Here is a 229,508-nt window from a genome sequence, read left to right as displayed (position 1 = left end):
GTTGGTCGATCTCGTAGACCGCGGTGCCTGCCGGCCAGTTCAGCCGGTAGGCGCGGGTGTCCAGCCCGGACGCCAGGATCACCGCCTGGCGGATTCCGGCTTCGGTTGCGCCCGTGAAGAAGTCGTCGAAGAACCGGGTGCGCACGGCGATCTGCTCGCACATGCGCTGCAGGTCCAGCATCTGATCGCCCTCGACGCAGAGCTCGCCGTCGGCCAATCGGATGCAGTGCTCCAGCCCCACTGCCTTGACCAGCGGATCGGCATACGGGTCGTTGATCAGCGGGTCGGGCTGCTTGGTGGCCAGTGCGCGGGACGCGGCGACACCCGTCGCCGTCGATCCGACGCTGGTTGCCAGGTCCCAGGTGTCACCGTCGGTGCGTGCCATCGTTGTTCCTTACTGCCGTGTCGCCACGACTGCCAATGAATTGCGTTGTGGTTCAGCGTCTTCCGATTCCGGGAAGGTGCGCCCGTATTCGGCGAAGACCTCGGGGCGCCGGCGGGCCGTCACCGACCAGCCGTCTGCGGTGAGATAGTCGACCACCGAGTTGCGGTCACCGACGTACCAGAGCTCGGACAGGTCGACGTCGAATCCGTGTTCGCGCCAGCGCTCGGCCATGGCCTGGCTGCGGTTGCGCACGGCCGCCGCGATGTCCGGGTGGTACTCGGTGGCCAGCCGGCTGCCCGGGGCGCTCAGCGCGGTGATGTTGTCGAACAGTCGGTCCTGAGCCTCGGGCGGCAGGTAGACCAGCAGACCCTCCGCGCTCCACGCCGTCGGGAGGCCGGGGTCGAACCCGGCGGCGCGCAATGCCGCCGGCCAGTCGTCACGCAGGTCGACGGCGACGGCCCGGCGCTGCGCGGTAGGGGTGGCGCCGATCTGCTCCATCGCCGCGGTCTTGGCACCGATCACGTCCGGTTGGTCGATCTCGTAGACCACGGTCTGATCCGGCCAGGGGAGCCGGTAGGCGCGCGAGTCCAGCCCGGAGGCCAGGATCACCGCCTGCCGGATGCCCGCGGCGCCTGCATCTGTGAAGAAGTCGTCGAAGAACTTCGTCCGCACCGCCATCACCGACGTCATCAGCTCGGCCGCCGAGGAGTCCTCGCCGTCGAGCACGAGGTCACCGTCGACGAGCTTGGTGAAGAAGTCCACCCCCACCGCGCGCACCAGCGCCGCGGCGTACGGATCGTTGATCAGAGGCTCGGGTTCGGCGCTGGCGATCGCGCGGGCCGCGGCCACCATGGTGGCCGTCGCGCCGACGCTGGACGCGAGGTCCCAGCTGTCCGCATCAGTACGTGCCATGTCTCTACCGCTGCGCGCTGATGTAGAGGACCGATGCGGCGTGGGCCTCATCCTCGACCGGCGGCAGACCCGTCTGGATCAGCAGATCGTTGGAGCTGATGCCGGTGGTCTGCCAGGCGTGGCCCTCCAGATAGGTGGTCACGTCGGCGCGGTCCCCGAGGAAGATCAACTCGTTGAGGTCGATGTCCAGGCCGTGTGCCCGCCAGCGGTCGGTGAAGTCCTTCATCTTGGCGCGGATCGACTCTTCATCGTTGGTCTCGGTCGCCGGAACACCCTCGACGCCGAGCCTGCTGCCCGGCGCGCTGAGAGCCGTGATCTGGTCGAGCAGGCGGTCCTGGGCGTCGGGCGGCAGGTAGCCCAGCAAACCCTCGGCGATCCATGCCGTCGGCTTGGTGGCGTCGAAACCGGCCTCGGTCAGCGCGGTGGGCCAGTCGAACCGAAGGTCGATGGACACCGGGCGCAGGTCCGTGGTCGGCGTGGCGCCCAGGCCGGCGAGAGTCTTCGCCTTGAACTCGACCACCTGAGGCTGGTCGATCTCGAACACCACGGTGCCGGCCGGCCAGGGCAGCCGGTAGGCCCGGGAATCCAGGCCTGCGGCGAGGATCACCGCCTGGCGGATACCCGAGCGGGCCGCGGATAGGAAGAAGTCGTCGAAGAACCGCGTTCGGGCGGCCATGCCGTTGGCGAAGCGATGCAGTCCCGTCGCGGCCTCCTCGTCGAGGCCGTCGGTGGTGAAGTCCTCATCGACCAGTTTGGTGAAGAAGTCCATGCCGACGGCCCGAACCAGGGGTGCGGCGAACGGGTCGTCGATCACAGGGTCCTCGGCGTTGGTCGCCATCGCCCTGGCCGCCGCGACCATCGTCGCGGTGGCACCCACGCTGGACGCCAGATCCCAGGTGTCGTTGTCCGTGCGCGCCATGAACTTCCCTTCAATGCCTGTTAGTTAGGTGATGTAACGAGCCGTCGCCGACTGTACGCTCTGAAGCTGAATACGGGCTTGGCCTGCGGGTGAAGCTGATCGATGCGGGGCCGCCCGGGTGCAACTGTTACTCTCGTAGACTGTTTGACGCTTGAGTTCGCAGGCCCGGCGCCTGCCGGGCCGGCATGTATACGACTTGACCATGACGCTGGACCCACCAGCCCCATTTGGCACGCCGCGCTGAGAAGTCGGCTGCGCAGGAGGAAGAGTGCTTTCGGCTTTCATCTCATCGCTGCGGACGGCCGACCTCAGACGCAAGATCCTGTTCACGCTGGGCCTGGTGATCCTGTACCGCGTCGGTGCGTCGATCCCATCCCCCGGGGTGAACTACCCGAACGTCCAGAAATGCATCGAGCAGGTCAGTGGCGGTGATTCGGCGCAGATCTACTCGCTGATCAACCTGTTCTCCGGCGGCGCGCTGTTGCAGTTGACCGTGTTCGCGGTCGGCGTGATGCCCTACATCACCGCCAGCATCATCGTGCAGCTGCTGGTCGTGGTCATCCCGCGGTTCGAGCAGCTGCAGAAGGAAGGCCAGGCCGGCCAGGCCAAGATGACGCAGTACACGCGTTATCTGTCGATCGCACTGGCCATCCTGCAGGCCACCAGCATCGTGGCGCTGGCCGCCAACGGCGGACTGCTGCAGGGCTGCTCGCTGAACATCATCCAGGACAGCTCGATCTTCGGCTTGATCGTCATCGTGCTGGTCATGACCGCGGGTGCCGCCCTGGTCATGTGGATGGGTGAGCTGGTCACCGAGCGCGGCATCGGCAACGGTATGTCCCTGCTGATCTTCGCCGGTATCGCCGCCCGTATCCCGTCCGAGGGCAAGACCATCCTGGACAGCCGCGGCGGCCTGGTCTTCACCGCCGTCTGCGCGGCCGCGCTGGCCATCATCATCGGCGTGGTCTTCGTCGAGCAGGGGCAGCGCCGTATTCCGGTGCAGTACGCCAAGCGCATGGTCGGCCGCAAGATGTACGGCGGGACGTCCACCTACCTGCCGCTGAAGGTCAACCAGGCCGGCGTCATCCCGGTCATCTTCGCGTCCTCGCTGATCTACATTCCGCATCTGATCACGCAGCTGATCCGCAGCGGGAACCCCAATGGCGGCAGCGGCTGGTGGGACAAGTTCGTCGCCAACTATCTGACGAATCCCGCCGACCCTGTCTACATCGCGATCTACTTCGGCCTGATCATCTTCTTCACGTACTTCTACGTGTCGATCACGTTCAACCCGGACGAGCGCGCCGACGAGATGAAGAAGTTCGGTGGCTTCATCCCCGGCATTCGGCCGGGTAAGCCGACCGCGGACTACCTGCGTTATGTGCTGAGCCGGATCACCCTGCCAGGCTCGATCTACCTCGGTGTGATCGCAGTTCTGCCGAACCTGTTCCTGGAGATCGGCAACACCGGGACGGTACAGAATCTCCCGTTCGGTGGAACTGCAGTTCTCATCATGATCGGCGTCGGGTTGGATACCGTCAAACAGATCGAGAGCCAGCTCATGCAACGCAACTACGAAGGGTTCCTGAAGTGAGAGTCGTTCTACTCGGACCGCCCGGTGCGGGCAAAGGCACACAGGCCGAGAAGCTGTCCGAGAAGCTCGGCATCCCGCAAATCTCCACCGGGGACCTCTTCCGCAAGAACATCGGCGACGGCACACCCCTGGGTGTCGAGGCCAAGCGTTACCTCGATGCGGGCGATCTGGTTCCCGCCGAACTGACGAACCGCCTGGTAGAGGACCGGATCGACCAACCCGACGCGGCCGGCGGGTTCATCCTCGACGGCTACCCGCGCTCCGTCGAACAGGCCCGCGCACTGCACGACATGCTCGAGGCCCGGAACACCAAGATCGACGCGGTGCTGGAGTTCGCGGTCTCCGAGGACGAGCTGCTCGCCCGGCTCAAGGGCCGCGGCCGCGCCGACGACACCGAAGAGGTCATCCACAACCGGATGAAGGTCTACCGCGACGAGACCGAGCCGTTGCTGGAGTACTACGGCGACGAGGTCAAGACCGTCGCAGCGGTGGGCGCCCTCGACGAAGTGTTCGCTCGCGCCCTGAGCGCGCTCGGTCGGTGATCTCCCTGCCGGGGCTGCGCAGCCGTAAGGTCGTCGCGCAGCGCAGCGCAGGAGAACTCGACGCCATGGAAGTCGCGGGCGCACTCGTCGCGTCCGCGCTGCGCGCGGTTCAAGCCGCGGCCGCGCCGGGCGTCAGCACACTTGAGCTCGACCGCATTGCCGAATCCGTCATCCGCGACGGTGGCGGCACGCCATCGTTCCTCGGCTATCACGGCTTTCCGGCCAGCATCTGCGCGTCGGTCAACGACCGTGTGGTGCATGGCATCCCGTCGGCCGGCGAGGTGCTCGCCACCGGCGATCTGGTCTCGATCGACTGCGGCGCGATCGTCGACGGCTGGCACGGCGACTCAGCCGTCACCTTCGGCGTCGGGCCGCTGATCGACGCCGACGAGGCCTTGTCCGAGGCAACCAAAGCGGCCATGGAGGCGGGGATCGCCGCGATGCTTCCCGGAAACCGGCTCACCGATGTCTCGCACGCCATCGAGGTCGAGACCCACGCCGCGGAAGCCCGACACGACCGCAAATACGGAATCGTCGCCGGCTACGGCGGGCACGCCATCGGCAGGCAGATGCACATGGACCCGTTCCTGCCCAACGAGGGTTCGCCGGGGCGCGGCCCGTATCTGGCCGTGGGCTCGGTGCTGGCCATCGAACCCATGCTGACCCTCGGCACCACCAAGACCGTGGTGTTGGAAGACGAGTGGACCGTCATCACCGCCGACGGAACACGCGCCGCGCACTGGGAGCACACCGTGGCCGTGACCGAGGACGGGCCCCGGATCCTCACCCGCTGATTTCCCCGTCAGCAATCGCCCGGCGTGATGTTGCCCGAACCGTCACGCACCTGCGGGCGCAAAGGTCTAATGAACTGGATCACCACCAACGTCGTATCTAAGACGGAGGTTGGTTAATGGACGATCCGGAGGCCGCCATGATGCGGGGGCTCTACGATGAGCATGCCGCGGCCTTGTGGCGATACGCGCTGCGTCTCACCGGCGACCAGGCGCGCGCCGAAGACGTGGTGCAGGAGACGCTGCTGCGCGCCTGGCGCCATCCCGACGTCACCGCGGACACCGACCGGTCGGCGAGGGCTTGGCTGTTCACGGTGGCGCGGAACATGATTATTGATGAACGCCGAAGCGCCCGGTTCCGCAACGAGACGGGTGTTCCGGACCCCGAACTGGTGGCCGATCACGCCGCCCCCGACCAGGTGGACACCGCATTGGACCGGTTGTTGCTGAGCACCGCACTCAGTCAACTGTCCGAGGAGCATCGGGCCGTGGTGCGTCGCGCCTATTACCAGGGCTGGACCACCACGCAGATCGCGGCCGACCTCCAGATACCGGAGGGCACGGTGAAGTCGCGGCTGCACTACGCCGTTCGCGCATTACGACTCAATCTGCAAGAAATGGGGGTGACACGATGACGCAGTACGGTGCACCCCGCATTGATCCCGTGGACGGCGACCGCTACCTCACCTGGGACGCGGCCTATGTCCTCGGCTCATTGACGAGCACCGAGCGCCGCGAGTACGAAGGCCATCTGGCGGGATGTGAGCGCTGCCGTGCAGCTGTGGCTGAGCTGAGCGGCATGCCGGCCCTGCTCGCCCTGCTCGACTTCGACGATGTGCGTGCGCTCGATGAGGAGCAACCCGATCCACCCCTTCGACCCGAAGTGCTGGAGTCGGTGCTCGCCAAGGTCAGCTGGCGGCGGCGCCGGTCCCGGTGGGTGACCTCGGCCGCGGTCGGGTTGGCCGCTGCCGTGCTGGCAGTCGGACTCGTCGTCGCGATCCGCCCCGAAACGTTCGGTCTGCACACCGGGACCGAGCAGCAGCAGACCGCTCAGATGCTCCAGATGTCCAAGGTGTCCGAGACCCCGATCAACGCCAGCATTGCGCTGAGCAGCTACACGTGGGGCACCCGGATCGACATGGCATGCACCTACGGGGACTGGGGCAACAAGGATGCGCCGCCGCAGAACCTCGGCATGGTGGTGGTCGGCCGTGACGGTACTCACACTGAGGTCGCGACATGGCTCGGATTGTCCGGCGCGACGGCCCTGCCCAGCGGAAACACGACGTTGCCGATCAACGAAATCGCTGCGGTGCAAATGGTTTCGTCGCCCGACGGAAAAGTACTACTTGAGAAAACCCTGTAAATCCGGCCGCCGGTGAACCGCGCCCCCTCCCGGGCCGTGTCACTAGGCAGAACCGGAAGGCAGGTGGAATATGGCCAGCAGGCACCGAGTGGTCGACCACATCGTCGGCCACCTGGCGGCGAGCGGGGTCTCCCACATCTTCGGCGTCGACGGCGCCAATATCGAAGATCTCTACGATGCGACGCACTTTCGCGACGACATCACCGCGGTACTGGCCAAACACGAATTCTCCGCGGCCGCAATGGCTGACGGCTACAGCCGCAGCGGGGCAGGGATCGGTGTGGTCGCCGCCACATCGGGCGGCGGTTGCCTGAACACCGTGCCCGGCCTGGGAGAGTCACTGGCCAGCCGAGTTCCCGTGCTGGCGTTGATCGGTCAGGCCCCGACGGCGCTGGACGGACGCGGGGCCTTCCAGGACACCAGCGGGCGCAACGGTGCCCTGGATGCCCACGCCCTGTTCTCGGCGGTTTCGGTGTACTGCCGCCGAGTGGTCAGTGCCCGAGACATTCTCACGGCCCTGCCCGAGGCGCTGGCCGCGGCCCGCACCGGCGGACCGGCGGTGCTGCTGCTGCCCAAGGACATCCAACAGGCCGACCTGGGCGAACCTACCAACGGCAAGGTCAACGGAATACCTGTGGGCGCACAGCTTTCCGATCCCGGTCCGCTCGCCGCGGCCTTGCGGGAGGCGGCCGGACCGATCACCATCATCGCCGGGGAGCAGGTGGCCAGGGACGACGCGCGAGCCGAGCTCGAGCGGCTGCGCGCCACGCTGCGCGCGCGCATCGCCACGGTGCCCGACGCCAAGGACGTCGCGGGCACCCCTGGCCTCGGATCGTCTTCTGCGCTGGGGGTATCCGGTGTGATGGGCCATCCCGGCGTCGCCACCGCGGTGGCGCGCAGCGCGCTGTGCCTGCTGGTCGGCACCCGCATGACCGTCACCGCGAGGGCTGGTCTCGACGACGCGTTGAGCACGGTGCCGACCTACTCGATCGGTTCGGCCGCACCGTACCTGCCGTGTACCCACGTGCACGCCGACGATCTGCGGGGGTCGCTGGCCCTGCTGACGCAGGCACTGTCAGGACACGGCAGGCCCGCACATGTCCGGGTCCCGGATACGGTGCTGCGCAGTGAATTACGGCCGCCACCGCACAACGGTCCCGGAGTCCGGTACCGCGATGCGATGGCAGTGCTCGACGATGTGCTGCCCGCAGGAACCGACATTGTCGTCGATGCAGGCAACATCGGGGCGTCGGCCATCCATTACCTGGGGGCCCGGCGCGACGGCCGTTTCGTCGTCGCACTCGGCATGGGTGGGATGGGATACAGCTTCGGTGCCGGGATCGGCATGACCTTCGCCAGGGGCGGGCGTACGGTGGTCATCGCCGGCGACGGCTCATTCTTCATGCACGGCATGGAGATTCACACGGCGTTGCAGTATCGTTTGCCGATCACCTTCCTGCTGTTCGACAACCACGCGCACGCCATGTGCGTGACCCGCGAGCAGACGTTTTACGGGGACCGCTACAGCTACAACCGGTTCGGACCCAGTCATCTGGGACCCGGCCTGGCCGCGATGTTCCCGGGCCTCCCCTCACTCGGCGTCGACGACATCGGGCAGTTGCCCGCAGCGCTGCAGCTGGCGCTGGACGACGACGGCCCGTCGGTCATCAGCATCGAATGCTCTGCCGATGAAATACCTCCGTTCGCAGCCTTTCTCAACAGATCCGCCACACCGCACACCGAGGAGAACAGAACCCATGTCGCTGCCCGCGCTTGATGACATCACCGCCCATCGGGGTACACCCGAAGCCATGGACGGGCTCGTCCGCATCGAAACCTCACCGAAAGAGCAGGCCACCCCGATCATCCTGGAGATGATGCGGTCGGTGTACCCGCACGACGAGGTGTTCGGCGAGTACTGCACCGTCAACGACTACATCGATTGCCCCCCAGAAGAACTGTTCGACTATCTGTCGGACACCCGCAGCCTGGAGGAGTGGACCTACAGCCTGCGCGGATTCACCACCACCGACGAACCGGGGTTGTGGCTGGCGTATGACCGGCTCGGTGCCGGACCGACCGGGCCGGGAAGCGAGATCTACACCCGCACCGTGGCCAACCGCGAGGCGCTCACCGTCGACTATCACTGTGCGTGGGACCAGGGCAAGCACCTGTGGATGATCTACCTGATGCGCATCGTCGACGCCCAGGTGGTGTTAGACAAACCGGGATCTGTTGTGCTGTGGACGAATTGCCATCACCCGTTCTACGACAACAACCCGTACCCGGAGACCGCACCGCCCGGACGCCCGGTGTGGGTGGGCGACTTCTGGGACATGTTCGGCGCCGGTCATCTGCTCGAACTGCACAACCTCAAAGCAATCGCCGAGTACCGGCACCGCAACGGCCTGCCGGTCACCCCAGCCTGGATGAAATGAGCACGACGATGAGCGCAGCCACCAAAACCGTCTCCCTGCTCGACGTGTCGACCTACCTGCCCGGAGAGCCGATCGGCGCCGAATACTACGCACAGTTCGCCGAATCCGACGAGCTGCGGGACAATCTCATGTTCCGGGCGCCCCGGTTTCGGCACCACGTGGCGCCCGATGAGACCGCCATCGACATGGTCGAACGCGCCGCCGCAGGGTTGATCGACCGGCACGGCCAGGATGCGGTGAGCAATGCCGACATCCTCATCACGCACACCCAGATGCCCGACATGCCGTTCTACGGCGGGGGCGGCGGCATGGCGCATCGCCTTGGCATGAAACCGAACTGGGTGATCGATCTGCACAACGGCGGCTGCGCGGCGTTCGTGCTCGGACTCAAGCTGGCACGCAACCTGCTCGCCTCCGGGGAAGGGCGTACCGCGCTGATCGCCGTCGCGCAGAACGCCGCGGGCCAGATCTTCGACCAGGAGAGCATCCGGCGCAAAGCCCAGTCCGCGGTACCCGGCGACGGTGCCGCGGTGGGTCTGGTGGCGCTCTCCGACGCTTCGCCCATCTTGGATGTGGAGTGCCGCACCTACGGCGAGTTCGCCGGTGACATGACCATCGCTGTCGATCCGCCGCGCAAGTGGTGGGAGGCGGGTCCGGGGGAGGGGTGCATCGGGTTCACCGAGAGCAAGATCACCAAGGTGCTGGCCCGCGGTAACCGCCAGGTGCCCGAGGTTTCCTACGCGGTGTGTGACCGAATCGGGGTGCCGCCCAAGGACATCGACCTGCTGGTGACCAACCAGCCCAACCGGGCGTTCCTGCGGAACTGGCGTGAGGCACTCGAGCTGCCTCAGGAGCGGCATGTCGATACTTTCGACGAGTGTGGAAACCTCTTCGCCGCAGGCATTCCGGTGAACTTCGACCGCGCGGTGAGCACCGGGCGGATCGCGGCGGGGGACACTGTGCTGATGGCGGCGTTCGCGCACGCCGGTGACTTCGCCGGAGCGGCCGCCGTGTACTGGGGCGGACGTAACTGATGGCCACCCCACCCGCTGCGCTGCTCGGCGTGGTCGGTTCGATACCCGACGCGGTCAACCCGCTGGCGTTGTCGCTCAACGAATATCCCTTTCCGCCATTGCCTGCCGTGCGGTCGGCGATGGCTGCGTCCATCGATACGGCCAACCGGTATCCGGAGTTCCTGCCGCAGCGGCTGCGGTCGTTGATCGCCGGGCACGTCGGCGTGCGAGAGTCCCAGGTGGTCATCGGATCCGGCGCGACCGGCGTCACGATGCAGGTGCTGCACGCGGTCAGCAGTCCGGGAGACACGATGGTGATGGCGGCGCCGACCTTCGACGGATTTCCGATCTTCGCGCAGATGGCCCGGTTGCGGTCGGTGACGGTGCCGCTCGACCAGCACGGCCACCACGACCTCGACGCCATGGCCGAGGCCGCCGAGAACGCCAGGGTGGTCGTTGTATGCCGACCACACAACCCCACCGGAACCGTCGAACCGGCAGATGACATCGAACGGTTCCTCGCGCGCGTACCCCGGGACACCGTCGTACTGCTCGACGAGGCCTACGTCGAGTTCCTGCCCGGTGAACACCGCATCGATGCGCCCAGCCTCGTCCGCAGGTTCGGCAATGTGGTGGTGGTACGGACCTTTTCGAAGGCCTACGGACTGGCCGGGCTGCGGGTCGGATACGGTTTCTGCGCTCCGGATCTCGGTCGCACGTTGTGGTCCATGCAACTTCCGTTCGGCACCCCGCTGAGCGGCCTCGTGGCGGTGGCCGCCTCCTACGACGCGGAAAGCCAACTCCGGCAGCGGATTCGGATGATCGCCGCGGAGCGCAGGTACCTGCAGTTGCGGTTGCGGTCGATGGGTCTCTACACCACCGAAGGGCAGGCCAACTTCGTCTACCTACCCGCCTGCGGGCGGCGCTGGCAGGCCGTGTTCGACGGCGCCGGCCTGCAGGTCCGGCACTACCCCGACGGTGGTGTGCGAATCACGGTGGGATCGCGGGAGTCGACGCGGGCAGTGCTGCGCGCGGTGCGCACGGCGATGCGCTGAATTCGCCGCGCTGTTCGCACCGCGGGCAACGGTGATGCGGTATGAAGAAGCGTGCCCTCACCACCCGACAAGCGTGATCCCATCGCATTGGCCCGCGCCAACTGGGAGGCAGCGGGCTGGGGTGACGTTGCCGACGGGATGGTCGCGGTGACGTCGGTGATGCGTGCACACCAGATCCTGCTGGCCCGGGTCGAGACCGCGCTGCGGCCCTACGACCTGAGCTTCTCGCGCTTCGAATTGTTGCGGCTGCTGGCCTTCAGCAGGGCCGGTGCGCTGCCCATCACCAAGGCGTCGGACCGGCTGCAGGTGCACGTCACGAGCGTCACGCACGCCATCCGCCGGCTCGAGGCCAACGGGCTGGTGGAGCGCATACCGCATCCGACCGACGGCCGCACCACCCTGGTGCAGATCACCGAGTTGGGGCGTTCCACGGTCGAAGAAGCCACCGTGACCCTCAACGATCAGGTGTTCGGGGATGTCGGGATGTCCGCGGAACAGTCCCGCGCGTTGGTGGCGTCGATCGAGACGCTGCGGCGCAACTCCGGCGACTTCTGACCCTCGCGTGCGGGCCTAGTCGAGCACGGCGGGGAGCGGAATACTCGCGGTGACAGCGGTCCCTGCACCCGGCCTGGACCGGATGTTGAGCCGGCCACCGACGATCTCGGCGCGCTCGGCCATCGACAGCAACCCGTAGCCGCCCATCTCGTCGCTGCCCAGCGGATGTTCGAACGTGTCGAAACCCTTTCCGTCGTCGACGATTTCGAGCCTGGCCACGTTGTCCTCCAAGGTGAACGTGAGCCGGGCCCGGCTCGCGTCGGCGTGCTTGACGACGTTCTGCAGGCATTCCTGGGCGATCCGGTAGAGGGCCAGCTCGATGTGGTCGGGCACCCGGGTCTCGGCGAGCTCCACCTCGAGATCGATTCCGGGGATGGAACGCGCCAGGCTCGCCAAGCCGCCGGCCAGGCCGAGGTCGTCGAGTACCGGTGGCCGCAACCCGCTGATCGCGGCGCGGGCCTCCTGCAGGGTCAAGTCGACCAGTTCCCGTGCCTTGTCGAGTTGTTCGGCCAGCGCGCGAGCGTCGTCGACGGCGCGGGCCGCGGCATCGAGCCGGTAGGACAGCGTCACCAGCCGCTGCGAGATGCCGTCGTGGATGTCGCCCGCCAGCCGGCGCCGCTCGATCTCCTGCGCTTCGATGACCTGCTCGACGAAATTCTCGTGGGCGCGTTCGCGGGCCACCAGCTGCCGGTGCAGCCGGGCCTGGTGCAGTGCCCCGGCGATGAGTCGGCCGATCACCACCAGCAGCTCGACGTCACGTTCCCCGAACTCCCGGCGGTTGACGGTGTGCACGTTGAGGACGCCCACCAGACCACCCGGATCGGTCTCCATCGGCACCGACACCATCGACGTGAAATCGCGTCCGCGCAGCGTTTCGAACGGCAGGTAGCGCGGGTCGGCCTCTTTGTCGTGGCTGATCACCACGGGCTCGCGGTGGCTGGCCACCCAACCCGAGATGCCCTGGCCGAGTGGCAGCCGGATCTTGCCGACCTCGGCGTCGAACGGCGGGGTCGCGCCGGCCAGCGTCAGGGCCCGGTCGGAGTCGTCGAGCACGTGCACGAAACACACGTCGGTCGCGGTGGCCGCAGTGATCATCCGGGCCGCCGCGGCCGCGAGGTGCTCCACGCCGGGGCCGCTGGAGGTGGCCTGGATGAGCTCTCGCAGCAGCGCGAGCTCGCGGTCGGCGGTGAGCACCATGGGGCCGAATTCACTGGTCATTGGTAGATGCCTTCGCGTAGGGCGGTGGCGACGGCGCCGGCGCGGTCACTGACGCCCAGCTTGCGGTAGATGGATCGCAGGTGGGTCTTGACGGTCTCTTCGCCGATCACCAACTTGGTGGCGATGCCGCGGTTGGACAGTCCCGCCACCACGAACGAGAGGATCTCGCTCTCCCGCTGGGTAAGGCCCTGCCGCACACCCGGCCAGAACTCGTCGCGTTGCAGTCGCGCGGCCGTGTCGGCGGCGCGGGCGGCCATGCCGGGATCGATCGCGGTGGCGCCACCGTGGGCGAATTCGATCTGGCGGACCAACTCGTCGCTGCTGATGCTCTTGAGCAGGTAACCCGATGCGCCGACCCGCAACGCCTGGAACAGGTACTGCTCGTCGTCGTACACGCTCAGCATCACCACTTTGCGGTCCGGGTCGCGTTCCCGCAGGTCGCGGCACAGATCCAGGCCGCTGGAGCCCTGCATCCGGACGTCGCACAACACGATGTCGGGGTCCAGCTCGGCGACAACGCTGAGCGCTCGCTCAGCGCCGACTGCGTGGCCGACCACCAGAACCCGGTCTTCGAACGCGGCGAGCATGGCCTTGAGACCCTCGATGACCATTTCGTGGTCATCGACCAGCACAAGGCGCACTGGGGAGGGCGCCATGGCATCACCCTATGTGGCCGCGGACGCGAGGAGCAGACACATCCAGCGGGCGAAGTTCGCATGCCCAATCACCCCTAGGGGGGAGGCGCGGCTGCTGTGATGTGGGCCACTCTCATGTGGTGTCCTCACCTCAGGAGAAAACATGGCGTGCCGGGCGGTTCTGGTGGGACTGTCCTGAGCCGACTGATGCAGGAGCGTTCCCGCTGCGTGCGGTGATCTTCGATCTCGACGCGCTGTCAGACCTGGATGTCGACGGTCATCGGGTCGTGTTCAACGCGGCATTCGCCGCGCACGGCCTATCCCTGGAATGGAGCGTGGCCCGCTATCGGCAGCTGTTGGCGCTGCACGACGAGCGTCAGCGGGTTGCTGCGGAACTGCGCAAACGCTGCGTGGGGCCGGAATGCGACGTGCTCACCGAGGTGCTCGCCGACGAGATCTGCGCCACCAAGGACATGATGTTCGACGAGATGATCCTCGACGCCGGCCTGGCTCCGCGGGCCGGTCTGCTCGACCTCGTCATGGACGCCTTTGCCGCCGAGGTACCCGTGGGTGTGGTGTCCAGCGGCCGGCGCCGGTGGGTCGAGCCGCTGGTGCGTCAGCTGGTGGGCGAGGGCCTGGTGGAAACCGTCGTCACCGGTGACGACGTCACCTCGTCGATGCACGGCGCCGCCCATCAGCACGCTCTGGCCGAGCTCGGGGTGTCCGCGCACGACGCGTTGGGCGTCGCCGGGTCGAGCACCGGACTGCGGGCTGCGAACGCCGCGGGGTTGGCCAGCGTGCTCGTCGGTGCCGACCTGGGCACCGCTCTGCCCGCAGTCGCGGTACGCCCCGACTACACCGGCATGGACGACGCGCTGCGATTGGCGACCTGCCGACGCCTGCACGCCTCGTGGTGGGCGCAACACAGCCCGACGGCCGCCTAGGCGCTCAACCGCGCAGCGTCTCGATCACCGCGCTGAAGTCCAAGTCGGCATGGTCGACGGCGAACTTCGCGTAGATCTCCGCGGCATGGGTGCCCAGCGGCGCCGACGAACCCGTCGACTCCACCGCCGCCATTGCCAGGCCGAGATCCTTGTTCATCAACGCCGTGGCGAACCCCGGCTTGAAATCGTTGTTGGCCGGGGACGTCGGAACAGGCCCGGGCACCGGGCAATTGGTGTGCACGGCCCAGCAGTTGCCGGTGGCACCGGTAATCACGTCGAACAACGACTGCTTGTCCAACCCCAGCTTCTCGGCTAGGACGAACGCCTCACCGACGGCGATCTGCTGCACCGCGAGCACCATGTTGTTGCACACCTTGGCGGCCTGACCCGCACCTGCGGCACCGCAGTGAATGATCTTGCCGGCCATGGGTTCCAGCACCGGTCGGGCCGCGGCGACGGCGTCGTCGGGACCCCCGACCATGAACGCCAACGTGCCTGCCACCGCACCCTTGACGCCACCGGACACCGGGGCGTCGAGCTGGCCGAAACCGTGCTCGCCGGCCAGCTCGTGTACCTCACGGGCATCGTCGACGGAGATGGTCGAGCTGTCGATGAACAGTGCGCCTGACGTCGCGGCGGGCAGCACCGCGGCGTAGCAGCTCTTCACCTGTGTGCCGTTGGCCAACATGGTGATCACCACGTCGGAACCCGCCACTGCCTCGGGCCCACTGCCGAAGATGGTGACGCCGTTGGCCTTTGCGGCCTCCTGCGCCGCCGGGACAGGGTCGAACCCGCGCACGGTGTGTCCGGCGGCCACCAGATTGGCAGCCATCGGGCCGCCCATGTGTCCGAGACCCAGGAAAGCGATTGTGCTCACGTGCAACTCCTATCCCACGCGGGCTCTGCCCGCTTCTGCTGAATTGCGGGCTCTGCCCGCGGTCGCGCGCCCGATCACCACGCGCATGATTTCGTTGGTTCCCTCAAGGATGCGGTGCACCCGTAGATCGCGGACGATTTTCTCCAACCCGTACTCCCGCAGGTAGCCGTAGCCACCATGCAGCTGCAGGGCCTGATCGGCCACCTCGAAGCAGGTGTCGGTGACGTAGCGCTTGGCCATCGCGCACAGCGTCACCTTGTCGGGGTGGTTGCCGTCCAACGCGGAGGCCGCCCGCCACAACATGTTTCGCGACGTCTCCAGTCCGGTGGCCATGTCGGCCAGCGTGAACCGGATGGTGGGCTCGTCGAGCAGGGCTCCGCCGAACGCCTGCCGGTCGGCCAGGTAGGCGACCGCCTTGTCGTGCGCGGCCTGTGCCCCGCCGAGCGAACAGGCGGCGATGTTGATGCGCCCCCCGTTGAGCCCGTTCATCGCGATGCCGAACCCGGTGCCCTCGGTGCCGCCGAGCAGCGCATCGGCGGGTATCCGAACGCCGTCGAAGATCACCTGCGCCGTGGGCTGCGCGTTCCAGCCCATCTTCTGCTCCTGCGCGCCGAAAGTCAGCCCGGGCGTGTCCTTTTCGACAAGGAACGCAGAGATGCCCCGCGGCCCCTCCGCGCCGGTACGGGCCATCACCACGTAGATGTCCGAGCTGCCCGCACCTGAGATGAACTGCTTGTCACCGTCGAGCACCCAGTCGTCGCCGTCACGGACCGCCCTGGTGCGCAGGGCCGCGGCATCCGATCCGGCACCCGGTTCGGTCAGGCAGTAGCTGGCGATGGCATCCATCGACGCCAGCCGCGGCACCCAGGTCTTGCGCTGTTCCTCGGTGCCGAAGCTGTCCACCATCCACGCACACATGTTGTGGATGGACAGGAACGCCGCGATGGCCGGGTCGGCGGCCGCGAGCTGCTCGAAGATGCGCACGGCATCCAGTCGTCGCAGCCCGCTGCCGCCCGCGTCCTCCTGGCAGTAGATCGCCGCCATGCCGAGTTCGGCCGCCTCGCGCAGTACGTCGACGGGGAAGTGGTGCGTTTCGTCCCACTCCAACGCATATGGCGCGATGCGCTTTTCGGCGAACGCGGCCGCCGTCTCGGCGATCACACGTTCGTCGTCATCCAATTCGTAAAGATCCACGGTGGGTCTACTTCATGGTGGGGATGACGAACTCGGCGCCGTCCTTGATGCCCGATGGCCACCGCTCGGTCACGGTCTTGACCTTGGTGTAGAACTGGATCGACGCGGGACCGTGCTGGTTGAGATCGCCGAAACCGGACCGCTTCCAGCCGCCGAAGGTGTGATACGCCACCGGAACTGGGATCGGCACGTTGACGCCGACCATGCCGACCTGGACCCGGGACACGAAGTCACGGGCGGCGTCGCCGTCCCGGGTGAAGATCGCCACGCCGTTGCCGTACTCATGCTCGGTCGGCAGCCGCAAGGCCTCTTCGTAGTCGTGGGCCCGCACGATGCACAGCACCGGACCAAAGATCTCGTCGGTGTAGATCGACATGTCGGCAGTGACGTGGTCGAACAGGGTGGGGCCGATGAAGTAGCCGCCCGCAAGGCTCACGTCGCCGAAAGTCAGCTCGTCGCTGGCCCGTTCGCGGCCGTCGACCACCAGCTCTGCGCCCGCGTCCACACCCTGGCCGATGTAGTCCTTGACCCGGGCGAGTGCGGCCTCGGTCACCAGTGGTCCGTAGTCCGCCTTGGGGTCGAGGCTGTGGCCCACCCGCAGTTGGTTGACCCGCTCGACCAGGCGCGCGCGCAGCCGATTCGCGGTCTCCTCACCGACCGGGACGGCGACACTGATGGCCATGCAGCGTTCGCCGGCACTTCCGTAGCCCGCACCGATCAAGGCGTCGACGGCCTGGTCGAGGTCGGCATCGGGCATGACGATCATGTGGTTCTTGGCGCCGCCGAAGCACTGCGCGCGCTTGGCGTGTGCGGTCGCGGTGGAGTAGATGTACTGCGCGATGTCGGAGCTGCCGACGAAGCCGACGGCCTGGATGTCCGGGTGCGTCAGGATCGCGTCGACGGCTTCCTTGTCGCCCTGGATCACCTGGAACACGCCCGCGGGCAGACCGGCTTCGATGAACAACTCGGCCAGGCGCAGCGGAACCGAGGGATCACGCTCAGAAGGCTTGAGGATGAACGCGTTTCCGCATGCCAGCGCGGGGCCGGCCTTCCACAGCGGGATCATCGCGGGGAAGTTGAAGGGCGTGATCCCGGCGACCACCCCGAGCGGCTGCCGAATCGAGTACACGTCGATGCCGGTGCCCGCCCCCTCGGTGAACTCGCCCTTGAGCAGGTGCGGGATACCCACCGAGAACTCGATCACTTCGATGCCGCGCTGGATGTCGCCCAGCGAGTCGGCGACAGTCTTGCCGTGCTCGAGGGACAGTAGCTCGGCCAGTTCGTCGGCGTTCTGGTTGACCAGGTCGATGAAGCGCATCAGGACGCGAGCCCGGCGCTGCGGGTTGTAGGCGGCCCACGTCTTCTGGGCCTCGACCGCCACGGCGACGGCGGCGTCCACATCGGCCGCGGAAGCCATCAGGACCTGGGCCTGGACCTCGCCGGTGCTGGGATTGAGCACATCGGCGCTACGGGTCGACCCCGCCGCGGACCGCTCACCGTTGATGAAGTGGGGAATCTGTGTAGTCATGACGTCCGTCCAAGGATTGTGCGCAATGGTGGCTACTCGGGCCACACCCGAGATACTTGCATATCCTAGTAATTGGTCATGTGGTTTGGCAAGGGTCGGTACCGCAAGGGTTCTGGTGCTTCAGTGGCTGCACGCGCTGGAGAGCGTCGTCAGCCGGAGACCATCCACGGGCTGACGCCGTGCTCGTCGAACCAAGCCTGTTCGGCCGGGCGGACGGCCGCCAGCAGCCGGGAGTGCAGGGCCGTGCCGCGCTTGCTGAGGTTGACGCGGACCTTGCGACGGTCGTCGGCGTCGACCTCCCGGAACACCGCGGCACGGGCGACGAGCCGGTCCACCACGCGGGTCAGGGTCGGGGCGGCCGTCAGGGTCTGCGCGCGCAGCTCGGCCATCGTGAGCCCAGGTGAGGCGCCCAGTGCTTCGAGCACCAGCCAGTCGTCGAGGGTCAAGTCCTCGCCGGCGAGTTCACGCTCGATGACCGCGCTGATCATGCGGGCTACCCGCACGACGTCGCTGCCGGACGGTGTGACCGGGCCGCCAGGTGGGAGCATGTCTGTCACGGTCGACCGACCCTCCCAACTGACGATTGCCTCGCGCCGCCGACGCGAGGATACTTCCAAGTGGAATGATTCTAGCTGATCGCCTCGCCTGCCGGTCTATCTGCTCCTCGCGTGCGCACCCGGCTATCTGCTCCTCGCGTGCGCACCCGGCACCGCCGAAGGGAACGCGCGGGTGAGCGCAGGCGTGCGCACGCGTGGCCGCGACGCCGAATGGCGTTTGGGAATGGTGGTGCCGCTCCAAGGGCCTGCGGGTCTGTTCGGCCCGTCCTGCGAAGCCGTCGGCGAGCTGGTGGCGCACGATCTGAACGCCGCGGGCGGTGTGCTCGGCCGCCAGGTGTGCATCGAAGTGGTCGACGGTGGGGCGCATCCGGCCGTTGTTGCCGCGGACGTCAAACGGCTGATCGACGAGGGCAGCATCGACGCGGTCAGCGGCTGGCACATCTCGTCGGTGCGCAATGCGCTCGCGCCCGTCGTCGTCGACCGGGTGCCCTACTCGTATCCCGCGCTCTACGAGGGCGGTGAGCGTCGACGCGGAATCTTTTGCTGCGGTGAGACTCCCGACCAGCAGATCGCCCCCGCGCTGCGATGGATGCGCGACAACCTCGGAATCCGCAAGTGGTTCGTCGTCGGGGACGACTATGTGTGGCCGCGCAGTTCGCTGGCCGAGGTGCGCAGGTATGTCCGGGAACTGTCACTGGATCTGGTCGGGGGATCGTTCGTGGCGCTCGGGCACGGCGACATCGACCGCCTCGTCGACAAGGTCGCGCAGTCGCGGTGTGAGGCCGTGCTCATGCTGCTGGTCGGGCAGGACGCCGTCGAGTTCAACCGGACCTTCGCGCGCCGCGGGCTGCAGGACGAAAAGCTTCGCTTCAGTCCGCTCATGGACGAGAACATGCTCATCGCCAGCGGTCACGACGCCACTCACGGGCTGTTCGTAGCCGCCTCGTACTTCCGCTCGATGGTCGGCCGCAATTCGATGGAACTGCTGGACCGCTACCTCGAGGTCAACGGGCCGAGTGCGCCCGCGCTGGGGAGTGCGGCCGAATCATGTTACGAGGGAGCCTATTTCCTGGCCGAGATGATCCGTCGGGCCGGGGATCCGCTCGCGATCGACGCCGTAGCGGACGGCGTCGCGTATGAGAGTCCGCGCGGCACGGTGGAATTCCTGGAACACCGCACCAGCCAGCCGGTGCACCTCGCCGTGGCGGCCGGTGTCGACTTCGAGATCGTCACGACGCTTCCGGGCAGTCTGATCGGCTGACCGCCCCGCGTCTGTTGACACTGTGGCGCCCGTCACTTACTTTCAAATAGATCTATTTCATTTGGAAGTAATCGGAGGTGTCCGGTGGGCAGCGTCGGTCTCCTTTACGTCGGGGCAGTGCTTTTCGTCAACGGGCTGATGTTGTTGGACATCGTCCCGGCACGCTCGGCCGCCGTGTTGAACCTGTTCGTCGGAGCCATGCAATGCGTGCTGCCGACCATCATGCTCGTGTTGGCTCACGGCGACGACGCGGCCATCCTGGCCGCGTCGGGCCTCTACCTCTTCGGGTTCACCTACCTCTACGTCGGGATCGTCAACCTCGCCGGCCTGGAACCCGAAGGCATCGGCTGGTTCTCGCTGTTCGTCGCGGGTGGCGCCGTGGTCTACGCGGTGCTGTCGTTCACCGTGGTGCGCGACCCGGTGTTCGGCGTGATCTGGCTGAGTTGGTCGGTGCTGTGGCTGCTGTTCTTCTTGGTGCTCGGCCTGCATCGCGATCAACTGACGCGATTCACCGGATGGTCGGTTGTGTTGTTGAGCCAGCCGACCTGCACGCTGCCCGCCTTCCTGATGCTCAGCGGCACGTACCGGACCTCGCCGGGCATCGCGGCGATCTGGGCATTGGGATTCGTCGTCCTGTTCATCGCGGCCAAGGCGCTCAGTACCCGCCGTTCACACCGATCACACACCGCCGCAACAGAACCCGTCTACAGCTGATCGAACAACCAATGACAAGGAGAAAACCATGAGGCACGGAGACATCTCGTCGAGCAACGACACCGTCGGCGTCGCGGTCGTCAACTACAAGATGCCGCGGCTGCACACCCGGGCCGACGTCCTCGACAACTGCCGCAGGATCGCCGACATGCTCATCGGTATGAAGTCGGGGCTGCCGGGCATGGATCTTGTTGTGTTCCCGGAGTATTCGACTCAGGGGATCATGTACGACGAGCGGGAGATGTACGATACCGCCGCGACCATCCCCGGCGAGGAGACCGCGATCTTCTCGGCGGCCTGCCGGGAGGCGGGCACGTGGGGCGTCTTCTCGATCACGGGTGAGCGCCACGAGGACCATCCGAACAAGCCGCCCTACAACACCCTCGTGCTGATCGACGACAAGGGTGACATCGTGCAGAAGTACCGCAAGATCCTGCCGTGGTGCCCGATCGAAGGCTGGTATCCCGGCGATACCACGTATGTCACCGACGGGCCGAAGGGCCTCAAGATCTCGCTGATCATCTGCGATGACGGCAACTACCCGGAGATCTGGCGGGACTGTGCGATGAAGGGCGCCGAGCTGATCGTGCGGTGCCAGGGCTACATGTACCCCGCCAAGGACCAACAGGTGATGATGGCAAAGGCCATGGCGTGGGCCAACAATTGCTATGTGGCCGTTGCCAATGCGGCCGGCTTCGACGGCGTCTACTCCTACTTCGGCCATTCGGCCATCATCGGTTTCGACGGGCGCACCCTCGGCGAGACCGGAGAGGAGGAGTACGGCATCCAATACGCGCAGCTGTCGCTGTCGGCGATTCGCGACGCCCGGGAGAACGACCAGTCGCAGAACCATCTGTTCAAACTGCTGCACCGCGGCTACTCCGGGGTGCATGCCGCAGGCGATGGCGACAAGGGCGTCGCCGACTGCCCGTTCGAGTTCTACAAGCTGTGGGTGACCGACGCGCAGAAAGCGCAGGAGCGGGTGGAGTCGATCACCCGGACCACGGTCGGCGTGGCGGACTGCCGGGTCGGATCGCTTCCCGTCGAGCAGACCGCCGAAGCCTGAGAGACGACGCATTGCCGTTCCTCACCGATATGTATCACGAGCAGAACCGCAATTCTGCCCGGGTGGCCGATGAGCCTGCCAGTGTCGAAACCGTGGATGGCTTTGACCCCAAAGCGCTTTCGCGACGGCTCAACACCGCGATCCTGGGCCAGGCGCACGCCGTCGACGCGGTGGTGCGCGCGGTGTCCATCGCTCATGTCGGCGTGGCCGATCCCGGTCGTCCCCTGTCCAGCGTGCTGCTGGTGGGTCCGACCGGGGTCGGCAAGACCGAACTCGTCCGCCAGGTCGCCGCGGCCTTGCGGACGGGACCCGACGATCTGTGCCGCATCGACATGAGCGCACTGGCACAGGAGCATTACGCCGCGTCGCTGTCGGGTGCGCCGCCCGGCTACGCGGGCAGCAAGGAATCCTTCACGCTCTTCGACAAGGCCAAGATCGAGGGCGGGCCGTATATGCCCGGCATCGTGCTGTTCGACGAGGTCGAGAAGGCCGACGCCAGTGTGCTGCGGGCCCTGCTACACGTACTGGACACCGGTGAGCTGCGGTTGGCCAACGGGCAGCAGAAGATCTCGTTCCGCAACAGCTACATCTTCCTGACCTCCAACCTGGGTTCGTTGGAAGTCGCTGTGCGGCAACGGGCGCGGCGCAAGCGGCGGTGGTGGTGGCCGCAGCGCGGCGCGGCGTCGCACCAGAGCGTCGTGCGCGAGGCGGTCGAGGAGTTCTTCGACCCCGAGTTCTTCAACCGCATCGACGAAACCGTGGTGTTCGACGCGTTCGACGACACCACAGCCGAACGCGTGACGCGCAAGGAGATCGGCGACCTGGTGCGGCGGCTCAAAGCCCGCGACGTCGACCTCGAGGTCGACGACAGCGTGGTGGACTTCGTGCAGCGCAGGGGATTCGACCCGGTCTACGGTGCCCGCGGTCTGCGCCGGACCATCCGCACCGAGCTCACCGAGCCGGTCGCGTGGGCGGTTCTCACGGCGTCGCAAAAACCCGTCACACTCAAGGCGCAGGTGCGCGACGGCGAGCTGACCGTCACCTGATCCCCACGAGCAGTCACCGCGGTACCCGAAAACCGGCGTGTCGCGGACTTACGTGTCTGCTCGCGGTGGAAAAGGTGACCTAGCCGAGCGGTTCGGCAGGTCCGGCGTGCGCTGTGCGGACCGCGCCGACGCTCGCGACGGTCACCAGCACGACCCCCACATACCCGAGCACGCCGATCTGCTGGCCCAGCACCACGAGCCCGGCCAGCGCGGCGGTGACCGGTGACAGACAGGTGAGCACGGCGAACGCGGCGGGGGACAACCGGCGCAGGGATATCAGCTCCAACGAGTACGGGATCACCGACGACATCACGCCGACGGCAAGGCCCACGCCGAGCACATGCCAGTGCAGTGCGTCGGACAGATTCACGGCGACGATCGCAAAGGGCGCGACGGCGATTGCGCCCATGGCTGTGGCGAGGGCCAGCCCGTCGACGCGGCGGAACTCGGCCGCAGTGCGTGCCGAAGCCAGGATGTAGCCCGCCCAGGCGACGCCTGCGGCCGCGGCGAAGACGAATCCCATCGGGTTGTAATGGCCACCGCCGCCGTGCGGAAGACCCAGCAGTGCGACGCCGGCAAAGGCCAGGACGGCCCACAACCACGCGATGCGCCGCGTGCTCGTCACGACCGAAAGGATCAGTGGCCCAAGCGCTTCGACGGTCACCGCGACACCGAGCGGGATCCGGTCGATCGCCAGGTAGAAGCAGAAGTTCATCACGGCCAGCGTCGTCGCCAACGCGGCCGCCGAACTCCAGGCGCGTCGCGTCAAGCCGCGGATCGACGGGCGCACCACCGTGCACAAGATGACGCCTGCCACCGCGAACCGGGCGAACAACGCGCCGACGACGCCCAGCGCGGCGAACAGGCCGACGGCGAACGCGGCGCCGACCTCCTGGCTGACCGCGGCGATCACCACCAACGACGCAGCGCCCAGCGGTGCTCGCGAGTTGGTGCTCACACCGTGACCGGAAGCTGGGCCCCGGTGGCCAGCTCGGCGTATCCGCGCATGAGCCGCAGCGCCGTCGAACGCGTGATCTCCGGGTCACGCGCCACGATGCGGTAGCCGAGATAGTCCTCCATCGCCATCAGGGTCATGGCGGCATCGCGCGCGGGGGAACCCAGCCGGAACACTCCCGAACCGGCGCCGGCCTCGAGGACGCGGGTGTAGAGGTCTACCTGTCGGTGATAGATGTGCTGAACGTCGCGGCGCTGGTCGAGTTCGAAGCCTGCAGCCAGCACGGCCCGCCAGATCGCCCGCCACTCCGCGTCCTCCGGGCCGGTCGGCAGGCCGGCGGCGATGGTCAGCGCGAGTTGCTCACGCACGTCGTCGGTGTTGTCGACGACGGCCAGCCGGTCGTCGTAGAACCGGGAATCGGAGCGTTGGGCCAGTTCGGAGAGCAGCTGGTCCATCTCCTTGAAGTAGTAGCGCACCGCGTTGGCGGTCAGCCCGAGCTCAGCGGCGACGTCGGCGATCCGCAGGGTGGCCAGGTCGTGGCGTTCGATCAGCGCGATGGCGGCGTCGAGGATCTCCTCGCGTCGTTCTGCTTGTCGATTCGGCCGTGCCACAGGTTCATCCTTACCTGATTTCGCGGTTTCTCTTGCGCAAGCCGCCGCGGAAGCACATTATTTTCCAAACGTGAAAAGAACTACGGGCCTCCGGAGGTTGAATGTCTGATCACCCCACCCATCCACGGGTCCGAGACCTCGGGGTCGTCATCGGCGACCACCCCACCGGCCCGCACAACGCCATCACCGATGTCCCTGGCGTGCGCGTCGGGCACACCACCATTCAGCCATCGCCCGAGGTCAACACCGGTGTGACAGTCGTCGTCCCGCATGCCGGCATCTGGCACGAGCCCGTGTTCGCCGGTACCCACCGGCTCAACGGCAGCGGCGAACTCACCGGACTGGAATGGGTGCGCGAATCCGGGGAGCTCACCTCCGCCGTCGCCCTCACCAACACCCACAGCGTCGGCGTGGTGCGCGACGCGCTGGTCGACGCGCAGGTACAGGCCCGCGGCGACGGCCTGTACTGGTCGCTGCCCGTGGTCGGCGAGACCTACGACGGGCTGCTCAACGACATCAACGGCCATCACGTGCGGGCCGAACATGTGCACGCCGCGCTGGCCTCGGCGTCCGACGGACCGGTTGCCGAGGGCAACGTCGGCGGCGGCACCGGCATGATCTGCCACGGTTTCAAGGGCGGCATCGGCACCGCATCGCGCATCACCGACACCGCTGCCGGCCGCTACACCGTGGGCGTGCTGGTCCAGGCCAACCACGGCCGTCGAGAACGACTGCGGGTCAACGGCGTTGCGGTGGGAGAGGTGATCGGCCCCGATTGCGTGCCGCTGCCCGAGATGCCGCTGGCCTACGCCCCCGGATCGGGTTCGATCATCGTCATCGTCGCGACCGACGCACCTCTGCTGCCGCACCAGTGCACGCGGCTGGCCCAGCGCTCCTCGCTCGCGGTCGGCAGGCTCGGTGGCACCGGGGAGCAGTACAGCGGCGACCTGATGCTGGCCTTCGCCACCGGCAACCGCGGCATCCCGCCGTATGCCTGGGACGAGGATCCCGATACCGACCACCCTGAAATCGGGCTGCGCATGGTGGCCCCACAACTGATGACCCGGCTTTTCGACCTGGTGATCGAGGCCACCGAAGAAGCCATCCTGAACTGTCTCGTCGCTGCGGACACCCTGACGGGGCGCGGCGGCCGTACCGCACATGCATTGGACCACAAGATGTTTCGCCACGCACTTCTCCTGGAGGGGCAATGAGTACCAACACTGAAACGACTGCCGACCACCGGCTGCACGGGAAGCTCGGTCCGGTCGGAGTGGTGTTCATGGTGGTCGCGGCCGCAGCCCCGCTGACCGTCATCGGCGGCAACATGCCGCTGGCGATGGGACTCGGCAACGGTGCGGGCGCACCGGTCGGATTCCTCATCGCCGCAGCGGTTCTGCTGGTGTTCAGCGTCGGCTTCGTGGCGATGACGCCGTATGTGCCCGAGGCCGGAGCCTTCTTCTCCTACGTGACGCTGGGACTGGGTAACCGGCCGGGCAGTGGCATCGCCGCAGTCGCGCTGATCGCCTACACCGCGATCCAGGTGGGCATCTACGGCTACATCGGCTGGGCCATCGGCGATACCGTGCGGTTCTACGGAGGACCGCAAATACCTTGGCCTGCCTACTCGTTCGTGATACTCGCGATCGTGGCGCTGCTCGGGTACCGGCATATCGACCTCAGTGCCAAGGTACTCGGGGTGGCGCTGGTGCTGGAGATCAGCGTGGTTGTGGTGCTCGATCTGGTGATCGTCGCGAAGCCGGGGCCTGCCGGCGTGACGTTCGCATCGTTCACCCCGGGTATCTTCACCCACGGCGCGCTGGGCATCGCGGTGCTGTTCGCGCTGACGGGCTTCATCGGTTTCGAGGCAACGGCGGTGTTCCGCGACGAGGCCCGCAATCCTGAACGCACCATTCCCCGCGCCACCTATGCGGCGGTGCTACTCATCGGCGGCTTCTACGCGATCACGTGCTGGGCGTTCGTCGTCGCGATCGGCCCCGACCAGGTCACCGAAACCGCCCAGCGCACCCTGGCCGGTGACGCCAACATGCTGTTGGACACCACCGACGCCAACCTCGGCAGGATCGGCCGTGACGTCGTCAACGTGTTGCTGCTGACCAGTCTCTTCGCCTGCGTGCTGTCCTTTCACAACGTGATCGCCCGCTACCAGTTCGCGCTGGCCCGAAAAGGGTTGCTGCCCAACAGATTGGCGACCGTGCATTCGTCGCACGGCTCGCCCGCGGTGTCCTCGGTGGTGCAGACCGTCACGGCCGCCGTCATCGTCGGCATCCTCGCCGCGCTCGGGGTCGACCCCTTGGTCGGAGTGTTCGGGTCGATGGCCGGTGTGGCGACGGTCGGAATGGTGCTGCTGATGCTCACCACCTCGGTGGCGGTACTGGTCTACTTCGCCCGCCACCGCTCCGACGCCGCCGGACGCACCTGGCAGACCCGCATCGCGCCGGCCCTGGCGTGTGCCGGCCTGCTGGGCAGCCTGTGGCTGGTCCTGACGAACTTCACCCTCGTCACCGGCGGCAGTGCGATGCTCAGCGCCATCCTCGCGGCGATCCCGTTCGTCGGTCTCGTGGGTGGTGCGCTGCTGCGACGCAGTTAGGCCTCGCTGCGCAACTCCTCGACGAAGGCGCGGGTGTCCTCCCAGGTCGGCAGGAGGCCCGCGGCGCGCACCTCGTCGAGGGTCGGCGCGGCGGCGTCGCGGTCGGAGATCACCAGCTCGTGGCCCTCCGGCCAGTCGATGCCCAGATCGGTGGCCAGGATGGTGTGCTCCCGCTCCGGCGAATACGGTGCGGAGCACAGATACATGACGGTCGAATCATCTTCCAGCGCAAGGAAAGCGTGGCCCAGGCCTTCGGACAGATAGATCGACCGGCGGTCGCGGTCGTCGAGCAGCACGGAATCCCACTGCCCGTAGGTGGGGGAGCCGACGCGAATGTCGACCACCACGTCGAACACCGAACCGCGCACGCACGTCACGTATTTGGCCTGACTCGGCGGCAGTTCCGCGAAATGCACACCGCGCAGCACCCCCGCCGCCGACACCGAGCAGTTGGCCTGGCGCAGATCGAACCTGTGCCCGGTGAAACCGGTGAAACCCGAGTCGGTGAACCACTCGAAGAACATCCCGCGGGAATCGCCGTGCAGTTTGGGGGTGAGCTCCCACGCCCCGGGGACCTTGAGTTCCCGTGCGGTCACTGGCCGCGCTCCTGGTAGTTCGCCTCGACCTGTTCTTTGAGTGGGCCCCACCAAGATTCGTTGGCGCGGTACCAGTCGATGGTGTTGCGCAGACCGTCTTCGAAGTCGGTGTGCACCGGTTTCCAGCCCAGCTCGTCGGTGAGCGTCGACGGGTCGATGGCATACCGCAGGTCGTGCCCAGCGCGGTCGGTGACGTGGTCGAAATCGTCGGGGTCACGGCCCATCAACCGCAGCAGCGTGCGCATCACGGTCAGGTTGTTCTGCTCGCACTGCGCGCCGATCAGGTAGGTCTGGCCCGCCTTACCGTCGGCCAGGATCCGGCGCACCGCAGCGTTGTGGTCATCGACGTGGATCCAGTCGCGGACATTGGCGCCGGCGCCGTACAGCTTGGGCCTGCGGCCGGTGAGCACGTTGGTGATCTGGCGCGGGATGAACTTCTCCACGTGCTGGTACGGGCCGTAGTTGTTGGAGCAGTTCGACAGCGTCGCGTGTACGCCGTAGGACCGCACCCAGGCCCGCACCAGCAGGTCGGCGGCGGCCTTGGTCGACGAGTAGGGGCTCGACGGGTTGTACGGCGTGTTCTCGGTGAACCGCGCCGGATCGTCGAGGGGCAGGTCGCCGTACACCTCGTCGGTGGAGATGTGATGCAGCCGCACCCCGTGCCGGCGCACCGCCTCCAGCACCGTGAAGGTGCCGACGACGTTGGACTGTACGAACGGCGCCGGATCGGCCAGCGCGTTGTCCACATGGGTTTCGGCCGCGAAGTGCACCACGGCGTCGGCGTCGGCCGTCAGGCTCGACACCAACGCCGCGTCGCACACATCGCCCTCGACCAAGCGGATCCGGTCGGCCACCGGCGCCAGTGACTCCCGGCTGCCGGCATAGGTGAGAGCGTCGAGCACCGTTACTGACGCGCCGTCGCGGACGGCGTCCTGCACGAAATTCGCCCCGATGAACCCGGCACCCCCGGTGACCAGCAACCGCATGGGTCAACTCTAACGGGCTGTCCGATCAGCCTTTCAGGCCCAGCGGGCCTGCCAGCTCCGTCAGTGTTCCGAGCAGCTTGTCCCATCCGCCGAGCACCTGGATCGCCACATGGTCGGCGCCCGCGTCGAGGTGTTGCCGCAAACGCGCCGCTACGTCATCGGGCGTGCCGTGAGCGACGACAGCATCGATCAGACGGTTGCTGCCGGGCTTGGCGATGTCGTCCTCGCTGAATCCCAACCGTCGCCAGTTGTTCAGGTAATTGCTCAGATTCAGATAGAAGTCGACGGTCTCGCGGCCGACCGCCCGCGCCGCCTCGCCCTGTTGCTCGGACCCGTCGGTCAGCACCACCTTGTGCTCGGGGGCGAGAAACACGCCAGGGCCGATGAGCTCGCGGGCCTGCGCGGTGTGCTCGGGCGTCGTCAGGTACGGATGCGCGCCCGCACTACGGTCGGCGGCCAGCTTCAGCACCTTGGGTCCCAGCGCGGCTACCACTCGCCGTTCCTTCGGCACACCCTGCTCGTCGAGCGCGTCGAGGTACTCGACCAGCACGTCGTAGGGCTTGCGGTACTCCTGGGTGTGCTCGGGATGGCCGATGCCGATGCCGAGGATGAACCGGCCGGGGTGTGCCGCCTCGATGCGGTGATAGGACTCAGCCACCTGCGCCGCGGGGGCAGTCCACACATTGACGATGCCGGTGGCCACCTGCAGCGTGTCGGTCGCCGCCAGGATCGGTTCGACGAACGCCAGGTCGGCGGTGGGCGAACCGCCCGGCCAGATGGCGCCGTAGCCCAGCTTCTCGATCTCGGCGGCCTGCTCGGGCGTCGGCGCACCGAACGTCCACACCCCAAAGCGGCCCAGGTTCAAGCTCATTCGCGTCCCTTTCGATTACTTGAGGCCCAGCGGCCCGGCAAGTTCGGCAAGTGCCGGTACCAGTTTGTCGGGCGAGGTGAGAACCTGCACGGGCACGTGGTCCGCGCCGGCCTCGCGGTGCTCTTTGAGTCGCGCCGCCACCTCGTCGACGGTGCCGTGCGCGACCACGGCGTCGATGAACGCATCGCTGCCCGGCTTGGCCAGATCGGCATCGGTGAAGCCCAGTCGCTTGAAGTTGTTGAGGTAGTTGGTCAGGCCGAGGTAGAGGTCGAGGGCCTTGCGGCCGACCGCGCGGGCCTTTTCGTTATCGGTGGTCAGCACCACCTTGTGCTCCGGGGCGAGAAACGCGTCCGGCCCGATGATCTCGCGGGCCTGTGCGGTGTGCTCGGGGGTGGTCAGGTACGGGTGGGCACCGGCCGCGCGTTCCGCCGACAACTGCAGCACCTTGGGGCCGAGCGCAGCGACCACGCGGCGGTGCTCGGGAACGCCGTGCTCGTCGAGCTTGTCCAGATAGTCGGTGAGGGCGTCGAGCGGTTTGCGGTACTCGCCGATGGCCTCGCGGTGGCCGACACCGATACCCAGCAGGAAACGGCCCGGGTACGCGGCGTCGATGCGATGGAAGGACTCCGCGACCGCCCCGGCGTCGGCCGTCCAGATGTTGACGATGCCCGTCGCGACCTGCAGGTTGGTGGTCTTCTCCAGAATCGGCTCGACCCAGTCCAGCTCGGCAGGCGGCGAGCCACCCGCCCAGATCGCCCCGTAGCCGAGGGCTTCGATCTCCTGCAACTGTTCTGCCGACAGCGGCTGGAACTGCGAATAATGCCCGAAAACGCCGAAACTACCGAGGTCAGGCTTGGCGCGCGTGATGTCAGTCATGGTCGGGTCAACCTGCCATCGCCCGAGCGCTATTCCGAAAAACTCGCCGTGATTCTCACCGGTGGCCGACGGGGGGGTTGAAACTGCTGCATTTCTGTGGGGTTGCTGTGTGCCAGGATCGAGGTGATTCGTTGTTGCTCGAGGGGGAGATGTGTTAGTTAACCCAGAACTGTTGCGGGCCCTTGCCGGACAGGTGGATTCTGCAGCCTCAGTGATCGGTCGCGCCGACGTGGGGTCGAAGGTGTCGACATCAGCTGATGGCTTGGCGAGCTCGACCACTCAATGGGCGGCTCATACCGTGGGCGAACATTTCACTGGTGTCGCAAACCAACTCGCACAGAACGTCACCAAGATCGGAACGGCGGTCCGCGGGGCCGGCGACCGCTTCGAAGTTGCCGACAACACGCTGGCCGGCCAGTTCGACGGGTTCTTCTAGCTGATGTTGCCGAACCGCACCACACTGCAAGGTTGGAACCCGGATTCTCTGACGGCGTCGGCAGGCGCGATCACTGCGAGCGCTGCATCGGTCGCAGATGCCGTAACTGGCGTGGACGATGCTTGCCAGCGAATGCCCGAGGCCAGAGGTTGGTCTGGCCGCTCTCACGAAGCGGCAGAGGCAATGTTCGGACGGGCTCGCCGCCAGACGTTGAAGTTCTCCGCGTACGCGAATGGTATTGCTGCAGCACTGAAGAACGGCAGCGGAACTATCGTTCCAGCACGCAATGCCCTGCTCAACAAGGCCGCGGAGGTCGATCAAGGACCATTGAATGTCACCGACCAATGGGTCGTGCTTGTCGACCCCGTCGTCTTGTCGGAAGAGGAACTCGCCAAGCTTCAAGCTTTGGCACGTGAGGAACAGACCACCATCAACGGACTGCTGACGGCTGTTGGCGACGCCGACGACAGCACGGCCAACGCGGTCGTCGCCGCAGGCCGAGATCACGGGTTCGTCGAAGCGGGACCCTCGTCATCGCCCTTCGACATACCGGCGCCTCAGCGACCGCGGGATCAAGTCCCGAATCCGAAGGACCCAATGGGGATTATCGGTCAAGAAGCGATACGTGCTGGTGATGAGGCAACCGCGGTCCGTGAAACTATCGAGTCGGTCAACGACCATGGCGAAGAGGTGACCACAGTAATTCACCAGGATGGAAGTAAGCAGGTCGGAACCAAGCACAAGTTCATGGACACGCCGAGCCGGACGAACTACGTTACCGTCGAGGAGTTCGACAAGCGCGGAAATAGCACGTCACGGACCAGTTCGTGGCATGATCTTGGCAGCAATTGTGACTTCACATCTACTACTTTCCCGGACGGTTCGAATTTCACGATGTCTATGGACCCGGAGGGGCGGGTCAATGCGGGATTCACAACCGCGACCGGTAGGCACTCGGCAGTGCCGGTTGAGTTGATCGACCGGATCTCCACTTATGCCGGTGGGGGTCTGTCCGGTTTCGAGAAGCATGTCAGTCATGGCGGGCGTCTGCCGATGTTGACTGCGGAGTCTCTGGAGAGCTTCGGCAAGGCTGCCCGTGTGGGTGGTCCTTCCCTGGTCATTGCCACTGCGGTTTTCGATATGGCTATGGCAGATACAGGCCGGGATCGCTGTATTGCCGCGGTCGTCGCTGCAGCGGGCGGCGGAGGAGGATGGGGCGGTGCCGAGCTAGGTGCTTTGGCTGGCGCTGCCACCGGTCCTTTTGCGCCGGTGGGCGTCCCGGTGCTCACCACGGCGGGCGCAGTGTTCGGAGCTTTCGGGGGCGCCGACGTGGGAAAGTTTGTCGGGAACATATTGTGTCCGTACTAGAGCTCCCTACGCCTCCTGGTTGGCGCAATGATAGTGCGTCTCTTGGGTGGGTAAGCGCCGGATTCCTCATTGCGCTTTCGGTGCCGTTCTGGTGGGGTCTGTCCGCGGCAAGTCGGGGTGACTATCTGACTGGAACGGTGATGATCGGCATCACCATCTCGCCGCTGCTGATTGTGGCGTCGCTCCTGGTACCGCTGTTCGGAGGGTCGACCGTGCGTACGACCTTTGACGGTTCTGGGACTACCCTGCGTCCGGGTCGATGGTTCTGCATTTTCTGCTACGTCGGGATGGTGTCGTTCATAGTTAGTGGATTGCTATTCGTCCGCTTTGCGCCAACGGGTGCTCTCGATATTCCCATATCGCGCGGAATGCGAATTTTCTCGCCAATGTTGATCGCGCCAGCAGTCGTCATATCGATTCTGGGTGTGGTTAATGCTTGGCGTCGCGGGGGTATTGGCTATGTCAAGCTGACTCCGGCCGGTATCGATGTCGCGAATATCGTGGCGACGAAATACGTCGAGTGGGCAGACATTGTTGAAATCGACGACAGCACGGAGACGAAACGAACCCGCAAAGCGATCGTTCTACGCTTGTGCGACGACGCCGAAGAAATCATCGACGGTGCCGACATTTATGTGCCTCGGGGAACGGCCCTGTACTGGATGGTCCGGCACTATTGGCGCCATCCGTCTGATCGGGGCGAGCTCACCGATTCCCGTGCAGTCGACCGCCTGCGTTCCGAGGACTTCGACGTCGAAGTCCGGTGATTCTCACCGCTTGCGGGATTACGCCGGTGCGGGCAGGTCTTCGGGGGCGGGTGCCTCCAATGGCAGCAGCACGATGAATCGGGTGTTACCCGGCTCGGACTGCACCCGCAGGTCGCCGCTGTGCTTCTCGACGACGATCCGCCATGCGAGATCCAGACCGAGGCCGGTTCCCTCACCGAACGCTTTCGTGGTGAAGAACGGCGTGAAGATCCGCTCGATGATGTCGGCGGGAATGCCTGGGCCGTCGTCGCAGATCTCGACGCGGACCAGGTCCCCGTCGCGCCCGGTTCGCACCGTGAGCGTGCCTTCACCGTTCATCGCCTGGATCGCGTTGTCGATGATGTTGGTCCACACCTGGTTGAGGTCCCCCGGATAGCAGGCGAGCTCGGGCAGCGACTTGTCCCAGTCCTTGACCAGTCGAACGCCCTTGCCTTCCTTGCCGATCCGATCCCCGAACATCATCAGCGTGCTGTGCAGCAGCTCGTGGATGTCGGCGCTCTGGTATGGCGCGCGGTCCATCTGCGAATACTGCTTGGCGCCCGCGAGCAGTGCCGAGATGCGCTTGCTCGCCTCGGCGATCTGATTCATCAGCAATTCGGTCTCGATGGTGTAGCGCAGCCAGCCGATCGCGCTCATGAACGACGCGGTGGCATCGACGTCGTCGAGTGAGGCCGCGACGCCCTCGAACCAGTCGATGTCCAGTCCGGCGTCGACGAACGTCGGCGCGTAATCCCAGGCGCTGGTGATTCCGCGCTCCTCGAGCCACTCGCCGATCTGCTCCTCACGGTCGGAGGCCTCCAGCGCGGTCAGATCCTGTGCCTTGTGCTTGGCGATCTGCTCGGCCACCCGGTCCTGGATGCTGACCAACTCACGCAGTGCCGCGGGCGGGACGTGCCCGTCGCCGAGCATCGCGAGCTTGTGGCGCATCTTGCTGACCCGGTCGCGCAGGTCGGCGACCGCACGCGCGGTCGCCGCGGCGGGATTGTTGAGCTGGTGGGTCAGGCCGGCCGAAAGTTGGCCCAGGGCAAGCAGTTTCTCCCGCTGGCCGATGATCTGGCGGCGCCGGAGACCACCGACCTTGTGGCCCTCCAAGAGGTGTACCGCCATCGGGAATTCGGTGCGCATGAAATCGGCGTAGGCCTTGGCGTCCAGGACGAAAAACCGGGACGGCTTGGTCACCCGAACAGATGCCTCGTACACCGGCTGCTCACCCGGAATGTAGGCCGACCACGCACCGCAGTAGACCCCGCGCATCGAGGTGCGGTTGGTCTCGATGTCGATGCCGCCCGACTTCATCGTCATCACGAGCTCGCCCTCGATCATCACGTAGAAGCACGTGGCGGGCTCACCCTCGGTGCAGACCGGGCCTGGCTCGAACGTCGCGATATGACCGTTGGCACACAGGATGTCGAGTTGTTCGTCGCTCAGCGATTCGAACAGAAACAGGGTTCGCAGTTCTTCGCGCACGCAGCCTTCGCCCATCGTTGTCATTCCTCAGGCCTCCGCCAGATAACGGTGCACCAACATGACCGCCATCGACCCTTCGCCGACGGCAGCCGCCACCCGTTTGGCGGACTCGGCACGCACATCACCTGCAACAAACACACCGGGCACACTTGTTTCCAGATGGTGTGGAGGACGTTCCAATGTCCAGCCGCAGACGTCGCGCAGGTCGGGGCCGGCCAGGATGAAGCCGTGGTCGTCGCGGGCCACCACGCCGTCGAGCCATTCGGTGCGGGGAGTGGCGCCGATGAAGCAGCACATCCGCGTCGAGCTCACCTTCTCCCGCTCGCCGGTGCGTTTGTCCTCCAGCACCAGCCCGACGAGGTGATCGTCCTCGCCGATCGCCTCGACCACCTGGGTACACGTGCGGACGTGGATGTTGGGGGTCTGTTCGATCTGCTGGATCAGGTAGTAGGACATCGACGCCTCCAGCGACGGCCCACGGACCAGCAGTGTCACCGACTTGGCCTCGCGCGACATGAACATCGCCGCCTGCCCGGCCGAGTTGGCGCCGCCGACGATGTAGACGTCCTCGCCCTGGCATTCCGAGGCCTGCGAGACCGAGGCGCCGTAGTACACGCCGCGGCCGACGTAGTTGAGCGGGTTCACCGGATCATCCCAACAGCCCGGCACCGGCAGCTGTCGGTACTCGACGCCGGTGGCCAGGATCACTGCCCGGGCGCCGATGGTGTCGCCGTCGGCGAAGGTGATGGTGCGCGCGGCCCCGGCGACGTCGAGCGCAGTGGCCTCGCGGGTCGTGATGACCTCGGCGCCGAAGCGCTCGGCCTGCCTGCGGGCCGACGTGGCCAGCTCGGCGCCCGAGACTCCGGTGGGGAAGCCCAGGTAGTTCTCGATGCGGGAGCTGCGTCCGGCCTGGCCACCGGTCGTGGTGCCCTCGATCAGGACCGTGTTGAGTCCCTCCGACGCGCCGTAGACCGCGGCGGCCAGCCCGGCCGGGCCGCCGCCGATGACCGCCAGGTCGTACATCGTCAGCGACGGGCTGGTGGACAGCCCCAGCATGTCGGCCAGTTCACCGTCGGAAGGCTCGACCAGGGTCTGGCCACCCTCGGTGATGACCACGGGGAGCTGTCGACCGTCCAGGCCCGCGGCCTCGAGCAGTTGCCTGCCCTTGGGCTCGTCGGAGGTGAACGCCCGATACGTGTGCTGGTTGCGGGCCAGGAATTGGCGGACCTCCCAGGAGCGGGCGCTCCACTGGTGGCCGATCACCTTGGTGTGCGGGATGGCCCGGTCACCGACCGCGTGCCAGGCCTCCAGCAGCCCATCGATGACGGGGTAGAGCTTCTCCTCCGGCGGATCCCACGGCTTGAGCAGGTAATGGTCCAGGTCGACGACGTTGATGGCGTCGATCGCCGCGGTGGTGTCGGCATAAGCCGTCAGCAATACGCGGCGGGCCATCGGATAGAGATCCATGGCCGATTCCAGGAACTCGATACCGCTCATCTGCGGCATCCGGTAGTCCGCCACGAACACTGCGACGGTGTCACCGCGCAGCTTCAGCTCATGCAGGGTCTCCAGGGCATCCAGACCAGACTCGGCACGCATGATCCGGTACCGCTCGCCGTAGTGGCGGCGCAGATCGCGCGCGACAGCACGGGAGACGGCGGGATCGTCGTCGACGGTGAGGATCACTGGCTTACGGGGCGCGGGCGCGGGTCCAGTCATATCGCTCCAATTATGCGCCCCGCTGCCAGCGATTTTCTCGGCTAGGTCGGCGGCTACTCCGTGCGTGACGCGGCAGCCTCACCGTCGGATGACGGCGCGGGCCGTGCCGCCCCGTCGATGCGGCCCGCGGCGGGCTGGTCACCCTCGATCCGGTTCAGCATGGATGCCAGGTCGATGCCCGAGGATTTGAGCGACTCGACGATCTTGGCCACCGCCAGCGGGCTGATTCCGAGGATGCCGCCGATGGCGTCCTGAGTGTCGCCCGCGCCGCCGATGATCGACAGCCGGTCGATGTCGCCGAGCGGCCTGGCCGCGGCCTCGGTGGCCTTGACCATCGAGGCCAGGATGTCGGGCAACATCAGCATGCGGGCGGCCTCAGCGTTGTAGCTGTTCAGGGCGGCCGCGATCTCCTTCTTACCGGTCGCCTCGGCGACCAGCTTGGCCTCGATACCGGCCGCCTCGGCCTGCTGTTCGACGCGCATCGCGTCAGCCAGTTCCTTCTTGCCTGCGGCTTCGGCGACCAGTTTGGCCTGCATGCTGTCTGCCTCGGCCTGCTGTTCGACCCGCAGCGCGTCGGCCGCGGCCTTACGGGCATCGGCTTGGGCCTGCCCGGCTCGTCGCTGCGCCTCGGCGCTGGCTTCCGCGGCGAGGATCGCCGCCTGGCGCTGGCCTTCGGCGCGCGCCACATCGGCCCGTTTCTGCGCCTCGGCCGGGGCGATGACGTCTGCCTGCAACGCGGCCTGCGCCTGCTCGCTGCGCCGCTGCTCGACCTCGATGCGGGCCTGTACGCGGGCTGCCTCGGCCTGCTCGACCGCGATGCCCACGTCCTTCTCGGCGCGGGCGTGGGCCAGCGGGCCGGCCTGGTCGGCCTGGGCGTTCTCGGCTTCGGTCTGCGCCCGCAGCCGGGCCAGCTCGACGTCACGTTTCTGGTTGGCGGACGCGATCGCGGTGTCGGCCTCGGCCTGCGCCACCGCACCGGCTTGCCGTGCCTTGGCCGACTGGATCTGCGCGTCCCGCTCGGCTTCGGCGGTGCCCACCGCGGCGTCGCGCTTGACCTCGGCGATGCGGCGCTGACCCAGCGACTCGAGGTAGCCGTTCTTGTCGGAGATGCCGGCGATCTTGAGCACATCGACCTCCATGCCGATGCGCGCCAGGTCACCGCCGGCCTCCTCGACCACGCTGCGGGCCAGCGTGTCGCGGTTGGAGTTGAGGTCTTCGACGGTCATCGTGGCGGTGATGCCGCGCAGGCTACCGGCCAGGATGTCGTTGATCTGACGCTGCAGACCGTCCAGGTCGGAGGTCAGGAAGCGCTGCACCGCGGTTTGGACGGCTTCGTCGGCCGAGCCGATCCGGACCAGCCCGACAGCTTCCACGTTGACCGGGACGCCGTTGTTGGACAGGGCGTTCTGCAGGTTGATGCTGACGTTGAACGGCTCCAGGCTCATGATGTCGACGCGTTCGATGCCGGGCATCCGGAACCGGGCGCCGCCGCGCACCACCTTCGGTGTCCCGCGGCCGGTGAACACTGCCACTTCGTTGGGCGGCACCTTGATGTAGTTCTTGACGTACACCATCGGCAGCACCACCAGGATGAGGATCGCGGCGATGGCGGCGACGATGACGATGACCAGCAGGGACACTGTGTTGGCCTTTCTTGCGGTTCAGTGCTCGGGTACTGCTCAGGGTTGTGGAACAGCGACCACGTGGACGTAGTCGGGGTCGATGTCCGCGATGTAGACACGGGTCGATTTGGGGAGTGCGGCGGACTCGTCGCTCTTGGCCCGGGAGAACACGCGGTTGCCGTCGGCGTCGACGAAGGACACCTCGCCCCAGCCGCCTGCCGGGACTTCGAGCGTGACGGTGCCCAGCAGGCCGATGTAGGACGCCCGGCCCTTGTGGGAATTGGACTGCTGACGGCGCATGTAGGGCAGTAGCAGGCCGTTGAACACGAACACCAGCACCACAGCGAACGCCGCGGCGGTCACGGCCGTGCCGAAGGTGCCCAGATGCGTCCAGGAGCCGATCAGCCCGCCGGTGCCCGCGCCGAGCAGGGCGACCGACAGCGCGGTCAGGTTGATGAATGGCATGCCGTCGCCGTGACCGATATCGGCTAGCAGCAGTGCGGCCAGGAGCGCGACACCGCCGACGATGAACGCCGCCAGGTACACAGCCGTCATGTGGGCGTCTCCGAAGGCACGGGGTCAGCACCACGGGCGGTGCGGATCACTGGGACTATTGTCGCCTGTGGCGTGGCACTACCATGCACAATTTTTCGGCGGGCGGTCGCTGGCCAGCTGTGATTTTGGCGCAGCCCCGAGAGCGGGTAGTGTGGACCAACGGTGCGGCTTCCGCGCCGACTCTCTGCGTGCCCTGTCCTGGAACTTTTAGGAGTTCTTTCGATCCAGCTCACGTTTTCAGTCGGTCGTGTGGCGGTGCCACGGGCGCACGATACGAAACGAAAGCAAGGATCGCTAGACAGTATGGCCAAGAAAGACGGTGCCATCGAGGTCGAGGGTCGCGTGGTCGAACCCCTGCCCAATGCGATGTTCCGCATTGAGCTGGAGAACGGACACAAGGTCCTGGCCCACATCAGCGGCAAGATGCGGCAGCACTACATCCGCATCCTGCCCGAGGACCGCGTCGTGGTGGAGCTATCTCCCTATGACCTGTCCCGGGGTCGCATTGTGTACCGGTACAAGTAACCGCCCCCAATAAGTTCCACCAGACAAGAACGAGAGACAGGATCGCGAAGCCGTGAAGGTGAACCCGAGCGTCAAGCCGATCTGCGACAAGTGCAGGGTGATCCGCCGGCACGGGCGGGTCATGGTGATCTGCTCCGACCCGCGGCACAAGCAGCGGCAGGGCTAGAGCGCCCGAGCAGTACCCACAACTGAATGCAGACCTCCCAGTACCACTGAACGGCTGGAATCTTTAGAGATTGGGCCGTTCATCCACGTCCGGCACGGAGGCCGGACCCCGAATAGACGGGGAACGGACTGGGAACAGACCTCCGCCAGAAGAAGGAATACCGCCACATGGCACGCCTCGTGGGCGTCGATCTTCCGCGCGACAAGCGCATGGAGATCGCGCTGACCTACATCTACGGCATCGGCCGTACCCGCTCCCAGGAAATCCTGGACGCGACCGGAATCGACCGGAACATGCGCACCAAGGACCTCACCGACGATCAGGTGACCGTGCTGCGCGACTACATCGAAGGCAACCTCAAGGTTGAGGGTGACCTGCGCCGCGAGGTGCAGGCCGACATTCGTCGCAAGATCGAGATCGGCTGCTACCAGGGCCTGCGGCACCGCCGCGGTCTGCCGGTGCGTGGCCAGCGGACCAAGACCAATGCGCGTACCCGCAAGGGCCCCAAGCGCACCATCGCCGGCAAGAAGAAGGCCAGGTAACCCATGCCACCGAAGAAGGCAGGCGCTCCCAAGAAGGGCGTGAAGACCCGTCGCAGGGAAAAGAAGAACGTCCCGCACGGCGCCGCTCACATCAAGAGCACGTTCAACAACACCATCGTGTCGATCACCGATCCGCAGGGCAACGTCATCGCCTGGGCATCGTCGGGTCACGTCGGCTTCAAGGGGTCGCGTAAGTCGACGCCGTTCGCCGCACAGCTGGCCGCCGAGAACGCCGCCCGCAAGGCGCAGGAGCACGGCGTGAAGAAGGTCGACGTGTTCGTCAAGGGCCCGGGCTCGGGCCGCGAGACCGCCATCCGCTCGCTGCAGGCCGCCGGCCTGGAGGTGGGCGCCATTTCCGACGTCACCCCGCAGCCCCACAACGGCTGCCGCCCGCCCAAGCGGCGCCGGGTCTAGGTCTAGGGAGGAAACAGACTCATGGCTCGTTACACCGGACCCGCGACCCGCAAGTCGCGCCGCCTCGGCGTCGACCTGGTCGGCGGCGATCAGTCGTTCGAGAAGCGCCCCTACCCGCCCGGCCAGCACGGCCGTGCGCGGATCAAGGAGAGCGAATACCGCACGCAGCTGCAGGAGAAGCAGAAGGCTCGCTTCACCTACGGCGTGCTGGAGAAGCAGTTCCGCAAGTACTACGAAGAGGCCAACCGCAAGTCGGGTAAGACCGGCGAGAACCTGCTCCAGATCCTGGAGAGCCGGTTGGACAACGTCGTGTACCGCGCCGGCTTGGCCCGGACCCGCCGGATGGCGCGTCAGCTGGTCAGCCACGGCCACTTCACCGTCAACGGTGTCAAGGTGAACATCCCGAGCTACCGGGTGTCGCAGTACGACATCATCGACGTGCGGGACAAGTCGCTGAACACCGACCCGTTCATCATCTCTCGCGAGACCGCCGGCGAGCGGCCGATCCCGTCCTGGCTGCAGGTCGTCGGCGAGCGCCAGCGCATCCTGGTCCACCAGCTCCCGGAGCGGGCGCAGATCCAGGTGCCGCTCGCGGAGCAGCTCATCGTCGAGTTCTACTCGAAGTAATAAACGTCGCTCAGCCATCCGGCTGAGGGACACCCAGACGGCATCAAATAGCGGGTGCCGAGAAGGAGATAGAAACAATGCTGATTTCTCAGCGGCCAACCCTGTCCGAAGAGACCGTCGCCGAGAACCGGTCCAAGTTCGTCATCGAACCGCTGGAGCCCGGTTTCGGTTACACCTTGGGCAACTCGCTGCGGCGCACGCTGCTGTCGTCCATTCCGGGCGCAGCGGTCACCAGCATCCGCATCGACGGTGTGCTGCATGAGTTCACCACCGTCCCCGGGGTGAAGGAAGACGTCACCGACATCATCCTGAACCTCAAGGGCCTGGTCGTGTCCTCTGAGGAAGACGAGCCGGTCACCATGTACCTGCGCAAGCAGGGGCCGGGTGCGGTCACCGCCGGTGACATCGTGCCGCCGGCCGGTGTGACGGTGCACAACCCCGACATGCACATCGCGACCCTCAACGACAAGGGCAAGCTGGAGGTCGAACTCGTCGTCGAGCGTGGCCGCGGCTACGTCCCGGCCGTGCAGAACAAGGCCTCGGGTGCCGAGATCGGCCGTATCCCGGTCGACTCCATCTACAGCCCCGTGCTGAAGGTGACCTACAAGGTGGAGGCCACCCGTGTCGAGCAGCGCACCGACTTCGACAAGCTGATCCTCGACGTCGAGACCAAGAACTCGATCAGCCCGCGTGACGCCCTGGCGTCGGCAGGCAAGACCCTGGTCGAATTGTTCGGTCTGGCACGCGAACTCAACGTCGAGGCGGAAGGCATCGAGATCGGGCCGTCGCCCGCCGAGGCCGACCACATCGCGTCGTTCGCCCTGCCGATCGACGATCTGGATCTGACCGTCCGGTCGTACAACTGCCTCAAGCGCGAGGGTGTGCACACCGTGGGTGAGCTGGTGGCCCGCACGGAGTCCGATCTGCTGGACATCCGCAACTTCGGCCAGAAGTCCATCGACGAGGTGAAGATCAAGCTGCACCAGCTGGGTCTCTCGCTCAAGGACAGCCCGGCCACCTTCGATCCGTCCGAGGTCGCCGGTTACGACGCCGCAACCGGAACCTGGACCAGCGATGCCGGCTACGACCTGGACACCGACCAGGACTTCGCCGAAACCGAACAGCTCTAACAACAGATCCGTCCCGGTCCTACCTGATACGGGGGCCGGCCCCATTTAGGAGATAGTCGCAATGCCCAAGCCCACCAAGGGTGCCCGCCTCGGCGGGTCGTCCTCTCACCAGAAGGCGATCCTGGCCAACCTGGCCACGTCGCTGTTCGAGCACGGTCGGATCAAGACGACCGAGCCCAAGGCGCGGGCGTTGCGGCCCTACGCGGAGAAGCTCATCACCCACGCCAAGAAGGGCAACCTGCACAACCGGCGTGAGGTCATGAAGAAGATCCGTGACAAGGACGTCGTGCACGTCCTGTTCGCCGAGATCGCTCCCTTCTTCGCCGACCGCAACGGCGGCTACACCCGCATCATCAAGGTCGAGAACCGCAAGGGCGACAACGCGCCCATGGCGGTCATCGAGCTGGTGCGGGAGAAGACCGTGACCTCCGAGGCCGACCGCGCCCGCCGTGCCGCCGCGTCGCAGGCCAAGGCTGCTGACGCCGAGGCCGAGGTCGTCGAGGCCGATGAGGCTGCACTGGCCGAGGAGTCCCCGGCCAATGAGGCCGAGGCCGCTGACGAGGCGATCGCCGACGCACAGACGGCTGAGGCCGCCGATGAGGCCGACGACGCCAAGTAACGAGGCTACAACGAACGTGCCCGCCATCGAATCCGATGGCGGGCATGTTTCTTTGGTCCGCCTACGCCTCGACATTGCCTACGACGGCACCGAATTCGCCGGGTGGGCACCGCAGGCCGGGCAGCGCACCGTCGCAGGCGTGCTCGAGGAGACGCTGTCGACGGTGTTCCGCGAGCCGGTTCGGTTGGTGACCGCCGGGCGCACCGACACCGGCGTACACGCCACGGGCCAAGTTGCGCACGTCGACGTACCCAGTCGCGCACTGAGTTTCGCGTACCCGCGGACGCCACGTCCCGGCGATCCCGAGTTTCTGCCGCTGGTACGACGACTCGCTCGGTTCCTCCCGACGGACGTGCGGGTGCGCCGAATAGTCCGTGCTCCCGCCGGTTTCGACGCCCGTTTCTCGGCGTTGCGCCGACACTACGAATACCGGCTGTCTTTGGCGCCGTGGGGCGTGGACCCACAGCAGGCCCGGTTCGTCACCCCGTGGTCGCGGCCACTGGATCTGGATGCCATGACCGCCGCGTCTCAGGAGTTGTTGGGGCTGCAGGACTTCGCCGCGTTCTGCCGGTTCCGCGAGGGTGCGACGACGATCCGCGATCTGCAGCGCTTGTCCTGGGAGCGCCACGGTGATCTGGTGACCGCCCACGTCACTGCTGACGCGTTCTGTTGGAACATGGTCCGCTCGCTGGTGGGCGCGCTGTTGGCGGTGGGGGAGCGCCGTCGCGAACCTGCCTGGATTGCCGGGCTTTTGGGTGTTGACCGCAGGTCCAGCGAGTTTGCCGCCGCGCCGGCGCGGGGACTGACTCTGGTGGGCGTCGACTATCCGCCCGACGATCAGCTGGCCGCCCGGATCGCCGTCACACGGGACCTGCGCACGCTCTGAGCCCTCACGCCGCTCGCGGCTGCGCGGTACATACGTCGACCTGGAACACTGTGACGAGCGTGCAGGCTGCCGCGGCGAGTTCGCGGTTTCGCCGCGGAAAGCTGCACGTTCGCCACAGGCGCTGAACCGGTACACGTTCTGGCGGCAGTTGAAGCATGCCCACTCAGCTCGCTCGGGCGCGGTGCGCGGCCAGCAACTTTTGCCGTACCCGCTCCACAATGTTGTTGGAGCCGAAGGCCATTCGCGCAGTGACCCACAGTGCAGACCAGCCGCGTGATTCGAGTTCGGCGATTTGGGAGTGTACCCACGGTCGATACCACGCATCATCCCTTTCCTCGTCGCACTCGACCGCCACTTTCCATCGAGGCCAGCCCATCGCCACTCGGGTGGACACCAAACCCCATTGGTCATATAACGGGATCCGGGTTCGCAGTCCTGGTATGCCCGTCCAGCGCAGCAGCAGCCGCGTTTGGGTCTGGAGCGGTGATTCGGCCCCGCCATCGGACTGCGCCAGTGCCGTCCGCAGGCGATCGACACCTCGGATCCCGGGATTCGCCTCGATCAATGACCACACCTTCCGCGGATCGAGTTCGGTCTTGTTCATCAACGCATCCAAGATCGGCACAGCTTGGCCGTGCGGCAACAGCCGACCAAGGTCGAACGCAGTCCGTGCCACGGTCGTGACACGCATCCCATCGACGATGCGGACATCCTGTGGCGCAAGGGCGTAAGAATGCACGCTGAGCCCCTCCGGTGCGTGACGATTGGTTCGAACAATCTCCGCCGGTGCGTTGACGTCCAGCCACTTGGTGCCATAAGCCGCCGCGGCCGATACCCCGCACAACACCGCGTCGGGACCGGCGAACAGCCACGCGGCCTGGGCCCGCAGTTCCGGCGTCAGGGCGACGTCATTGGCCAGATACACATTGCGGTACACGGCGCGATAGTTCGTCCGCAGTTCGTGGTCGGTGAGCAACCCGGCACGTATCGCCGCGCTTCCCAAGAAGGGGCTGGGCCGTCGGCCGGGGAAGGCGCCAATGAACTCGTTCACGTGGCTCAGGATCGGAGGGGCTACCGACAAGTCTGGCGAATGTGCAGATTTCGGTGCCAAGTTCGCGGATCTGACGTCGAGAATCTGCACGTTGGCCACAGCTGCCCTGACCAAGTAACGAGGCCGGAGAGCGCGATATCAAGGACGGAGAGCGCCGCTGCGGCGCGGGTCAGAGGCGCGCGGAGACGAATCTGGCAGCCTGGGCCACCATGCCCGACCGGATGTAGCCGGGCGCCAGGTGGTCCTGCCATTCGGACCGCCACTTGTACGGGCTGCTCGGATTGCAGACCGGATCGTCGGAGTGGCACAGGTCGATGGTGCGGTTCCGGTAGGCCGGGCTCAACGCCGTGATCGGCACCGCCCAGTTGGACCCGTTGCCGAAGAGCGCCACGGCCGCGACGTGCCGGTCGGTGCCTGCGGGTAGCGGACTGTTGAAGGTGAACGCCGAAATAGGCACGGCGAGAACCAGATCGGTTGCCGCAGCGCCCAGCGAGTAGCCACCCAGCACAAGCCGGGTGTTCGGGCAGTTACGTGTCATCCACTGGATGTGACGGCTCATGTCGTTGGCGCCCATGTCGACCTGGGTGTCGGCCGGGTAATTCACCGGGTACAGGCTGATATTCGGGCCACGCAGGGCACGCAGTGCGTTGACGAACGCAGCGCCGACCTGCCCGGGCCCTGGGGGCTCCATGCGGCCGCGGGCAAACACCACCTCGGCCGGCGGGCACGTGGCGGCTTTCGCGGCGCCAACCATGCTCGGCGCCACCGTCATTGGCACCACGACGGCGGTCAGGGCGGTGATCAGCGCGGCCAACATCCGACGGCCAATCACGCGTTCGATGGTATTGACGATCCCGTCGAGAATAGGTGCCGGTCCGGCAACGATCCGGCGACGAAGTCGTCGACCTCAGAGACGACCCGCCACGAAGTCGGCTGCCTGGTTGACCATTCCGCCGTCGATATACGCCCCAGCGAGGTGGTCGGGCCAGTTGTTCTTCCAGGTGTCGGGGTCGGCGGGGTTGCAGATCGGGTCTGCGCCATGGCACAACTCGATCGTGCGGTCCCGATAAGCCGGGTTGAAGTTGGTGATCGGGCCGACCCAGCCTGCGCCGTTGCCGAACAAGGCCACGGCGGCGATATGACCGTCGGCGTCGGCCGGAAGCGGGCTCTTGAACCCGAACGCGGTGAACGGCACGGCCAGAACGACATCGGTGACGGCGGCGCCCAGTGAGTAACCACCGAGGACCAGTCGCGTGTTCGGACAGTTGCCGATCATGTACTGGACGTGACCGCTCATGTCATTGGCGCCGATGTCCACCTCGGTGTCCGCGGGGTAGCGGACGGCATAGACGCCGATGTTCTTGTTGACCCGCGAGCGCAGGGCATTGACGAACGCATTGCCGAGGGTGCCGACGCCGGCCGGTTCGGTACGCCCGCGAGCGAAGACCACTTCGACCTCTGGGCACGGCGCGGCCGAGGCGACCGCAAGCACGTCGACGCCCGGAGCTGCTGACGTGACGATCGGTAGCGCCGGCGCGGCCAGCACCACCGCTGCCACACCCAACCATCGCCTGACCCGCCGACCGATGGAAAGTTTGACCACCTAAGCGATGCTAGCCGAGCGAATTGACGGCTGCGGAGGTTATGTGGCGAGGACTACACCAGGCCGGCCACGAAGCTCGCAGCCTGATTGGCGGGCCCCCCGTCGTAGGCCCGGTGCGCATCGACGCTGTTGCCGTCGGTGCACACCGGATCGTTCGGATTGCACAGGTCGATGGCGCGCGATCCGTACACCGGGCTGGCGGTCATCGGCAGGCCGAGCTTGGCGGACGGATTGCCGAACACTGCGACGGCCGCGATGTGGTCGGGAGCGTTGGGCGGCAGCGGCGCATTGAAGCCGACCGCCGGGAAAGGAACCGCGGCGATGACGTCGATGACCGCCGCGCCCTGCGAGTAGCCGCCGAGCACCAGACGGGTATTGGGACAGTTGTCCATCATCCACTGCACGTGGCCGCTGGCGTCGTTGGCGCCGCCAGCGGCAGCGAGGAAGTCGTAGCTGGCGGGATAGTTCACCGCATAGGTGCCCACCGAACGCCCGCCCACCTTGCCGCGCAGTGAGCTGACGAACGCGTTGCCGATCCGGCCGAGGCCGGGACTGTCATTGGTGCCGCGCGCGAACACCACCTGGATGTCGGGGCAGTCGTCGGCCGAGGCGACAGCGAGATTGTCGGCCGGAACCGGCGTCACGATTGCGGCGGCGGCGGTCAGTGCAGCGGCGGCAACGAGCGGAGCGTAACGACGAACAAGATCAATAGCCACACCAAATCCTAGCGTCCGGGCGTCGCTAGACGAGGCGAGCGACGAAGTTCGCGGCCTGATCCGTCAGGCCTGCCGTCACGTAGTCGCTGTGCGCGAACGGGTTCCGGCCGCGCGAGCAGATCGGATCCCCGTCCTTGCAGAGATCGATGGCTTTGCCGCCGAAGACTGATGAGGTGAGCGGGTTGCCGAACTTGGCGGCCGGGTTTCCGAAGGCCACCACGGCCGCGATCTGCGGTACCAGGCTGCTGGGCAGCGGAGGTGCCGAACCGATCTCGCCGACCTTGTTGCCCAGCGGCGGTATGCCGGCGAGCATGTCGACCACGGCTGCGCCCTGCGAGTAACCGCCGAGCACGATCTTGGTGGACGGGCAGGACGCCGCCAGCGACGTGATGCGGTTGGCGGCGTCGTTGGCCCCGTCGGCTGCGGTCAGGAAGTCGTAGCTGGCGGGGTAGTTCACCCCGTACGTGGAGACCGTGCGACCCCCGACCTGGGCGCGCAGCGCGTCCGCGAAAGCCTGTCCTGGGCGGCCGAGGTCGGGTGCATCGTTGGTGCCTCGGGCGAAGATGACCTCGATGTCGGAGCACGGTTCAGCCGCGGCGGGCGCGGCGAAGGTGAGCGGCAATGCCGCGCTGACCAGCGTTGAGACGATCGCGGCCACCCGGGCCGACTTCCGAAGAAGACTCACGGACGACATCGTCACACAAAATGGTTAGCCGCGGCTAATCGTTTGCCGGTTCCGTTGTCTCCCGGAGCGGCATGTCGGGCCAGCTCGCGAGTTCGACCTGGCCGACGGACTCGGGATGCGCCTGCTCGCTGCGGTCTCCCTGGCGCGCCAGGGCCAGACCGAGCAGAACGACGGTGCCACCGATGGCCTGGCTGACCGTCATGGCCTCACCCAGCAGGATCCAGGCCGACAGCACCGCGAACATCACCTCGGACAGACCCACCAGCGATGCGAACCGCGGCTTGAGGCGGGCGACACCGAAGATGCCGAGGGTGTACGCGAGAGCGGTCGGAATCAGGCCCAGTGTGATCACGGGCACCAGCCAGGACGTGGTGAAGCCCGCGATGACGACGGAGTTCGCCGTGAATGTCAGCGGCATCACCCCGGTGACACCGAGCAGCGCGACGGCCGCAGTGCCGACGATCAGGCCGCCCGCGGCCAGGCTGATGGGGTTCAGACCCTCGCCCTCGGTGCTGACGTGGTTGGACATCATGAAGTAGCACGCCGCACACACCGCGGCAGCCAGCCCCCAGCTGACCCCGATCATGTTGATGTGAGCACCGCTGAAGACGTTGAGCACGAGCATGATCCCGGCGACCGCCAGACCCACGCCGGCGAACGTCATCGAGCTGGGGCGCCGACGAGTGGTCGCCCACACCCACCCGACCACGAGGATCGGAGCGGTGTACTCGAGCAGGAGTGCCACGCCGACCGAGAGGTGCGCAACGGCGTTGTAGTAGCAGAGTTGCGCACCGGCGATCGGCACCAGGCCGTAGGCCACGACAGTCTTGGCATGCCGGATGGACTCGCGGACCCAGCCGGGCCGCACGAAGCTGGCGAAGATGGCCATCGCCAGTGCTCCGCCCGCGAGCCGCGCCGTGACGGCGCCGGTCGGGCTCCAGCCGGCTTCGATCAGCGCTTTCGCGAACGGACCGGAGGACCCGAAGGCCAGTGCTGATGCGAGTGCGAACAGCAGACCGAGCCGAAAATGGTTGTCGGTGCTCGGGCGGTCGAGTGCTGCCGTGGCCATGGGTACACCTCCTGGGCGCGTGTCATGAGTAAACTGACTTTTGGTAGTGACGGTACGGCGGAAAGGAGTCACGAGTCAAATGCTTTTCACTTATGACACGGAACTCACACTCCGGGCTGCCGCGGTGCTGGTCAACAGCGATCGGGTGGACGGCGAGCAGCTGGGCGACCTCGCCGCTCTGGATCAATATCTGAACGACTTCGGCTGGACAGGGCGGCGTGACCGCGACGACGTCGAACTGCGCGCGGTGCACGAACTGCGGACCCGGATCGGGGATATCTGGGACGTTGCCGACGATGAGGAAGCGACGGTGGACAGGGTCAACGCACTGCTGGGCGAGACCAAAGCGTCGCCATGGCTGACCCGCCACGTGGAGAATCCCGATTGGCACCTACATCTGGGCGCCGCCGACGACCCGCTGTGGCAGCGCATGGGCGCCGAGATCGCGATGGCGCTCGCCGACCTGATCCGCGGCGGTGAGCTCAGGCGATTGAAGATCTGCGCGGCCCCGGACTGCACGGCGGTGCTGACCGACCTGTCACGCAACCGTTCGCGCATCTTCTGCGACACCGGCAACTGCGGCAACCGCCAGCACGTCGCGGCCTACCGGCAGCGGCAGCGCGAGGAAGAGTAGGGGCGCTGGTTCGCACGTGCCCTCAGCCGCCGCGGCAGGAGATGTCCACGTATACGGTGTCGGACTCGGTCGGATCGATCCGATTGCCGTTGGGCTGTGAATTGGAATTGCGCAGCCCCTCGATCCCGGTGACCCGGCAGGAGCTCAACGGGTACACCGCGGCCCCGTTGAGTTGCACGTCGTAGCCCTGCGCGCGCAGTGCATTGACGGTGTCCTGGGCATTGCCGTAACCGTTGTTGAACGCCGACGGATCTGCTGACGCCGTATGTGCCGCTGCGGCGAGCAGGACAGCCGCCATCGCAGCGGCACTGAGCCAAGTCCTCACCACGAATCCCTTTCGTCGGCCGGGCAGCGTGGCGATTGCCAAGTGCTGCAGGCGGTTCCGAAAGGAGTTAGGGGGCGGGGTTACACCGCGGGCTCAGTCGTCGCGATGTCCGTTGCGACTCTGGTGCTCCCGCAAGGCGGTGAGCGCTTTGCGTTCGGAGGCGTGGGTGGCTTCGGTGAGGGCGTCTTGCTCGACGGCCGGGTCGGCGTAGAGGAAGCTGCCGGTGCCGGGTGCGCCGCCGGAGCCGAGTTTGTTCATCCGCTTGGGTAGGGCGGCGCCCTGGTATTCGAGCGGGATGGGGTGGCCGTGGTCGTCGACGGGGCCCAGTGGTTGGTGCAGTTCGACGTAGGCGCCGTGGGGTAGGCGTTTGATGATGCCGGTCTCGATGCCGTGTTCGAGGACGGCGCGGTCGCTGCGTTGTAGGGAGACGGCCCAGCGGTAGGCGATGTAGTAGACGATGCCGGGCAGGACGACCATGCCGATGCGGCCGATCCAGGTGGTGGCGTTCAGGGAGATGTGGAATTTGAGTGCGATGATGTCGTTCATCGCGGCCAGGGTGAGCACCATGTAGAACGCGATGGCCATGGAGCCGATGGCGGTGCGCACCGGTACATCTCGCGGACGCTGCAGCAGGTTGTGATGCGCGTCGTCCCCGGAGACCTTCTTCTCGATGAACGGGTAGGCGATCAGCAAGATGAAGACGATGCCCATGATGAGTGCGACACCCACCGCCGCGGGGATGGTGTGACCGAACGGGTAGAACTCCCAGGCCGGCCAGATACGGGCCAGGCCCTCGGTCCACATCATGTAGAAGTCCGGCTGTGAACCGGCCGAGACTTGAGATGGCTTGTAGGGGCCGAGGTTCCAGATCGGGTTGATGGTCAGCAGACCGCCCATCAGGCCGAGCACGCCGGTGATCATCGCGAAGAACGCACCGGACTTGACCGCGAACACCGGCATGACGCGCACGCCGACAACGTTCTTCTCCGTACGTCCAGGGCCGGGGAACTGCGTGTGCTTGCCAAACCAGAGCAGGGTGAGGTGCGTCGCCACGAGTGCCAATATGACGGCGGGGATGAGCAGGATGTGCAGGGCGTAGAGGCGCGGGATCAGCACGGTGCCGGGGAAGTCGCCGCCGAACAGCGCCCAGTGCAGCCAGGTGCCGACGACAGGCAGGCCCAGGGTGATCGAGGACAGCGCGGCGCGCAGACCGATGCCGGACAGCAGGTCGTCGGGCAGCGAGTAACCGAAGTAACCCTCGAACATGGCCAGGATCAACAGGATTGCGCCGGTGACCCAGCTGGCCTCACGCGGACGCCGGAACGCACCCGTGAAGAAGACGCGGGCGAGATGGACCATGATCGATGCCGCGAACATCAGCGCTGCCCAATGGTGGACCTGACGGACGAACAGGCCGCCGCGGATCTCGAAGCTGATCTCCAGCGCCGACTCATACGCGCGCGACATCTGCACGCCCCGAAGTGGTTGGTACACACCGTTGTAGGTCACCTCTGCCATCGACGGATCGAAGAACAGGGTCAGCCACACACCGGTGATCAGCAGCACGACGAAGCTGTACATCGCGATCTCGCCGAGCAGAAATGACCAGTGCATCGGGAACACCTTGTTCAGCTGACGGCGCACCGAAGCGGACGGGTGATACCGCGAATCGATCGCGTCGGCAGTGGAGCCGGCGTCCGGTCGCGACCAACTGGCGGACATAGCAGCCACGCTAGCCCGCCGGTGGGACATGGCTGGGCTCCATTTTGGCGCCGATTTCGGGTACCACTTTTCCTGCGTGGTAGGCCGTCGGGACCGGGTTAGAGTGATCGCCGGGGGACACATGGCACGACGACCGGCGACCCGGCTGCAACTGGGCGGGCACCGCTTCCTGATCCGGCGCACGCAACACGCCCTGGTGCGCGGCGACGCCCGGATGATCGATGATCCGCTACGCACACAAGCGATTTCGCTGACCATCGGCGCCGTGCTCGCGGTCGTGGCCTTCGCGGTGTGCGCGGCGACGGCAATGCTGCGTCCCGGTGGCGATCTCGATGCGACGCCGATAGTCATGGCCCGCGACACCGGGGCGCTGTACGTGCGGATCGCCGACACCATGCACCCGGTGCTCAACCTGGCGTCGGCCCGGTTGTTGGCCGCAACACCCGCCAACCCACGGCCGGTCAATGCCCACGCACTCGCCGCGGCCAACCGCGGTCCGCTGGTGGGTATCCCGGGTGCACCTATGCAGATCGATCCGCCATTGAACATCGACGAGTCCGGTTGGACGCTGTGTGACGTGGCCGATCCGCCACAAACAGTGCTGATCGTGGGCCGCATGACCTCGGATACCGGTCGGCTGCCGGGCGGGCAGGCGTTACTGGTGGCTCCGCGGGGTGAGGGCCCCGCCGCCACGTACCTGGTCTTCGACGGTTGGCGCGCAGCAGTCGATCTGCGGGATATCTCGGTGGTGCGCGCGTTGCATCTGGAAGGCGTTGCACCGCTGATGGTCTCGCGTTCACTTCTCGACAGCGTGCCGGAGGCGCCGGCGATCCAGGCACCTCAGATCGCGGACGCCGGCGCGCCCGGGACGCCCGCGCTGGGTGGTCTCGGCGTCGGCACCGTGGTGCGGGTGGAACGGGCGGCCGGCCACGAGTTCTACGTCGTGCTGTCCGACGGCGTGCAGCGCGTCGACACCGTGGTTGCCGACCTGATCCGGTTCACCGTCGCCCAGCCGGGCGGGCAACCTCCGGTGATCGCAGCCGACGTGATCGCGACCGTGCCGTTCGTCGAGACGTTACCGGTGCGCCGGTTTCCCGATCGGGTCGCGGCGGGCACGGGTGACACCGTGTGCGCCGGTTGGGATCCGAGGCACCAGAGTTCGGAAACGAATACGACGGTGGCCGTGAGCAGTTCGCTGCCCGTGCCCGGAAGCGGGGGAGTGACGCTCGCCCAGTCCGACGCCGAGGGGCCGAACATCGACCGGGTCGTCATCCCTGCCGGCCGCGGTGCGTTGGTGCGGTCCACGGCAGTCGTCGGAACCGGTGGGACCGCCGGATCGCTCTTTTACCTCAACGATCGTGGGGTGCTGTTCGGTGTACACGACGAGCGGGCCGCCGAGCATCTCGGTCTGCCCGGGCCCGCGGTGGCTGCCCCGTGGTCGATGTTGGCGGTCCTGCCTCGTGGCCCGGAACTGAGCCGCGACGCCGCGTCAGTCGTCCGTGACGGGCTGAATGTCGCCCGTGCGATCCCGTGATCTCCTGGCGGACAGGATGATTGCCAGGGTCACGACGATGCACGCGGCAGCGCCGCCGAAGGCGACCCGGCGTGGCCGTGCATCGCCGACCGCTGCCGACGGCGGTGGCAGCAAAGGTGGGGTGACCGGTGCCGCGGCTGCGGGTGCGCCACCGCTGACCGCCGCCAAAGCATCGACCACACCACTGCCTACGAATGGGTCCCACCCCGCCGGCGGGCGGTGCGCTGTCGCCTCGATGCGGCGCATGACGTCGCGCGCACTGAGTTGCGGAAACCGCGACCGGACCAGTGCTGCGATTCCTGCGACGACGGGCGCCGCGTAACTGGTGCCCGAGATCGGCTTCCCTGCTGCGAGAAGGTCGATCAGTCCAGCTGCGTCGGGATGCAGCGAGACCACTTCCTCACCCGGCGCCGCGACGTCGACCCAAGGCCCGGCCAAGGTGAAATCCGACGCGGCGCCGTCGCGGCCGACCGACCCGACCGACAGGACCAGATCGTCGTACCAGGCCGGGCTCGCGACCGAGCGCACCGTGTCCCAGTCCGGTCCGCCGGTCGGCCCCGGTGGCGGGTTCTGTTCGGGGCACTGGCCGGCGCCGCCGACGTTGCCTGCCGCCGTCACCACGACGACGTTCTTCACGTCGACGGCGTAGGTGAGCGCGGCGCCCAGGGGCCGGTCGTCGAGACGGTCGGCGGCGGCCACGCAGGCCACCGACGAGATGTTGATGACGGTGGCACCCAGGTCGGCGGCGGTCCGCACGGCCCGGGCCAGGCTGTCGACGTCACCGACACCGGGCGCCTGCCCCTCGACGGCGAACTTGGTGCTCGACTGACGAATACTGAGAATCGTTGCCTCCGGCGCAATTCCGCTGAAGCCGAGACCATCGGGAGCTCCTCCGATCAGCCCGGCGACGATGGTCCCGTGCCCGTCGCAATCACTCGTCCCGTCGCCACGCGCCACGTAGTCGCCGCCGCCGACGAGGTGGGGCAGCAGGCGATGTCGCGCCACCCCGGTGTCGATCACCGCGACGGTCTGGCCCCGGCCCTTGGTGAGCCGCCACACGGCGTCGAGTTCCATCGGATTGTGGGCGCCGTCGGCCGCACGCGTTGTCGGTGCGAAGCATTGCCCGCGCAGGCGCGTCGGTCCCGGAGGCACCGGCGCGGACGCCTGCGGCAGCAACGCACTGTCGACCGGCGGCGGCTCCACCACCGGAAGCGGTCGCGGTCCCAGCGCAGCGGCAGCCGGTGCCGCGGCGAGCGCAAGAACCGCGGCCGCTGCGATCACCCGGACGGGCCCGCTCATGGCAGGTTCAGACCTCGAGCCAGGTCGAAGAGCCCGGCGAGCCAGCATGCCAGCGGTACCACCGACGCCAGCGCCAGATACTCCGTGGCGTCGAGGATGCGCGAGGCGCGGTGACCGGCGGCCACAGTGGCTGCACCCGGCGCGAGTGCCGCGAGCCCCGCGCTGACGACAATGCCTGCCGCCCAGTGTGCCGATGTCGGCGACCACACCACCACGAGAACGAATGTCGCTGTGGTGGCGGCGAATCCGGCTCCGGCGAGCGCGAGCCTGCAGAGGCCCGAAGCGTGCGAACGGGCGCGCAACGCCAGTGCCACCCCGACCGCGCAGGTGAATGCCACGGCCGCCGGCGTCACCGCATGCCTGGCGCCGGCGACGACAATGATCGTTCCCAATGCCGCGGCGGCGGAGAAGCCGGTGACGAGCCCCGTCAGCGTTCGGTGCCCGCGCAGTACGCGGCCGGCGATGTCGCCGTCAGGTCCCTCGTCGCCCGGGAGCGGCGGAGTGAGACGGGCCAGCGCGATCGACAATCGTGCAGCCGCCGTGAGCCCGCCCAGCGCTGCCGTCGCCAACACAGCTCCGAGCGCCACTGTGGACAGCGGCCACATCACCGCCGTCCCGCTGACCACCCCGACAGTCGCGGTCATCGTCACCACGGCGGTCAAAATGACTGTGCTGCCGCCCGATAGCCGAAGCAGCACCGCGGCGACCGAAGCCGATGCCACCGCGGCCAGAAAGGCATTCGCCGGTGCGGGGCCGCCCGGCACGACCAGGAATCCGAGCACTGCGGCCTGCAGCACCGCGCAGAGGTCCACGGCGGCCACCGAGTCGGGCCCACAGCGGACCCGGCGCGCAGCCATCGCGGCGCCGGTCACGGCGACGGCCAGGGCGGCAGCGGTGACGACCCGCCCCGTACCGCCTGCTGCGGCACCCGCCAGTGTCAGTGCGCCGACGAGCACGGTGCCCAGGCAACCGACCGGGCGTAACCCGGAGTGTGGATTGTCCGGGATTGCCGCGGCGAGTGCACCGATCAAGGACGGGTCGCGGGGCCGTGGCCTCGGCACTGCAGCGGCCGACAACAACAGCAGATCGCCGTCCCGAATGTCGTGCTGGCTCAAGGACATCGATTCGTCCAGCGACGGCCCGCCGACCCGGGACAACCGCCAGCGACGCGGTCCGGTGCCTGCGCCGACGGCGTCGGCGATGGCGGGCAGCAGTTGCCCCACGGTCAGCGACGACGGCAGGCGCAGATCGACCGTCGCCGGTTGGTCGGCGCCGGGCAGCTCACAGTGAATCGCCACTCGGCACAATGCATTCGGCACGTCATCACCCCCCGGTTGACGCCAGTGAACACACCGTAGCCGAGCGCGGTCGCAGCGGATTGCAGCAATTTCGGGTGGAACGGATCTGCTCCGGTGCGCGTCTTAACGTCGATGGAGCTCACTGCACAACACCGGTCGAGCTCGCCGGCGCCGTCCGGCGAGCTGGTCATCGACGCGCCGCCGCCGGTGCCGACGAGTGCTCCGGCGAATCTCATGGCCCGCCTGCTGCCGGTGGTACTAGTGCTGGCCGTGGTCGGCATGATGGTCGTCTACTTCGGATCCGGCGCCGCAGCCTCGCGGGGACCGATGGTCACGCTGTTCCCCGTGATGATGGTGATGTCGGCGCTCGGCACGCTGGCCTACAGCATGCGTGGTACCGGGCGGACCGCAGAACTCGACCGGGACCGGCGAAACTACCTGAACTATCTTGATGGCATCGACGAGGCGGTCTTGGGAACGGCTACCGCACAGCGGGATTCACTGTACGAGCGTTATCCGGACCCGGATGTGCTCTGGACATTGATCGGCACTGAGCACATGTGGCGGCGTGGTCCTGCCGATCCCCACTTCGGTGTGGTCCGCATCGGCATCGGTGAGGTCTGGCTGACCACCAAGCTGGTGGCGCCCGAATCCGCTCCGGGCGCCGAGCAGGACCCGGTGACAGCAGTCGCGTTGCAGCGCCTGATCGAGCGACGGGCCATGGTGCCCGAGGTACCCGTCACACTGGAACTGCGGAATACCCAGAGCCTTGCGATCACGGGAGAGCGCTCTCGCGCCCGGGCGTTGATCCGCGCGGCCGTCTGCGGACTGGCGGTAACGCACGGACCACACGACGTGCGGGTGGCCGCGGTGCTCGATGATGCGGCCGCGTCCCGGTGGGACTGGCTGAAATGGCTGCCGCACCATCGACATCCGCACAACGACGAGCACCATCTCCGCTACCGCACGTCGGCAGAGGCATGCAGCAGTGTGGTGGTCCCGCACCTGGTGATCATCGTCGATCACCCGGACGCGCAACTGCCGCCACCGGCCACCGGCATCACCGTGATCGTCGTCGGCGAGGAGGCCGGAAGCACAGATCTGCGGCTTGATGTCGACACTGGCGACATCTGTTGGGACAGCATGACCATCGACGACGCGCTGACATGTGCGCGACGGCTCGCGCCGCATCAGGCACCCGTGTCGGCGCGCGCAGCCGCGGATTGGCCGGCGCTGGTCGGGTTGGGTGACCTCACGGAGCTGGATCCCGCGCTCACCTGGCGTCAGTCCGGGTCGCTGCTACGCGTACCGATCGGCGTCGACGACAACGGCGTACCGGTGCATCTGGACCTCAAGGAAGCCGCCCAGAACGGTATGGGCCCGCACGGGTTGTGCGTCGGTGCCACCGGGTCGGGAAAATCCGAGTTCCTGCGGACCCTGACCCTGGGCTTGGTCACCACCCACCCACCAGAGGTGCTCAATCTGATCCTCGTCGACTTCAAGGGCGGCGCAACGTTTCTCGGTCTCCAGTCGGCGCCGCACGTGAGCGCCTTGATCACCAACCTCGCCGACGAGGCCGCGCTGGTGGCACGCATGGGTGATGCGTTGAGCGGGGAGATCACCCGCCGGCAGGGAATCCTGCGCACGGCGGGCAATCTCGCGAACATCACTGAATACCAGCGGCAACGGCCGGACCTGCCGCCGCTGCCCGCTCTCTTGATCATCGTCGACGAATTCTCAGAGCTGCTCTACCAGCACCCGGATTTCGCCGAACTCTTCGTCGCCATCGGGCGGTTGGGCCGGTCCTTGGGTATGCACCTGCTGCTGGCCAGCCAGCGGCTCGACGAGGGCAGGCTGCGGGGGCTGGAAACCCATCTCTCCTACCGGGTGTGTCTGAAGGCCTTCTCGGCAAGCGAATCCCGTGCCGTCTTGGGGATCGCCGACGCCCATCAACTACCCAGCACACCCGGCGCGGCGTATCTCAAGACGCCTGCCGGTGAACTGGTGCGGTTCCAGACCGCGTTCGTCTCCACGCCGATGCCCGCGCCGCCGCCGATCCGGGCGACCGCCGTCCGCCGGTTCACCGCGCAATGGCCGCCGGCAGGTGTGGTGGCACACCGCGAGACCGGCCCCACCCTGATCGACACGGTGCTCGCGCGCATCGCCGGGCACGGCAGGCCCGCGCACCAAGTCTGGCTTCCACCACTACCGGAGGTCGTGCCGCTGAGCGACGTGTTGCTATCGGCCTGCACACCGTTGACCGCGTCGATCGGGTTGATCGACAGCCCTTTCGAGCAGCGGCGTGACCGGCTCACCGTCATCCTCGACGGTGCTGCGGGCAACGTGGCGATCGTCGGTGGTCCACAGTCGGGTAAGTCGATCACCGCCAGGACCCTGGTGATGGCCCTGGCTGCCACGCACCATCCCCGGGATGTCCAGATCTATTGCCTCGACTTCGGCGGTGGAGGCCTGGCGTCCCTGCTGACGCTGCCCCATGTCGGCGCGGTGGCAGGTCGCCATGACCCGGACCTGGTGCGCCGCACAGTGGCCCAGCTGGAGGACGTGGTACGGAGCCGGGAGGCCCTGTTCGGCGAACTGGGCCTCGACTCGATGACCGCATACCGGCGTCATCGCGCATCCGACCCCACGGCCGCGGACGAATTCGGCGATGTGTTCCTGGTCGTCGACGGCTGGTCGGTGCTGAGGCAAGAGCTCGACGCGGTCGAGGGCGCAATCACCACACTTGCCGCACAAGGCCTTTCGTACGGCGTGCATGTGGTGCTGACCGCGTCGCGGTGGGCAGAATTCCGGCCCGCCGTCAAGGATCAGCTCGGCACCCGGATCGAACTGCGGCTCGGGGATCCTGCCGAATCGGAGATGGACCGCAAGCGTGCCCGCACCCTGGCCGACCGCCGCCCCGGGCGGGGACTGACCCGAGACGGCCGTGAGTTGCTGATCGGATTACCCCGCCTCGACGGTGTGCCGAGCACCACGGGACTGGTCGCCGCCGCCGCACGCGTTGGCGAGACGCTGTGCGCTCAATACCCCGACACGTGTGCCCCGCCGATTCGGCTTCTTCCGGCATCAGTCGATCATCGGGCTCTGGCGCCGGCCGTCACAACCCGGTCGGCCACCCAGGTGCTGATCGGAATCGGCGAGCACGAACTACGGCCGGTGCTCATGGATTTCACCGAGCAGAGCAATCTGCTCGTGCTCGGTGACACGGGCTGCGGTAAGACCACGGCGTTGCGGACAATGTGCGCCGACCTCGTCGCCACCAACAGCTCCCGCGATGTGCGTCTGCTCATCATCGACTTCCGACGCACTCTGCTCGGCGTGGTCGAGTCCGACCATCTGGCCGGTTACGCCATTTCACCGGTGGCCGTGGCGACACACCTGCCGGCTGTGCTGGAGCTGCTGCGAACCAGGATGCCCGGACCCGACGTGACCCAGCAGCAGTTGCGCAGCCGCTCCTGGTGGTCCGGGCCGGAGTTCTACCTCGTGATCGACGACTACGACCTGGTCGCCGGCGACAACGGCAACCCGCTGAGCCCACTACTCGAATACCTGCCGCACGCCAGGGATGTCGGACTGCACGTCGTGGTCGCCCGCCGGTCGGGGGGAGCGGCGCGGGCCATGTTCGACCCGGTGCTGGCCCGGATGCGAGACCTCGGCTGCATGGGTCTTGTGATGAGCGCGGGCGCCGAGGACGGCGTGCTGTTCGGCGGTGTGCGACCACGGCAGTTGCCGCCTGGCCGTGGCGTATTCGTCACCCGCACCGGCAGCGAGCAGCTGATCCAGGTGGCGGTCATACCAGAGCAGGGCTTGCCGTGACGGCAGTGATCGAGGCAGGCCCGGTACTGGTGCGCGGCCCCGGCACGGTTGATGCCGAATCCGCGCGGATCGCCGTGGAGTGCATCGACGACGCCGTGGCGCTCGTCGACGACGAACCTGTACCGGTCGACGAACTGTGGGCGCAGACCATCTGCGCGGCCGCGGGAGCACGCACCGAGGCGCCGATCGTGGTGTGCCCCACGTGGTGGACCACCGACCAGACGGAGCGGATCCGGACGGTGGCCGCCGAGCTCGACGGTGTTGTGCTGCACCGGGCTCAGGCTCTCGCCGCGACGCTGGATGCCCCGTCATGGGCGGTGGTGGAGATCGCCGACGAGCTGATCATGGTGTCGTGCGAGGACGGCGACGCGGTGCGTCTGGTCCGACGGGGTGCGCCCTCCGTATTGGCCGGCGAGGTGGCCGGTGCGACCCGAGGAGCCGCCCAGGTCATCGTCGACGCGCCGGGTGAGGTCGGCGGTGCCGCTGTCCTGGCCGGGGCGGTCGGTGATGCCGTACGTGCCTGCGGCACCACGGTATCGATGGCCGGGCCGCGGATGCTGGCCAACGGCGCGCGGGCAGCCGTGCCACGGGAGGAGGTCCGCCCGTTGCCGGTGATCAGGCGCCGCCGTGGCAACCGCCATCTCATCGGGATCGCCGTAGCCGTGGCGATCACCTGCGCGGGCTTGGCCGCTCGCCCCGATGCAGCGCAGCCACAGACGGCATTGGTGGAGGGCCGGGTCGGGATGCAGATCCCGGCCGACTGGACCGTGCGCCGGGTGACATCCGGCCCGGGATCGGCTCGGGTGGAGGTGGTTTCGGCAGCCGATCCGAATACCGTCATCTATCTGACCCAGTCGCCGACCGACACGGCCGACCCGCAGACGGTGGCCGCGACGCTGCGTCGCGCACTCGACGAACAACCGGCGGGAGTGTTCACCGACTTCAACCCGGCCGACCGCATCGCCGATCGTGCGGTGGTCAGCTACCGCGAGATTCGTGGCGGGCGGGAGGTCGGCTGGGCGGTGTTCGCGGACAAGACGGTCCGCATCGCCGTCGGCTGCCAGGGCCCGGTGGACCGGCGAAAGGCACCGTGTGAGACGGCGATCCGCTCTGCGCACGCGGTGCTGTGAAATCGGGCGGAACCAAATCGGCACCGCGTGCGTCGAATTGATATACCCCGCAAGACAAACCGGAAGGTGCGAGATGGCTTCAACTTCGGGATCCCTTGGTACCGACTTCGACGTGATGACCACTGCGGCCGGCCGGATCGATGTCGTCAACGATGACATTCGCGCCATGCTGCAGACCTTCATCGGACGGATGAGCAGTGTGCCGCCGTCAGTCTGGGGTGGGGCGGCGGCGCTGCGGTTCCGCGATGTGGTCGACCGCTGGAACAGCGAATCGCTCAAGCTGCACACCGCGCTGCAGCGTATCGCCGAAACCATCCGTTACAACGAACGCACGCTGCGCGAAGCTGCCGAGGGACATTCGCAGCAGCTCGGTGCCGTCGCGGACACCCTGTGATCGATCGGAGCAACGCATGAGCCAGGTATTGTCCTACAACTTCGGCGAGATCGAATACACGGTGCGCCAAGAGATTCACACCACCTCGGCCCGGTTGAACGCGGCCTTGGAGGACCTGCGCACGCAGCTGGCCCCGCTGCAGCGGGTCTGGACTCGCGAAGCCGCCGAGGCGTATCAGCTGGAACAGACCCGGTGGAACCAGGCCGCGGCGTCCCTCAACGAGATCTTGTTCAACCTGGGTAATGCGGTTCGTGACGGCGCCGACGATGTGGCCGCCACCGACCGCAGTGCCGCCAACGCGTGGGGCTAGTGATCCCCACCGACGAAGCTTGTGCGGTCCCGCTCGGAATGGAGAGGCCAGCGGGGCCGCACATTTCGCTGCGCGCGCAGCCATGACAGCTGCCCGGCCATTCGGCTGCGTTCGTCGCGATAGTGGGTCGCCAACCACGCCGCCCGGTACACGTCGCCGGCCCGCTCGGCTTTGGCGATCCGATCGTGCTCACGCGTGTCGAGCCACGACAGCCGCGCCGCGAACACCGGCCCGGTCAATGTCTGCATGGCACGGTCATATCCGCTGCTGAGCACTGAAAATGATTGGGCAGCAACATTCTCTGCCTGAGCCCTGGCTGTCTCGGCGTGCCCGCGGTAATCGGTGGTGCTGAGCTGCCGGCGGATGCGGCCCACCAGAGCACGCCAATCTACCGAGGTGTGGTAAGAGCCCAGCGCGGCGTTCACAGCATCCAGCGAGCTGAGCGTCCCGCCGTGCTCGCGGTCTCGGATCTCGGCGGCCCGCTCGAACACCGCGGCCATGGTCGGAGTCGGGCTCCTAGTGATCAGTTCAGTGGTAGGCCGGATCAATTCGGTTGGGGCGCCGAAGTATTCGAACACCGCGCGGGTCAGCCCGTCATTGCGGATAAAATTGCCGACGGCCCGGTGCAGCCAAGCCGCCATCACGAGCACCGGGATCGCGAACAACACCTGGTAGACCCACCAGGCGTCGACCCACAGCAATCCGTAGTAGACGACCAGTGCGGTCAGCAACCCCAGACCGACCAGTGCCAGCCGGGTGATCTCCGCGCCGCGCTGCGGATACTGCACTCGGTAGGCCACCGCGAGGGTGGCCCGGTCGATGTCGGCGGCGATCTGGGCGCTACCGGGCGTTGTGGCAGGCAGTTTCTCGGCGAGCAACAGCGAGCGGTACAGCCCGCGTTGCAGTTGCCCCTTCGCGGTGAAGTCGGTGTGGCCGGTGGCCACGCCGATCACCGCGGGGGCGACCGCGACCAGTGGCACGCAGGCCATCACGACGTCGAACAGCATCGCTGCAGAGTCTAAGCGGCCCGCGCGGCCGTTTTAGTGTTTGCCGTTACCCGCGGCCGTTACCCGCGGCGTCGTTGGGCCGACTCGGCCGGCGGCGCCGGCCATTGCGGGCCGCGGGGCTTCCGGACCGGGAGCCGGTAACCCCGGCAGGGTGCCCCGCGTTGCGTGGCTTGCTGCGCCGCGGCTGCGCGGGCTGAGGCCGGGCCGGTTTCGGCTCGGGACGCTTGGGCTCACCGAAAACCCGCTCGCCGGGAGCGATCTGCTGCAGCACCGGATGATCGGTGTCGTTGATGCGGGTGATCGTCGGCTTGACGCCGGCCTTGCGGGTCAGGTTCCGCACGTCCGACACCTGCGCGTCGTGCATGAGGGTCACCACGGTGCCCTCGTTGCCGGCCCGGGCGGTACGGCCGGAGCGGTGCAGATACGCCTTGTGCTCGACCGGCGGGTCCGCGTGCACCACCAGGTTCACATCGTCGACGTGAATGCCGCGGGCCGCGATGTCGGTGGCCACCAGCACCGTGGCGGAGCCGTCGGAGAACGCGGTGAGATTACGGGTACGCGCGTTCTGAGACAGATTCCCGTGCAGTTCGACCGCCGAGATTCCTCGCGAATTGAGCTGGCGGGTCAGGTTTTTCGCGCCGTGCTTGGTGCGCGCGAACACGATGGTGCGGCCCGGTGCAGCGGCCAGGTCGGCTACCACGTTGACGCGGGCCGCGTTGTCCACGTGCAGCACGTGGTGCACCATCGCGGTGACGGGCGACTGCGCCGAATCGACGCTGTGCACCACCGGATCATGCAGGTAGCGCTTGACCAGCACGTCGACACCGGCATCGAGGGTGGCCGAGAAGAGCAGCCGCTGACCGTCTTTCGGGGTCTTGTCCAGCAGGCGCTTGACGCCGGGCAGGAAGCCGAGGTCGGCCATGTGGTCGGCTTCGTCGAGCACGGTGATCTCGACGGCCGACAGGTCGGCATGACCGGATCGCATGTGGTCTTCCAGCCGGCCCGGGCACGCGATCACGACGTCGACACCCTGCTGCAGAGCCGAAATCTGCGGGCCGGCACCGACACCGCCGAACACGTTCAGCGACTTCAGGCCGGTCGCGGCGGCCAGCGGGGCCAGCGAGGCCTCGATCTGGGTGACGAGCTCGCGGGTCGGCGCAAGAATCAGGGCGCGCGGTCGGCGTGACATCCGGCGGCTGTCGCTGCGGGCCAGCCGCGCGACCAACGGCAGCAGGAACGCGTAGGTCTTGCCGGACCCGGTGCGGCCGCGGCCGAGCACGTCGCGTCCCTTCAGCGAGTCGGGCAGGGTGGCGGCCTGGATCGGGAACGGCGCGGTCACGCCGTTGGCGGCCAGGGTGGTGACGATCTCGGCGGGAAGGCCCAGCTCGGCGAACGTGGGCACAGTGCTGCCACTGTGGTTTGGCGCAGACAAAATGAAACTCCGAAAAGTAGAGGGCGGTCGTCCTGCCCGGCGCGGGTGACATCCCGCGGCGCTCGGTGTGACGATCGAGGAGGCGGCACTGGCAGAACAGATGTGCCGATCGGCGATGAGTCTACCGGTACGACACCGCGGATTTCGTCTCGGCGGGGTGTGACCTGCGCGACTGAGGTGCCTTCCCCAGACGTGACGCGCGCCTGATATTTCTCCCTGCGAGCCCGGTCAACTATCCTGGCGAACACGCGGTGGCCTGCGGAAATGGCCTGCCGCGAGGAGCGTGATCGAGGTGGGCATACCGAGGACCTCCGGCGGCCGGGTGCCGTCGGCGCAGCTGCGTGCGGTCCGCGAGCTCTTCGTCGCCGGCGAGGTCGACGCTGCCTACCTCGACTCGACCCACGTCCGGCGCGTCGTCGCCGAGAGCTGGCAGCGCAGCCTGGCCACCGGGGTGGACCCTGACCGCGGGGCACAGGCCGCGGCGGCCGCTGCCCGGCTCGGTGCGCTGCGGGAGGCCAATCCGTTGTCGAGCGCCCTTCCGGTGATCCGCCGGCTGCTGGTCGACGACGCCGCCGACTCCGGTGTGGTCGTCGCGATCACCGGCCCCGACGGCACCCTGCTGTGGGTAGAGGGTGACCTCGCCGCGTGCCGCAAGGTCGAGGCGATGAATTTCGTCCCGGGGGCCGATTGGAGCGAGCGCAGCGCAGGCACCAACGCGCCGGGCACGGCGCTGGCACTCGACTCCGAGGTGCAGATCCGCGGTTCCGAACATTTCTCCCGCGTCGTGCAGCCGTGGAACTGTACGGCCGTGCCGGTCCACGATCCGGTCACCGGTGCGCTGCTGGGCACCATCGACCTCACGGGTGGCTCAGCCATCGTGACACCGCAGACCTTGGGGCTCGTCCGGGCCACCGCCGTGGCGGTGGAAAACCATCTGGCGCTGTTGCGGCTGACCCGGCCGGCGAGCCAGCCGCCGCCCACCGAGGCACGTCTCACCGTGCTCGGGGCCGATCGCCCGCAGTGGCAGGACACCGACGCCGACGGCGTGGTGCGTTCCGCGACGCTGACCGGCCGGCATGCCGACATCCTGGTGTTGCTCCTGCGCCATCCGGAAGGGCTCAGCGCCGATCACCTCGCCGTGCTGCTCGACGAGAAAGACCTCGACGTGGTGACCATCCGAGCCGAGATGTCCCGGTTGCGCCGGGTCATCGGCGAGGCCTACCTCGCGTCGCGGCCATACCGGCTGGTCAAACCCATTGCCAGCGACATGGGCGAGGTGTTCGATGCGCTGGGCGCCGACGACGTCGACGCGGCGTTGCGGGCGTATTCGGGGGAGCTGTTGCCGCAATCGGTGTCTCCTGCCGTGGCGCGGCTGCGGACCGAGCTGAGTGCCGGCCTGCGTGGCGCTGTGCTGGCGGAATCCAACCTGGATACGCTGCGGCGCTGGCTGGAACTGCCCGAAGGTCGCGACGACCGCGAGGGTTGGCGGAGGTTGCACGATCACAGCGATGCGGGTGCAGGCACTCGGGCCAAGGCGCACGGCCACCTCGTCGGCATCGATTTCGACCTGAGCTGATCCCGCCCGGCCCGGCATTGCAACGTCATGCAACTGTGGTGCAACCCTGCGCAACCTATCTTCAGTGATCACCGACACATTTCGTCGTCTGAAGGCAGGGAGAAGTCATGACTGTGTACGCCCGTCCGGGTGCCGAAGGCTCGTTGATGACCTTCGAGTCGCGTTACGCCAACTACATCGGTGGCGAATGGGTGGCCCCCGTCGAGGGTCGGTACTTCGAGAACCCGTCACCGGTCACGGGACAGGTGTTCTGCGAGATCCCGCGGTCCACCGAGGCTGACGTCGAGAAGGCGCTCGACGCCGCGCATGCCGCCGCGCCGGCGTGGGGCAAGACCTCGCCCGCCGAGCGCGCGGTGATCCTGAACAAGATCGCCGACCGGATCGAGGAGAACCTCGAGTCGATCGCGCTGGCCGAGTCGTGGGACAACGGCAAGCCGATCCGCGAGACACTCAACGCCGACATTCCGTTGGCGGTCGATCACTTCCGCTACTTCGCCGGGGTGCTGCGCGCGCAGGAAGGCTCGCTGAGCCAGATCGACGAGGACACCGTCGCCTACCACTTCCACGAGCCGCTGGGCGTAGTCGGGCAGATCATCCCGTGGAACTTCCCGCTGTTGATGGCGACCTGGAAGCTGGCCCCCGCCTTGGCCGCGGGCAACGCCGTCGTGCTCAAGCCCGCCGAGCAGACCCCGGCCTCGATCCTCTACCTGTTCTCGCTCATCGGTGACCTGCTGCCCGCCGGTGTGGTGAACATCGTCAACGGCTTCGGTGTCGAGGCGGGCAAGCCGCTGGCGTCGAGCAACCGGATCGCCAAGATCGCCTTCACCGGTGAGACCACGACCGGCCGGCTGATCATGCAGTACGCATCGCAGAACCTCATCCCGGTCACCCTGGAACTCGGCGGCAAGAGCCCCAACATCTTCTTCAACGATGTCCTGGCGGCCAACGACGACTACCAGGACAAGGCGCTCGAGGGCTTCACGATGTTCGCCCTCAATCAGGGTGAGGTCTGCACGTGCCCGTCGCGCAGCCTGATCCAGGCCGACATCTTCGATGAGTTCCTGGAATTGGCAGCGATCCGCACCAAGGCGGTCCGGCAGGGCGATCCGTTGGACACCGAGACCATGATCGGTGCGCAGGCCTCCAACGACCAGCTGGAGAAGATCCTGTCCTACATCGAAATCGGCAAATCCGAAGGGGCCAAACTGATCACCGGTGGCGACCGGGCGGAGCTGGGCGGCGATCTCAACGGGGGCTACTACGTCGCCCCGACGGTGTTCGCGGGCAACAACAAGATGCGGATCTTCCAGGAGGAGATCTTCGGCCCGGTCGTCGCGGTGACCTCGTTCGCGGATTATGACGACGCGATCAGCATCGCCAACGACACGCTGTACGGCCTTGGCGCCGGCGTGTGGAGCCGCAACGGCAACACCGCCTATCGCGCCGGCCGCGACATCAAGGCCGGCCGGGTGTGGACCAACTGCTACCACCAGTACCCCGCCCACGCCGCATTCGGTGGCTACAAGCAGTCCGGTATCGGCCGCGAGAACCACAAGATGATGCTGGACCACTACCAGCAGACCAAGAATCTGCTGGTGTCCTACAGCAACAAGGCCCAGGGGTTCTTTTAAAGAGGCGCACCAGTCCGACAACTGAATACCCCGCACCGCGAATGCGATGGTGTTACGAGGAACTGCCCGTGACTCGTGATGCCAGAGCATTCGCGGTGCCCTCGTGGGTTTGCGGAAAGTCTTGAAATACAAGAGGATACGGCTTTCAAATTCACCCTGGACATCTGAGCCGGGTCAAGTGATACTAGTTAAAGGTCGATTTACGGACCTTTAACTTCGGTGGGCGGGACGGCCCCGGAGGAAATGTCGCGCTGAGCGCTGACGTGCCAGCTCATCGAAAAGCTTTGCATATTAAGGAGTTCGAAGTGTCTGCTGTTGAGGAACACCTCGAAAGCGCAGATTATCTGCAGAAGCGCCAGCTCAAATCCGGAAGCGCGGGCTGGCTGCTGCTGGCCGGCCTCGGCGTCAGCTACGTCGTGTCCGGCGACTACTCAGGCTGGAACTTCGGCCTCGGGCAGGGCGGATTCGGTGGCCTGGCGATCGCCGCCGTGGTGATCGCCGGCATGTACCTGGCGCTCGTGCTCGGGATGGCCGAGCTGTCCTCGGCGCTGCCTGCGGCAGGCGGCGGCTACACGTTCGCCCGCCGGGCCCTCGGCCCGTGGGGCGGATTCGCCACCGGCACTGCGATTCTCATCGAGTATTCGATCGCGCCTGCGGCCATCGCCACGTTCATCGGCGCCTACGTCCAATCGCTCGGGTTGTTCGGAATCACCAACGGCTGGTGGGTCTACCTGGCGGCGTACGCGTTGTTCATCGGGATCCACCTCTCCGGTGTCGGAGAGGCGCTGAAGGTGATGTTCGTGATCACGGCCATCGCGCTGGTGGGTCTGCTGATCTTCTCGGTCGCCGCCGTCGGCCATTTCGACGTCGCCAACCTGACCAATATCGCCGTGGACCACAACGCTGCCGGGGCCTCGAGCTTCCTGCCGCACGGCTACCTCGGCATCTGGGCCGCCATCCCGTTCGCGATCTGGTTCTTCCTGGCCGTCGAGGGCGTCCCGCTGGCCGCCGAGGAGACCGCCAATCCCGAGCGCAACGTCCCGCGCGGCATCATCGCGGCGATCGGCGTGCTGCTCGTGAGCTGCGCGGTGGTGCTCGTGCTGACCACCGGCGCCGGTGGGGCCGAGCAGATGTCGGACTCGGGCAACCCGCTCGTCGAGGCGCTCGGTGACACCACCGCAGCCCGGCTCGTCAACTACATCGGGCTGGCCGGCCTCATCGCGAGCTTCTTCTCGATCATCTACGCCTACTCGCGTCAGCTGTTCGCGTTGTCGCGGGCCGGTTACCTGCCCACCGCGCTGTCGGTGACCAACTCTCGCAAGGCGCCGACACTGGCGCTGATCGTGCCCGGCGTCATCGGCTTCCTGTTGTCGCTGACCGGCAAGGGCGACCTGCTGCTGAACATGGCGGTCTTCGGCGCCGCGCTGAGCTATGTGTTGATGATGGTCAGCCATATCGTGCTGCGGGTGCGGGAACCCAACATGCCGCGGCCGTACCGCACTCCCGGCGGCGCCATCACCACCAGCGTCGCGCTCGTCATCGCAGTGCTGGCCGTCATCGCGACCTTCTTGGTCAATCCGGTGGCAGCCGGGCTATGTCTGGCCGTGTTCGCGGCATTCATGGTGTACTTCGCCGTGTACAGCCGCCACCGCCTGGTGGCCAACTCGCCTGATGAGGAGTTCGCGATGCTGGCAGAAGCGGAGAGCGAACTGAAATGAAGTACCAGCAACAGGTTTCGGGGGTCAACTACACCTTCGACGGGCTCGTCGAGGTGATGGCCAAGGCCACCCCGCTGCGTTCGGGTGATCAGTTGGCCGGATGCGCAGCCGAACACGACGGGGAGCGTGCGGCCGCGGCCTGGGTGCTCGCGGACCTGCCGCTGGACACGTTCCTCACCGAGGAGGTTGTCCCGTACGACACCGACGAGGTGACCCGGCTGATCATGGACACCCATGACCGCCAAGCGTTTTCGGCGGTGTCCCACCTCACCGTCGGTGGCTTCCGGGACTGGCTGCTGGAGACGGCGTCGCACGACGACAGCGCTGAGCGCATCACGTCGATCGCCGCCGGGCTCACCCCGGAGATGGTGGCTGCCGTCAGCAAGATCATGCGCAACCAGGATCTGATCGCGGTGTCGGCTGCCATGCGCACCCACGCGGCCTTCCGCACCACCGTCGGCACCCCCGGCACGCTGGCGACCCGGCTGCAGCCCAACCATCCGACCGACGACCCACGCGGCATCGCCGCGGCGGTGCTCGACGGGCTGTTGCTGGGCTGCGGTGACGCGGTGATCGGGATCAACCCGGCCACCGATTCGCCGCAGGCCACCGCCGACCTGCTGCACCTGCTCGATTCGATCCGTACCCGCTACGACATCCCGGCCCAGTCCTGCGTGCTGTCGCACATCACCACCACGATCGGGCTCATCGAAGCCGGGGCTCCGGTGGACCTGGCCTTCCAGTCGATCGCCGGCACCGAGGGCGCCAACACCGCGTTCGGCGTGAACATCGCGCTCCTGCGGGAGGGCAACGAGGCCGCGCGCAGCCTGAACCGGGGCACTGTGGGCGACAACGTCATGTACCTGGAGACCGGGCAGGGTTCGGCGCTGAGTTCGCACGCCCACCTGGGTGTCGGCGGCAAGCCGGTGGACCAGCAGACACTGGAGACCCGCGCGTACGCGGTGGCCCGCGACCTGCAGCCGCTGCTGGTCAACACCGTCGTCGGGTTCATCGGCCCCGAGTATCTCTACGACGGCAGGCAGATCATCCGGGCCGGTCTGGAGGACCACTTCTGCGGCAAGCTGCTGGGCCTGCCGATGGGCGTGGATGTCTGCTACACCAACCACGCCGAGGCCGATCAGAACGACATGGACACGCTGCTGACGCTGCTGGCCGCGGCGGGCGTGGCGTTCGTGATCACCGTGCCGGGTGCCGATGACGTGATGCTGGGGTATCAGAGCCTGTCGTTCCACGACGTGCTGACGACGCGACGCACCCTGGGACTGCGGCCCGCGCCGGAGTTCGAGGCCTGGCTGCGCACCGTTGGCATGGTCGACGAAACCGGCAGGCTCACCCCGTTCGACCTGGAACGCTCGGCGCTCCGGTCGCTCACTTCGGCGGAGGCATTGTGAGCGTCAACCACGTTGCAGTACAGGAGTTCTGGGACGAGCTGCGCAAGACCACCCAGGCCCGGATCGGCCTGGGAAGGGCCGGCAACGGACTGCCCACCCGGCGGGTGCTCGAGCTGGCCGCCGCGCATGCCGCTGCCCGCGATGCCGTGCACGTGCCGCTGGACGTAGAGAGGCTCTCCGAGGAGGTGCGCCGGGTCGGCATCGGTGACCCGACGGTGGTGACCAGCCGCGCCATCTCCCGCGACGAATACCTGCGCAGGCCCGACCTCGGCCGGATGCCCGCCGACTCGATGAGCGTGCCCGACACCCCGGCCGACATCGGGTTCATGCTCGCCGACGGGTTGTCGCCGACAGCCCTGAATCACCATGGGGCGGCCCTGCTGGCCGCGCTCGTCGAGCAGCTGAAGGAGCGCTACACCCTGGCTCCGCCGGTGATCGCCACCCAGGCCAGAGTTGCCCTCGGCGACCACGTCGGAGCGCGCGCGCACGTGCGGACTCTGCTGGTGATCGTGGGGGAGCGGCCGGGGCTCAGCGTCGCCGACAGCCTGGGCATCTATCTGACGCATCTGCCGCAGCCGGGGCGCACCGACGCCGACCGCAACTGCATCTCCAACATCCATCCGCCCGACGGCCTCGGATACGCCGAGGCGGCCCGGGTGGCGGCCGGCCTGGTGGCCGGGGCGCGTGAGCTCGGCCGCTCGGGCGTCGACCTCAAGGACACCTCGCGCACGTCGACGCTCGGTCCCGGCGGTGCCGCGGAGCTCACCTGATTCCGTAGCGGTGTTGGGCCTGAAAGCTTTTCGGTCGAGCGCTGGGCAAGTCCTGTGGCGTGACCGCGTAAGTCCTTGTGCCGCAACGTTGCCCGTGAAGATCCTGCCGGGCTCATGCGAGTTCGCTGATTCAGCGATCACACAGCGTAGGGGTAGCCTGCTCCACAGAATCCGGCGTGAGATTGTCCTATGGAGACAAACCACGCAGGGGTCCCATCCCGGCGCCGCCGCGTACGAGTTCTCGGCGTTGTGATCGGCGCCGGTGCCGTTGCGGCGATGGCGGGATTCGCACTCGCGCAACCGGATAGCGGTCCAACTGGTCTCGGTCTTCCGTTGGCCGGATCTGGTGACGCGCCGGGAGGCACCACCTACAGCCAGCCTGCCATCGGGCAGATGAAGATCGGCAACACGGCGACGGTGACGACCTCAGCCGCCAGCCCGGCGGGTTAACGGCCGACCCGCGCAGGAGGAGGTTGAAGTGATGAACTCACGCATTCTCGGCGTGGCCGCGATTGCCGCCGCCGCGCCGGCGATGTCGCTCGTGTTCAGTGGGCTCGCGCAGGCGTCCTCGCCGAATGTCGTCGGCCAGAAGTACGGCGACGCGAGCACCACGCTCAGCGGCGCCGGTTACACGCCCGTGGTCCGAACCACCGTCGGTGACCGCCTGGCGTGGTCGGACTGCGTCGTCACCAACCAGGTGGACCACACGGAGCAGCCGGCGCCGAACTCGAGCGGCTCGGCCGTCAACCAGACATTGGTGTCGCTCAACTGCGATGCCGCGGTGGCGTCGGCCAAGGCTCCCGGCAACTCGCTCGGCAGTCCCGAGGGCCGCGCCGCTGCGGCGGCGGCCAAGACCTCCACCACGCCCGCGCCGGCGGCGCCTGCGGGTTAGGCCCACTCAGGGCAGGCCGGCCTCCTCTGACGGCAGCGCGGCCGGACCCTTGATGGTCGGTTTTGCCTTGGCGACCAGCGGCTGGGTGACGGGTGCCTCGGTTGTGGTCGTCGCCCCGATTTGCATGGCCGGTGAGGTCACGGTGGGTGGAGGCGGCGGTAGGTGTACGGCCAACGACGTGCTCGATCCACCCGATGCGACGCCCAGCCAGCCCAATGCCAACACTGCGCCACCACCTACCACGGCGGCGAGTGCTCTTACGCTGATCTTCTTCTCGGCAGCCATGATCCGAACCCCCTGGTTCTAGAGCAGGTGAATTGAGTGGACGCCGGTAATCTGGGAATTCGGGCCGGTCTTTCTTGTGAGTTGCCTTCGAGACTATTGAGCATTTGCTTTCCGGGCGGTGCGCGGAGTGCGGGCGTCTCGCGAAACGGCGTTTTGACCTGCGCCGACAGTGCACGGTAGGCTGCTCCGTTGGCGTGTGCTGCCCTCACGGGCAAGCGGGTCCCGGGTCAACGTCGGTCGCCGGGAACACCGAGACGCATCCGCCGGACCGACAACCACAACGGGGCAACCCGAAACGAGAGAGGTAAGCGCTGTGCCTACATACACGCCGAAGGCGGGTGACACCACGCGGTCGTGGTACGTCATCGACGCCACCGACGTGGTGCTCGGCCGGCTCGCCGTCGAAGCAGCCAAGCTGCTCCGCGGCAAGCATAAGCCGACATTCACGCCCAACGTGGACGGTGGCGATTTCGTCATCGTCATCAACGCCGACAAGATCGCCGTCAGTGGCGACAAGCTCACCAAGAAGTTCGCTTACCGCCATTCGGGTTATCCCGGTGGTCTGCGTAAGCGCACCATCGGCGAGCTGCTGCAGAAGCACCCGACCCGCGTCGTCGAGAACGCGATCGTCGGCATGCTGCCGCATAACAAGCTCAGCCGGCAGATCCAGAAGAAGCTGAAGGTCTACGCCGGTCCGGAGCATCCGCACGCCGCGCAGCAGCCGGTTCCGTTCGAGATCAAGCAGGTGGCCCAGTGACCGAAGTGAACGAGACCGAGGCCGTGGCCGACGTTGTGACGGAGGCCGTCGAAGAGGTCGTCGAGCACCGCGAGCCGGTCATCATCGACCGTCCCATCCAGACCGTCGGCCGCCGCAAGGAGGCTGTGGTCCGGGTGCGCCTGGTGCCCGGCACCGGCCAGTTCCACCTGGACGGCCGCAGCCTGGAGGCCTACTTCCCGAACAAGGTGCACCAGCAGCTGATCAAGGCCCCGCTGGTCACCGTTGACCGGCTGGAGAGCTTCGACGTCTACGCCCACCTCGATGGTGGCGGCCCGTCCGGCCAGGCCGGCGCGCTGCGTCTGGCCATCGCCCGGGCGCTGATCCTGGTGCAGCCGGAGGACCGCCCTGCCCTGAAGCGGGCCGGCTTCCTGACGCGTGACCCGCGTGCCATCGAGCGCAAGAAGTACGGCCTCAAGAAGGCCCGTAAGGCTCCTCAGTACAGCAAGCGCTGATCTGTTTCGCCGTCAAACCGCCGGGTGTGGAATCTCCACGCTCGGCGGTTTTTCTTATTTATCCCAGTCTGGCGATATCAGTAATCATCCCACCATCGGCTCTTATTTGTAATTCACCAGCTCATGTCCATACGCATTTGCAATCGCGTGAATCGAGTTAATCCGATAGTCGGCCTAATGGCTTAATTTTTCGTGCATTCGTTTTGACATTCGCTCGGAAAATGGAAAACCCTGGGTGCCGAGCGGGGCGCGGATATGCGTCTGGGCAGGCCGAACCTGCCCGCCGGTACGGGTCAGTCAGCTCGATGGGGGACCGGGTCGCTTCCTGACTGAAAGGACTGGTTGATGAAGAGCACGATGAAGCGTGTGACGGTTGGTACCGCCCTGGGCGGCGCATTGTTGGCGTCGGTTGGTTTGGGCCTGGCCAACGCCGAGCCTCGCGGCGACGGACAGGTCGACGTGGTCGTCGGCACCGCGGGCACACTGCACAACGTTCCTGTCGCGACGGCCGCGCAGATCGTCGGCAGTGTGTGCAATCGCGACGTCGGGCAGGTGACCCCTGCGGTCGAGGCCGTCGACGCCAACGGCGGCGACCAGAACGTGTGCAACAGCAGCCTGGGTGCGGTCGACCTGCGGCAGAACGATTCCAGCAACGCGGAGGGGACCCAGTCCGCCCCGACCACCGCGCCCAGCACGAAGTCGACCACCCCGACGTCGACCCCGTTGCCCGTGCCGACGGCAACGCACGCCCCGGCGCAGTAGTCAGCTCGGCGCGCGCCGCCCGCATCCGCATTGTGGTGCGGGCGGCGCACCCGCCGGATCTCGAGGGGATCCCGATTCGGCGGCGGCATGGCTGCGGGGGACCTCAGTTGGCTCTTTATGCCCTTCTTATGAGAAATTTGTGGGTATGGGTCGACTGTTCGGCACCGATGGGGTGCGCGGAGTCGCCAATCGCGATCTGACGGCCGAGCTGGCGCTGGCGCTGGGCTCTGCGGCCGCTCGTAGGTTGGGTTCTGCAGGTGGGGCACGCCGCCGTGTCGCGGTCGTGGGCCGTGACCCGCGGGCGAGCGGCGAGATGCTGGAGGCCGCGGTGATCGCCGGGCTGACCAGTGAAGGATTCGATGCGCTGCGGGTCGGGGTGTTACCGACGCCCGCGGTGGCGTATCTGACCGGGGCCTACGACGCCGATTTCGGCGTCATGATCTCGGCCTCACACAATCCGATGCCCGACAACGGCATCAAGATCTTCGGTCCGGGTGGGCACAAGCTTGACGACGCCACCGAGGACCGCATCGAGGAACTGGTCAGCTCCGGTCCCGGGATGCGGCCGACCGGTGCCGGGATCGGCCGGGTGCAGGACGCCGAGGACGCGCTGGACCGGTACCTGCGCCACGTCAGCAAGGCCGTCACCACCCGACTCGACGGGCTGACCGTCGTGGTGGACTGCGCGCACGGCGCTGCGTCGGCGGCTGCGCCGTTGGCCTACCGGGCCGCGGGCGCCAACGTCATCGCCATCAACGCCGCACCCAACGGGCTCAACATCAACGACGGCTGCGGGTCCACCCACCTCGACGTCCTGCAGGCCGCGGTCCGTGAGTACGGCGCCGATCTGGGCCTTGCGCACGACGGCGATGCCGACCGTTGTCTGGCGGTCGACGCCGAAGGCCGGGTGATCGACGGCGACGCCATCATGGTCGTGCTCGCACTGGCCATGCAGGAGGCCAACGAGTTGGCGTCCAACACGCTGGTCACCACCGTGATGAGCAATCTCGGCCTGCATCTGGCCATGCGGGCCGCCGGTATCGAGGTCCGTACCACCAGCGTCGGGGACCGCTATGTGCTCGAAGAACTGCGGGCCGGCGAATTCTCCCTCGGCGGTGAGCAGTCGGGGCACATCGTGATCGGCAGCTTCGGCACCACCGGCGACGGCATCGTCACGGGTCTGCGGCTGATGTCGCGGATGGCGCAGACCGGGGCCGGCTTGGCCCAGTTGGCGCAGCCGATGCGCACGCTGCCGCAGGTGCTGATCAACGTCCAGGTTGCGGACAAGGCCACCGTGGCGCAGTCGCCTTCGGTGCAATCCGCGGTCGCCGAGGCCGAGGCCCAGCTGGGCAGCACCGGGCGAATCCTGTTGCGGCCGTCCGGTACTGAGCAGGTGGTCCGGGTGATGGTGGAAGCTGCCGACGAGGACACCGCCCGCCGGCTCGCCGTCCGCGTGGCCGAATCGGTGAGCGCACAGAACTAAGGGAACCGCTCCGCGGCCCGCTGCGTCTAAACCGGGCATGGGAGAAGTTGACGCGGCCCACGTCGACGTCGGGGCACTGCTGGATGCGGCACGTCAATACGATGCTGCCGCCGAGATCATCGAGTCGTGTGTCGGGATACGACTGCGGTTCGACGGCGCCACGGCCGGTCGGGACCACACCGCCTCGGGTGAAGCGCTGCGGACCGCGCTCGACGAGCGGACCGCACCACTGCGGCAATGGGCCCGCGCGGCAGGCGAGGTGGCTGCGGTACTGCGCAGCACCACCGACCGCTACGTCGCTGCCGATGCCGGTGCAGCTGCCAGGGTGGGCTGAGACGTGTCCCAAATCGTTGATGTGGCAGCACGTTTGGACAGCGGACAGGCCAACGTCGAGGATTTCGCCGAATTCGTGTGGGCCTGTGGGCTTTTGGGCTACCGACATCCGGACCTCACCACGCATATGGGGCAGGTGCAGGACTGGTACGCAGGCGAGGACGGCCTGGATCTGCGGGTGCTCGACGCCGACGGTGCGGCGCTGGCCGCGGCCGCGGGATCTGCCGAGCGGGCACTGCGGCGGCAGGACGATCAGCTCAGCGCACTCGCGCAGGCGTGGCAGGGGCGCGGGGCGCAGGCCGCGCGGGAGTTTCTGGGCCGCCACGGCGGCACCGCACAGCAGGCCGTCGCTGCGGTGCGCAGAGCCGCCGACACCGTCGCCTGGCTGCGCGATCAGCTGTGGCAGGCCGTCGACGGCAAGGTCGCGGTCACCGAGCGGATCGCCCAGCGTTGTGCGACGCAGCGGGAGGCCTGGTTGGCTGCGGCTCGCACGGTGCGGACCGGTCTAGGGGATCGTGACACGGCGAGCGAACTGATGGATGCACAGGTGAAACCGTTCGTGGACAACGACATTGGCGTGGAGTGGCTGTCCGCGATGCGCTCGGCTCATACCGCGGTGTCCGACGCGTACGCATCCGCGATCACCGCACTCACCGATACGCCAGCCCCGGTCTTTGAGATCCCCGGCGATCTCGGACCATCATGGACACCGCGCCCGTTCGCTGCTGTTCCGGCCGATCCGCCCGTCGTCAGCGCCGGCACGGTTCCCGCCGGTTTCATGCCGTCCGACCATGCCGAGCCGCCGCCCTGGGCCGCCCCGATCGGCGCGCCGCTCATGCCTCCTCAGAGTGCTTCTCCTGCACCACCTCTCGCACCTCCCGCGGCCGATCCGGCTGCCGCTGCCACCGGTCCCGCGGCGTTCGACCCGGCGGCGTGGGGTGCGCCGCCCGGCGGTGGGCCGACGGGGGCCGGGTTGACCGGCCTCGGTTCGGGGCTCTCGGGTATCGGTCAACAACTGGCCGACCTGTTCGGCGGATTGATCGGATCGTCGGCGGACGGAGCATCCGGGCCTGCGACCGACGCTGCGCTCTCGGACGAGTTCGACACTCCGGACGTCGCAGAGCGGGCCGACGATGAGGACGCATCCGACGATCTGGACGAGGAAAACCCGGACGAAGCTGCGGACGATCCCGAAGCTGACGACGCCGAAGCTGACGACTCTGAAGCCGGCGACGCCGAAGCTGAAGGCGAGACACCCGAGGAGGACGCGGCGGCAGTGCCCGTGGATACCGCAACCGAAGCTGCAGACACCGTCGAGCCCGCGGAGCCCGTCGAAACCGCCGAACCCGTTGCGCCGCAGGCACCTGCGCCCACTGTCGCGCCGCCCGCGGTGCCGGTTTCACCGGCCGAGCCGGTGGTGGCACCCGCAGGTAAGACGCCGTGCGAGATCGCCGCGGACGAGCTACCGCAGGTGGGCGGTTAGGCCGCTAGGCGGCTTGCGGGCAGCGTGCGAGTTCGATCGCGACCTGTAGTTCGGTCGCGCTTTCGTAGAGTTCGACGGGGCCCGGTGGCGGCGGCGCGGTCGAGCGGTAGTGCGCGCCGGTGGGGGTGACGAATTCGGCGGTGTGGACCCCGTTTTCGAGGTAGGTCCGGACCTCCCAGCCGGGTGATTCTTTGACGTAGTTGCACCGCTCACAGGCACCGAGGCCGTTGAGCGCACTGGTCGGCCCGCCGGCGGCGTGCGGGTGGGCATGATCCCGATGCCGGACCGGGGCGTCGCAGTACGGCGTGCGGCAGGTTTGATCACGCAACCCGATGAACTTGGCAAGCGCCTGGGGAAACCGGCGCGACCGCGACTCCATCGCCACCAACGCCCCGGACTTGGGATGCCGATACAGCCGCCGCAGCGTCGCCCGCGACCGCTTATCGCCCACCGCGGCCCGCACCAAGTGGCGGGCCACCGCCGCGGGCATCGGCCCGTAGCCCTCGATGACCGCGGGGTGCTCGTCATCACCGAGCAGGGTCTGATCGGAGATGACCAAATTGACGGCAACCGGCTCGGGAACGTCAGCGGGGCGGCCGGTGACCCGCTCGACGAGCGTGTCGGCCATCACCTGACCGCGGGTGCGGCCATCAAAGGTGGTGTCGGCACGGTGTTTCAACGCCGCAAACACCCCGACGCCCTGCTGCACCGGCACCACCACCGTCACCCGCGCCATGCTGTCCGGTGCCGGCCGGATGGTCACGGTGCGATCCTCGGCGGCCTTGGCGACCCGGTCCACGACGGCCTGCGGGTCCAGGCGGTAGGCAATCTTCTTGGCTTCGGCCTCGATGCGCGCGTCGCCCATCCCGTCGAGTCGGGTGAGGTCGGCACACATCTGGGCGTCCAACACCCGCCGGTCCGCCACCGATAGGCAGGCCGATTCCCGCACGATCAACGTGGCGCGCCATTCGGAGAGCACCCCGGACTCCAACGCGCGCATGGTGTGCGGCATCTCGTGCACCAGGGCCTTGGCCAACCCGAGGTGGCGGTTGCCGCAATTGGGGGAATCGTGGCGGGCCAGGGCGACCTCCGAGGCGACCCCGCGGCCCTGTTTGGCGCGCGGTACGCCCGCGGCCGCGTCGGCGGCGCGGCGCTTCGCATCCAGCAACGCCGCACAGCGAGCCTGCCCGGCCGCCGCCGCGGACTTCACCCGCTCCAGTTCCTCGATCCGCCGATGCAGTGCAGCCTCGTCAGCGTTCTCGCTGACCTGCGCCAACCCCGACAAATCGAACATATGAGCGATACTACCCCCGCCCACCGACCGCGTTGACTCATCAAAAATGCGCGCGTACGGGTGATTCGTTGCCTCATTGAAAATGCGTTCGTAGGAGTTGTGTGCCAAACCGGGTGGCATCGCAATCATGCCCGCAAAGCGCTCAAAGCCGCGGTACGGCCCAAGGTCCCGGCCCCGCGCAATCCGCGGCCGGTGAAGTACGGCCCGGAGGTGATCGCGGCGCTGACGGTCTGTTGGACGGTGCTGGGCATGCCCGAGTCCCAGTCAACAAGCGCGCACGCTCACGTGAGGCAACGACTCGAACAGGCCGACACACCAACTCAGGTGCGCGTGGCAGCCCGGTCGGCGAGCAGACCATAGATGGGCTGCGACCGGAGGACCATGGCGACCAGGAGTGCGGTGGCGCACGCACCGAGCATCGGTGGCAGTTGATTGGTCACGCCGGTGAGCTCGGTGGCAAGGATGAGTCCGGTAACCGGGGCATGCACGCTGGCGGTGAAGAACGCTGCCATGCCGATCAGGGCGAGTGCCGCTGGATCGGGCGCGGCATGCGGCATGAAGTGAGCGGCAACGAGTGCGACGATGAGCCCGGTGTCGGCCCCGAGCACGAGCATCGGCGCGAACAGGCCGCCCGGCGTCCCGGCCGCATAGGAGGCGACACCGAGGAGGAACCTCAACGCCAGCACTCCGATGAGAACCCAGGTCGTGCCGTGTCCCAGAAGTGCTTGCTGAGTGAGGTTGTCGCCGCCGCCGGCAAGGTCTGGCGCACACCACACCAGAATTCCCACGCTCCCGCCGATGACGGCGGCGCGCGCTTCCACCGGCCATCGGCTGGTGTCGGTCTTGTGCAGACCGAACATGATGGCCTTGTTGTACAGCACGGCCAGAACACCGGTGACGACCCCGGCCACCACCACCCAGCCGGCGTCTCCCAGGCGCGGTTCGGCCAGCTGCGGCATGTGGAAATCGGTGCCGGAATGGACGAGGGGATAGGCCACCATGAACCCCGACGCCGAGGCCACCAGGGTGGCGAGAGTGGTTCGAGGGTCAAAGCGCTTGACGAGTTCCTCCAACACGAACACGCCACCGGCGATGGGCGCGTTGAAAGCCGTTGCCAGGCCGGCAGCTGCACCGCCTGCCGCCAGGATTCTCAGATCAGCCTGAGACCGGCGCGTCACGGAGGCGACGATGACTGCGATCGAACCGCCCATCTGCACGGATGGGCCTTCGCGCCCGAGCGCCAAGCCGGATCCGAGTGACAGCAGGCCACCGACGTACTTGATCGGCAGGATCCGGAAGCGGCCGGGCTGGGCGCGGCCCTCGACGACCGCCTCGACGCGGGGTATGCCGCTACCTTCGGCATTGGGCTCGACGCGGGCCACCAATGACGCCGCGACCGCCGTGCACACCGCGCAGATGAGCACCACGACGATCAGGCCCCACCAGGTCCCGTTCGCCCAGCCGGACAGCGACTCACGCCACTTGGCCGCCTGGTCCAGAAGCAGCCGGAAGCTGGCGGCAGCCAGACCGGTCAGCGCGCCGACCATCGCCGCTGCCAGGACGAAACCCACCAGGCCTTCCGCGCCTTCGCCGCTGTTGTCGACGGGGCGCAACGTGGGCTTTTGCCACCCGGTCAACGTACTGCGCAGCCAGCTGCCCGCCTGCCCGTCCAAATTGCCCACCCCGTATCTCGATCGCGTCGCCGGCCAACCGAGTCTAAAAGTAGGGAGACGTCCAGGCGGGCGGTTAGATGGTGTCGTCGCGACAGGCCAGTGCGGCCGCGATGAACTCGTCTCTAATCGGATTGTCCACCAAAGCATTCCATATCAGCGTCACTTCGCTGGGGCCGAGGTCCTCGATCGGCACCACGCGGATGTCGGGGCGGCGGTAGTAGGCCGTCGTCGAGCGCGGGAGGACGACGAACCCTTCGCGCGCGGCGACGTGTTCAAGCTTGTCCTCCACGCTGCGAACCCTGTTGCGCGGTGGTGCCCATCGCTGCTCGGGAGCGACCAGCGAGGTCCACTCCGGCAGCACCGTGGGGTCATGGAGTAGCAGCCGCGTGCTCAGTTCGGCCAACCGCACCGATGGCTTCGCGGCCAGGGGATCGTCGGCGGGCAGCACCGCGTCGAAAGGTTCGGAGAGTAGCGCCGCGGTTGCCAACCCGTCGTGATCGAACGGTTCGCGTGCGTAGACCACGTCGACCTCGCCGTTGCGGACCACCTCGACCTGCTCAAGCAGGTTGACCTGACGCACCACGGCTCGGCGGTTCAGGCCGGCGGCTTCGAAGGCGGCCGCCGCCGCGGTGGCCCGTATACCCGGCAAAACCCCGACGGTGATCGTGGTGGTGGGTGTGGCCGCCCGCAACCGTTGCTGCACTGCGGCTATCTCGTCGAGGAGGTGTTTCGCGTCGATGAGCAGCTGCGTACCCGCGGCGGTGAGCTGGGTGCCGCGCGAACTCCGAATGAACAGCTGGACTCCGAGTTCGGTTTCGAATGCCCGGATTTGACGGGACAAGACCGGTTGGGCGATGTGCAGACGCCGCGCCGCGCGGCCGAAGTTGAGATCCTCGGCGACCGCGACGAAGTAACGCAGCTTGCGGATGTCCAGGTCCGGCCCCGTCATACCCCAAGGGTATCGATACGCGACGAAAAGAGTCTTGGACGCGGGCGCGGCCGGCGCGGACGGTGGTGCCATGAGCCTCAAGAACGCACGCGTCCTCATCATCGGCGGCACCTCCGGTATCGGGTTGGGCGTCGCGACGGCTGTCGCCGACCGCGGCGGCATCCCGATCGTGGCCTCGCGGCGGCAATCGAGCGTGGATCACGCGCTGTCCACGTTGCCCGACAGCGCCCGCGGCATGACCGTCGACCTCACCGACACGACCGCTCTGGACCAGCTGGCCGAGGAGGTCGGCGCGATCGAGCATCTGGTGTACACCGCTGGGGACACCCTCGAACTCGCTCCGCTCAGCGCCCTCACGACGGAGGCGATCAATAACTTCATGCTCGTCCGCTTCGTCGGGGCCCTCACTGCGATCAGGGTTTTCGCGCCACAGATCACTCCGGGAGGGTCGATCACACTCACCAGCGGCACCGCGGCCGAACGGCCGGGACTCGGCGTGCTGCCCACCGGTGTCTGCGGTGCGGTCAACGCGATGACCCGGGCACTGGCCCTTGAGCTCGCTCCACTGCGCGTGAATACCGTTGCGCCGGGGCCTATTCGGACGCCATTGTGGGATACGTTGAGTGAGGCCGACCGGCAGGCCGTATATGAGCAATTCGCCAGTCAATTGCCCGTGGGGCGCATCGGTGAGGTAGGGGATACCGCGCGGGCCTATGTCTACCTCATGGAGCAGGAGTTCGGCACCGGCGTGGTGCTCACCGTCGACGGCGGTAGCACGCTGTCCTGAGTGCGGCCTCGATCGATAGTCACCGTTGTGCAGTTGGTGGACAAAGAATTTCGCACATTGTGTCGCCTCTGCGGCAGGCGGCGACCGTACCGTCGGAGGCAAAGGTCCGGTACCGTCCGGGCCCCGGAAGGCGAGGTTGTCATGAAGCTGTCGGATACCCGCGTACACGAACGGTCGGGCCTGGAGTTCACCGCGATCGGCTATGGCGGCGCGCCGATCGGGAACTTCAACGGGGTGTTCACCGACGCCGAGGCTCGTGAGCTCGTGGATCTGGCCTGGGACCAGGGCATGCGGTATTTCGACACCGCACCCGGATACGGCAACGGGCTCAGTGAATACCGGCTCGGGCATGCGCTACGTGACCGCGACCGCACCGATACCGTGCTGTCCACCAAGGTGGGCCGGGTACTGCGACCGGAGATCGATGCGCCGACCAGCAACGGCCAGTACCTCGAAATCCCGCCGTTCGTGGCGGAATTCGACTACAGCTATGACGGCGTCATGCGGGCGGTCGAACAGAGCATGCAACGGATGCTCACCGACCGGTTCGACATGCTGTTCATCCACGACTGCGATCACTACACCCACGGTGCGGCCCAGCCCGAATTGTTCCGGCAGGCCGTGGTGAGCGCCTTCCCGGCGCTGGAGTCGCTGCGTGATCAGGGCGTGGTGCGGGCCATCGGATTCGGGGTCAACGAGACCGATGTGATGGTCGAGGCCGTCAAGGCCACCGATGTCGACATCTGCCTGCTCGCAGGCAGGTACACGCTGCTGGAGCAGGAACCCCTCGACACGCTGTTCCCGCTGTGCGCCGAACGCGGCATCGGCATCGTGCTGGGTGGTGTCTACAACAGCGGGGTGCTGGCCACCGGGCCCGTCTGCGGAGCCCGGTTCAACTACGGTCCGGCACCGGCCGAGATCATGGCGAAAGCCGCTGATCTCGAACAGATCTGCCGCAAGCACGGGGTGGCGTTGCCGGCGGTAGCCGTGCAGTTCGCCTACGCGCACCCGGTGGTGACCAGCATCTGCCTCGGCGCACGCAACCGCAGCCAGCAGGTGCGCAACGCCGAGCTGTTCGAATCGCCGGTGCCGCAGCAGGTCTGGGCCGACCTGCGCGACGCCGGTCTGATCCGCGACGACGCGCCCACCCCCTGAGCGCGTCTACCCGGCGAGGTGGGGTGCCTTGAACGGATTGAGGGCACCCGCGTCGACGACGTGTGCGGTGCCGGTGATGTAGCGGCCGTCGTCGGAGGCCAGGTACACCACGGCGTTGCTGACGTCGACGGGCTCCAGGAACGGGACCGGCAACGCGTGCATCGCGGTGAGCGCGGGGAGCGCATCCTCCTGGGTCGCGCCCTCCTTGCCGCCGGCGAACAACCGGTTGTAGCGCGGGTTGTTGATCATCAGGGTGTTGACGTTGGTCGGGTTGATCGAGTTGACCCGGATCCCGTACGGTGCGAGCTCACCGGACAGGGTGCGCATGAGCCCGTTGACGCCGTGCTTGGCCGCCGCGTAGTGGCCGACGTTGAGTTCCACGGTCAGGCCGGAGATCGAGCTGATGAGGATCACGGCGCCACCCTCGTTCTGCTGCAACAGGGTTGGCACCGTCGCCTTGATGGTCTTCCAGACGCCGGTCAGGTTCACATCGACCTGGTCTTGGAACTGCCGCTCGGAGAGCTCCCATAGCGGTGCGGTGTCGTTGAGGGTGCCCGCGTTGGCCACGACGATGTCGAGCCGACCCAGTTCGGCCACACCGGCGGCCACGGCCTCCTGCATTCCCGGCAGGTCCCTCACGTCCACCTCGGCGGCGAAGATGCGCCTGCCCCGGCTCTTGATCAGGTCGACCGTGGTGGCCAGGTCGTCGAGGTCGGCCATCGGATAGGGGACCGAGGCGATCTGGCGGCAGATGTCGAGAGCGATGATGTCGGCACCCTCTTCGGCCAACCGCAAAGCGTGCGATCGGCCCTGCCCCCGCGCCGCTCCGGTGATCAACGCAACCTTGCCGTCGAGACGGTTCATGTGCAGTGCTCCTTGTTCGGTGAATGAGGTTGATACAGAACAGCTCCGCCACCCGTCGCGTGCGACCGGTGGCGGAGCTGCGATGGGTGCTACTGGTGCTGCTCGCTGGCGCGCCGCTCGCGGTACTCGTCGGCGCGTTCGTCGGTGATGTGCGGCAGCGGCGGGAAGTCCAGCCAACCGGGCACGAACGGGCTGGCCAGGTCGCGGTCGGTCGGGATCTCCACCAGCACGGGAGCTTTGGCGTCGAACGCACGCTTGAACGTGGGCTCCAGATCGGCCGCCGAATCTACCCGGAACGACTCCAGCCCGAATGATTCGCCAAAGGCCTTGAAGCTCGGGCTGTACGGCGTGCCGTCGGGCCGGTTGAACTCGGTGCCGATGATGCGGTCGGTGGCGTTGCGCTGGCCGCCGCGGATGGAGATGTAGCCCGAGTTGTCCTGCACGATGAACACCACCGGGATGTCGTGCTGGATGGCCACGCCGATCTCCTGGGCGGTCATCAGGAAATCGCCGTCACCGGTGATGGTGGCGACCTGACGTTCCGGGGCGGCCAGCTTGGCGCCCAGCGCGGCCGGTACCGGCCAGCCCATCGACGAGAACCCGCCCGTGGTGAGGTGGGTGCGCGGCTCGTAGACCGGGAACGTCTGCTTGACCGCACCCTGGGTGTTGCCCGAGCCCACCAGCACGATGCCGCTGCGGTCCATCACGTTGCGCAACGCGGCCAGGGGACGCTGCAGCGTGAACGGGAACCGGTCGGTGTCGCGCCGGCCGGCCAGCTCGGTCTCCCAGTCGGCCTTGCGCTGCGCAACCTCGGCGAGGTATTCGGTGCGGTCGGGCTTGGCGGGCAGCGAGGCCACGATCGCGGCCACCGCGGGCTTGGCGTCGGCCAGGATGCCGACCTCGGCGGGGTAGATCTTGCCGATCTCGTGCGGGTCGATGTCGATGTGGATGAGTTTGGCCGGCGGGAACGAGAACGACTGTCCCTTGGCGTAACTCGACGCGGACCAGTCGGTGAACCGACAACCGATGGACACCACCACGTCGGCGTTGGCGGCCAGGTAGTTGCCGTGGATGGTGCCGGTCTGGCCGACGCTGCCCACGAACAGGTCGTGATCCTCGGGGAACGCGCTCTTGCCGTTCCACGTCGTTACCACGGGGATGTCAAGGCCTTCGGCCAGGGCGCGCACCTCATCGGTGGCGTAGGCGCTGATCGCCCCGCCGCCCACCACGATCACCGGCCGCTTGGCGGTGGCCAGAAGTGCCACGGCGCGTTCGATCGCCTCCGGATCCGGATACTGCAGCCCCACCGGAAGCCGGCGGGCCAGATCGTGGAAGTTCACCTCGGCGGTCTCGGCATGCAGGTCCCACGGCACCTCGATGTGGGCCGGGCCGCGCCGGCCGGTCAGCATCGTGCTGAACGCGCGGTGCATGATGAACGGCAGGTCCTCGATGCTGTTGGCCACCCAGCTGCGTTTCGAAACCGCTTCTGCCACTTGCGGAAAGCCGTTGTCCTTCTGGCGCTCCAGCTCCTGGAGCACGCCGCGGCCACGCATGTGCCGCGGCGGGCCTCCGGTGATGACCAGCACGCTGGTGGAGTCGCTGTAGGCGGTGGCAAGCCCGAGCACCGTGTTGGACGCGCCCGCACCGATCGAGGTCACCGCGGCCATCGGCTTGCCGGACACCCGGTAGAACCCGTCGGCCAGATGGACCGCGCTCTGCTCGTGGTAGGTCTGGATGAACGGGATCTTGGACTCGTCCTCGTTGAACGCATCCATCAGACCCCAGATGCCGTGACCGGGAATGCCTGCGACGTAGGGGACGCCGTACTCCTTGAGAATGCGGGCGATGACCTGTCCGCCGTTGAGCCTGGGCATGATGAGTGTCCTTCGTGTCGGGTGACTATTCGGGATAGATACAGCCTGACGCCAGTCTGCCCACTGGTCGACACTCGTCGTTAGACTCAGTTTGCGCAGCGGATGAGTAAGTGGCTGCACAGGTTGGCGGGAGCGTCACTGCTTGAATCGCCCCTGGGGAAGCGGAGGACAACCATGGCGATGACGGTGCAGGCAGCGCTGCAGCTCGAAGTGTTCAGCCGGGTACCGCTGCACGTCTACGCAGGCGAGGAACACCTCGACCGCACCGTCCGCTGGGTCCACCCGACCGAAGTTCCCGATATCGCACGGTTTCTCACCGGCGGCGAGATGCTGCTGACTGCGGGACTGGGCATCGGGTCGACGCCCGAGGGGCAACGACGCTACCTCACCGAGATCGCCGACGCGCAAGCCGCGGTACTGGTCATCGAACTCAGCGGGCGGGCGTTCGACAGCATGCCGCAGCCGTTGATCGACGCGGCGCGCGAACGCGGCTTCCCGTTGGTCGGACTCGCCGGTGAGCTGCCGTTCGTCGAGGTCTCGGCGCAGGTGCACGAGTCGATCGTCGACCAGCGGGTGCTCGACCTCAGCGCATACGAACGGCTCAACGCCACCTTCATGCAGCTGCTGCTGGCGGGGCGAGATCCGGTGCTGTTCACCGACGCGCTGGCCGCCGAGGTCGGGCACCCGGTGGTGTTGGAGGACGCGACCCGCCAGGTCATCGCGTACTCCGGTCCGTCGCCCGACGGCGACGCCGTGCTCGCCGAGTGGGAACACCATTCGCGCATCGACCACGACACCGTCGGTGGCGACGCGAGCAACGCCAACTCCGCCCACAACTGCACCCGGCGGGCAGTGGTGCTGCGCGGTGAGCGCTGGGGTTGGCTGCACGTGCTGCACGGCGGCAGCCCGCTGGCCGGAACCGCCGGCTACGCGCTGGACCGCGCCACCGACGGTATCGCGATCGCGCTGCTCGGTGCGCGCGAGAGCGGCGCGAAATCGGCGCAGCGGCAGAACGCGCTGGTGAACCGGTTGCTGCTGGGCGATATCTCGGGCGAATCCTTCGTGACCAGGGCCATGAGGATCGGCCGCGACCTGCGGGACCGCGCACTGCTGGCGGTCTACGTGTGCAAGGAGACCCCGCCGGGCGCCACCAGCGACGATGCCATGGAGGAACTCTGCCGGTCGCTGCACGTGCCCGCTGTCGTGGCCGACCTCGGGGAGCACACGCTGGCCATCATGGGTCTGTCCCGGACCAGCTCGGAAAAGCAAGTGGTCCAACGGTTGTCGGCTGCGAATGTGCGGGCGGGCATCAGCCGCCCGGTCAGTCCGGGGCAACTGCGCACCGCGGTCGATCAGGCTCGCAGCGCGGCGTCGGTAGCCGCTGCGCGCCCCGACAAGGCCGTGCACCGCTTCGACGATCTCGGCGTGCTGCGGCTGCTGGCATCGTTGGCCGGCGGTCCCGAGCTGGCCCGCTATATCGAGGACGAGCTGGGCCCGTTGCTCAAACACGATGCCAACTCCACCAGCCCGCTGCTGCCGACGCTGCGCAGCTACCTGTCCTGCGACGGCAACAAGTCACAGGCCGCCCAGCAGCTCTACGTGCAACGCCGCACGCTGTACTACCGGCTGGAGCGGATCACCAGCCTGCTCGGCCGGTCTCTGGACGATCCCGACACCCGACAGGCCCTGATTTTCGCGGTGCGCGGGCACGACCTGCTACAGCGGCAGGAGAATCGCTGAACTTGCACAGAGTGTGTAGTCCCTGGCCGGATGCTGCGCACTCTGCGGGTCGTGCCCGTGCAGCGGCGCTCCTAGATTTGGGATAACCCGCATTGCGGGCAGCCCATCGTCCTCTCAGCCCAGAGGAGCCCGTACATGTTGCCGAAAAAATCCCTGCCATTGGCTGTGACGCCCTCGATGTCACCGGCCGTCGCCGCACTCCAGAGCCAAGTCCTCTCGGAACCCGCCGATGTCGTCGAGACCGACATCGCGATCATCGGGTCCGGTATGGGCGGCGGCAGCCTGGCCTACGCGCTGCGTGACTGCGGCGCGGACGTCCTGATCGTCGAACAGGGCGACTTCCTGCCGGTGGAACGCGAGAACTGGTCGTTCGACGCGGTGCACACCAAGGGCCGCTACAAGAACTCCGCCGCGTGGTACGACACCGTCGCCGCCAAAGAATTCGTGCCCGGCAATTACCACTACGTGGGTGGTAGCACCAAGCTCTACGGCGCGACCCTGCCGCGGTTTCGGGAGAGCGATTTCGGCGCTGTCGAGCACGCGGACGGCATCTCGCCGGCCTGGCCGATCACCTACGCCGACCTGGAACCGTTCTACGGTGAAGCCGAGCAGATGTTCTGGGTGCACAGCAACAAAGGGGAGGATCCGACCGACCCCTGGCGGTCCACCGACTACCCGTTCCCCGGCGTGCCGCACGAGGGCGCCATGGCGCGACTGGTCGAGTCCGCGAAAAAGCAAGGCCTGCATCCGTTCTCCTCACCGCTGTCCATCGACTACCGGCCCGGCGGCGGCTGCGTGCGCTGTTACACCTGCGATTCGTTCCCCTGCATGATCGACGCCAAGGGTGACGCCGACGTCTCCGCGGTGCGACCCGCACTGCGCGCCGAGTCTCGCAACGTCCGCCTGCTCACCAACGCCGAGGTCACCCGGCTGGATACCGACGCCACCGGACGACAGGTCACCCGTGCGCGGATCATGCATGCGGGCAAGCAGATTCAGGTGCGCGCCAAGAAGTTCGTGATCGCCTGTGGTGCGGCCAACACGGCTGCGCTGCTGCTGCGCTCGGCCTCCGACACGCATCCGCAGGGCCTGGCCAACTCGTCGGACCAGGTCGGCCGCAACTACATGGCCCACGTGACCACGTTCTTCCTGGCCATCGATCCGCGACGGCAGAACGAGGCCGTCTATCAGAAGACCATCGGCATCAACGACTGGTACCTCACCGGGCCGGACAACCGGTATCCCCTTGGCAACGTCCAGGGCCTGGGCAAGCTCCGCGGCCCGCAGGCCAAGCTGGGCAAGCCCTGGGTGCCGATGCCGATCCTCGACGAGGTCACCAAGTACACCCTCGACATGTTCATCCAGTCCGAGGATCTGCCGTTGCCGGAGAACAGGATCGCGCTGGGCAACCGCGGCCAGATCACCGTCACGCGACGCGCGACCAACCTCAGTTCCCACCAGGACCTGATCGCCCGCATGAAGAAGGTGGTCCGCCGGGCAGGCTTCCCCATCGTCATGACCCGCAGCCTCGGGGTGGAGGCGACATCGCATCAGTGCGGCACAGCCCGCATGGGTACCGATGCCGCCACCAGCGTGGTCGACGCCGACCTGCGCAGCCACGACGTGGACAACCTCTGGATCGCCGACAGCTCGGTGTTCGCGTCGTCGGCCGCGGTCAACCCGGCCATCACGGTGGCCGCACTGGCCCTGCGGCTCGGCCGCTCCGGCGCGCTGACCGCCTGACAAATCTTCCGAACCTACCGACCGATTGAGGAATTGACGATCCATGACGATGCTTGACGAGTTGACCGATGACACCGCACGCCTGCTTGCCCCGTTGTTCGAGCCGATCACCCTCGGCAACGTGGAGATCCGCAACCGGGTGGTGATGACCGGGCACGGCACCGGCATGGCCAAGGATTACCTGCCCACCGAGCAGCATGTGGCCTACTACCGGGAGCGTGCCATCGGCGGAGCGGGCCTTATCGGCATGGCGTTTCCGCAGATCCACCCGACCTCCCAGGACGTGCCGGGTGAACCGCGGGCCTGGCTGCCCGAGATCGTTCCCGGGCTGCGTCGGATCTCGGACGCCGTGCACGAGCATGGAGCCCGCATCGTCATGCAGCTCGGACACGGTGGCCGGCAAGGACATTCGACGTTCACCGAACGCGCGCTGTGGGGCCCGTCGAACACGCCATGCCCGTTCAACCTCGAAATGCCCAAGGAGATGGAAACCGAGGACATCGAGGAGATCATCGAAGCCCACGCCATCGGAGCCAGACACTCCAAACAGGGCGGCATGGACGGTGTCGAAATCCATTCGGGCTACGGCGGTTACCTGCTCGCGTCGTTCCTGTCCCCGTTCTCCAACCACCGCACCGACGAATACGGCGGCTCGCTGGAGAACCGCCTGCGCATCGTGCTGCGGGTGATCGACGCCGTGCGCGACGAGGTGGGTCCGGACTACCTGGTCGGGATGAACCTGCAGGGACACGACTTCAGCCCCGGTGGACTGGAGGTCGGCGACGCCCAGCAGATCGCCGCCGCGATCGCGGCCACCGGCAAGATCGACTACATCTGCGTCAAGGCGGCGACCTACAACGAGGCCCACCAGAACGTGCCGGACATGCAGCACCCCAAACGAATCTGGGAAAGCCTGGCCGCGGCGGTGAAAGAGGTCGTCGACGTCCCGGTGATCGCGGTCGGCCGGATCAACGATCCGCTCGACGCCGCCGACATCCTGTCGCTCGGCCACGCCGACATGGTGGCCATGACGCGCCAGCAGATCGCCGATCCCGAGACGGTCAACAAGATGAAAGCCGGACGCCTCGACGAGATCCGCCGCTGCATCGGTTGCAACCAGGGCTGCATCGACCGGCTGTTCAACGTGACGCACTCGTCGTGCGTGCACAACCCGGCCGCCGGGTACGAACTCGAGCTCGGCATCGGCACCCTCGTGCAGGCCACCTTCCGGCGTCGCGTCGTGGTGATCGGCGCGGGCCCGGCCGGTATGAAGGCCGCCGAGACCGCCGCGCGGCAGGGACACGAGGTGATCCTCATCGAGCGCCGCGACCGCACCGGCGGCCAGCTGCGGATCGCGGCGAAGATCAAGGGCCGCGGTGAGATCGGCGGCGTCATCGACCATCTGGACGTGATGATCGGCAAGTACGGCGTGGACCTGCGACTGGGGTGGTCGCCGACGGCCGACGAGGTGCTCGCACTCAATCCCGACCACATCATCGTCGCCACCGGCTCGGCACCGGGCGCCGACATCGTCGGCAACCTGGCCCAGGGCATCACGCACACCCCAGGGCTCGACCAGCCTCATGTGCTCTCGGTGTGGGATGTGCTCGACGAGGACAAGCCGGTCGGCCATCACGTCGCGATCGTCGACGACGGCGAGGGCGGCTGGAAGGGCATCGGGCTCGCGTTGCAGCTGCAGGGAGACGGTCACCAGGTCGAGTTCCTGACTCCGCTGCCCTACGTCGGGGCGAAGCTCGGCCCGTTCAGCGCCAACCTCGCGGTGCCCCGAATCCTGAAGTCCGGCATGTCGACACATCCGTTCACCACGATGACGGCCGTGGACGGCGCCACCCTGCGCATCGTCGAGGAGGGTGCCCCGGGCACACTGGAGGGCATCGACACCGTAATCCTGGCGGGCTGGCACCGCCCCGTGACCGAGCTCTACTTCGCGCTGAAGAACCGAGGCGTGACGGTGGAGCGGATCGGCGACGCCATCGCCAGCCGCACCATGATGGAGGCTGTGCACGAGGGTGAGCGCGCCGCGAGGCGGGTGCCCGCGACGCGGTGACCGGGTTCAGGGCTTCGCGGATCGCCGTCTTCCTGCTGTTCGCCGGGTTCGGGGTGTGCATCTCGACCTGGGCGGTGCACATCCCCACGGTGCAGCAGCGCACGGGCATATCCGCGGGTGCGCTGGGCACCATGCTGCTGCTCAACGGCGCAGGGGCGCTGGCAGGCATGCAGATCACCGGCCCGCTCGTCGACCGCTTCGGCGCAGGTCGGGTCGCGCTGGCAGGTGCGTTGGGCATGGCGCTGACCCTGTCGCTGCCGCTCAACGCGAGTTCGGCGGTGGCGCTCGCGGCCGGTCTGCTGGTGTTCGGTGTGTGTACGGGCATCACCGACGTCGCGATGAATGCGCGTGCCGTGGTCGTCGAGCAGGCGGCCGGTACGCCGATCATGTCGGCGTTTCATGCGGTGTTCTCGGTGGGCACCGTGCTGGGTTCGCTGGTCGGTGCCGCCACCCTGGCCGCCGGATGGTCGATGCCGTTGACCGCGGTGGTGCTCGGCGTGGTGTGCGGTGTCGCTGCCCTGGTGTCCGCACCGAATCTGATCCGGGCACGACCCAAAGCGGCGACGGCCGCGCCGACGGACGACACCGTGGCGGCAGCGCCCGGGCGACGGCGTTTCGTCCTGCTGGGCATCCTCGCGTTCCTGTTGTACCTCGCCGAGGGCTCGGCGACGGATTGGAGCAGCCTGCACGCCCAGGACGCGCTGGGCACCTCGAAGGCTGTCGGAGCCCTGGCATTCGCCGCGTTCGTCGCGGCGATGACCATCGGCCGGTTCACCGCCGACTGGGTCAGCGCCCACGTTGGACCGGAGGCGGTGATCCGCTACGGCTGCGCGGCCGCCGCGGTCGGGATGGCGATCGTGCTGCTCTCCGGTGTCCTACCGCTGACCCTGCTGGGTTGGGTCGTCTTCGGTCTCGGATTGTCCGGGGCCATACCCCAGGTGTTCAGCGCGGCAGGCAATCTGGGGTCGGCCACCCAGTTCTCCCGCGTCGTCGGCGGCGGCTACGTGGCCTTCCTCGCCGGACCGGCCGTGATCGGTTGGCTGGCCGACGTGGTGACCCTGCGCTTGGCGATGGCCGTTCCGCTGCTCGCGGTGGTGGTGTGCACTGTCGGCGCGCGTGCGGTGCGGCCACCGGTGCGATCGGATGCGGCGAATGTGCGCAGCGAAGCTGCCGATCCTTGCACATAGTGAGTCTGTAATCGGGTGTTGGTTGCCCAGAGACTGGTACTACGCCGAATTTGGGGATCGCCCCACCGGCGCCAGCTACCCACTCAGTGCAATTCGAGGGAGAACTACCGTGTCGGTCATTCTCAAGGCGCCGGCCGCCCAGAGCGGAACACCACACAAGAGCAACCCGCAGGTCGTCGACACCGTCGGACGCGTGCTCGATGACATTCGCGCAGACGGTGATTCCGCGGTCCGCAGGTACTCCGAGCAGTTCGACAAGTGGGCGCCACAGTCTTTCCGCCTCAGCGAGGCCGATGTCGCCAAGATCGTCGCCGACCTGCCCGGCACCGTCGTGGACGATCTCTCGTTCGTGCAGCGTCAGGTGCGCGATTTCGCACAGGCACAGCGTGATTCGATGCTCGACATCGAGGTCGAGACGCTGCCGGGAGTGCGCCTGGGACACAAGCATGTGCCCGTGTCGGCATCGGGCGCCTACGTTCCCGGCGGTCGCTACCCGCTGACCGCCTCGGCGCACATGACCGTCGTGACCGCCAAGGTGGCCGGGGTGCCGCGCGTCGCGGCCACCACACCGCCCAACCAGGGCACTGCTCCTGCCATCAGCGTCGCCGCCATGCACCTGGCCGGCGCCGACGAGATCTACGTCCTGGGCGGGGTACAGGCCATCGGAGCGCTGGCGCTGGGTACCGAGACCATCGATCCGGTCAACCTGCTCACCGGTCCGGGCAACGCCTATGTGGCCGAAGCCAAGCGGCAGCTGTTCGGTGAGGTCGGCATCGACCTGTTCGCCGGGCCGACCGAGGTCCTCATCATCGCCGACCACACCGCCGACCCGTTCGTGGTCGCCGCCGATCTGCTGAGCCAGGCCGAGCACGGCCCGGACTCGCCGGTCGTGCTGATCACCACCTCCGAGCGGGTGGGTCTGGAGACCATCGCCGAGGTCGAGCGCCAGCTGGTCAACCTGCCCACCAACGGGATCGCTGCGGTCTCGTGGGCCAATCACGGTGAAGTGCATCTGGTGGACAGCATCGAGGAGGCGTTCGCGCTGGGGGACCGCTTCGCCAGCGAACACGTGCAGATCCTCACCGAAGAGCCGCGTCGGGCGCTGACCGAGATGCAGGACTACGGGGCCCTGTTCCTCGGGGAGAAGACGTGTGTTTCCTTCGGAGACAAGGCGATCGGCACCAACCACGTGCTGCCGACGCTGGGCGCGGCCCGCTACACCGGCGGTCTGTGGGTCGGCAAGTTCCTGAAAACCGTTACTTACCAAGAGATCACCGATGCGCAGTCGAGCGCGGAGCTGGGCCGGCTGTGCGGACGCGCCGCCCGGTTGGAGAACTTCGAGGGGCACGCCCGGTCGGCCGACGTGCGGGCCGCCAAGTACGGCGGTGACGACCTGCCGTGGACCGAGCACCGATTCGATCGGGTTCCGGCGACCGCGTCGTCGGAGAATTGAGCCATGACCGACGCTCATCAGCCCAAGGTGCCGACCATGCGGGCGGTGGACCATGTCGCCTACACGGTGCCTGACCTGGACGAGGCCATCGCGTTCTTCGTCGACCATTTCGGTGCTGAACTGATCTTCAAAGACGGCCCGTTCGCCGACACCGAATCCGACGGCATGCGTCGCCGCCTCGGCGTGGACCCGGGGGCCCGCTGCACCCTGGCGATGCTGCGGCTCGGGCAGCATCACAACATCGAACTGTTCGAGTACGACGCGCCGGACCAGGTGCGCGTGCCGCCGCCCAACAGCGACGTCGGCGGGCACCATCTGGCGTTCTACGTCGACGACATCGACGCCGGATACGACTACGTCAAGGCGATCCCCGGGGTGGTCGTGCAGGAGGGTCCCAACGGTGTCGACCCCGCCGCTCCCGTGGCCGGGCAGCGCTGGTTCTACTTCCGGTCGCCCTGGGGCATGCAATTGGAACTCACCAGTTGCGCCGAGGGCGGGTTCTACGACGGGCTGCCCGGGGCGCGGGTCGCCCCACCGAGCGAAACGTGGCGGTGATGACCGACATGACCCTCGCTGCCGACTCAGATCTGCGCATCGAGGAAGACTCGATGGGCAGCCGGGCCGTACCGGCCGAGGCGTACTACGGGGTGCACACGGCCCGGGCGCTGGAGAACTTTCCCATCTCCGGTATCCCGCTGTCGACGTATCCCGAATTCGTCAACGCGCTGGCGGCGGTCAAACAGGCTGCCGCGCTGACCAATTGCGAGCTCGGCCTGCTCGACTCGGCGCGCTGCGCGGCCATTGTCGCGGCGTGTGACGAGATCCGTTCGGGGCGGCTGCATTCCAGCTTCGTCGTCGACGTCATCCAGGGTGGCGCCGGAACGTCGAGCAACATGAACGCCAACGAGGTGATCGCCAACCGCGCACTGGAACACCTGGGCGCGGCCCGCGGCGACTACGACCGGCTGCACCCCCTCGAACACGTCAACCGCGGACAGAGCACCAACGACGTCTATCCCACCGCGATCAAGGTGGCGTTGCAGATGTACCTCTCGGAGTTGCACGACGCGCTGCAGGAGGTGTCGGCGGCGTTCCGCGCCAAGGCCGACGAGTTCCGCGACGTGCTGAAGATGGGCCGGACCCAGCTGCAGGACGCCGTGCCGATGACGCTGGGCCAGGAGTTCGGCGCCTACGCGGTGATGGTCGCCGAGGACGCCCAGCGGCTGCGGGAGGCGGCTCGCCTGGTCACCGAGATCAACCTCGGTGGCACAGCCATCGGCACCGGCCTCAACACGCATCCTCGGTATGCCCGGCAGGTGTGCGCGACGCTGAGTGAGCTCACCGGGATCGAGCTGTCCACCGCCACCGACCTGGTGGAGGCCACTCAAGACGTGGGCGCCTTCGTGCAGGTGTCCGGGGTACTCAAACGCACGGCGGTGAAACTGTCCAAGATCTGCAGCGATCTGCGGCTGCTGTCCTCAGGGCCCCGGTCGGGCCTGGGTGAGATCAATCTCCCTGCGGTGCAGGCAGGTTCGAGCATCATGCCGGGCAAGGTGAATCCGGTGATCCCTGAGGTGGTCAACCAGGTGGCCTTCGAGGTGGTGGGCAACGACGTCACCATCAGCATGGCGGCGGAGGCCGGCCAGCTGCAGCTCAACGCGTTCGAGCCGATCATCGCCCACTGCTTGTTCACGTCGGCGGCGCACCTGACGGCTGCGTGCCACACCCTGGTGCAGCGCTGCATCGTCGGGATCACCGCCAACGAAGCGCGGCTCGCCGCATCGGTGACCAACTCGATCGGGGTGATCACCGCGCTCGCGCCGTACCTGGGCTATGCCGAATCGGCGCGAATCGCCAAGCGGGCCTTGCACACCGGCGCCGCGATACCCGATCTCGTGGTGGCCCAGGGACTGATGTCGGCCGAGCGCGTTGCGCAACTGCTGGCACCCGACGCCCTGCTGAACCCGCAGTCCACAGTTCAACCGGAAGAGGAGACCGAAGCGTGACCAACGTTCTGTACCTGTACGGCGGATGGCCCGGCCACAGCCCGTACAACATCGCCGAGTGGACCCGCGAACTGGTGGTCGACGAACTGGGCTTCGACATGGAGGAGTCTCAGGACATCTTCACCCTCGACCGCGATCTGACCGGTTACGACCTGATCATCCTCGGCTGGAACAACGCACTGACCACCGAGGATCTGTCGGACTCCCAGGAGGATCACCTGCTGGCGGCCGTTGAGGCAGGCACCGGGGTGGCGGCCTGGCACGGTGCGGCGGCCGCGTTCCGGTCGAGCCTGCGGTATCACCTGATGCTCGGTGGCGACTTTCTCGCCCATCCCGCCGGCGAGGGATATCCGCAGCCCTACGACGTGACGATCACCGATCGCGAGCACGATGTGACCAACGGGGTCAACGACTTTCCCGTCGCGTCCGAGCAGTACTACATGAGCGTCGACCCCAACAACACGGTCCTCGCCGAAACCACGTTCAGCGGTGAGCATTTCGCGTGGCTGGACGGCCTGACGAGCCCGGTGGCCTGGGTGCGGCAGTGGGGACAGGGGCGCGTCTTCTACCACTCCGTCGGCCACGCGCCGCAGGACCTGGCCGGCGACGACGTCCGTCGGCTCACCAAACAGGGCATCGCTTGGGCGGCGCGGCAGTAGCCGCGCCGCCCAACGGCTCAGCCGCGGAACGCCCGCAAGGCATCGACGACGAAGCGGTGATCCTCCTCTTCGGCCAAGCCCGACACCCCGACCGCGCCGATCAGCGATCCCTGCACCCGCAGCGGCACCGCTCCACCGGCCAGCGCGACGTTCTCGCGCCGATAGCCGCCCTCGGTGAAGTAATCGGATCCGGTGGCGCGGATCGAGCACGCCAGCGCCCACGACGAGCAGTTGTGTTTGGCGACGGCGCGGAACTTGCGGTCGAGCCAGTCGTCGTTCGTGGCCGACGAGCCGGCCAGTGCCGCGTGGAACACGCGCTGCTCACCGAAACTGATCGCGATCGCCACCGGGTATCCCTGCCCGGAGGCCGTCGCGACCATCGCGCTGCCGAGCGCCCAGGCGTCGGCATGACCGAATCGCTCGAAACCCAGTGCGTTCTCCTCGGCGATCACCGTCGTGTGCAGCCGTTGCCAATCGATCGTGGACTCTCCCATGACGCCGACGGTAGGGGCCGCGCACGGGGCGCGGAATGCGCAGCGTGTGAAAAGACAGCCCGCGCGATTGCACGGCCCCTGCGCGATGCTTCAGCTGGGCGTTTGACCTGCATGTTTAGCCTGTGTTTCGACGGCGTTGCCGACGGGATGCGGTACCCGCAATGGGAAATTTATTCACTGTTGGTTGCACGAAGTGTGTCTGCCTGCAGGACTCCGTGGCGGCCAGACTTCATGTGTGGTCGCAGTCACATGGCCCGGGATCGAATGTCACCGCAGGCGGCCGACCCGTCCGGTGAGTTGACCAGATCAGCCGATAGCAAGAACCTGAATCCGAGGAGATCGCAATGACAGTGACAAACGGCGGGGGTGGGTCGTTCAGCGGCGACGACGCCCATCTGCGCGTGCTGGGCTACGAAGAGAAATTCGACCGGAAGATCGGCATGTGGTCGAACTTCGCGCTCGGGTTCCTCTACCTGTCGCCGATGGTGGGCGTGCTGTCGATGTTCACCCAGGCCCTCACCACGGCCGGGCCACCGTCGATCCTGTGGCTCGTGATCGCCGCAGGCGGACAGCTGTTGGTGGCCATGGTCTTTGGCGAGATCGTCTCGCAATTCCCGATCGCCGGCGGCCTGTACCAGTGGGCGCGGCGCCTGTGGAACGGCCCGTACGCCTGGATCATGTCGTGGATCTACATCGCAGGCATCGTCGTCGGGTGCACCACCACCGCGATGTTCAGTGCCGATTTCGTACTGGCACTGTTCCATTCGGATTCCAACATCTCGTCGACGCCACTGCAGAAGCTGATCATCGCCACCATCGTGGTGCTCATCTGCGTGGCCTTGAACTCGACCGGGTCCAAGACGCTGGCCACCATCGCCAAGGTCGGTTTGGCCGCCGAGGTGGCGGGCATCGTGGTGGTCGGCCTCTACCTGTTGATCTTCGCGCGCAAGAACAACTTCTCGGTGTTGTTCGACACCATGGGCACCGCCCACGACGGTGACTACCTGAGCGCTTTCGTCACCGCCGCGATCATCGGTCTGGTGCTCTACTACGGCTTCGAGGCCTGCGGTGAGGTCGCCGAAGAGACGCCCAACCCGTCGCGCACCATCCCACGCTCGATGATGCTCACCGTGATCCTGGGTGGCGCCGCAGCACTGTTCGCGTTCGTCGGCTACATCCTGGCCGCACCCAATCTGCAGGACATCGTCAACGGCAAGGTCGCCAATCCCATCACGGCGATCCTCACCGATACGTTCGGCGAGACCGGCACCAAGATCTTCCTCGTCATCGCGCTGACCTCCTTCCTGGCGTGCGTCATGGGACAGCAGGCCGCGGGCAGTCGGCTGATCTTCTCCTTCGCCCGTGACGACATGTTCCCTGGCGCCCACATCTTCAAGAAGATCTCCGGTCGCAAGGTTCCGGTGAACGCGATCGTCCTGGTCGCCTCGCTGTGCATCTGCTTGTTCGTGCTGCTGTACTTCCTGCCCGACGCGCTGTTCCGGGTGGCCGCGTTCCAGATGCTGGCCGGCTACTTCGCCTTCCAGATGGTGGTGTTCGCCTCGCTGCGGGCCCGCGCCAAGGGTTGGAAGCCCGGTGGCAACTGGTCGCTCGGCAAGTGGGGCTGGCCGGTGGGTATCGGTGCTCTGACCTACGGCGTGCTGTCGATGATCGTGCTGGCCCGCCCCAACGGCGACCCGAGCCTGCACTTCTTCGATCGCTGGATCGCCTTGATCGGCTTCCTGATCGTCGCCGCCGTCGGTCTGATCTACATGGTCGTGGCCAAGCCCTACCGGCACTCCACTGCGCCGGAGGGTGACGCGATCGAGATCGCCGACCTGCTGCGTGAGCACCGCGCCAAGCACGACATCGAGCAGTTCGCCGGACAGGTGCCGCTGGCCGAGCCCGACCGTCAGGCGGTCACCGCGACCGAGTAGCGCCCCGCGCAGGCGCCGCCGGTGGATTCATCCGAGTCCGCCGGCGGCGCTTTCGCTGTGCCGGTCAGCGCGGGGCGGGACCGGTCGTGGTGCGCACGATCAGTTCGGTGGGCTTCACCGAACGTCTGCGGGGGCGGCCCGCGATGAGGTCCAACAGAATGGTCGCCGCAGTTCTGCCCTTGTCCACCAACGGTTGCCGAATGGTGGTCAGCCCGAGCAGGTCGGCGATCGGCGCGTCGTCGAACCCGATGACCGAGGCGTGGTGCGGTACCGGGATCCCGTTGTCCGCCAGCACCCGCAACGCCGCCGCGGCGTGGACGTCGGATGTGGCGAGCACCGCGGTGGGCCCGAATCCGGCGACCAGTTGCTCGGCGGCGACCAGCCCGCTCTGCCGATCGATGCCCGCGGACTCGACGATCGCGATATCGGCGTCGGGTATCGCGGCGGCCCGGCACGCGCTCAGTACCCCGGTCAACCGTTCCCGCAGATAGCGTTCGGTGGCCGCGGGGATCGCGGCAGGTAGGTGGAAGCCGGGCCGGGGGCCAGGGCCCAGCCGGTCGGTGATGATGCCGATGCGTCGATGTCCCTGTGCCAGCAGATGATTCGCCTGAACCATGCCTGCGGCGTGGTGATCCACAGTGACGTAGGGCAGGTGGGGAACCTGGGGCGAATCGATTGCGACCGCCGGGATCCCGCGCGCCAGGATCGCGGCGACGACCGGGTGGGCATCGGGTAGGCAGTGCATGACCACCCCGTCGACGAGGCCGCGCAACGCACCGGAATGCGGCGATCGGGCAGGGTCGGTCGCGGTGCCGTCGGCGGGAAGCAAGGTGAGTGCGACGTCGGCGAGCTCGCCGGCCTCGACGATGCCCTTGAGCAGCAGCGCGGTCGACGGGTCCTCGACCGCCAGGGCCAGTGAACCGGGGATGATCACCCCTACCGTGCCCATTCGGCCGGAGCGCAGGCTCGCACCGGCAATGCTGGGGCCGTGGTAACCGAGGTCCGCTGCCACGGCGAGGATCTGGTCACGTTGTCCGGCAGAGACTTTCGGCGATCCGCTGAAGGCGTAGGACACCGCTGCCTGGGATACACCCGCGGCCTTCGCGACGTCCTTCATCGTCACCATCTGGTCACCATGGGAACAGACACTAGCCTCCCCGCGGGACGGATCACGTCATGCGAGGAGGCCAGGTCGGGTGCGGGTTTCAGGACTTCACGATGAACCCGGCGTCGATCACCAGGGGGGTCGCCGTGATGTAGCGGCCCGGCTCGGTCACCAGGTAGAGGATCGCGTTGCTGACGTCCTGCGGCTGGATCCACGGCACCGGAAGAATGTGGGTGCCTGCGAAGGTGTCGATGACGTCTTCGCGGGTGGGCTTGTCGAGGTCCGGACGGAACAGGCCGTACACGAAGTCGTTGTTGATCATGTGGGTGTCCACGCAGGTCGGATTCACCGAGTTGACCCGAATGTTGTACTGGCCCAACTCCCGTGCCAGCGAGGTCATCAACCCGGTGACCCCGTGCTTGGAGGCCGCGTACGACGAGATGTTCTCGGCCCCCTTGATGGCCTCGGTGGAACCGGTGAAGACGATGCTGCCACCGCGACCGGCGGCGATCATCGTCGGTATCGCGGCCTTGACGGTGTGGAAGACGCCGTTGAGGTTGATCTCCACCATTTCTCGCCAGGCGTCCGGCGTGATCTCCCAGGTCTTGGCGCCCGAACAGATTCCGGCGTTCGGCAACACGATGTCGACCCGGCCGAACTGCTCGATGCCCCGCTTGAAGACGGCCTCGACCTGCTCGTAGTCGCGGGTGTCGGCGACCTCCGCGACGATCTGGCGGCCCGTCTCCTTGACCAGCCGGATGGTTTCCTGCAGATCCTCATGGGTGGCGCCGGCGTAGGCGGTGGTGGAGGGCTTGGCGCACAGGTCAAGTCCGATGATGTCGGCGCCCTCGCGGGCAAGGGTCAGGGCGTGCGAGCGGCCCTGGCCGCGTGCGACACCGGTGATGAAGGCAACTTGCCCGTCGAGCTGTCCCATGTTGTTTCCCTTCGCGGTTGACGGTCAGCGTGTGGTGAATCGTATCACCGATGGACCGTGACGGCTAGGGTGAACTGCGGTGATACGTTTCAGTGAGGCGTCGCAGCGGTGCGGGATTGCACGGTGGCGGTGGCTTGCGGGTCGGTACTTACCGCGCCGAGATTGACACCAGGGACAAAACCATCGCGGAATTTGTCCCTGACGTGAATGTCGGTGACTCGAAACGAAATAACCTCGGCGCAGCCGATGATCTGCGCCCGGACTACCGCGTCAGCGACACCAGTTCTTCGCAGAACCGCACGGTCTCGGCGTCGGACGTGGCCAGTGGATGTACCAGCATCGTGGTCACGCCCGCCTCGGCGTAGGCCGCGAGTCGTTCCTTCACGAATCCCGTTGGCCCGACCAGTGATACGTTGTGCACCAGCTCGTCGGGTACGGCCGCGACGGCCTCGGCCTTCTTGCCTGCCAGGTACAGATCCTGGATGTGGTCGGCGACGTCGCCGAATCCGTACCGGGTGGCCAGGTTGTGGTAGAAGTTCTTGCCGCGCGCGCCCATCCCGCCGATGTACAGGGCCAGTTGGGGTTTCGCCCAGGCCAGCCGGTCGTCCACGTCGTCGCCGATGGCCAGGCTCGCACTGACCATCACGTCGAGTGGTCCGAGTTCCGGGTCGCGTTTGGCAGCACCGGCGCGCAGCGCGTCGCCCCAGACGTCCTCGGCCTTCTCGGGGTAGTAGAAGACGGGCTGCCAACCCTCGGCTATCTCGGCGGTCAGCTGGACGTTCTTGGGGCCAAGCGCTGCGATGGTGATCGGAATACGTTCACGCACAGGGTGATTGATCAGGTGGAGGGATTTTCCGAGCCCGGTGCCACGGTCGGCGGGCAGGGGTAGCTGGTAATGCTTGCCGGTGTAGTTGACGTCCTCGCGCCGCCACACCTGGCGACAGATCTCGACCACCTCGCGGGTGCGGCCCAGCGGCGCGTCGAAGGGAACGCCGTGGAAGCCCTCCATGACCTGGGGCCCCGAGGTGCCGATGCCGAGCCGGAAGCGGCCATCGGAGACGTAGTCCACGCCTGCGGCCGTCATCGCCAGCAGCGACGGAGTGCGGGTATAGATCGGCACCACGCCGGTGCCGAGCTCGATGGTCGAGGTCTTGGCGGCCAGGTAGCCCAGCTGGCTGATGGCGTCGTACGAGTAGGCCTCGGGCACCAGGGCGATGTCGATGCCCACCTTCTCCAGTTCGACGACCTGATCGGCAGCCTCTTTGAAGCCGCCCGCGTAGTTCAGAAAGATGCCCGTCCGCATGGTGGAGTTATACACCATCAACCGGTTGGTTGGGAGCTGGCGGCGGTCAGCCCTTCAGCAGGGCGGCGACCTTGTCCTCCAGCTGGACCGCCGGGGCGTCGGGATCGGCGAACGCGGTGCGCGGCAGCGCCACCTCCGGGTCGGCGAAGTCGCGGTAGGTCTTGTCACCGGCCAGCGTGGCCAGCAGATACCCGGTGAGCAGCGCCCGGACCACCTTCTGCGTGCCGCGGTCCGGGCCGGGCAGGCCGATGAACCGGCTGAGCTTGCGGCCCTCCACCAGGCCGGCGGACTCGGCCTTGTCGACGGTCCGCAGCGTCGCTGTATGCCACGCCGCGGCCAGCTCGGCCGCATTGGAGCGGAGGTTGAGCGGGTCGCCGGTGGAGGCGAGGATCAGGCCGGGGACCTTGAGCGTCGCCGCGGGTTGCTCTGCGTGCGGCTTGGTGACCGTGGGGAACAGCGCGGCCACCGCCTTCGGAGCCTGCGGACCGGACGCCAGCCCGGCCGCCGCGAACACCGCCGCCGATCCGCCGAAACCGTGGCCGACCAGGCCCCGCTTGGCCGGGTGCACACTGATCTTGCCGGGGCCCAGCCGCACGCCGCTGACAATGTCCAGGGTCGCGCCCAGATCGAAGGCGAAGTTGAGCACCGAGGGCGCCACGCCGGCTTCGGTGCTGGGGGCTGCGGCGACGATGCCCCAGGACGCCAGATGTTCCAGGGTGCGGGCGTAGTTCTCGGCCTTCGCCAGCCAGTCGTGACCGAACGCCACGCCGGGCAGATTCAGGCCGGCCTCGGGCGTGTATACGACACCGGGAACGCCGGCGAATGCCAGGTCACCGCGCAGTACGCGGTGCGGTCCGCGGCGGGTCAACGCGCTGAGGAGCTTCTTGGTGCTGGCCACCCGATGACCGTAGCCCACGGTGGTGTCCGGCCACCGGCATTGAGCGGTTGCCCGAGAGCTGCTGACGAGTGATCTGCGTCAAGGCTGTCGGCACGGAAGCGGGTGCGCGGCGCCGGCTGCACTACCCTGGGTCCCTATGTGTGGAATCGTCGGCTACGTCGGGGTGCGCCCGGCCCGCGACATCGTGGTCGACGCGCTGCGCCGCATGGAGTATCGGGGCTACGACTCGGCAGGGATCGCGCTGGTCGACGGCGAGGGCGGCTTGACGGTACGTCGGCGCGCCGGTCGGTTGGTCAACCTGGAGACGGCGCTCGCCGAGACCGACGATGACCTGTTGACCGGCAGCACCGGCCTCGGCCACACCCGCTGGGCGACCCACGGCAGGCCCACCGACCGCAACGCGCACCCGCACCGCGACGCCGCGGGCAAGATCGCCGTGGTCCACAACGGCATCATCGAGAACTTCGCCGGCCTGCGTGCCGAGCTGGAAGCCGCCGGGGTCGAGTTCGCCAGCGACACCGACACCGAGGTGGCCGTTCATCTGGTGGCCCGACAGTACGCCCAGGGCGACACTGCCGGCGACTTCCCGGCCTCGGTTCTGGCGGTGCTGCAGCGCCTGGAAGGCCACTTCACGCTGGTGTTCGCCAACGCCGACGATCCGGGCACCATCGTGGCGGCGCGCCGGTCCACGCCGCTGGTGGTCGGTGTCGGCGAGGGCGAGATGTTCGTCGGGTCCGACGTCGCGGCCTTCATCGAGCACACCCGGGACGCTGTCGAGCTGGGCCAGGACCAGGCTGTCGTGATCACCGCCGACAGCTACCGGATCACCGACTTCTACGGCAACACCGATGTCGACTACCGGGAATTCCACATCGACTGGGATCTCGATGCCGCCGAGAAGGGTGGCTACGACTACTTCATGCTCAAGGAGATCGCCGAGCAACCGGCGGCCGTCGCCGACACCCTGCTGGGCCACTTCGTCGACGACCGCATCGTCCTCGACGAACAGCGCTTGAGCGATCAGGAGCTGCGCGAGATCGACAAGGTGTTCATCGTCGCGTGCGGTACCGCCTACCACTCCGGCCTGCTGGCCAAGTACGCCATCGAGCACTGGACGCGGCTGCCCGTCGAGGTCGAGCTCGCCAGCGAGTTCCGTTACCGCGATCCCGTGCTGGACCGCAGCACACTGGTGATCGCGATCTCGCAGTCCGGTGAGACCGCCGACACGCTCGAGGCGGTGCGGCACGCCAAGACGCAGAAGGCCAAGGTGCTGGCCATCTGCAACACCAACGGCAGCCAGATTCCGCGCGAGGCCGACGCCGTGCTCTACACGCGTGCCGGGCCGGAGATCGGCGTGGCGGCCACCAAGACCTTCCTGGCCCAGATTGCTGCGAATTACCTGGTCGGGCTGGCGCTCGCACAAGCACGGGGCACCAAGTACCCCGACGAGGTGCGGCGCGAGTACCACGTGCTGGAGTCCATGCCGGCTCTGGTGAAGCGGGTGCTGGCCGGTATCGAGCCGGTGGGCCAGTTGGCGCAGCAGTTCGCGCTGTCGTCGGCGGTGCTGTTCCTGGGGCGGCACGTCGGCTACCCGGTCGCGTTGGAAGGTGCGCTCAAGCTCAAAGAGCTGGCGTACATGCACGCCGAAGGCTTCGCGGCCGGTGAGCTCAAGCACGGCCCGATCGCGCTGATCGAGGAAGACCTCCCGGTCATCGTGGTGATGCCGTCGCCCAAGAACGCGCAGATGTTGCACGCCAAGCTGCTCAGCAACATCCGGGAGATCCAGGCCCGCGGTGCCATCACCATCGTCATCGCCGAAGAGGGCGACGACACGGTGCGGCCGTATGCCGATCACCTGATCGAGATACCGTCGGTGTCAACGCTTTTCCAGCCGTTGCTGTCGACCATTCCGTTGCAGGTGTTCGCTGCCGGGGTGGCCCGGGCCCGCGGATACGACGTCGACAAACCGCGCAACCTGGCCAAGTCCGTCACCGTCGAATAGCCCAGCGTGCCCACCGCCAAGGAACTCCGCAAGCTCTGGGACCAACGGATCAAGGATGCGGCGAGTGCGCGTGGGCTGAAGTCGGTGGGCGGCTGCGTCTATCGGGCCGATGACGTGTATGTGGCGGTGCTGGTTCCGATCGTCGGCGGTGACCGCAAAGGCGAATCCGTCCGGCTGAGCTGGCGCGCCGATATCAAACCCCTTGTGCTCGACGAGATCTTGTGGTCGGCGTTCATGCCCGATGAGGATCTCGGCGGACCCCGCAAGCGGCTGAACCTGCGCGTCACCGGGTCGTTCACGGTGCCGGGTCTGGACCTCGGTTCGGCCGTGGTGCAGGTGCAGCTCACCGATGACCCGGTCGCCGCAGTCACCGCGATGCTCGCCGAATTCGACTGCCTCACCGCGGAATTCGTCGCAGCGCATCCCGACGTCGAGGCCTATCTGAAGGCCGTGCAGGCGTTGCCCGCCGAGCAGGCGGTCTGGTCGCGCAACCGGCTGCGGGAGATCGTGAGCCTGATCGCGGTGGGGGAGCGGGACGCGGCCGGCGCGCTGGCCGACGCGGAGCTCGCGCGGGGTGAGCACGGCCCCATGTCGGGGCCGCGCGGCAGTGTTTTCGAATTGTTGTCGGTGTACTGCAAGCCGGCCGAGGTGCAGGCCGAATACTGGGCCAAGACCGAGCCGACCCACCGACTGACATTCGTGTCAGCTACGCGTGGACCGATCACCATCAAGCTCGCGGCCGGGCGTGAGCGGGGCGGCTCGTTCGGCCGTCATCTGCGCCAGTTCAACGGCCGTGACGACTTCGCATTGATCCTCACGCCGATCGGCGACGAGGACACCTACCTGCAGGCCGCGGGCTCCGGGCCCGACCGCATCACCGTCGAGATCCGCAAACCGGGTGGGCAGCAGTGGGGTGTCGAGTCGGTGCGCTACGTCATCGGACACCCTGGCCTCGACGGCTCCGCGCTGGACCAGGCGATCGAGCTGCCCACCAGCACTCAGATGGTCAGGGCGGCAGAGGTTTTCGATACCGATGCCGCGGCCGCACTGTTCACCGATTTCTACCGGACCGGTTCGATCCCCGAAACGTGTGCGCTGCGCCCGGCGGAAGGCTGGACTGCCGACGGGACGAACGTCGACCTACGCTGAAGGCATGGATCTGGCGGTACCGGAAGTCAATTTCACGGCACGCTGGGCCCGCGGTGGTCTCGGCGGGTTCATCGACGACGAGGCGTTCGATGACTATCTGCGCGCCTACCGCGCCGGCATGGCCCAACTACCCGACTGTGAAATGGTCGATTTACCAACCACATTCGGCACGGTGCGGGCGTACCGGTTCGCGGGGCCGGGCGACGGCCCGCCGGTCGTGCTGTTGCCGGGACGCAACGCCGCCACGCCGATGTACCGGACCAACCTGACGTCGTTACGGGCACGGCGCACGATCTACGGCATCGACCTGCTCGGCGAGGCCGGACTATCGGTGCAGCACAAGGAGATCCGCACGGCGGCCGACCAGGCGCGCTGGCTCGACGACGCCCTTGCCGGTCTGGAACTGCCGCGCGCTCACCTGCTCGGGGTGTCGATCGGTGGCTGGACCGCGACGAATTGCGCGGTGCACCACCCGGATCGGATCGCCTCGCTGACGTTGCTCGACCCGGTGTTCACCTTTGCCCGCATACCCGTCAAGACCATGCTGGCCTCGGTGCTCATGTATGCACCCGGGGTGCCCGAGACGCTGCGGCGTCGGGTGCTCAGTTGGATAGCCGGTGGCGCAGACATCGAAGCGGACGCCGAATCCGAGCTGATCTCGGCCGGATCCGGAGATTTCGCACTCCGCACGCCGATGCCCACGCTGTTCACCGATGCACAGCTGCGCTCACTGCCGGTTCCCGTGCTGGCCTTGATCGCCGGCCGCAGCGTCATGCTCGACCCGGATCGGGCGTCGGCGCGGGCACGTCAACTGCTGCCGCACGGGCAGGTCGAAACGTGGGCGCAGGCGTCACATGCCATCAATGGCGAGTATCCGGACGAGATCGCGGAGCGTGCGGGCCGGTTCTGGGATGAGGTGGACGCGTCGTCCTGACCGGGGCGGTCAGACGGCGCAGGTCGGTCGAGCGATCGCCCGGTACTGCCGCGCCCGGTTCACCAGGTCCATGTCCGCGGCGTCGAGGGGCAGCTGTTGCGACATGGACACGTCGAGCACCGCATCGAACCGCTTCATGATCCTGCGGGCGTCCATGCCGAACTGCACGCGCGTGCTTTCGTTCGGCTGCGAGAGCAGGTCGGAGTCCAACACGAAGCTCACGATGCGTCGGTCATACCAATCGAGATGCATCTCAGGTCTCCCGTCTGCTGAGTTCAGGTGTCGCGACCCCAAGGTCAACTATTGATCGCCATCTGATATATCAAGTTCGTATTAAACGGTACGGCAGACTGTGGGGGCGGTCAAGACCCGGAGTTCGATCCACCCGGAACATCGGTCACGCCGTACACCGAGGGCCGTCCGGATCGGCGAGGTGCCGACCCGGACGGCCCTGGTGCATGGTTCTGTCAGCCGATGAGTCGGCTACCAGGTGATCGCGTACTCGCCTGCAGCGTCGACGAGCCACTCGGCGAGGTAGCGGGCGAATGACGACCGCACCAGGATGCGGTAGTCGGTTCCGTTGTCGGCCAAGGGAATCAGCACGACAGCGGCAAGCCCGAGCATGGTCTGCGCGGCGGCGCCCGGCGCGAAGGCCGAAGGGTGCAGATCCAGCGAGCAGCCCTTGGCCAGCACGTCGCGGGCATGCTCCCCGCGCAACCGCAGCGTCGTGCGCTGGGCCGAGACGTCGACGGCTGCGCCGTCGTGCTCGGCGACCGCGTCCCGCAGCTGTGCTTCCAGCTCCTCGCCGGCCCGGTCGGTGGAGGTGACGAGCCATTCGTCGGGCCCGAACCAGATCACCGTGGCATCCGCGCCGTCCACCGCCGTCGACGGGGTGGTGGGCAGCGCGTCGACTCCGAGAACCCCGGCCGCTGCGGCGGCGCCGGCGCCGGCGGGGTCGACCCACAGATCGACCATGGTGACGAACGGCTCCTCCGCGAGCTGGGCCGAGGGCGGCAGCTCGGCGAACCGAGAATGCCAGTCCTGCAGAGGGCTTTGGCGGTACAGGGTGTCAGCCATCGCGGCGTGCTCCTTCGGGATCGACCAGGACGCTGCTGGTGACCTCGACGGACACCAGCCTGCCGTCCACGGGAACGTGCAGGGTTTCTCCGATGCGGGCGTGCCCGCCCTTGACCAGGGCAAGGGCGAACGGCCGGCCCAGTTCCGCGCTGCGGTAGCTGGACGTGACCTGGCCGAGCATCGGCACCGGCGGTGGGGGAAGTACGCCGTCGGCGCAGGTCTCGATGATCTGGGCACCCTCGGGAAGCACGGTCTGCGCGTCGACGGGCAGCAGCCCGACGAACTGCTTGCGCAGCGGGTTGAGGTTCTCGGCGCGGGTGAACGACCGCTTGCCGATGAAGTCCGGCTTCTTCTTCGACACCACCCAGTTCATGCCGAGATCCTGTGGTGTCACGGTGCCGTCGGTGTCTTGCCCGATGATCGGGTAGCCCTTCTCGGCGCGCAGCACGTGCATGGTCTCGGTGCCGTACGGGGTGATGCCGTAGGGCTCGCCGGCGGCGATCAGGCGCTCCCACACCGCGGTCGCATGCCAGCCGGTGACGTTGACCTCGTAGGCCAGTTCACCGGAGAAGCTGACGCGCCCGATCCGGACGTGCACGCCGTCCAGGGTCGTGTCGCGCCACGCCATGAACGGGAACGCCTCGTTGCTGACGTCCACGTCGCCGAAGACGGCACCGATCACGTCGCGGGACTTGGGGCCGACGACCGGGAAGGTGTGCCACTGCTCGGTGACCGAGGTCATCCGGACCCGCAGGTGCGGCCACTCGGTCTGCAGCCATTCCTCCATCCACTCCAGGATGTGGGCGGCGCCACCGGTGGTGGTGAACACCTGGAATCGGTCGTCGGCCAACCGCATCACGGTGCCGTCGTCGATCACCATGCCGTCGATACCGCACATCACGCCGTAGCGCAGCATGCCGACCTTGAGCGTGCTCATCAGGTTCGTGTAGAGCAGGTCGAGGAATGCGCCGGCGTCACGGCCCTGTACGTCGATCTTGCCGAGGGTGGAGCCGTCCAGGATGCCGACACCGCCGCGGGTCGACGCGCACTCGCGCAGCACCGCGGTCTCCATGCTTTCGCCATTCACCGGGTAGTAGCGCGGCCGCTTCCACTGGCCCACGTCTTCGAACACCGCTCCGCGGGCGACGTGCCAATCATGCACGGCGGTAACGCGTTCCGGGTCGAACATGTGGCCGCGGTTGCGGCCCGCGAGGGCTGCGAACGCCACCGGGGTGTAGGGCGCGCGGAAAGTGGTGACACCCAGGTCGGCGACCGGGACACCGAGCAGGTCGGACGTGATGCCCGAGGCCACCACGCCGGACGTCTTGCCCTGATCGTGGGCGGTGCCGATGGTGGTGTAGCGCTTGATGTGCTCCATCGACCGCATGCCCGCGCCGACCGCGCGCTCGATGTCCGCCACGGTGGCGTCGCGCTGGACGTCGACGAACTGGCTGGCCGTGCCTGCCGGATCGGCAACCTGCCACAGCACCATGCCGGCATCGCCGTCTGGCGTCGAATCAGCTTCGCCGGCAAGCGGTTCGGAGTCGGCGGTGAATCCGAGCGCACCGATTGCTGCCGTCGCGGCCTCGCGTCCGCTGCGCAGGCAGCCGGGCAGGTTGAACACACCGTTGGCAGAGCCTGCGACGTGTACACCGGACATGGGCTCACCGGGCACGAACGCGCCCAGGGCCTCGTCGTAGCGCAGGACGCCGCGGGCCTGGCTGAACAGGTGCACCGCCGGGTTCCAGCCGCCGCTGACGAGCAGCACGTCGCAGGCCACCGAGACGGCATGGGTGCTGCCGGAGCGGGCGACGAGCGCGTGGCTGACGCGGTCCTGGCCGCGGGTTCCGCGGACCACCGAGTCGGTCCGCAGCTCGATGCCGCGGTCGGCGCATTCGTCGTGCAGGCGCGCGGCGACGTCGGGACGCGCGTCGACGATCGCGTTGACCGTCACGCCGGCGTCGTGCAGCTCGAAGGCCGCCAGGTAAGCGCTGTCGTTGGTGGTGAACACCACCGCCTGCTCGCCGACCTTGACGCCGTAGCGGTTCAGGAAGGTGCGCGCACCGCCGGCCAGCATGATGCCGGGCCGGTCGTTGTCGGTGAAGACCACCGGACGCTCGTGTGCCCCGGCGGCGACGATGACCTGCCGGGCACGGATGCGCCAGACCCGCTGGCGGCTGATCTCCGCGGGGGCCGCGGCACCGAGGTGGTCGGTGCGGCGCTGCACCGCGAGCACGAAGCCGTCGTCGTAGTGACCGAACGCGGTGGTGCGCTGCAGGTGCAACACCTCGGGGTAGGTGGCCAGCTCGGCGGTGGCATCGGCGACCCACTCCAGGGCGGGCTTGCCGTCGATGGTGTCGGTGCTGCCCAGCAGGGCGCCACCGGCTTCGCTCTGTTCGTCGAGCAGCACCACCCGCGCACCCGCGCGGGCCGCGGTCAGTGCGGCGGCCAGGCCGGCCGGCCCGGCGCCTGCGACCAGCACATCGGTGTGGACGTGGGTGGCGTCGTACCGTGCCGGGTCGGCGGTTTCGGCCAGCCGGCCCTGGCCCGGGAGGCCGCGCGCGACGAGCCCGTCGAACAGCTCGACGGTGGTCGCGAGGAGCATCGGCTCGGGGAAGGGGTGCTCGATCTGGACCAGTCCGCCGGTGTCCTCGGCCCAGGCCGAGGTGAAGCCGCGGGGCCGGCCCAGCTTGATGCTGGTCGCCACCTGGTGCACGCCGTTGGCCAGCAGGGCCGAGGCGAGCGTGTCGCCGGCGTGTCCGGTCAGTTCACGATCGTTGAAAGTGAAGGTGTGCACGGTGTTCCGGTCGATACGGCCACCGGCGGGGGTGCGCAATGATGCGTTCATCAGATTGTCGGCTTCTGCTCGTCGGTGCGGTAGACGCGGTGGAATCGGTAGGTGGCGGTGTCGCGCAGCGCGTTGAACCAGCGCCGGCAGCCTGCGCTGTGGGTCCAGCGCTCGGCGAACAATCCCTTGGGATTGTTGCGGAAGAACACGTAGTGGCCCCACTCTTCGTCGGTGAGAGCCTGGGGATCCTCGGGGTAGGCGACGTGTGCCTGTCCGCCGTAATGGAACTCGGTCTCCTCGCGCGGCCCGCACCACGGGCATTCGATGAGTTGCATGGTGACTCCTGAGATCTAGTGGGCGACGCCGGCGGCGCCGTGCTCATCGACCAGCGCGCCGGTGATGAATCGGTCGAGGCTGAACGGGGCGACGTACTCGTGCTCGCGGCCGTTGGCGATCGTGTCCGCCAGGCACCAGCCGATGCCGGGGGTCACCTTGAAACCTCCTGTGCCCCAACCGGCGTTGAGGTAGAGGTTCTCGTAGCCGGCGCGGCCCACGATGGGCGACGCGTCCGGGCAGACGTCGACGATGCCCGCCCAGGTGCGCAGCAGGTGCGCCCTGGCGAAGACCGGGAACAATTCCACCGCGGCAGCCATCTGGCGTTCGATGATGTGGAACGCACCGCGCTGGCCGTACCCGTTGTAGGAGTCGACACCCGCGCCCATGACCAGCTCGCCCTTGTGCGCCTGAGAGACGTAGACGTGCACGGCATTCGACATGACGATCGTGGGATGCACCGGCTCGAGGAGTTCGGAGACGAGCGCCTGCAGGGGATGGCTCTGCAGCGGCGTGCGGATGCCGAGCATGTCGGTCAGGGTCGAGGTGTGCCCAGCGGCACACAACAGGACCTGCCCGGCCGCGATGTCACCACGGGTGGTGCGCACGCCGGTGACCCGGTCGCCGTCGGTGGAGAACCCGGTGACTTCACAGTTCTGGACGATGTCGATGCCGGCCTCGTCAGCACGGCGCGCGAATCCCCATGCCACGTAATCGTGTTTGGCGATACCGGCGCGCGGCTGATACGTCGCGCCGAGCACCGGGTACCGGATGTCGTCAGAGATGTTGACGATCGGGCACAGCTCTTTGACCTGTTTGGGATCGACCCACTCGGCGTCGATCCCGTTGAGCTTGTTGGCCTCCACGCGCCGCACGCTGTCGCGGACATCCTGCAGGCTGTGCGCGAGGTTGAGCACGCCGCGCTGGCTGAACAGGATCGGGTAGTCGAGGTCGTCTTCGAGGCCTTCCCACAGCTTCAGAGCGTGCTCGTAGATGCGGGCGCTCTCGTCCCACAGGTAGTTGGACCGGATCAGCGTGGTGTTGCGGGCCATGTTGCCGCCGGCCAGCCAGCCGCGCTCCAGCACCGCGACATTGGTGATGCCGTGGTTCTTCGCCAGATAGTGAGCGGTGGACAGGCCGTGCCCGCCGCCGCCGACGATGACGACGTCGTAGGACTTCTTGGGTTCCGGCGTGCGCCAGAGGAAATCGGGGTGCTCCGGAAGGTGGGCACCGGGCGGGGTCGTGGAAGCTGTTGTCACTGTGCGGCCTTCGTCAGGGAGGGGTAGAGCGGGAAGCGGGCGGCCAGGGCGTCGACGCGGTCGCGCAGAGCGGCCAGGCCGGCGTCGTCGGTGTCGGGCCGCAGGGCCAGGCTGATGATGTCGGCGACCTCACGGAACGCGTCGAGGTCGAATCCCCGCGTAGCCAGTGCGGGGGTGCCGATCCGCACGCCGGAGCTGACCATCGGCGGTCGGGGGTCGAACGGAACGGCGTTGCGGTTCACGGTGATTCCGACCCGGTGCAGCCGGTCCTCGGCCTGCTTGCCGTCGAGTTCGGATTCGCGCAGGTCGACCAGGACCAGGTGCACGTCGGTGCCGCCGGAGACCACGTTGATGCCTGCCTTGCGGGAATCCTCTTGCAGCAGACGGTCGGCCAGGATCTTCGCGCCTTCCAGGGTGCGCTGCTGGCGCTCGCGGAACTCCGGCTCGCCTGCCAGCTTGAACGACACGGCCTTGGCGGCGATGACGTGCTCCAGCGGGCCGCCCTGCTGGCCGGGGAACACCGAGGAGTTGAACTTCTTGGCCAGCGCCGCATCGTTGGTCAGGATGATGCCGCCGCGGGGGCCGCCGAGAGTCTTATGGGTCGTCGAGGTGACGACGTGAGCGTGCGGCACGGGCGACGGGTGAAGCCCGGCCGCGACGAGTCCGGCGAAGTGTGCCATGTCGACCATGAGGTAGGCGCCCACCTCGTCGGCGATCCGGCGGAATTCCGCGAAGTCGAGCTGCCGCGGGTAGGCCGACCATCCGGCGATGATGACCTTCGGACGGTGTTCGCGCGCAAGCTCTTCCACCTGAGCCATGTCGACGCGGTGGTCGTCCTCACGCACGTGGTAGGCGGCGACGTTGTACAGCTTGCCGGAGAAGTTCAGGTGCATGCCGTGGGTCAGGTGACCGCCGTGGGCCAGGGCCAGGCCGAGGATGGTGTCGCCGGGCTGCAGCAGGGCGGCCATGGCGGCCGCGTTGGCCTGCGCGCCCGAGTGGGGCTGGACGTTGGCGTACTCGGCGCCGAACAGGGCCTTGATCCGGTCGATGGCCAGCTGCTCGACGACGTCGACGTGCTCGCAGCCGCCGTAGTAGCGCCGGCCGGGGTACCCCTCGGCGTACTTGTTGGTCAGCACGCTGCCCTGGGCTTCCATCACCGACAGCGGTGCGAAGTTCTCGCTGGCGATCATTTCCAGGGTGCTTTCCTGGCGGCGCTGCTCGGCGGTGACGGCGGCGTAGACCTCCGGGTCGGCGTCGGCGAGGGACTGGCCCAAGACGGTGCCGTGCGCGGCCTCTGTTTGAACACCCATACTGACTCCTCTTGATCCAGACGATTGATATATCAGTTGGCGATCACCTTAGCGGCCGCGTGAGACGCGGGTCAAGAGTTCCGGCCAAAGACGAGCCTGCGGCGATGTACCGTGCCGGACACTGTGGCGAGCGTGCAGCTTGTCGTCGCGGTCCGCGGTGTGTCGTCGCGAAAGTCGACACGCTCGGCACAGTGCGCAGCACAACAGGTCGGGCCTGATTCGGCGTACGGAATCAGGACGCGTCGCGACAGATGTGCGTCAGATGACGGCGCGCACTCCGACCTCGAAGCCGGTCACGTGCTGCAGTGTGAGTTCGGCGGCGGCATCGCCGTCGCCGGTGATGATGGCCGACAGGATGGCCGAATGCTCGTTGATGTGCTCGGCGACGTCGGTGAGCCGCTCGAGGAACAGGCAGAAGATCCGCGTCACGAGGTTGTGGTAGCGAACCAGCACGTCTTCCAGATGTGGATTGCCCGCCGCGCGGTAGATGCTGCGGTGGATGGTGATGTCGAGCCGCATCAATTCGGTCGGATCGGTCGGCAGATCCTCGACCGTCTTGTACGCGTCCAGCAGTGCCTGCAACTCGTCGCGCTGGGCGGCGCTGGCACGCTCGGCCGCGCGCCGGGCGGCCAGGGGTTCGAGCTGCAGTCGAATCTCGTTGATATAGGCCAGATCGGTGATCTCCACGCCCGTGGCGAACGTTCCGCGGCGGGGGTAGGAGATGACGAGGCGATCGTCTTCGAGGCGCTTGAGCGCCTCGCGCACCGGAGTGCGGCCGACGTCGAGTTCGCTGGCCACCCGGATGTCGTCGATGGGCTCACCCGGCCTGATCTGCAGCGTGGTGAGCTGGTCTCGCAGGGCCAGGTACGCACGGTCGGCCAGCGAGGCCGGTGCGGATTCTGAGCCGATGGAGATGATCGCCACGGCCCGATCCTAGCAGTGATATCCAACAGTTATTGCGTGCGAACGCACCTATGCAGATTAAAAAGCAGTTGATATATTAATCGCGTATCTAACCGCGAGTGGCGTGTGAGTCTTCTGAGGTCGTCACCGAACACGAAGGTCAACGGCGTGACTGTCAGCGTTTTCGAGCTGTTCAAGGTGGGCATCGGCCCGTCCAGCTCCCACACGGTCGGGCCCATGAAGGCCGCGTATCTGTTCGTGTCGCGCCTCGCGGCCGAGGGCCTCATCGAGAACACCGCCACCGTGCGCTGCGACCTGTATGGCTCGCTCGGCGCCACCGGCCACGGCCACGGCAGCGTCAAGGCCGTCGTGCTGGGCCTGGAAGGCGAACAACCGCAACTGGTCGACCCGGTCGCGGCCGATCCGCGCGTCGACGCCATCCGCTCCGAAGGGCAGCTGCGGCTGGCGGGCACCCGCCCGATCCGGTTCGACGTCGACGAAGACATCGTGTTGCACCGCCGCGAACGCCTGGATTTCCACAGCAACGGCATGGTGTTCCACGCGTTCGACGCGGCGGGCAAGCAGCTGGAACGTCGCGAGTACTACTCCGTCGGCGGAGGTTTCGTTCTCGACGAGGATGAAACCGGCACCCGAATCCTGGTTGTCGACCCCACCCCCGTGCCGTACCCGTTCAGCAGCGGAGCCGAGATGCTGCGGCTCACCGCCGAAACCGGCATGAGCATCAGCGATCTCATGATGGCCAACGAGAAGGTGTGGCGCAGCGAGGCCGAGATCAGGGCGGGCCTGCTGCACATCTGGGACGTCATGCAGCAGTGCGTCGACCGCGGAACGCATGTGACCGGCGTGCTGCCCGGCGGGCTCAAGGTCCGCCGCCGCGCCGCCGAACTGCGCGAGCGGCTGGAGAACGGCGGCGACGAGCACGACGCACTGCGGGCGATGGAATGGGTGACCATGTACGCGCTGGCGGTCAACGAAGAGAATGCGGCTGGCGGTCGCGTCGTCACCGCGCCCACCAACGGTGCCGCCGGCATCATCCCCGCTGTCCTGCACTACTACCGCCAGTTCATCAGCAGCTTCAGCGAGGACGGCGTGGTGCGATTCTTGCTGACCGCAGGCGCAATCGGGTTGCTGTTCAAGGAGAATGCCTCCATATCCGGCGCCGAGGTGGGCTGCCAGGGGGAGGTGGGCTCCGCGTGCTCGATGGCGGCCGCCGGACTGGCCGAAGTGCTGGGCGCCACGCCCGCCCAGGTGGAGAACGCCGCCGAGATCGGCATCGAACACAACCTCGGCCTCACCTGCGACCCGGTCGGTGGCCTGGTCCAGATCCCGTGCATCGAGCGCAACGCCGTCGGCTCGATCAAGGCGATCAGCGCCGCCCGCATGGCCCTGCACGGCGACGGCACGCACCACGTGTCGTTGGACAAGGCGATCAAGACCATGCGTGAGACCGGCGCCGACATGAGCGTCAAGTACAAGGAGACCGCTCGTGGCGGCTTGGCGCTCAACGTCGTCGAGCTGCCGCTCAACGTGGTCGAGTGCTGAGAGGCAAGCAGTGACCACCACCTTCACCCTGACCCTGACCTGCCCGCAGCGGCCCGGCATCGTCCACGCCATCACCCGATTCCTGTTCCAGCACAAGGGCGACATCGTCGAGCATCAGCAGTTCGACGACGCCGTGCGCGGTCAGCTCTACCTGCGGACGGCCTTCCAGGTCGACGGAGACTGCACCGAGGACCAGCTGATCGACGAGTTCGCCTCCACCGCAGACGAATTCGGCATGTCGTTCACGATCCGGGGGAACCGCGTGCCCCGGGTGCTCGTCATGGTGTCCAAGCAGGGACACTGCCTCAACGATCTGGTGTTCCGTTGGCGCTCAGGCACTCTCGACGGTGAGCTGGCGGCCGTGGTGTCCAACCACGACGACCTGCGATCCATGGCCGAGGCGGCGGGGCTGCCCTTCTACCGCATCCCCGTCACCGCGGAGAACAAGCCGCAGGCCGAGGCCCAATTGCTCAAACTCGTCGACGATCTGGACATCGACCTGGTGGTGCTGGCCCGCTACATGCAGGTGCTCTCCGACGAGGCGTGCACCGCGCTTTACGGCCGTGCCATCAACATCCACCACTCGTTCCTGCCGGGGTTCAAAGGCGCACGCCCGTATCAGCAGGCGTTCCAGCGGGGCGTCAAGCTGGTCGGTGCCACCGCGCACTACGTGACCCCCGAACTCGATGAGGGGCCGATCATCGAGCAGGAAGTGATCCGCATCGATCACACCTACGACGAGCGCGCGCTGGCCACCGTCGGCCGCGACGCCGAGGCACTGGCGCTGGCCCGGGCCGTGCGCTGGCACTGCCAAAGCCGGGTCCTGCTCAACGGACACAGCACCGTCGTCTTCCGCTGAGCAGTGCTGTGAGTTAGCTGTACGTCGGTTCCGACCAGGGCAATCCGCGTGCGCGGGACCTGGTGGGGCACGACGATTGGGGCATGCAACCCAACCCTCTCGACCCCGTCGCCGGTGAGCGGCTGTCGCACGCCGACCGCATCTTCACCTCCGATCTGACGGTCAACGAATTCGTCCTGCTGCACGGGGCCGGATTCGAACCCATCGACCTCGTGATGGGTGTGTCGGTCTATCACGTGGGCTTCCAGTTCAGCGGGCTGCGGCAGCAGATGGAGCTGACCGTGCTCACCGAGGCGACCTACCGGGCCCGCTGGAATGCCATGGCGCGCATGCAGGCCGAGGCCGACAATGTCGGCGCTGACGGTGTCGTCGGCGTCGAGTTGTACTGGCGCGCACACGGTGAATCCGGGGAGCACCTGGAGTTCATCGCCGTCGGGACCGCGGTACGCTACGCCGCGCAGCCGGGGGCGTTCCGCCGTCCCAACGGCCAGGCCTTCAGCAGTCATCTCTCGGGGCAGGACCTGATCACGCTGCTGCGGGCCGGGTGGGCCCCGGTCGCGTTCGTGATGGGCAACTGCGTCTTCCACGTCGCGGCCCAGGGCTTCCTGCAGACCATGCGCCAGATCGGGCAGAACGTCGAGATGCCGCAGTGGACCCAGGGCAACTATCAGGCCCGGGAACTGGCGATGTCACGTATGCAGGCCGAGGCCGAACGCGACGGTGCCAAAGGCGTGGTCGGTGTGTTCACCGCGGTGGACAACTACTGCTGGGGCTTTCACACGCTGGAGTTCTACGCCGCGGGCACCGCGGTGCGCCAGACCGGAGCCGGCGAGGCCATCGAACCGTCGTTCGTCCTGCCGATGAGCGGATAGTGAGCACGTTCGACGCCCTACGGGTCAGCCGGACGGTCACGGCCGCACTCGACGGGCCGGGCGGGGTGGGACTCGTCGTCGCCGTGTTCGCCGGGGTGCCCGGCGTGGTGCACACGCCGGCGCAGCGGGGCATGTTCCGGTCGGCCCCGGAGCGGATCCAGATCGCCGACTGGCGTTACGAACTGGGACGTGACGGGCGGCTGCACACCGCCCATGTCGTCAATGGCATCGTCATCGCCGAAGAGGCCCTGGCGGCCGCGGCGGTCGGGCCGCACATCGCCCGCGCGCTGGGGCAGCTGGTGGGCGGATACGGCGACACCATTGTGCCGAACATCGATGCGGCACTGGAGGTTCTGCAGCCTGGCACCGGCGCGTGGCCGGCTCAGTGACGGCGAGCCGCCATCGCAGCGACGCTGCGATGGCGGCATGCGGTACTACCCGCTGATCAGTACGTCGGGATGAACACACCGTTCATCCACACACCCCAGTGCTGCCAACCGCTGTCCCACACCTGCGGGTTGCCCATGCCCCACGCCGGCGCGGCCGGCGCCGGCGGAGCCCACACCGGCGGCGGCCCAGGGTTGGGGCCGGCCGGAGGCGCCATGGGAATCATCGGCATATTCTGCGCGACCGGGGCCTGCGGTGCAGCGCTCGCCGTTGCTGCGCTCAATCCCGCTGCACCCGCTGCGGCCATCCCACCGGCAACCAGGGCACTTGCGAACAGTTTGGTGAATGTCATAGTGGTGCAACTCCAATCTGAGTCGGGATGAAATTGGACCGACTCATTGGCTAACCCGGTCGCGCGAGCGCTAAACCTCAACCGGGGCGGCCGCAGGCAGATCGGGTGACGTTTCGGGATCCGGTCGTGGCGTGGCACCCAGCCCAGCGGCCAGCCCACATGCGATCAGCGCGACGCCGACCCACACCGGGGCCGTGGGCAACGATCCGGTGACGGGGATGCCGATCACCGCCGCGGCGACCGGGGCCAACCCGGTCAGCAGGCCGGCCCGCCCGGCGCCCAACCGGCTTACGCACGTGTACCACAGGATGAACGCCAGCGCGGTGACGCCGACCGCAAGGTAGCCGATGGCCATGACCTCGCCGACGTCGAATGTGGTTGCCGCACGCCAACCTTCGGTGCTCAGTCCGAGTATGCCGAACATGGCTGCGGCCATCCAGGTGGTGTGCACCGACACCCCGGCCGGGCCGTGCGAGCCGAGGACCGGCACCGCAAGCAGGGTGAATCCCGCCTCGCACGCGAAGACGACGAGCGCCCACAGCAGGCCCGTCGCGTCCGCGTTGCCGAGTCCTTCGACGACGACCGCCCCCGCGCTCACCACCAGCGCCGCCGCGAGCAGGCGGGTGGTAGGCCGTCGCCCCTCCAACACGGGGCCGATCGTCGCCAACGCCACCGGTACACAGGCGACGGCGACCGCCAGCACGGCAGGTTCGGCATGCCGCGAGCCGTGCACGAGTGCGATGTTGAAGAGCACCAACCCGCTCACCGTGATACCCGCGAGCCAGAGCCATTCGTTGCCGCGCGGGCGTCGCACGGTCCCGCCGGTCAGCCGCACCCAGCCGAGCAGAAGCGCGCATGCGAGCGCGTATCGGAGTGCCTGAGCGGTGAGTAAGGGGGCACCGGCGAGCATCCCGGAGACCGCGACGCTGCCGCCGACGAATGTCATACCGAGGGAGCCGCAAAGCGCTGCGCGGGTGGTGCTGGACATGAGCTCATGCTGGTCGGATCATGGCTCAACAAACAGCACCAAGAACGGACGCATTTAGTGGACCAAGTTTCGTTCGGGGCAGATTTCCTCCAGCTCGACCCATCGACCGCGCCGGGCCGTGGTCTCACCGCGTGGCTCACCGATGCGTTCCGCGCCGCGATCTCCGACGGTCGGCTGGTGCCCGATACTCGATTGCCCGCCACCCGCGTGCTGGCCGGCGAACTGGGGATATCGCGCGGGGTGGTGGTCGAGGCATACCGTCGGCTCACCGACGAGGGCCTGGTCAGCGGGCGCTCCGGCGGCGGAACCGTGGTCCTCGCCCGGCCGGCCCGGTCCTCGGCGCCTGCCGCGCCGCGCTTCGACACGCACCGGCTCCCGCGCCCGCGGTTGACCCTCGCCGAGGGGATAGACCTCTCGCCCGGGGTGCCGGATCTCTCGGCGTTCCCGCGCAGCACCTGGCTGCGCGCCGAACGCGCCGTGCTGGCCGAGACCGCGCCCGAAGACCTCGGCTACGGAGACCCTCGCGGGCACCCGCGGCTGCGCACCGCGTTGGCTCCCTGGTTGGGACGCACGCGCGGGCTGCGGGTGGAGCCCGACGACATCCTCGTCGTCGCCGGGGTGGCGCAGTCCATGGCCCTGCTCGCCCAACAGCTGCGGCGAGAGGGAACCGAGGAAATCGCGGTCGAGGATCCGGGCTCGCGCGGTGCCGTCGAAGAACTCGAATACTGGGGCTTGGGAGCGGTTCCGGTGCCGGTCGACGACGACGGCATCCGCGTGGATGCGCTCGCCGCATCGGGTGCAGCCGTGGCCTTCCTGACGCCGGCGCACCAGTTCCCGACGGGCGTGGTGCTGGCTCCCCAGCGACGGCGGGAACTGCTGTCGTGGGATGGCGAACTGATCGTCGAGGACGACTACGACGCCGAATACCGCTACGACCGCGCGCCCGTCCCGGCACTGCATCCGGCCGCACCGGACCGCGTCGCCTACACCGGCAGCACCTCGAAGAGCCTGGCGCCCGCGTTGCGGCTGGGTTGGCTGGTGCCGCCTCGCAGCCGCTTCGCCGAGCTGGTGGCCGCCAAGCACGCCACCGACCTGGGTAGCCCGACGGTGCCGCAACTGGTGTTGGCGCGGCTGCTCGAATCCGGCGAGTACGACCGGCATGTCCGGCTGGTCCGGGCCAGGCACCGGACGCGACGCGACGCGCTGCTGCAGAGCCTGTCCGGCGCGGTGCCCGCGGCAACGGTCACCGGGGTGGCCGCGGGCCTGCACCTGTTGGTCACGCTGCCCGCAGGCATCGATGATGTGGCGCTGGCTGACGAGTTGCGTGCAGCCGGTGTTCTGGTGCACCCGTTGTCCTGGCATCGGCGGCTACCCGGTTCACCCGGGCTCGTGCTGGGCTACGCCTCACACCCTCCCGATCGGTTACGCGCGGCGGGGGCCACCATCGCGCGCGTCGTGCAGTGACAGCGCCCATGCGTGACCCGAACCCATGACTTGATTGCATGATCCCGCGTAACCTGTTGGCGCGCGGGCATGTCGAGAGTCATCGATCGGGGCGGGAGCTGATGCGGCACTACTACACCGCCGATGCGATCCGAGCCGCCGAGGCGCCGCTGCTGGCAACGTTGCCCGATGGTGCCCTGATGCGCCGCGCCGCCTACGGATTGGCGACGGCGATCGCCCGCGAGTTGGTCGCCCGCACCGGAGGGATCGCCGGCCGCCGGGTGTGCGCCGTCGTCGGCTCCGGCGACAACGGCGGCGACGCACTGTGGGCGGCGACCTTCCTGCGCCGTCGTGGTGCCGCGGCCGACGCGATTCTGCTCAACGTGGACCGCACCCACCCGGCAGCGTTGGCGGGATTCCGCGCCGCCGGCGGACGTGTGGTGCAAACCATCTCTGCCGCAACAGATCTGGTGATCGACGGGGTGGTCGGCATCTCGGGCCGCGGTGCGCTGCGGCCGGCCGCCGCCGAGGTGTTCGCGGCCAACACCGCACCAGTGGTCGCCGTCGACATCCCCAGCGGCATCGACGTGCAGACCGGGGCCATCGACGGCCCGCATGTGAAGGCCGCGCTCACCGTGACCTTCGGCGGGCTGAAACCCGTACACGCACTGGCCGATTGCGGACGCGTCGAACTCGTCGACATCGGCCTGGACCTGCCCCGCACGGACGTGCTCGGGTTCGACGCCGACGACGTCAGAGCGCTATGGCCGGTCCCGGGTCCGAACGATGACAAGTACACGCAGGGCGTGACGGGCCTGCTGTCCGGTTCGGCGACCTATCCCGGGGCCGCGGTGCTGAGCGTCGGGGCCGCTGTGGCCGCCACTTCCGGAATGGTGCGCTACGCGGGAAGCGCTGCACAGCAGGTGCTTTCCCACTGGCCCGAAGTGATCGCCTCGGCAGGCCCCGAGGAAGCCGGGCGGGTGCAGGCCTGGGTGGCAGGCCCCGGCATGGGCACCGACGACGACGCGAAGGCCGCACTACGGTTCGCCCTCGACACCGACCTGCCGGTCCTGGTCGACGCCGACGGACTGACGCTGCTGTCCAAAGACCCCGGCCTGCTGACCGGGCGCGGTGCCGCGACCGTGCTGACCCCACATGCGGGGGAGTACCAGCGGTTGGCGGGTGAACCCGTCGGCGACGACCGCGTCGGCGCCGCCCGCAGGCTCGCCGACCGGCTCGGCGCCACGGTCCTGCTCAAGGGCAATGTCACCGTCATCGCCGGCGCCGACGGCACCACCTACCTCAACCCGGCCGGCGGATCCTGGGCCGCCACCGCCGGTTCGGGGGACGTGCTCTCCGGCGTCATCGGATCTCTGCTGGCGGCCGGGTTGCAGCCCACGCAGGCCGCCGCGGCCGCAGCGTTCGTGCATGCCCGTGCGGCCAACCTCTCCGCGGCCGACCCGGGTCCGCGACCGGCGCCCACATCGGCGTCGGCCATCCTCGCTCACATCCGCACCGCGATCGCGTCGTTGTAACCGGAAGGATCAACATGTCCCGCAAGCATTCCCACGCCCAAGTCGCTCCGGCCTACACCGGACGGCTGGACATGGCGCCGGTCCCGGCGCTGCGCCTGCCCGACGACGCGATGGAACCCGCTGCGGCGTACAGGTTCATCCACGACGAGCTGATGCTCGACGGCAGCTCGCGGCTGAACCTGGCGACCTTCGTCACCACCTGGATGGACGACGAGGCCGGCAAGCTGATGGCGGAGACGTTCGACAAGAACATGATCGACAAGGACGAGTACCCGGCGACCGCGGCCATCGAGACGCGGTGCGTGAACATGGTCGCCGACCTCTTCCACGCCGAAGACCTGCGCGACGACGACCCGGCGAGTGCCACCGGGGTCTCCACCATCGGATCGAGCGAGGCCGTGATGCTGGCCGGCCTGGCCCTGAAATGGCGCTGGCGCGAGAAGGTCGGCGACGGCTGGAAGGGCCGGACGCCCAATCTGGTGATGGGCTCCAACGTTCAGGTGGTGTGGGAGAAGTTCTGCCGCTACTTCGACGTGGAACCGCGATATCTGCCGATGACTGAGGGGCGCTACGTCATCACCCCGGAACAGGTGCTCGGCGCGGTCGACGAGGACACCATCGGCGTCGTCGGCATCTTGGGCACCACGTTCACCGGTGAGCTCGAACCGATCGCCGAGATCTGCGCGGCGCTCGACGAACTGGCGGCTGGTGGCGGTGTCGATGTCCCGGTGCACGTCGACGCGGCCAGCGGTGGCTTCGTGGTGCCGTTCCTACACCCCGACCTGCAGTGGGACTTCCGGCTGCCGCGGGTGGTGTCGATCAACGTCAGCGGGCACAAGTACGGGCTGACCTATCCGGGCATCGGGTTCGTGGTGTGGCGCAGCAAAGACCACCTGCCCGAAGACCTGGTGTTCCGGGTGAACTACCTGGGCGGGGACATGCCGACGTTCACCCTGAACTTCTCGCGGCCCGGCAACCAGGTGGTCGGCCAGTACTACAACTTCCTGCGCCTGGGCCGGGCCGGATACACCCAGGTCATGCAGTGCCTGTCACAGACCGCGCGCTGGCTGGGCGACGAGCTGCGGGCCAGCGAGCACTTCGAGATCATCTCCGACGGATCGGCCATCCCGGTGATCAGCTTCCGGCTCACCGGCGATCCGGGGTACACCGAGTTCGACGTGTCGCAGGCGCTGCGCGCGTTCGGTTGGCAGGTTCCGGCCTACACCATGCCCGACGACGCGTCCGAGGTTGTCGTGCTGCGGATCGTGGTCCGTGAGGGTTTCTCGGCCGACCTGGCCCGGGCCCTCAAGGAAGACATGATCACCGCCCTGGGCCACCTCGACAAACTCAAGCCGGGTGGATTCTTCGACCGGGTGCAGCCCTTCACGCACTGACGCGGCACGCTCCGGTGCGGGGCCGCTCGCCGGTTCTGGGACAATGGCGGGCGGTGATATGACGATGCAGACGACCGAACTCACGACCCCCCTGACCCCGCACCCAACGCCGCAGGCAGTGGTGGATCTCGGCGCCGTCGAGCACAACATAGGCGTATTGCGCGAGCTGGCCGGGCCGGCGCAGGTGATGGCGGTGGTCAAGGCCGACGGCTACGGGCACGGGGCTGTCCAGGTCGGCCGCGCCGCACTTGCCGCCGGGGCCGCCGAACTCGGCGTCGCCACCGTCGGTGAGGCGCTGGCGCTGCGCGGAGCCGGGATCACAGCTCCGGTGCTCGCGTGGCTGCACGCGCCGGGCACAGACTTCGCCCCGGCCGTCGCGGCCGACGTCCAGCTCGCGGTGTCCTCGGTGCGCCAGCTCGGCGAGGTGCTTGCGGCGGTCACCCAGGTCGGGCGCCCCGCCACCGTGACGGTGAAGGTCGACACCGGGCTCAGCCGCAACGGCGTGAGCGCCGCCGACTATCCCGCGATGCTCACCGCACTGCACCGCGCACACACCGACGGTGCGATCCGGGTGCGCGGGATCATGAGCCACCTGGCGCACGGCGACGTACCCGAGCACCCGTTCAACGACGTGCAGGCACAGCGGTTGACCGAGATGCGTGACCGGGCCCGCGAGCACGGTGTGCCTGTCGAGATCGCGCATCTGAGCAACTCACCGGCCGTGCTGACCCGGCCGGACCTGGCGTTCGACATGGTGCGCCCCGGCGTCGCGGTCTATGGACTCAACCCCGTCCCGGACCGCGGCGACGTGGGACTTCGACCGGCGATGACACTGAAATGCCCTGTGGCCCTGGTGCGTTCGGTCCGGGCCGGGGACGGGGTGTCCTACGGGCACCTGTGGGTCGCCGACCGCGACACCACCCTGGCGCTACTGCCCCTCGGTTATGCCGACGGTGTCTACCGGGCCCTCAGTGGCCGGATCGACGTGCTGATCAAGGGCAAACCTCGGCGCGCCGTCGGGCGGGTCTGCATGGACCAGTTCGTCGTCGACCTCGGGCCGGACGCATCCGATGTCACCGAGGGTGACGACGCGATCCTGTTCGGGCCCGGTACCCAGGGTGAATCCACCGCCCAGGACTGGGCTGATCTGCTCGACACCATCCACTACGAGATCGTCACCAGCCCGCGCGGCCGGGTCGTCCGCAGCTACGTTTCGGGCCAGGGCCATTGAGCGAACGCGCCCCCGATGAGCATCACCACCGGGCCCGCTGGCTGGCGGGTGCAGCGGGGCTGACCGCCGTCGGCACCGTCGCCGGTGCCTCGGTGGCGCGGTCGCTGGGGCGACGCGTCCTCACCGAGGACCCGTACGCCGGTGAGGATTTCCACCTTCTCGACGCCGACCGCAGTTCGGTCGTCACCACCGCCGACGGGGTGCCGCTCGCGGTGCGCGAGGTCGGGCCGCTCGACGCGCCGCTGACCGTGGTGTTCGCGCACGGATTCTGTCTGCAGATGGGCGCCTTCCACTTTCAGCGGGCCCGGCTGGCCGAACAGTGGGGCCCGCAGGTGCGCATGGTGTTCTACGACCAGCGTGGCCACGGCCAGTCGGGAACGTCCGACCCCGACACCTACACCGTCGAGCAGCTCGGCCAAGACCTCGAATCCGTACTGGCGGTGACGGTTCCACGAGGTCCGGTGGTTTTGGTCGGCCATTCGATGGGCGGCATGACCGTGTTGTCGCATGCCCGGCAGTTCCCCAAGCGCTATCCGTCGCGGGTGGTCGGTGCCGCGCTGATCGCGTCGGCCGCCGAAGGGGTTTCGCGCTCTCCGCTCGGCGAGATCCTGCGCAACCCGGCCCTGGAGGCTGTGCGGTTCGCCGCACGATACGCCCCGAAGACGGTGCATCGCACGCGCGGTGCCGCGCGGTCGGTCATCGGCCCGATTCTGCGTGCCGCGTCCTACGGCGACGAGAAGATCAGCCCGAGCGTGGTGGAGTTCTCCGAGCAGATGATGCACAGCACGCCGATCGCCACGCTGGTGGAGTTCCTGCACGCCCTCGAGGTCCACGACGAGTCCGCGGCACTGCCGGTGCTCGCCCGGGTGCCGACATTGATCGCGTGCGGTGACCGGGACCTGCTCACCCCGATGGAATACTCAGAGGCCATGGCCGCGCAGCTAGGAAAATCCGAGTTGATGATCGTCGGGGGTGCGGGCCACCTGGTGCAACTGGAGGAGCCCGAGGTGATCGACGACGCACTGGTGGGCCTGGTCCAGCGGGCCACCCCGTCCAAACTGGTCACGCTGTCGCGGCGGGTGCGCGACCGGGTTCGGCCCCATGACTGAACGCACCGCCGGTACCGCGCAACCGACCACGGCCGACGACACCATCGCCCTCGGCGCGACGCTCGGCGCCGGTTTGCGCGCCGGGGACGTCGTGGTGCTGTCCGGGCCCTTGGGCGCGGGTAAGACAGTGCTGGCCAAGGGGATTGCCCAGGCGATGGATGTCGAAGGGCCTGTGGTGTCGCCGACCTTCGTGCTGGCCCGGGTGCACCGCGCCCGCCAAGCCGACCGGCCCGCGATGATCCACGTCGACATGTACCGGCTGCTCGACCATGCCGGGGCCGACCTGCTGGGCGAACTCGACGCGCTCGACCTCGACACCGATCTCCAAGACGCCGTCGTGGTGGTGGAGTGGGGCGAGGGGCTGGCCGAGCGATTGTCCGATCACCATCTCGACATCCGGATCGACCGGGATCCTGACAGTGAGGTCCGCACCGTGACGTGGCAGTGGAACGCGCCGTGAACCTGCTGACGATTGACACCGCCACCCCCGCGGTCAGCGCCGGGGTGGTCCGGCGCGCCGACGACGGGACCGTGACGACGCTGGCAGAACGGGTCACCATCGACCCGCGGGCGCATGCCGAGCAGCTCACCCCGAATGTGCTCGCCGCGCTGAGTGACGCCGGGCTGACCGTGGCCGATCTGGACGGCGTCGTCGTCGGCTGCGGTCCCGGCCCGTTCACCGGGCTGCGGGTCGGGATGGCCAGCGCCGCGGCGTTCGGGCATGCCGTGGGGGTCCCGGTGTACGGCGTGTGCAGCCTCGACGCCATCGGGGTCCGTACCTCGGGCGAGGTCCTGGTGGTCACCGACGCCCGGCGCCGCGAGGTGTACTGGGCGCGCTATCGCGACGGGCTGCGGGTCGACGGCCCGGCCGTCGACGCACCCGCCGACGTACCGGCCGGGGCCGAGCAGGTGGCTGGATCACCGGAGCATGCCGCGTTGTTCGACCTGCCGCGCCTGGAGCCGGTGTACCCGACACCCGACGGCCTGGTCGCGGCGGTGGGAAACTGGGCCGAACCGGCACCGCTGATCCCGCTGTACCTGCGCCGGCCCGATGCCAAACCGTCTGTGGCGGTGCGGAAATGACCATCACGTACGACGCGCTGAAAAAAGCCGACGCGGACCGCTGCGCGGAACTGGAATCCCAGCTGTTCCCCGGAGATGATCCCTGGCCTGCGCGGGCCTTCCATGCCGAGCTGGCCGCCAAGCACAACCACTACATCGCCGCGCGCAGCGAGGGACGCCTGGTCGGCTATGCCGGGATCTCCCGCCTGGGCCGGGTCCGGCCCTACGAGTACGAAGTGCACACCATCGGTGTCGATCCAGACTTCCAAGGCCAGGGCATCGGCCGTCGGCTACTGGCCGGCATGCTCGAATTCGCCTCCGGGGGAGTGGTTTTCCTCGAGGTGCGTACCGACAATGTACCGGCGATCAAGCTCTATGAGAGCGTCGGATTCGTCAACATCGGTCTGCGTAAACGGTATTACCGGGCCAGCGGCGCCGACGCGTACACCATGCAACGCCTTCCCGCGGGGAGCCCATCATGATCATCCTGGCCATCGAAAGTTCGTGTGACGAAACCGGAGTCGGCATCGCCGAGCTCGCTGACGACGGAACCATCACGCTGCTTGCCGACGAAGTCGCCTCAAGCGTCGACGAGCACGCGCGGTTCGGCGGCGTCGTCCCCGAGATCGCGTCGCGCGCCCACCTCGAGGCCCTCGGCCCCACCATGCGGCGCGCACTGGACACGGCGGGCATCGAACGTCCCGACGTCGTCGCCGCCACCATCGGTCCCGGCCTGGCAGGGGCGCTGCTGGTCGGCGTGGCCGCGGCCAAGGCCTATGCGGCCGGCTGGAACGTCCCGTTCTACGCGGTCAACCACCTCGGCGGGCACCTGGCCGCCGACGTCTACGACCACGGCCCGCTGCCGGAGAGCGTGGGCCTGCTGGTCTCCGGCGGACACACGCACCTGCTGCATGTCCGGTCGCTGGGGGAGCCGATCGTCGAGCTGGGCAGCACCGTCGACGACGCGGCCGGCGAGGCCTATGACAAGGTGGCCCGGCTGCTCGGGCTCGGCTACCCCGGCGGCAAGGTGCTCGACGACCTCGCCCGCACCGGGAACCGTGACGCCATCGTCTTCCCGCGGGGGATGACCGGACCGCGCGATGACCCCTACGTGTTCAGTTTCTCGGGCCTGAAGACCGCGGTGGCCCGCTATTGGGAAAAGGAAGCTGCGCATTCGGATGAGGTCAAGGCCGATATCGCGGCCGGCTTCCAGGAGGCGGTCGCCGATGTGTTGACGCGTAAGGCCGTGCGCGCGGCCACCGACCTCGGCGTCTCGACACTGCTGATCGCCGGCGGCGTGGCTGCCAACTCGCGGCTTCGCGAATTGGCCGAAGAGCGTTGTGCGGCAGCAGGTGTGACGCTGCGGGTGCCCCGCCCGCGACTGTGCACCGACAACGGCGCGATGATCGCGTCGTTCGCCGCGCACCTGATCGCCGCAGGCGCTGCGCCCTCACCGCTGGATGCCGCGAGCGATCCCGGACTGCCCGTGGTGCGGGGGCAGGTGGCGTGAGCCCGTCGGACAAGCTGGAGATCACCGAGCTGCTCTACCGCTATGCCGAGCTCATCGACGCCGGTGACTTCGACGGTGTCGGGCAGCTGCTCGCCCGGGCCACGTTCGGCGGCACCGCATCACCGGCCACGTCGGGTGCCGAGAACATCGCAAAACTCTTCGCAGCGAGCACCCGCCGCTATCCCGAACACGGCAACACCCCGCGGACCCGGCACCTTGTGCTCAACCCGATCGTGGAGATCGACGGCGGTCAGGCGACGGCGCGGTCGACCTTCGTCGTCGTCCAGAACGTCCTCGAAGGGCCGGGGGCGGTGCCCTTGCAACCCATCGTGGTCGGGCGCTATTTTGATGCGTTCGCTCGTGACGACCACGCCTGGCACTTCACCGAACGCAGGGTCGACGTCGAGATGGTCGGGGACGTGTCAGCGCATCTCATGATCGATCCGAGCGCGTATCAGAGATGATCGCGGACCGCTATGGCGCGACCCGCAGTAGACCCCACGACATCAATGTCCTGACCAGGCTGACCTTCTCGTCGTCGGTCAGCCCGCCCGGCAGCTCCCGAACGTAGAAGGCGCCTGTGTGAGCGATGAACAGCAAGGCGTCGTAAGCGATCGCATTGGCCGACAGGATCACGGTGCCGGAGCCATCGACGAGCTCTGCGATCGAATCATGCTGCGTCACCGTCATATTCGGTGCTGAATCGTTGAACACCCGGCGCGCGGGCACGATACTGCGCGCGTCATACCAGACCTGCGGCAGCGGCTCGTCGAAAGCGTTCTGGTAGCGCTCGCGGAACTCGTCGAAGGTGAGTTCGCGCCGGTCGCGGTGATCGTGGGAGTCGTCGTGCGGGGCGTTCTTGGGAGCGTGCCCGACGTACCGGCCGAAAAATCGCAGGCAGAAGTCGGTGTATTCCGTGGTGTACAAGATGAATGCGTGCCAGGCCTCGTCGACGCGGGCCGAGTACATGCCGACCACGACATCACGATTCAACTCACACAGCACCAGGTATTTGAGTATCTCGGCGAACAGTTCGCGGCCTTCGTCCGGGTCGCCGACGACACGGTCGTTGACCAGTCGCTCGACGACATAGGGCGCGTCGAATGACAGGGCTTCGCCAAGTAGCGGGGAAACCGTTGCCTGGATTGCGGATTCGGCCGCGGACATCAGCTGGGCTCCGTTCTGAACAGGCCGGCCTCTTGGAGGGCTTCGGCGATCGCATGGCGCTCTGCCGCCGTCAACGGCCCCGGAATCTCGCTGACCTCGAATTCGCTTCTGTGGGTGCAGAACACGACCGCCTCGCGCGCCAACCTCGCCATCCGCAATTGTTCGATCCAGCCGTCGGGGGTCTCGACGCCGAGCGCGACGCCACCGTCGACGTCGCGACAGGTCAGGACCAGATCCCGGTGGGTGACCGTCAAGACCGGCGGCGCGCCACGGTCCGGCCCTTCGGGTGCGGGCCTGCCCAGACCGGCGATGAACCGGCGCGTCGCAGTCGAGCCGAGCCGGTGACACCGATCTAGAAGACGTTCGGACGCAGCGACTTCGGTGTCCGCCAGGAATCTGGCGACTTCGCGAATCAACGCCTGCCGATACCTGGTTGTCTGAACCCAGAGGTACGGATCGTCAGCGTCGACCGACCATCGTGCACGGAGCGTCTCCAGTACCGGCAGGCACGCAGCTGCGTCGTCGCGGCGCTCACCGTCGCGCGGGCTGGTCACATGCAGCGACAGCGACCACCGATTCGTCGGGTTATGCGGGTCGTGAATACAGGGTTCGTAGATGAAGCCGACGCGTCCGGCCGGGGCGTCGAAGCGGTTCTTGGGCACCAATTCCTGCCGACGATAGGACTGGTCGCGATCGTAGGTCTGGACCGTGAGTTCGTTGCGGCATACGGCGGTGATGGTCCAGGCCGTGTGTTCGTGGGCGCCTGCGTTGCTGCCGGGCGGCCAATAGCCGAAGGCGAACCGAATTCCGTAGCCGGGCAGCGTGTAGAAGGGAACCAGCCCGCGCCGTGGTGCCGGGTGCTCCATGAGATCGAGCTCGCGCGTCATGCAGTCGACCAGGAACTCGTCGTCACGCACCGCTGCGGTGATGGCCTCGCGGGCCGCGACGACCGACTGCCGGTCCGGGTGCTCGGCCGCATCTCGGGACGGGAAGCCTTGCCCGTCGATCACGCTGCAGAGGTCGTCGAGTCTCATCTACTGCGATTGGCACGGCGGCAGGCAGTGCGACGAGCAGTTTTTCGACGTGCACACCGCGCACTGGTCCGGCGGAATGTAAACGGGAGGAACTTTGGCACGAAACGCCGGACTCAGCTGAATGTTGAGGCGGTCCACGGCCCGTTCGGTGTTGTTGGGCTCCAGTACCGACCCGGCATCGAAGAAACGTCGTACCTGCGCAGCCGTGGCGGAGACCGTGCGGGTCCGGCGGAACGTCACCTCGGCGGTACGGGCAAGCCAGACGACGACTCCGCCCATCGGCATCGTCGGTGCTGGCGCGTCTTTGACGGCCAAGATGTCGCTCTTCGGGATGTCGATGCTGACCGACATGTCATCCAGCTCGGGGTGAAGTCGGACGAGATCGTCTTTGCCTGATGCGCCGATGTAACCCGCCAATGCGATCACTTCGGCGACGTCGACGCCCTCGGCAGCCATCCGCGCCAGCGCCGGATGTACTGAGAATTCCTGCTCACCGCTGGAGGCGGTATCGGCCATTTCCCTCTCCTTCACTGGCTTTACTGGCGCTTAGAACAACCACAGACCTCTCAGAGCAGCGTGAAACGGGACCTGACCCGTGCATTTGCGCCACAGCATCCCACGTTCGATTCCCCGTCGAGGGGTGATTGTGGCGATTGGGGTGCGCTCAAGATCGCGCCGGTCGGGAGGAGTACCTGCCCTCGTGTTCGCCGTGGACGAACAGCCGATCGAACAGACACGGTCCAACCTTGAGTGCTAGCACTCGCATGTATAGAGTGCTAGGTGGCACGCGGCCAACCCCAGCGCCGGCACCCGCGACGACGGAGCGAGGGCACGGACGTATGCCACGAACACCTGGTAACCGGCATCTGGGGATCCCCCCGGATCCACACCCCGACAAGTGGAGGGCTTCCATCGTGGCAGTCAACATCAAGCCACTCGAGGACAAGATCCTCGTTCAGGCCAACGAGGCCGAGACCACGACCGCTTCCGGTCTGGTCATCCCTGACACCGCCAAGGAAAAGCCGCAGGAAGGCACCGTCGTCGCAGTTGGCCCCGGCCGCTGGGATGAGGACGGCGAGAAGCGGATCCCCCTGGACGTTGCCGAGGGCGACACCGTCATCTACAGCAAGTACGGCGGCACCGAGATCAAGTACAACGGCGAGGAGTACCTGATCCTGTCGGCCCGCGACGTGCTGGCTGTCGTCTCCAAGTAAAAGCACTCGTGTCCCGCCCCGGAGATCCCCGTACGCGTACGGGCGATGTCCGGGGCGGTATGCGTGATAAGGAAAGACATCTATGAGCAAGCAGATTGAGTTCAACGAAACTGCGCGGCGTGCCATGGAGGCCGGTGTCGACAAGCTCGCCGACGCCGTCAAGGTGACCCTGGGGCCGCGCGGTCGAAATGTGGTGCTCGCCAAGGCGTTCGGTGGACCGCAGGTCACCAACGACGGTGTCACCATCGCCCGCGAGATCGACCTGGAAGACGCATTCGAGAACCTCGGTGCCCAGCTGGTCAAGTCCGTCGCCACCAAGACCAACGACGTCGCCGGTGACGGCACCACCACCGCGACCGTGTTGGCGCAGGCTCTGGTCAAGGCCGGGCTGCGCAACGTCGCCGCCGGTGCCAACCCCATCGCGCTGGGTTCCGGCATCGGCAAGGCCGCCGACGCGGTGTCCGAGGCCCTGCTGGCCGCCGCCAAGCCGGTGTCCGACAAGACCGCCATCGCGCAGGTCGCCACGGTCTCCTCGCGTGACGAGCAGATCGGCGAGCTGGTCGGCGAGGCCATGACCAAGGTCGGCCACGACGGCGTGGTGACCGTCGAGGAGTCCTCGACGCTCAACACCGAGCTGGAGATCACCGAGGGCGTCGGCTTCGACAAGGGCTTCATCTCGGCCTACTTCGTCACCGACTTCGACCTGCAGGAAGCAGTGCTCGAGGACGCGGTGGTGCTGCTGCACCGCGACAAGGTCAGCTCGCTGCCCGACCTCCTGCCGCTGCTCGAGAAGGTCGCCGAGGCAGGCAAGCCGCTGCTGATCGTCGCCGAGGACGTCGAGGGCGAGGCGCTGTCGACCCTGGTCGTCAATGCCATCCGCAAGACCCTCAAGGCCGTCGCGGTCAAGGCGCCGTTCTTCGGTGACCGCCGGAAGGCGTTCCTGGAGGACCTCGCCATCGTGACCGGCGCCCAGGTCGTCAACCCCGACGTGGGCCTGACGCTGCGCGAGGCCGGCCTGGAGGTGCTGGGTTCGGCGCGACGCGTCGTGGTCAGCAAGGACAGCACCGTGATCGTCGACGGCGGCGGCTCCAAGGACGCCGTGGCCGACCGGGTCAAGCAGCTCAAGTCCGAGATCGACACCACCGACTCCGACTGGGACCGCGAGAAGCTGCAGGAGCGGCTGGCCAAACTGGCCGGCGGCGTCGCGGTGATCAAGGTCGGCGCGGCCACCGAGACCGACCTCAAGAAGCGCAAGGAAGCGGTCGAGGACGCCGTCGCGGCGGCCAAGGCTGCGGTCGAAGAGGGCATCGTCACCGGTGGTGGCGCGGCACTCGTGCAGGCTCGCGCCGCTCTCGACAAGCTGCGCGGTGAGGTCAAGGGCGACGAGGCCATCGGTGTCGAGGTGTTCTCGTCGGCGCTGTCGGCCCCGCTGTACTGGATCGCCACCAACGCCGGGCTGGACGGCTCGGTCGTGGTGAACAAGGTCAGCGAATTGGGCAACGGGCACGGCTTCAACGCCGCGACGCTGGCCTACGGCGACCTGGTCGCCGACGGCATCGTCGACCCGGCCAAGGTGACCCGCTCGGCAGTCCTCAACGCCGCATCGGTGGCCCGGATGATCCTGACCACCGAGACCGCAGTCGTGGACAAGCCTGCTGAAGAGGCCGACCACGGCCATCACCACGGGCACGCCCACTAGGTAGTGCGTACGAAACACCCCCGGTCCCGTTGGGCCGGGGGTGTTTTCGTTGGGCCCCGAAGTGAGTTACGCCGATAGCAGCATGTGCTCGGTGCGCTCGGTTTTGGTTGGTCGGGTCGCCTCGTCGCCGACGAGCACGGTCATCGTCGTCGCCCGCGCGACCGAGCGATTCTCGCCGCGGTAGTTCTCGAGATATCGATCGATCTGATGCTGGTGAAGCGGCGTCGAGAAGATGCTCACCGGGCTCGTCGCCTCGGCGGTAAACCCGGCCTTCGCGAGCTTGCGAGACGCCGCCACGAAGCCGGTGACCGAACCGGCGAGGCAGCCGATCAGGCCGATACCCAAGACGATGGCCAGGCCACTGATTCCGGTGGCCAGAGCCGCGACGAACAGTCCGAGCATGACGAAAGCCATGAGCAGCAGGGCGTAGCCCAGCGCGGACATAGGGAAGGCGGGAAGGCGCCTCGAAACGGTCATCGATCTCATCTCCAATCCATAGATCACGTCGATCACTACGCTACGCGTAGCGTAGTGATCGCTACGATCAGCGTAGCGTATCTTTGACCTCGAATATTCCCGTGCCAGCGGACAGGAGAGCGCGCATGTCGCCGCAGCAACGCGTCGAAGACGGTATTGCGGACTCCACGCTGCACCTCTTGCGTACCGGCGGCCCGCGGGCCGTCACCGTCGAGGCGGTTGCGGGACATTCGGGATTTGCGAAGACCACCATCTACCGGCGACATCCCAACCGGCGGGACATGCTGACGAGCGCCTTATCGCGGGTTGCGTCGCCGACTCCGCTGGACGCAGGGACGGGAGCGGCCGAGCAGCTGCGCTGGCTCATCGATCACGCGATCGAGACCGTCGAGTACGGCATCGGCCTCGGCGGCTTTGCGGCCCTGCTCACCGAGGACGACCCGGAATTCACGACTGTGTTCCGGCAGATCCTCGGCCAACAACGCGCGAAGCTGACGGCGGTCATCGAGACGGCCAAAGCCGAGGGCTCGATGCGGGCAGACTTCGACACCGCGACGCTGATCGATGCGATTGTCGGCGCATACATCGCAGAGCACGCACGCACGGGATTAGCCGAAGACGGGTGGAGACAGCGGCTGTTCCAGCTGTTCTGGCCAGTGGTACGGCTGACATCTGAATCCAACCAGACCGCCGTCGTGGACAAGCCTGTCGAAGCGGCCGACCACGGCCACGCCCACTAGGTAGTGCTTCGAAACACCCCCGGCCAGCAGGTCGGGGGTGTTTTGTTTCGGCATGGACCGGATCTTTCAATCGATGTGGGACCGGTACGGGCCGACGTACTCGTGGGCGATCTGCGTCCTCGTATACCTTGCGGGGCTGTCGGTCCACCTGGCCTACCCGTTGATCATCGTCGCCTTCGAGGGATCCGATCGCTACGTGCAGGCGGCTGTCATCACGTGTATCGCCATGCTGGTGCGGGTCTACCTGATGGTTCTGCCCGGCTCGAAGCGGTTGCGCCTGATTGAAAGGTGGGCAGCAGGCCGCACGGTCGATGCGAAGGAGGCGTTGGCGGCCACCTATGTCTACGCACGGAGCACGACTGTCCGAGTACTCGCAACCGACATCGTCTGGACGCCTTGCGTCGCGGTCGTTGTGGGTATCGTCGCGGGCGCCACCGGGTGGCGACTGGTCCAATACGCGATTGTCGGCGCGGCCTACGGGGCGGCTACCGGGGTGTTCGGAGTGCACAGCTTCAGCGAGGGATCGCTGCGGCCGGCCAGGACCGCCATCGCCGGTGACACGGGAATCGGCGATTCCCTGCCACGCGCTCACCCGACTTTTGCCCTGTGGTCGCACGTCACCATGATCGCGATGGCGTTCGGATTCTCCACCGGCGCCGCGATCACGGCATCGGTGATCGACCGCGCTCGCGAGGACCCCATCGTGTCCTTGGCTATCGGGTGTGCGCTGACCCTCATCTCGGGGCCGGTCGCGGTCATGGCGATCGCACCCTTCTTGCGACCGATACGCGATCTCGCCGAGGGCACTGAACGTGTTGCCGACGGTGACTACAGCCAACGTCTGCCCGTGGTCCAAGACGACGACTTGGGCGCGCTGTCGGCGTCATTCAACCGGATGCAGGCCGGTTTGGCTGAGCGGCAACGACTTCAGCTGGCATTCGGCAGCTATGTCGACCCCGCGCTGGCAGCCCGGTTGCTCGCACAGAGCGATGACGTGTTCACTGGCGAGCGCCGTGAGGTGACGGTGATGTTCATCGATGTCCGTGACTTCACCTCGTTCGCCGAGGCGAACACTGCCGAGGACACGGTGTCCCGACTCAATGCGTTGTTCGAGATCGTCGTGCCCGCCGTGGTCGACGCCGGTGGGCATGTCAACAAGTTTCTCGGGGATGGCGCCTTGGCCGTGTTCGGCGCTCCCAACGACCTTGCGGGGCATGCCGATGCTGCGGTGCAGACCGCCGTTCTGATTCAGCGGCGCGTTGCTGCGCGCTTTGGCGGTGAGCTACGGATCGGCATCGGGATCAACAGTGGTCCCGTGATCGCCGGCACGATCGGCGGCGGAGCCAAACTCGAGTTCACCTTGATCGGGGACACCGTCAACGTCGCGGCCCGGGTCGAGCAGCTCACCAAGACCACCGGCGAGACGATCCTGGCCACCCAGCAGACCATCGACGCTCTGGAATCTCGACCGGTCGGACTGGTCGACCGCGGATCGCATGCGATCAAGGGAAAGTCAGCCACTGTCCCGATTTTCAGCATCGATCCGGCACTCGATAGCCTCGGTTGACCTGGTTCCGTACGTGCTCACGAATTCGCGTATCCCGTTGGAGGCGAATCGGTTATCGGACTGATACCGCGACACATGTTGCGGCGGAGCCGGCTTTGATGCCACCTGGGCAAGAATTCGGGCATGACGGTACCGCGGGAGTCACCGCGTGGGATCTCGCGTCAGACATTCCTGCGCGGCGCCGTCGGGGCGGTGGCCACGTCAGCGGTGTTCGGAACGAACCGGGCGCGTGCCGATCCTGCAGCGTCCGGCTGGGACGGCCTCTCCACCGCCATCAAAGGCCCGGTGATACTGCCGGACAACGGTCAATTCGCCTCGGCCAAAGCGGTTTTCAACACCAACTTCAACGACTTCGCACCGGCTGCGGTCGTCACCCCGACCTCGGCAGCCGAGGTGCAGCAGGCGATGGCCTTCGCTGCCGCCCACAACGTCAAGGTCGCCCCACGCGGCGGCGGGCATTCGTACGTGGGTGCGTCGACCGCGACCGGCGCCATGATCCTCGACCTGCGCCAGTTGCCCGGCGGTGTCAACTACGACGCCGCCACGGGGTATGTCACGGTGACGCCGGCGACCGGTCTGTACACCATCCACCAGGCTCTGGCCGCGAACGGCCGGGGAATCCCGACGGGGACCTGCCCGACGGTCGGCGCGGCTGGGCACGCGCTGGGTGGCGGTCTGGGTGCGCAGTCGCGGCACGCGGGTCTGATGAGTGATCAACTGGTGTCGGCGACGGTGGTACTGCCCGGCGGTACGGGTGTCATCGCGTCGGCCAACGAGCATCCGGATTTGTTCTGGGCGCTCAAGGGCGGCGGTGGCGGCAATTTCGGGGTGACGACGGCGCTGACCTTCGCGACGTTCCCCACCAGCGATGTCGACGCCGTGGGCCTGCATTTCCCGCTGGAGTCGTTCGCGCAGGTTCTGGTCGGGTGGCAGAACTGGCTGCGCACCGCCGACCGCAGTAGCTGGGCACTGGCCGACACCATCACCGATCCCGGTGGCGCGCACTGTCGCATCCTGGCGACCTGTCCGGCCGGCTCCGGTGACGCCACGGCGGCCGCCGTCTCCAAAGCAGTGGGACTGCAACCGATGACGGTGGAGAAGCACACGTTCAATTACCTGGACTTGGTGCAGTACCTGGCCGTCAACAACCTCAACCCCTCGCCGCTGGGCTACGTCGGCGGATCCGACGTCTTCCCCTCGATCACCCCGGCCGCGGCGCAGGGAATCGCCGCGGCGTTCAACGCCTTTCCCGCAGGTGCCGGTCGTCCGTTGGTGATCATGCATGCGCTCGACGGCGCGCTGGCCACGGTGGGGCCGGGGGACACCGCCTTCCCGTGGCGACGGCAGTCGGCTCTGGTCCAGTGGTACGTGGAGACCTCCGGTTCGCCGGCGGCAGCAGCCAACTGGCTCAGCACTGCTCATCAAGCGGTGGCGCCCTATTCGGTCGGCGGCTACGTGAACTATCTCGAGGCGAACCAGCCAGCATCGCGGTATTTCGGCGCCAATCTCTCCCGCTTGGCCGCCGTCCGGCAGAAATACGACCCGGGGCGGGTGATGTTCTCGGGGTTGAACTTCTGACGCGGCGGGGTGTGCCTAGGCGACGCGTCGGAGGTGCCGGGTCGTGCGGTCGGCTGCAGTGGTGCGGACATGAACGGAAACCAGTGAACCGCTACGTACGACACCGATAGGGCCGGGTCGCACAAAACGCGCCATGCTCGGGCTGCAGAGGGCGATTCCGGCGCTGGACTGGCGATAGCCGATCCGTACGCCGATTGTCCCGAAGGACAGCATCCCGCCCAGACCTGGCAACGCCGCGTACACCAGCGCCCATATCGACACCGACACCGCAACAGCGGTGACCGCGTCCGCGATCAGACCCCGCGTCGAGTGATGCGGTGAGCTTGCCTGGGTGAACGCCGGTGCCGCCGACTGCGACTGCAGTGCGGCCAGCAGCACGATCCCGCGGTCCACCTCTGGGCCCCTGTAACCGGCAAGCGGGGAGCTGCCGGCGGCGCCGGGCAAACCCGCCTGCAGGCTGCGCGAGGGCGCGACCAGATTCACGAGCCCACCGTCTGAGGTGGACATGAGCACCTGGCGCATCTCGACACCGGGGCCGACCGAAACACCCGGCGCGACCCAGACCCCTGGCGCGACCCACATGATGCCGAGTGCTTCGCAGACGTCTGCTGGTAGCTGCATGATGGCGTGCACGAGATTGTTGGCTGTCGCCAACGTCCGCACGAAAAGGGCGATGGTGAACTGGAGCGTCGGTGTCGCGGCCGGCGCAGCCGGCTGGGTAGCCGCCGTGGTGGCAGTGCCGACATCAGGCGTCGCGGTGACCGTCGTTGCGGCGGTCGACGGGATCGCGTTGACCGAAACCGAAGGTGGAACGGTTGGGATCTTGGGCGACGCTTGCGCGACTTCGGTGACGGTTGTCGCTTGTGCTGCAGCTTGCCCTGTGGTGTCCGGTGAGGCTGATGGTGTGGATGTGTTCGTCTCCGTGGAGAGCGTGGCGGCGGGTTTGGCGGTGCCTGTGCCGGAAACTGTCGTGGTCGTGACGTTGCGGTCTGTGCTGGTTGGGTCCGTCGAACCTGTGGTGGTGGTGTCCGATGAGGCTGATGGCGTGGATGTGTTGGTCTGCGCGGAGAGTGTGGAGGTGGGTTTGTTGGTGCCTGTGCCGGAGACCGTTGTGGTCGTGACGTTGCGGTCTGTGCTGGTTGGGTCCGTCGAACCTGTGGTGGTGGTGTCCGATGAGGCTGATGGCGTGGACGTGTTGGTCTGTGCGGACAGTGTGGCGGTGGGTTTGTCGGTGCCTGCGCCGGAAGCCGTCGCGCTCGTGACCTTGCGGTCCGCGCTGACGATGGCGTCGCCGGCCGAACCGGTGGAGTTCGCCTGGCTCGCGCCCGAGGTGGAATCGGACTCGGAATCTGCGGTGGCAACGGCACCGCTCATGGCGCTCATCAGGAGCACGGCCGTCATCAAACACGCTGCGGCAAGTCCGCGACTACGTCTGACGATCATGAGCGTCTCCCCGCAACGGAGCTTTGGTGTTAGCTGCTGGTAGCGAGGACCGAGTGTGACTTAACTAACAGCACGCTTAATATGCGACCAGTGCCTGTTTTTTGTCAACAGCCGCTAAGATGTCCGGCTCGGCTGAAATTTGCGGATCCGTCAGAACTGAGGCCCGGGATGTTGCCAGAGCGGGTGAACGCTGAGAGACGCCGTGCCATCGAACGGTTTTCATCGCCGGGTAGCGCACAATTCGGGCATGGTGTTCTGTGCGGTGCCGCCGACCGCGTCGGCCGTGTAGGCCGACTTCGGCGCGCAATGCTGTCGCCGAGCCCATGGACGCCCGCATCGCTTGCGGCCTGACCTGTAAGAGTCCAATGCTCGTGTCGTGCAACGGTGTTCGGTCGCCGTACGCCGCGGCGAATGGCCCGGCGACTCAGGATGTGATGTCGCCGATCCGCATGGTCGGAAGTGTTCTCGTGCTGGTGTTCTACGTCGATTTCGTTGCATTGAGAAACACAATGGCCGGGCCGGTTTTACGTTTGCGTCGATTTGTGTCTATGCGCCGCAAATACCGGATAGCCTCTGTGCATTCGGGTCGGCTTGGTCCTCCCGACTGCGGAAAAAGGGGGAAGCGGCGTGCGAATTACCCAGCGCTACCTGGTTTTCGGCTTGGCGATGACGATGGTGCCGGTCGGGCTCATCGCAGGGACGCCCGCCGCCAAGGCCGACTGCACGAGTTCGGGCTACGCCACCGTGTGCGCACAAGGAGATGTGCGTGGTGCGGACGGGGGACCGGTAGCCGCCACACCCGCCGTTCCCTATCCGTGCGAATACGACTGGTACTGCGGCAACGACTGGGATCTCGGGATCGTCTGGGACCCGGGGCGTAACAACATCGGCGGTCCGGGGCGTCCCGGCGGGGGTGGTGGTATCGGCCCACGTTGAGGACCTGCTTCGTGAAGTGTCGACCACCTGCCTGAAGGAGCCACATATGTTGCCAACCCGACTCACAAACCGCGCACTGGGTGCCGCGATCGCTGCCGGCGCGCTGACCGGTATGGCGCTGCTGGGCGCCGCGTCCGCCGTCGCCGACCCGCCGGTGCCGCCGCCGTGCACGGCCGCCGAAATGGCGCGCGTCATGTCCGGCGTCACGTTCGACACGTCGAACTACCTGAGCGAGCATCCCGACGTCAACGACTTCTTCACCGGCCTCAAGGGACAACCGAAGGATCAGATCCGGGACAAAGTCCAGAGTTATCTGGACGCCAATCCCACCGTCCGTGACGATCTTCAGCGGATGAGGCAACCCTCGGTCGACTTCCGCGATCGCTGCGGGCTGCCGCCGACCCCCTGACCGGCCCCGGTAATTCGTGAGCAATGGGCGGATTGAGCCTCACAGGGTTATGGCTGTTCCTGGTCGCGGTGCTCGCCACATCGGTCTACTTGGCGGTCTGCGGTGTGTGGGTGGCCAACAAGACGACATACCGACCTGATTCCAAAGAGCACACCGGATCCCTGTCACCGTTCTTGACGACCGTCGCCCTTGTCTACGGTGCCCTGCTCGGTTTCACGGTCGTCGTCGCGTGGGAGCAGTTCTCCTCGGCCGAAGCCAACGTCACCAATGAATCATCGACCTTGGCAACGATGTACCGGCAGACGGTCAGCTTGCCGGCGCCCGAGCAGGCTCCGATGCGCGAGCTGTTGCGGGACTACACCGCTGCGGCGAAGGCCGAATGGGGCAGTCGGGGAGACGGCGCGCCCAGCGCCGCGGCACGGACCGCAATCACCGACATGTACCGGACGCTCGGTCAGCAGCAGCCGTCCTCTGCGAATCCGATCAATGCCGAAATGCGCCAGCAGCTCAATGTGCTGACATCTCAACGCAATACCCGGATCCTCGATACCAAGCCCCGCATTCCCGGACTGCTGTGGAGCGGGCTGTTGTTCGGCGCCGTTCTCCTCATCGGCTTGATCGGTTTCACCCACCTCAGCAACCCGCTCAATCACATGTTCCTGTCGGGTGCGATTGCCATACTGCTTGGCCTGCTGCTGTTCCTGATCTTCTGCCTCGACCATCCGTTCGGGCGTGAGCTCGGTGTCACCCCTGCTTCATTCGACTATGTTCTGCAGGTTTTCGCCGGGGTCGACGACGGCAACTAGCGTCGGGCGGCCGCGGCTGGTGCTAGCGTCCCCAAGACATGGACGAACCGCTACTGCTGCGAGACCGCGACGAGCGCGGGGTCGTGACGCTGACGCTGAACCGGCCCCGAGCCTTCAACGCGTTGTCGGAGGCGATGCTCACTGCGTTGGGTGAGGCTCTCGACGGGCTGGCCACCGACGAGGCGGTGCGGGCCGTGGTGCTGGCGGCGTCGGGCAAGGCGTTCTGTGCGGGCCATGACCTCAAGGAAATGCGCGCTGAGCCGTCGCGTCAGTACTACGAGCAACTGTTCGCGCAGTGCACTGCGGTGATGCTCTCCATCCAGCGGCTGCCGGTGCCGGTGATCGCGAGGGTGAACGGTATCGCGACCGCCGCGGGATGCCAGCTCGTCGCGATGTGCGATCTCGCGGTGGCGAGCGATGACGCGCGGTTCGCGGTGAGCGGTGTCAACGTCGGACTGTTCTGCGCGACTCCGGGAGTTGCGTTGTCTCGCAACGTGCCCCGCAAAGCAGCCTTCGAGATGCTGGTCACCGGCGACTTCATCGCCGCCGAGCAGGCGCGCGCGTTGGGGCTCGTCAATCGGGTGGTGCCGGCCGACGCGCTCGACGGCGAGGTGGAGGCGCTGATCGCGAGCATCGTGGCCAAGCCGGCAGTCGCCATCGCCATGGGCAAGGCCTTGTTCTACCGCCAGATCGAGGTCGGTATCAAAGCCGCCTACGACGACGCGGGTACGACGATGGCGTGCAACATGATGGATCCGAGCGCACTCGAAGGCGTCGAGGCCTTCATCGAGAAGCGCCCACCCAGCTGGTGAGTCCGGCAAAGGGTGGTGAGCCCCTCGCTCAGGGCGTTACCGCTGTCGTGGTGATGCGGACCTCGGAGGTCAGGGTCTGGTGCACCGGGCAGCGTTCCGCGATGGCCATCAGCCGCTGCCGCTGATCGTCGTCGAGGTCGCCGATCAACTCGATCTCACGGTCGATCTGATCGAGCATCCCCGTTTTCGTCTCGCACTCCGCGCAGTCTTTGGCGTGGATGCGGGAACGCCGCAGGGTCACGCGCACGCGTTCCAAAGGCCAGCCCTTGCGGTTGGCGTACATCCGCACGGTCATCGACGTGCAGGCGCCGAGCCCGGCGAGCACGAAGTCGTACGGGTTCGGGCCGGCGTCGTCACCGACGGGCAGTGGTTCGTCGGCGATGAACTGGTGGCGTCCGGCGGTGATCTCCTGCGTGTAGGTTCCCGCGCCGGTTTCGATCACCGTCACATCGGTCGTTGCCATGACAGATCCTCACTACTCGTGTTTTTGGTGGGTCGAGGTCTCGATGAGCGCAGCCGTGCTCAGCGGCATTGTGCCGAGCTGCCGCTCCAAACGACTGGCGAGCGCCAGGAACAGGTTGGCGGTGGTCACGGCGTCGCCCAAGGCGTGATGAGGCGTGTGGACGGGCACGCCGATCTCGTTGGCCGCGTATTCAAGCGAGATGGCCCCGTCCTTGATCTGAACCTGAAGGGCCCGTGCGGCCAGGGGAGCGGTGTCGATGAACTGATTGGTGAGACGGCGGCCGCAACCGCGATAAGCGCGGCGCAGCAGCGTACGTTCGATGACTGCATAGTGGGCAATGATCGGGCGATCGCCGATGAGCGTGTGCAGTTGTGCGACCGCATCTTTGATGGGCGGCGCCGCGGCGAGGTCCTGGGTGCGGATGCCGTGGATACAGGCCGAAGGTGCCGGAACGGCTTCGGCGATGTGCACCAGGCCGTAGGTGGCCCGGGCCATCAGGATGCGTCCGTGGTGGATCGGGATGGCGCCATAGGAGATGATCTTGTCGCTGCGCAGGTTCAGCCCGGTCGTCTCCAGGTCCACCACCCACAGTTCGTCATCGCGCCACGATCGCGTACCGCTGCGGTCGCCCCGTCCGGAATTCGTGCGCGACAGCGGGTTACGCATGCTCGATAACGCTCAATCCGTACGGCCAGCGGCCGGCCACCTTCTCCTGTACGGCGGCGATGACGCGGAACGCGTCGCGCAGGTGGCGCAATTCCAGGCTGTCCAAATCGGACGGGGCAACCGTCGGTTCGATGGGTTTGCCGTCACGCAATGCGCGCATCTGGGTATCGACGGACAGTTGGTAACACAGCGTGAAGGCGGTCTTGAGTGATTCGGCATCGTCGACATTGAGCAGGCCTGCGCGGCGCGCCCGGTCGAGTCGATCGGTGGTGGAGCCGCTCAGGTCCCCGGTCTGCAAGGCCAGCGCCTGCGCCATCGTCACGATGGGGCGCATACCGGCCTTCTTGATGTTGAGGCGGTTCTTGTGTTCGCCGAAGTGGTCGGCGACGAATCCGCGCACGAATCCCCGTGGGGGACGGCTCGCGATGGACAGTCTGGTCAGCGCGCGGGTGAATTGCGCACGCCCCACCCCCGAGATCAGGGCCGTGCGCATGGGACGGGTCAGGATGGGACGGGTGATCGGCCGCGCGTCGAGCATCGTTGCGGCCAACAGGAGTTCGCCGACGTCGCCCGGATTCTGGCGCCAGCGTTCTGCCGCCGCCCGCCACCCGGACACCGACCGGTTGAACAACGGGAAGGACGCGTTGAGCCCCTGCGGACAGGTGCGCAGCCCACAGCTTTCCAGGGCCTCCATCACGGGTTCGGTTGCGGCGCTGACGATCGCCCTGTCGGGCTCGGCATCGTCGGGTGAGCGGGTGACCCAGGCCAGGGCGCTGTCGACGTCGGAGTTGGGCAGCGGTTCCCGCCGGCCGACCGACCCGAGCAGCATCCAGGCACAGTCCAGGTCGGGCAGTGGCGGCGAGGTTGCGGTCAGCTCGATGGCCTTGGTGACGATCGCTTCGATCATCGCCGCCAGCAGAGATCCGAAGTGATCGGCGGGCACCCCGGTGTCCCACAGCTCGAGCATGGTGGGCGTGAGCATGGCTGCGGCATCGCGCAATTGATCGAGATTGGTCGCCGCGCCCGTTTCCGTGCGGATCACCAGCGGGTGGCGGACTTCGCCGGCCACCATGTCGACCACTCGGGTGATGCCGACGGGGTTGCCGCCGGCACCGTCGACGACGACGAGGTGGTGAATGCCGCGCTCGTACATCAGCAGATACCCGGCGCCGACCGTGCGATCGGCCGACATGACGATGGCGGGCAGGGACGCGATGGTGTCGATGGGGGCGTCGATGCCGACCTCGCCGGTGACCACCCTGCGGCGGAAGTCGTCGTCGGTGACGATGCCGATGTCATCGCCGCGTCGGAACACCGCGCATGATCGGTGGTCGTCGGTCATCCGCCGTGCGACGTCACGAATGGACTCCGAGGGTTCACACCAGGTGATGGGGTGCATGACGTCGCCGATGGGCCGCTCGAGCTGACTGAAGGTGCCGCCGGAGGAGATCAGCCGGGCGCGGGCGATCTGATCGCCGTAGTAGGAGAAGGACAGTCGCTCGGGGTGTTCGAGGACATCGCGGGGATCATCGAGCAGATAACAGAGCGTGTCCTCGGCGGCGCGCACCGTGAGCGGCGGTGGCTGTCCGGAGAACACCGAGATGTGGCCGAAGGTGTCACCGGGACCGAGCACGTCGATGACGCGTCCGCGGTCGGTGACCTCGACGCTGCCGGTGCGGACAACGAAAAGTCGCTGCAGCGTGTCGGATTCGGCTTGGACGATGGTCGTCCCCGCGGAGAAGTACTCGACTTCGACGGTGGCCGCCAGCCGGTTTACGTCTTTCTCCTCCAGTCGGTCGTATGGGTCGTGGGCAGCCAGGAAGTCGGCGATGTCCTTGATGGTCCACCCTCCTGTCGCTGTATGGTGCCTGGTTGGCCATGAAGCACTGCGTCACAGTAGACCTCAGAGCTCGGCCGACAGCCTCGGTTCTGATCGGTAATGGAGATATTCGTCAGCCCTGCGCAGCAAAAGGCCCTCACTCCACTGCGGAATGAGGGCCTTTCGTGTTTGCTGAAGTCAGGCGGTTCGGCGGACGCCGCGCTTCAGCAGGAGTTCGCGCTCCGATTCGCTGAGCCCGCCCCAGATGCCGTAGGGCTCGGCGACGGCCAGCGCATGCGAGCGGCACTGCGTGATCACGGGGCAACTGCGGCACATCTCCTTGGCGCGCAACTCGCGCTGGGCGCGGGCCCGTCCGCGTTCCCCGTCGGGATGGAAGAACACCGAGGAGTCGACGCCCCGGCAAAGTCCCTGCATCTGCCAATCCCAGATGTCCGCATTGGGTCCGGGTAGCTGCTGCGGCTGTGGCATGGAGGAAGCCCCTCTCTGCGCGCCCATTCCGATTACGTGAGCGTGCGTGAGTTGGTGGTACCGAACTGAGCACATGTCGCCGATGACTACTCGTGCACACAAACTAGGGGCGCTCATTAATTCGCGTCAATAGCCTGAGCGTGTGCTCAATGACATATCCGCAGGTCGAGAATTTACATCACGTTCATCATTGCGATGTGTCCGTCGCGGGAACCGTGTTACGGCCTAGCGGATCTGATCATGTTTCCGCTGTTCGGACCGGCTTCGGCAACACTCGGCATTGATGGTCGCGGCCGAACAGTTGACGTCTTATTAACGTCGCGGGCACCAATTGTTAACGAATGCGGATTTGGCAATATCTTTTATCCGTACCTGCCGGTATCAGGTTCCCGTGGACCCGGCATTTGCGCGACGTTGATAGCGTCGCAAACCGATGAGCACCACCACTGAGGCAGCAACCGTGCTGGCGAACGCCGCGTTCGGAGACGACCCGGGCCGCTGGCCACTGCCGAGCGCGGCGACACCGCGGGACCGATGGCTGCGCGCCGTGGCCGCGGGCGGTCAGGGGCGCTACGCCTGCGCTCTGGCCGAGCTGTCGGTGATCGAGCGCAGTGTGGCCTCCGGACCGTTGCTGTCGCTGGCCCTCAGCACCCGCGCATCGTTCCTGCGCCAGCTCGGCGGTCACAACGGCGCCCGCGGTGCCGACGGCCGGGCCTGGGCGCACAGTGGGGGAGAGGATGCCGCCGACCCAGAGGCTCCGGCCGACGCCTTGGTCGGCCTGGCCGCCGATGCGCTCGGAGTCGGCCGGTTCACGTTGTCGGCTCGGCTGCTGGAGCGGGCCGATTCGGTGGTCTGCGCGCCCGGGGGGCGCCTGGCGGTTCGCCGGGCATGGGTCAGTGCGGAGCTGGCGATGATGCGCGGTGACGGGGCCACGGCGGTCGCCCATGCCGAACGCGGCGTCGCGGCCGCGTCCGGATACCCGTCGGCACGCCACGCGGTGAAGTCCGATGTGGTGTTGGCGGCCGCGCTGTGTAGTGCCGGTCAGCCGGATCGGGCCCGCGTCGTCGCCGACGCCGCGCTGGCGGCCACCGAGAAGCTCGGCCTCGTCCCACTGCGGTGGGCGCTAGCCTGTCTGCTGGCCGACATCGGCAGTGCGGCCCACTCAGCCGCGCAAGTCGGCACGATCCGCGACGTCAGCGCCGATACAGTGCGTCGCAGAGGCGGGGTCTGGTCCGGCGACTGATCCGGTCGCCCCGCGCCGATCGTTATTGTTTAGCTCAACCAAGCGCCTGCGAGTGTCGGTGCCAAGTAACGCTGGAGATACCGCCCACGATGACAAGTTCGGGAGACCGTCTCGACGCTGTCGTTGCTGAGGCTGTGGCCGGCGATCGGAATGCGCTTCAGGAAGTCCTGGAGATCATCCGGCCGATCATCGTTCGCTACGTCCGGGCGCGGGTCGGCACGACCGAGCGAAGTGGTCTTTCAGCGGATGACGTTGCGCAGGAGGTGTGCTTGGCCGCCATTACGGCGCTGCCGCGCTACAAGGATCAGGGACGACCGTTCCTGGCCTTCGTGTATGGCATCGCCGCGCACAAAGTTGCTGACGCGCATCGCGCGGCGGCCCGGAATCGGGCTGAACCGACCGATGTGGTGCCGGAGCGCTACTCGCTGGACGTGGGCCCCGAACAGTCCGCCCTCGATGCCGAGTCCTCGGCGCGGATGGCCAAGCTGCTGTCGGTGCTGCCGGAGAAACAGCGCGAAATCCTCATCCTGCGGGTGGTCGTCGGCATGAGCGCCGAGGAGACCGCCGAGGCTGTCGGCAGCACCCCCGGCGCGGTTCGCGTGGCCCAGCACCGGGCGCTGAACCGGCTGAAGTCCGAAGTCATGGCGACGGGACGTGACTATGCCTGACTTCGGCCGCTGGACGTCCAATGGTGGCGATCCCTCACTCAACGAGATCAACCGCACCGACCGGTTCATCGAGTCGCTCTCGCTGGGCCGCCAGGTGTACGCAACCGACCCGGCCGAGGCCGAACTGGCCCAGTTGCTCGCGGGGTGGCGCGACGAGGCGCGGCGTCCCACTTCCGGTGTGGTGACGACGCGTGACGCGATCGCTGCCCTCGACCGTGGGACCAAGGGCAGGCGGCCACGGCTGCCCCTGGCGTTGGTGGGCTCGGTGGCGGCCGCGGTGCTGTGCCTGGGTGGGTTCGGCGCGGCCGTCTACGGCGCCGGGCCCGGGGACGCCCTGTACGGCATGCGCACCACGCTGTTCGGCGAACGGCCCACCCGTGACGTCAAGGTGGAGCTGGCCTCCGCGGAACTCGCGCAGGTCCAGCAGCTCATCGACCAGGGGCAGTGGCAGGCGGCGCAGGAGAAGCTGAGCACGGTCACCACCACGGTGGCGACCGTCAACGACACCCAGAGCAAGCAGCAGCTGGTCGATCAGCTGCAGCAGTTGTCGGTCAAGGTCGAGAACCGCGACCCGAACGCGACGGTGCCGCCGAACGCGCCGCCGATCGTGCTGCCGGAGGTGCCTGCGACGCAGAGCAGCCCGTCGAGCGCCACGAGCGGGTCCGACACCTCGTCCTCGACGAGTACGCCGTCGACCTCGGCTCCGTCGACCTCGGCGCCGACGAGCACCAGCCCGTCGCCGTCGGAGAGCACGTCGCCGTCCGACACACCAGGCTCGCCGTCGTCGTCCCCGGCATCGGGGTCGCCCGCTCCCTCGGCGTCGACCGAGACCTCGCCGTCAGCCGCGCCGTCGTCGCCGAACGCGTCGACCAGTACCGCGGCGCCGTCGTCGCCCGGTCCGCGCGCGGAGGTGACGCCGTCCTCGGAGGTGTCCACGGTGCCGTCGTCTGTGGTGCCGTCACCGACACACACCCAGACCACGACCATGCCGACCGTCAGTGTTCCCCCGGCGGCCGAGCCGACGGTGACCGTCCCGGCACGTGGCGGGTCGACCGGTGGTGGTGACGGGGCCGGGCAGCACGGTGAAGACGCGCCGCAGCAGCAACAGGGTGCCGGCACGCCACCAGGGCGCGCGGCGGTACCTCAGCTGCCGGTGACGACGGTCATCGAGATTCCGGGATTACCCGGGCTGGGACTGGGCGGCGGCGGTCAGCGGTAGCCGTCGGTTTCCGACGTGGCTTCGTTGAGCGAGGCGTCGGCGTATCCGCGGCAGTAGTCCCAGGTCACGTAGGCGTCGGGCTCGGGATCATAGGCCGGCTCATGCGGGCGGACGGTGCCGTCGACGAGCAGCTGCAGCAGGTTGGCGCGCAGCATGTCCCAGTCGTGGTAGTGGTCCTGCTGGCATTCGTCGCACGACACCACGAGGCCGCGGATACCTTTGTGCGCCAGCAATGCCTCGTACACCGCCAGGTCTGCGAGGTCGGCCTCGACGGCGGTGCGCTCCTGCGGGTCCAGAGGCTGGCCCGGCTCGATGGCATCAAGTGCTGCCGACGGGTCAGACGGGTCGTCGGCGAAGGGATCGGGTGGCAAACCAGGTGGTAGGTGGTCACGCACGAGATCCACACTACGCAGCAGCACAGGTATCGCGCCAGCCGCGCAAGGTGCTGCGACGTGCGACGCGGCGACCGGGCAGCCGATGCACATCGCGACCCGGCCACCATTGCGGCGGTGGCGCCGAGCCCGCCTGGCGAGCCGATAGGATTAGGGGTAAAGCTCTGCGACCGCCTGTTATCTGGAGGCCCGCCCATGTCGATCGCTGAAAGCAGCGTTCCCATTGCCGTACCGGTGCCGACCGGCGGCGACGATCCCACCAAGATCGCCATGCTCGGCCTGACGTTCGATGACGTGCTGCTGCTGCCGGCCGCCTCGGACGTGGTGCCCGCTGCTGCGGACACCTCCAGTCAGGTGACCCGCAAGATCCGGCTCAAGGTGCCGTTGGTCAGCTCGGCCATGGACACGGTCACCGAGTCGCGGATGGCCATCGCGATGGCCCGCGCCGGCGGCATGGGCGTCCTGCACCGCAACCTGCCCGTCGCCGAGCAGGCCGGGCAGGTGGAGACCGTGAAGCGGTCCGAGGCCGGCATGGTGACCGACCCCGTCACCTGCTCGCCGGACAACACCCTCGCCGAGGTCGACGCGATGTGCGCGCGGTTCCGGATCTCGGGTTTGCCGGTGGTCGACTCCGACGGCGCCCTCGTCGGCATCATCACCAACCGCGACATGCGGTTCGAGGTCGACCAGAACAAGCCGGTCTCCGAGGTGATGACCAAGGCGCCGCTGATCACCGCCCGCGAGGGGGTCTCCGCGGAGGCCGCCCTCGGGCTGCTGCGCAGGCACAAGATCGAGAAGCTGCCCATCGTCGACGGGCACGGCAAGCTCACCGGGCTGATCACGGTCAAGGACTTCGTCAAGACCGAGCAGTTCCCGCTGGCCACCAAGGACAGCGACGGCCGGCTGCTGGTCGGCGCGGCCGTCGGGGTCGGCGACGACGCCTGGACCCGGGCCATGACGCTCGTCGAGGCCGGTGTGGATGTGCTGATCGTCGACACCGCCCACGCGCACAACCGGGGTGTGCTGGACATGGTGTACCGGCTCAAGACCGCGGTCGGAGACCGCGTCGAGGTGGTCGGCGGCAACGTCGCCACCCGGGCCGCCGCGGCCGCTCTGGCGGAGGCCGGCGCCGACGCGGTGAAGGTCGGTGTCGGACCGGGCTCGATCTGCACCACCCGGGTGGTGGCCGGGGTGGGCGCCCCGCAGATCACCGCGATCCTGGAGGCCGTCGCGGCATGCAAGCCGTTCGGAATTCCCGTGATCGCCGACGGTGGCCTGCAGTACTCCGGTGACATCGCCAAGGCCCTGGCCGCCGGTGCGTCGACGGCCATGCTGGGCTCGCTGCTGGCCGGCACCGCCGAGTCCCCGGGCGACTTGATCTTCGTCAACGGCAAGCAGTTCAAGAGCTACCGCGGCATGGGCTCGCTGGGAGCCATGCAGGGCCGGGGTGCGGCCAAGAGCTACTCCAAGGACCGCTACTTCCAGGACGACGTGCTCTCCGAGGACAAGCTGGTGCCCGAGGGCATCGAGGGCCGGGTACCGTTCCGCGGGCCGCTCTCGACCGTCATCCATCAACTCACCGGCGGTCTGCGGGCGGCCATGGGCTACACCGGGTCGGCGACCATCGAGCAACTGCAGCAGGCACAGTTCGTGCAGATCACTGCCGCGGGGCTCAAGGAAAGCCACCCGCACGACATCACCATGACCGTCGAAGCACCGAACTACTACACCCGCTGACGGGCGCTCGCGCGCCGAATCACACGCACAAGAGAGGCTCGTCATGCGTGACATGGTCGAAATCGGCATGGGCAGAACCGCCCGCCGAACCTATGAACTCGACGACATCAACATCGTGCCGTCCCGGCGCACCCGGTCGTCGAAAGACGTGTCGACGGCCTGGCAGCTCGACGCCTACCGGTTCGAGATCCCCGTGGTGGCCCACCCCACCGATGCGCTGGTGTCGGTGGAGTTCGCCATCGAGCTCGGGCGCCTGGGCGGGCTCGGAGTGCTCAACGGTGAGGGCCTGATCGGCAGGCACGCCGACGTCGAGGAGAAGATCGCCCAGGTCATCGAGGCGGCTGCGAAAGAGCCCGAGCCCTCGGCAGCCATCCGGCTGCTGCAGCAGCTGCACGCCGCACCGCTGGACCCGGAGCTGCTGGGTCAGTCGGTGGCCCGCATCCGGGAAGCCGGGGTGACGACGGCGGTGCGGGTCAGCCCGCAGAACGCCCAGGCGCTGACGCCGGCCCTGGTGGCAGCCGGTATCGATCTGCTGGTCATCCAGGGCACCATCATCTCCGCCGAGCGGGTCGCTCAGGACGGCGAGCCGCTCAACCTCAAGAAGTTCATCTCCGAGCTCGACGTGCCGGTGGTGGCCGGCGGCGTGCTGGACCACCGCACCGCCCTGCACCTGATGCGTACCGGCGCGGCAGGCGTCATCGTCGGCTACGGCTCGACGCGCGGCGTCACCACGAGCGACGAGGTGCTCGGTATCAGCGTGCCGATGGCTACGGCGATCGCCGATGCCGCCGCCGCCCGCCGCGAATACCTCGACGAGACCGGTGGCCGTTACGTGCACGTGCTGGCCGACGGTGACATCCACACCTCGGGCGACCTGGCCAAGGCGATCGCCTGCGGCGCCGACGCCGTGGTGCTGGGCACTCCGCTGTCCTCGGCGGCCGAAGCGCTCGGCGGAGGCTGGTTCTGGCCGTCCGCAGCTGCGCACCCGTCGCTGCCGCGCGGCGCCCTGCTTCAGATCGCGATGGGGGAGCGGCCGTCGCTGGACACCGTGCTCAACGGGCCGTCCGACGATCCGTTCGGCTCCTTGAACCTCGTCGGCGGTCTGCGCCGGGCCATGGCCAAGGCCGGGTACTGCGACCTCAAGGAGTTCCAGAAGGTCGGCTTGACCGTCGGGTCCTGATTCTGCCGCGGCCACACGGCTCGTCTTTACAAGTTAGGCCCTCCTGTCTAGCTAGTTACCTATCGGTAGGTACATACTGTTCGGATGAAGCCTGACTACGACGTCTTGGTCATCGGTTCTGGGTTCGGCGGCAGCGTCAGTGCGCTGCGGCTGACCGAAAAGGGTTACCGCGTCGGTGTACTGGAGGCCGGCAGGCGGTTCAGCGACGCCGACTTTGCCAAGACCTCGTGGGACCTGCGTAAGTTCCTGTGGGCGCCGCAACTCGGCATGTACGGCATCCAGCGCATCCACCTGCTGCGCAACGTGATGATCCTGGCCGGCGCCGGGGTGGGCGGCGGATCGCTCAACTACGCCAACACGCTCTACGTGCCGCCTGCGCCGTTCTTCAACGACCCGCAGTGGAAGGACATCACCGACTGGCGTGCCGAGCTCATGCCGCACTACGAGCAGGCGCAGCGCATGCTCGGCGTGGTGAAGAACCCGACCTTCACCGACGCCGACCGCATCGTCAAAGAGGTCGCCGACGACATGGGCTGCGGGGACACCTTCGTCTCCACACCGGTCGGGGTGTTCTTCGGCCTCGACGGCGAGAAGACCCCGGGCAAGACAGTGCCCGATCCATTCTTCGGCGGTGCCGGGCCGGCCCGCACCGGCTGCCTGGAATGCGGCGAATGTATGACGGGCTGTCGCCACGGCGCCAAGAACACGTTGGTCAAGAACTACCTCGGCCTCGCGGAATCGGCTGGCGCGCGGGTGCATCCGATGACGACGGTCACCGGGTTCGAGCAGCGCGGTGACGGTCTGTGGGAGGTCACCACGGTCAAGACGGGCAGCAAGCTGCGCCGGGACCGCAAGACCTTCACCGCCACCCACCTGATTCTGGCGGCGGGCACGTACAACACGCAGAAGCTGCTGTTCAAGATGCGCGACACCGGCAAGCTACGCAAGCTGTCCGATCGCCTCGGCGTGTTGACCCGCACCAACTCCGAATCGATCGTCGGGGCCCAAACCCTCACGGTGTCACCGGACCTGGACCTCACCCACGGCGTGGCCATCACGTCGTCGGTGCACCCCACGGCCGACACCCATGTCGAACCCGTGCGCTACGGCAAGGGCTCCAACGCGATGGGCCTGTTGCAGACGCTGATGACCGATGGCACGGGCCCCGGCGGCACCGACGTGCCGCGCTGGCGGCAGTTCCTCGACCAGAGCCGTGAGCGTCCGGCGTTGCTCATCCGGCTGCTGAACCCGGCACGCTGGAGTGAGCGGACGGTCATCGCCCTGGTGATGCAGCATCTGGACAACTCGATCACCACCTTCACCAAGCGCGGCCCGGGCGGCCGTCGGGTGTTGACGTCCAAACAAGGCCACGGCGAACCGAACCCGACGTGGATCCCGGTGGGCAACGAGTTCACCCGGCGGATGGCGGAGAAGGTCGGCGGCATCGCGGGCGGCACCTGGGGCGAGCTGTTCAACATTCCGTTGACGGCGCACTTCCTCGGCGGCGCGGCGATCGGTGTGGACGCCGAACACGGTGTGATCGATCCGTATCAGCGGGTGTACAACTACCCGACGCTCCACGTCGCCGACGGTGCCGCCATCTCAGCGAATCTCGGTGTGAATCCGTCGCTTTCGATCACCGCGCAGGCCGAGCGGGCGGCGTCGCTGTGGCCCAACAAGGGGCAGGAAGACACCCGGCCGGCCCAGGGTGAGCCTTACCAGCGACTCGATCCGATCGCACCGGCGCATCCCGTGGTGCCCGCCGAGGCCCCGGGTGCATTGCGGCGGTTGCCGATCGAGCCGGTCAACACGGGCGGGTAGCGCCGGGCGCCGAACCCGATGCTTACCCGGCGGCTAGGAAAACCTGTCCCATCGTCAGGTGGAACCTGGTAGCGCCGGCGATTACGTGAGCAGGGCGTGGTCACGACCATTGAGTCATGACCACGTACCCAGCCGATACGGCGTCGATTCCGCAACATCGGGCCGACGGCGCCGCGACGGCGGGCAGTCGCGCAAGCAAGCCGCGGGTCCGCGACGTGGCAGGTATCCGCCTGGCCCACAACCTCGACTCGTTCACGCGCGACGAGATCGACGCCGCACAACAGCACAATCTGCGTGCCACCCTGGCAGCCGCGCGCCAGTCCATCAACGTGTGGCGGCGTTTCCCCGGACTCGAGGCAGTCGAGACGGTCGATGACCTCGCGGCGCTGCCTCTCCTCTCCGCCGCCGACCTCGCCGCGGGTTGCCCACCGCATTCGGCCGACCTCCTCTTCGACCACAGCCCCGGGCTCGTGCTGCGATCGAGCGGAACGGCCAGCCGACCGAAAATTCTCTACCACTCATGGGATTTCACCGACCGGGTCCAGCATCTGGGCGCGCGCGGCGTGCGGGCTGCGTTGGCCACGGCGCCGAACCGGGTGGCGAACTGCCTGTTCCCCGGGGACCTCAACGGTGCGTTCCTGTTCGTCCAGGACATCGCGCGCTCGCTGCCGGCCCTGTCCTTCGCGATGGGCGAGTACACCGCGCCCGCCGACGCCGCAGCAATCATCGACGCCCATGGGATCGACACACTGGTGGCGTCGCCTGCGTACGGAGCGGAGCTGCTGTCCGGGCATCGGCTGCCGCTGCGGAACTTCCTGTTCATCGGTGAATCGCTGGGAGCCGAACGGGAGCGTGTCCTGCGCTCTGCCGCACCGGATCTCGTCGTGCGCTCGCTGGCTTATTCGACGTCGGAGACCGGCCCCGTGGGGTACCAGTGCCGCCACCAGTCGGGCGCGGTGCACCACCTGCACGAGGACGCGAACGTGTTGGAGGTCGTCGACGAGACCGGTCGGCCGGTGCGTGCCGGAGCACCCGGCGAGCTCGTCGTCACACCGTTGACGACGTCCGGGATGGCGCTCTTCCGTTATCGGCTCGGCGACAGGGGCCAGCTGATGACCGGCCGATGCGCATGCGGGAGCGCCGCCCGGTCGGTCCTGCTCCTCGGCCGCATGCCGTCCTCGATGACCGTCGACACCATCACGTTCTCCAGTGACCATCTCGTGGCGGCGCTCGCCACATTGGGTGTGTCGAGCTCCACCGATTGCCAACTTCAGGTGCTGTGGGATGGCCACAAATACCGGGTGCGGCTGCTGTTGTCGCGGGCCGCACCGGAAGGCATCACGACTGATGCGGCGCGGACGGCTCTGCACGGCGCCCACGAGATCCACGAGGTGATCGTGAGCCCCCGGTGCCTCGATTTCGAGGTGCAGCGCGCGGACATCGACCAGTTCGCACGCTCACAGCGCGGGAAGGTGCCGGTCCTCTACCAGGCCGGTATTTGACGAAAGCCTTTGGCGCCCGGGACCTCCGGAGCGCTCCGAGAAGACATCGCCGTGAAGAGGAGATCAAGTTATGAGAGACATGGCAGGCCTGGCAGTGGCCAGGCAGGAAGCCGATCAAGACACTCTTGAGACGTTGCGCGCCGACCTCGATCGGATCGACGCGGAGTTCCTCAGGGCACTCGGCGCGCGTGTCGCGGTGTGCCGCAACATCGCCCAGTACAAGCGCGAGCACGGCGTGCCGATGATGCAACCACACCGCATCGGCGTGGTGCAGCAGCGGGCCGCGCGCTTCGCCGAGGCCAACGGTCTGGATCAGGCATTCATGAAGCAGCTCTACGACCTGATCATCGGGGAGACCTGCCGTATCGAGGATCTGATCATCGGCGCGGGCATCGACGGGAGCGCTGCCTGATGCGCGTCCTCCTCGTCGACAACTACGACTCATTCACCTACAACCTCTACCAGCTGATCGGTGAGGTGAGCGGGCAGCCGCCGACCGTCGTCCGCAACGACACACCCTGGGCAGACCTCCGATTCGACGAATTCGATGCCGCCGTGATCTCGCCGGGCCCCGGCCGGCCCGAACGAGACCGAGACTTCGGTGTGAGCGCCCGCGTGATCCTCGACAGCGGTCTGCCTGTGCTCGGCGTCTGCCTCGGCCACCAAGGCCTCTGCCACCTCTTCGGCGGTCAGGTCGTCAACGCACCCGAACCGATGCACGGGCGCATCTCGGACGTTCGACACACGGGCGTCGGCCTCTTCGCGGGCATACCTTCGCCGTTCGAGGTGGTGCGCTACCACTCGCTGGCGGTCGCATCGCTTCCCGACGAGCTCGAGGAACTGGCGTGGACCGAGGACGGCGTCGTGATGGGTGTGCGCCACCGTCGGCTTCCCCTGTGGGGCTTGCAGTTTCATCCCGAGTCGATCAGCAGCAGCTACGGCCACGAATTGTTGGCCAATTTCTTCGCCCTCGCCGCGGACCACTCGGCGTCCGCGCAGAGACAGGCCGGCGAGCTGGACGAACCTCGCTACGACCTGCACGTGCGGCACCTCGATGTCCACCCCGAGGCGCTCGCGGCCTACAGCTCCTTGTTCTCCGGAGGCAACCACGGCTTCTGGCTCGACAGCAGCTCTGTGATCGACGGGTTGTCGCGCTTCTCGTTCATGGGCAACGGCGACGGTCCGCTCGCCGAGCATGTGACCTACCGCGTCGCCGACCGCGAGGTCGCCGTCCGGCGGGCAGACGGTTCCACCGAGCGGGTGCACCAACAGTTCTTCGATTACCTGGACGAGCAGCTGCGCGCCCGGGAGGTGCCTGCACCCGATGGCCTGCCCTTCGAGTTCAACCTCGGTTACGTCGGTTATCTGGGTTACGAACTGAAGGCCGAGACCGGGGGCGCCGCGGCGCACGAGTCCGATACTCCCGACGCCGCCCTGCTCTTCGCCGACCGGGCTCTGGTCCTGGACCATGCCACCCAGAGCAGTTATCTTCTGGCGCTGTCGGTTTCGGGTGACACCGCCGACACCGAGGCCTGGCTCGCGACGACGGCGCAGGCTCTGCGCACGCTTCCCACCGCTCCCACCGATCCGGCCCCGACGCGCACGCTGTCGGGCCCGGCCATGACCGATCCAGGCATCGGGATGAACGTCGAGCTCCGGCATGACCGGGCCGCATATCTCAAGCGGATCGACGAGTGCTTCGACGAGATCAACGCCGGTGAGTCCTACGAGATCTGCATGACCAACATGGTCACCGTCCACACGCAGGTCGACGTGCTGCCCACCTTCGCCCACCTCCGCCGCGTGAGCCCCGTCCCGTTCGGGGCCCTGCTCGACTTCGGCGACGTGGCCGTGCTCAGCGCGTCCCCCGAGCGGTTCCTCTCGATCGACCTACACGGCGCCGTCGAGGCGAAGCCGATCAAGGGCACCCGGCCCAGGGGCGCCGACGCCGCCGAGGACCAGGCCCTGGTGCAGGAGCTGCGTGGCAATCCGAAGGACCGCGCCGAGAACCTCATGATCGTGGACCTGCTTCGCAACGACCTCAACACGGTCTGCTCGGTGGGATCGGTCCACGTGCCCAAGCTGTTCGACGTCGAGACCTACGCGGCGGTACACCAGCTCGTCTCCACGATCCGCGGCACGCTCGCCCCAGGTCGGTCCGCAGTCGACTGCGTCCGTGCCGCGTTCCCCGGCGGGTCGATGACGGGCGCGCCCAAGGTCCGGACGATGGAGATCATCGACCGGCTCGAGCAGGGCCCCCGCGGTGTGTATTCCGGTGCACTCGGCTGGTTTTCGCTCTCGGGTGCAAGCGATCTGTCCATCGTGATCCGAACCCTCGTCGTCGACTCCGGGCGGGTGAGTTTCGGGGTCGGTGGCGCCATCGTCGCCCTCTCCGATCCGGCCGGGGAGTTCGACGAGACCGTCGTCAAGTCGAGGGCGATGATGACCGCCCTCGCCGCGACCGGCCGGCAGGAGGGCCCGCAATGAGCGGCGCACCGGCCATCGGGCGCATCGTCGTCGCCGGCGGCTCGGGAGCAGTGGGATCGCTCTTCGCCGAGCGTCTCCACCACTCGGGCAACGACGTGATCATCGTCGACCACACCGTCCCGGCACCTACCCAAAATGTCGCTCGCTTCGTGCGAGGCGACATCAGCGATCCGGGCGCGGAGGTGGCCGACGTCGTCCGAACCGCCGATGTTGTCCTGCTGGCGGTTCCCGAACCGGTGGCATTGGTCGCCATCGGTCGGCTGGTCGGAGCGCTGCGGCCGGACGCCCTCATCGTCGACACCCTGTCGGTGAAGTCCACGGTGGTCCCTGCCCTGCACGCCGTCACCACGATCGCCGGACAGGCGGAGGCGCTGAGCCTCAATCCGATGTTCGCCCCGGCCCTTGGCTTCGCCGGCCATCCGGTGGCCTCGGTGGTCGTCCGTGACGGCCGGCGTGGGCGCGCGCTGGCCGACCTGATGGAGCACTGGGGCGCCCGTGTCGTGAACGTGACCGCCGACGAACATGACCGGTTGGCGGCCGCCGCCCAGGCCCTCACCCACGCCGCCGTGATCGGATTCGGCGCTGCCCTGGCCGAATTGGATGTCGACATCACCGATCTCGACTGGATCGCACCACCGCCGCACACCGCGCTGCTGTCACTGCTGGCGCGCATCGCCTCGGGTGCACCGGAGGTGTATTGGGACGTCCAGGCGGCCAACCCCTACGCCCCGGCGGCGCGCCGTGCGCTGGCGCGCGGGGTGTCGCAGTTGGCGGATGTCGTCGAGAGCGACGACGCGCACGCGTTCGGCGATCTGCTCGATCGTCTCTGCGGGGTGCTCGGCCCCCTGCGGGGTGTCTACCGCGAGCGCAGCGCCAGAGCGCTGCGCGCCATCACCACCGACCTCACGAAGGAGACAGTCACATGACCGAACTCATGGAACGCCAATCTAATTGGGTGGCATCGCGGGTCAGCAAGACCTCGGACTCGCTCGATCGGGCCTTCGCGGAAGGTCTGACCGGGCATGTCATCACTGCGCGGGACGGCAAGCGGGTCCAGCTCGAAGACGGCGGCGAGGCCGTGGAATTCGTCTCGTGCTCCTACCTCGGTCTGGAGTCGCACCCCGACCTGATCGCGGCGGCGACCGAGGCGATGGGCCGGTTCGGCCTTCACTTCTCCACCTCGCGCAACCGAGGCCGGCCGCCATATCTCCGCGAACTGGAGGAGCTGCTGTCCGTCATGTACGGCGGCGCGCAGGCGGCGGCCTTCACCTCGGTCGGCACCGTTCATCTGGGCCTGCTGCCGCTGCTCGGCGCAGGCGCCCTGCCCAGCTATCCCGTGGCCGACGCGGGCGCCGCGTTCCTCGTCGAGAAGACAGCGCACGCCTCCATCCAGGTGATCCGCGGTGTGCTCGAACAGATCGGCCCGACGCGGCGCTTCGACATGACCGATCCCACAGCACTTGCTGCCGCAGTCCGCGAGGTCGCGGCCACCGGCCGGACGCCGATCGTGCTGGTCGACGGCGTCGGGTCGATGGGCGGTCTGATCGACGTGGCATCGATGCTGGCCATCCTCGAGCCGTTCGGTGGCCACCTGTATGTCGACGACGCCCATGGGGTCTCGATCGAGGGCTCGCTCGGCGCGGGTTACGCGTTCGAGGCGCTCGGCGGCGTGCTCCCGGAAAATGTCGTGCTCGCCGGCTCGCTGTCGAAGGCCTTCGGTGGCGCCGGGGGTTTCGCGGTCGTGCCCAGTCACGAGGACATGCTGGTGCTGCGAAAGTTCGCCAACCCGTTGGTGTTCGGGCATTCGATCATGCTGCCCATGCTGGCCGCGAACGTCGCCGCTGCCCGGCTGCACGTCGATGGTCAGGTAGCGGAGCTGCAAAAGCGGCTGTGGCGCAACGCCGCCGAGTTCGACCGGCTGACGGGGGAGACCCTGGTCAACGCCGGGCTGCACTCGCCGGTCCGCGGCGCGCTGTTCGACACCGAGGACGCGGCGTTCGCCGCCGCCCGCCGGTTGAAGCAGGCCGGCGTGCTGGTCCTGCCCGCTTTCTATCCCACGGTCGCTCGCGGAACCGGGCTGATGCGCTTCGCGGTGTCCGCCCTGCACCAACAGCGGGACCTCGAGGCGGCCGCCGGCGCGCTCGGCTTCTGAACAACCATCCCCAATCCCACCTGACGACAAGGAATTTCAGCGATGACGATTTCCACCCGCGCACTGCTGTCACCGGAAGAGCGGTCCCGGCTGGCGGCACTGCCCGAGCTCGGCGGCGGCAACCTGCTTGCGATGGCCATGGCCGTGCATCCCGACCCGCACATCCCGTTCATCCGCACGGGCCGACCGGTGATCAACACCGCAGGCGAGGAGCAGACGGAATTCACGCTCGCCCAGCTCGATGCGCTCGCCCAGAGCTGGTCGGTCTGGTACCGCGAGCAGGGCGTCGGCCCGCGTGACCGGGTGGCGCTCTACATGGCGGACACGTTCGCCTACACCATCCACCTCAACGCGCTGGCCCAGTTGGGCGCCATCGGAGTGCTCATCAACAGCAAGGCGTCGCCGGCGCTTGCGCTCGGCCTGTGCGAGCGCACCACACCGGTGGGGATCTACACCGACCGGACCCGGTTCGCCGCGATCGCCGACGGAATCGGATCGCTCGACGGCCTGCGTTGGGTGCAGTTCGCCGAGGACGTGCCCGCACCGCCGCCAGCGTCGCTGCCGGACGCCTGGCGCTTCAAGCACGCACCGGAGGACCCGGTGTCGATCATGCATTCGTCGGGCACGACGGGAATTCCGAAGGCGGTGACCCAGACTCACGCGTCCAGCGTCGCCGGTCCGCGCTACCGCCTGCTGAACTACACCGAGCCCGCTCAGGAGCGGATGATGACCGCCCAGCCGCAGTCGCATCTCGGCTGCATCGTCTACACCGCCTACTCCATTCTCGCCGGCACGCCGCTGGTGGCACTCTACGACCCGAGCGGTGCGGAACTGGCGGCGGCCGTGCGTCTGCACCAACCGAAGGGCGTCATGGCATTCGCCCATGCCTATGCCGAGTTGGCTGCGATCGAAACACCAAGCGGCACCGTCGATTCTGTCGACTACTGGGTCAACATGGGCGATGCCATCCACGAGGCCCACATCGGGGCGATCCTGGCCAAGCGCAGCCCGGAGCAGCAGCCGCCTACGTTCTACGACCGGTTCGGCACGACCGAGCTCGGCTGGGGTCTGGTGGTCCAGCCCCGGACGTTGCTGTCGGAACGCTCGGACCGGCGGGTCGGCAAGCCCGATCCCGGCCTCGAGGTCGCGGCGCTGCGGCCCGACGGCAGCACGGCGCCGGTCGGCGAGGTGGGATTCTTCGGGGCGAAGGGCCCGTCCATCACCGCCGGTTACTGGAACGACTCGGACACCACCTATCGCTCGAAGCTCGGCGGCTACTGGCTGACCGGTGACCTGGTGTACCAGGACGTGGACGGCAATTACTTCGTGGTCGACCGGACGAAGGACGCCATCGAGACCGCCGAGGGCACGGGCTATTCAGTGCTCATGGAAGAGATGCTGCTCAGTGAGATCAACTCGATCAGTGACTGCGCCGTCGTCGCCGGCCGCCACGGCGAGCAGATCGTTCCGGTTGCGGTGATCGTGACCGACGAGTCGCCGGCCGACGCCGCACGACTACTGGCCGAGGCCAACGAAGTACTGGAGAAGGCCGGCCATCCCCGCATCGCCGTGCTGGACGTCGCCCGCACCCCGGACGACTTCCCCGTGGGTGTGACGGGCAAGGTGCTCAAGCGCCAATTGCGGGATAGATACCGCGATCTGGCGAACAGCCCGCTGCACGAGAACCGGGCCGTGGCCGCGTTCGTGACCGACCGGCCCCACAACGCAGTCGCATGATGATCGGCACGTGGCTGTCGACCCTGGTGCCCGAGCCCGGCGCACGTCGGCGCCTGGGCTTGGGCACCGGGATCTACAACATCGGCACCGGCATGTTCATGACGTCGTCGGTCCTGTACTTCACCGAGGGACTGGGACTGTCGGTCACCGAGGTCGGCCTGTGGTTGGCCGTAGCCGGAATGATCGGCCTGTTCGCCGGTGTGCCGATGGGCCACCTGGCCGACCGCCGCGGTCCCCGCGGCGTCGCGGCCCTGAGCCTGGTCGTGCTCGCCGTGACGATGGTGGGCTACGTGTTCGTCACGCATATCTGGATGTTCGTCATCGTGACCGTCGTGGAGATGCTCGCGACCGCCGCGTCGAGAGCGTCGCGCGGCGGGCTGATCCGCCGCGTCGGAGGCGAAGGCGCGGCCGCCTACCGCTCCCAGCTGCGGGCGATCGAAAACGCCGGCGTCGGCATCGGTGCCGCCGTCGGCGGGGTGGCGCTGACGCTGCACAGCCTGGCCGCCTATCAGGTGCTGTTTCTCGCGAACGCCGCGACCTTTCTGATCGGTGCGTGGGTGTGCGCGACGCTCCCGTACTTCGCGCCGCTGCCTGCCCCGCCCGGTACCCGGCCAGGGGTGGCGCTGCGGGACAAACCGTTTATTGCCTACACGATCCTCAACGGAGTGATGAGTCTGCAGTACGCGGTCATCACCTTCGCGCTCCCGCTCTGGATCGCCACGCAGACGAGCGCCCCCCGCTGGATGGTCGGCGCCGTGTTGCTGGTCAACACGTTCGGCGTTGTGGCGCTGCAGGTCTGGGTCGGCCGCAAGGTCAACACCGTGCGCCAGGGCGGCGCCGCCATGCGCGTCGCCGGGGTGATCTTCCTGGTCGCCTGTGGGGGCGTGGCGGTGGCGGCCAACCTGCCGGCATGGGCTGCCGCCGCAGTTCTGCTGGTGGCGGTCGCTGTCCATTCGGTGGGCGAGATGTGCCATGCGGCAGCCGTTTTCGCGCTGAGTTTCGAGCTGGCGCCGGCCCACGCGCAGAGCGAATACGTGGGCCTGCAGGACATGGGTCTTGGCGCCGCGTTTGCGGTGGCGCCCGCGGTCCTGGGTGCCCTGTGCCTGGGCATTGGGCAGGTCGGCTGGCTGCTGCTCGGCGGCCTGCTCGCCGCGGCAGGTCTGGCGACCGTGCCCGTCGTCGGGTGGGCGATCCGCAGCCGGCCGTTCCCCCTTTCGACGGATCCGGTCCCGGTGCCCGACGCCGAGCCGCCCACCGTGGTGCTGGCCACCGCCCGGTTCGCGGTCCGGCCACCGGCCCGCCGCCAGGCACCGTCCCTGCCCGCCACGGGTCACGCCCGCACGCCGCTCGAATCCGTTGTTCTCGACGACAATTCGCGATTCACCCTGGACCGGGATTGTGTGGTCGGACGGTACCCGCACAGTTGCGACGCTGTTCGCAGGGGTCTGCGTCCGATCCGGATCGACGTGCGTGCCGACGGGATGTCGCGGGCCCATCTGGAGATCCGCAGGGTCGACGGCCGAGTGTTCATCATCGACCGCCAGTCGCGAAACGGTGTTTCCGTTCGACCGGCCGGGCAGACGCAATGGACCCGGATCGCCCCGTGGACGCCGATCGTGTGGCTGCCCGGGATGTCCGTGCGGATCGGCAGCCGGATCCTGCGGTTGGAAGGAACCGCTGCGGTGATCGCGGGCGCGCCGACACCCTCGAGCGCACCGACCGTACACATCAACCGCGCCACCAGAATTCCCGTCGCGGCCACCTCAGAAAGGACTGCACCATGACCGAGCATCAGCGCGCCGCCAGGCCCCGCGCCTTCATCCTGACCGGGTATCTGCCCGTGGTCTGCCGAGATCCCATCTACATCGACGACCTGCGCAGGCGAAACCTGAAGGTTCTGGTGATCACGCCGGCCATGTCACGCCCGTACGCGCAGGCGCACGGTGACGATCCTGCCCATCCGGTCTCCAAGATCGACGAGATCGCCTTCGTCGACGGGTCGGTGGCGAGTGAAGGGTCCTTCGTGCCCGGAGTCATCGAACACGCCGACCGCTGGCGCAACACCTACGACGTGATCGGCATCTATGCCGTGGGAGAGACATTGGTCGAGCCCACCGGCCTGATCGCCGACTACTTCGGCCTCCCGTTCCCGGGTTTGCGGGCGGCGCGGGCCTGCCGCAGCAAGTACCTGCAGCGCTGGTACCTGCCCGATCTCAGCCCGGTGTCCGTCCTGATCCCGCCGGGCACACGCGATTCCGCCGACCACGGGACCGTTGCGTTCCCCGCCGTGGTGAAGCCGGCCACGAGGCACTCGAGCGAGGGCGTTCAGAAGGTGCACGACCACACCGAACTCGCGGCGCAACTCGACGACTATCCGCCACACGAGACCATCCTCGTCGAGCAGATGATCACCGGCCAGGAGTACTCGGTCGAGAGCCTGACCCAGGACGGCAAGACCCTGTTCTCGTCGGTCACCCGCAAGGAGACAACGGATGTCGACTCGCGGTATTTCGTCGAGATGGCCCACACCGTGCCCGCCCCACAGGACGACGCATGGGACGCGGTGCAGCGCGCCAACATCGCGATGCTCGACCGGTTGGGTGTCGAGAACGGCATCACGCACGCCGAGTTCAGGATCGACGAGCAGGGGGAGGCCCGCCTCATGGAGGTCGCCGCCCGGACCCCCGGCGACGGCATCATGCTGCTGTACCGGCTGGCGACGGGCCGGCCGATGGAACCCGAAATCCTGCGGATCGCGCTCGGGGAGGCCGCCGACTATCCCTGTGCCCAGCGCTACGCCCGCCAGGTGTATGTCGGACACCGGCCCGGGACACTCGTCGATGTTCAGGTCGACTGGCCGGGGGTCGAGGCCCGTTGGGTCGACGACGGCAATCCCTGGCCCGAGATCCCCGCGCTGCGCGCCGATCACCCGCCTGCACTGCGCGCCGTCCTGGTCTACGAGGCCCGCGGCGCGCAGCTGCGCCCCATCCGCAGCTCCGACGACCGGGCCGTCACCTTCTTCATCGACGCCCCGACCATCGCCGAGCTGGACGAGATCGAGGAGCGCGTCCGCCGGGCCATCACGATCCAAACCACCCCACACTGAACTTCGCGACGAGAACGACGCCAGGGCTGTGAATCGACCAGATTCACAGCCCTGGTGTCTGTTTGGGGCAAACGCGACCGGGCGCATCCTTACCCCACGGGTAGAAAAACCTGTCCTCGCGACAGGAACAGTCTGGTAGCGCAGGCGATTACGCGACAACGTCCAGATCACGACCATTTGAGTATGACTAATCCAGACACATTGCTCGTGTTCGACGAGGCGGTCACCCGCGCCGGCGTCGAGGGGTGGATACAGCACCTGGAAGCTGCGGGCACGCCCACCGAGATGTATCGGCTCGGCGGCGCTCACGTGCTGTCGGTATCCGATCCGGACCTCATCGGTGCAGCAGGGCCCGGGCTTCCGGCGCCGACCCACCAGGTGCGCAGGAACAGCGATGTCTGGTTGGGGCGCAGAGAATTACGCCCCGGTGGGACAGAAGTGTCCTTCGGTCCGACCACGATCGGCAACGGATCCGTCGTGGTGATCGCCGGACCGTGTGCCGTCGAATCAGCGGAACAGACGTTGGCCACCGCGGCCGTCGTCGCGGGACACGGCGCGGTCGGTCTGCGGGGCGGTGTCTTCAAACCCCGGACCTCGCCGCATGCTTTCCAGGGCATGCAGTGGGAGGGCCTTGACCTGCTGGCCGAGGCCAGAGAGCAGACCGGTCTGCCGGTCGTGACCGAGGTGGTCGACCCGGAGCATGTGAAGCGGCTGGCCGCGGTGGTCGACGGGTTGCAGATCGGTGCCAGGAACATGCAGAACTTCGCCCTGCTGACCGCAGCGGGCCAGAGCGGTCTCCCGGTGGTGCTCAAGCGCGGCTTCGGCTGCACCATGGAGGAGACCCTGGCCGCGGCGGAATATCTGCTGCTGGAGGGTAACGACCAGGTTGTGCTGTGCGAGCGGGGAATTCGCACATTCGAGCCGTCGGCGCGCTTCACGCTGGATCTCACCGCGGTGGCGTTGTGGAAGCAGCGCACCCACCTGCCGGTCATGGTGGATCCCAGCCATTCCGGTGGACACCCGGACCTGGTGGAACCGCTGTCGCTGGCCGCGATCGCCGCCGGAGCCGACGCCCTGATCATCGATGTCCACGTCGCCCCGGAGCAGGCGTTGTGCGACGGCAAACAAGCGCTGCGCCCACAACAGTTCGCCGACCTGATGGGTCGGCTCGCTCCACTGGCGGCCGGCCTCGGCCGCCACATGAGCGGCGCATAGATCGGGGCACCACGTGTTCACTGAGCAGCTGCAGCTGGCGATCATCGGGCTCGGACCCCGCGGCCTGTCCGTGGCGGAACGCCTGTGCGCCAACGCCGAAGCGTTTTTGGCGCCCGGGCAGGAACTCGTCGTCCACCTGATCGACCCGCATGTGTTCGACGGCGGCCAGGTGTGGCGCAGCACGCAGGACCGGGTGCTGTTGATGAACACGGTCGCCTGCCAAGTGACCATGTTCGTCGACGACACCGTCGACTGCGAAGGCCCGGTGGTCAGCGGGCCGAGCCTCTACGAGTGGGCCCGGTCGATCGCCTTGGTCGGCAGCCCGAACGTTGCGGAAGCTGTTCGGGCCGAGGCCCTTACGCTCGGCCCGGACGACTACCCGTCGCGGGCGTTCTACGGAAGCTACCTGCAATGGGTGCGAGACCGCATCATCTGGACGGCGCCGCAGACCGTGAGCTTCACGTCGCACCAGGCGAGCGCGGTCGACGTTCGTGACACGGATGGCGTGCAGGAAGTCGTATTGAGCACCGGAGAGACGATCGGCGAGCTGCAGTCGGTGGTGCTGGCACTCGGGCACATGCCGCATCAACTCGGTGAATCCGAAACAGCCCTCAGTCAGTTCGCGGACCGGCACGACCTGCGGTACATCGCGCCCAGCAACCCGGCCGACGTCGCACTGACTGCCGTACCCGCGGGCGAGGCGGTCATCTTGCGCGGCCTGGGCCTCAATTTCTTCGACTACATGGCGCTTTTCACGATCGGCCGGGGCGGCACATTCGTGCGCGAGTCCGACGAGACCTTGAGTTACCTACCCTCCGGCCAGGAACCCCGCCTCATTGTGGGATCTCGGCGCGGAGTGCCGTTCCACGCCCGCGGCAAGAACCAGAAGGGCTCGTCCGGCCGTCACAGTCCCCGGTACGTGACCGCCGACGTGATCGAGCGGCTGCGGGCCGGCGCCGATGCCGGAGCGCCCGCGGACTTCCGTCGGGACATCTGGCCGCTGATCGACCGCGAAGTCCGCACGGTCTACTACGCGGCCCTCGTGCGGGAGCGTCGATGCGCGTGTGATGCCGAGGAATTCACAGCCCTGTTCGCGGCGGCGGAGCCGGCGGAGCAATCCGGATTCGGCGACCCTCTGGACATCGTGGAGAGTGAGGCTCAACGTACCGTTCTCGCCAAGTTTGACATCGAACCCGAAAGTGCTTGGGACTGGCGGAATATCGCGTCACCGTACACCGCCGACGACATCTCGTCGACGTATCGGTTCCGCAGCTGGCTGCGGTCGTATCTGGACATCGAAGTCAGGGAGGCCGGCAAGGGCAACGTGACGGGTCCACGCAAGGCCGCCTTGGACGTCCTGCGCGATCTGCGCAACGAGATCCGGTTGCTCGTCGACCACGGTGGCCTGTCCGGCGACTCCTACCGGGACGAACTGCAGCGCTGGTACATGCCGTTGAACGCGTTCCTGTCGATCGGGCCGCCCGCCGAACGCATCGAGCAGTTCGCTGCTCTGATGGATGCCGGCGTGCTGGAGGTGGTCGGGCCGGATCTGCGGGTGGACTGCTCGGATGGGCGCTTCGTCGCATATTCCGGAGCCTGCCCGGACCTCGCCGTGGCAGCCGCGACGCTGATCGAGGCGCGCCTACCGGAAACCGACCTGCGCCGCACGACCGACCCACTGCTGCGGACACTGCTCGAACGTGGCGAGTGCCAGCCGTACCGCATGCCGATCCGCGGCGGTGGGCACTGGGTCGCCGGCGGTGTCGCCGTCACCCGCCGCCCCTACCGGCTGCTCGATGCCGCGGATCGCCCGCACCCGCGGCGTTTCGCATTCGGCGTGCCGACCGAGTCGGTGCACTGGGTGACCGCGGCGGGCATCCGTCCCGGCGTCGACTCCGTGATCCTCGGCGATGCGGACGCCATCGCCCGGGCCGGCCTGCGCGCCGCGACGGAGCACGTCATGGAGAGATCAGCATGACGGACCACGGCATTCTGGCGCCCGCATGGGCGGCGACGGGAGCGGCCGACCTGGTCGACGACAACGCGTTGCTCAGAGCCATGCTCGCAACCGAAGTCGCGCTGGCCGAGGCGCAGGCCGAACTAGGCGTGATTCCCGCGGGCGCGGCGGTGGCCATCAGAGCCGCCGCCGTGCCCGCATCCATCGACCTCGCGGCGCTGGCTGCCGGTGTGCGCGAGACGGCGAACCCGGTTGTGGCGTTCGTCGAGCAGCTCACCGCGGCGGTCCGGTCCGTCGACGCGTCGGCCGCCGAATACGTGCACCGCGGCAGCACCAGCCAGGACATCCTCGACACGGCGCTGGCCCTGCTGTGCGCGACGACGCTGGACCGCATCGCCGACGACCTGCTGGCATGCGCGCACAGCCTGGCCGGGCACGCCGAGCGGCATCGGGACACACCGATGGCGGGGCGCACGCTGACCCAGCACGCCGTGCCGGTCACCTTCGGGCTGAAAGCGGCCACCTGGCTGCATCTGGTGCTCGACGCCGTAGCGCGGGTGCGGCAGGCGCGTGCGGCGCTGCCGGTGTCGATGGGCGGGGCGGCGGGAACGCTTGCGGCGTATCACCAGTACGCGCTGGACATGACCTGGGCGAGCGAAGCGACGGGAAATGGAAGTGACCCGGTGAGTGCGACGCTGCGGCTACCCGCATTGGTGGCCGGCCGGCTCGGGCTGGCCGAGCCGATCCTGCCCTGGCACGGAATCCGCACCCCGCTGGCCGATGTCGCCGCGAGCCTGATGGTCACCACGGGCGCGGTCGGCAAGCTCGCCGCCGACGTCCTGGTGCTCAGCCGGACCGAGATCGGCGAGGTCACCGAGGACCGGGTGCCGGGCCAGGGGGCGTCCTCGGCCATGCCGCAGAAGCACAACCCCGTCTTCGCGACGCTTGTCGCGACCGCCGCGCGGCAGCTCCCCCCGATCGCCGTCGTGCTGTTCGGTTCCATGGCCGTGGAGGACGAGCGCTCCTCGGGCGGGTGGCATGCCGAATGGCAACCGCTGCGGGAGTGTCTACGCATCGGGGCCGGTGCGGCCATCAACGCCGCACGCCTCGCGGAGACGCTTCAGGTCTCACCCGAGGCGATGACCGCGAACCTGCGGCTGACCCGCGGTGCCATCGTCACCGAGCGCGTCAACGCGGTGCTGGCGCCCTTGCTCGGCAAAGGCAACGCCAAGCGCCTGCTGGCCGAGGTCACCGCGGCGGCCGAGCGGGACGGTGCCGACGTCGCCGACCTGCTTGCCATCGCCCTGGAGCGAGAAGGCGTGGTGTGCCCCGATGTCCCGGGGCTGTTCGACCCGTGCGGGTACACCGGGATTTCCGGTCCGCTGGTCGACCGGGCACTCGCGCATGGGGCATCGTTTCTGAAGGAGAGTTCGCATGAATGATGCTGCTGTACAGCCACTCTCGGCCAGGCGGCGCGAAGAAGTGCTCGCGACGCCCGGCTTCGGTGACGTCTTCTCTGATCACATGGTGACGATGCGGTGGTCCGCCGAGATGGGTTGGCACGACGCCAAAGTCGGTCCGCTCGACGCGATGTCGCTGCACCCGGCCACCATGGCATTGCACTACGGCCAGACGATTTTCGAGGGCATGAAGGCGTTCTGGCGCGCGAACGGTCAGCGGGCCCTCTTCCGGCCCACCGACCACGCCCGCCGGTTCAACAGGTCGGCGCGCCGGCTGACCATGCCCACGCTGCCCGAGCAGCACTTCGTCGCGGCGCTGGAGGCGCTTCTGCGTGTCGACGGCGACTGGGTGCCACGCCCTCGCGGGCACAGCTTGTACTTGCGGCCGTTCATGATCGCGGCGGAGACGGGCCTGGGCCTGCGGCCTGCCGAGGAGTACTTGTTCGCCGTGATCGGCACGCCGGCGCGGCCAGCGTCCGTGGAGCCGAATCCGATGCGGTTGTGGGCAGCACCCGAGTACATCCGTGCCGCGCCGGGCGGAACCGGTGCGGCCAAGTGCGGCGGCAACTACGGCGGCGCCTTCGTCGCCCAGCGACAGGCCGCGGCCAATGACTGCGACGAGGTCGTGTGGCTGGACGCCCGCGAGCGTCGCTTCATCGAGGAAGCGGGCGGCTGCAACCTGTTCTTCGTCGAGTCGACTGCTGACGGGCCGCGCCTGAACACGCCTCCGTTGAGCGGAACCCTGCTGGCGGGTATCACCCGAGACTCGATCCTGCGGTTGGCGCGATCGCTCGGCCTCCCGGTGGTTCAGCAGCCGGTCACGCTCGACGAGTGGGAGCAAGGCTGCCGGGACGGGCGTATCGCCGAGACGTTCGCGTGTGGCACCGCGCGCTCGATCGTCCCGGTCGGGCATGTGGTTGGCGCTCATCGGGACTGGCCGGTGGGAGACGGTGTCGCGGGTCCCGTCACGTCGCGCCTGCGTGCGGCAATGCTCGACATCCACCATGGCCGCGCTTCGGACGAATTCGGCTGGATGCGACTCGTCGAGACCGACGGCCAATAAGCTGTCGACATGCCTTCCCACCTGGAAATCTGGCGACCATCAGGACGGGAGCTGATCTCACTGGGCGGCGAACGGGTGACCGTCGGCAAGTCCTCGACCAATCTCGTGTCGCTCGATCACGACTCGACCGTCTCGCGAGTGCACGCCGTCTTGGAAAATCTCGGGTTTGCCTGGTCGATACGCGACGTGGGCAGTCGTAACGGCACGTACCTCAACGGAGAGAAGATCTCTGCCGAACGGGTCCTGCGTTCGGGAGACGAATTGCGGATTGGCAAGTCACGGTTGGTCTTCTGGCAGGTGAAGGAAGCCGACCAGACGACGACTGCCGAAGAAACGGTTTCTGTCGCCCCAACCCAGCCTCCTCCGCACCTCACCCGGCGCGAACTCGAGGTTCTGGTCGTCCTGTGTCGCCCGCTGGTGTCCGGCGACCCGTTTCCCGAGGCGGTATCGGTTCGTCAGATGGCCCAGGAACTCTTCGTCACCGAGGCCGCCATCAAACAGCATCTGCAGAACCTGTACGACAAATTTGGCATAGCCCCCGAGGGGGAGCGCCGAGTTCGTCTGGCCAACGAGGCCATCCGGCGTGGAGCGGTGACCCTCGCCATGCTGCGTGACAGCGGTACCGACCAGACGTGAGTCGCCGGCGACCGGAAAACGTCTGTGCCGCAAGTTGATTCGATGAGAGCGCGCCGCGGTGTCAGGTGAAGTCCAGCGCCTCGACCGTGGCGACCGGGCCTTCGTGCGTCGGCCGATTCGCACCGCCGATGGCGTACACGGTGTTGTCGACGGTGGCGACCACCTCACCGTGCCGTGCCGTCGGCATCGGGGGCAGTGAGATCCACTTGGCCTCGGCGATGTCGTACATCTCTGCCGTGGCCAGTACTCGCGTGGGTTCCTCGCCGCCCAGGGCGACGATCCGGCCATCGATGAGCGTGGCGCCGTAGCTGCCGCGCGGAGTCGGCATGTCGACCAGCTTCGTCCATTCCCCGGATTGCGGATCGAACCGCTCGAACGCCGCGGAGTTCTTGTCGGCGGACAGGAATCGTCCACCCACCGTGTACACATAGGTTCCGTCCGACACGGCGGCCAGGTGTTCGCGGGGGGTCGGCAAGTTCGCCGCGTCCTTCCACGACTGACCGTCGAACACCTCGGTCTGGGCGACCAGTTGCTTCTCGTTCTGTCCGCCGACGACCACGAGCTTGTCACCGACGACCGCTGCGGCGGCGGCTGCGCGGGCGTGCGTGAGGCTGGGTAGCTCCACCCAGTTACCGCCGCGCAATGCGTACACCTTGTTCGACGCGTTCGCGAGTTCGTCGCTGGCGCCCCCGATGACCACCATCTCGCCGCGGTACGTGGTCGCGGTCGCGTGGTGCAACGGGACCGGCAGCGGTGGCTGGGCCTGCCATGCTCCGGTCTGCGGGTCGTAACTCTGCACTATCGAGAGCGTATTTCCGTGGCTCATGCCACCGGCGATCCAGATCTTGTCGTCGAGCACGGTCCACGCCATCATCAGCCTCGGCGTGGGTGCGTCGGGCAGCGACCGCCAGGCAGATACGGGTTGCAGCTTGCGGGGAGCAAGTTTCAGCGCCTCCGCCGTCGACGTCACCTCGGCCCCGCCGGAACCGGTCGCCCCGCCGATCGCGTACACCGATTTCTCGACCGCGGCGACGGCCATGCCGTGCCTCGGGGTGCTCATATCCGGCAAGCCGGCCCAGGTCTTCGCGGCCAGGTCCATCACCGAAACAGTCTTGAGGGCCTGCCCGGCCGACAGGCCACCGACAGCTACGAGACGTGCATCGGCGATGGCCACGCCGAGGTCGCTGCGCGGCTCGGGGAGCGCAGGCAAGGAGGTCCAGGCGTCCGCGGCCGGGTCGTATGCCTCGACCGTGGGTAGGTCGACGGTCCCGTCGGATCCGCCGACGGCATATACCAGCTTGTCGTCCGCCGCGGCGTCGAGCAGCTCTCGCGGCGTTGGGATTCCGGCGCCGAGCTTCCACGACGTGCCGTCGAAAATTTCGGTGGTGCTCAGCAGTTTGCCGTTGGCGCCGACACCGCCGGTGACAACGATGCGGTCCCCGACCACAGCCGCTGCGCCCGCCGCGCGGGGTTGCAGCAGAGGCGGCAGTTCCACCCAGCGGCTGTTGACGACTCGCCAGACCCGGTCGGTCGCGATCTCGCTGTTGGTGCCTTCGGTCCGCCAGCCGCCGAGCACGACGGGGGTTCCCTGCCACGTCACCGACATCGCACGCTGAACCGGAACGGGGAGATCGTCACCGCCCTTCCAGCTGTCGATGGCAGGGTCGTAGCCCTCGTGCCGTCCGCTGACGCGCCCGTCGCTGCCGAGCCCCCCGAAAATCCAGATGGTCCCGTCGGCCTGCGTCGTCGCCGTCGCCTCGCGCGCAACGCGCGCATTCGTGATCGGTTTCCAGCCGGCCTGGGTCTCAGTCGTCGGCGGGCTCGCGCTTTGGGGGCTGCTCGTGCCTCCCGCAGTGGCACCGCCGTTGCCGTTATCGCGCGACGTAATGAAATAGATACCGCTTGCCACCAATACGAGCACCACGAGCACTGCCGCCGCGACCCACAGCAGGGGTTTGAGATTCCGCTTCGTCGGTCTGACTTTCGTCGTCCCGTCGGGATCCGGCGCCGCCCCTCGCGGACTCGGCGGGACCGGGCCGGGCGGGACCGGTCCAGGCGGAATCGGCCCGGGCGGGCTGGGCGGAATCGGCCGAGGGGGAATTGCCGAAATCGGCCCCGGCGAGATCGGCCCGGTCGAGCCAGGCAGGTTCGAAACCGGCGTAGGCGGCGTCGGCCCCGGAAAGCCGTCCGGTGTGAGCGAAGCCGGTTCAGACAGATCGGTCTCACCGAATGTCGCGAATTGCATTGCTGCCGTGGCTGGTGTCTGCTCCGGCTCACCGTTGGTCTCACTGAGCACCATCGAATCCGCCATCAACCCGTTGTGCCGCTGTGCCAACTGCATTTCGCGGCCGAAATCCGCCGCCGACGCGTGTCGTTGCGTCGGGTCCAACGACATCGACTTCTCGATGGCGGCACACACGTCGGCCGGGATTCCCTGCGGACGCATGTCCGGCACGGGCGTCGAACTGATCCGCAGATAATGCGCGATGAGGTCCTCGTCGCCCTTGCGTTCATGCGCGGCGGTCCCGGCGATCAAGGCGTAGATCGTGGCGCCGAGGGAGTACACGTCGGATACGGCCGTCGGCGGACTTCCCGCCAGTACCTCGGGTGCGGTGAAGGCAATGGTGCCGGTGAAAAAGCCCGTCGCGGTTTCGTACCCACCGACGATTCGGGCGATCCCGAAATCGCTCAACTGCGGTTCGCCGTAATCGTTGACGAGCACGTTCCCGGGCTTGATGTCGCGGTGCAAGGTGCCTGCCCGGTGTGCGGTTTCCAGCGCCCCGCACAACTTCACTGCGATACGCAACGCGTCGGGCCACGCGATCCGGCCGACCCGGTGCAGTCGCTGCGCCAGGGAACCCGCCTGGTGGTACGGCATCACGATGTAGGGCCGGTTACTTTCGGTCACGCCGACCTGCAGGATGTTCTCGATGTTCGGGTGGCCGGAGAGCTTCCCCATGGCCAACCCTTCACGCAGAAAGCGTTCCCGGTTGTCTTGGTCGATATCAGACAGCAGGACCTTGATGGCGACGCTTCGCGCGAGTGAGGTCTGGTGGCAGCGATAGACCACCCCCGCGCCGCCCCGACCGACTTCGACGGCATCCAGGAACCCGGCGGCCATCAACTCATCAGCGATCCCGCCCGTGGGCTTGGTACCGTCCGCACGTTCTCCGGCCATATCGCCGATGGTCCTCCCATCTGAGTCCGCTGATTCGTGATCGTCAAAAGTAGGGAGCACAGACTCACCGACGTCGGATTTGCGTTCGCCCGGCGCCGGAAAGCCGGCAGTTACATTCTGAACTCGGGCGAAGTCACAGCTTCACGTTTTGCGCCGGATAGTGGATCAGCGCGTTGCTGCCGCGCGCGGCAGGGTGCCGATGACCGCGATCTTCGACGGATTGGACGGCTTGATGCCCCCACCGGAACTCGCAGGCGCAGTGGTCACCACGATGGATCCCCCGCGGCAGCTCACGATCTTGCCGTCGACGAAAACATCCTGGCCCTCGTCGATCGGGATGTCGTAACCGTCTTGGTCGGTGTAGTGGCAACCGCCGCCCTCGTTGTTGTTGACCGGAAGTGCGTGGGCGGTTGCCGGGGCCAACGCGACAACGGCCAGGGCGCCGACGAGCGTCGCTGCGTACTTGAAGCTGGTCAGTTTGCGGTGGGAGTTGGTCATTGTGGGCATTTCCTCTCTTGGGCTGGTGAGAAGAAATGCTGCCGAAAAAGCCTGGCCACGGTAATCGCCCGGAAGCCATAGTTCTCTTGCTAGGGGGAAGGTTTAGCTGTCCTCCGGGTAAGTACCCGCCACCTAGTTGGCGAAGGGGTTGCGCCCTTCGCCGGTGTTGAGCAGCAGTGGGTTGTTCACGCCGAGGATGTAGCTGCTGCCGGGGGTGAGGGCGAATCCCGCTCCGTCGTAGGAGTTGCTGCACATCGTCACCGTGCCGTCGGTCCCGCACGTCACATTGCGGAAGCTGATGCGCGATCCGGGTAGCAGTCGGTTGGGCAGCCCGTCGAAGCCGAACAGCGGCCGGTTGTCGTTGAGGAATGCGGGCGGACCCTGTTGTCCACCCGTGACGGCGTTCGCGCCGTCCGGAGCTGCAGGCAGCGGGCCGGTGCAGCCGTAGTTGCCTGACCTGCGGCTGATGGCGCATGCGATATCGCCCGGCACCGCGAACGCGTAGTACTCGCCGTTCTGCATCGCGAAGTCAGACGGCTTCACCGACGTGAGCGCGTTGAGGTTCAGCGGTGGCGGGGGCGGAGGTGGCGGCGGGTCGGCCGCGGCCACGCCGGGGAAGCCGACGCCGGTGCCGACCGCCGCGCTCACCAGTGCCATCAGCATTCTCCTGCGCATCACGACACCTTAAGGCGTCCCATCCGGACACGCGGTACTACCTGGCGGATTGGCCCCGCTGACCGCGCCAATGAGTACGTTCCTATTCAACCGCTGTGAGGAGTTGACATGACCGACCGTCTCATCGCCGGAGTCATCGGGTTCGGCGTCGCAGGCGAGTTCTTTCACTCGCGCTTTCTTGCCACCAATCCGAACTACGAGCTGCGCGGCGTCGTCACCACCGACGCGGCCCGGGCGGAGCGGGCTCGTGCCCTCGCTCCGACGGTCGAGGTCTTCGCATCGGCGGCCGAGATGCTGCAGTCGGGCCAGTTCGACCTCGTCGTTGTCGCATCCCCTCCCGCACTGCACGTCGAGCACGCCACGGCGGCATTGGAACGCGGCGCCGCGGTCGTGGTGGACAAGCCTTTCGCGCCGACCGTCGCCGACGCCAACCGCATCGTCGAGGCTGCCGTCGCCCACGACCGTCCACTGGTCGTCTATCAGAACCGTCGGTGGGACAGGGATTTTCGGACCATTCAACGCATGTTGGCCGACGGTGCACTGGGCACTCCGCACACCTTCGAATCCCGCTTCGAATGGTGGAAACCCGAGCTGGGGCAGACCTGGAAGTCCACGACGACGGTCGACGCCGGGGGCGGCGTCCTGCTCGATCTCGGGCCGCATCTGGTGGACCAGGCGGTGCAACTGCTCGGGCCGGTCCGCACTGTCGCACATGCCCGGCTGCGCATACTGCGCGACGGTGCTGCCGCCGACGACGACGCCTTCCTCGAGCTGGAACACGAATCCGCAGTGGTGAGCCGCCTGAGCATGGGATCGCTGGTGGGTGCGATGGGCCCGCGGTTCCGGCTGTCGGGAACCAAAGGAACCGTGGTCGTTGAAGGCCTCGATCAGCAGGAACGTGCGCTGCGGGTCGACGGCGCCATGCCCTCGGACCCGGGCTTCGACCGCGACACCCGCGTCGCGCACGTCGGCGCAGGCGATGAACGCTCCACTGTCGCGTTGGATCCCGGCAGCTACCAAGACTTCTACGACGCCGTGGCGGCAGCGATCCGCGGTGAAGGACCCGTGCCGGTCGATCCGCGCGATGCCGTGCGCACCATGGAGATCCTGGAAGAAGCGCGGCGGCTGGCGTAAGCGACAGGCGATCCCGTGGGTTGCCGAATGGCCAGTTACTGCACGATATTTCGAAAAATGCGTGTGATAACTGGCCACTCGGCATGAGTTGGCTACCCCTCGTCAGCGGGCGGCGCCGCTTCGACCAACGCCGCGATGAGGCGGGCCAGCATGGTTTCGTCGATCGTTCCTGGTTGGAGCACTTCCTCCATGGCGACGCCCGTCGACATCGTGACGACCAGTTGGGCCAGCGCCAGCAGGTTCTGCCGTGGCAATGCGGTGGTGACATTGCTGACGACATGCAGGGCCTGCTCGACGGCGGCGCGGCGACGCGCGATCAGACGGTCGCGCAGTTGCGGATCGCGCACGGCCCGTAGCCAGTATTCGGTGAGAACGAGATAGAACTCGTTCTGATCGTGGATCGACTCCAGCATGGATCGGCTCAACGCCTGCGCTGTGGCGGCCGGGTCGCCGCCACTGTTGTCGAAGGCGGTCGCGATCAGTTCACCCCGAGTCTCGAACTGGCGGTCCAGCAAGGCCAGGAACAGCTCGTCCTTGGATTCGAAGTTCGAGTACACCGCACCTTTGGTGAATCCCGCCGCCTGACCGATCGCATCGATGGTCGCGCCGGCGAACCCCTCCGCGGCGAACACGGCCAGGGCGGCGTCGAGAATCCGGTCACGCACCTCGCCACGGGTGGGCCTGGTGCGGGCGGGTTTGACAGACGGCATACCCAGCAGCATACTCGCGAGTATCGAATGGATACCAGCGGGTATCGAAATGTCGGGGATGGCAGACTTTGATCCGGCGGTTCGGTGGGGAGCAGCAATGGCATCCCGCGCAGAATCGACCGGTGACGGCAACGGGCAACGGAAAGAGCAACCGCATGCACGCAGAGGACGAACCGGGCGAGGCCGAGTTGCAGCCCGCCGACGGCCCAGCCGAACCGGCGGACGAATCGGATACCGCCGAGTCAGAGACTGACGACGCAGATGAGGCCGTCGACGAGGCGACAGGAACCGACGAGCCGGATGACGAACCGGACGACGAACCGCTGATCGTCGCGATCGGTCTCGGCGTGGACGGCGAGCACGAGCCGCTGTTCTCGGATGTCGATCTCGAGCTGACGCGGGGCCTTCACGCCATCCAGATGCCCGGCGGCTGGGGCCAGACAGCGTTGCTGCTGACGTTGGCCGGCCGGCTCAAGCCGACGCACGGCGCGGTGACCGTATGCGGCGACACGCAGCCGCGGGCCATTCGCAAACACTGCTCGATCGCGGCGTTCGACGACATCGACGATCTGCCGGACTCCGTGAGCGTGCAGACGGTTCTCGCCGAGCAGCGGCGGTGGCTCGCGCCGTGGTATTCGCAGGTGTCCGACCAGGCCGGCGCGGCCGAACTGGCGCTGGTGTTCGGCGACGTGCCGACCCCGTCGCCGAAGGCCTTCATCAGCGACCTGTCCGACCTGGAGCTGTTCCTGCTGCGCGTCACCCTCTCGCTGTTCTCCAACCGGCCGATCCTGGTGGTCGGCGATCTCGAGCAGGTCCGCGACAACACCAGGCGGGCGACGGCCGTCGAACGTCTCGCCGCCATCGCGACCCAACGCACCGTCGTGGTCGGCGTCACCAACCCGCTCGGCCCCGACGCCCCCGCCCATGCCCTACACGATCACCGCATCCTGACCGGGAAGGACTGATGATGCTGGCTGGACTCGCACTCGGCTCGGAGATCAAGCGCTTCGGCCGCAGCCGGTTGACCCGGGTGGCGATCATCGTGCTGATGCTGCTGCCGCTGGTCTACGGCGCGCTGTACCTGTGGGCGTATTGGGATCCGTTCGGACATGTCAACAAAATGCCTGTGGCGCTGGTCAATTCCGACCGCGGGACGGTGGTGTCCGGGGTGCAGGTGAAAGCCGGCGACGAGATCGCCAAGAGCCTGACCGACGATGCCAGCCTGGATTGGCATGTCGTCGATCTCGATGAGGCGCGCCAGGGCGTCGACCACGGCAAGTACTACTTCATGCTGGAGTTGCCGCCGGACTTCAGCGAGGCGATCGCGTCCCCGGTGACGGGGGAACCGAAGCGGGCCAATCTGATTGCCGTCTACAACGACGCCAACAACTACATCTCGTCGAGCATCGGCCGCACCGCTGTCGACCAGGTGCTGGGCGCCGTCTCCACCCGGATCTCCGGACAGGCGGTCAATCAGGTGCTGTCGGTGGTGGTTTCGTCCGGTGCCGGCATCAAACAAGCCGCCGACGGTGCGCAGCAGCTCGCCGATGGTGCGGTGAAGGTGGACGACGGAGCGGGTGAACTGTCGAACGGCCTGCACACCGCGCGGTCCGGTTCGGCGCAGGTCGCCTCGGGCGCCAAGCAGCTCTCCGACGGAATCATCAAGGCCACCGACCCGTTGGTCACGGTGACCAAGGCGCTGTCGCAGATCGGCGGCAACACCGATCAGCTGCAGAAGGGTGCCACCGCGCTGCAGCAGGCCAACGAACAGATCGGCGGGATCGCGACGGCGCAGGACACCGCCGCCAACTCGCTGACCACGGTGATCGATCAGTTGTCCGGAAGCCCGGACCCGTTGGCCAACAATGCCGCCGGGACGCTGCGCGGGATCCAGGATCAGCTGCGCGGGCACCAGTTCACACCGCAGATCCGGCAACAACTCACCGACGCCGAGAACGCGGCGATCTCGATGACCACAGCCCTGCGCGCTCCCGGCAGCCCGCTCAACTCCGCGCTCAACCAGGTCGGCGGCACGGGGCAGGACCTCAACAACAAGCTGACCCAGCTACGCAGCGGGGCGCAACAGCTGTCTTCCGGCAGCGCCGAATTGGCCACCGGCATCGCCAAACTCGATGACGGTGCGGTGCAGCTCAAGTCGGGCACGGCGCAGCTGCGGTCGGGCTCGGCCGAGCTGGCGACCAAACTGGCCGAAGGTGCCAAGCAGGTGCCCGACTGGAGCACCCAGCAGAAGAACGCGATCGCCGACACCATCGGCGGCCCGGTCAACCTGGAAACCTCGCACGAGAACGCCGCACCCAACTTCGGCACCGGGATGGCGCCGTTCTTCCTCACGCTGGCGCTGTTCTTCGGCGCCCTGGTGCTGTGGATGATCCTGCGGCCCTTGCAGAGCCGAGCCATCGCCGCAGAGGTGCTGGCGATCCGGGTGGTGCTCGCCAGCTACCTGCCCGCGGCGATGATCGGGTTCTTCCAGGCCGTCATCCTGTACTGCGTGGTGCGGTTCGCCCTCGGCATGCACGCGGCGCACCCCTGGGCGATGCTCGGGTTCATGGTGTTGATCTCGTGCGCGTTCGTCGCCGCCACCCAAGCGATCAACGCCCTCGTCGGGCCGGCGGTGGGCCGGGTGCTCGTGATGGCATTGCTGATGCTGCAGCTGGTGAGCGCCGGCGGCATGTATCCCGTCGAGACCACGTCGAAACCGTTCCAGGTGATCCACAAGTACGATCCGATGACCTACGGCGTCAACGGTTTACGTCAGCTGATCCTGGGCGGCATCGATTACCGGCTGTGGCAGGCGATCATCGCGCTGGTGATCATCTGGGCCGGCGCGATGACCATTTCCTGCCTGTCCGCGCGGCGGGACCGGCTGTGGAACCTCAACAGGCTGATCCCGGCGATCAAGATGTGAGGCGGGCGCTCACGCCCCGCTGATCACTCGGCTGGGCCGGCCGTGCACGTCGACCGGCACGTCACCGGCCAGGGTGACGCGGTGCATGACGCGCCGCTGATCGTCGTAGTCGTCGACCGCGCGGTGCTGCGTGGCGCGGTTGTCCCAGATCGCCACGTCGCCCGGCGCCCAATGCCAACGGACGGTGTTCTCCGGTGCGGTGATCCGCCGCTGCAGGAGTTCGAACAGCACATGGGACTCGTGGCTGTCGAGGCCGACGAACCCGCGGGTGAAATCGCCCGCGAGCAACGTGCGTTCCCCCGTCTCGGGATGCACCCGCACCACCGGATGTTCGGTGCGGAAATCGGGCTTCTCGAAGGCTACGCGCATCATCTCCTGCGCCTCGGTGCGTTGGACCGCCGGGGCCGCGGCGTAGTCGAAGCGGTTGGAGTGCACGGCGCGCAGGTTCTCGGTGAGGTGTTTGAGGGGCTCGGGCAGCCGGTCGTAGGCGGCGGCAGTGGACGCCCAGAGCGTCGATCCGCCGTAGGAGGGCAGTGTCACAGCACGCAGGACCGAGATGGCGGGGTAGTCCGGCACGAAGGTGACATCGGTGTGCCAGCGGGTGGCCTTGGCGTATTCGGAGTCAATCGGGGTGATGATCGGGACGCCGTCCTGTTTGAGCGCGTGGTGGCCGATCGGTGTCCCCAGCAGGCGAGCGAACGCGTGTTGCGCGTCATCGGTGAGGTGCTGCTGGTCGCCGAAGAAGATCACCTTGTGCTGCAGCAGCGCGCGGCGGATCTCGGCGACGGTGTCGGCATCGAGATCGCCGCCGAGTCGCACACCGTCGATGCGTGCGCCGATGCGGCTGCCCAGTTTTGTCACGGTGAGACCGGTGGTGGCAATCGTCATGGGTGAGGTCCTTTGTTGCTGGTCGGGCAGGGTGTAGTCGAGTGACTACAGCTTGATGTGGGCTAGTGTAGCCAGATGACTACAGATCCGCCAGTGGCTGAACCTGGGGCCGCGCCGGTCGGTCGTGACGAGGTGGTGGCGGCAACCCTGGCCGCGGCAGCCGAGCTCTTCGCCGAACGCGGCCCGGCCGCCACCTCCATCCGGGACATCGCCACCCGCTCACGGGTGAACCACGGGCTGGTCTACCGGCACTTCGGCACCAAGGAACGTCTCGTCGGGGCGGTGCTCGACCACCTGGGAGAGTCTCTGACCGTTCTGCTGGACGGGGGCGCGCCTGCCGGTGAGATCGAGCAGGCCATGGACCGGCACATGCGGGTCATGGCCCGCGCCCTGCTCGACGGTTACCCGGTGGGGCAGCTGCAGTCCCATTTCCCCAACGTGGCGATGCTGGTGGACCGGGTGGTGCCCCGGTTCGCCGATGAACGAGAGGGACGCCTCGCCGCAGCCAATGCCGTTGCGCTGCAAATGGGTTGGCGGTTGTTCGAGCCGTTCCTGCGATCGGCCACGGGTCTAGAGGAGGTCGGCGAGGACGTGGTGCGCGCGGCCGTCTCCGGACAGATCGTCCGGATGCTCACGCCGGAATGAGGATCGGCGCGCCTCAACTCCTAGACTGAGCCGGTGGCAGCAGAATCTCCCCGCCCCGTTCTCGTCGTCGACTTCGGCGCGCAGTATGCCCAGCTGATCGCGCGGCGCGTTCGCGAGGCGCGGGTCTACTCCGAGGTCGTCCCGCACACCGCCAGCGTCGAGGAGATCAAGGCACGCGATCCGCAGGCGATCGTGCTGTCCGGCGGCCCGGCCAGTGTGTACGCCGACGGTGCTCCGCGCCTGGACCCCGGGCTGTTCGACCTCGACGTGCCGGTGTTCGGTATCTGCTACGGGTTCCAAGCCATGGCCCAGGTCCTCGGTGGCACGGTCGAGCACACCGGTACCAGTGAGTACGGCCGCACCGAGCTGACGGTGTCCGGGGGGGATCTGCACTCGGACCTGCCCGCGACGCAGCCGGTGTGGATGAGCCACGGCGACGCCGTCACCTCCGCGCCGGACGGGTTCGACGTCATCGCCAGCAGCGCCGGTGCTCCGGTCGCGGGATTCGAGAACCGGGCTCGCAAGCTGGCCGGGGTGCAGTACCACCCCGAGGTGCTGCATTCACCGCACGGCCAGCAGGTGCTGACCCGGTTCTTGCACGAGTTCGCCGGCATCGGACCGACGTGGACGCCCGCCAACATCGCCGAGCAACTCATCGAGGCGGTTCGCGAGCAGATCGGTGACGGCCAGGCCATCTGCGGGCTGTCGGGGGGCGTCGACTCCGCGGTGGCCGCGGCCCTGGTGCAACGCGCCATCGGAGACCGGCTCACGTGCGTGTTCGTCGACCACGGGCTGCTGCGGGCCGGGGAGCGGGCACAGGTCGAGCGGGATTTCGTCGCCGCAACCGGCGCCAAGCTCGTCACCATCGACGTCGCCGACCGCTTCCTGCAGGCGCTGGGCGGGGTGACCAACCCCGAGGGCAAGCGCAAGATCATCGGCCGCGAGTTCATCCGGGCCTTCGAGGGGGCGGTGCGGGACACCCTCGGCAGCTCCGAGGCCGAGATCGAATATCTGGTGCAGGGCACGCTGTACCCCGACGTGGTCGAATCCGGCGGCGGCACCGGCACCGCGAACATCAAGAGCCACCACAACGTCGGTGGCCTGCCTGACGATCTGAAGTTCAAACTCGTCGAACCGCTGCGGCTGTTGTTCAAGGACGAGGTGCGCGCAGTCGGCCGCGAGCTCGGTCTGCCAGAGGAAATCGTTGGGCGCCAACCGTTCCCGGGCCCCGGACTGGGTATCCGCATCGTCGGCGAGGTGACCGCCAAGCGGCTGGACACCCTGCGCCGTGCCGACTCGATCGCCCGTGAGGAACTCACGGCCGCCGGCCTGGATCAGCAGATCTGGCAGTGCCCGGTGGTGCTGCTCGCCGACGTGCGCTCGGTCGGCGTGCAGGGTGACGGCCGCACCTACGGCCATCCGATCGTGCTGCGCCCCGTTTCCAGCGAGGACGCCATGACCGCGGACTGGACCCGCGTGCCTTACGAAGTGCTGGAACGGATTTCGACCCGCATCACCAACGAGGTGCCGGAGGTCAACCGCGTGGTACTCGACGTCACGAGCAAGCCACCCGGCACCATCGAGTGGGAGTAGTGTTCTCCGGCTGAGTTTCTCCCGCGAGCAGACATGGCGGTACCCCGACACGCGCGGTTTGCGGGACCGCTACGTCTGCTCGCCGGCCTTCTCGACGTACTCGGTCAGCATCTGACCGACGACGGACTCGATGGTCGATTCGATCGAGGACGCCAGGGTCGCGCTGACCGCGGACACCGCCTGGGTGCGGAACCGCACCAGCATTGTGATCAGTTCGGCCACTTCGGTATCCGGCGGTAGCGACTCGCCGGGTTTGATCCTCCCGGCCACCTGGTCGACGCCGGCCCGCACCAGGATCGAGCTGATCGCGTCGAGATGAGGCAACACCTGTTCGTGGACGTCGATCAGGGTGCCGATCGGCACGCCGTACTCCCGGATCTCGTTGAACGCCTCGATGAGCTTGGGGCGCATGATGATTGCGTCCTCGGCATCGAGCTTGATCACGCCGATGTCGACCAGCCGGTCGAACGCCGCATCGTCGTCGACCAGATCCCGCGCTTCGGCCAGCGGTACGCGTTCAGGTTTCTCGGTGGCCCAGTTGCCCACGATGGCGCTCTCCAGACCGAGCACGTCGCCGATGTCCTTGCCCTGCTCCCAGGCGGACAGCATCTCGTGGACGTGGGCGATGTTGTAGCCACGGTCGAGCATCGAGGTGATCAGCCGCAACCGGGTCAGGTGGGTGTCGTTGAACAGCGCGATACGCCCGACCCGCAGCGGCGGGTGCAACAACCCGCGGTCGCGGTACACGCGGATGTTGCGGGTGGTGGTGCCCGCCAGCCGAGCCAGTTCATCGAGGCGATACTCGCCGGATGCCGCGACACCGTGCGGCTGTACCGCCGCGTCGAACAGTTGCGTGACGGCGGTCTCGACGACGTCACGCGAACTGCGCCGGATCTGCCGCGGCGCGCGGCGCAGCCCGGTCAGGATGGCCGAGATCGCACCGGCCTGCTGCCCGGACGGCTTGGCGGCTGCCATCAGGCCGACGAGCTGATCGCGACGTGGACGTCGCGTGCTGAAGTCGGATTTGGCGCATCTCGCACCGCTGCTTCGTAGTCGCCGAACCGGAAATCCCGCATCTGTCGAAGATACTGGGTGGCGAATCCGGGGTACATCGACGCGTTGAATCCGTCGGCGGTCAGGTACCAGCTGTTGCAGCCGGTCATCCAGGTGGTCTTGGTCAGCCGCTTCTGCAGCACTTCGTTGTAGCGCTGCTGGACGTCGGCCCGCACATCGAGGTAGCGAAGATTGTTGCGCAGCAGCGTCTTGATGCCGGACACGGCGTAGTCGATCTGGCCTTCGACATACACCAGCAGCGAGTTGTGGCCCGGTCCGGAGTTGGGGCCCGTCATGAAGTACAGGTTCGGATAGCCGTGGGCGTTGATGCTCTTGTAGGCCTGCGCGCCGCGCTCCCATTCTTCTGCCAGCGAGCGCCCGCCGAGCCCCGTGATCGGGTAGGGCGGGCCGGTGAGGTGAACATCGAAACCGGTGGCGAACACGATGGCGTCAAGATGGTGTTCGATGCCGTCGCTGGTGCGGATGCCGACCGGGCTGATGGTGGCGATCGGCCAGTCGATGAGCTTGCAGTTCTCGCGTTGCAGCGCGGGGTAGTAGTCGCTGGACACCAGCATGCGTTTGCAGCCGGGGGTGAAATCGGGGGTGAGCTGACGGCGCAGCCACGGGTCGGCGACCTGCCTGCGCAGGTGTGCCTTGCCGAGGCGGGCCACCAGCCCCGTCAGCGGCGTGTTCCACACCATCGCCGTCGCGCTGGCCTCGTGGCCCCAGAACAGGATCTGTCGGGCAAGCTCTTGTACGGCAGGGACTTTCGCGAACAGCGCGCGAGCCGCCGGCGGCGTGGCGACGTCCAGCCGCGGAATCACCCACCCCGGCGTGCGCTGGAACACCTTGACGAAGCCGGCGCTCTTCACCAGTTCCGGGATGATCTGCACGGCGCTGGCGCCGGTGCCGATCACCGCGACGCGTTTGCCGGTGACGTCGTAGTCGTGATCCCAGTTCGCACTGTGGATCTTGTGGCCCTCATACGTCTCCAGGCCACGGATGTCGGGCCATTTGTGGTCGGGCAGCGGGCCGGAGGCGAGCACGACGCTGCGGGCCTGAAAGCGCCGCGGACGTGAGGAGCGGTTGTGCCCTGAGCGGCCAGTGGTTTTCACCGTCCAGATGCCTTCAGTCTCGTCGAACGACAGGCCGTTGACCTCGACGCCGAACTGGATACGCCGGCGCAGGTCGAAGGTGTCGACCATGTCCTCGATGTGCTGACGGATTTCGTCGGCCGGGGAGTAGGCCCGCGACCAGTCCGGATTCTTGACGAACGAGAACGAGTACAGCAACGACGGAACATCGCATGCCGCACCGGGATACGTGTTGTCCCGCCAGGTTCCCCCGACGCGGTCGGAGCGGTCCAGGATGACGAAGTCGTCGACTCCGGCCTCGATGAGCTTGATGGCGGTGCCGATGCCGGTGAACCCGGCGCCGACGATCAGCGTGTCGTAGGTGCGCATGTCAGGCCGCCGGCTCGTGGGTCAGCTCTTTGAACCAGCTGGGGATCGGCCGCAGCAGGGCCTTCGGATAGCGGTCGGACGCCCACACCATGGGGTTGGCTACCCAGTGGTACGGGTGACGTGGGTTGGTGACCATCCGCCCGTGCAGCTTGAGCAGCTGATACGCCGGTACCCGCCAGGTGTATTCGGCGCGGCCGCCGAGTTCCTTGAACCGCATCATCGCCTTGTACAGCTTCTCCGGCTGCAGGCCCATGTCGACGATGTTGTTGCGCATGCGGTTGAGCAGCGGAACGTACATCAGGGTGCCGATGATGACGCCCGGTGAGGCCACATTGCCGACGAACTCCACCGCGAGCCGCCGCATGCTGGCGTGCCCGATCATGTTGAGCACCTCGAAATCCACGGCGATGTGCCGGGATTCGTCATTGTTGATCTTCTCGAACACCTGGTGGCAGACGGGATCGTCGACCTCTTCGAGCAGGAACTTCAGCAACGCGCCGTCGAGCGCGACCTCGAGCATCGGGATGACGGTGCCGAGGACCGAAAGCGACATGTTGTCGGAGAAGGTGTCCAACCATTCGATGGCCAGCCGGATGTTGACGTTCGGTTCGGGCATCTCTCCGTCTTCGAGCATGCCCCAGCGCTTCATCAGTGCCAGTTCGGCATTGGCGTGGCGCTGCTCCTCGGCGTGGAAGTAGCGGTAGATCTCCGCGATGGTCGGTGTTGGCGCCTTCTTGGCGAGTGCTGCGAAGCCGCGGGCTCCGACGTTCTCGATCCAGCACAGATCGGCCATGAACGCCTTGAGTTTCGGCCGCATCTCGTCGGTGATGGTTTCGGCTCCCGGGGCATCCCAGTCGATGTCGGCCAAGGCCCATTGCCGGTCCTTGATCTTCGCCAGCATTCGTTCCATGTCCATGGCCATTACGAAACCTCCTCAGAGCTGCGGACGTGAGGAGCGGAAAGGCCCTCAGCGAAGCGCGTCGTTATGCCCACCGCGCGGGTGTAGACCGTCGGGGTGAGTCGTTTGATGCCCCAACCGATCCGGGCGTCGGGCTGGGGCATGCAGTACAGGCCGCCGCGGTCGTTGGTGTCCAGGCACATGCGGGCGACGCGCTCGGGCGAGAAGCCGGTCCACCGCATCAACCGGTCGGCCAGCTGCGTGGATTGCGCTGTGATCCGGCCAGATTCGACAATGTTGGTCTTGACGAACGTGGGGCACAGCGCGGTGACGTTGATGCCGGTGCCGGACAGTTCGGCCGCCAAGGTCTCCGACAGCGACAATACGCCGGCCTTGCTCACGTTGTAGGCCGCCATGCCGGGTGCCGCTCCGAAGGCGGCGGCCGAAGCGACGTTGATGATGCCGCGCGGCTGTTCGGCGTCTGCGCCGCGCAGGATCGGCGTGAACACGTGACAGCCGTGGATCGGACCCCACAGGTTGATGCCGAGCACCCAGTGCCAGTCGTCGAGGCTGACCTCGCCGATGGGCCGGCCGCCCGCCCCGACCCCGGCGTTGTTGACAACGAGGGAGGGCGGGCCGTCGAACCACGTCTGTGCGGCCTCGGCGAGCCGCTCGACCTGCTCGATGCGAGATACGTCGCAGCGCAGCGCAAGTGCGGCACCGCCGTCGGCGGCGATGGCCTGCGCGGTCCGTTGGGCGGCGGCCTCGTCGATGTCGCTGCACACCACCCGGCCACCCCGGCGGGCCAGCTCTGCGGCGAACGCGGCGCCGATGCCGCTGCCCGCGCCGGTGACCACGGCAGCGGCGCGGTGGCTGCGTTTGCGGTTGTTGCCGAAGATGTTCATCCGGCCACCTCTCTGACGGCGTTGTGCTGCAAGGATTCCGAGATGAAACGGGCGATGCGGCCCATGGCAGCCACCGCGTCGGGGCTCAGTCGCGGCAGGGCCTGGAAGACGTGTACCTGGTGCGGCCACACTTCGAGTTCACTGTGCCCGCCTGCGGCGCGGATGTCGGTGTCGAGCTTGCGGGCGTCGGCGACGAGCATCTCGGCGCCGCCGGCCTGGATGAGTGTCGGCGGCATGGGGCGTCCGCGCGCGACGTCGAGGGTGAGCCGTGGATGGGTGAGATCGGTTGCTGCACAATACAGTCCGATCAGGCGTGCCGCGTCGGACGCCCTGATCGCCGGGTCGCGGTGCAATTGTTCTCGGGCTCGCGCGAGCGCGAAGGTCAGGTCGATCAGTGGGGACAGCAACACCAATCCCGACGGGTGCGCCGTGTGCGGTTGCAGCAGCAGATCGACGGCCAGGTGGCCACCGGCGGAGTCGCCCGCCATCACAACATTCTCGGGGTCGAGCCCGCCGTCGGTGCACAGCCAGTCCCAGCCGGCGGCCACATCGTCTGCGGCAGTGGGGAACCGGTGTTCGGGGGCGAGGCGATAGTCGATGCTGAACACCGGCAGGCCGGTGCGCCGGGAGAGCCAGGCCGTGAGGCGCCGGTGTGTGCGTGCCGAGCACAGGGCGAACCCGCTGCCGTGTACGTAGTAGATGGCGCGCTCGGGCGTCGCGGCGGGGACACCGGTGCCGCGCACCCACTCGCCGATCACCCGCCTGCCGTCGGCCATCCGCACATCGACGGCCTCGACCCGGGTGCCTGCCAGGGACGGGCCGAACGTGTCCATGATCCGCGCGATCAGCCACCGTGATGTCCACAGTCCGAGCATGTGCTCGGGCGGAAGCGCGCCGCTCAACTGCCGCAGCGTCAGGGTGCTGATCGCGGCCGCACCGCGGGATCGCAGCGATCCACGTCGGGGGATGACAGGGTCGGCCATCGAACCTCCTCGTCGAAGTGGCTCGGTGAGTACACCAACAAATGATGACATTTGTCAATGTCATCATTTAGCAACGGCGGTATTGCCTGATGACGCGGTCGGTGATTACCGGGCGGGGTCCCCGCGCCAACGGAAACTGTTGACGTACTTGCCCATATCCAACGCAAGCTGCAGGTTGGCGCCGGACGGCTTGCCGGAACCGGAGTCAGGGCCGAACTGGCGGTAGGGCCCGACGGCCGCCGCGATGAGCGCGAGATCGTGCTTGACCGCCACCATGATGATCACCCGCATCCGGGCATAGCTGCTGGTCGAACCCTGCGGCCAGCAGTCGGCGGCAAGCCCGAACCCGGGCTGATAACCGACCATCGTGTTGGGTATCTCGTAGGCGGTCTTGGTGTCCGGGAACGTCTGGTGAACCAGTTGGACCGCAATGTCTTTCGGTGATTTCCCGGCCGCAGGCCTGCTGAACAGCTGCATGGTGCCGCCGTCGCCGGCCAGCAGGTTCGCCATGATGCCGTGATCGTTGGTGGTGATCTTGTAGGCCGCACCCGCCGCCGGATACGCCACCGTGAACGAACCGTCGGGCGCGGTGTACAGCGGATTGATGGTGACGGGTTGCCCGAGCGGCGGGGAGCCGCAGTTCGGCGGGCACACGTAGCGCGCCGCCGGCTTCTGCAGTACCGCCGAGAGCCCGACCAATCCCGCTGCCACCACGACGATGACCACCCCGAGGGCCAGTGCCAGCCCCGTGTAGGACGTCTTGTGCACGGGCGCGGCGGTGAACGTCCCCTTGTGGATCGAATAGCCGGGCAGCAGCCCGACCGTGATCTCCTCGGGCTCGTCCTGCCGCGTCGGCCTACCCGTCCTGCGGGCCGCGCGTGAACTACGCGACGACGCATGGGTGGCCGCGCCGCAGTGCGCGCAGAACGGAGCGTCGGGCACGACATGACCACATTGCGCGCACAGCAGTGGCTCGTCGGTGTTGATGTCGTCATGGGCCTCGTGCAGCAACGCGAGATGGACCCCGACCCGCAGGAGCAGCAGCGCCACCGCCGCCAGCGCGATGTAGAGCCCGAACTGCAGCCACTGCGGGAATCTGGCGATGTCGATCAGCCCCAGCCCGGCGTAGAGGATCATCACACCGACCGCGAACAGCATCAGGGTGATCCGCACGAAGCCGCGGTGCACGAGAACCTTGTTCGGCGGCCGCGTGAACCACAGCGCCGCACCGATCAGCCCGCCCACCGCGGCAGCGGTAGTCGGCACCGCGACGCCCCGGATGCCTGCCTCGATCAGCAGCCCGCTCATCGGCCGGTCCCGTGCCACCATGCCGGTGGTGAACTGCGGGGCCAGCCGCGTCATCGTCGCCGCGGCGCAGTAGGTCAACGCACCGAACGCGCCGATTGCGTAGCCGTCCAACGCTTCTTGCGTCCCGCGGCGGATGAAACGCACCAGCAACACCGGGACGAGCATCAGTGCCATGCCGCCCAGGGACACGCCGATACCGTCGCGCAGCATGCGCGATCCGGTGATACCCATGCCCAGCGGGACGCCGTATGCGCGGGCCATCGCGCCGCCGGTCAGCAGCACCCAGCCGGTCCCGAGGCTCACGCCCAGCACCGCGGTCAGGGCCAGCGTGCTGCGCGGGACGTCGCGGTGAACATCGGACTCGCGCAAGTAGATTCCGAACAACAGCGGCAGGCCGAGGGCGGCGACGGTGATGAGCGCGGCGGGCAGCCGGAACAGGGCAGCGGCCACCAGAGCCGCCAGCAGCAGCCCCAGCCCGATCAGGAACGCGGTGCGCGACCGCGGAGACAGATGCGGGAACAGCGAACTGGTGACCGACGGAATCAGCAGGTGCTGACCGGGAGCGGCGCTGAAAGACCGCACCCGCAGCCAGTGCGGGCCGTTGCCCCGGTGTTCCGACAGTGGAGCTCCGCACAGCCCGCAGTACTGGCCCGCGGGCACCTCGAGTTGGCAGACCTCGCACTCCATCATGTCCGGACCGACGAGGCCGGGATCGATTGTCATGGGTTCGCTCTCTGCCAGACCAGAATGTTCTTGACGAGGTTGTCCACGTTGGGCGTTCCGAGCCCGGTCACCAGGTCGTAGCCCGGGCCCGCGCTGGCCACCGCATTGCCGCCGAGCGTGACGTCGTGGAAGGCGGGCAGCGGAGCCCCGGCGGCGATGCGGTACAGCAGGGGATTGAGGTCACCCAGCTCCCGGCCGCCGTTGGCGAGCAGGTACTGGTTCATCACCGCGGCCATCCCGGCCCACAGCGGCGCCGACTGGGAGGTGCCGCCGCCGACCAGCAGCTGGTCGTTCAGCACGATCTTCACCCCGGTGAACGGGTCGGCGACCGCGGACACATCCGGGGTGAACCGCCGCTGGGCGCCGCCGTCGTCGGGCGCGGTGAGGCCGCGCTGCCAGTCCGGTCGGACGAACAGCGCCGAGACCCCGCCGCCGGTGCCCTGGGTCAGCGGTACGTCGAACCAGGCCTGTTCGGCCAGCCAGCCGCCGTCCGTGTCGGTGGATAGCGTGGTGCCCCCGACATTGGTGATCTCGGGCAGCGACGCGACCGAGTCCAACCCGACGTCATCGGGGCCCGGTGGTGACGACCAGTCTTGTCCGCCTTTGCATTCCAGGCCTGCCAGGTCGCCGCTGGCGTTGAACGCGGTGGTGCCGTGGGAATGCGCGGTGGCCAGCGCGGAGCGGACGGGGGCGAGGTCCGCGGCAGTGATCAGCTTGTCGCAGCCCCAGCCGATGGAAAAGCTCCAGACCGCACCCGGATAGTCGGCATCCGCCGACTGGAGCATCTGCCCGATCTTCTCGTAGGCCCCGTCGCCCTGGACCGTCGGCCGGGCGTTGATCACCACCTTGCGCGCATCGGGCGCGATGGCGTGGGCGACCTGCAGGTCCATGGTCGTCTCGCCGTGGGGTTCGCTGGGCTGTCCGCCGACCAGGATCGGTGTGAACCTCGGAAGGTTGAAGGTGGTGGCGAAGGTGTCCAGATCGGTCTGCTTGAAACCGTCGAACGCGAAGATCACGATGGTGGTGCCCTTGCCGGTGTACCCCTGGCGCGCAAGCCCGCTCAGGTTGTAGGTGTTGAGCAGCGCCGTCGGAGTCAGCCCGCGGTCGGGGACATCGGTGGGCAGGTTCGACAGGTCCGGCCGCGACATCCTGGGCGGGGTGTAGCCGAGGAGCCGGCCGACTTCGGTGACCTCGCCGCGCAGTGGTTCAGGTATCGTCGGCTGCTGCGGCGACGCATAGAACACTTGGCCGCGTCTGCCCAGGTAGTCGTGGATGTCGACACCGAAGGCCGTCGCCATGTCGGCAGGCGCACCGTCGACGATGGCCCACGGGTCGCCGGAGCGCCACCGCACCGACAGGCGGTGCCCGTCGGCCCAGCTGTACAGCGTTGCCGGCCGTAGCCGGCTCTGCAGGGCGACGGTCAGTTGGACCGAGTCATTGCGGGAAGGCCCGAGATCGGTTGAGGCCGCAAGCAATTGGGCGTAAGGACCCCCGATGGGAGCCCTTACGCCCGGTGCTTGGGTAGCCCGCAGGTCCGAGGCCAGGAGCAGTGCTCCTGCCAGGATCAACGTCAGCAGTGCGTACCCGGGTATGACACGCGGCCGGGTCATGGATCCACGGCTGACGAACGAACCCCGCGTGGTTCTAGTGGTCGCCGGGGATGGCGGTCGCCGGCGGCGGCGCCTTCACCGTCGGGGTGAACAGGTTGCCACCGGTGGGGTTGATCGACTTCTCGGTGGGCTCGACCGAAGGTGGCGGCGCAGGAGTGGCCGGTGTCGTCGTGGTGGTGGTCGTGGTGGTCGTGGTCGGCGTCGTCGTCTCGGGAGCCTTCTCCTTGGTGCCGCACGACGCGGTGAACGAAATCATCCCGACGACAGCGGCGCCGCCGGCGATGACAGCGAGCCGACGAGTCAATTGCCCAGACCTCATGATGGTGTCCTCACTTGTCCCCCGGTATTTGAGCGCTGGCCTTCGGCGAATCGTTGTGCGATTCCGCACGATCGGGTGATCGTGCACCAGTCCCGTCCCGAAGTGGGTTTTGGTAGTCGAACTTTAACTTAAAGCCCAAAAGGGTGCAGGAGCATTCCCCGTGGTGTTGCCGGATGCTGCGAGCCGGCCGGCCGCGGCTTGACGGTGTCGGGGTGTGGGTGTTTACTCGGGGTATCGAACATATATTCGAACACAGCGTGGTTTAGATGGTGTTGGAGGTGCTGCTGTGATCATTGCGGCGGACCTTGAACTGGGCCGGCTTACCCGTGCTGAACAGGTGGAACATCTGCGACGCAAGATCGCCGCAGTGTCGGGGAGGGTCGGTCCGGCGCATCGCGGGGTGGGCCGGGCCGGCGCGGTGATTCCTGCCGGGGATTCTTTGCTGGAGTTGCCTGAATCCCCGGCTGATCCGACGCCTGCCGAGTTGCCCACGACGCTGCCGCGCGGAACCGTCGCGGTGATGTCGGGCGCCCGGTCGCTGCCACTGGGCATGGTGGCGGCGGTGACGGCGGCAGGCGGGCACGCCGCGATCGTCGGGCAACCCGATGTCGGGCTGTTGGCCGCGGTGGAAATGGGTGCCGATCTGAGTCGGCTTGCGGTCATTCCGGATCCGGGGGCCGACCCGGTCGAAGTGGCATCGGTGTTGATGGACGGGATGGACCTGGTGCTGCTCGGGTTGGGCGGGCGCGCGGTACCGCCGAGCCGGGCCCGGGTGATGGTGGCGCGGGCCCGGCAGAAAGGATGCACGCTGCTGGTCACCGACGGTGATTGGCGGGGAGCGTCCACCCGGTTGGAGGCCAGGGTCTGCGGTTACGACGTGACCGGTGCGGGCAGTGGCGCGCCCGCTCCCGGGCGTGGCCGGATCGGCCGGGTCCGGCTGGCCATGCGGGGTGCCGCCGGATCAGTCTGCGTGGCAGGCGGTTAGACCGTGGCGGCGTCTCGGGTGCTGGCGCTGTGGTGCATGGACTGGCCCGCCGTCGCGGCGGCCACCGCGGCGGGCTTGGAGCCGACCGCTCCGGTCGCGATCACACTGGCCAACCGGGTCGTGGCCTGCTCGGCGTCGGCGCGGGCGTCGGGGGTGCGGCGTGGGTTGCGTCGACGGGAGGCCCAGGCCCGGTGTCCGTATCTGCATGTCGTCGCTGCTGATTCGGCCCGCGATGCCCGCCACTTCGAGAACGTCACGGTCGCGGTCGATGACCTGGTGCCACGGGCCGAGGTGCTGCGGCCGGGTCTGCTGGTGCTGCCGGTGCGCGGGGCGGCACGCTACTTCGGATCCGAACCGGCCGCAGCCGAACGGCTGGTCGACGCGGTGGCCGCGGCGGGGGCGGAATGTCAGGTGGGCATCGCAGATCAGTTGCCCACCGCGGTCTTCGCCGCCCGGGCCGGACGCATCATCGAACCCGGTGCCGATGCCCTGTTCCTGTCCCCGCTGTCCATCCGGCAGTTGGCCACCGAACCGGCCCTGGCCGTGCCGGGCCGCGAAGAGCTGGCAGACCTGCTGTGGCGCATGGGAATCCGTACCCTTGGACAGTTCGCCGAGCTGTCGCGTACCGATGTGGCCTCCCGGTTCGGGACCGACGCGGTGGTCGCGCACTCCTTCGCCCGCGGGGAGTCGGCCAGGAGGCCGTCGGGCAAGGACCCTGCGGCTGAACTCGACGCCGTGATGAACTGCGATCCGCCGATCGAGCGGGTGGACGCGGCGGCCTTCGCCGGGCGGTCACTGGCCAGTGCCCTGCATCGCAGTCTGGAAGCGGCGGGTGTCGGCTGCACCCGGTTGGCGATCCATGCCGTCACCGCCAACGGTGAAGAGCTGGAACGGGTGTGGCGGTGTGCCGAACCACTGACCGAGGATGCCACTGCCGACAGGGTGCGCTGGCAACTGGACGGCTGGCTGAACCGTCAGGGGCGAGCGCAGCGACGGGGAGGATCTCAGACTTCCGAGAAGCCCACCGCGCCGGTCACCGTGCTGCGGTTGCGCCCGGTGGAGGTGGTGTCCGCGGCGGCGCTGCAGCTCCCACTGTGGGGCGGGGTAGGAGGGGAGGATCGGTTGCGGGCCCGGCGCGCTCTGGTGCGGGTGCAGGGCTTGCTCGGGGCGGAAGCGGTTCAGGTGCCTGTACTCAGCGGTGGGCGCGGGCCTGCCGAACGCATCACTCTCACGCCGCTGGGGGACGAGCCGGTGCCGCGGGCCGACCCCCGGCAGCCCTGGCCCGGTCAACTGCCCGAGCCCTCGCCGACGGTTCTGCTCGATGATCCGGTGGAACTCCTGGACGGACAAGGGGTTCCGGTTCGGGTCACCAGCCGGGGGATGTTCTCCGCAGATCCGGCCCGGCTGGCCGGCGCGGGCAGGCGGGACGGCAGCCTGCGTTGGTGGGCCGGGCCGTGGCCGGTCGACGAGCGGTGGTGGGACCCGCAGAGTCGGGGCGCGGGGCGCACCGCACGGGCGCAGGTGCTGCTTGGCGACGAAGAGGGCGGCCTGGCGCTGCTGCTGTGCTACCGGCAACGGCGGTGGTACCTGGAGGGAGTTTATGAGTAAGTCGGCAGGCCGAATGTGAACTTGTGTGCGACGTTTCGGCCAAATGTCGGCAACAAGTTCACGTTGGACCAAGCGAATGCGCGAACGGGCCGACCCGGTCGATGAACCGGTCGAAGAACACCGCCGGGTCCACCCGGACGCCGATGAGCGCATTGGGTGGCAGGCCCCAGTGCCCGCGCCAATCGGCGACCGTCATTCCACGGGTCAAGGTGCCGGCCAGCTCGACGTCGACCGTGGTCTGCCGGTACTGCACCAACTCGGGGTCCAGGGCCACCGCGGCGGCCAGCGGATCGTGCAGATGCGCGAGATACCCGTCGTCGGTGTCGAAGTGGAATTCGAAATAGAACCGCATCGCGTCCTCGAGCACCCGGATCAGCGGATTGACCGCCGCCGAGCGGGTCCCACGTTCGTCGAGTTCGCTCATCGGCGCGGTCGGTGACCCCGCGGCCTCGGCCAGCCGGCCCAGCAGCTGCGGCGTCATCGCGATGTGCTCTGTGAGGTTGAGCCCCAACACAATCGGCAGGTGTTCCGGTGCGTCGGTACCCCACGCGGCGGTCCAGCCGCCGAACACCTCGGCCGCCGATTCGGGGTCCACACTGATGTTCCACTCCGACACCGGGGTGGTGTTGCCGCGGTAGTCGAAAGCTCCGCCCATGATCACCAGTCGGCGCAGCAGGCGGGGGAGCCCGGGTTCGACCCGCATCGCCAGCGCCAGGTTGGTCAACGGGCCGGTGGCCAGGCCGATCAATTCACCCGGATGCGCCCTCGCCGCGCTCACCCACGCCTGGGCGGCGTCGTGCTCGGTCAATTGCCGGTCGGTGGCAGGCAACCGGGCGTAGCCCAGCCCCTCGGGCCCGTGGGTGTCTTCCGCGGTACGCAACGGAGCGCTCAGCGGGTGCTCGGAGCCCTTGGACACCGGGATGCTGCCTGCCCGGCACAGTTCCAGCAGACCCAGGTTGTTGACGCAGACCTGTTGCACGCCAACATTTCCCGCGGTGGAGGCGATGCCAACCAGATCCGCGTCGGGACTGGCCAGCAGATACACCAGCGCCATCGCGTCATCCACTCCGGTATCGACATCGGCGAACACGGGCATTCCTGTCACGCCGCCAACGATAGGGGCTGACCTGTGCCGTCCGCACGCCTAGACTTCGACGTGCAGGTCAATCGAGGAGGCATCGATGTCCGGTCGCGTGGTGCATTTCGAAGTGCCGTTCAATGACGGCACACGGGCCAAGGATTTCTATCGGGAAGTTTTCGGCTGGCAGCTCAACGAGTATCCGGAGATGAACTACACCGGGGTCGCGACCGGTCCCGTCTCCGAATCGGGTATGCCCGCTGAACCGGGATACATCGGCGGGGGCATGTTCGAACGTGCACCGGAGTCTCCGCAGGGGCCGGTGATCACCATCGAGGTGCCCAATATCGACGACGCGTTGACGGCAATCCGGTCCAAGGGTGGTGCGCAGCTGGGGGAGAAAATGCCGGTGGGCGAGATGGGGTTTGCCGCGTACTTCACCGACACCGAAGGCAACGTTCTGGGTCTGTGGGAGACCGCGGCCCAGGCGTAGTGCGGCACGACTCCACCGTCACCAGTGCACTCCGGGCACCAACCGAACCGCGCGCTTGACCGGGCGGGTCACCGCGCGCGGCACCCGCAGCGATGCTCCGGTGCGGGTCGGACGCTTCGGTCGGCGCATCGGCGAACTGCTGACCGCAGCGAGCCCGGACGGTTCGGGCAGCGCCTCGCCGCGGGCGGCCGCCGAATCCGGGTAGCCCAGATACAACTGGTGCAACACCCGGCGGGACAGCTTCGGGGTCAGGTAATTGCCGAAGTCGGCCAGTGTGCCCAGCGGGGTGTCGATGCGGGCCGGTTTGTCGACCAGCCCGCGGACCACCATCGCCGCGGCATGTTCGGCCGAGATCGGCGGCACCGGGTTGAGCTTGCGTGACGGCGCGATCATCGGCGTCTTCACCAGCGGCATATGGATGTTGGTGAAGGTGATGTGATCCGAGAGGGTTTCGGTGCCGACGACTTCGGAGAAGGCGTCCAGCGCGGCCTTGCTCGGCAGGTAGGCGCTGTATTTGGGACTGTTGGCCTGCACACCCGCGCTGGACACATTGACCACGTGGCCGAACCGGCGCTCACGCCAATGCGGCAGCAGCGCCAGCACCATGCGCACGGCACCGAAGTAGTTGACCGCCATCACGCGTTCGTAGTCGTGCAGCCGGTCGGTCGAATTCACCACCGAACGCCGGATGGACCGGCCGGCGTTGTTGACGAGGTAGTCGACATGGCCGAACCGGCCGAGGATGTCCTTGACCGTGTGCTCGACCGATGCCGAATCGGTGACGTCGCACGTGAAGGCGTACGCCTGCCCGCCCGCCGCCCGGATCTCGGACACCAGATCGTCGAGCGCCTCGCCGTTGCGGGCCAACGCGAACACGCAGCCGCCGCGCTCTGCCACCGCGATGGCCGAGGCCCGCCCGATGCCGCTGGAGGCGCCGGTGATGATCACGTGCTTGCCGACCAGTGGGCCGGCTGGATCGTCGCGGCGGGCCCGGTCGGGGTTGAGATGCTGCGCCCAGTACCGCCACAACTGCGGTGCGTAGGAAGCGAATTCGGGCACGGTGATACCGGTGCCGCGCAACGCCTCTTCTGCGTACTCGGCGGTGAAGGTCGGCATCAGGTCGACGACATCGAGCACCTCGCCGGGGATACCCAGCTGTGTGGCCACCATGTTGCGCACGGTCTTGGCCCGTCCGCTGACCTGCAGCACCGGTGCGGCGGCGGCACGAGGCAGCGATCCGCGCAACGGAGGCAGCCCGGCCGCCTCCGCGACCCCGCGGTAGATGCCGCGCAGCCCAATGGTTTTCGGAGCGGTCAGGTGGAACGTCTGACCGTCGCGGCCCTCGGCATGCATGAGGTGCACGAGCGCTCGCACCACGTAGTCGACCGGGACGATGTTGGTGCGGCCCGAGTCGGGCAGCATCACCGGGGTGAACTTGGGGAGGGCGGCCAGCCGCGCCAGCACGCCGAAGAAGTAGTACGGACCGTCGACCTTGTCCATCTCACCGGTGGTGGAGTCGCCGACCACCACCGCGGGCCGGTACACGCGATAGCGCAGCCCGGGGGACGAGCGGACCAGCAGCTCGGCCTCGAACTTGGTCTGGTGATAGGGCGTGGGCAGATCCTGCGCGACGTCGAAATCGTCCTCGGTGTACACCCCGGGGTAGCTGCCGGCCACCGCGATCGACGACACGTGGTGCAACGTCGCATCCAGCCGACGGGCCAGTCCGATCACCGCGCGGGTGCCCTCGACGTTGGCCGCCTGCTGTTCGGCCTCGCCGACGGTGATGTCGTAGATCGCCGCGCAGTGCACCACGTGCGAGATGCCGTCATCGCCGGAGCCCAGGTCGGCGATGTCGGCGTCGGTAAGCCCGAGATCTGGCGCCGTCAGGTCGCCGACCAGCGGTTTCGCCCTATCGCCCCACTCGCCGGCCAGTTGCTCGAAGCGGGCCAGCGATGCCCGCCGGACCAGCACCCATACCTCGGCGTAGGCATCTCGGGCCAGGATTTCGGAGACGACGCGGCGGCCGATAAACCCGGTACCGCCGGTAACGACATAGCGCATGCCAGACATGGTCGCCCCTGATCGGGCAAACGTCAACCGACGGTCTATCGTCCGATTCATGCCGATCAACCCCAACGCCATCGGTGAGAAAACCGATCCGTACGTCTTCGACTGGACCGATCGCGACACCCTGCTCTACGCCATCGGCGTCGGCGCGGGCCTCGACGATCTGCAGTTCACCACCGAGAACAGTCACGACATCGAGCAGCAGGTGCTGCCGACCTACGCGATCATCGCGTGCTCGCCCTTCGCCGCGGCCGCCAAGATCGGCACGTTCAACTTCGGGATGCTGCTGCACGGCTCCCAGGAAATCCGGGTGGCAAAACCGTTGCCGCCTGCCGGGAAACTGAAGGTGGTCTCCGAGGTTGCCGACATCCAGGACAAGGGTGAGGGCAAGAACGCCGTGGTGATGTTCAAAGGCATCGGCACCGATCCGGCGACCGACGAGGTGCTCGTGGAAACCCTTACCACCGTGGTGATTCGGGGCGAGGGCGGTTTCGGAGGACAGCCCGGGCAGCGTCCGGCGGCCCCGGAGATCCCGGAGTCCGAACCGGATGCCCGATTGGCGCTGCCCACCCGCGAGGACCAGGCGCTGATCTACCGGCTGTCCGGTGACCGCAATCCGCTGCACAGCGATCCGTGGTTCGCCAAGAACCTCGCGGGCTTCCCGAAACCGATCCTGCACGGGCTGTGCACCTACGGCGTGGCCGGGCGTGCCCTGGTTGCGGAGTTGTGCGGCGGGAACGCGACCAAACTGCGTGCCGTTGCGTCGCGGTTCAGTTCACCGGTGTTTCCCGGGGAGACGCTGACCACGTCGATCTGGCGCACCGAACCCGGGAAGGCCGTGTTCCGCACCGCCGCCGCCGCACCGGACGGCACCGGCGAGCGAGTGGTGCTGGACGACGGCGTCGCCGAGTACCTCGACTGATTGTTCCGCGCCGCGGTCAATTTCGGCGAAGCGCTGATAAACCGCGCCGTGGGTTGACAGGATCTGTGCGACTACGGTCGCACAACGCAGTGCGGGAACGGTGGTGCCTGATGAAGTTGGTCGTTGGATATCTCGCCACAGCCGGTGGCGCCGACGCGTTGGCTCTGGCGGTGCGATTCGCCCGAACGCTCGGCGCCGAGGTTGAGATATGCATCGTCTTACCTCAGGACACGGGCCTGCCCGCACTGGTGCCCAAGGGCGGATATGAAGAGGTGCTCGCCGAGCAGGCCAAGGGCTGGCTCGCCGACGCGGTTGCCTCGGTACCCGACGACGTTGTCGCCCACAGTCATCTGAGTTTCGACGAATCGTTCACCGACGGACTGATCCACGAGGCGGTGCGGCTCGACGCCGAGGCCATCGTGGTCGGCGGTTCCGGAGGCGGCCTGGCAGGCAGCTTCTCGCTGGGCTCGGTGGTCAACGAACTGCTGCATTCGTCGCCGGTCCCAGTGGCGGTGGCGCCCCGCGGAACTCGGCAATCGACGATCGAACGGGTTAGGGAAGTCACCTGCGCACTCGGCACGCGCAAGGGTGCGGATCGGTTGCTGGACACCGCGGTACGGGCCAGCAAGGCGGCAGGCACCCCGCTGCGGCTGGTGTCGCTGGTAGCACTCGATCCCACCTTCGGTACGTTGCGCTCAGATGACGACGCCGTTCGTGAGCACGCGCAGGACCACGCCCGCGAAACCTTGGAAACCGCGAAAGCCAGTCTGCCCGAGGGCTTTCCGGTGACCTCGACGGTGGTGAACGGGGCGACGGTGGAAGCCGCGGTGAACAAGCTCGAGTGGCACGACGGGGACGTGCTGATGGTGGGTTCCAGCCGGCTGAGCGCACCCAAGCGCATTTTCCTCGGCTCCACGGCCGCAAAGATGTTGCGGGTGGTCGATGTTCCGATGATTGTGGTCCCGCGCGACGATGTGAGTGACGGCGAGGGTCAGTGATGCCTGAAACCCCTTCGGAATCCGTGGCGCATCACGAGCTGGAGGTGGCGGAAGGAGCGGCCGGGCTGGTTTCCAAGGGCCTGGCCGCCGGTAAGGTCGGGACGTTTTCGGGTGCCGTGCTCGGCATCTCGTCGGTCGCCCCCGGCTACACCCTGACCGCCAGCATCGGGCTGATCGTCGCGTCCGTCGCACTGAAGATGCCGGCCATCCTCATCGCCGGGTTCATCCCGATGTTCCTCACCGCATACGCCTATCGGGAACTGAATTCCGTTGCCCCCGACTGCGGTGCGTCGTTCACCTGGTCGACCAAGGCCTTCGGGCCCTACGTCGGCTGGATGTGCGGCTGGGGCATGGTGATGGCGACCATCATCGTGCTGTCCAACCTCGCGGCCATCGCCGTCGAATTCTTCTATCTCTTCATCGCGCGGGTCGCCGGGCAACCCCAGATAGCCGATCTTGCGCAGCACAAGGCCATCAACATCGCCACCACGTTGGTGTTCCTGGCCATCGCGACCCTCATCGCCAGCCGGGGCATCACCACCAGTGAGCGGGTGCAGTACGTGCTGGTCGGCTTTCAGATGGTGGTGCTGCTGGGCTTCGCGGTGATGGCCTTCATCCACGTGGGCCGCGGTGCGGCGCCGGCCGGATTGTCGTTCGACCTCGATTGGTTCAACCCGTTGACCGGACTCACCTTCAGCGCCTTCGTGGTTGGCGTCACCGGATCGATCTTCGCGTTCTGGGGCTGGGACACCTGCCTGACCCTGGGTGAGGAGAGCAAGGATCCGACGAAGGTGCCAGGCCGCGCGGGGCTGCTGTGCGTGCTGTCCATCTTGGCCACCTACCTGTTGATCGCGGTCGCGGTGATGATGTACGCCGGCGTCGGGGAAGACGGCCTCGGCCTTGGCAATCCGGAGAACGAGAGCAATGTCTTCGCCGCACTGGCCGATCCGGTGCTCGGCAAGTGGCTCGGTCCGTTCCTGTTCCTGGCGGTGCTGGCATCGTCGGTGGCGAGCCTGCAGACCACCTTCCTGCCTGCCGCCCGGGCCATGCTGGCCATGGGTGCGTACCGGGCGTTCCCACCTCGGTTCGCCGAAGTGAGCCCGCGCTACCTGGTGCCACGCTTCGCGACGGTGACCGCAGGCGTGGTGACGGGTGTCTTCTACACCGTGGTGAGCCTGCTCTCCGAAAGCGCCCTGCTGGATACCATTGCCGCCCTTGGCATCATGATCTGCTGGTACTACGGCATCACGGCGTTCGCGTGTGTCTGGTACTTCCGGCGAGAACTGTTCACCAGCGCCCACAACATCGTGTTCAAACTGCTGTTCCCGCTGACCGGTGGCATCATCCTCGCCGCAGTCTTCGCGTTCTCGATCAAGGAGAGCATGAACCCGGAGAACGGCAGCGGCGCCGCGATCGGCGGTATCGGGCTGGTGTTCTTCATGGGGTTCGGCATCCTGCTGCTCGGTGCCGTGCTCATGCTCGTGTGGCGCTCGCGCAGTGAGGCGTTCTTCCGCGGCGAGACGCTACGCCACGACAGCCCGTCGATGGCGTAGCGCGGCGGAGCCGGTCCGCGTCACACGGCGTAGGTCCGGTCGATACCCGACTCATCCGGAACATGCGCCAGGTGGAACGGGTCGAGGATGTTCCACGCCGTGACGAAGGCCTGCTGCTTGAGATCGTCGGCCGGGTGCTCCACGTTGAGCAGATCGGCGACCTCGTCGTACCCGTAAAACGCGATCGAGCCGGGCTGGGTGGTGATCAGCAACTGGTTGACGATGACCTGGCGTGCACGTGCCCCGTCGTCCCCGCTCTGCAGGGCGGGGGACAGGTTCGGGATGATCTTGGTGGCAGGCACGACGATGTTGAGCCACGGCACCATCTGGCTGACCCGGTAACCGGCCTCCACACCTTCGCGGGTGAAGGGCTGCAACGCTTCCGGGGTGATCCCGATCAGGGTGCTGCTGAGCTGCTGCACCAGCTCGGGCTCGTTCGTCGGCGTCGGATCATCAGTACGGAACGGATTCGGGCTCCAGGCCGGGGCAGCCGTCGGTGCAGGAGTGTCGGCCTGCACAGCCGCCCGTGACACCGGCGCGTCGACGGAGCTGTCCGGCTTCGGCGCGGTGGGCTGTGCGGCGGCCTGCCTGGGCTCGAACATCTTCTTGAGCCGGTCGACCTGCTTGGCCTCGAAGTCCGCCGGGCTCGGCGTGGGCTTGCTGCCGACCTTGGTCACCGGTTTCGCGGCGGGCTTGGCCAGCGAGTCCGAGATCGACGCGGACACCGAGTGCGCCGTCTTGGTGACCTGAGCGCTGACCTTCGCCACGTTGTCATTGATCTTCGACAGCGTCTTGGCCGGCCCCGGCGCAGAGCGTTTGGGCCCGGCATTGACCGACGTACTGGTGCCGGCGTCCTTGGCGGCCGAACCGCCGTCGGTCGCGTCGGCGTTGGCGGTGCCCTGGCCGGCAGCGGCGATCGCCGCACCCACACCCACGGCTACCGCCACACCGCCGACATAACCGATGTACTTCGTTGACGCCATTGCCGTCCTTTGCAGTCGATCCCCCAGCCCACGGGCATCGTAGGGTGTTCACAGCAATTTGGCAGCTTGATCGGGCGGTTCAGCGGCGCCGGTAGAAACCTTCTCCGGTCTTCACGCCGAGCTTGCCCGCGTCGACGTAGCGATGCAGCAGCTCACGTGGCCCCGCCGGAAGGTGCGGATTCTCCTCGGCGTAGTGGTTCTCGATGTCGAGCACGACGTCGAGGCCGACCTGGTCCATCATCTGGAACGGCCCGACGGGCATGTGCCAGTTGATCCGGAACATGCCGTCGACATCCTCCGGACGGGCCACGCCCTCGGCGACGACTTCGAGACACTCGCGTTTGATCGCCGCCCACACCCGGTTGAAGATGAAGCCGACGCTTTCCTTGCGGGCCTCGAACGGATGGATGTCGTACTCGGGCAGCACCGCCAACAGAGTGTCGAGCACCTCGCGGCTGGTTTCGCCGTCGGACATCAGGTCGACGGCGTTGGACCCGGGCGGCATGTAGAAGTGCATGTTGCACATCCGGCTCTTGTCCCGGATGTGTTCTGTCATCAGCCGGGACGGATACGACGACGAATTGGTCACGAAGATCGTGTCGGCGGGTGCTGCAGCGTCGATCTGGCCCCACAGCGGGATCTTGATGTCCAACCGTTCGGGGACGGCCTCCACGACCAGCCAGGCGTCCCTCAGCGCGTCGGCGACCGACCCGGCGGCCTCGGCGCGACCGACCGCACCCGAGCCTCGGCGCTCGATCACCCCGGTCAGCGTCCGTGCGACATATTCCGTTGCAGCGGTGGCTTGTTCGGCGCTCGGATCGTAGACGCGGGCAGTGCCGCCGCGGGAGGTGAACATCAGGGCGATGCGCCGTCCGAGCGTGCCGGCGCCGATCACGGCGACCGGGCGGTGCTCGACGTCGGCGAAGGTGTGTGCGTAGGTCATGTACCCTCCTGTCGACTCAGATCCCGGCGATCCCGGAGATCGGTTCACCCATGTCGGCGACCAGCCGAGGGGCCCCGGGACGCCCGGGCAATGGCACGGCCCGGATGTGCCCGCCGAGGTCCGAGACGTACGCGGTGTCCTCGTCGACGGCAAGGCCGATCGCTTCGGCGAATCCGTCGGCGAGGATCTCCGGTTCGACCCCGGTGGCACCGGGGCCGGGTAGCGGTGCCCTGTTGAGGGTGTTGCCGGCCGGCGGAGCGCCGCGGTCGGTCCAATACAGCCAGTCGCCGTGGACCTCCAGGTCGATCGGCTCCGGCAGGTGATCCCACAGCACGTCGATGTCGGTACGGTCGGCCGCGGTCTGCCCGGCGGGAATGGTCAAGCCGGCCCGCAGGATTCGGCCTTTGCCGCCCTTGGCCGGCCCCTTCTGGGTCCAGTAGAGGTGAGTGGACGTGACGGCGACGCCGACGCATTCCTGCAGCCAGCTGTCGTCACGGGCGTTGACCACGAGGTCGGTCAAGGCGCTGCCGTCGGGACGCACACAGCTCACCCGGCAGCCCTCACGGTCACCCCAGTAGAGGGTGCCTGCGGCGTCGATGGTGAGTTGCTTACCGGTTGTCAGCGAACCGACGGGAATCACGTCGTGTGCGTCGGTGCCATCCAGGCGCACCGCGTGCAGACCCCCGTTACGCGACGAATAGTCCAGGCTGGCTTCGCCTTTGAGTGCCGGGTCGCGGGTGGGGACGCCCATGGTGGTCCAGTAGATGACACCGTCACGCACCACCACGCCGTCGGGGGACGGGCCGAGGCCGTCGTTGTGTACGGGTGTCGCTGAGCCGTCGGCGATGTTCACGCGGTACACCGCACCTGAACGGATACCCAGCGCGATCAACTCATGGAACACGATTTCCTCCCCGGTCGAGGCCAGGCTACCCGGGCCGGCTGGCAACAGCCGAGGATTTGCCGGTCGCCTCGGTCACACCCAGGTCCCGCCGTCGACCCGCAGCGTTGCACCCGTGACGTAGGACGCGCGGTCGCTGAGCAACCAGGCGGCGGCTTGAGCGATCTCGTCGGGCCGCGCCGCGCGGCGCAGAGGTGTGTCCGCGACCAGTCGTTCGACGACCCCGGGACTGGCGTCCTCCCACTGCTGGATCATTTCGGTCATGGTCGGCCCGGGAGCGATCGCATTGACCCGGATACCCTGCGGCCCGTAGCTCACGGCGGCTGACTCGGTGAGGCTGTTGACCGCTCGCTTCATCGCTCCGTAGGCCGGCAGGTCGGGATTGCTGTGCAGGCTCCCGATGCTGGAATTGTTCAGGATCGCACCGGTTTTGGTCGTCGCGCTGATGGCGGTCACCTCGGCGGACAGCGCCAGCCACAGGCCTTTGAGGTTGACCGTGTAGACGTGGTCGAAGTCGTCTTCGGACACCTCGTGCAGTGGTCCCGGCGGCTGGATCGTCGCACCGTTGTTGAAGGCGATGTCGAGACGCCCCCAGAGCTCGACGGCACGCTGCACCGCGGCCCGCACACTGGATCCGGCGGCCAGGTCACAGACCACGTAATCGGCGGTGCCGCCTGCGGATCGGATGTCCTCGGTGACCGCCTTGAGCTCGCTCTCGGTCCGCGCCGCGAGGACGACGGTGGCGCCCTCGGCGGCGAACAACTGAGCGGCCGCGGCGCCGATACCGCGACCCGCGCCGGTGATGAATGCGATCTTGCCTTCCAGCAGGCCGGTTTTCGTGGGGGAAGTCATGACAGCGAGCCTGCGGGCGCGCGCCGGTCTTATCCAGGTATCAGCGGTACCTGGCTGCGTTCGGCGGTCGCACGGAGAATGGCGGCGTGGACAAGCGAGAGTTGGGCGCGTTCCTGCGTAGCAGGCGCGAGCGGATCCGGCCTGCGGACGTCGGTCTGCCTGTCGGGCAACGGCGGCGCACCCCGGGTTTGCGGCGCGACGAGGTCGCGCATCTGGCGTTCATCTCGACCGACTACTACACGCGTCTCGAACAGGCCAGGGCCCCGCACCCGTCGGGTGACGTGCTTTCCGGTCTGGTTCGCGCACTTCGCCTTTCCGATGCCGAGCGGGCGTATCTCTACTTGCTGGCCGGCGTCGAACTCCAGCGGCCACCCGGCCCGCCGCGGGAGGTACGCCCGAGCATCCTCAACCTGATCCAGCGGTTGCCGCAAGCTGCTGCCATCGTGCTGTCGGCGACCTATGAGGTGCTCGCCTGGAACGACCTGGCGTGCGCGCTGATGGAGGACTTCTCGGCGCTGTCGCGCCGGGACCGCAATCTGGTGCGACGGGCGTTTCTCGGGCCCCATCCGGCGGACGGGCGGCGGCTGTACGGGGTGTCCGACGCCGACGAGTTCTCCCACACTGCCGCACTGCACCTGCGCGCCACTGCCGCACGGTATCCCGATGACCCGGAGACCAGTGAGCTGATCGCCGAACTCCGTTCCGGCAGCGAGGAATTCGCGCGGTTGTGGAATGCGCATGACATCGTGGCCCGGCCGACCCTGTGCAAGACGTTCGCCCATCCGGTGGTCGGCCCGGTTGCGGTCAACTGTGATTCGCTCGACATCGCCGACCGCGATCAACGCGTGGTGATCTACACGCCGGAACCGGGCTCGCCGTCAGAGGAGGCGATGCGGCTGCTGGCCGTTCTGGGCACGCAACGCATGGACGTTCCGGGCTGACCGGTCATCGGTTCACCGGCCGGTCGAGCCGTCGATCAGTTCGCGGATGACGTCCGCATGACCCGCGTGGCGCCCGGTCTCCTCGATCATGTGCGTGAGGGCCCAGCGGAGGCTGGGGGTGGCGCGTCCGGGGACGGGCGCGTTGAGATCGCCACAGCCGTCCAGCATTTCGTTGGCGCGTGCGACCGTGGCCCGATAGCGGGCGACGACGTCGGCGGCACTGTCCGCCTGCGGAGCGCAGAACGTCGCCTGCCAGTCGGTGACGTCCTCCCCGAGGAAGATCCAGCGTTCGACGTGCGTCAGGTGCTCGACGAGGCCGAGCAGGTTGGTGCCCGACGGCACCGCGGCCGTCCGCACGGCAGGCTCGGGCGTCCCGTCCACCTTGGCCGCGATCGAGGTGCGGAGGTAATCGAGAAAACCGCGCAGAGTCGTCGTCTCGTCGGACCCGGTCCGGGGTGGCGGGGTGTCGTGAGGCATGTGCCAAGTCTGGCCGGGCCGGCGCCACCTGGCACGCGGACTTGCTGTTCGGGCAAGGGCGATGAGTTTCGCCGCGATGCCACGTCTATATCGACAAATCGGACATCCCGAGGAGGGCACCATGACTGCCACGTACACCTTCGACGTGTTTTCCAGCCTCGACGGCTATGGCGGGATCAGTGGTGGTGACTGGGGCGGCTACTGGGGTAAGCAGGGTCCCGAACTGCTCGATCACCGGCTTTCGCTCTACGGCGCCGAGCAGCGGATGGTGTTCGGCGCCAATACCTATCGGACGTTCACGGCGCTGCTGAACTCGGGCACCGAGGAGTCGGTGGGCGACCCCTGGGTGACCCGCATGCGGAACCTGCCTGCGACGGTCGTGTCGAGCACCCTGGACGGGCCGCTGGACTGGCCGGACGCGACCGTGGTGAGTGGTGATGCCGTCGACGTCGTCGCGAGGCTCAAGGGGGAGTCCGACGTTCCGCTGCGTTCGCACGGCAGCCTGTCGATGAACCGGGCGCTGATGGCCGCAGGCTTGGTCGACCGCATCCAGGTGACGATCTTCCCGGTCATCACAGGTCAGACCGGTGACGACCCGATTTTCCGGGGTGCGGCCGACTTCGACCTCGAGCTGATCGAGAGTCGCACGCTCGACGGCCGCATCCAAGAGCTCACGTACCGGCCCTCCCTGCATCCGTAGTGACGCGTACGAACATATGTTCGATAAACTAGCGCGGTGGGTTGGCACAACGGGCCGCCGAGCTGGGCCGAGATGGAGCGGGTGCTCTCAGGTCGGATGCCTCGGCCCGCCGAGGAAGGCAAGCCGCGCCGCTCCGGGCTCCCGCTGGAAGAGTCCGGCGACGGCGGTGACAGTCCGGCCTGGTCACGTAAGCGCGGGGTCTATCAACCGCCCGAGGTGTCCCGCGCGTCCGGCGCAGTGCCCTATGCCGAGTTGCACGCACATTCGGCGTACAGCTTCCTCGACGGCGCCGGCACCCCGGAGGAGATGGTCGAGGAGGCGGCCCGGCTGAATCTGCGGGCCATCGCGTTGACCGACCATGACGGGCTCTACGGGGTGGTGCGGTTCGCCGAGGCCGCACGCGAACTCGACGTGGCCACGGTGTTCGGTGCCGAGCTGTCGTTGGGCAACACGCCCCGCACCGACGTCCCGGATCCGCCCGGCCCGCATCTGCTGGTGCTGGCCCGCGGGCCCGAAGGCTACCGGCGATTGTCGCGCGAGATCGCCAGGGCTCACCTGGCCGGCGGTGAGAAGGGAAAGCCTCGCTACGACCTCGACACCCTCACCGAGGCGGCAGGAGGGCACTGGCACATCCTCACCGGATGCCGCAAAGGTCATGTCCGCCAAGCATTGTCCGACGGTGGCCCGGAGGCCGCCGAGCGGGCGTTGGCGGACCTGGTGGACCGGTTCGGGCAGAGGCGGGTCAGCGTCGAACTCACCCACCACGGCCAGCCGCGCGACGACGAACGCAATGCCGCGCTGGCCGACCTGGCGCCGCGGTTCGGGGTGAACATCGTCGCGACCACGGGCGCGCACTTCGCCGCGCCCTCCCGCGGACGCCTCGCCATGGCCATGGCGGCGATCCGCGCCCGTAACTCGATGGAGGCCGCGGCGGGCTGGCTGGCCCCGTTGGGTGGGGTGCATCTGCGCTCGGGGGAGGAGATGGCGCAGCTGTTCGGTGCCGAAATCGTCACGGCAGCAGCAGATCTGGGTGACCAGTGCGCGTTCCGGCTGGAACTCATCGCCCCGCAGTTGCCGCCCTTCGACGTTCCCGATGGACACACCGAGGACACCTGGCTGCGACACCTGGTCATGGCCGGTGCGGCCGAACGCTACGGTCCGCCGTCGCAGGCGCCCAAGGCTTATGCGCAGATCGAGCATGAACTGAACATCATCGAGCAGCTGACTTTTCCGGGCTATTTCCTGGTGGTGCACGACATCACCCGGTTCTGCAGGGAGAACAACATCCTGGCCCAGGGCAGGGGATCCGCGGCCAACTCGGCCGTCTGTTATGCGCTCAAGGTCACCAACGTCGACCCGATCAAGAACGAGCTCCTGTTCGAGCGGTTCTTGTCCCCGGCCCGCGACGGCCCACCCGACATCGACATCGACATCGAATCGGACCTGCGCGAGAACGTCATCCAGTACGTCTACGAACGTTACGGCCGGGATTACGCCGCCCAGGTCGCCAACGTCATCACCTACCGCGGGCGCAGTTCGGTGCGCGACATGGCCCGTGCGCTCGGATTCTCCCAAGGGCAGCAGGACGCCTGGAGCAAGCAGATCAGCCGGTGGAACGGCAAGGTCGACTCCCCGGAGGTCGAGGACATCCCGGAGCAGGTGATCGACCTGGCCACCCAGATCGCCAACCTGCCCCGGCACATGGGCATCCACTCCGGAGGCATGGTGATCTGTGACCGTCCCATCGCCGACGTGTGCCCGGTGGAATGGGCCCGTATGGCGAATCGCAGTGTCCTGCAATGGGACAAGGACGACTGCGCGGCCATCGGCCTGGTGAAGTTCGACCTGCTCGGGCTCGGCATGCTCTCGGCGCTGCACTATGCGATCGACCTGCTTGCCGAACACAAGGGCATCGAGGTTGATCTGGCCAAGCTGGACCTGAGTGAGCCCGCGGTCTACGAGATGCTGCAGAGAGCTGATTCGGTCGGGGTGTTCCAGGTCGAGTCGCGGGCTCAGATGGCGACGCTGCCGCGGCTCAAACCGCGCGAGTTCTACGACCTGGTGGTCGAGGTGGCGCTGATCCGGCCCGGCCCGATCCAGGGCGGCTCGGTGCACCCCTACATCCGGCGGCGCAACGAACAGGAAGAAGTCACCTACGACCATGATTCGATGAAGCCCGCGCTGGAGAAGACCTTGGGCATCCCGCTGTTCCAGGAGCAACTCATGCAGCTGGCCGTCGACTGCGCGGGTTTCTCGGCGGCCGAGGCGGACCAGTTGCGCCGGGCCATGGGATCCAAACGCTCCACCGAGAAGATGCGCAGGCTGCGTTCGCGCTTCTACGACGGCATGCGGGAGAAACACGGCATCACCGGTGAGGTGGCCGACCGGATCTACGACAAGCTGGAGGCCTTCGCCAATTTCGGTTTCCCGGAAAGCCATTCGCTGAGCTTCGCGTCGCTGGTGTTCTACTCGTCGTGGTTCAAGCTGCACCACCCCGCCGCGTTCTGTGCGGCGCTGCTGCGGGCGCAGCCCATGGGGTTCTACTCGCCGCAGTCGCTGGTCGCCGATGCCCGGCGGCACGGCGTCACGGTGCACGGGCCCGACGCCAACGCCAGCCTGGCCTACGCCACATGCGAGAACCACGGGACGGAGGTTCGGCTTGGGCTCGGCAGTGTGCGGCACATCGGCGACGATCTCGCGCAGCGCATCGTCGACGATCGGGATGCCAACGGGCCGTTCGCAACTCTGCTCGACCTGACCGGCCGGATGCAGCTGAGCGTCCCGCAGACTGAGGCGCTGGCCACTGCGGGCGCCCTGGGGTGTTTCGGGATCACCCGACGGGAGGCACTGTGGGCGGCGGGTGCGGCCGCCACCCAGCGCCCCGACCGCCTGCCCGGGGTGGGGTCGTCATCGCACATCCCGACGCTGCCCGGGATGACCGATCTGGAGCTGGCGGCCGCCGACGTGTGGGCCACCGGTGTCTCGCCGGACAGTTATCCCACCCAGTTCCTGCGGGAGGACCTCGAGGCCTTGGGTGTCGTGCCCGCCAACAGACTGTTGGAGATCCCGGACGGAACCCGAATCCTGGTGGCGGGAGCGGTGACTCACCGGCAACGGCCGGCGACGGCGCAGGGCGTCACCTTCGTCAACCTGGAAGACGAGACCGGCATGGTCAACGTGCTGTGCGCGCCGGGGGTGTGGGCGCGCCACCGCAAGCTGGCGCAGACGGCGTCGGCGCTGGTCATCCGGGGCATCGTGCAGAACGCCAGCGGCGCAGTCACCGTACTGGCCGACCGGATGAGCGCCGTCGACCTCAAGGTGGTGTCCCGGTCCCGGGACTTCCGCTGACGGCCGGCTGGTAGGGGGCGTTCCTCCGATCGGAGGACACCGCATTCATCGGGTGCATCCACCACTAGGGCGACAGACTCGGGCCACGTTGGGCGGCATTCTTATCTCAACGGCGAAACAAGCCGACGAGACAAACGAAAACCCAACTCACCCAAAGGATTACAGAAATGATCCGCATCGCAAGCGCAATCGCTCTCCCGATCATCTCCGCCGGCATCATCGGCGGCGCCGCCCTCGGCCTGGCCGGCACCGCGTCGGCCAGCACCACGTCCACGGCGCCTTCCGGTCCGGGCCACTCCTTCAGCCCGCAGGTGCACGCGCACCCGGCCCCCAACGCCCAGCCCGGCTGGCACAACCACCACGGGGCGTGGCACATCGCGGCCCGGCAGGCCAGCTGAGCCCGGTGCTCATTCGCCGGTCGGAGTGGTCCACACCTTGTCGATGGTGATCCGCAGCCGCGTGCTGTACGCGGCCATCGCCTCGGTCAATCCGAACTGCTCCGCATCGGCGGCGTACTTGTCCCAATACGCGGTGTCCTCGCGCGGGTTCACGTCGGTGGCGTCGACCGCCGCGTGACCCCCGACCGCGATGACGCCGCCGCCGTTTCCGTCCGAATCCAGGTTCAGGCTCACCTGCGGATGGGCAGTCACATGGCGGACCTTGGCCGCACCCGGCATCGAGTACACGACGACATCGGTGCCGTCGAAGTAGAACCACACCAACCGGGGCACGGGCTGACCCGATTTCGCGACGGTGGTCAACCAGCCGTAGTGGTCGGTGGTCAGGCGTTCGATTACTTCCGCTGTCAACTCAGCACTCATGGCCCGAATGTAGTCTCGCGCCATGACAGCCGATTCGAACCTGAACTTGTCCACTGACGAACTTCTGACCACCACTCGATCGGTGCGCAAGCGACTCGACTTCGACAAGCCGGTGTCGCGCGAGGTGATCATGGAGTGTCTGGACCTGGCGCTGCAGGCGCCGACCGGTTCCAACGCTCAGGGCTGGCAGTGGGTCTTCGTCACGGACCCGGCGAAGAAGAAGGCGCTGGCCGACATCTACCGCTCCAACGCCAACCCCTACCTCGACCTGCCCGCACCCGAGCGCGGCGACATCCGCGACGAGCAGATCGGCGCCGTGATGAGCTCGGCGAAGTTTCTCAACGAGAACTTCGAGAAGGCACCCGTGTTGATGGTGCCGTGCCTGGAGGGTCGCCCCGACGGAGCGCCTGCCGGCATGCAGGCGTCGTACTGGGGCTCACTGCTGCCCGCGGCATGGAGCTTCATGCTTGCGTTGCGCTCGCGGGGCCTGGGTTCGGCGTGGACGACGCTGCACCTGTTGGGCGACGGTGAGAAGCAGGCCGCCGAGGTGCTGGGCATTCCGTTCGACAAGTACGCGCAGGCCGGGCTGTTCCCGATCGCGTACACCAAGGGCACCGACTTCAAGCCGGCCAAGCGGCTACCGGCCGAGCAGCTCACGCACTGGGACACCTGGTGAGTCACCCGCGGGGCCTTATATATGGGGGATTCAGACGGCGCCGGTGAAGCCGTGTTGCCGCCATGCCTCGTACGCGGCGACGGCGGCGGCGTTCGACAGGTTCAGCGACCGCCTGCCGTCGAGCATCGGGATGCGCACGCGGCCCGTGATATGCGGGTCCGCGAGCGTCTCGGCATCCAAACCGGTCGGTTCCGGTCCGAACATCAGTACATCGCCCGGTTGGTAGCTGACATCGGCGAATGGCGTCGATGCGTGCGCGGTGAACGCATAGACGCTGGCGGGCATCAGCGCCGACCACGCGGTGGCGAGATCCGGGTGCACGGTCACCGACGCCAGGTCGTGGTAGTCGAGCCCCGCGCGGCGCAGTTTGGGTTCCGACAGATCGAATCCCAGTGGCTCGACCAGATGCAACTCGCAGCCGGTGGCCGCGACCATCCTGATCGCGTTACCCGTATTGGGGGCGATTCGAGGCGAGAAAAACAACAACCGGAACATTTCGAGGTCATCGTACGGCGGGCCGCTGCACCGTACTCCCGGCGACGGCCATCGACAAGATCAGCGATGGTTGCGAGCTTTGCTCAATTACCACACGACTGCGCTACGGCTCGGTCACGAACTCTGTCTGTTCAGTAAGAATTGTGGAAACGCTCGCCAGCGGCTGTCATACTCGTCGAATTGCCAGGCGTAGTGACGCCCGCCCAAGCGTGGGCGAAATTAGCAGGAAGCCTAATGAATCACGCCTCAGGACCGAAGTGCCGAGATGCGGCCGGTAGCAGGGTTGGATGCCGATGACCGCCTTTTCGCAGCTCAAACAGGCCGACGGAACGGTGGTCGAATTCGCGTCGACGCCACACGTGCCGGCAAAGCGACCGTCGCGTTGGTCGCCTGCCAACTGGCCCGTCCGCGGGAAAGTGCTCGCCATCGTCATGGTGCCGCTGATTCTCGCCATCGTGTTCGGCGGATTGCGCATCTACGGCAGCTCTGTCGAGGCATCCCGGCTGCGCCTGGCGGCAGACCGCGCCGAGATGATCCCGGACGTCGACAAATACATGGCGGCGCTGGAAAGCGTCATGGTGGCCGCCACCGAGGGTGGTGACAGCCAGGCCGCGGTGGCGGAGTTCACCGCGCGCAAGAACGACCTGCGTCAGCGCACGGACTCCACCCAGGTCGCCGACGACGTCGCACAATCGGTGAACAGCTTGATCGACAAGGGCCAGGAACTGGTCGGTGCGGTGATGGCCAACGCCGTCGACCTGCGGACGCGGGTGATGGGGTACGGGTCGCTGCTGCTCACCGCGGAGACCGCGATCACCGGATCGGCACGTACCGACGACCAGAACGTGCAGCTCAAGGCCGACGCGTTGTCCCGGGCCATCGGCGCCCGCGGGCAGATGATGATGCAGCGGCTGCTGGTCACCCGCGGCGGCGACCTGCCCGAGCCGGTCCTGCGCAGCTCGATGGTCGCGCTGGCCGGTACCGAACCGTCGACCGTGACGGCGATGGCAAAGGTGCTGGGCGGGGCCTCGGAGCAGGCGGCGACGCTGCGCTCGGAGATGGTCAAGCGGCTGGGCATGTTGTCCGATCCGACGATCCCGCTCGTCGACAACCCCGATCTGCTTGCGTCGCTGCAAGCCACCGACAAGGTCGCCGAGCAGATGATCGGCGACTTCACCGAATCCATCCCGGCCGCCGTCGACGCCGAGGCCAACCATCAGCGCAGCGCGGCCATCCGTGACGCGATTCTGGTTGCCATCGCCATCGTCAGCGCATTGGTGATCGTGTTGCTCGTCGCGCGGTCACTCGTGCGTCCGCTGCGGACCCTGCGCGACAGCGCCCTCAAAGTCGCCCACGAGGATCTGGCGACCGAGATCGAACGCGTCCGCAGCGGCGGTGAGCCCGGCATCGTCGAGCCGCTGCCCGTGTACACCACCGAAGAGGTCGGCCAGGTGGCGCACGCCGTCGACGAACTGCACCAGCAGGCCGTCTTCCTGGCCGGTGAGCAAGCTCAGCTGCAGTCGCAGGTGTCCGACATGTTCGAGACGCTGTCGCGGCGCAGCCGTTCGCTGGTGGACCAGCAGCTGTCCCTGATCGACCGGCTCGAGCGCGACGAGGACGATCCCGACCGGCTGGAAAGCCTGTTCAAGCTGGACCACCTGGCTGCCAGGATGCGACGCAACGGCGCCAACCTGCTGGTGTTGTCGGGCTCGAAGGTGACTCGCGAGCACAAAGACCCGGTCGCGATCGACACGATCATCAACGCCGCGGCCTCCGAGGTCGAGGACTATGCCAGGGTCATCACGGCCACCGTCGCCGAGGCCGAGGTCGTCGGATCGGCATCAGGTGACCTCATCCACCTGCTGGCCGAACTGCTCGACAACGCGCTGCGCTACTCGCCGCCCATCTCCCAGGTCCGGGTGTCGGCCGTGTATGCCGACACCGGCGGGCTGGTCATCGAGGTCAGCGACATCGGCCTGGGCATGACCGAGGCCGATCTGCGGGTGGCCAACACACGTCTGCAGTCCGGTGGTGAGGTCAACCCGTACACCGCGCGCCACATGGGCCTGTTCGTGGTCGGGCGGCTGGCCACCCAGCACGGGCTGGTGGTCCGGCTGCGCAGCACCATCGCCGAGGAACCGAACTCCGGCACCACCGCCGGCATCTACATTCCGGCGGAGCTGCTGGTGCGTGACGGGGTGTCCCTGGCCCCCGCGCCGCGCCCGGCGGCCAATGCGTCCGGTGACGCCCCGATGGGACTGGCCGCGGCGATGGGCCTCGACGCCCGGCCGGGCGGTTCGGCCGACGTCGCCCAACCGCTGCGCAACGGCCACGCCGACGCGCCGTTCGGATTGCTGCCGCAGCGCAACCCTGGCGCCAGCGGCATATCCGAGCTGCCCCCGACGCTTGCGCCGATCACCTCCGAGCCGTCGGAGCCCGCGGCCGGAGAACCCGCGGTGGAACCGGCGGCCGAGGCGCTGCCGGTGCGCGAGCCGGCCGCCTCGTGGCCGCAGCAGTGGCCGACCGAGGACGAGGAGCATCCCAGCCAGGACACGGCTGACGGGGCGCTGACCAACACGGCGGTCACCAACACTTCGGCGTTCTTCGCCTCGCGCGCACAGGCCGCCTCCAACGGCGCACAGCCGGAGTTCACCCCGCCGGCCCCTCCCGCCGCGCCGCAACCCGCGGCCGACGAGCCGCAACCGGCGACGACCGCCGGGGACGGCGACGCGATCTACCAGTCGATGGTGACCGAATGGGACATCGACCCTACGACCCACGTCCGCAGCGCCGACCTGGACTGGAAGACCGTCTGGGAGAAGGGCTGGACCGTCGCCGCCGCGGCGCAGGACGCGCCCGTCGAGCAGCACACCGAAGAAGGTCTGCCCATGCGTACGCCGGGTGCCCGCCTCGTCCCCGGCGGCGTCGCGGCGGTCGCCGAACTCAACGGCCGGCACCGCAACCGCGGAGCACACCGGTATGACGACAGCGCGCAAGCGGTAGCATCGGCTGACAAACCTGACAGCGGCGTATTCGCGGCGTTCCAGCCGCGTGATCCCGAGGCCGTCCGCGCGAGCATCAGCAACCATTTCGGCGGCGTGGCCGCCGGCCGGTCGCACGCCCGAGAGACCAGAGGAACAGATAGCGAATGACCCGTGGAGGAGCGCAGCGCGATTCTCTGGACTGGTTGGTGTCCAAGTTCGCCCGCGAGGTGTCCGGGGTGTCGCATGCCGTCCTGGTGTCGGCAGACGGCCTGTTGATGGCGGCCAGCGAGGACATGCCGATCGAACGTGCCGACCAACTCGCGGCGGTGGCGTCCGGGTTGGCCAGCCTGGCCACGGGTGCGGCGCAACTCTTCGACGGCGGCAACGTGCTGCAGTCGGTGGTCGAGATGGACAACGGCTACCTGTTGTTGATGCGGGTCGGTGACGGTTCGAACCTCGCGACGCTGGCCGGCCGGTCCTGCGATATCGGGCAGATCGGGTACGAGATGGCGATCCTGGTGGAGCGCGTCGGCGCCGTTGTGCAGTCGTCGCGCCGGGCACCCCAACCTTCGTGAGCGCTTCATGGACGCATCTGATCCCGCCGAGCAACCGAGCCTGGTCCGTCCGTACACGCTGACCGCTGGCCGCACCGATTCTCGCGTCCACCTGCCGTTGGAGGCACCGGTGGAGACATTGGAGTCCCCGGCGCGTGAACCGCGTTGGTCGGCGCGTGATGTCCGTGGTCAAATCGTGGAACTGTGCGTCGACAGCCCATCTGTGGCGGAGATCGCGGCACATTTGTCCCTGCCGCTCGGCGTGGCGCGCGTGCTAATCGGGGACCTGGTGACGCAGGGTTATCTACGGGTGCATACCACCCTCGACGACTCGACGACCTTCGACGAGCGCCGCGAACTGATAGGAAGGACCCTGCGTGGTCTACGGGCACTCTGACCGCGCCGACGGCAAACCGCGGCGGCGGGCTGCGTCGACGAAGATCGTCATCTCGGGCGGCTTCGGGGCAGGCAAAACGACGTTCGTGGGTTCGGTCTCGGAGATCATGCCGCTGCGGACCGAGGCGTTGGTCACCAACGTCTCCGAAGGCGTCGACATCCTCGACGGCACCCCGGACAAGCGGACCACCACGGTCGCGATGGACTTCGGCAGGATCACCCTCGACGAGGATCTGGTCCTCTACCTGTTCGGCACTCCGGGCCAGCGCCGGTTCTGGTTCATGTGGGACGACCTGGTTCGCGGGGCCATCGGCGCCATCGTGCTGGTCGACATCCGCCGGCTGCAGGACAGCTTCGCCGCGGTGGACTTCTTCGAGGCCCGCAACCTGCCGTTCATCGTCGCCGTCAACGAATTCGACGACGCACCGCGGCACCCCACGCAAGCCGTGCGCAAGGCGCTCGCGCTGCCCGACCACATCCCGGTGATCACCGTGGACGCCCGGGACCGCAACTCGGCCAAGGCTGCGCTGATCGCCATCACCGAATACTCACTCAGCAGCCTGACGGCACTGCCGGGCTGAGCCCGTGGCGGACCTGTCCTGGGTCGACGAGGAATTCGTCGGCGTCGATTTTCGTGCCGACGAATACGACGGAGCTCTGAGCCGGCTGCGCACCGAGCGTGTGGTCTTCACCGAGTGCGATTTCAGCGGCGTCGACCTGTCCGAGTCGGAGCATTCCGGCTCGGCGTTCCGCAACTGCACGTTCCGGCGGGCCACGCTGTGGCACAGCACGTTCACCAACTGCAGCCTGTTGGGTTCGGTGTTCACCGAAGCGCGGCTGCGGCCGATCACCCTGGTGGAGTCCGACCTGACGCTCGCGGTTCTCGGCGGCTGCGATCTGCGCGGCGTCGACCTGTCCGACTGCCGGCTGCGGGAAACCAGTCTGGTCGGCGCCGATCTGCGCAAGGCAGTGCTGCGGCGTGCCGACCTGACCGGCGCCCGGGTCCAGGACGCCAAGCTCGAAGAGGCTGATCTGCGCGCCTCCCGCGTCGACCCCACGTTCTGGACGACGGCGAAGCTGCGTGGCGCCAAGGTCGACATCGAGCAGGCATTGGCCTATGCGGCCGCCCACGGACTCGCCGTCGGCGGGTAACTGTTCTTCGCCGAGCAGACGTCAAAGTCCCCGACACGCCGCGTTTGGCGTACCCGAATGTCTGCTCGCCCGAGAAAACTCAGCTCTTCAGGCGGATCTTCCAGCGCACGAAGCCGATGTAGAACACCGACAGCCCGGCCAGCATGGCCATGTTGAACAGCCACGCGCCTGACGTGTGTTTCCACAGCGAGTCGTCGGGCATGATGGGCGGCTTCACCAAGTCGGTGAGTCCGACGGTCGATGCCGTCGTCGCAAAACCCCAGCGAGCCGGGGTGATCCACGACAACTGATCCAGCCCGGCGCGGCCGGTCACCGGGATCATTCCGCCCGAGAACACCAGCTGGCTCATGACCGCGACCACCAGCAGCGGCATGATCTGCTCGCTGGTCTTGGCCATCGACGACAACGCGAGGCCCACCGTGGCGGCGCAGACGGTACATGCGGCCATGCCGACGAACAGTTCGAAGGACGCACTGCCGAGCACGTTGGCGCCCTGGGTGGGCGCGCCGACACCGATGATCGTGATGGCGGTGACGATGCCCGCCTGGATCACCGCGAAGACGCTGTACACGCAGATCTTGGCCAACAGATACGCCGACGTGGACAGGCCGACAGCCTGCTCACGCAGGAAGATCGCGCGTTCACCGATCAGGTCGCGCACGGTCAATGCGGTGCCCATGAAGATGGCGCCGACGTTGAGCAGCACCAGCACCTGGCCGGGCTGGTTCGGCGCGTCGCTGGCCGGATTCGGCGGTCCGAAACCCGTCTCACCGGGCACCGACAGGGACAGCACGCCCATGATGAACGGCAACAGCGCCAGGAAGATGAAGTAGCCGCGGTCGGAGACGATCAACCGCATCTGGCGGCGCGCGATGGTGGAGAACTGGCGCAGCAGGCTGGTGTGGACCGGCTCGCCGAGGTTGGCCGGCTTGTCCGCGGGCGGCCGCTGCGGGGGAGGACCGTGGATGGCCAGGTACCGCTGCTTGGCCGCTTCGGGGTCGCCTGCGACGGTGCTGAAGATGTCGGCCCAGTTGGTGGTGCCCAGCTCGGTACCGATCTCGCTGGGCGGCCCACAGAACGCGGTCTTGCCGCCGGGAGCCAGCAGCAGCACCTGATCGCACACGTCGAGATAGGTCAGCGAGTGGGTGACGACGAGCACCACACGGCCCGCGTCGGCCAGCTGCCGCAGCATGGTCATGACCTGCCGGTCCAGCGCAGGGTCCAGGCCCGAGGTGGGCTCGTCGAGGATCAGCAGTGACGGGCCGGTGAGCAGCTCGAGCGCCACCGACGCACGCTTGCGCTGGCCGCCCGAGAGCTTGTCGACGCGAGTGTCGAGATGCTTGGTCATCTCGAGTTCCTCGAGCACCTGCATGACGACCTGCTCGCGGTCGGCCTTGGTGGTGTCGGGCGGCAGGCGCAGCTCGGCGGCGTACATCAGGGCCTGCCGGACGGTGAGCTGACCGTGCACCACGTCGTCCTGCGGCACCATGCCGATACGGGAGCGCAGCGATGCGTACTCGGCGTGGACGTCGTGACCCTCGAACGTGATCGTGCCGCTGGTCGGATGGGTCAGGCCCGCGACCTGCTTGGCGAACGTCGACTTGCCCGCACCCGACGGGCCGATCACGGCCGTCAGCGTGCCGGGCCGCGCGTCCAGCGAGATGTTGTCCAGCAGAGTCTTGTTGCCCTCGATGGTCCACGTGAGGGCACGGACCTCCAACCCGCCGGTGCGGGTGTCGGCCTCGGTCTCGCTGCGCCGCACCAGCGTTCCGCCGGTGTAGGTCAGGTCGACGTTGCCGATGGTGACCACGTCACCGTCGTGCAGGATCGCCGAGTCCACCCGGGCGCCGTTGACGAACGTGCCGTTGATGCTGCGTTCGTCGCGGATCTGGGTGCCGCCGGGCATCGGGAGCAGGGTGGCGTGATGGCGTGAGGCCAGCACGTCGGGGATCACGATGTCGTTGTCGGTGGCGCGACCGATCTTCACCGCACCCGTGGCCGGCTCGGGCCCGCGGCCCGGCCGCAGGATCTTGAGCATGCTGGTCGCCTTATTGGCGATCGGCTCGTTGCCGCCGCGGGGCGCCGACACAGCGGGGCCCATGGTGGTCGGGGCCTGCGCCGACGGAGGGCCCGTGGGCCGCGGCGGTGGCGGTGGTGCGTACGACTGGGGGGAGCTGGGATAACCGGTGTGCGGACCGCTCGGGTACCCGGTCTGCGGACCACTCGGATAGCCCGATTGCGGGCCGCCGGAGAAGCCGGGCTGCGTGCCGGTGGGGTAGCGCTGCTGTGGGCCCGACGGATATCCCGGGCGCTGCGCGCCGGCCGGGGGCTGTTGGTGCGGCTGCTGCCAGCCGCCGCCCGTGGGCGCCTGGGTGGGCCAGCTGCCGGACTGCCGCGTGGCGATGGGCACCGCGACCGTCGGCGTACGGCCCACGTTGCCCTGGTGGTGGCCGACCTCGAAGCTCAGCTGCGGGCCGTCGGGGTTGCCGATGTTGATGACCTGGCCGTCCTGGATGTCCACCGAGGGCACCCGGCGGCCGTTGACGTACATGCCGTTGAGGCTGCCGTTGTCGATCGCGACCCATCGGCCCTGGTCGAACCGCAGCACCAGGTGGGCACGCGAGATCAGCGGGTGGGCGATGCGAACGTCGGCGCGTAGGTCGCGGCCGATGACGACATCGTTGCCTGCGGCGAAGGTACGGGTCGACCCGTCGTACCGAACGGTCAGCGCGGGTGGGGCTGGTCGGCTCATCGGGACCAACTCTAACCGTCCGGCTGCATGAATTGCCGCGCCACGATCGTGTGGCGGCATGTGTGACGATGGCCCGCATGGCCCGGGATCAGGCGACTGGACGAATTCGTGCTGTGCTGCGGCCGGCGGTGACGGTATGCGCCGGTGTGGCGTTGGGATTGCTGGCATGTGCTGTCGCGCTCGGGTGGTGGAGCCGGTTGGGCCCGCAGCGCCCGCTCGGCCTCGACGCCTGGTTCATCGATGGTTTACACCGCTGGGGTGCGGATCTGCCGAGCCGCATACCGCTGGCGATCACCGTCATCACGCTGCTTCTGATCGCCTCGATGGTCACCGTTTGGCAGCGTGGGCGGGACGGGCGCGATTTGCCAGGCATCCCTGTGGTCCTGGTGACGTTGGCCGTCCTGGCGTTCTTCGCGTACTTCAGCCAGGGCATCCCGGCGTTCTACCGCACCCTTAGTCAGGCATATCCGGTGTCGCCTGCACTGCCCGCAGGCGTGGCGGCGTGGCTGCTGTGCCTGGCCGGCGCGATCGCCACGCTGCTCGCCACCACCGCCTTTGCCCGGCTGGGCCGAGACAGTGTGCGCCTCGTCGGGGTCGGGGTGGTCATCGCGGTGGCCGTCGGCGCGGTGGTGACCGTGGGCGCGCTACACGCAGGCGACGACGATCGCTTTGTCGACGGCTCCACGGCGGCGGCGACCGACGTGCCCGCACTGCCGTCGGAGCTCGGCACGCGCAGCTTCGGCGTCACGGTTGCAGGCACGTTCGATGCCGAGGCCCCGGGCGCGCTCGGCGGTAAACCGGGGCACTACCAGATCGCCGCTGCGGGAGCCGGTTTCGTCGTGTTCGCCAACCGGCGGGTGACGGCATACGGCGCCGACGGCACCGAGCGGTGGCACTACGCGCGCACCGGCCAGAGCGACGTCGCGGCCGACGGCATGTCGGTCTTCGACAACGGAGCCACGGTCGTGGTCTCCCTGGGTCGGGCGTTGGTGGGCCTCGACGCCGTCACCGGGGCGCGGCTGTGGACCACGACTGACGCCCGGATGCTCGAAGCCGTCGGGCATGCCGCCGACCGCGACGTGCCGTACCTGGTCTCCCGGGACGCGGTGTCGTGGACCCGCTTCGACACCCGCACCGGCAAGCCGGCATGGACGGTGTCGGACCCGTACCCCGCGGAGTGCGTCGACGGCGAGATCGATGCCGACACCCGCTCCTGGGTGGTGTCGGTCGCTCGATGCACGTCGGCCTCCGGCGTCGACATCCGGCTTGTCGCACTCGATCCCGCCAGCGGCGTGCCGCAGTGGGACACGGTCGTGCTGCACGGGGCACCTCCGCAGGACCCACAGGCCAGACCGCTCGACGTCATCGCCGCCGCGGCCAACGCGGTCGGGGTGTTCCTGCAATTCGCCGGCTCCGGGGCCCCTGCGGCGCCGTCCTACGCGAATGTCGTCCAGAAGCAGGTCATCGCGCTTCCCGAGCGCGGGTACCCGCAGCCATCGCCCGGACCAGGTGACGACTTCGTCGTCTCCGACCGGCAGATGACCCTGTTCGGTGCAGACGGCACACCACGCTGCACGGTCAACGGCACTGTGAGCGGGTTGACCAACCGGGTGCCCGGTCGCGGCGCCGGGCTGTCGTATGTGGTCTTCCCGCACAGCTTCGTCGTCGCCGACCGCGGCATCCAACCGGCGCTGCGCACCTACGACACCGGGACGTGCGCGGAGTCGGGTTGGGCGGTGCCGGCAGCCGCGGTCGAGGGCATGGTCCCGGTTCCCGGCGCCGTGCTCGTGTTGCGGCGCGACGGGCAGAACCTGCTGATCGACGGTTATCGGGCAGGCTGAGGCGTATTGGCCAGCGCGGGCACCGCCTCGGGCGGGTACTTGTCGCGCGGCTCCCACACGTCCCACGTCTGCACGGCCCAGAACAGCGCGAACTCGCCGATCAGGAGGAGTTCGACCAGCAGCAGACCGAACTGGACATGCTTGACGAGCAGCACCACGGCGAGGACCACCGTGGCCAGCATCAGCACCGCGATGACGGCGTAGAACCGAGCGCGTTGCTGGCGTCCGGCGGCCCGGGCGTAGCAGGCGTGGTAGACCGCGACCATCGTGATGGCCAGGAACATGCCAACCGCGGCGAACGCGTGCGCCCGCGCCATGAACCAGTCCGAGAACAGCGCCAGGGCGCCGATGACGGTGATGACGAACAAGGCCTTGGGCAACCAGGATTCCGTCTTCAACAGGGCCTTCGCCAGCCACTTCCACAACGCCGCGGCGGTGGCGCACTCGTCGTCTTCGGCGGTGGGCTCAGGCTGCGGTGGCCGCCACCGGCTCAACGCCAGATACAACGCGATGCCGGCGGCCGCAGCCACGAACAGCGCGGTGATGTTGTTGGCGACGCCGCCGAGCGGATCGGCCACGGACGGCAACCACGGCTTACACACCCCGTCGGTGCCGGTCGGGATCAGCGCCACGACGAACGCCATGAACCCGGAGAAGTTCAACAGCGAATCCTCGGCGTTGCGGCTGCCCTGGTAGGCGATCAGGCACACGCCGATGGCGCACAGCGCAGCCACGAACACCGCGTGGGTGCGGGTGAAGAAGAACGCACTGATCGAACCCTGCAGACATGTCCGAGTGGCCGTCAGTACCAGCGACGCCAACAGGAATACCACGAGCGCGACCAGACCGACCCGCACGTAGCGGTAGGTCACCATGGCGTCGTCAGCGGTCTCCCGCATACCTCTCAGATTGACAGAGAATCGGGCGCTCCGGTGACCACACAGTGGGTGTGGCGGTAAATCGTCGGCATGCACTGGTTGCAGTGCGTGCACCGCGAGGTGACCGACCCCGCGCTGTCCTCGTTCTTGATGCGGTTGATCAGGTCGGGTTCGGCAAGCAGCGCGCGGCCCATGGCGACGAAGTCGAATCCCTCGGCCATCGCGAGATCCATGGTGTTGCGGTTGGTGATGCCGCCCAGCAGGATCAGCGGCAGCTTCAGTTCGGCGCGGAACAGCTTGGCTTCGCGCAGGAGGTAGGCCTCGCGGTAGGGGTACTCACGGAAGAACTTGTGGCCGCTCATCCGGATACCCCAGCTGATCGGCGGTTTGAAATTGGCCGCGAACTCCTTGACCGGCGCGCCACCGCGGAACAGGTACATGGGGTTGACCAGTGAGCTGCCCGCGGTCAGCTCGATGGCGTCCAGCCCACCGTCTTCCTCGAGCCATGTGGCGGTCTGCAGCGATTCTTCGCATGTGATGCCGCCGCGCACCCCGTCGCTCATGTTGAGCTTCGCCGTGACCGCGATCCGGCGGTCGCCGTGTTTGTCGACGGCGTCACGCACCGCACGCACCACGCCGCGCGCCACCTTGGCGCGGTTCTCCAGCGATCCGCCGAACTCGTCGGCGCGGCGGTTGATCAGCGGGCTGAGGAACGAGCTGGCCAGATAGTTGTGTCCGAGGTGCACCTCTACCGCGTCGAATCCGGCGTCGATGGCCAACCGTGCGGCGTTGGCGTGGGCCGTCATCACGTCGCGGATGTCGTCGACGGTGGCCTTGCGGGCGAACCGCATGGACAGCGGGTTGAAGAACCGCACCGGGGCCAGCGCCGGAGCCTTGTTGGTGCGCGCGTTGGCAACCGGGCCCGCGTGACCGATCTGCGCGCTGATGGCCGCGCCCTCGCCGTGGATCGTCTCGGTGAGCCGCCGCAGTCCGGGCAGGGCCTCCGGGCGCATCCAGATCTGCCAACCGTCGGTGCGGCCGCCGGGGGAGACGGCGCAGTAGGCCACGGTCGTCATGCCCACCCCGCCGGCCGCGGGCAGCTGGTGGTACTTGATGAGGTCGTCGGTGACCAGGGCATGCGGTGTCGACGCTTCGAATGTGGCGGCCTTGATGACGCGGTTGCGCAACGTCACCGGGCCCAGCTTGGCCTCACTGAACACATCCGCAGAACTGTGCATAGCGGGGAGCCTGCCATGCGGCCTGTCAGAATGACAGTGTGGGTGCGATAACGCTGGATGGTAAGGCCACGCGCGACGAGATCTTCACCGATCTCAAGGAACGCGTAGCGAAGTTGACCGCTGCGGGCCGCACGCCCGGCCTGGGCACCGTGTTGGTCGGTGACGATCCCGGATCGCAGGCCTATGTGCGCGGCAAGCATGCCGACTGCGCGAAGGTCGGCATCAACTCGATCCGCCGCGACCTGCCCGCCGACATCTCGCAGGCCGAGCTCGACGCCACCATCGACGAACTCAACGCCAATCCGGACTGTACGGGCTACATCGTGCAGCTGCCGCTGGCCAAGCACCTCGACGAGAACGCCGCACTCGAGCGCATCGATCCGATGAAGGACGCCGACGGGCTGCACCCGACCAACCTCGGCCGGTTGGTGCTGGGCAAAGAGGCTCCGCTGCCCTGCACTCCGCGCGGCATCGTGCACCTGCTGCGCCGGTTCGACGTGCCGATCGCGGGCGCCCATGTGGTGGTGATGGGCCGCGGTGTGACGGTTGGCCGGCCGATGGGTCTGCTGCTCACGCGGCGTTCGGAGAACGCCACGGTGACGTTGTGCCACACCGGAACTCGTGATCTGCCCAGCCTGACCCGGCAGGCCGACATCATCATCGCCGCGGTCGGTGTGCCACACCTGCTGACCGCGGACATGGTCAAGCCGGGCGCGGCCGTCGTCGACGTCGGCGTGAGCCGGGTGAACGACAAGCTGACCGGTGACGTGGCTCCCGACGTCTGGGAGGTCGCCGGGCATGTATCGCCGAATCCCGGCGGTGTCGGGCCGCTGACCCGCGCGTTCCTGCTCACCAACGTCGTCGAGCTCGAAGAGTCGAAACTGGCGTGACTGCCCGGGAATTCGTCCGCAAGGTGTTCGCCGGGCAGTGGCCGATCCTCGTGGTCGGGCTGATCTTCATCGCGGCGTTCGCTTTGGTGGTGGCGGGTTACTGGCGTCGTGGCGCGCTGGTCATCGGTATCGGTGTCGGGGTGGCCGCGGCGTTGCGGCTGACCTTGACCGACGACCGGGCCGGTCTGCTGGTGGTACGAAGCAGGGCGATCGATTTCGTCACCACCGCGACCGTCAGTGCGGCGGTGCTCTACATCGCGTGGACCATCGACCCCCTGGGCACCAGCTAGCGGCACACATCGCTCCGTGAGTCTCGGCGAGCGTTCAACTCGTTTTCACCGGACCGACATAACTTGCCCGACGGGAAATATTGCCCAACGGGCAATATCTGATTATCGTGGTTGGCGTGGGGCTGAGGGAGCGCAAGAAACTCGACACCCGGCGGGCGCTCAGCGACGCCGCGCTGAGTCTGATGTTCGAGCGGGGACTGGAGAACGTCACCCGCGAAGACATCGCCAACTTGGCGGGTGTCTCGTTGCGCACCTTCACCAATTACTTCGGTGGCAAGTACGACGCACTGGCGTACCGCCAGGTCGAACGCATGCGACGCAGTATCGAGACGCTGCGTAACCGTCCGCCCGGCGAGCCGTTGTGGACGTCGGTCATGGAGGCCGTGGTGGAACCGCTCGACGAGGACTTCGCGGACATGTACGGCGCGGAGAACGTCCTGCCGACTCGGCAGCAGCTTGCCGAGGTCCGAAAACTGTTGATGGTTCCGGAGATCCGCGACGCGACATTCCGAGCGATGTTCGATGAGTGGGTGGCGGTCATCGCCGAACGTACCGGCACGGATCCCGAGCGCGATATGTATCCACAGCTGGTGGTGGCCGTCGTCCGCGCCGTGGGCGACGTCGCGATGGACCAGTACGCAAATGCCGACCCGCCGGTGTCGTTCACCGCACTGCTGCGGCAGGGGTTCGCTGCCGTCACCGCTGGGCTGCCTGAACCCGAGAGGAAGAAATGAACGAGAAGACGGAGGTCGTCATATCGGGTGCCGGGCCCAACGGCCTGCTGCTGGCCGGCGAGCTCGCGTTGGCCGGCATTCGCCCGGTCGTGCTCGAGCAACTGCCGGCGCCGAGTACCGAATTGAAGGCCAACGGGATTGTCGGACAGGCTGTTCGGGCGCTCGACCTGCGGGGTCTCTACTCGATGCTCAGCGGCTCGGCCGATCCGCCGCAACCCATGCCTGGCTACATTTTCGCGGGTATGCGGCTGCCGTTCCTCGGAGTGACCGACAATCCGATGTACGGCATGATGATTCAGCAGCCGCGCGTGGTGCGCACACTGGTCGACTGGGTGGAATCCCTCGGCGTGCAGATCCGCTGGGGGCACGAGCTCACCGGAATCGATTCGCGCACAGACGGTGTCACGGTGTCGGTGACCTCGTCCGAGAACTCCTACCGGCTGGACACCCGGTACCTGGTCGGTGCCGACGGCGGGCGCAGCTTCGTCAGGAAGAGCGTCGGTATCGAGTTCCCCGGGTTCACCACGGACGTGGTCGGCCGGATCGCGCACGTCAGCGTGCCGGACGAGCTGCGCACCGGCGACGGTGGACTGAACCTGCCGGGGCACGGGCGTATCCCCTTCGGGCACAACAGGTTCGACGGCGGTGTGCTGATCTACGCCGAGTTCGAGCCGGGCCGGCCGATGGTCGGGACGATCGAGTACGGTGACCTGCTGCCCGACGACGCTCCGCCACTGACGGTGGCGGAACTGCGGGAGAGCGCCGCCCGGGTGATCGGAGTGGACCTGCCCATGGGTCCGCCGCTCGGTGCGGGGCCACATGCGTTGCGGCGCATCAACGGCCAGAACACCCGGCAGGCGGACCGCTACCGGGCCGGCAACGTGTTCCTGGTCGGTGATGCCGCGCATGTGCACTCGGCGATGGGTGGTCCCGGGCTGAACCTCGGCATGCAGGATGCGATGAACCTCGGCTGGAAGCTGGCCGCCGAACTGAACGGCTGGGCTCCGCCGGGGCTACTGGACAGCTACCACACCGAACGGCACCCGATCGGCCAACGCGTGATGACGCAGTCGATGGCCCAGGCCGCGCTGATGGCGGCCGGTCCCGAAGTGGCAGCGCTGCGAACACTTTTCGCTGAACTGCTGGCGACGCCGGACGGCGCGACGCACATCGCGAACGTGATCGCCGGGTCTGACCTGCCCTACGACATGGGATACGGGGGACACCGGCTCTGCGGATCGATGGTGCCCGAACTGGTTCTCGACGACGGGCGTCGGATCGCCGAGCTGATGCGTGCCGCCCGACCGGTCCTGGTCGATTCCTCCGGCGCGTATGCCGAGGCCGCGCAGGGATGGGCCGACCGGGTCGACATCACCCGGGCGCGCGTGGTGGACGGGCCGGCGGCCCTGTTGATCCGGCCCGACGGCTATGTCGCCTGGGCTGCAGACGGATCCGACGACGGTGGGTTGACCGACGCGCTGCAGCGGTGGTTCGGCGCCGTGGATGCGGACAACGCCGAGCTCAGCGCCTGACGGCGCGGCGCGAGACCTTCACGGAACCTGGTTTGACGGTGTGACCAGGCGGAAATCCTCCCTGGTATGCACGAGGTTCTCGAGCGTGAAGGCAAGTGGGACGTCGATGATCAGTTTCAGTTGCCGAAGCTCCGCGACATCTTCGCGGATGCTGAGGTCGAGCATGACACCGTCGACCTGACCAGCGAATACTACGACACCGCGGAGCGTGACCTACAGACGCACGGAATCTTGCTCCGCCGTCGCAGCGGTGACGACGACAC

At 67.5% G+C, this 229,508-nt stretch carries 217 protein-coding genes and 1 pseudogene (2 of these 218 cut by a window edge); 132 read left to right on the top strand and 86 right to left on the bottom strand.

Features of this window, described 5'->3' with window-relative positions; translation table 11 throughout:
* The 3 genes in view from BTO20_RS28295 to BTO20_RS28285 are tightly spaced (at most 9 nt apart) and all read right to left on the bottom strand, a layout consistent with a single transcriptional unit that may run on beyond the window.
* Positions 1-385: the 5' portion of a class I SAM-dependent methyltransferase gene (locus BTO20_RS28295; protein ID WP_087079262.1), read on the bottom strand. It extends 512 nt beyond the left edge of the window; 385 of the gene's 897 nt are visible here — the first part of the coding sequence; the start codon lies at positions 383-385; the stop codon falls past the left edge of the window.
* Between the two features lie 9 nt (positions 386-394).
* Positions 395-1,297, bottom strand: coding sequence for a class I SAM-dependent methyltransferase (locus BTO20_RS28290; protein ID WP_087079261.1), 903 nt, complete (start codon positions 1,295-1,297; stop codon positions 395-397).
* Between the two features lie 4 nt (positions 1,298-1,301).
* On the bottom strand, positions 1,302-2,216 hold the full coding sequence (locus BTO20_RS28285) for a class I SAM-dependent methyltransferase (RefSeq protein WP_087079260.1): 915 nt from the start codon (positions 2,214-2,216) through the stop codon (positions 1,302-1,304).
* Between the two features lie 268 nt (positions 2,217-2,484).
* Between BTO20_RS28285 and secY the strand changes: the two genes are divergently transcribed.
* From secY to BTO20_RS28235, 10 genes are all read left to right on the top strand, one after another.
* On the top strand, positions 2,485-3,810 hold the full coding sequence (secY, locus tag BTO20_RS28280) for a preprotein translocase subunit SecY (protein WP_083166405.1): 1,326 nt from the start codon (positions 2,485-2,487) through the stop codon (positions 3,808-3,810).
* Positions 3,807-4,352, top strand: a complete 546-nt coding sequence (locus tag BTO20_RS28275) for an adenylate kinase (protein ID WP_087079259.1) — start codon at positions 3,807-3,809, stop codon at positions 4,350-4,352. The genes secY and BTO20_RS28275 overlap by 4 nt, the downstream gene beginning before the upstream one ends.
* Entirely contained in the window at positions 4,349-5,146 is a 798-nt protein-coding gene (gene map / locus BTO20_RS28270) for a type I methionyl aminopeptidase (protein WP_087079258.1), read from the top strand. The genes BTO20_RS28275 and map overlap by 4 nt, the downstream gene beginning before the upstream one ends.
* A gap of 116 nt (positions 5,147-5,262) precedes the next feature.
* Positions 5,263-5,778 carry a sigma-70 family RNA polymerase sigma factor gene (locus BTO20_RS28265; RefSeq protein WP_029368392.1) on the top strand — a complete coding sequence of 172 codons (516 nt, stop codon included), beginning with the start codon at positions 5,263-5,265 and terminating at the stop codon, positions 5,776-5,778.
* Positions 5,775-6,509 (top strand): anti-sigma factor family protein, encoded by a 735-nt coding sequence (locus tag BTO20_RS28260; protein ID WP_087079257.1) that lies wholly within the window; start codon positions 5,775-5,777, stop codon positions 6,507-6,509. The genes BTO20_RS28265 and BTO20_RS28260 overlap by 4 nt, the downstream gene beginning before the upstream one ends.
* A 70-nt stretch (positions 6,510-6,579) precedes the next feature.
* Positions 6,580-8,286: a thiamine pyrophosphate-binding protein gene (locus BTO20_RS28255; protein WP_198344090.1), complete on the top strand. Its 1,707-nt coding sequence runs from the start codon at positions 6,580-6,582 to the stop codon at positions 8,284-8,286.
* Positions 8,267-8,947, top strand: coding sequence for an SRPBCC family protein (locus tag BTO20_RS28250; RefSeq protein ID WP_087079255.1), 681 nt, complete (start codon positions 8,267-8,269; stop codon positions 8,945-8,947). The genes BTO20_RS28255 and BTO20_RS28250 overlap by 20 nt, the downstream gene beginning before the upstream one ends.
* Complete coding sequence (locus tag BTO20_RS28245; RefSeq protein ID WP_232490882.1) at positions 8,944-9,981, top strand: 3-oxoacyl-ACP synthase III family protein; 1,038 nt, start codon at positions 8,944-8,946, stop codon at positions 9,979-9,981. Before BTO20_RS28250 ends, BTO20_RS28245 begins: the two co-directional genes overlap by 4 nt.
* Positions 9,981-11,015 carry a pyridoxal phosphate-dependent aminotransferase gene (locus BTO20_RS28240; protein WP_087079254.1) on the top strand — a complete coding sequence of 345 codons (1,035 nt, stop codon included), beginning with the start codon at positions 9,981-9,983 and terminating at the stop codon, positions 11,013-11,015. Before BTO20_RS28245 ends, BTO20_RS28240 begins: the two co-directional genes overlap by 1 nt.
* Positions 11,016-11,066: 51 nt before the next feature.
* Positions 11,067-11,570, top strand: coding sequence for a MarR family winged helix-turn-helix transcriptional regulator (locus BTO20_RS28235; protein ID WP_087079253.1), 504 nt, complete (start codon positions 11,067-11,069; stop codon positions 11,568-11,570).
* A 15-nt stretch (positions 11,571-11,585) separates the two neighbouring features.
* Here BTO20_RS28235 and BTO20_RS28230 read toward each other — a convergent pair whose 3' ends face one another.
* Both BTO20_RS28230 and BTO20_RS28225 read right to left on the bottom strand, forming a co-directional pair.
* Positions 11,586-12,767: a GAF domain-containing sensor histidine kinase gene (locus BTO20_RS28230; protein WP_087082802.1), complete on the bottom strand. Its 1,182-nt coding sequence runs from the start codon at positions 12,765-12,767 to the stop codon at positions 11,586-11,588.
* Positions 12,768-12,784: 17 nt separating this feature from the next.
* Positions 12,785-13,444: a response regulator gene (locus tag BTO20_RS28225; RefSeq protein WP_062827970.1), complete on the bottom strand. Its 660-nt coding sequence runs from the start codon at positions 13,442-13,444 to the stop codon at positions 12,785-12,787.
* Between the two features lie 119 nt (positions 13,445-13,563).
* Between BTO20_RS28225 and BTO20_RS28220 the strand changes: the two genes are divergently transcribed.
* Positions 13,564-14,367 carry an HAD family hydrolase gene (locus BTO20_RS28220; protein WP_198344089.1) on the top strand — a complete coding sequence of 268 codons (804 nt, stop codon included), beginning with the start codon at positions 13,564-13,566 and terminating at the stop codon, positions 14,365-14,367.
* 4 nt (positions 14,368-14,371) lie between these two features.
* Here BTO20_RS28220 and mmsB read toward each other — a convergent pair whose 3' ends face one another.
* The 4 genes from mmsB to BTO20_RS28200 all read right to left on the bottom strand — a co-directional run bounded on the left by mmsB (position 14,372) and on the right by BTO20_RS28200 (position 18,514).
* Positions 14,372-15,244: a 3-hydroxyisobutyrate dehydrogenase gene (mmsB, locus tag BTO20_RS28215; RefSeq protein WP_087079251.1), complete on the bottom strand. Its 873-nt coding sequence runs from the start codon at positions 15,242-15,244 to the stop codon at positions 14,372-14,374.
* Positions 15,245-15,253: 9 nt separating this feature from the next.
* Positions 15,254-16,438, bottom strand: a complete 1,185-nt coding sequence (locus BTO20_RS28210) for an acyl-CoA dehydrogenase family protein (RefSeq protein WP_087079250.1) — start codon at positions 16,436-16,438, stop codon at positions 15,254-15,256.
* A gap of 7 nt (positions 16,439-16,445) precedes the next feature.
* Complete coding sequence (locus tag BTO20_RS28205) at positions 16,446-17,966, bottom strand: CoA-acylating methylmalonate-semialdehyde dehydrogenase (RefSeq protein ID WP_087079249.1); 1,521 nt, start codon at positions 17,964-17,966, stop codon at positions 16,446-16,448.
* A 149-nt stretch (positions 17,967-18,115) separates the two neighbouring features.
* Positions 18,116-18,514, bottom strand: coding sequence for a MarR family winged helix-turn-helix transcriptional regulator (locus BTO20_RS28200; RefSeq protein ID WP_087079248.1), 399 nt, complete (start codon positions 18,512-18,514; stop codon positions 18,116-18,118).
* Between the two features lie 232 nt (positions 18,515-18,746).
* Between BTO20_RS28200 and BTO20_RS28195 the strand changes: the two genes are divergently transcribed.
* The 4 genes from BTO20_RS28195 to BTO20_RS28180 all read left to right on the top strand — a co-directional run bounded on the left by BTO20_RS28195 (position 18,747) and on the right by BTO20_RS28180 (position 22,610).
* Entirely contained in the window at positions 18,747-19,784 is a 1,038-nt protein-coding gene (locus BTO20_RS28195) for a substrate-binding domain-containing protein (RefSeq protein WP_087079247.1), read from the top strand.
* A gap of 84 nt (positions 19,785-19,868) precedes the next feature.
* A complete protein-coding gene (locus tag BTO20_RS28190; protein ID WP_087079246.1) occupies positions 19,869-20,498 on the top strand; it encodes an AmiS/UreI family transporter in 630 nt (209 codons plus the stop codon).
* A gap of 28 nt (positions 20,499-20,526) precedes the next feature.
* Positions 20,527-21,564: an aliphatic amidase gene (locus BTO20_RS28185; RefSeq protein ID WP_087079245.1), complete on the top strand. Its 1,038-nt coding sequence runs from the start codon at positions 20,527-20,529 to the stop codon at positions 21,562-21,564.
* Between the two features lie 11 nt (positions 21,565-21,575).
* Positions 21,576-22,610, top strand: coding sequence for an AAA family ATPase (locus BTO20_RS28180; protein ID WP_087079244.1), 1,035 nt, complete (start codon positions 21,576-21,578; stop codon positions 22,608-22,610).
* 79 nt (positions 22,611-22,689) lie between these two features.
* Here the strand turns inward: BTO20_RS28180 and BTO20_RS28175 are convergent, their stop codons facing one another.
* The gene (locus BTO20_RS28175; protein ID WP_087079243.1) at positions 22,690-23,568 is read right to left on the bottom strand and encodes an EamA family transporter; all 879 of its coding nucleotides are present in this window, start codon (positions 23,566-23,568) and stop codon (positions 22,690-22,692) included.
* Positions 23,565-24,176, bottom strand: coding sequence for a TetR/AcrR family transcriptional regulator (locus BTO20_RS28170; RefSeq protein ID WP_087079242.1), 612 nt, complete (start codon positions 24,174-24,176; stop codon positions 23,565-23,567). Before BTO20_RS28170 ends, BTO20_RS28175 begins: the two co-directional genes overlap by 4 nt.
* 101 nt (positions 24,177-24,277) lie before the next feature.
* Between BTO20_RS28170 and BTO20_RS28165 the strand changes: the two genes are divergently transcribed.
* Positions 24,278-25,390 carry a DmpA family aminopeptidase gene (locus BTO20_RS28165; protein WP_087079241.1) on the top strand — a complete coding sequence of 371 codons (1,113 nt, stop codon included), beginning with the start codon at positions 24,278-24,280 and terminating at the stop codon, positions 25,388-25,390.
* On the top strand, positions 25,387-26,787 hold the full coding sequence (locus BTO20_RS28160; RefSeq protein ID WP_087079240.1) for an APC family permease: 1,401 nt from the start codon (positions 25,387-25,389) through the stop codon (positions 26,785-26,787). Before BTO20_RS28165 ends, BTO20_RS28160 begins: the two co-directional genes overlap by 4 nt.
* Here BTO20_RS28160 and BTO20_RS28155 read toward each other — a convergent pair.
* The 4 genes from BTO20_RS28155 to BTO20_RS28140 are packed head-to-tail and all read right to left on the bottom strand — an operon-like array spanning position 26,784 to position 30,116.
* Positions 26,784-27,383 carry a dTDP-4-dehydrorhamnose 3,5-epimerase family protein gene (locus BTO20_RS28155; protein WP_087079239.1) on the bottom strand — a complete coding sequence of 200 codons (600 nt, stop codon included), beginning with the start codon at positions 27,381-27,383 and terminating at the stop codon, positions 26,784-26,786. The two genes, BTO20_RS28160 and BTO20_RS28155, sit on opposite strands and share 4 nt — an antisense overlap.
* Positions 27,380-28,369, bottom strand: coding sequence for a dTDP-glucose 4,6-dehydratase (gene rfbB / locus BTO20_RS28150; RefSeq protein ID WP_087079238.1), 990 nt, complete (start codon positions 28,367-28,369; stop codon positions 27,380-27,382). The genes BTO20_RS28155 and rfbB overlap by 4 nt, the downstream gene beginning before the upstream one ends.
* Before the next feature lie 25 nt (positions 28,370-28,394).
* Positions 28,395-29,240, bottom strand: coding sequence for an LLM class F420-dependent oxidoreductase (locus BTO20_RS28145; RefSeq protein ID WP_087079237.1), 846 nt, complete (start codon positions 29,238-29,240; stop codon positions 28,395-28,397).
* A gap of 15 nt (positions 29,241-29,255) precedes the next feature.
* On the bottom strand, positions 29,256-30,116 hold the full coding sequence (locus BTO20_RS28140) for an LLM class F420-dependent oxidoreductase (protein WP_087079236.1): 861 nt from the start codon (positions 30,114-30,116) through the stop codon (positions 29,256-29,258).
* A gap of 151 nt (positions 30,117-30,267) precedes the next feature.
* Between BTO20_RS28140 and BTO20_RS28135 the strand changes: the two genes are divergently transcribed.
* The 3 genes from BTO20_RS28135 (at position 30,268) to BTO20_RS28125 (ending at position 32,687) form a co-directional block, all read left to right on the top strand.
* On the top strand, positions 30,268-30,552 hold the full coding sequence (locus BTO20_RS28135) for a WXG100 family type VII secretion target (protein ID WP_087079235.1): 285 nt from the start codon (positions 30,268-30,270) through the stop codon (positions 30,550-30,552).
* 183 nt (positions 30,553-30,735) lie between these two features.
* Positions 30,736-31,920 (top strand): hypothetical protein, encoded by a 1,185-nt coding sequence (locus tag BTO20_RS28130; protein WP_232490881.1) that lies wholly within the window; start codon positions 30,736-30,738, stop codon positions 31,918-31,920.
* Positions 31,921-32,060: 140 nt separating this feature from the next.
* On the top strand, positions 32,061-32,687 hold the full coding sequence (locus BTO20_RS28125) for a Sec-independent protein translocase family protein (protein ID WP_087079233.1): 627 nt from the start codon (positions 32,061-32,063) through the stop codon (positions 32,685-32,687).
* An 18-nt stretch (positions 32,688-32,705) separates the two neighbouring features.
* Here BTO20_RS28125 and BTO20_RS28120 read toward each other — a convergent pair whose 3' ends face one another.
* From BTO20_RS28120 to BTO20_RS28105, 4 genes are read right to left on the bottom strand one after another with little or no spacing between them, the layout of a single operon-like run.
* Positions 32,706-34,169, bottom strand: a complete 1,464-nt coding sequence (locus BTO20_RS28120; protein ID WP_087079232.1) for an ATP-binding protein — start codon at positions 34,167-34,169, stop codon at positions 32,706-32,708.
* 12 nt (positions 34,170-34,181) lie between these two features.
* Positions 34,182-35,873 carry an FAD-dependent oxidoreductase gene (locus tag BTO20_RS28115; protein ID WP_198344088.1) on the bottom strand — a complete coding sequence of 564 codons (1,692 nt, stop codon included), beginning with the start codon at positions 35,871-35,873 and terminating at the stop codon, positions 34,182-34,184.
* Positions 35,874-35,926: 53 nt separating this feature from the next.
* Positions 35,927-37,513: a flotillin family protein gene (locus tag BTO20_RS28110; RefSeq protein ID WP_232490880.1), complete on the bottom strand. Its 1,587-nt coding sequence runs from the start codon at positions 37,511-37,513 to the stop codon at positions 35,927-35,929.
* Positions 37,514-37,552: 39 nt separating this feature from the next.
* Entirely contained in the window at positions 37,553-38,050 is a 498-nt protein-coding gene (locus BTO20_RS28105) for a hypothetical protein (protein WP_087079230.1), read from the bottom strand.
* 303 nt (positions 38,051-38,353) lie between these two features.
* Between BTO20_RS28105 and infA the strand changes: the two genes are divergently transcribed.
* The 8 genes from infA (at position 38,354) to truA (ending at position 42,959) form a co-directional block, all read left to right on the top strand.
* Positions 38,354-38,575, top strand: coding sequence for a translation initiation factor IF-1 (gene infA / locus BTO20_RS28100; protein ID WP_003418601.1), 222 nt, complete (start codon positions 38,354-38,356; stop codon positions 38,573-38,575).
* Between the two features lie 52 nt (positions 38,576-38,627).
* Positions 38,628-38,741 carry a 50S ribosomal protein L36 gene (gene rpmJ / locus BTO20_RS28095; RefSeq protein WP_003879483.1) on the top strand — a complete coding sequence of 38 codons (114 nt, stop codon included), beginning with the start codon at positions 38,628-38,630 and terminating at the stop codon, positions 38,739-38,741.
* 167 nt (positions 38,742-38,908) lie between these two features.
* A complete protein-coding gene (gene rpsM / locus BTO20_RS28090; RefSeq protein ID WP_018601786.1) occupies positions 38,909-39,283 on the top strand; it encodes a 30S ribosomal protein S13 in 375 nt (124 codons plus the stop codon).
* 3 nt (positions 39,284-39,286) lie between these two features.
* On the top strand, positions 39,287-39,697 hold the full coding sequence (gene rpsK / locus BTO20_RS28085; protein ID WP_019972253.1) for a 30S ribosomal protein S11: 411 nt from the start codon (positions 39,287-39,289) through the stop codon (positions 39,695-39,697).
* Between the two features lie 21 nt (positions 39,698-39,718).
* Entirely contained in the window at positions 39,719-40,324 is a 606-nt protein-coding gene (rpsD, locus tag BTO20_RS28080) for a 30S ribosomal protein S4 (RefSeq protein WP_087079229.1), read from the top strand.
* A 77-nt stretch (positions 40,325-40,401) separates the two neighbouring features.
* Positions 40,402-41,454, top strand: a complete 1,053-nt coding sequence (locus tag BTO20_RS28075) for a DNA-directed RNA polymerase subunit alpha (protein ID WP_018601783.1) — start codon at positions 40,402-40,404, stop codon at positions 41,452-41,454.
* A 61-nt stretch (positions 41,455-41,515) separates the two neighbouring features.
* Positions 41,516-42,073: a 50S ribosomal protein L17 gene (rplQ, locus tag BTO20_RS28070; protein ID WP_087079228.1), complete on the top strand. Its 558-nt coding sequence runs from the start codon at positions 41,516-41,518 to the stop codon at positions 42,071-42,073.
* On the top strand, positions 42,051-42,959 hold the full coding sequence (gene truA, locus BTO20_RS28065; RefSeq protein ID WP_408632129.1) for a tRNA pseudouridine(38-40) synthase TruA: 909 nt from the start codon (positions 42,051-42,053) through the stop codon (positions 42,957-42,959). The genes rplQ and truA overlap by 23 nt, the downstream gene beginning before the upstream one ends.
* Positions 42,960-43,122: 163 nt before the next feature.
* Here the strand turns inward: truA and BTO20_RS28060 are convergent, their stop codons facing one another.
* The 6 genes from BTO20_RS28060 to BTO20_RS28035 form a co-directional block, all read right to left on the bottom strand.
* Entirely contained in the window at positions 43,123-44,010 is an 888-nt protein-coding gene (locus tag BTO20_RS28060; protein ID WP_198344087.1) for a hypothetical protein, read from the bottom strand.
* 169 nt (positions 44,011-44,179) lie between these two features.
* Entirely contained in the window at positions 44,180-44,851 is a 672-nt protein-coding gene (locus BTO20_RS28055) for a cutinase family protein (RefSeq protein ID WP_232491279.1), read from the bottom strand.
* A 66-nt stretch (positions 44,852-44,917) separates the two neighbouring features.
* Positions 44,918-45,613, bottom strand: a complete 696-nt coding sequence (locus BTO20_RS28050; protein WP_087079225.1) for a cutinase family protein — start codon at positions 45,611-45,613, stop codon at positions 44,918-44,920.
* Between the two features lie 53 nt (positions 45,614-45,666).
* Positions 45,667-46,329: a cutinase family protein gene (locus BTO20_RS28045; protein ID WP_087079224.1), complete on the bottom strand. Its 663-nt coding sequence runs from the start codon at positions 46,327-46,329 to the stop codon at positions 45,667-45,669.
* Positions 46,330-46,354: 25 nt separating this feature from the next.
* Positions 46,355-47,023: a cutinase family protein gene (locus BTO20_RS28040; protein WP_087079223.1), complete on the bottom strand. Its 669-nt coding sequence runs from the start codon at positions 47,021-47,023 to the stop codon at positions 46,355-46,357.
* Between the two features lie 25 nt (positions 47,024-47,048).
* On the bottom strand, positions 47,049-48,083 hold the full coding sequence (locus BTO20_RS28035) for an EamA family transporter (protein WP_087079222.1): 1,035 nt from the start codon (positions 48,081-48,083) through the stop codon (positions 47,049-47,051).
* A 79-nt stretch (positions 48,084-48,162) separates the two neighbouring features.
* Between BTO20_RS28035 and BTO20_RS28030 the strand changes: the two genes are divergently transcribed.
* Positions 48,163-48,717 carry a CGNR zinc finger domain-containing protein gene (locus BTO20_RS28030; protein WP_087079221.1) on the top strand — a complete coding sequence of 185 codons (555 nt, stop codon included), beginning with the start codon at positions 48,163-48,165 and terminating at the stop codon, positions 48,715-48,717.
* A gap of 22 nt (positions 48,718-48,739) precedes the next feature.
* Here the strand turns inward: BTO20_RS28030 and BTO20_RS28025 are convergent, their stop codons facing one another.
* Both BTO20_RS28025 and qcrB read right to left on the bottom strand, forming a co-directional pair.
* Positions 48,740-49,015 (bottom strand): hypothetical protein, encoded by a 276-nt coding sequence (locus BTO20_RS28025; protein ID WP_408632210.1) that lies wholly within the window; start codon positions 49,013-49,015, stop codon positions 48,740-48,742.
* A gap of 120 nt (positions 49,016-49,135) precedes the next feature.
* On the bottom strand, positions 49,136-50,764 hold the full coding sequence (qcrB, locus tag BTO20_RS28020) for a cytochrome bc1 complex cytochrome b subunit (RefSeq protein ID WP_087079220.1): 1,629 nt from the start codon (positions 50,762-50,764) through the stop codon (positions 49,136-49,138).
* A gap of 121 nt (positions 50,765-50,885) precedes the next feature.
* Here qcrB and eccB point away from each other — a divergent pair, with 121 nt between their 5' ends.
* Positions 50,886-52,298 carry a type VII secretion protein EccB gene (gene eccB / locus BTO20_RS28015; RefSeq protein WP_087079219.1) on the top strand — a complete coding sequence of 471 codons (1,413 nt, stop codon included), beginning with the start codon at positions 50,886-50,888 and terminating at the stop codon, positions 52,296-52,298.
* Here eccB and mycP read toward each other — a convergent pair.
* Positions 52,254-53,597: a type VII secretion-associated serine protease mycosin gene (gene mycP, locus BTO20_RS28010; RefSeq protein WP_087079218.1), complete on the bottom strand. Its 1,344-nt coding sequence runs from the start codon at positions 53,595-53,597 to the stop codon at positions 52,254-52,256. The genes eccB and mycP overlap by 45 nt on opposite strands.
* Positions 53,594-54,916 carry a type VII secretion integral membrane protein EccD gene (gene eccD / locus BTO20_RS28005; RefSeq protein ID WP_087079217.1) on the bottom strand — a complete coding sequence of 441 codons (1,323 nt, stop codon included), beginning with the start codon at positions 54,914-54,916 and terminating at the stop codon, positions 53,594-53,596. The genes mycP and eccD overlap by 4 nt, the downstream gene beginning before the upstream one ends.
* Positions 54,917-55,027: 111 nt before the next feature.
* Between eccD and eccCb the strand changes: the two genes are divergently transcribed.
* From eccCb to BTO20_RS27985, 4 genes are all read left to right on the top strand, one after another.
* Entirely contained in the window at positions 55,028-58,729 is a 3,702-nt protein-coding gene (gene eccCb, locus BTO20_RS28000) for a type VII secretion protein EccCb (protein WP_087079216.1), read from the top strand.
* On the top strand, positions 58,726-59,859 hold the full coding sequence (locus BTO20_RS27995; RefSeq protein WP_087079215.1) for a type VII secretion-associated protein: 1,134 nt from the start codon (positions 58,726-58,728) through the stop codon (positions 59,857-59,859). The genes eccCb and BTO20_RS27995 overlap by 4 nt, the downstream gene beginning before the upstream one ends.
* Before the next feature lie 73 nt (positions 59,860-59,932).
* Positions 59,933-60,253, top strand: a complete 321-nt coding sequence (locus BTO20_RS27990; RefSeq protein ID WP_083170979.1) for a WXG100 family type VII secretion target — start codon at positions 59,933-59,935, stop codon at positions 60,251-60,253.
* 16 nt (positions 60,254-60,269) lie between these two features.
* Positions 60,270-60,563 (top strand): WXG100 family type VII secretion target, encoded by a 294-nt coding sequence (locus BTO20_RS27985; RefSeq protein WP_087079214.1) that lies wholly within the window; start codon positions 60,270-60,272, stop codon positions 60,561-60,563.
* Here the strand turns inward: BTO20_RS27985 and BTO20_RS27980 are convergent.
* Entirely contained in the window at positions 60,560-61,570 is a 1,011-nt protein-coding gene (locus tag BTO20_RS27980) for a hypothetical protein (protein ID WP_087079213.1), read from the bottom strand. The two genes, BTO20_RS27985 and BTO20_RS27980, sit on opposite strands and share 4 nt — an antisense overlap.
* 46 nt (positions 61,571-61,616) lie before the next feature.
* Positions 61,617-62,972 (bottom strand): DEAD/DEAH box helicase, encoded by a 1,356-nt coding sequence (locus BTO20_RS27975; protein WP_087079212.1) that lies wholly within the window; start codon positions 62,970-62,972, stop codon positions 61,617-61,619.
* Positions 62,973-63,285: 313 nt separating this feature from the next.
* On the opposite strand from BTO20_RS27975, the gene BTO20_RS27970 reads away from it, so the two are divergent.
* From BTO20_RS27970 to BTO20_RS27940, 7 genes are all read left to right on the top strand, one after another.
* On the top strand, positions 63,286-64,578 hold the full coding sequence (locus tag BTO20_RS27970) for a GAF domain-containing protein (protein ID WP_087079211.1): 1,293 nt from the start codon (positions 63,286-63,288) through the stop codon (positions 64,576-64,578).
* 107 nt (positions 64,579-64,685) lie between these two features.
* Positions 64,686-66,209 carry an aldehyde dehydrogenase gene (gene adh, locus BTO20_RS27965; protein ID WP_087079210.1) on the top strand — a complete coding sequence of 508 codons (1,524 nt, stop codon included), beginning with the start codon at positions 64,686-64,688 and terminating at the stop codon, positions 66,207-66,209.
* 305 nt (positions 66,210-66,514) lie between these two features.
* Positions 66,515-67,927, top strand: coding sequence for an ethanolamine permease (gene eat / locus BTO20_RS27960; protein ID WP_087079209.1), 1,413 nt, complete (start codon positions 66,515-66,517; stop codon positions 67,925-67,927).
* A complete protein-coding gene (locus BTO20_RS27955; protein WP_087079208.1) occupies positions 67,924-69,339 on the top strand; it encodes an ethanolamine ammonia-lyase subunit EutB in 1,416 nt (471 codons plus the stop codon). The genes eat and BTO20_RS27955 overlap by 4 nt, the downstream gene beginning before the upstream one ends.
* A complete protein-coding gene (gene eutC, locus BTO20_RS27950; protein ID WP_087079207.1) occupies positions 69,336-70,109 on the top strand; it encodes an ethanolamine ammonia-lyase subunit EutC in 774 nt (257 codons plus the stop codon). The genes BTO20_RS27955 and eutC overlap by 4 nt, the downstream gene beginning before the upstream one ends.
* 189 nt (positions 70,110-70,298) lie before the next feature.
* Entirely contained in the window at positions 70,299-70,559 is a 261-nt protein-coding gene (locus BTO20_RS27945; RefSeq protein ID WP_232490878.1) for a hypothetical protein, read from the top strand.
* A gap of 31 nt (positions 70,560-70,590) precedes the next feature.
* Complete coding sequence (locus BTO20_RS27940; RefSeq protein ID WP_087079205.1) at positions 70,591-71,001, top strand: hypothetical protein; 411 nt, start codon at positions 70,591-70,593, stop codon at positions 70,999-71,001.
* Positions 71,002-71,007: 6 nt separating this feature from the next.
* Here the strand turns inward: BTO20_RS27940 and BTO20_RS27935 are convergent, their stop codons facing one another.
* Positions 71,008-71,286, bottom strand: a complete 279-nt coding sequence (locus BTO20_RS27935; protein ID WP_087079204.1) for a hypothetical protein — start codon at positions 71,284-71,286, stop codon at positions 71,008-71,010.
* Between the two features lie 313 nt (positions 71,287-71,599).
* Here BTO20_RS27935 and rplM point away from each other — a divergent pair, with 313 nt between their 5' ends.
* From rplM to BTO20_RS27905, 6 genes are all read left to right on the top strand, one after another.
* The gene (gene rplM / locus BTO20_RS27930) at positions 71,600-72,043 is read left to right on the top strand and encodes a 50S ribosomal protein L13 (protein WP_083170960.1); all 444 of its coding nucleotides are present in this window, start codon (positions 71,600-71,602) and stop codon (positions 72,041-72,043) included.
* A 23-nt stretch (positions 72,044-72,066) separates the two neighbouring features.
* On the top strand, positions 72,067-72,516 hold the full coding sequence (rpsI, locus tag BTO20_RS27925; protein WP_232491278.1) for a 30S ribosomal protein S9: 450 nt from the start codon (positions 72,067-72,069) through the stop codon (positions 72,514-72,516).
* Between the two features lie 345 nt (positions 72,517-72,861).
* A complete protein-coding gene (locus tag BTO20_RS27920; RefSeq protein ID WP_083170957.1) occupies positions 72,862-73,278 on the top strand; it encodes a hypothetical protein in 417 nt (138 codons plus the stop codon).
* Positions 73,279-73,423: 145 nt separating this feature from the next.
* Positions 73,424-74,761, top strand: a complete 1,338-nt coding sequence (glmM, locus tag BTO20_RS27915; RefSeq protein WP_087079202.1) for a phosphoglucosamine mutase — start codon at positions 73,424-73,426, stop codon at positions 74,759-74,761.
* Between the two features lie 37 nt (positions 74,762-74,798).
* Positions 74,799-75,095, top strand: coding sequence for a type VII secretion target (locus BTO20_RS27910; protein WP_087079201.1), 297 nt, complete (start codon positions 74,799-74,801; stop codon positions 75,093-75,095).
* 21 nt (positions 75,096-75,116) lie between these two features.
* Entirely contained in the window at positions 75,117-76,577 is a 1,461-nt protein-coding gene (locus BTO20_RS27905; protein ID WP_232490877.1) for a hypothetical protein, read from the top strand.
* Between the two features lie 4 nt (positions 76,578-76,581).
* On the opposite strand, the gene BTO20_RS27900 is transcribed toward BTO20_RS27905, so the two are convergent.
* Positions 76,582-77,871: an HNH endonuclease gene (locus BTO20_RS27900; RefSeq protein WP_087079199.1), complete on the bottom strand. Its 1,290-nt coding sequence runs from the start codon at positions 77,869-77,871 to the stop codon at positions 76,582-76,584.
* Between the two features lie 60 nt (positions 77,872-77,931).
* On the opposite strand from BTO20_RS27900, the pseudogene BTO20_RS40720 reads away from it, so the two are divergent.
* Positions 77,932-78,126 (top strand): annotated as a pseudogene (locus BTO20_RS40720) (hypothetical protein); the annotation flags it as partial.
* 65 nt (positions 78,127-78,191) lie between these two features.
* Here the strand turns inward: BTO20_RS40720 and BTO20_RS27890 are convergent.
* On the bottom strand, positions 78,192-79,553 hold the full coding sequence (locus BTO20_RS27890; protein WP_087079198.1) for a ClC family H(+)/Cl(-) exchange transporter: 1,362 nt from the start codon (positions 79,551-79,553) through the stop codon (positions 78,192-78,194).
* 64 nt (positions 79,554-79,617) lie between these two features.
* On the bottom strand, positions 79,618-80,493 hold the full coding sequence (locus BTO20_RS27885) for a LysR family transcriptional regulator (protein ID WP_087079197.1): 876 nt from the start codon (positions 80,491-80,493) through the stop codon (positions 79,618-79,620).
* 70 nt (positions 80,494-80,563) lie between these two features.
* On the opposite strand from BTO20_RS27885, the gene BTO20_RS27880 reads away from it, so the two are divergent.
* Entirely contained in the window at positions 80,564-81,280 is a 717-nt protein-coding gene (locus BTO20_RS27880) for an SDR family oxidoreductase (protein WP_087082796.1), read from the top strand.
* A 141-nt stretch (positions 81,281-81,421) separates the two neighbouring features.
* On the top strand, positions 81,422-82,435 hold the full coding sequence (locus BTO20_RS27875) for an aldo/keto reductase (RefSeq protein ID WP_087079196.1): 1,014 nt from the start codon (positions 81,422-81,424) through the stop codon (positions 82,433-82,435).
* Between the two features lie 6 nt (positions 82,436-82,441).
* On the opposite strand, the gene BTO20_RS27870 is transcribed toward BTO20_RS27875, so the two are convergent.
* Positions 82,442-83,299: a mycofactocin-coupled SDR family oxidoreductase gene (locus tag BTO20_RS27870; RefSeq protein ID WP_087079195.1), complete on the bottom strand. Its 858-nt coding sequence runs from the start codon at positions 83,297-83,299 to the stop codon at positions 82,442-82,444.
* 89 nt (positions 83,300-83,388) lie between these two features.
* Positions 83,389-85,173, bottom strand: coding sequence for a thiamine pyrophosphate-binding protein (locus BTO20_RS27865; RefSeq protein WP_087079194.1), 1,785 nt, complete (start codon positions 85,171-85,173; stop codon positions 83,389-83,391).
* 174 nt (positions 85,174-85,347) lie between these two features.
* Between BTO20_RS27865 and BTO20_RS27860 the strand changes: the two genes are divergently transcribed.
* From BTO20_RS27860 to BTO20_RS27825, 8 genes are all read left to right on the top strand, one after another.
* Positions 85,348-86,913: a PucR family transcriptional regulator gene (locus tag BTO20_RS27860; protein WP_087079193.1), complete on the top strand. Its 1,566-nt coding sequence runs from the start codon at positions 85,348-85,350 to the stop codon at positions 86,911-86,913.
* Between the two features lie 135 nt (positions 86,914-87,048).
* The gene (locus BTO20_RS27855) at positions 87,049-88,656 is read left to right on the top strand and encodes an FAD-dependent oxidoreductase (protein WP_232490876.1); all 1,608 of its coding nucleotides are present in this window, start codon (positions 87,049-87,051) and stop codon (positions 88,654-88,656) included.
* A gap of 43 nt (positions 88,657-88,699) precedes the next feature.
* Positions 88,700-90,724, top strand: a complete 2,025-nt coding sequence (locus BTO20_RS27850; protein ID WP_087079191.1) for an oxidoreductase — start codon at positions 88,700-88,702, stop codon at positions 90,722-90,724.
* Positions 90,721-91,911 carry an MFS transporter gene (locus BTO20_RS27845; RefSeq protein ID WP_087079190.1) on the top strand — a complete coding sequence of 397 codons (1,191 nt, stop codon included), beginning with the start codon at positions 90,721-90,723 and terminating at the stop codon, positions 91,909-91,911. Before BTO20_RS27850 ends, BTO20_RS27845 begins: the two co-directional genes overlap by 4 nt.
* Positions 91,912-92,020: 109 nt before the next feature.
* Positions 92,021-93,364, top strand: coding sequence for a histidinol dehydrogenase (hisD, locus tag BTO20_RS27840; RefSeq protein ID WP_408632128.1), 1,344 nt, complete (start codon positions 92,021-92,023; stop codon positions 93,362-93,364).
* Positions 93,365-93,367: 3 nt separating this feature from the next.
* Complete coding sequence (locus tag BTO20_RS27835) at positions 93,368-93,919, top strand: VOC family protein (protein ID WP_087079188.1); 552 nt, start codon at positions 93,368-93,370, stop codon at positions 93,917-93,919.
* Positions 93,920-93,927: 8 nt separating this feature from the next.
* Positions 93,928-95,370 carry an aspartate ammonia-lyase gene (locus BTO20_RS27830; protein WP_087082795.1) on the top strand — a complete coding sequence of 481 codons (1,443 nt, stop codon included), beginning with the start codon at positions 93,928-93,930 and terminating at the stop codon, positions 95,368-95,370.
* Complete coding sequence (locus BTO20_RS27825) at positions 95,367-96,029, top strand: ThuA domain-containing protein (RefSeq protein ID WP_087079187.1); 663 nt, start codon at positions 95,367-95,369, stop codon at positions 96,027-96,029. The genes BTO20_RS27830 and BTO20_RS27825 overlap by 4 nt, the downstream gene beginning before the upstream one ends.
* A 17-nt stretch (positions 96,030-96,046) precedes the next feature.
* Here the strand turns inward: BTO20_RS27825 and BTO20_RS27820 are convergent, their stop codons facing one another.
* Positions 96,047-96,523 (bottom strand): heme-degrading domain-containing protein, encoded by a 477-nt coding sequence (locus BTO20_RS27820; protein ID WP_087079186.1) that lies wholly within the window; start codon positions 96,521-96,523, stop codon positions 96,047-96,049.
* 344 nt (positions 96,524-96,867) lie between these two features.
* Between BTO20_RS27820 and BTO20_RS27815 the strand changes: the two genes are divergently transcribed.
* Positions 96,868-98,457, top strand: a complete 1,590-nt coding sequence (locus BTO20_RS27815; protein WP_087079185.1) for an APC family permease — start codon at positions 96,868-96,870, stop codon at positions 98,455-98,457.
* Between the two features lie 64 nt (positions 98,458-98,521).
* Here BTO20_RS27815 and BTO20_RS27810 read toward each other — a convergent pair whose 3' ends face one another.
* The 4 genes from BTO20_RS27810 to BTO20_RS27795 form a co-directional block, all read right to left on the bottom strand.
* Positions 98,522-99,583, bottom strand: coding sequence for a LacI family DNA-binding transcriptional regulator (locus BTO20_RS27810; RefSeq protein WP_087079184.1), 1,062 nt, complete (start codon positions 99,581-99,583; stop codon positions 98,522-98,524).
* 79 nt (positions 99,584-99,662) lie between these two features.
* Positions 99,663-100,496, bottom strand: coding sequence for a mycofactocin-coupled SDR family oxidoreductase (locus BTO20_RS27805; RefSeq protein WP_087079183.1), 834 nt, complete (start codon positions 100,494-100,496; stop codon positions 99,663-99,665).
* A gap of 262 nt (positions 100,497-100,758) precedes the next feature.
* A complete protein-coding gene (locus tag BTO20_RS27800; RefSeq protein ID WP_087079182.1) occupies positions 100,759-101,799 on the bottom strand; it encodes an LLM class F420-dependent oxidoreductase in 1,041 nt (346 codons plus the stop codon).
* A 46-nt stretch (positions 101,800-101,845) separates the two neighbouring features.
* Positions 101,846-102,697, bottom strand: a complete 852-nt coding sequence (locus tag BTO20_RS27795; RefSeq protein WP_087082793.1) for a dienelactone hydrolase family protein — start codon at positions 102,695-102,697, stop codon at positions 101,846-101,848.
* Between the two features lie 136 nt (positions 102,698-102,833).
* Here BTO20_RS27795 and glmS point away from each other — a divergent pair, with 136 nt between their 5' ends.
* Genes glmS through BTO20_RS27780 form a run of 3 tightly spaced genes read left to right on the top strand, consistent with a single transcriptional unit; the run spans position 102,834 to position 106,782 of the window.
* Positions 102,834-104,699: a glutamine--fructose-6-phosphate transaminase (isomerizing) gene (gene glmS / locus BTO20_RS27790; protein WP_087079181.1), complete on the top strand. Its 1,866-nt coding sequence runs from the start codon at positions 102,834-102,836 to the stop codon at positions 104,697-104,699.
* A gap of 6 nt (positions 104,700-104,705) precedes the next feature.
* On the top strand, positions 104,706-105,848 hold the full coding sequence (locus BTO20_RS27785; RefSeq protein WP_087079180.1) for a hypothetical protein: 1,143 nt from the start codon (positions 104,706-104,708) through the stop codon (positions 105,846-105,848).
* 4 nt (positions 105,849-105,852) lie between these two features.
* Positions 105,853-106,782: an alpha/beta fold hydrolase gene (locus BTO20_RS27780; protein WP_087079179.1), complete on the top strand. Its 930-nt coding sequence runs from the start codon at positions 105,853-105,855 to the stop codon at positions 106,780-106,782.
* Between the two features lie 9 nt (positions 106,783-106,791).
* On the opposite strand, the gene BTO20_RS27775 is transcribed toward BTO20_RS27780, so the two are convergent.
* The 7 genes from BTO20_RS27775 to BTO20_RS27745 all read right to left on the bottom strand — a co-directional run bounded on the left by BTO20_RS27775 (position 106,792) and on the right by BTO20_RS27745 (position 114,473).
* Positions 106,792-107,034 carry a hypothetical protein gene (locus tag BTO20_RS27775; RefSeq protein WP_087079178.1) on the bottom strand — a complete coding sequence of 81 codons (243 nt, stop codon included), beginning with the start codon at positions 107,032-107,034 and terminating at the stop codon, positions 106,792-106,794.
* 231 nt (positions 107,035-107,265) lie between these two features.
* Positions 107,266-107,859: a sarcosine oxidase subunit gamma gene (locus BTO20_RS27770; protein WP_087079177.1), complete on the bottom strand. Its 594-nt coding sequence runs from the start codon at positions 107,857-107,859 to the stop codon at positions 107,266-107,268.
* Complete coding sequence (locus BTO20_RS27765; RefSeq protein WP_087079176.1) at positions 107,852-110,707, bottom strand: 2Fe-2S iron-sulfur cluster-binding protein; 2,856 nt, start codon at positions 110,705-110,707, stop codon at positions 107,852-107,854. The genes BTO20_RS27770 and BTO20_RS27765 overlap by 8 nt, the downstream gene beginning before the upstream one ends.
* Entirely contained in the window at positions 110,707-110,982 is a 276-nt protein-coding gene (locus tag BTO20_RS27760) for a sarcosine oxidase subunit delta (RefSeq protein ID WP_064941572.1), read from the bottom strand. The genes BTO20_RS27765 and BTO20_RS27760 overlap by 1 nt, the downstream gene beginning before the upstream one ends.
* 15 nt (positions 110,983-110,997) lie before the next feature.
* On the bottom strand, positions 110,998-112,239 hold the full coding sequence (locus tag BTO20_RS27755; protein ID WP_062830067.1) for a sarcosine oxidase subunit beta family protein: 1,242 nt from the start codon (positions 112,237-112,239) through the stop codon (positions 110,998-111,000).
* Positions 112,236-113,549, bottom strand: coding sequence for a serine hydroxymethyltransferase (gene glyA / locus BTO20_RS27750; protein ID WP_087079175.1), 1,314 nt, complete (start codon positions 113,547-113,549; stop codon positions 112,236-112,238). Before glyA ends, BTO20_RS27755 begins: the two co-directional genes overlap by 4 nt.
* 258 nt (positions 113,550-113,807) lie before the next feature.
* On the bottom strand, positions 113,808-114,473 hold the full coding sequence (locus BTO20_RS27745; RefSeq protein WP_087079174.1) for a GntR family transcriptional regulator: 666 nt from the start codon (positions 114,471-114,473) through the stop codon (positions 113,808-113,810).
* Between the two features lie 147 nt (positions 114,474-114,620).
* On the opposite strand from BTO20_RS27745, the gene BTO20_RS27740 reads away from it, so the two are divergent.
* The 4 genes from BTO20_RS27740 to BTO20_RS27725 all read left to right on the top strand — a co-directional run bounded on the left by BTO20_RS27740 (position 114,621) and on the right by BTO20_RS27725 (position 118,135).
* Entirely contained in the window at positions 114,621-116,015 is a 1,395-nt protein-coding gene (locus BTO20_RS27740; protein WP_087082791.1) for an L-serine ammonia-lyase, read from the top strand.
* A gap of 10 nt (positions 116,016-116,025) precedes the next feature.
* Complete coding sequence (gene purU / locus BTO20_RS27735) at positions 116,026-116,874, top strand: formyltetrahydrofolate deformylase (RefSeq protein ID WP_087079173.1); 849 nt, start codon at positions 116,026-116,028, stop codon at positions 116,872-116,874.
* Positions 116,875-116,957: 83 nt separating this feature from the next.
* Entirely contained in the window at positions 116,958-117,746 is a 789-nt protein-coding gene (locus BTO20_RS27730) for a heavy metal-binding domain-containing protein (protein ID WP_087082789.1), read from the top strand.
* Positions 117,746-118,135 (top strand): DUF5073 family protein, encoded by a 390-nt coding sequence (locus BTO20_RS27725; RefSeq protein WP_087079172.1) that lies wholly within the window; start codon positions 117,746-117,748, stop codon positions 118,133-118,135. Before BTO20_RS27730 ends, BTO20_RS27725 begins: the two co-directional genes overlap by 1 nt.
* Positions 118,136-118,191: 56 nt before the next feature.
* Here the strand turns inward: BTO20_RS27725 and BTO20_RS27720 are convergent, their stop codons facing one another.
* Both BTO20_RS27720 and BTO20_RS27715 read right to left on the bottom strand, forming a co-directional pair.
* Entirely contained in the window at positions 118,192-118,485 is a 294-nt protein-coding gene (locus tag BTO20_RS27720; protein ID WP_087079171.1) for a hypothetical protein, read from the bottom strand.
* Positions 118,486-118,555: 70 nt separating this feature from the next.
* On the bottom strand, positions 118,556-119,473 hold the full coding sequence (locus tag BTO20_RS27715; protein WP_087079170.1) for a DMT family transporter: 918 nt from the start codon (positions 119,471-119,473) through the stop codon (positions 118,556-118,558).
* Positions 119,474-119,530: 57 nt separating this feature from the next.
* Between BTO20_RS27715 and pdxR the strand changes: the two genes are divergently transcribed.
* The 10 genes from pdxR to BTO20_RS27665 all read left to right on the top strand — a co-directional run bounded on the left by pdxR (position 119,531) and on the right by BTO20_RS27665 (position 129,221).
* Positions 119,531-120,937 carry a MocR-like pyridoxine biosynthesis transcription factor PdxR gene (gene pdxR / locus BTO20_RS27710; protein WP_232490874.1) on the top strand — a complete coding sequence of 469 codons (1,407 nt, stop codon included), beginning with the start codon at positions 119,531-119,533 and terminating at the stop codon, positions 120,935-120,937.
* Between the two features lie 101 nt (positions 120,938-121,038).
* Positions 121,039-122,451 carry an NAD(P)H-hydrate dehydratase gene (locus BTO20_RS27705; RefSeq protein ID WP_087079168.1) on the top strand — a complete coding sequence of 471 codons (1,413 nt, stop codon included), beginning with the start codon at positions 121,039-121,041 and terminating at the stop codon, positions 122,449-122,451.
* 14 nt (positions 122,452-122,465) lie between these two features.
* The gene (locus BTO20_RS27700; protein ID WP_087079167.1) at positions 122,466-123,845 is read left to right on the top strand and encodes a glutamate decarboxylase; all 1,380 of its coding nucleotides are present in this window, start codon (positions 122,466-122,468) and stop codon (positions 123,843-123,845) included.
* Between the two features lie 64 nt (positions 123,846-123,909).
* The gene (gene alr / locus BTO20_RS27695) at positions 123,910-125,076 is read left to right on the top strand and encodes an alanine racemase (RefSeq protein WP_087082787.1); all 1,167 of its coding nucleotides are present in this window, start codon (positions 123,910-123,912) and stop codon (positions 125,074-125,076) included.
* Entirely contained in the window at positions 125,073-126,185 is a 1,113-nt protein-coding gene (locus BTO20_RS27690; RefSeq protein WP_198344086.1) for an alpha/beta fold hydrolase, read from the top strand. The genes alr and BTO20_RS27690 overlap by 4 nt, the downstream gene beginning before the upstream one ends.
* The gene (gene tsaE, locus BTO20_RS27685; protein WP_087079166.1) at positions 126,178-126,645 is read left to right on the top strand and encodes a tRNA (adenosine(37)-N6)-threonylcarbamoyltransferase complex ATPase subunit type 1 TsaE; all 468 of its coding nucleotides are present in this window, start codon (positions 126,178-126,180) and stop codon (positions 126,643-126,645) included. The genes BTO20_RS27690 and tsaE overlap by 8 nt, the downstream gene beginning before the upstream one ends.
* Positions 126,624-127,268 carry a tRNA (adenosine(37)-N6)-threonylcarbamoyltransferase complex dimerization subunit type 1 TsaB gene (tsaB, locus tag BTO20_RS27680; protein ID WP_198344085.1) on the top strand — a complete coding sequence of 215 codons (645 nt, stop codon included), beginning with the start codon at positions 126,624-126,626 and terminating at the stop codon, positions 127,266-127,268. The genes tsaE and tsaB overlap by 22 nt, the downstream gene beginning before the upstream one ends.
* A complete protein-coding gene (gene rimI / locus BTO20_RS27675) occupies positions 127,265-127,729 on the top strand; it encodes a ribosomal protein S18-alanine N-acetyltransferase (protein WP_087079165.1) in 465 nt (154 codons plus the stop codon). The genes tsaB and rimI overlap by 4 nt, the downstream gene beginning before the upstream one ends.
* Positions 127,726-128,757: a tRNA (adenosine(37)-N6)-threonylcarbamoyltransferase complex transferase subunit TsaD gene (gene tsaD / locus BTO20_RS27670; protein ID WP_087079164.1), complete on the top strand. Its 1,032-nt coding sequence runs from the start codon at positions 127,726-127,728 to the stop codon at positions 128,755-128,757. Before rimI ends, tsaD begins: the two co-directional genes overlap by 4 nt.
* On the top strand, positions 128,754-129,221 hold the full coding sequence (locus BTO20_RS27665) for a nuclear transport factor 2 family protein (RefSeq protein ID WP_087079163.1): 468 nt from the start codon (positions 128,754-128,756) through the stop codon (positions 129,219-129,221). The genes tsaD and BTO20_RS27665 overlap by 4 nt, the downstream gene beginning before the upstream one ends.
* Positions 129,222-129,231: 10 nt before the next feature.
* Here BTO20_RS27665 and BTO20_RS27660 read toward each other — a convergent pair whose 3' ends face one another.
* From BTO20_RS27660 to BTO20_RS27650, 3 genes are read right to left on the bottom strand one after another with little or no spacing between them, the layout of a single operon-like run.
* A complete protein-coding gene (locus BTO20_RS27660; RefSeq protein ID WP_087079162.1) occupies positions 129,232-129,924 on the bottom strand; it encodes a glycine-rich domain-containing protein in 693 nt (230 codons plus the stop codon).
* A complete protein-coding gene (locus tag BTO20_RS27655; protein ID WP_087079161.1) occupies positions 129,924-130,958 on the bottom strand; it encodes a cupin domain-containing protein in 1,035 nt (344 codons plus the stop codon). The genes BTO20_RS27660 and BTO20_RS27655 overlap by 1 nt, the downstream gene beginning before the upstream one ends.
* A complete protein-coding gene (locus BTO20_RS27650) occupies positions 130,959-131,474 on the bottom strand; it encodes a hypothetical protein (protein WP_087079160.1) in 516 nt (171 codons plus the stop codon).
* A gap of 395 nt (positions 131,475-131,869) precedes the next feature.
* Here BTO20_RS27650 and groES point away from each other — a divergent pair, with 395 nt between their 5' ends.
* Positions 131,870-132,172 carry a co-chaperone GroES gene (groES, locus tag BTO20_RS27645; protein ID WP_029367666.1) on the top strand — a complete coding sequence of 101 codons (303 nt, stop codon included), beginning with the start codon at positions 131,870-131,872 and terminating at the stop codon, positions 132,170-132,172.
* Between the two features lie 82 nt (positions 132,173-132,254).
* A complete protein-coding gene (groL, locus tag BTO20_RS27640; RefSeq protein WP_087079159.1) occupies positions 132,255-133,871 on the top strand; it encodes a chaperonin GroEL in 1,617 nt (538 codons plus the stop codon).
* Positions 133,872-133,937: 66 nt separating this feature from the next.
* Here groL and BTO20_RS27635 read toward each other — a convergent pair whose 3' ends face one another.
* Positions 133,938-134,384 carry a hypothetical protein gene (locus BTO20_RS27635; protein WP_157680340.1) on the bottom strand — a complete coding sequence of 149 codons (447 nt, stop codon included), beginning with the start codon at positions 134,382-134,384 and terminating at the stop codon, positions 133,938-133,940.
* 89 nt (positions 134,385-134,473) lie between these two features.
* Here BTO20_RS27635 and BTO20_RS27630 point away from each other — a divergent pair, with 89 nt between their 5' ends.
* The 3 genes from BTO20_RS27630 (at position 134,474) to BTO20_RS27620 (ending at position 138,233) form a co-directional block, all read left to right on the top strand.
* Entirely contained in the window at positions 134,474-135,088 is a 615-nt protein-coding gene (locus tag BTO20_RS27630) for a TetR/AcrR family transcriptional regulator (RefSeq protein WP_087079157.1), read from the top strand.
* Between the two features lie 52 nt (positions 135,089-135,140).
* Positions 135,141-136,655, top strand: a complete 1,515-nt coding sequence (locus BTO20_RS27625; RefSeq protein WP_087079156.1) for an adenylate/guanylate cyclase domain-containing protein — start codon at positions 135,141-135,143, stop codon at positions 136,653-136,655.
* A gap of 123 nt (positions 136,656-136,778) precedes the next feature.
* Entirely contained in the window at positions 136,779-138,233 is a 1,455-nt protein-coding gene (locus BTO20_RS27620; protein WP_087079155.1) for an FAD-dependent oxidoreductase, read from the top strand.
* A gap of 15 nt (positions 138,234-138,248) precedes the next feature.
* On the opposite strand, the gene BTO20_RS27615 is transcribed toward BTO20_RS27620, so the two are convergent.
* Entirely contained in the window at positions 138,249-138,896 is a 648-nt protein-coding gene (locus BTO20_RS27615; RefSeq protein ID WP_087079154.1) for a hypothetical protein, read from the bottom strand.
* A 10-nt stretch (positions 138,897-138,906) separates the two neighbouring features.
* Between BTO20_RS27615 and BTO20_RS27610 the strand changes: the two genes are divergently transcribed.
* From BTO20_RS27610 to BTO20_RS27590, 5 genes are all read left to right on the top strand, one after another.
* Positions 138,907-139,719 carry a hypothetical protein gene (locus tag BTO20_RS27610; protein WP_087079153.1) on the top strand — a complete coding sequence of 271 codons (813 nt, stop codon included), beginning with the start codon at positions 138,907-138,909 and terminating at the stop codon, positions 139,717-139,719.
* A gap of 584 nt (positions 139,720-140,303) precedes the next feature.
* Positions 140,304-140,612, top strand: a complete 309-nt coding sequence (locus tag BTO20_RS27605) for a hypothetical protein (RefSeq protein ID WP_087079152.1) — start codon at positions 140,304-140,306, stop codon at positions 140,610-140,612.
* Between the two features lie 46 nt (positions 140,613-140,658).
* Positions 140,659-141,021: a heme-binding protein gene (locus BTO20_RS27600; protein ID WP_087079151.1), complete on the top strand. Its 363-nt coding sequence runs from the start codon at positions 140,659-140,661 to the stop codon at positions 141,019-141,021.
* A 23-nt stretch (positions 141,022-141,044) separates the two neighbouring features.
* Complete coding sequence (locus BTO20_RS27595; RefSeq protein WP_087079150.1) at positions 141,045-141,827, top strand: bestrophin-like domain; 783 nt, start codon at positions 141,045-141,047, stop codon at positions 141,825-141,827.
* 38 nt (positions 141,828-141,865) lie between these two features.
* On the top strand, positions 141,866-142,639 hold the full coding sequence (locus BTO20_RS27590) for an enoyl-CoA hydratase (RefSeq protein WP_087079149.1): 774 nt from the start codon (positions 141,866-141,868) through the stop codon (positions 142,637-142,639).
* A 28-nt stretch (positions 142,640-142,667) separates the two neighbouring features.
* On the opposite strand, the gene BTO20_RS27585 is transcribed toward BTO20_RS27590, so the two are convergent.
* The 4 genes from BTO20_RS27585 to BTO20_RS27570 all read right to left on the bottom strand — a co-directional run bounded on the left by BTO20_RS27585 (position 142,668) and on the right by BTO20_RS27570 (position 146,076).
* Complete coding sequence (locus BTO20_RS27585; protein WP_087079148.1) at positions 142,668-143,102, bottom strand: OsmC family protein; 435 nt, start codon at positions 143,100-143,102, stop codon at positions 142,668-142,670.
* A 12-nt stretch (positions 143,103-143,114) separates the two neighbouring features.
* On the bottom strand, positions 143,115-143,687 hold the full coding sequence (locus tag BTO20_RS27580) for a 3'-5' exonuclease (RefSeq protein ID WP_157680339.1): 573 nt from the start codon (positions 143,685-143,687) through the stop codon (positions 143,115-143,117).
* Positions 143,688-143,760: 73 nt separating this feature from the next.
* Positions 143,761-145,560 carry a putative nucleotidyltransferase substrate binding domain-containing protein gene (locus BTO20_RS27575; protein ID WP_232491276.1) on the bottom strand — a complete coding sequence of 600 codons (1,800 nt, stop codon included), beginning with the start codon at positions 145,558-145,560 and terminating at the stop codon, positions 143,761-143,763.
* A gap of 225 nt (positions 145,561-145,785) precedes the next feature.
* Entirely contained in the window at positions 145,786-146,076 is a 291-nt protein-coding gene (locus tag BTO20_RS27570) for a WhiB family transcriptional regulator (RefSeq protein WP_029367677.1), read from the bottom strand.
* Between the two features lie 433 nt (positions 146,077-146,509).
* On the opposite strand from BTO20_RS27570, the gene BTO20_RS27565 reads away from it, so the two are divergent.
* From BTO20_RS27565 to BTO20_RS27555, 3 genes are all read left to right on the top strand, one after another.
* Positions 146,510-147,319 (top strand): hypothetical protein, encoded by an 810-nt coding sequence (locus tag BTO20_RS27565; RefSeq protein ID WP_087079145.1) that lies wholly within the window; start codon positions 146,510-146,512, stop codon positions 147,317-147,319.
* 89 nt (positions 147,320-147,408) lie between these two features.
* The gene (locus BTO20_RS27560) at positions 147,409-147,987 is read left to right on the top strand and encodes a sigma-70 family RNA polymerase sigma factor (RefSeq protein ID WP_087079144.1); all 579 of its coding nucleotides are present in this window, start codon (positions 147,409-147,411) and stop codon (positions 147,985-147,987) included.
* Positions 147,980-149,206 carry an anti-sigma-D factor RsdA gene (locus BTO20_RS27555; RefSeq protein WP_087079143.1) on the top strand — a complete coding sequence of 409 codons (1,227 nt, stop codon included), beginning with the start codon at positions 147,980-147,982 and terminating at the stop codon, positions 149,204-149,206. Before BTO20_RS27560 ends, BTO20_RS27555 begins: the two co-directional genes overlap by 8 nt.
* On the opposite strand, the gene BTO20_RS27550 is transcribed toward BTO20_RS27555, so the two are convergent.
* Positions 149,197-149,601 carry a DUF5319 domain-containing protein gene (locus tag BTO20_RS27550; RefSeq protein ID WP_087082781.1) on the bottom strand — a complete coding sequence of 135 codons (405 nt, stop codon included), beginning with the start codon at positions 149,599-149,601 and terminating at the stop codon, positions 149,197-149,199. The genes BTO20_RS27555 and BTO20_RS27550 overlap by 10 nt on opposite strands.
* Before the next feature lie 192 nt (positions 149,602-149,793).
* Here BTO20_RS27550 and guaB point away from each other — a divergent pair, with 192 nt between their 5' ends.
* The 16 genes from guaB to BTO20_RS27470 all read left to right on the top strand — a co-directional run bounded on the left by guaB (position 149,794) and on the right by BTO20_RS27470 (position 171,651).
* The gene (guaB, locus tag BTO20_RS27545) at positions 149,794-151,335 is read left to right on the top strand and encodes an IMP dehydrogenase (protein ID WP_083164697.1); all 1,542 of its coding nucleotides are present in this window, start codon (positions 149,794-149,796) and stop codon (positions 151,333-151,335) included.
* 52 nt (positions 151,336-151,387) lie between these two features.
* Positions 151,388-152,515 carry a GuaB3 family IMP dehydrogenase-related protein gene (locus BTO20_RS27540; RefSeq protein ID WP_198344578.1) on the top strand — a complete coding sequence of 376 codons (1,128 nt, stop codon included), beginning with the start codon at positions 151,388-151,390 and terminating at the stop codon, positions 152,513-152,515.
* A gap of 84 nt (positions 152,516-152,599) precedes the next feature.
* Complete coding sequence (locus BTO20_RS27535) at positions 152,600-154,336, top strand: GMC oxidoreductase (RefSeq protein WP_087079141.1); 1,737 nt, start codon at positions 152,600-152,602, stop codon at positions 154,334-154,336.
* 116 nt (positions 154,337-154,452) lie between these two features.
* Entirely contained in the window at positions 154,453-155,838 is a 1,386-nt protein-coding gene (locus BTO20_RS27530; RefSeq protein WP_087079140.1) for a phenylacetate--CoA ligase family protein, read from the top strand.
* 70 nt (positions 155,839-155,908) lie between these two features.
* Positions 155,909-156,250, top strand: coding sequence for a chorismate mutase family protein (locus BTO20_RS27525; RefSeq protein ID WP_232490873.1), 342 nt, complete (start codon positions 155,909-155,911; stop codon positions 156,248-156,250).
* Positions 156,250-158,325, top strand: a complete 2,076-nt coding sequence (gene pabB, locus BTO20_RS27520) for an aminodeoxychorismate synthase component I (protein ID WP_087079138.1) — start codon at positions 156,250-156,252, stop codon at positions 158,323-158,325. Before BTO20_RS27525 ends, pabB begins: the two co-directional genes overlap by 1 nt.
* Positions 158,322-159,251: a prephenate dehydrogenase/arogenate dehydrogenase family protein gene (locus BTO20_RS27515; protein WP_087079137.1), complete on the top strand. Its 930-nt coding sequence runs from the start codon at positions 158,322-158,324 to the stop codon at positions 159,249-159,251. The genes pabB and BTO20_RS27515 overlap by 4 nt, the downstream gene beginning before the upstream one ends.
* Positions 159,248-160,477: an aminotransferase class I/II-fold pyridoxal phosphate-dependent enzyme gene (locus BTO20_RS27510; protein ID WP_087079136.1), complete on the top strand. Its 1,230-nt coding sequence runs from the start codon at positions 159,248-159,250 to the stop codon at positions 160,475-160,477. Before BTO20_RS27515 ends, BTO20_RS27510 begins: the two co-directional genes overlap by 4 nt.
* 42 nt (positions 160,478-160,519) lie before the next feature.
* The gene (locus BTO20_RS27505) at positions 160,520-162,214 is read left to right on the top strand and encodes a class I adenylate-forming enzyme family protein (RefSeq protein WP_087079135.1); all 1,695 of its coding nucleotides are present in this window, start codon (positions 160,520-160,522) and stop codon (positions 162,212-162,214) included.
* Positions 162,211-163,998 carry an MFS transporter gene (locus tag BTO20_RS27500; RefSeq protein WP_087079134.1) on the top strand — a complete coding sequence of 596 codons (1,788 nt, stop codon included), beginning with the start codon at positions 162,211-162,213 and terminating at the stop codon, positions 163,996-163,998. Before BTO20_RS27505 ends, BTO20_RS27500 begins: the two co-directional genes overlap by 4 nt.
* Positions 163,995-165,320 carry an ATP-grasp domain-containing protein gene (locus BTO20_RS27495; protein WP_087079133.1) on the top strand — a complete coding sequence of 442 codons (1,326 nt, stop codon included), beginning with the start codon at positions 163,995-163,997 and terminating at the stop codon, positions 165,318-165,320. Before BTO20_RS27500 ends, BTO20_RS27495 begins: the two co-directional genes overlap by 4 nt.
* Positions 165,321-165,503: 183 nt before the next feature.
* Positions 165,504-166,535: a 3-deoxy-7-phosphoheptulonate synthase gene (gene aroF, locus BTO20_RS27490; protein WP_087079132.1), complete on the top strand. Its 1,032-nt coding sequence runs from the start codon at positions 165,504-165,506 to the stop codon at positions 166,533-166,535.
* 13 nt (positions 166,536-166,548) lie between these two features.
* Positions 166,549-168,513 carry an FAD/NAD(P)-binding protein gene (locus BTO20_RS27485; protein ID WP_087079131.1) on the top strand — a complete coding sequence of 655 codons (1,965 nt, stop codon included), beginning with the start codon at positions 166,549-166,551 and terminating at the stop codon, positions 168,511-168,513.
* The gene (locus BTO20_RS27480) at positions 168,510-169,934 is read left to right on the top strand and encodes a lyase family protein (protein ID WP_087079130.1); all 1,425 of its coding nucleotides are present in this window, start codon (positions 168,510-168,512) and stop codon (positions 169,932-169,934) included. The genes BTO20_RS27485 and BTO20_RS27480 overlap by 4 nt, the downstream gene beginning before the upstream one ends.
* Positions 169,927-171,015, top strand: a complete 1,089-nt coding sequence (locus tag BTO20_RS27475; protein ID WP_087079129.1) for a branched-chain amino acid aminotransferase — start codon at positions 169,927-169,929, stop codon at positions 171,013-171,015. The genes BTO20_RS27480 and BTO20_RS27475 overlap by 8 nt, the downstream gene beginning before the upstream one ends.
* A 9-nt stretch (positions 171,016-171,024) precedes the next feature.
* A complete protein-coding gene (locus BTO20_RS27470) occupies positions 171,025-171,651 on the top strand; it encodes an FHA domain-containing protein (RefSeq protein WP_087079128.1) in 627 nt (208 codons plus the stop codon).
* Positions 171,652-171,712: 61 nt separating this feature from the next.
* Here the strand turns inward: BTO20_RS27470 and BTO20_RS27465 are convergent, their stop codons facing one another.
* The 3 genes from BTO20_RS27465 to BTO20_RS27455 all read right to left on the bottom strand — a co-directional run bounded on the left by BTO20_RS27465 (position 171,713) and on the right by BTO20_RS27455 (position 175,984).
* Complete coding sequence (locus BTO20_RS27465; protein ID WP_087079127.1) at positions 171,713-174,829, bottom strand: serine/threonine-protein kinase; 3,117 nt, start codon at positions 174,827-174,829, stop codon at positions 171,713-171,715.
* Between the two features lie 165 nt (positions 174,830-174,994).
* Positions 174,995-175,327, bottom strand: a complete 333-nt coding sequence (locus BTO20_RS27460; protein WP_087082779.1) for a hypothetical protein — start codon at positions 175,325-175,327, stop codon at positions 174,995-174,997.
* Positions 175,328-175,459: 132 nt separating this feature from the next.
* On the bottom strand, positions 175,460-175,984 hold the full coding sequence (locus tag BTO20_RS27455) for a hypothetical protein (RefSeq protein ID WP_232490872.1): 525 nt from the start codon (positions 175,982-175,984) through the stop codon (positions 175,460-175,462).
* Between the two features lie 126 nt (positions 175,985-176,110).
* Here BTO20_RS27455 and BTO20_RS27450 point away from each other — a divergent pair, with 126 nt between their 5' ends.
* Positions 176,111-177,136 (top strand): Gfo/Idh/MocA family oxidoreductase, encoded by a 1,026-nt coding sequence (locus tag BTO20_RS27450; protein ID WP_087079125.1) that lies wholly within the window; start codon positions 176,111-176,113, stop codon positions 177,134-177,136.
* Positions 177,137-177,228: 92 nt separating this feature from the next.
* Here BTO20_RS27450 and BTO20_RS27445 read toward each other — a convergent pair whose 3' ends face one another.
* The gene (locus BTO20_RS27445; protein WP_087079124.1) at positions 177,229-177,858 is read right to left on the bottom strand and encodes a TetR/AcrR family transcriptional regulator; all 630 of its coding nucleotides are present in this window, start codon (positions 177,856-177,858) and stop codon (positions 177,229-177,231) included.
* A 110-nt stretch (positions 177,859-177,968) separates the two neighbouring features.
* On the opposite strand from BTO20_RS27445, the gene BTO20_RS27440 reads away from it, so the two are divergent.
* Both BTO20_RS27440 and BTO20_RS27435 read left to right on the top strand, forming a co-directional pair.
* Positions 177,969-178,811 carry a P-loop NTPase family protein gene (locus BTO20_RS27440; protein WP_332460233.1) on the top strand — a complete coding sequence of 281 codons (843 nt, stop codon included), beginning with the start codon at positions 177,969-177,971 and terminating at the stop codon, positions 178,809-178,811.
* 2 nt (positions 178,812-178,813) lie between these two features.
* Positions 178,814-180,772, top strand: a complete 1,959-nt coding sequence (locus BTO20_RS27435; protein WP_087079123.1) for a YhgE/Pip domain-containing protein — start codon at positions 178,814-178,816, stop codon at positions 180,770-180,772.
* A gap of 9 nt (positions 180,773-180,781) precedes the next feature.
* Here the strand turns inward: BTO20_RS27435 and BTO20_RS27430 are convergent, their stop codons facing one another.
* A complete protein-coding gene (locus tag BTO20_RS27430) occupies positions 180,782-181,660 on the bottom strand; it encodes a TauD/TfdA dioxygenase family protein (protein WP_087079122.1) in 879 nt (292 codons plus the stop codon).
* A gap of 75 nt (positions 181,661-181,735) precedes the next feature.
* On the opposite strand from BTO20_RS27430, the gene BTO20_RS27425 reads away from it, so the two are divergent.
* Both BTO20_RS27425 and guaA read left to right on the top strand, forming a co-directional pair.
* Complete coding sequence (locus BTO20_RS27425) at positions 181,736-182,305, top strand: TetR/AcrR family transcriptional regulator (RefSeq protein WP_087079121.1); 570 nt, start codon at positions 181,736-181,738, stop codon at positions 182,303-182,305.
* Positions 182,306-182,338: 33 nt separating this feature from the next.
* A complete protein-coding gene (gene guaA / locus BTO20_RS27420; RefSeq protein ID WP_087079120.1) occupies positions 182,339-183,898 on the top strand; it encodes a glutamine-hydrolyzing GMP synthase in 1,560 nt (519 codons plus the stop codon).
* Positions 183,899-183,967: 69 nt separating this feature from the next.
* On the opposite strand, the gene BTO20_RS27415 is transcribed toward guaA, so the two are convergent.
* The 8 genes from BTO20_RS27415 to BTO20_RS27380 form a co-directional block, all read right to left on the bottom strand.
* Complete coding sequence (locus BTO20_RS27415) at positions 183,968-184,873, bottom strand: MerR family transcriptional regulator (RefSeq protein ID WP_087079119.1); 906 nt, start codon at positions 184,871-184,873, stop codon at positions 183,968-183,970.
* Positions 184,873-186,414, bottom strand: a complete 1,542-nt coding sequence (locus BTO20_RS27410) for a flavin-containing monooxygenase (RefSeq protein WP_087079118.1) — start codon at positions 186,412-186,414, stop codon at positions 184,873-184,875. Before BTO20_RS27410 ends, BTO20_RS27415 begins: the two co-directional genes overlap by 1 nt.
* A gap of 1 nt (position 186,415) precedes the next feature.
* The gene (locus BTO20_RS27405) at positions 186,416-187,336 is read right to left on the bottom strand and encodes a reductase (RefSeq protein WP_087079117.1); all 921 of its coding nucleotides are present in this window, start codon (positions 187,334-187,336) and stop codon (positions 186,416-186,418) included.
* Positions 187,336-188,217 (bottom strand): SDR family NAD(P)-dependent oxidoreductase, encoded by an 882-nt coding sequence (locus BTO20_RS27400; RefSeq protein ID WP_087079116.1) that lies wholly within the window; start codon positions 188,215-188,217, stop codon positions 187,336-187,338. The genes BTO20_RS27405 and BTO20_RS27400 overlap by 1 nt, the downstream gene beginning before the upstream one ends.
* Complete coding sequence (locus BTO20_RS27395; protein WP_087079115.1) at positions 188,214-189,200, bottom strand: alpha/beta hydrolase; 987 nt, start codon at positions 189,198-189,200, stop codon at positions 188,214-188,216. Before BTO20_RS27395 ends, BTO20_RS27400 begins: the two co-directional genes overlap by 4 nt.
* 105 nt (positions 189,201-189,305) lie before the next feature.
* Entirely contained in the window at positions 189,306-191,231 is a 1,926-nt protein-coding gene (locus BTO20_RS27390) for a zinc ribbon domain-containing protein (RefSeq protein WP_087079114.1), read from the bottom strand.
* Positions 191,228-192,841 carry a S53 family peptidase gene (locus BTO20_RS27385; RefSeq protein WP_087079113.1) on the bottom strand — a complete coding sequence of 538 codons (1,614 nt, stop codon included), beginning with the start codon at positions 192,839-192,841 and terminating at the stop codon, positions 191,228-191,230. The genes BTO20_RS27390 and BTO20_RS27385 overlap by 4 nt, the downstream gene beginning before the upstream one ends.
* Positions 192,842-192,875: 34 nt before the next feature.
* Entirely contained in the window at positions 192,876-193,160 is a 285-nt protein-coding gene (locus BTO20_RS27380; RefSeq protein WP_087082775.1) for a hypothetical protein, read from the bottom strand.
* A 286-nt stretch (positions 193,161-193,446) separates the two neighbouring features.
* Between BTO20_RS27380 and BTO20_RS27375 the strand changes: the two genes are divergently transcribed.
* Together BTO20_RS27375 and BTO20_RS27370 are read left to right on the top strand one after the other, a co-directional pair.
* Entirely contained in the window at positions 193,447-194,145 is a 699-nt protein-coding gene (locus tag BTO20_RS27375; RefSeq protein WP_087079112.1) for a hypothetical protein, read from the top strand.
* A 36-nt stretch (positions 194,146-194,181) separates the two neighbouring features.
* On the top strand, positions 194,182-195,753 hold the full coding sequence (locus BTO20_RS27370) for a DNA polymerase Y family protein (RefSeq protein ID WP_087082773.1): 1,572 nt from the start codon (positions 194,182-194,184) through the stop codon (positions 195,751-195,753).
* Between the two features lie 58 nt (positions 195,754-195,811).
* Here the strand turns inward: BTO20_RS27370 and BTO20_RS27365 are convergent, their stop codons facing one another.
* Positions 195,812-196,849 carry a nucleoside hydrolase gene (locus BTO20_RS27365; RefSeq protein ID WP_087079111.1) on the bottom strand — a complete coding sequence of 346 codons (1,038 nt, stop codon included), beginning with the start codon at positions 196,847-196,849 and terminating at the stop codon, positions 195,812-195,814.
* 85 nt (positions 196,850-196,934) lie between these two features.
* On the opposite strand from BTO20_RS27365, the gene BTO20_RS27360 reads away from it, so the two are divergent.
* Positions 196,935-197,324 carry a VOC family protein gene (locus BTO20_RS27360; RefSeq protein ID WP_087079110.1) on the top strand — a complete coding sequence of 130 codons (390 nt, stop codon included), beginning with the start codon at positions 196,935-196,937 and terminating at the stop codon, positions 197,322-197,324.
* An 18-nt stretch (positions 197,325-197,342) separates the two neighbouring features.
* Here the strand turns inward: BTO20_RS27360 and BTO20_RS27355 are convergent, their stop codons facing one another.
* Positions 197,343-199,388, bottom strand: coding sequence for an SDR family oxidoreductase (locus BTO20_RS27355; RefSeq protein WP_087079109.1), 2,046 nt, complete (start codon positions 199,386-199,388; stop codon positions 197,343-197,345).
* A gap of 58 nt (positions 199,389-199,446) precedes the next feature.
* Between BTO20_RS27355 and BTO20_RS27350 the strand changes: the two genes are divergently transcribed.
* The 3 genes from BTO20_RS27350 (at position 199,447) to BTO20_RS27340 (ending at position 202,867) form a co-directional block, all read left to right on the top strand.
* Complete coding sequence (locus BTO20_RS27350; RefSeq protein WP_087079108.1) at positions 199,447-200,316, top strand: MaoC family dehydratase; 870 nt, start codon at positions 199,447-199,449, stop codon at positions 200,314-200,316.
* Positions 200,317-200,426: 110 nt separating this feature from the next.
* On the top strand, positions 200,427-201,314 hold the full coding sequence (locus tag BTO20_RS27345) for a universal stress protein (protein ID WP_087082771.1): 888 nt from the start codon (positions 200,427-200,429) through the stop codon (positions 201,312-201,314).
* Positions 201,314-202,867, top strand: a complete 1,554-nt coding sequence (locus tag BTO20_RS27340; RefSeq protein WP_087079107.1) for an APC family permease — start codon at positions 201,314-201,316, stop codon at positions 202,865-202,867. The genes BTO20_RS27345 and BTO20_RS27340 overlap by 1 nt, the downstream gene beginning before the upstream one ends.
* Positions 202,868-202,887: 20 nt before the next feature.
* On the opposite strand, the gene BTO20_RS27335 is transcribed toward BTO20_RS27340, so the two are convergent.
* The 4 genes from BTO20_RS27335 to BTO20_RS27320 form a co-directional block, all read right to left on the bottom strand.
* Positions 202,888-203,850, bottom strand: a complete 963-nt coding sequence (locus tag BTO20_RS27335) for a hypothetical protein (RefSeq protein ID WP_087079106.1) — start codon at positions 203,848-203,850, stop codon at positions 202,888-202,890.
* Between the two features lie 79 nt (positions 203,851-203,929).
* The gene (locus tag BTO20_RS27330) at positions 203,930-204,793 is read right to left on the bottom strand and encodes a 3-hydroxyacyl-CoA dehydrogenase family protein (protein WP_087079105.1); all 864 of its coding nucleotides are present in this window, start codon (positions 204,791-204,793) and stop codon (positions 203,930-203,932) included.
* 16 nt (positions 204,794-204,809) lie between these two features.
* Positions 204,810-205,742, bottom strand: a complete 933-nt coding sequence (locus BTO20_RS27325; RefSeq protein WP_232490870.1) for an SMP-30/gluconolactonase/LRE family protein — start codon at positions 205,740-205,742, stop codon at positions 204,810-204,812.
* A 27-nt stretch (positions 205,743-205,769) separates the two neighbouring features.
* Positions 205,770-206,546, bottom strand: a complete 777-nt coding sequence (locus BTO20_RS27320; RefSeq protein WP_087079103.1) for an SDR family NAD(P)-dependent oxidoreductase — start codon at positions 206,544-206,546, stop codon at positions 205,770-205,772.
* 86 nt (positions 206,547-206,632) lie between these two features.
* On the opposite strand from BTO20_RS27320, the gene BTO20_RS27315 reads away from it, so the two are divergent.
* Positions 206,633-207,487 (top strand): helix-turn-helix transcriptional regulator, encoded by an 855-nt coding sequence (locus BTO20_RS27315; protein ID WP_087079102.1) that lies wholly within the window; start codon positions 206,633-206,635, stop codon positions 207,485-207,487.
* A 12-nt stretch (positions 207,488-207,499) separates the two neighbouring features.
* Here BTO20_RS27315 and BTO20_RS27310 read toward each other — a convergent pair whose 3' ends face one another.
* Positions 207,500-207,964, bottom strand: coding sequence for a DinB family protein (locus tag BTO20_RS27310; RefSeq protein WP_087079101.1), 465 nt, complete (start codon positions 207,962-207,964; stop codon positions 207,500-207,502).
* A gap of 121 nt (positions 207,965-208,085) precedes the next feature.
* On the opposite strand from BTO20_RS27310, the gene BTO20_RS27305 reads away from it, so the two are divergent.
* From BTO20_RS27305 to BTO20_RS27295, 3 genes are all read left to right on the top strand, one after another.
* A complete protein-coding gene (locus BTO20_RS27305; protein ID WP_087079100.1) occupies positions 208,086-208,664 on the top strand; it encodes a dihydrofolate reductase family protein in 579 nt (192 codons plus the stop codon).
* Positions 208,665-208,700: 36 nt separating this feature from the next.
* The gene (locus BTO20_RS27300; protein ID WP_087079099.1) at positions 208,701-212,012 is read left to right on the top strand and encodes an error-prone DNA polymerase; all 3,312 of its coding nucleotides are present in this window, start codon (positions 208,701-208,703) and stop codon (positions 212,010-212,012) included.
* A 167-nt stretch (positions 212,013-212,179) separates the two neighbouring features.
* Complete coding sequence (locus BTO20_RS27295; protein WP_087079098.1) at positions 212,180-212,410, top strand: hypothetical protein; 231 nt, start codon at positions 212,180-212,182, stop codon at positions 212,408-212,410.
* A gap of 9 nt (positions 212,411-212,419) precedes the next feature.
* On the opposite strand, the gene BTO20_RS27290 is transcribed toward BTO20_RS27295, so the two are convergent.
* A complete protein-coding gene (locus BTO20_RS27290) occupies positions 212,420-212,833 on the bottom strand; it encodes a TIGR03667 family PPOX class F420-dependent oxidoreductase (RefSeq protein ID WP_087079097.1) in 414 nt (137 codons plus the stop codon).
* A 22-nt stretch (positions 212,834-212,855) separates the two neighbouring features.
* Between BTO20_RS27290 and BTO20_RS27285 the strand changes: the two genes are divergently transcribed.
* Positions 212,856-213,509: a nitroreductase family protein gene (locus BTO20_RS27285; RefSeq protein WP_087079096.1), complete on the top strand. Its 654-nt coding sequence runs from the start codon at positions 212,856-212,858 to the stop codon at positions 213,507-213,509.
* Positions 213,510-213,539: 30 nt separating this feature from the next.
* On the opposite strand, the gene BTO20_RS27280 is transcribed toward BTO20_RS27285, so the two are convergent.
* Positions 213,540-214,004, bottom strand: a complete 465-nt coding sequence (locus BTO20_RS27280) for a tRNA (cytidine(34)-2'-O)-methyltransferase (RefSeq protein ID WP_087079095.1) — start codon at positions 214,002-214,004, stop codon at positions 213,540-213,542.
* Between the two features lie 293 nt (positions 214,005-214,297).
* On the opposite strand from BTO20_RS27280, the gene BTO20_RS27275 reads away from it, so the two are divergent.
* From BTO20_RS27275 to BTO20_RS27255, 5 genes are read left to right on the top strand one after another with little or no spacing between them, the layout of a single operon-like run.
* A complete protein-coding gene (locus BTO20_RS27275; protein ID WP_157680338.1) occupies positions 214,298-217,156 on the top strand; it encodes a HAMP domain-containing sensor histidine kinase in 2,859 nt (952 codons plus the stop codon).
* The gene (locus BTO20_RS27270) at positions 217,153-217,563 is read left to right on the top strand and encodes a roadblock/LC7 domain-containing protein (protein ID WP_064946806.1); all 411 of its coding nucleotides are present in this window, start codon (positions 217,153-217,155) and stop codon (positions 217,561-217,563) included. Before BTO20_RS27275 ends, BTO20_RS27270 begins: the two co-directional genes overlap by 4 nt.
* A gap of 7 nt (positions 217,564-217,570) precedes the next feature.
* Positions 217,571-217,939, top strand: coding sequence for a DUF742 domain-containing protein (locus tag BTO20_RS27265; RefSeq protein WP_087079093.1), 369 nt, complete (start codon positions 217,571-217,573; stop codon positions 217,937-217,939).
* Positions 217,920-218,519 (top strand): GTP-binding protein, encoded by a 600-nt coding sequence (locus BTO20_RS27260; RefSeq protein WP_087079092.1) that lies wholly within the window; start codon positions 217,920-217,922, stop codon positions 218,517-218,519. The genes BTO20_RS27265 and BTO20_RS27260 overlap by 20 nt, the downstream gene beginning before the upstream one ends.
* A 4-nt stretch (positions 218,520-218,523) precedes the next feature.
* A complete protein-coding gene (locus tag BTO20_RS27255; protein WP_087079091.1) occupies positions 218,524-219,090 on the top strand; it encodes a pentapeptide repeat-containing protein in 567 nt (188 codons plus the stop codon).
* A gap of 79 nt (positions 219,091-219,169) precedes the next feature.
* On the opposite strand, the gene BTO20_RS27250 is transcribed toward BTO20_RS27255, so the two are convergent.
* Positions 219,170-221,842: an FHA domain-containing protein gene (locus BTO20_RS27250; RefSeq protein ID WP_087079090.1), complete on the bottom strand. Its 2,673-nt coding sequence runs from the start codon at positions 221,840-221,842 to the stop codon at positions 219,170-219,172.
* Between the two features lie 77 nt (positions 221,843-221,919).
* On the opposite strand from BTO20_RS27250, the gene BTO20_RS27245 reads away from it, so the two are divergent.
* Entirely contained in the window at positions 221,920-223,683 is a 1,764-nt protein-coding gene (locus tag BTO20_RS27245; protein ID WP_087082769.1) for an outer membrane protein assembly factor BamB family protein, read from the top strand.
* Here the strand turns inward: BTO20_RS27245 and BTO20_RS27240 are convergent.
* Both BTO20_RS27240 and BTO20_RS27235 read right to left on the bottom strand, forming a co-directional pair.
* Positions 223,668-224,582 carry a diphosphate--fructose-6-phosphate 1-phosphotransferase gene (locus BTO20_RS27240; RefSeq protein WP_087079089.1) on the bottom strand — a complete coding sequence of 305 codons (915 nt, stop codon included), beginning with the start codon at positions 224,580-224,582 and terminating at the stop codon, positions 223,668-223,670. The genes BTO20_RS27245 and BTO20_RS27240 overlap by 16 nt on opposite strands.
* Positions 224,583-224,587: 5 nt before the next feature.
* Positions 224,588-225,799: an NADH:flavin oxidoreductase gene (locus BTO20_RS27235; protein ID WP_087079088.1), complete on the bottom strand. Its 1,212-nt coding sequence runs from the start codon at positions 225,797-225,799 to the stop codon at positions 224,588-224,590.
* 38 nt (positions 225,800-225,837) lie between these two features.
* Here BTO20_RS27235 and BTO20_RS27230 point away from each other — a divergent pair, with 38 nt between their 5' ends.
* From BTO20_RS27230 to BTO20_RS27210, 5 genes are all read left to right on the top strand, one after another.
* A complete protein-coding gene (locus BTO20_RS27230) occupies positions 225,838-226,689 on the top strand; it encodes a bifunctional methylenetetrahydrofolate dehydrogenase/methenyltetrahydrofolate cyclohydrolase (RefSeq protein ID WP_087079087.1) in 852 nt (283 codons plus the stop codon).
* On the top strand, positions 226,686-226,979 hold the full coding sequence (locus BTO20_RS27225; RefSeq protein ID WP_087079086.1) for a DUF3017 domain-containing protein: 294 nt from the start codon (positions 226,686-226,688) through the stop codon (positions 226,977-226,979). Before BTO20_RS27230 ends, BTO20_RS27225 begins: the two co-directional genes overlap by 4 nt.
* 116 nt (positions 226,980-227,095) lie before the next feature.
* On the top strand, positions 227,096-227,713 hold the full coding sequence (locus BTO20_RS27220) for a TetR/AcrR family transcriptional regulator (RefSeq protein WP_087079085.1): 618 nt from the start codon (positions 227,096-227,098) through the stop codon (positions 227,711-227,713).
* Positions 227,710-229,245 (top strand): FAD-dependent monooxygenase, encoded by a 1,536-nt coding sequence (locus BTO20_RS27215; protein WP_087079084.1) that lies wholly within the window; start codon positions 227,710-227,712, stop codon positions 229,243-229,245. The genes BTO20_RS27220 and BTO20_RS27215 overlap by 4 nt, the downstream gene beginning before the upstream one ends.
* 66 nt (positions 229,246-229,311) lie before the next feature.
* A protein-coding gene (locus BTO20_RS27210) for a CYTH and CHAD domain-containing protein (protein ID WP_087079083.1) crosses the window boundary here: on the top strand, positions 229,312-229,508 show its start. 1,228 nt of this gene lie beyond the right edge of the window; 197 of the gene's 1,425 nt are visible here — the first part of the coding sequence; it begins with the start codon at positions 229,312-229,314; its stop codon lies beyond the right edge, outside the window.

Source organism: Mycobacterium dioxanotrophicus (genome assembly GCF_002157835.1).
In the GTDB taxonomy this organism is placed as follows: Bacteria; Actinomycetota; Actinomycetes; order Mycobacteriales; family Mycobacteriaceae; genus Mycobacterium; species Mycobacterium dioxanotrophicus.
Note: the sequence above shows the minus strand (reverse complement) of the source record. Positions and strands in the feature narration are given on the sequence as shown.

Bases quoted from the DNA above. Each gene is read 5' to 3' on its own strand.
- BTO20_RS28290 (WP_087079261.1), bottom strand. From the start codon at position 1,297: ATGGCACGTACTGATGCGGACAGCTGGGACCTCGCGTCCAGCGTCGGC.
- BTO20_RS28285 (WP_087079260.1), bottom strand. From the start codon at position 2,216: ATGGCGCGCACGGACAACGACACCTGGGATCTGGCGTCCAGCGTGGGT.
- BTO20_RS28265 (WP_029368392.1), top strand. From the start codon at position 5,263: ATGGACGATCCGGAGGCCGCCATGATGCGGGGGCTCTACGATGAGCAT.
- BTO20_RS28260 (WP_087079257.1), top strand. From the start codon at position 5,775: ATGACGCAGTACGGTGCACCCCGCATTGATCCCGTGGACGGCGACCGC.
- BTO20_RS28255 (WP_198344090.1), top strand. From the start codon at position 6,580: ATGGCCAGCAGGCACCGAGTGGTCGACCACATCGTCGGCCACCTGGCG.
- BTO20_RS28250 (WP_087079255.1), top strand. From the start codon at position 8,267: ATGTCGCTGCCCGCGCTTGATGACATCACCGCCCATCGGGGTACACCC.
- BTO20_RS28245 (WP_232490882.1), top strand. From the start codon at position 8,944: ATGAGCACGACGATGAGCGCAGCCACCAAAACCGTCTCCCTGCTCGAC.
- BTO20_RS28240 (WP_087079254.1), top strand. From the start codon at position 9,981: ATGGCCACCCCACCCGCTGCGCTGCTCGGCGTGGTCGGTTCGATACCC.
- BTO20_RS28230 (WP_087082802.1), bottom strand. From the start codon at position 12,767: ATGGTGCTCACCGCCGACCGCGAGCTCGCGCTGCTGCGAGAGCTCATC.
- BTO20_RS28225 (WP_062827970.1), bottom strand. From the start codon at position 13,444: ATGGCGCCCTCCCCAGTGCGCCTTGTGCTGGTCGATGACCACGAAATG.
- BTO20_RS28205 (WP_087079249.1), bottom strand. From the start codon at position 17,966: ATGACTACACAGATTCCCCACTTCATCAACGGTGAGCGGTCCGCGGCG.
- BTO20_RS28200 (WP_087079248.1), bottom strand. From the start codon at position 18,514: ATGCTCCCACCTGGCGGCCCGGTCACACCGTCCGGCAGCGACGTCGTG.
- BTO20_RS28195 (WP_087079247.1), top strand. From the start codon at position 18,747: ATGGTGGTGCCGCTCCAAGGGCCTGCGGGTCTGTTCGGCCCGTCCTGC.
- BTO20_RS28185 (WP_087079245.1), top strand. From the start codon at position 20,527: ATGAGGCACGGAGACATCTCGTCGAGCAACGACACCGTCGGCGTCGCG.
- BTO20_RS28165 (WP_087079241.1), top strand. From the start codon at position 24,278: ATGTCTGATCACCCCACCCATCCACGGGTCCGAGACCTCGGGGTCGTC.
- BTO20_RS28160 (WP_087079240.1), top strand. From the start codon at position 25,387: ATGAGTACCAACACTGAAACGACTGCCGACCACCGGCTGCACGGGAAG.
- rfbB (WP_087079238.1), bottom strand. From the start codon at position 28,369: ATGCGGTTGCTGGTCACCGGGGGTGCCGGGTTCATCGGGGCGAATTTC.
- BTO20_RS28145 (WP_087079237.1), bottom strand. From the start codon at position 29,240: ATGAGCTTGAACCTGGGCCGCTTTGGGGTGTGGACGTTCGGTGCGCCG.
- BTO20_RS28140 (WP_087079236.1), bottom strand. From the start codon at position 30,116: ATGACTGACATCACGCGCGCCAAGCCTGACCTCGGTAGTTTCGGCGTT.
- BTO20_RS28130 (WP_232490881.1), top strand. From the start codon at position 30,736: ATGTTCGGACGGGCTCGCCGCCAGACGTTGAAGTTCTCCGCGTACGCG.
- BTO20_RS28125 (WP_087079233.1), top strand. From the start codon at position 32,061: ATGATCGGCATCACCATCTCGCCGCTGCTGATTGTGGCGTCGCTCCTG.
- BTO20_RS28120 (WP_087079232.1), bottom strand. From the start codon at position 34,169: ATGGGCGAAGGCTGCGTGCGCGAAGAACTGCGAACCCTGTTTCTGTTC.
- BTO20_RS28115 (WP_198344088.1), bottom strand. From the start codon at position 35,873: ATGACTGGACCCGCGCCCGCGCCCCGTAAGCCAGTGATCCTCACCGTC.
- BTO20_RS28105 (WP_087079230.1), bottom strand. From the start codon at position 38,050: ATGACGGCTGTGTACCTGGCGGCGTTCATCGTCGGCGGTGTCGCGCTC.
- infA (WP_003418601.1), top strand. From the start codon at position 38,354: ATGGCCAAGAAAGACGGTGCCATCGAGGTCGAGGGTCGCGTGGTCGAA.
- rpsM (WP_018601786.1), top strand. From the start codon at position 38,909: ATGGCACGCCTCGTGGGCGTCGATCTTCCGCGCGACAAGCGCATGGAG.
- rpsK (WP_019972253.1), top strand. From the start codon at position 39,287: ATGCCACCGAAGAAGGCAGGCGCTCCCAAGAAGGGCGTGAAGACCCGT.
- rpsD (WP_087079229.1), top strand. From the start codon at position 39,719: ATGGCTCGTTACACCGGACCCGCGACCCGCAAGTCGCGCCGCCTCGGC.
- BTO20_RS28075 (WP_018601783.1), top strand. From the start codon at position 40,402: ATGCTGATTTCTCAGCGGCCAACCCTGTCCGAAGAGACCGTCGCCGAG.
- rplQ (WP_087079228.1), top strand. From the start codon at position 41,516: ATGCCCAAGCCCACCAAGGGTGCCCGCCTCGGCGGGTCGTCCTCTCAC.
- truA (WP_408632129.1), top strand. From the start codon at position 42,051: ATGAGGCCGACGACGCCAAGTAACGAGGCTACAACGAACGTGCCCGCC.
- BTO20_RS28040 (WP_087079223.1), bottom strand. From the start codon at position 47,023: ATGTCGTCCGTGAGTCTTCTTCGGAAGTCGGCCCGGGTGGCCGCGATC.
- BTO20_RS28035 (WP_087079222.1), bottom strand. From the start codon at position 48,083: ATGGCCACGGCAGCACTCGACCGCCCGAGCACCGACAACCATTTTCGG.
- BTO20_RS28030 (WP_087079221.1), top strand. From the start codon at position 48,163: ATGCTTTTCACTTATGACACGGAACTCACACTCCGGGCTGCCGCGGTG.
- BTO20_RS28025 (WP_408632210.1), bottom strand. From the start codon at position 49,015: ATGGCGGCTGTCCTGCTCGCCGCAGCGGCACATACGGCGTCAGCAGAT.
- qcrB (WP_087079220.1), bottom strand. From the start codon at position 50,764: ATGTCCGCCAGTTGGTCGCGACCGGACGCCGGCTCCACTGCCGACGCG.
- eccB (WP_087079219.1), top strand. From the start codon at position 50,886: ATGGCACGACGACCGGCGACCCGGCTGCAACTGGGCGGGCACCGCTTC.
- mycP (WP_087079218.1), bottom strand. From the start codon at position 53,597: ATGAGCGGGCCCGTCCGGGTGATCGCAGCGGCCGCGGTTCTTGCGCTC.
- eccCb (WP_087079216.1), top strand. From the start codon at position 55,028: ATGGAGCTCACTGCACAACACCGGTCGAGCTCGCCGGCGCCGTCCGGC.
- BTO20_RS27990 (WP_083170979.1), top strand. From the start codon at position 59,933: ATGGCTTCAACTTCGGGATCCCTTGGTACCGACTTCGACGTGATGACC.
- BTO20_RS27985 (WP_087079214.1), top strand. From the start codon at position 60,270: ATGAGCCAGGTATTGTCCTACAACTTCGGCGAGATCGAATACACGGTG.
- BTO20_RS27980 (WP_087079213.1), bottom strand. From the start codon at position 61,570: ATGCTGTTCGACGTCGTGATGGCCTGCGTGCCACTGGTCGCGGTCGCC.
- adh (WP_087079210.1), top strand. From the start codon at position 64,686: ATGACTGTGTACGCCCGTCCGGGTGCCGAAGGCTCGTTGATGACCTTC.
- BTO20_RS27955 (WP_087079208.1), top strand. From the start codon at position 67,924: ATGAAGTACCAGCAACAGGTTTCGGGGGTCAACTACACCTTCGACGGG.
- BTO20_RS27945 (WP_232490878.1), top strand. From the start codon at position 70,299: ATGGAGACAAACCACGCAGGGGTCCCATCCCGGCGCCGCCGCGTACGA.
- BTO20_RS27940 (WP_087079205.1), top strand. From the start codon at position 70,591: ATGAACTCACGCATTCTCGGCGTGGCCGCGATTGCCGCCGCCGCGCCG.
- BTO20_RS27935 (WP_087079204.1), bottom strand. From the start codon at position 71,286: ATGGCTGCCGAGAAGAAGATCAGCGTAAGAGCACTCGCCGCCGTGGTA.
- BTO20_RS27920 (WP_083170957.1), top strand. From the start codon at position 72,862: ATGAAGAGCACGATGAAGCGTGTGACGGTTGGTACCGCCCTGGGCGGC.
- glmM (WP_087079202.1), top strand. From the start codon at position 73,424: ATGGGTCGACTGTTCGGCACCGATGGGGTGCGCGGAGTCGCCAATCGC.
- BTO20_RS27910 (WP_087079201.1), top strand. From the start codon at position 74,799: ATGGGAGAAGTTGACGCGGCCCACGTCGACGTCGGGGCACTGCTGGAT.
- BTO20_RS27900 (WP_087079199.1), bottom strand. From the start codon at position 77,871: ATGTTCGATTTGTCGGGGTTGGCGCAGGTCAGCGAGAACGCTGACGAG.
- BTO20_RS27885 (WP_087079197.1), bottom strand. From the start codon at position 80,493: ATGACGGGGCCGGACCTGGACATCCGCAAGCTGCGTTACTTCGTCGCG.
- BTO20_RS27880 (WP_087082796.1), top strand. From the start codon at position 80,564: ATGAGCCTCAAGAACGCACGCGTCCTCATCATCGGCGGCACCTCCGGT.
- BTO20_RS27875 (WP_087079196.1), top strand. From the start codon at position 81,422: ATGAAGCTGTCGGATACCCGCGTACACGAACGGTCGGGCCTGGAGTTC.
- BTO20_RS27870 (WP_087079195.1), bottom strand. From the start codon at position 83,299: ATGAACCGTCTCGACGGCAAGGTTGCGTTGATCACCGGAGCGGCGCGG.
- BTO20_RS27865 (WP_087079194.1), bottom strand. From the start codon at position 85,173: ATGCCCAGGCTCAACGGCGGACAGGTCATCGCCCGCATTCTCAAGGAG.
- BTO20_RS27860 (WP_087079193.1), top strand. From the start codon at position 85,348: ATGGCGATGACGGTGCAGGCAGCGCTGCAGCTCGAAGTGTTCAGCCGG.
- BTO20_RS27855 (WP_232490876.1), top strand. From the start codon at position 87,049: ATGTTGCCGAAAAAATCCCTGCCATTGGCTGTGACGCCCTCGATGTCA.
- BTO20_RS27850 (WP_087079191.1), top strand. From the start codon at position 88,700: ATGACGATGCTTGACGAGTTGACCGATGACACCGCACGCCTGCTTGCC.
- BTO20_RS27835 (WP_087079188.1), top strand. From the start codon at position 93,368: ATGACCGACGCTCATCAGCCCAAGGTGCCGACCATGCGGGCGGTGGAC.
- BTO20_RS27830 (WP_087082795.1), top strand. From the start codon at position 93,928: ATGACCCTCGCTGCCGACTCAGATCTGCGCATCGAGGAAGACTCGATG.
- BTO20_RS27820 (WP_087079186.1), bottom strand. From the start codon at position 96,523: ATGGGAGAGTCCACGATCGATTGGCAACGGCTGCACACGACGGTGATC.
- BTO20_RS27815 (WP_087079185.1), top strand. From the start codon at position 96,868: ATGACAGTGACAAACGGCGGGGGTGGGTCGTTCAGCGGCGACGACGCC.
- BTO20_RS27810 (WP_087079184.1), bottom strand. From the start codon at position 99,583: ATGGTGACGATGAAGGACGTCGCGAAGGCCGCGGGTGTATCCCAGGCA.
- BTO20_RS27805 (WP_087079183.1), bottom strand. From the start codon at position 100,496: ATGGGACAGCTCGACGGGCAAGTTGCCTTCATCACCGGTGTCGCACGC.
- BTO20_RS27800 (WP_087079182.1), bottom strand. From the start codon at position 101,799: ATGCGGACGGGCATCTTTCTGAACTACGCGGGCGGCTTCAAAGAGGCT.
- glmS (WP_087079181.1), top strand. From the start codon at position 102,834: ATGTGTGGAATCGTCGGCTACGTCGGGGTGCGCCCGGCCCGCGACATC.
- BTO20_RS27780 (WP_087079179.1), top strand. From the start codon at position 105,853: ATGGATCTGGCGGTACCGGAAGTCAATTTCACGGCACGCTGGGCCCGC.
- BTO20_RS27775 (WP_087079178.1), bottom strand. From the start codon at position 107,034: ATGCATCTCGATTGGTATGACCGACGCATCGTGAGCTTCGTGTTGGAC.
- BTO20_RS27770 (WP_087079177.1), bottom strand. From the start codon at position 107,859: ATGGCTGACACCCTGTACCGCCAAAGCCCTCTGCAGGACTGGCATTCT.
- BTO20_RS27765 (WP_087079176.1), bottom strand. From the start codon at position 110,707: ATGAACGCATCATTGCGCACCCCCGCCGGTGGCCGTATCGACCGGAAC.
- BTO20_RS27760 (WP_064941572.1), bottom strand. From the start codon at position 110,982: ATGCAACTCATCGAATGCCCGTGGTGCGGGCCGCGCGAGGAGACCGAG.
- glyA (WP_087079175.1), bottom strand. From the start codon at position 113,549: ATGGGTGTTCAAACAGAGGCCGCGCACGGCACCGTCTTGGGCCAGTCC.
- BTO20_RS27730 (WP_087082789.1), top strand. From the start codon at position 116,958: ATGCAACCCAACCCTCTCGACCCCGTCGCCGGTGAGCGGCTGTCGCAC.
- BTO20_RS27720 (WP_087079171.1), bottom strand. From the start codon at position 118,485: ATGACATTCACCAAACTGTTCGCAAGTGCCCTGGTTGCCGGTGGGATG.
- BTO20_RS27715 (WP_087079170.1), bottom strand. From the start codon at position 119,473: ATGTCCAGCACCACCCGCGCAGCGCTTTGCGGCTCCCTCGGTATGACA.
- BTO20_RS27705 (WP_087079168.1), top strand. From the start codon at position 121,039: ATGCGGCACTACTACACCGCCGATGCGATCCGAGCCGCCGAGGCGCCG.
- BTO20_RS27700 (WP_087079167.1), top strand. From the start codon at position 122,466: ATGTCCCGCAAGCATTCCCACGCCCAAGTCGCTCCGGCCTACACCGGA.
- alr (WP_087082787.1), top strand. From the start codon at position 123,910: ATGCAGACGACCGAACTCACGACCCCCCTGACCCCGCACCCAACGCCG.
- tsaE (WP_087079166.1), top strand. From the start codon at position 126,178: ATGACTGAACGCACCGCCGGTACCGCGCAACCGACCACGGCCGACGAC.
- rimI (WP_087079165.1), top strand. From the start codon at position 127,265: ATGACCATCACGTACGACGCGCTGAAAAAAGCCGACGCGGACCGCTGC.
- tsaD (WP_087079164.1), top strand. From the start codon at position 127,726: ATGATCATCCTGGCCATCGAAAGTTCGTGTGACGAAACCGGAGTCGGC.
- BTO20_RS27660 (WP_087079162.1), bottom strand. From the start codon at position 129,924: ATGTCCGCGGCCGAATCCGCAATCCAGGCAACGGTTTCCCCGCTACTT.
- BTO20_RS27655 (WP_087079161.1), bottom strand. From the start codon at position 130,958: ATGAGACTCGACGACCTCTGCAGCGTGATCGACGGGCAAGGCTTCCCG.
- BTO20_RS27650 (WP_087079160.1), bottom strand. From the start codon at position 131,474: ATGGCCGATACCGCCTCCAGCGGTGAGCAGGAATTCTCAGTACATCCG.
- groL (WP_087079159.1), top strand. From the start codon at position 132,255: ATGAGCAAGCAGATTGAGTTCAACGAAACTGCGCGGCGTGCCATGGAG.
- BTO20_RS27630 (WP_087079157.1), top strand. From the start codon at position 134,474: ATGTCGCCGCAGCAACGCGTCGAAGACGGTATTGCGGACTCCACGCTG.
- BTO20_RS27625 (WP_087079156.1), top strand. From the start codon at position 135,141: ATGGACCGGATCTTTCAATCGATGTGGGACCGGTACGGGCCGACGTAC.
- BTO20_RS27620 (WP_087079155.1), top strand. From the start codon at position 136,779: ATGACGGTACCGCGGGAGTCACCGCGTGGGATCTCGCGTCAGACATTC.
- BTO20_RS27610 (WP_087079153.1), top strand. From the start codon at position 138,907: ATGGTGAACTGGAGCGTCGGTGTCGCGGCCGGCGCAGCCGGCTGGGTA.
- BTO20_RS27600 (WP_087079151.1), top strand. From the start codon at position 140,659: ATGTTGCCAACCCGACTCACAAACCGCGCACTGGGTGCCGCGATCGCT.
- BTO20_RS27595 (WP_087079150.1), top strand. From the start codon at position 141,045: ATGGGCGGATTGAGCCTCACAGGGTTATGGCTGTTCCTGGTCGCGGTG.
- BTO20_RS27590 (WP_087079149.1), top strand. From the start codon at position 141,866: ATGGACGAACCGCTACTGCTGCGAGACCGCGACGAGCGCGGGGTCGTG.
- BTO20_RS27585 (WP_087079148.1), bottom strand. From the start codon at position 143,102: ATGGCAACGACCGATGTGACGGTGATCGAAACCGGCGCGGGAACCTAC.
- BTO20_RS27570 (WP_029367677.1), bottom strand. From the start codon at position 146,076: ATGCCACAGCCGCAGCAGCTACCCGGACCCAATGCGGACATCTGGGAT.
- BTO20_RS27565 (WP_087079145.1), top strand. From the start codon at position 146,510: ATGAGCACCACCACTGAGGCAGCAACCGTGCTGGCGAACGCCGCGTTC.
- BTO20_RS27560 (WP_087079144.1), top strand. From the start codon at position 147,409: ATGACAAGTTCGGGAGACCGTCTCGACGCTGTCGTTGCTGAGGCTGTG.
- BTO20_RS27555 (WP_087079143.1), top strand. From the start codon at position 147,980: ATGCCTGACTTCGGCCGCTGGACGTCCAATGGTGGCGATCCCTCACTC.
- guaB (WP_083164697.1), top strand. From the start codon at position 149,794: ATGTCGATCGCTGAAAGCAGCGTTCCCATTGCCGTACCGGTGCCGACC.
- BTO20_RS27540 (WP_198344578.1), top strand. From the start codon at position 151,388: ATGGTCGAAATCGGCATGGGCAGAACCGCCCGCCGAACCTATGAACTC.
- BTO20_RS27535 (WP_087079141.1), top strand. From the start codon at position 152,600: ATGAAGCCTGACTACGACGTCTTGGTCATCGGTTCTGGGTTCGGCGGC.
- BTO20_RS27530 (WP_087079140.1), top strand. From the start codon at position 154,453: ATGACCACGTACCCAGCCGATACGGCGTCGATTCCGCAACATCGGGCC.
- BTO20_RS27525 (WP_232490873.1), top strand. From the start codon at position 155,909: ATGAGAGACATGGCAGGCCTGGCAGTGGCCAGGCAGGAAGCCGATCAA.
- pabB (WP_087079138.1), top strand. From the start codon at position 156,250: ATGCGCGTCCTCCTCGTCGACAACTACGACTCATTCACCTACAACCTC.
- BTO20_RS27515 (WP_087079137.1), top strand. From the start codon at position 158,322: ATGAGCGGCGCACCGGCCATCGGGCGCATCGTCGTCGCCGGCGGCTCG.
- BTO20_RS27510 (WP_087079136.1), top strand. From the start codon at position 159,248: ATGACCGAACTCATGGAACGCCAATCTAATTGGGTGGCATCGCGGGTC.
- BTO20_RS27505 (WP_087079135.1), top strand. From the start codon at position 160,520: ATGACGATTTCCACCCGCGCACTGCTGTCACCGGAAGAGCGGTCCCGG.
- BTO20_RS27500 (WP_087079134.1), top strand. From the start codon at position 162,211: ATGATGATCGGCACGTGGCTGTCGACCCTGGTGCCCGAGCCCGGCGCA.
- BTO20_RS27495 (WP_087079133.1), top strand. From the start codon at position 163,995: ATGACCGAGCATCAGCGCGCCGCCAGGCCCCGCGCCTTCATCCTGACC.
- aroF (WP_087079132.1), top strand. From the start codon at position 165,504: ATGACTAATCCAGACACATTGCTCGTGTTCGACGAGGCGGTCACCCGC.
- BTO20_RS27480 (WP_087079130.1), top strand. From the start codon at position 168,510: ATGACGGACCACGGCATTCTGGCGCCCGCATGGGCGGCGACGGGAGCG.
- BTO20_RS27475 (WP_087079129.1), top strand. From the start codon at position 169,927: ATGAATGATGCTGCTGTACAGCCACTCTCGGCCAGGCGGCGCGAAGAA.
- BTO20_RS27470 (WP_087079128.1), top strand. From the start codon at position 171,025: ATGCCTTCCCACCTGGAAATCTGGCGACCATCAGGACGGGAGCTGATC.
- BTO20_RS27465 (WP_087079127.1), bottom strand. From the start codon at position 174,829: ATGGCCGGAGAACGTGCGGACGGTACCAAGCCCACGGGCGGGATCGCT.
- BTO20_RS27460 (WP_087082779.1), bottom strand. From the start codon at position 175,327: ATGACCAACTCCCACCGCAAACTGACCAGCTTCAAGTACGCAGCGACG.
- BTO20_RS27455 (WP_232490872.1), bottom strand. From the start codon at position 175,984: ATGGCACTGGTGAGCGCGGCGGTCGGCACCGGCGTCGGCTTCCCCGGC.
- BTO20_RS27450 (WP_087079125.1), top strand. From the start codon at position 176,111: ATGACCGACCGTCTCATCGCCGGAGTCATCGGGTTCGGCGTCGCAGGC.
- BTO20_RS27445 (WP_087079124.1), bottom strand. From the start codon at position 177,858: ATGCTGCTGGGTATGCCGTCTGTCAAACCCGCCCGCACCAGGCCCACC.
- BTO20_RS27435 (WP_087079123.1), top strand. From the start codon at position 178,814: ATGCTGGCTGGACTCGCACTCGGCTCGGAGATCAAGCGCTTCGGCCGC.
- BTO20_RS27430 (WP_087079122.1), bottom strand. From the start codon at position 181,660: ATGACGATTGCCACCACCGGTCTCACCGTGACAAAACTGGGCAGCCGC.
- BTO20_RS27425 (WP_087079121.1), top strand. From the start codon at position 181,736: ATGACTACAGATCCGCCAGTGGCTGAACCTGGGGCCGCGCCGGTCGGT.
- BTO20_RS27415 (WP_087079119.1), bottom strand. From the start codon at position 184,873: ATGGCAGCCGCCAAGCCGTCCGGGCAGCAGGCCGGTGCGATCTCGGCC.
- BTO20_RS27410 (WP_087079118.1), bottom strand. From the start codon at position 186,414: ATGCGCACCTACGACACGCTGATCGTCGGCGCCGGGTTCACCGGCATC.
- BTO20_RS27405 (WP_087079117.1), bottom strand. From the start codon at position 187,336: ATGGCCATGGACATGGAACGAATGCTGGCGAAGATCAAGGACCGGCAA.
- BTO20_RS27400 (WP_087079116.1), bottom strand. From the start codon at position 188,217: ATGAACATCTTCGGCAACAACCGCAAACGCAGCCACCGCGCCGCTGCC.
- BTO20_RS27395 (WP_087079115.1), bottom strand. From the start codon at position 189,200: ATGGCCGACCCTGTCATCCCCCGACGTGGATCGCTGCGATCCCGCGGT.
- BTO20_RS27390 (WP_087079114.1), bottom strand. From the start codon at position 191,231: ATGACAATCGATCCCGGCCTCGTCGGTCCGGACATGATGGAGTGCGAG.
- BTO20_RS27385 (WP_087079113.1), bottom strand. From the start codon at position 192,841: ATGACCCGGCCGCGTGTCATACCCGGGTACGCACTGCTGACGTTGATC.
- BTO20_RS27380 (WP_087082775.1), bottom strand. From the start codon at position 193,160: ATGAGGTCTGGGCAATTGACTCGTCGGCTCGCTGTCATCGCCGGCGGC.
- BTO20_RS27370 (WP_087082773.1), top strand. From the start codon at position 194,182: ATGGACTGGCCCGCCGTCGCGGCGGCCACCGCGGCGGGCTTGGAGCCG.
- BTO20_RS27365 (WP_087079111.1), bottom strand. From the start codon at position 196,849: ATGCCCGTGTTCGCCGATGTCGATACCGGAGTGGATGACGCGATGGCG.
- BTO20_RS27360 (WP_087079110.1), top strand. From the start codon at position 196,935: ATGTCCGGTCGCGTGGTGCATTTCGAAGTGCCGTTCAATGACGGCACA.
- BTO20_RS27355 (WP_087079109.1), bottom strand. From the start codon at position 199,388: ATGCGCTATGTCGTTACCGGCGGTACCGGGTTTATCGGCCGCCGCGTC.
- BTO20_RS27350 (WP_087079108.1), top strand. From the start codon at position 199,447: ATGCCGATCAACCCCAACGCCATCGGTGAGAAAACCGATCCGTACGTC.
- BTO20_RS27345 (WP_087082771.1), top strand. From the start codon at position 200,427: ATGAAGTTGGTCGTTGGATATCTCGCCACAGCCGGTGGCGCCGACGCG.
- BTO20_RS27340 (WP_087079107.1), top strand. From the start codon at position 201,314: ATGCCTGAAACCCCTTCGGAATCCGTGGCGCATCACGAGCTGGAGGTG.
- BTO20_RS27335 (WP_087079106.1), bottom strand. From the start codon at position 203,850: ATGGCGTCAACGAAGTACATCGGTTATGTCGGCGGTGTGGCGGTAGCC.
- BTO20_RS27330 (WP_087079105.1), bottom strand. From the start codon at position 204,793: ATGACCTACGCACACACCTTCGCCGACGTCGAGCACCGCCCGGTCGCC.
- BTO20_RS27320 (WP_087079103.1), bottom strand. From the start codon at position 206,546: ATGACTTCCCCCACGAAAACCGGCCTGCTGGAAGGCAAGATCGCATTC.
- BTO20_RS27310 (WP_087079101.1), bottom strand. From the start codon at position 207,964: ATGCCTCACGACACCCCGCCACCCCGGACCGGGTCCGACGAGACGACG.
- BTO20_RS27305 (WP_087079100.1), top strand. From the start codon at position 208,086: ATGACTGCCACGTACACCTTCGACGTGTTTTCCAGCCTCGACGGCTAT.
- BTO20_RS27295 (WP_087079098.1), top strand. From the start codon at position 212,180: ATGATCCGCATCGCAAGCGCAATCGCTCTCCCGATCATCTCCGCCGGC.
- BTO20_RS27290 (WP_087079097.1), bottom strand. From the start codon at position 212,833: ATGAGTGCTGAGTTGACAGCGGAAGTAATCGAACGCCTGACCACCGAC.
- BTO20_RS27285 (WP_087079096.1), top strand. From the start codon at position 212,856: ATGACAGCCGATTCGAACCTGAACTTGTCCACTGACGAACTTCTGACC.
- BTO20_RS27280 (WP_087079095.1), bottom strand. From the start codon at position 214,004: ATGTTCCGGTTGTTGTTTTTCTCGCCTCGAATCGCCCCCAATACGGGT.
- BTO20_RS27275 (WP_157680338.1), top strand. From the start codon at position 214,298: ATGACCGCCTTTTCGCAGCTCAAACAGGCCGACGGAACGGTGGTCGAA.
- BTO20_RS27270 (WP_064946806.1), top strand. From the start codon at position 217,153: ATGACCCGTGGAGGAGCGCAGCGCGATTCTCTGGACTGGTTGGTGTCC.
- BTO20_RS27265 (WP_087079093.1), top strand. From the start codon at position 217,571: ATGGACGCATCTGATCCCGCCGAGCAACCGAGCCTGGTCCGTCCGTAC.
- BTO20_RS27250 (WP_087079090.1), bottom strand. From the start codon at position 221,842: ATGAGCCGACCAGCCCCACCCGCGCTGACCGTTCGGTACGACGGGTCG.
- BTO20_RS27245 (WP_087082769.1), top strand. From the start codon at position 221,920: ATGGCCCGGGATCAGGCGACTGGACGAATTCGTGCTGTGCTGCGGCCG.
- BTO20_RS27240 (WP_087079089.1), bottom strand. From the start codon at position 224,582: ATGCGGGAGACCGCTGACGACGCCATGGTGACCTACCGCTACGTGCGG.
- BTO20_RS27235 (WP_087079088.1), bottom strand. From the start codon at position 225,799: ATGCACAGTTCTGCGGATGTGTTCAGTGAGGCCAAGCTGGGCCCGGTG.
- BTO20_RS27215 (WP_087079084.1), top strand. From the start codon at position 227,710: ATGAACGAGAAGACGGAGGTCGTCATATCGGGTGCCGGGCCCAACGGC.